This window comes from Rhodococcus sp. RDE2 (genome assembly GCF_020885655.1).
Taxonomy (GTDB): Bacteria; Actinomycetota; Actinomycetes; order Mycobacteriales; family Mycobacteriaceae; genus Rhodococcus; species Rhodococcus pyridinivorans.
Genome location: NZ_AP025186.1, coordinates 3,323,089 through 3,553,774, shown reverse-complemented (window position 1 = coordinate 3,553,774; position 230,686 = coordinate 3,323,089). Strand labels below are relative to the sequence as shown.

The 230,686-nt window shown below is 68.8% G+C and carries 206 protein-coding genes, 6 tRNA genes, 1 other RNA gene and 3 pseudogenes (2 of these 216 running past the window's edge); 138 read left to right on the top strand and 78 right to left on the bottom strand.

Annotation, left to right across the window (positions count from 1 at the left end; translation table 11 throughout):
• Window positions 1-622: the 3' portion of a DUF6297 family protein gene (locus LPH33_RS16565; RefSeq protein ID WP_229565173.1), read on the top strand. Its footprint begins 743 nt before the window's first position; only the last 622 of its 1,365 coding nucleotides appear in the window; its start codon lies beyond the left edge, outside the window; its stop codon occupies window positions 620-622.
• Here the strand turns inward: LPH33_RS16565 and LPH33_RS16560 are convergent.
• Window positions 581-922: an MGMT family protein gene (locus LPH33_RS16560; RefSeq protein ID WP_016693359.1), complete on the bottom strand. Its 342-nt coding sequence runs from the start codon at window positions 920-922 to the stop codon at window positions 581-583. The genes LPH33_RS16565 and LPH33_RS16560 overlap by 42 nt on opposite strands.
• A gap of 3 nt (window positions 923-925) precedes the next feature.
• Complete coding sequence (locus LPH33_RS16555; protein ID WP_229565171.1) at window positions 926-1,747, bottom strand: alpha/beta fold hydrolase; 822 nt, start codon at window positions 1,745-1,747, stop codon at window positions 926-928.
• A 122-nt stretch (window positions 1,748-1,869) separates the two neighbouring features.
• Here LPH33_RS16555 and LPH33_RS16550 point away from each other — a divergent pair, with 122 nt between their 5' ends.
• Window positions 1,870-5,196, top strand: coding sequence for an ATP-dependent helicase (locus tag LPH33_RS16550; protein ID WP_229568363.1), 3,327 nt, complete (start codon window positions 1,870-1,872; stop codon window positions 5,194-5,196).
• Window positions 5,193-8,549 (top strand): ATP-dependent helicase, encoded by a 3,357-nt coding sequence (locus LPH33_RS16545; RefSeq protein ID WP_160874233.1) that lies wholly within the window; start codon window positions 5,193-5,195, stop codon window positions 8,547-8,549. The genes LPH33_RS16550 and LPH33_RS16545 overlap by 4 nt, the downstream gene beginning before the upstream one ends.
• A 7-nt stretch (window positions 8,550-8,556) precedes the next feature.
• Here LPH33_RS16545 and LPH33_RS16540 read toward each other — a convergent pair whose 3' ends face one another.
• The gene (locus tag LPH33_RS16540) at window positions 8,557-9,621 is read right to left on the bottom strand and encodes an NAD-dependent epimerase/dehydratase family protein (RefSeq protein WP_016693355.1); all 1,065 of its coding nucleotides are present in this window, start codon (window positions 9,619-9,621) and stop codon (window positions 8,557-8,559) included.
• A 60-nt stretch (window positions 9,622-9,681) separates the two neighbouring features.
• Complete coding sequence (locus LPH33_RS16535; protein WP_160874229.1) at window positions 9,682-10,071, bottom strand: MauE/DoxX family redox-associated membrane protein; 390 nt, start codon at window positions 10,069-10,071, stop codon at window positions 9,682-9,684.
• A gap of 120 nt (window positions 10,072-10,191) precedes the next feature.
• Between LPH33_RS16535 and LPH33_RS16530 the strand changes: the two genes are divergently transcribed.
• Both LPH33_RS16530 and nudC read left to right on the top strand, forming a co-directional pair.
• Window positions 10,192-11,280: a potassium channel family protein gene (locus tag LPH33_RS16530; protein WP_026061388.1), complete on the top strand. Its 1,089-nt coding sequence runs from the start codon at window positions 10,192-10,194 to the stop codon at window positions 11,278-11,280.
• Window positions 11,281-11,289: 9 nt separating this feature from the next.
• Entirely contained in the window at window positions 11,290-12,189 is a 900-nt protein-coding gene (nudC, locus tag LPH33_RS16525) for an NAD(+) diphosphatase (protein WP_160874227.1), read from the top strand.
• 77 nt (window positions 12,190-12,266) lie between these two features.
• On the opposite strand, the gene LPH33_RS16520 is transcribed toward nudC, so the two are convergent.
• A complete protein-coding gene (locus LPH33_RS16520; RefSeq protein ID WP_016693351.1) occupies window positions 12,267-12,521 on the bottom strand; it encodes a mycoredoxin in 255 nt (84 codons plus the stop codon).
• Between the two features lie 110 nt (window positions 12,522-12,631).
• On the opposite strand from LPH33_RS16520, the gene LPH33_RS16515 reads away from it, so the two are divergent.
• A complete protein-coding gene (locus LPH33_RS16515; RefSeq protein WP_026061387.1) occupies window positions 12,632-14,776 on the top strand; it encodes an ATP-dependent DNA helicase UvrD2 in 2,145 nt (714 codons plus the stop codon).
• A gap of 17 nt (window positions 14,777-14,793) precedes the next feature.
• On the opposite strand, the gene LPH33_RS16510 is transcribed toward LPH33_RS16515, so the two are convergent.
• Window positions 14,794-15,153 (bottom strand): VOC family protein, encoded by a 360-nt coding sequence (locus tag LPH33_RS16510; protein WP_016693349.1) that lies wholly within the window; start codon window positions 15,151-15,153, stop codon window positions 14,794-14,796.
• A gap of 509 nt (window positions 15,154-15,662) precedes the next feature.
• Here LPH33_RS16510 and LPH33_RS16505 point away from each other — a divergent pair.
• Window positions 15,663-15,989 (top strand): WhiB family transcriptional regulator, encoded by a 327-nt coding sequence (locus tag LPH33_RS16505; RefSeq protein ID WP_051033099.1) that lies wholly within the window; start codon window positions 15,663-15,665, stop codon window positions 15,987-15,989.
• A 19-nt stretch (window positions 15,990-16,008) separates the two neighbouring features.
• On the opposite strand, the gene LPH33_RS16500 is transcribed toward LPH33_RS16505, so the two are convergent.
• From LPH33_RS16500 to LPH33_RS16490, 3 genes are all read right to left on the bottom strand, one after another.
• Window positions 16,009-17,334 (bottom strand): ABC1 kinase family protein, encoded by a 1,326-nt coding sequence (locus LPH33_RS16500; RefSeq protein WP_088899421.1) that lies wholly within the window; start codon window positions 17,332-17,334, stop codon window positions 16,009-16,011.
• A complete protein-coding gene (locus LPH33_RS16495) occupies window positions 17,331-18,224 on the bottom strand; it encodes a hypothetical protein (RefSeq protein WP_160874225.1) in 894 nt (297 codons plus the stop codon). The genes LPH33_RS16500 and LPH33_RS16495 overlap by 4 nt, the downstream gene beginning before the upstream one ends.
• Window positions 18,225-18,308: 84 nt before the next feature.
• The gene (locus LPH33_RS16490) at window positions 18,309-19,754 is read right to left on the bottom strand and encodes a zinc-dependent metalloprotease (RefSeq protein ID WP_160874223.1); all 1,446 of its coding nucleotides are present in this window, start codon (window positions 19,752-19,754) and stop codon (window positions 18,309-18,311) included.
• 115 nt (window positions 19,755-19,869) lie between these two features.
• On the opposite strand from LPH33_RS16490, the gene LPH33_RS16485 reads away from it, so the two are divergent.
• Window positions 19,870-20,895: a PDZ domain-containing protein gene (locus tag LPH33_RS16485; protein ID WP_088899411.1), complete on the top strand. Its 1,026-nt coding sequence runs from the start codon at window positions 19,870-19,872 to the stop codon at window positions 20,893-20,895.
• Between the two features lie 41 nt (window positions 20,896-20,936).
• Here LPH33_RS16485 and LPH33_RS16480 read toward each other — a convergent pair whose 3' ends face one another.
• On the bottom strand, window positions 20,937-21,542 hold the full coding sequence (locus tag LPH33_RS16480; RefSeq protein ID WP_088899412.1) for a PPA1309 family protein: 606 nt from the start codon (window positions 21,540-21,542) through the stop codon (window positions 20,937-20,939).
• A 192-nt stretch (window positions 21,543-21,734) separates the two neighbouring features.
• On the opposite strand from LPH33_RS16480, the gene LPH33_RS16475 reads away from it, so the two are divergent.
• Window positions 21,735-24,752, top strand: coding sequence for a UPF0182 family protein (locus tag LPH33_RS16475; RefSeq protein ID WP_229565169.1), 3,018 nt, complete (start codon window positions 21,735-21,737; stop codon window positions 24,750-24,752).
• Between the two features lie 94 nt (window positions 24,753-24,846).
• Here LPH33_RS16475 and LPH33_RS16470 read toward each other — a convergent pair whose 3' ends face one another.
• The gene (locus LPH33_RS16470; RefSeq protein ID WP_229565167.1) at window positions 24,847-25,371 is read right to left on the bottom strand and encodes a transglycosylase family protein; all 525 of its coding nucleotides are present in this window, start codon (window positions 25,369-25,371) and stop codon (window positions 24,847-24,849) included.
• Window positions 25,372-25,839: 468 nt separating this feature from the next.
• On the opposite strand from LPH33_RS16470, the gene LPH33_RS16465 reads away from it, so the two are divergent.
• Window positions 25,840-25,916: transfer RNA gene (locus LPH33_RS16465), tRNA-Met, on the top strand.
• A 48-nt stretch (window positions 25,917-25,964) separates the two neighbouring features.
• Here LPH33_RS16465 and LPH33_RS16460 read toward each other — a convergent pair.
• The 3 genes from LPH33_RS16460 to LPH33_RS16450 form a co-directional block, all read right to left on the bottom strand.
• Window positions 25,965-27,668: an acyl-CoA synthetase gene (locus LPH33_RS16460; protein ID WP_229565165.1), complete on the bottom strand. Its 1,704-nt coding sequence runs from the start codon at window positions 27,666-27,668 to the stop codon at window positions 25,965-25,967.
• Window positions 27,669-27,876: 208 nt separating this feature from the next.
• Window positions 27,877-29,091, bottom strand: coding sequence for an acyl-CoA dehydrogenase family protein (locus LPH33_RS16455; protein WP_016693126.1), 1,215 nt, complete (start codon window positions 29,089-29,091; stop codon window positions 27,877-27,879).
• 28 nt (window positions 29,092-29,119) lie between these two features.
• Entirely contained in the window at window positions 29,120-30,514 is a 1,395-nt protein-coding gene (locus LPH33_RS16450; protein ID WP_016693127.1) for an acyl-CoA dehydrogenase family protein, read from the bottom strand.
• A gap of 122 nt (window positions 30,515-30,636) precedes the next feature.
• Here LPH33_RS16450 and LPH33_RS16445 point away from each other — a divergent pair, with 122 nt between their 5' ends.
• Window positions 30,637-31,473: a MerR family transcriptional regulator gene (locus LPH33_RS16445; protein ID WP_160877608.1), complete on the top strand. Its 837-nt coding sequence runs from the start codon at window positions 30,637-30,639 to the stop codon at window positions 31,471-31,473.
• Between the two features lie 43 nt (window positions 31,474-31,516).
• On the opposite strand, the gene hisN is transcribed toward LPH33_RS16445, so the two are convergent.
• Window positions 31,517-32,302 carry a histidinol-phosphatase gene (hisN, locus tag LPH33_RS16440; RefSeq protein ID WP_016693129.1) on the bottom strand — a complete coding sequence of 262 codons (786 nt, stop codon included), beginning with the start codon at window positions 32,300-32,302 and terminating at the stop codon, window positions 31,517-31,519.
• 145 nt (window positions 32,303-32,447) lie between these two features.
• Between hisN and prfB the strand changes: the two genes are divergently transcribed.
• The 17 genes and pseudogenes from prfB to LPH33_RS16355 all read left to right on the top strand — a co-directional run bounded on the left by prfB (window position 32,448) and on the right by LPH33_RS16355 (window position 44,935).
• The gene (gene prfB / locus LPH33_RS16435; RefSeq protein WP_229565164.1) at window positions 32,448-33,566 is read left to right on the top strand and encodes a peptide chain release factor 2; all 1,119 of its coding nucleotides are present in this window, start codon (window positions 32,448-32,450) and stop codon (window positions 33,564-33,566) included.
• A gap of 21 nt (window positions 33,567-33,587) precedes the next feature.
• Window positions 33,588-34,475 (top strand): mechanosensitive ion channel family protein, encoded by an 888-nt coding sequence (locus tag LPH33_RS16430; protein WP_026061332.1) that lies wholly within the window; start codon window positions 33,588-33,590, stop codon window positions 34,473-34,475.
• A complete protein-coding gene (locus tag LPH33_RS16425; protein ID WP_229565162.1) occupies window positions 34,472-34,978 on the top strand; it encodes a hypothetical protein in 507 nt (168 codons plus the stop codon). The genes LPH33_RS16430 and LPH33_RS16425 overlap by 4 nt, the downstream gene beginning before the upstream one ends.
• A 55-nt stretch (window positions 34,979-35,033) precedes the next feature.
• Window positions 35,034-35,723 carry a cell division ATP-binding protein FtsE gene (gene ftsE, locus LPH33_RS16420; protein WP_006550350.1) on the top strand — a complete coding sequence of 230 codons (690 nt, stop codon included), beginning with the start codon at window positions 35,034-35,036 and terminating at the stop codon, window positions 35,721-35,723.
• A 49-nt stretch (window positions 35,724-35,772) separates the two neighbouring features.
• Window positions 35,773-36,678 (top strand): permease-like cell division protein FtsX, encoded by a 906-nt coding sequence (ftsX, locus tag LPH33_RS16415; protein ID WP_016693133.1) that lies wholly within the window; start codon window positions 35,773-35,775, stop codon window positions 36,676-36,678.
• 69 nt (window positions 36,679-36,747) lie between these two features.
• Window positions 36,748-37,224, top strand: coding sequence for an SsrA-binding protein SmpB (gene smpB, locus LPH33_RS16410; protein WP_024101458.1), 477 nt, complete (start codon window positions 36,748-36,750; stop codon window positions 37,222-37,224).
• On the top strand, window positions 37,221-38,078 hold the full coding sequence (locus LPH33_RS16405; protein WP_229568361.1) for a DMT family transporter: 858 nt from the start codon (window positions 37,221-37,223) through the stop codon (window positions 38,076-38,078). The genes smpB and LPH33_RS16405 overlap by 4 nt, the downstream gene beginning before the upstream one ends.
• Before the next feature lie 159 nt (window positions 38,079-38,237).
• Window positions 38,238-38,606, top strand: a transfer-messenger RNA (tmRNA) gene (gene ssrA / locus LPH33_RS16400).
• A gap of 461 nt (window positions 38,607-39,067) precedes the next feature.
• Window positions 39,068-40,696, top strand: a complete 1,629-nt coding sequence (gene pgm / locus LPH33_RS16395; RefSeq protein ID WP_229565160.1) for a phosphoglucomutase (alpha-D-glucose-1,6-bisphosphate-dependent) — start codon at window positions 39,068-39,070, stop codon at window positions 40,694-40,696.
• A 60-nt stretch (window positions 40,697-40,756) separates the two neighbouring features.
• Window positions 40,757-41,974 (top strand): MFS transporter, encoded by a 1,218-nt coding sequence (locus LPH33_RS16390; protein ID WP_033097228.1) that lies wholly within the window; start codon window positions 40,757-40,759, stop codon window positions 41,972-41,974.
• Window positions 41,975-42,000: 26 nt separating this feature from the next.
• The gene (locus LPH33_RS16385) at window positions 42,001-42,492 is read left to right on the top strand and encodes a MauE/DoxX family redox-associated membrane protein (RefSeq protein WP_160877600.1); all 492 of its coding nucleotides are present in this window, start codon (window positions 42,001-42,003) and stop codon (window positions 42,490-42,492) included.
• Between the two features lie 41 nt (window positions 42,493-42,533).
• Entirely contained in the window at window positions 42,534-43,283 is a 750-nt protein-coding gene (locus LPH33_RS16380) for a DsbA family protein (RefSeq protein WP_006550359.1), read from the top strand.
• A 146-nt stretch (window positions 43,284-43,429) separates the two neighbouring features.
• Window positions 43,430-43,502, top strand: a tRNA-Ala gene (locus tag LPH33_RS16375).
• 73 nt (window positions 43,503-43,575) lie between these two features.
• Window positions 43,576-43,648: transfer RNA gene (locus LPH33_RS16370), tRNA-Ala, on the top strand.
• Window positions 43,649-43,811: 163 nt separating this feature from the next.
• Window positions 43,812-43,952 (top strand): annotated as a pseudogene (locus tag LPH33_RS16365) (IS256 family transposase); the annotation flags it as partial.
• A 220-nt stretch (window positions 43,953-44,172) separates the two neighbouring features.
• A pseudogene (locus LPH33_RS26990) lies at window positions 44,173-44,376 on the top strand (IS1634 family transposase); the annotation flags it as partial.
• Window positions 44,377-44,533: 157 nt separating this feature from the next.
• Entirely contained in the window at window positions 44,534-44,935 is a 402-nt protein-coding gene (locus tag LPH33_RS16355) for a hypothetical protein (RefSeq protein WP_088899420.1), read from the top strand.
• Between the two features lie 228 nt (window positions 44,936-45,163).
• On the opposite strand, the gene LPH33_RS16350 is transcribed toward LPH33_RS16355, so the two are convergent.
• Entirely contained in the window at window positions 45,164-46,021 is an 858-nt protein-coding gene (locus tag LPH33_RS16350) for a 3-hydroxyacyl-CoA dehydrogenase (protein ID WP_024101447.1), read from the bottom strand.
• Window positions 46,022-46,034: 13 nt separating this feature from the next.
• On the bottom strand, window positions 46,035-46,721 hold the full coding sequence (locus LPH33_RS16345) for a TetR/AcrR family transcriptional regulator (protein ID WP_229565158.1): 687 nt from the start codon (window positions 46,719-46,721) through the stop codon (window positions 46,035-46,037).
• A gap of 373 nt (window positions 46,722-47,094) precedes the next feature.
• Between LPH33_RS16345 and LPH33_RS16340 the strand changes: the two genes are divergently transcribed.
• The 4 genes and pseudogenes from LPH33_RS16340 to LPH33_RS16325 all read left to right on the top strand — a co-directional run.
• Window positions 47,095-47,502, top strand: coding sequence for an IS110 family transposase (locus LPH33_RS16340; protein WP_229565157.1), 408 nt, complete (start codon window positions 47,095-47,097; stop codon window positions 47,500-47,502).
• 32 nt (window positions 47,503-47,534) lie between these two features.
• A protein-coding gene (locus tag LPH33_RS16335) for an IS3 family transposase (RefSeq protein WP_228287126.1) occupies window positions 47,535-48,790 on the top strand; the annotation gives its coding sequence in 2 pieces (ribosomal slippage) (window positions 47,535-47,808 and window positions 47,808-48,790; 1,257 coding nt in all).
• A 37-nt stretch (window positions 48,791-48,827) separates the two neighbouring features.
• Window positions 48,828-49,499 carry a transposase gene (locus tag LPH33_RS16330; protein ID WP_229565155.1) on the top strand — a complete coding sequence of 224 codons (672 nt, stop codon included), beginning with the start codon at window positions 48,828-48,830 and terminating at the stop codon, window positions 49,497-49,499.
• Window positions 49,500-49,624: 125 nt separating this feature from the next.
• Window positions 49,625-49,825, top strand: a pseudogene (locus LPH33_RS16325) (ISL3 family transposase); the annotation flags it as partial.
• 350 nt (window positions 49,826-50,175) lie between these two features.
• Here the strand turns inward: LPH33_RS16325 and LPH33_RS16320 are convergent.
• Both LPH33_RS16320 and LPH33_RS16315 read right to left on the bottom strand, forming a co-directional pair.
• The gene (locus LPH33_RS16320) at window positions 50,176-52,020 is read right to left on the bottom strand and encodes a siderophore-interacting protein (protein WP_229565153.1); all 1,845 of its coding nucleotides are present in this window, start codon (window positions 52,018-52,020) and stop codon (window positions 50,176-50,178) included.
• Window positions 52,021-52,108: 88 nt separating this feature from the next.
• On the bottom strand, window positions 52,109-53,686 hold the full coding sequence (locus LPH33_RS16315) for an AMP-dependent synthetase/ligase (RefSeq protein WP_229565152.1): 1,578 nt from the start codon (window positions 53,684-53,686) through the stop codon (window positions 52,109-52,111).
• 164 nt (window positions 53,687-53,850) lie between these two features.
• On the opposite strand from LPH33_RS16315, the gene LPH33_RS16310 reads away from it, so the two are divergent.
• Window positions 53,851-55,128 carry a LuxR C-terminal-related transcriptional regulator gene (locus tag LPH33_RS16310; protein WP_088897134.1) on the top strand — a complete coding sequence of 426 codons (1,278 nt, stop codon included), beginning with the start codon at window positions 53,851-53,853 and terminating at the stop codon, window positions 55,126-55,128.
• Window positions 55,129-55,167: 39 nt separating this feature from the next.
• On the opposite strand, the gene LPH33_RS16305 is transcribed toward LPH33_RS16310, so the two are convergent.
• Complete coding sequence (locus tag LPH33_RS16305; RefSeq protein ID WP_229565150.1) at window positions 55,168-56,949, bottom strand: cutinase family protein; 1,782 nt, start codon at window positions 56,947-56,949, stop codon at window positions 55,168-55,170.
• Between the two features lie 330 nt (window positions 56,950-57,279).
• Between LPH33_RS16305 and LPH33_RS16300 the strand changes: the two genes are divergently transcribed.
• The 3 genes from LPH33_RS16300 to LPH33_RS16290 all read left to right on the top strand — a co-directional run bounded on the left by LPH33_RS16300 (window position 57,280) and on the right by LPH33_RS16290 (window position 60,092).
• A complete protein-coding gene (locus tag LPH33_RS16300; RefSeq protein WP_016693146.1) occupies window positions 57,280-58,365 on the top strand; it encodes an S-(hydroxymethyl)mycothiol dehydrogenase in 1,086 nt (361 codons plus the stop codon).
• A complete protein-coding gene (locus LPH33_RS16295; protein WP_006550373.1) occupies window positions 58,362-58,997 on the top strand; it encodes an MBL fold metallo-hydrolase in 636 nt (211 codons plus the stop codon). The genes LPH33_RS16300 and LPH33_RS16295 overlap by 4 nt, the downstream gene beginning before the upstream one ends.
• A gap of 72 nt (window positions 58,998-59,069) precedes the next feature.
• On the top strand, window positions 59,070-60,092 hold the full coding sequence (locus LPH33_RS16290) for a CobW family GTP-binding protein (RefSeq protein ID WP_229565148.1): 1,023 nt from the start codon (window positions 59,070-59,072) through the stop codon (window positions 60,090-60,092).
• Window positions 60,093-60,107: 15 nt separating this feature from the next.
• Here LPH33_RS16290 and LPH33_RS16285 read toward each other — a convergent pair whose 3' ends face one another.
• The 4 genes from LPH33_RS16285 to glp all read right to left on the bottom strand — a co-directional run bounded on the left by LPH33_RS16285 (window position 60,108) and on the right by glp (window position 64,383).
• Window positions 60,108-61,553 carry a DEAD/DEAH box helicase gene (locus LPH33_RS16285; RefSeq protein ID WP_229565147.1) on the bottom strand — a complete coding sequence of 482 codons (1,446 nt, stop codon included), beginning with the start codon at window positions 61,551-61,553 and terminating at the stop codon, window positions 60,108-60,110.
• A gap of 223 nt (window positions 61,554-61,776) precedes the next feature.
• Entirely contained in the window at window positions 61,777-62,190 is a 414-nt protein-coding gene (locus LPH33_RS16280; protein WP_006550376.1) for a molybdenum cofactor biosynthesis protein MoaE, read from the bottom strand.
• Window positions 62,183-63,181, bottom strand: a complete 999-nt coding sequence (moaCB, locus tag LPH33_RS16275) for a bifunctional molybdenum cofactor biosynthesis protein MoaC/MoaB (RefSeq protein WP_160877632.1) — start codon at window positions 63,179-63,181, stop codon at window positions 62,183-62,185. Before moaCB ends, LPH33_RS16280 begins: the two co-directional genes overlap by 8 nt.
• Window positions 63,178-64,383, bottom strand: coding sequence for a gephyrin-like molybdotransferase Glp (glp, locus tag LPH33_RS16270; protein WP_160877630.1), 1,206 nt, complete (start codon window positions 64,381-64,383; stop codon window positions 63,178-63,180). Before glp ends, moaCB begins: the two co-directional genes overlap by 4 nt.
• A gap of 129 nt (window positions 64,384-64,512) precedes the next feature.
• On the opposite strand from glp, the gene moaA reads away from it, so the two are divergent.
• Window positions 64,513-65,571, top strand: a complete 1,059-nt coding sequence (gene moaA / locus LPH33_RS16265; RefSeq protein WP_229565145.1) for a GTP 3',8-cyclase MoaA — start codon at window positions 64,513-64,515, stop codon at window positions 65,569-65,571.
• On the top strand, window positions 65,564-65,842 hold the full coding sequence (locus LPH33_RS16260) for a MoaD/ThiS family protein (RefSeq protein ID WP_172414868.1): 279 nt from the start codon (window positions 65,564-65,566) through the stop codon (window positions 65,840-65,842). The genes moaA and LPH33_RS16260 overlap by 8 nt, the downstream gene beginning before the upstream one ends.
• Here LPH33_RS16260 and nadE read toward each other — a convergent pair.
• Window positions 65,839-66,675, bottom strand: coding sequence for an ammonia-dependent NAD(+) synthetase (nadE, locus tag LPH33_RS16255; RefSeq protein ID WP_088897286.1), 837 nt, complete (start codon window positions 66,673-66,675; stop codon window positions 65,839-65,841). The genes LPH33_RS16260 and nadE overlap by 4 nt on opposite strands.
• 86 nt (window positions 66,676-66,761) lie before the next feature.
• On the opposite strand from nadE, the gene LPH33_RS16250 reads away from it, so the two are divergent.
• Both LPH33_RS16250 and LPH33_RS16245 read left to right on the top strand, forming a co-directional pair.
• On the top strand, window positions 66,762-67,538 hold the full coding sequence (locus tag LPH33_RS16250) for a fructosamine kinase family protein (RefSeq protein WP_172414869.1): 777 nt from the start codon (window positions 66,762-66,764) through the stop codon (window positions 67,536-67,538).
• Window positions 67,535-68,083 (top strand): nucleosidase, encoded by a 549-nt coding sequence (locus LPH33_RS16245; protein ID WP_016693165.1) that lies wholly within the window; start codon window positions 67,535-67,537, stop codon window positions 68,081-68,083. Before LPH33_RS16250 ends, LPH33_RS16245 begins: the two co-directional genes overlap by 4 nt.
• A gap of 21 nt (window positions 68,084-68,104) precedes the next feature.
• On the opposite strand, the gene LPH33_RS16240 is transcribed toward LPH33_RS16245, so the two are convergent.
• Genes LPH33_RS16240 through LPH33_RS16230 form a run of 3 tightly spaced genes read right to left on the bottom strand, consistent with a single transcriptional unit; the run spans window position 68,105 to window position 70,028 of the window.
• Window positions 68,105-68,524 carry an META domain-containing protein gene (locus tag LPH33_RS16240; protein WP_026061342.1) on the bottom strand — a complete coding sequence of 140 codons (420 nt, stop codon included), beginning with the start codon at window positions 68,522-68,524 and terminating at the stop codon, window positions 68,105-68,107.
• Between the two features lie 24 nt (window positions 68,525-68,548).
• Window positions 68,549-69,340 carry an META domain-containing protein gene (locus LPH33_RS16235; protein WP_088897143.1) on the bottom strand — a complete coding sequence of 264 codons (792 nt, stop codon included), beginning with the start codon at window positions 69,338-69,340 and terminating at the stop codon, window positions 68,549-68,551.
• Between the two features lie 4 nt (window positions 69,341-69,344).
• Complete coding sequence (locus LPH33_RS16230; protein WP_088897144.1) at window positions 69,345-70,028, bottom strand: TetR/AcrR family transcriptional regulator; 684 nt, start codon at window positions 70,026-70,028, stop codon at window positions 69,345-69,347.
• Between the two features lie 89 nt (window positions 70,029-70,117).
• Between LPH33_RS16230 and LPH33_RS16225 the strand changes: the two genes are divergently transcribed.
• From LPH33_RS16225 to LPH33_RS16210, 4 genes are all read left to right on the top strand, one after another.
• The gene (locus tag LPH33_RS16225; RefSeq protein WP_016693161.1) at window positions 70,118-70,675 is read left to right on the top strand and encodes an NAD(P)H-dependent oxidoreductase; all 558 of its coding nucleotides are present in this window, start codon (window positions 70,118-70,120) and stop codon (window positions 70,673-70,675) included.
• A 215-nt stretch (window positions 70,676-70,890) separates the two neighbouring features.
• Complete coding sequence (locus LPH33_RS16220; protein WP_037190583.1) at window positions 70,891-71,484, top strand: 2Fe-2S iron-sulfur cluster-binding protein; 594 nt, start codon at window positions 70,891-70,893, stop codon at window positions 71,482-71,484.
• Window positions 71,481-72,482 carry an FAD binding domain-containing protein gene (locus LPH33_RS16215; RefSeq protein WP_160877622.1) on the top strand — a complete coding sequence of 334 codons (1,002 nt, stop codon included), beginning with the start codon at window positions 71,481-71,483 and terminating at the stop codon, window positions 72,480-72,482. Before LPH33_RS16220 ends, LPH33_RS16215 begins: the two co-directional genes overlap by 4 nt.
• A complete protein-coding gene (locus LPH33_RS16210) occupies window positions 72,479-74,602 on the top strand; it encodes a xanthine dehydrogenase family protein molybdopterin-binding subunit (protein ID WP_088897146.1) in 2,124 nt (707 codons plus the stop codon). The genes LPH33_RS16215 and LPH33_RS16210 overlap by 4 nt, the downstream gene beginning before the upstream one ends.
• On the opposite strand, the gene LPH33_RS16205 is transcribed toward LPH33_RS16210, so the two are convergent.
• From LPH33_RS16205 to LPH33_RS16185, 5 genes are read right to left on the bottom strand one after another with little or no spacing between them, the layout of a single operon-like run.
• The gene (locus LPH33_RS16205; protein ID WP_202400462.1) at window positions 74,582-75,049 is read right to left on the bottom strand and encodes an ATP-binding protein; all 468 of its coding nucleotides are present in this window, start codon (window positions 75,047-75,049) and stop codon (window positions 74,582-74,584) included. The two genes, LPH33_RS16210 and LPH33_RS16205, sit on opposite strands and share 21 nt — an antisense overlap.
• Entirely contained in the window at window positions 75,039-75,374 is a 336-nt protein-coding gene (locus tag LPH33_RS16200; protein ID WP_160877620.1) for an STAS domain-containing protein, read from the bottom strand. The genes LPH33_RS16205 and LPH33_RS16200 overlap by 11 nt, the downstream gene beginning before the upstream one ends.
• Window positions 75,371-77,326 carry a glycosyltransferase gene (locus tag LPH33_RS16195; RefSeq protein WP_160877618.1) on the bottom strand — a complete coding sequence of 652 codons (1,956 nt, stop codon included), beginning with the start codon at window positions 77,324-77,326 and terminating at the stop codon, window positions 75,371-75,373. Before LPH33_RS16195 ends, LPH33_RS16200 begins: the two co-directional genes overlap by 4 nt.
• Window positions 77,323-78,561 (bottom strand): PP2C family protein-serine/threonine phosphatase, encoded by a 1,239-nt coding sequence (locus LPH33_RS16190; RefSeq protein ID WP_229565143.1) that lies wholly within the window; start codon window positions 78,559-78,561, stop codon window positions 77,323-77,325. Before LPH33_RS16190 ends, LPH33_RS16195 begins: the two co-directional genes overlap by 4 nt.
• Window positions 78,558-79,517, bottom strand: coding sequence for a glycoside hydrolase family 26 protein (locus tag LPH33_RS16185; RefSeq protein ID WP_088897149.1), 960 nt, complete (start codon window positions 79,515-79,517; stop codon window positions 78,558-78,560). Before LPH33_RS16185 ends, LPH33_RS16190 begins: the two co-directional genes overlap by 4 nt.
• A gap of 394 nt (window positions 79,518-79,911) precedes the next feature.
• Here LPH33_RS16185 and LPH33_RS16180 point away from each other — a divergent pair, with 394 nt between their 5' ends.
• From LPH33_RS16180 to LPH33_RS16160, 5 genes are all read left to right on the top strand, one after another.
• Complete coding sequence (locus LPH33_RS16180; RefSeq protein ID WP_006550390.1) at window positions 79,912-80,142, top strand: redoxin NrdH; 231 nt, start codon at window positions 79,912-79,914, stop codon at window positions 80,140-80,142.
• 109 nt (window positions 80,143-80,251) lie between these two features.
• Window positions 80,252-80,704 carry a class Ib ribonucleoside-diphosphate reductase assembly flavoprotein NrdI gene (gene nrdI / locus LPH33_RS16175; RefSeq protein WP_016693152.1) on the top strand — a complete coding sequence of 151 codons (453 nt, stop codon included), beginning with the start codon at window positions 80,252-80,254 and terminating at the stop codon, window positions 80,702-80,704.
• 83 nt (window positions 80,705-80,787) lie between these two features.
• Window positions 80,788-82,953, top strand: coding sequence for a class 1b ribonucleoside-diphosphate reductase subunit alpha (gene nrdE / locus LPH33_RS16170; protein ID WP_160877616.1), 2,166 nt, complete (start codon window positions 80,788-80,790; stop codon window positions 82,951-82,953).
• A 51-nt stretch (window positions 82,954-83,004) separates the two neighbouring features.
• Entirely contained in the window at window positions 83,005-84,006 is a 1,002-nt protein-coding gene (gene nrdF, locus LPH33_RS16165; protein ID WP_026061338.1) for a class 1b ribonucleoside-diphosphate reductase subunit beta, read from the top strand.
• A gap of 158 nt (window positions 84,007-84,164) precedes the next feature.
• Window positions 84,165-87,401, top strand: a complete 3,237-nt coding sequence (locus LPH33_RS16160; RefSeq protein ID WP_229565141.1) for an arabinosyltransferase domain-containing protein — start codon at window positions 84,165-84,167, stop codon at window positions 87,399-87,401.
• Here the strand turns inward: LPH33_RS16160 and LPH33_RS16155 are convergent.
• Genes LPH33_RS16155 through LPH33_RS16145 form a run of 3 tightly spaced genes read right to left on the bottom strand, consistent with a single transcriptional unit; the run spans window position 87,395 to window position 90,030 of the window.
• Window positions 87,395-87,868: an NUDIX hydrolase gene (locus LPH33_RS16155; RefSeq protein WP_016693148.1), complete on the bottom strand. Its 474-nt coding sequence runs from the start codon at window positions 87,866-87,868 to the stop codon at window positions 87,395-87,397. The genes LPH33_RS16160 and LPH33_RS16155 overlap by 7 nt on opposite strands.
• Before the next feature lie 49 nt (window positions 87,869-87,917).
• A complete protein-coding gene (locus tag LPH33_RS16150) occupies window positions 87,918-88,976 on the bottom strand; it encodes an iron-siderophore ABC transporter substrate-binding protein (protein WP_419957110.1) in 1,059 nt (352 codons plus the stop codon).
• Between the two features lie 46 nt (window positions 88,977-89,022).
• Window positions 89,023-90,030 carry an ABC transporter substrate-binding protein gene (locus LPH33_RS16145; protein WP_016696256.1) on the bottom strand — a complete coding sequence of 336 codons (1,008 nt, stop codon included), beginning with the start codon at window positions 90,028-90,030 and terminating at the stop codon, window positions 89,023-89,025.
• 270 nt (window positions 90,031-90,300) lie between these two features.
• Here LPH33_RS16145 and ctaD point away from each other — a divergent pair, with 270 nt between their 5' ends.
• From ctaD to LPH33_RS16130, 3 genes are all read left to right on the top strand, one after another.
• On the top strand, window positions 90,301-92,061 hold the full coding sequence (gene ctaD, locus LPH33_RS16140; RefSeq protein ID WP_088897154.1) for a cytochrome c oxidase subunit I: 1,761 nt from the start codon (window positions 90,301-90,303) through the stop codon (window positions 92,059-92,061).
• 172 nt (window positions 92,062-92,233) lie between these two features.
• Window positions 92,234-93,463 (top strand): phosphoserine phosphatase SerB, encoded by a 1,230-nt coding sequence (gene serB / locus LPH33_RS16135; RefSeq protein ID WP_016696268.1) that lies wholly within the window; start codon window positions 92,234-92,236, stop codon window positions 93,461-93,463.
• Window positions 93,456-94,298 carry a peptidyl-tRNA hydrolase gene (locus LPH33_RS16130; protein WP_229565140.1) on the top strand — a complete coding sequence of 281 codons (843 nt, stop codon included), beginning with the start codon at window positions 93,456-93,458 and terminating at the stop codon, window positions 94,296-94,298. The genes serB and LPH33_RS16130 overlap by 8 nt, the downstream gene beginning before the upstream one ends.
• Here the strand turns inward: LPH33_RS16130 and LPH33_RS16125 are convergent.
• The gene (locus tag LPH33_RS16125; RefSeq protein WP_016696270.1) at window positions 94,282-94,782 is read right to left on the bottom strand and encodes a GNAT family N-acetyltransferase; all 501 of its coding nucleotides are present in this window, start codon (window positions 94,780-94,782) and stop codon (window positions 94,282-94,284) included. The genes LPH33_RS16130 and LPH33_RS16125 overlap by 17 nt on opposite strands.
• A complete protein-coding gene (gene glgX / locus LPH33_RS16120; protein WP_026061917.1) occupies window positions 94,779-96,938 on the bottom strand; it encodes a glycogen debranching protein GlgX in 2,160 nt (719 codons plus the stop codon). The genes LPH33_RS16125 and glgX overlap by 4 nt, the downstream gene beginning before the upstream one ends.
• 43 nt (window positions 96,939-96,981) lie before the next feature.
• Between glgX and LPH33_RS16115 the strand changes: the two genes are divergently transcribed.
• From LPH33_RS16115 to LPH33_RS16095, 5 genes are read left to right on the top strand one after another with little or no spacing between them, the layout of a single operon-like run.
• Entirely contained in the window at window positions 96,982-97,812 is an 831-nt protein-coding gene (locus LPH33_RS16115) for an ABC transporter ATP-binding protein (protein ID WP_016696274.1), read from the top strand.
• A 44-nt stretch (window positions 97,813-97,856) separates the two neighbouring features.
• Window positions 97,857-98,690, top strand: coding sequence for an NUDIX hydrolase (locus LPH33_RS16110; RefSeq protein ID WP_016696275.1), 834 nt, complete (start codon window positions 97,857-97,859; stop codon window positions 98,688-98,690).
• Between the two features lie 10 nt (window positions 98,691-98,700).
• Window positions 98,701-99,480 (top strand): enoyl-CoA hydratase-related protein, encoded by a 780-nt coding sequence (locus LPH33_RS16105; RefSeq protein WP_016696277.1) that lies wholly within the window; start codon window positions 98,701-98,703, stop codon window positions 99,478-99,480.
• 53 nt (window positions 99,481-99,533) lie between these two features.
• Window positions 99,534-100,511: a class I SAM-dependent methyltransferase gene (locus LPH33_RS16100; protein WP_016696278.1), complete on the top strand. Its 978-nt coding sequence runs from the start codon at window positions 99,534-99,536 to the stop codon at window positions 100,509-100,511.
• Window positions 100,512-101,669, top strand: a complete 1,158-nt coding sequence (locus LPH33_RS16095) for a THUMP-like domain-containing protein (RefSeq protein WP_016696279.1) — start codon at window positions 100,512-100,514, stop codon at window positions 101,667-101,669. It abuts the gene before it with no gap.
• Between the two features lie 25 nt (window positions 101,670-101,694).
• On the opposite strand, the gene LPH33_RS16090 is transcribed toward LPH33_RS16095, so the two are convergent.
• Window positions 101,695-103,011 (bottom strand): PQQ-binding-like beta-propeller repeat protein, encoded by a 1,317-nt coding sequence (locus LPH33_RS16090; RefSeq protein WP_229565138.1) that lies wholly within the window; start codon window positions 103,009-103,011, stop codon window positions 101,695-101,697.
• A 93-nt stretch (window positions 103,012-103,104) separates the two neighbouring features.
• Here LPH33_RS16090 and LPH33_RS16085 point away from each other — a divergent pair, with 93 nt between their 5' ends.
• Window positions 103,105-103,863, top strand: coding sequence for an acyltransferase (locus LPH33_RS16085; RefSeq protein WP_160875687.1), 759 nt, complete (start codon window positions 103,105-103,107; stop codon window positions 103,861-103,863).
• A 34-nt stretch (window positions 103,864-103,897) separates the two neighbouring features.
• A complete protein-coding gene (locus LPH33_RS16080) occupies window positions 103,898-105,400 on the top strand; it encodes an amidase (protein ID WP_229565136.1) in 1,503 nt (500 codons plus the stop codon).
• A 13-nt stretch (window positions 105,401-105,413) separates the two neighbouring features.
• Here the strand turns inward: LPH33_RS16080 and LPH33_RS16075 are convergent, their stop codons facing one another.
• The 4 genes from LPH33_RS16075 to LPH33_RS16060 are packed head-to-tail and all read right to left on the bottom strand — an operon-like array spanning window position 105,414 to window position 109,544.
• A complete protein-coding gene (locus LPH33_RS16075) occupies window positions 105,414-105,956 on the bottom strand; it encodes a GNAT family N-acetyltransferase (protein ID WP_229565135.1) in 543 nt (180 codons plus the stop codon).
• Window positions 105,953-107,200: a glycosyltransferase family 4 protein gene (locus tag LPH33_RS16070; RefSeq protein ID WP_229565133.1), complete on the bottom strand. Its 1,248-nt coding sequence runs from the start codon at window positions 107,198-107,200 to the stop codon at window positions 105,953-105,955. Before LPH33_RS16070 ends, LPH33_RS16075 begins: the two co-directional genes overlap by 4 nt.
• Entirely contained in the window at window positions 107,197-108,717 is a 1,521-nt protein-coding gene (locus tag LPH33_RS16065) for a glycoside hydrolase family 57 protein (protein ID WP_229568357.1), read from the bottom strand. Before LPH33_RS16065 ends, LPH33_RS16070 begins: the two co-directional genes overlap by 4 nt.
• A gap of 26 nt (window positions 108,718-108,743) precedes the next feature.
• The gene (locus LPH33_RS16060; RefSeq protein WP_229565131.1) at window positions 108,744-109,544 is read right to left on the bottom strand and encodes a class I SAM-dependent methyltransferase; all 801 of its coding nucleotides are present in this window, start codon (window positions 109,542-109,544) and stop codon (window positions 108,744-108,746) included.
• Between the two features lie 223 nt (window positions 109,545-109,767).
• Between LPH33_RS16060 and LPH33_RS16055 the strand changes: the two genes are divergently transcribed.
• The 6 genes from LPH33_RS16055 to ligA all read left to right on the top strand — a co-directional run bounded on the left by LPH33_RS16055 (window position 109,768) and on the right by ligA (window position 117,207).
• The gene (locus LPH33_RS16055) at window positions 109,768-110,553 is read left to right on the top strand and encodes an electron transfer flavoprotein subunit beta/FixA family protein (protein ID WP_016696287.1); all 786 of its coding nucleotides are present in this window, start codon (window positions 109,768-109,770) and stop codon (window positions 110,551-110,553) included.
• Between the two features lie 45 nt (window positions 110,554-110,598).
• A complete protein-coding gene (locus LPH33_RS16050; RefSeq protein WP_229565130.1) occupies window positions 110,599-111,555 on the top strand; it encodes an electron transfer flavoprotein subunit alpha/FixB family protein in 957 nt (318 codons plus the stop codon).
• A 172-nt stretch (window positions 111,556-111,727) separates the two neighbouring features.
• Window positions 111,728-112,963, top strand: coding sequence for a cysteine desulfurase family protein (locus LPH33_RS16045; RefSeq protein WP_088897166.1), 1,236 nt, complete (start codon window positions 111,728-111,730; stop codon window positions 112,961-112,963).
• On the top strand, window positions 112,960-114,039 hold the full coding sequence (gene mnmA, locus LPH33_RS16040; protein WP_229565128.1) for a tRNA 2-thiouridine(34) synthase MnmA: 1,080 nt from the start codon (window positions 112,960-112,962) through the stop codon (window positions 114,037-114,039). Before LPH33_RS16045 ends, mnmA begins: the two co-directional genes overlap by 4 nt.
• Window positions 114,036-115,061, top strand: a complete 1,026-nt coding sequence (locus LPH33_RS16035) for a methionine synthase (protein WP_016696291.1) — start codon at window positions 114,036-114,038, stop codon at window positions 115,059-115,061. Before mnmA ends, LPH33_RS16035 begins: the two co-directional genes overlap by 4 nt.
• Before the next feature lie 37 nt (window positions 115,062-115,098).
• Window positions 115,099-117,207 carry an NAD-dependent DNA ligase LigA gene (gene ligA / locus LPH33_RS16030; RefSeq protein ID WP_229565126.1) on the top strand — a complete coding sequence of 703 codons (2,109 nt, stop codon included), beginning with the start codon at window positions 115,099-115,101 and terminating at the stop codon, window positions 117,205-117,207.
• 37 nt (window positions 117,208-117,244) lie between these two features.
• Here ligA and LPH33_RS16025 read toward each other — a convergent pair whose 3' ends face one another.
• Entirely contained in the window at window positions 117,245-117,886 is a 642-nt protein-coding gene (locus LPH33_RS16025; protein WP_160875671.1) for a hypothetical protein, read from the bottom strand.
• Between the two features lie 174 nt (window positions 117,887-118,060).
• On the opposite strand from LPH33_RS16025, the gene LPH33_RS16020 reads away from it, so the two are divergent.
• The 5 genes from LPH33_RS16020 to LPH33_RS16000 all read left to right on the top strand — a co-directional run bounded on the left by LPH33_RS16020 (window position 118,061) and on the right by LPH33_RS16000 (window position 126,420).
• Window positions 118,061-119,341 (top strand): metal-dependent hydrolase family protein, encoded by a 1,281-nt coding sequence (locus LPH33_RS16020; protein WP_160875669.1) that lies wholly within the window; start codon window positions 118,061-118,063, stop codon window positions 119,339-119,341.
• 58 nt (window positions 119,342-119,399) lie between these two features.
• Window positions 119,400-120,275, top strand: a complete 876-nt coding sequence (locus tag LPH33_RS16015; protein WP_160875667.1) for a hypothetical protein — start codon at window positions 119,400-119,402, stop codon at window positions 120,273-120,275.
• Window positions 120,276-120,278: 3 nt separating this feature from the next.
• Window positions 120,279-122,264, top strand: coding sequence for a YhgE/Pip domain-containing protein (locus LPH33_RS16010; protein WP_088897171.1), 1,986 nt, complete (start codon window positions 120,279-120,281; stop codon window positions 122,262-122,264).
• A 54-nt stretch (window positions 122,265-122,318) separates the two neighbouring features.
• Window positions 122,319-123,710, top strand: a complete 1,392-nt coding sequence (locus LPH33_RS16005) for a glutamate decarboxylase (RefSeq protein WP_088897172.1) — start codon at window positions 122,319-122,321, stop codon at window positions 123,708-123,710.
• 226 nt (window positions 123,711-123,936) lie between these two features.
• The gene (locus LPH33_RS16000; RefSeq protein ID WP_229565122.1) at window positions 123,937-126,420 is read left to right on the top strand and encodes a helix-turn-helix domain-containing protein; all 2,484 of its coding nucleotides are present in this window, start codon (window positions 123,937-123,939) and stop codon (window positions 126,418-126,420) included.
• A gap of 23 nt (window positions 126,421-126,443) precedes the next feature.
• Here LPH33_RS16000 and LPH33_RS15995 read toward each other — a convergent pair whose 3' ends face one another.
• Window positions 126,444-127,094 carry an amino acid-binding protein gene (locus tag LPH33_RS15995; RefSeq protein ID WP_088897173.1) on the bottom strand — a complete coding sequence of 217 codons (651 nt, stop codon included), beginning with the start codon at window positions 127,092-127,094 and terminating at the stop codon, window positions 126,444-126,446.
• Window positions 127,095-127,460: 366 nt separating this feature from the next.
• On the opposite strand from LPH33_RS15995, the gene gatC reads away from it, so the two are divergent.
• Complete coding sequence (gene gatC / locus LPH33_RS15990; protein ID WP_006554549.1) at window positions 127,461-127,760, top strand: Asp-tRNA(Asn)/Glu-tRNA(Gln) amidotransferase subunit GatC; 300 nt, start codon at window positions 127,461-127,463, stop codon at window positions 127,758-127,760.
• A complete protein-coding gene (gene gatA, locus LPH33_RS15985) occupies window positions 127,757-129,232 on the top strand; it encodes an Asp-tRNA(Asn)/Glu-tRNA(Gln) amidotransferase subunit GatA (protein WP_088897174.1) in 1,476 nt (491 codons plus the stop codon). The genes gatC and gatA overlap by 4 nt, the downstream gene beginning before the upstream one ends.
• Before the next feature lie 84 nt (window positions 129,233-129,316).
• Here the strand turns inward: gatA and LPH33_RS15980 are convergent, their stop codons facing one another.
• Window positions 129,317-130,600: an alpha/beta-hydrolase family protein gene (locus LPH33_RS15980; RefSeq protein WP_016691184.1), complete on the bottom strand. Its 1,284-nt coding sequence runs from the start codon at window positions 130,598-130,600 to the stop codon at window positions 129,317-129,319.
• On the bottom strand, window positions 130,597-131,208 hold the full coding sequence (locus LPH33_RS15975; RefSeq protein WP_016691185.1) for a hypothetical protein: 612 nt from the start codon (window positions 131,206-131,208) through the stop codon (window positions 130,597-130,599). Before LPH33_RS15975 ends, LPH33_RS15980 begins: the two co-directional genes overlap by 4 nt.
• Window positions 131,209-131,312: 104 nt before the next feature.
• On the opposite strand from LPH33_RS15975, the gene LPH33_RS15970 reads away from it, so the two are divergent.
• The 9 genes from LPH33_RS15970 (at window position 131,313) to LPH33_RS15930 (ending at window position 140,610) form a co-directional block, all read left to right on the top strand.
• Window positions 131,313-132,542, top strand: a complete 1,230-nt coding sequence (locus tag LPH33_RS15970; protein ID WP_371053916.1) for a sensor histidine kinase — start codon at window positions 131,313-131,315, stop codon at window positions 132,540-132,542.
• An 11-nt stretch (window positions 132,543-132,553) separates the two neighbouring features.
• A complete protein-coding gene (locus LPH33_RS15965) occupies window positions 132,554-133,231 on the top strand; it encodes a response regulator (protein WP_088897177.1) in 678 nt (225 codons plus the stop codon).
• Window positions 133,232-133,444: 213 nt separating this feature from the next.
• Window positions 133,445-134,596 carry a hypothetical protein gene (locus tag LPH33_RS15960; protein WP_229565121.1) on the top strand — a complete coding sequence of 384 codons (1,152 nt, stop codon included), beginning with the start codon at window positions 133,445-133,447 and terminating at the stop codon, window positions 134,594-134,596.
• A complete protein-coding gene (locus LPH33_RS15955; RefSeq protein ID WP_229565119.1) occupies window positions 134,593-134,919 on the top strand; it encodes a hypothetical protein in 327 nt (108 codons plus the stop codon). Before LPH33_RS15960 ends, LPH33_RS15955 begins: the two co-directional genes overlap by 4 nt.
• A 45-nt stretch (window positions 134,920-134,964) precedes the next feature.
• Complete coding sequence (locus tag LPH33_RS15950) at window positions 134,965-135,768, top strand: IS5 family transposase (RefSeq protein WP_229565117.1); 804 nt, start codon at window positions 134,965-134,967, stop codon at window positions 135,766-135,768.
• A complete protein-coding gene (locus LPH33_RS15945) occupies window positions 135,713-136,747 on the top strand; it encodes a DUF4041 domain-containing protein (protein WP_229565116.1) in 1,035 nt (344 codons plus the stop codon). Before LPH33_RS15950 ends, LPH33_RS15945 begins: the two co-directional genes overlap by 56 nt.
• A gap of 53 nt (window positions 136,748-136,800) precedes the next feature.
• Window positions 136,801-137,829 (top strand): 6-phosphofructokinase, encoded by a 1,029-nt coding sequence (locus LPH33_RS15940; RefSeq protein WP_019288390.1) that lies wholly within the window; start codon window positions 136,801-136,803, stop codon window positions 137,827-137,829.
• 42 nt (window positions 137,830-137,871) lie between these two features.
• Window positions 137,872-139,380: an Asp-tRNA(Asn)/Glu-tRNA(Gln) amidotransferase subunit GatB gene (gene gatB / locus LPH33_RS15935; protein WP_088897180.1), complete on the top strand. Its 1,509-nt coding sequence runs from the start codon at window positions 137,872-137,874 to the stop codon at window positions 139,378-139,380.
• Window positions 139,381-139,404: 24 nt separating this feature from the next.
• Complete coding sequence (locus LPH33_RS15930; protein ID WP_016691192.1) at window positions 139,405-140,610, top strand: cation:proton antiporter; 1,206 nt, start codon at window positions 139,405-139,407, stop codon at window positions 140,608-140,610.
• On the opposite strand, the gene LPH33_RS15925 is transcribed toward LPH33_RS15930, so the two are convergent.
• Window positions 140,611-141,756, bottom strand: a complete 1,146-nt coding sequence (locus tag LPH33_RS15925) for a PQQ-dependent sugar dehydrogenase (RefSeq protein ID WP_088897181.1) — start codon at window positions 141,754-141,756, stop codon at window positions 140,611-140,613. It lies immediately after the preceding gene.
• A gap of 77 nt (window positions 141,757-141,833) precedes the next feature.
• On the opposite strand from LPH33_RS15925, the gene LPH33_RS15920 reads away from it, so the two are divergent.
• Entirely contained in the window at window positions 141,834-142,592 is a 759-nt protein-coding gene (locus LPH33_RS15920) for a DoxX family protein (protein WP_016691194.1), read from the top strand.
• 79 nt (window positions 142,593-142,671) lie between these two features.
• On the opposite strand, the gene ilvD is transcribed toward LPH33_RS15920, so the two are convergent.
• Window positions 142,672-144,513 (bottom strand): dihydroxy-acid dehydratase, encoded by a 1,842-nt coding sequence (gene ilvD / locus LPH33_RS15915; RefSeq protein WP_016691195.1) that lies wholly within the window; start codon window positions 144,511-144,513, stop codon window positions 142,672-142,674.
• A gap of 140 nt (window positions 144,514-144,653) precedes the next feature.
• Window positions 144,654-145,175 carry a PH domain-containing protein gene (locus LPH33_RS15910; RefSeq protein ID WP_088897182.1) on the bottom strand — a complete coding sequence of 174 codons (522 nt, stop codon included), beginning with the start codon at window positions 145,173-145,175 and terminating at the stop codon, window positions 144,654-144,656.
• Window positions 145,176-145,441: 266 nt separating this feature from the next.
• On the opposite strand from LPH33_RS15910, the gene LPH33_RS15905 reads away from it, so the two are divergent.
• The 6 genes from LPH33_RS15905 (at window position 145,442) to LPH33_RS15880 (ending at window position 153,638) form a co-directional block, all read left to right on the top strand.
• Window positions 145,442-147,382 (top strand): acetolactate synthase large subunit, encoded by a 1,941-nt coding sequence (locus tag LPH33_RS15905; protein ID WP_026060943.1) that lies wholly within the window; start codon window positions 145,442-145,444, stop codon window positions 147,380-147,382.
• Window positions 147,379-147,882, top strand: coding sequence for an acetolactate synthase small subunit (ilvN, locus tag LPH33_RS15900; protein WP_006554535.1), 504 nt, complete (start codon window positions 147,379-147,381; stop codon window positions 147,880-147,882). Before LPH33_RS15905 ends, ilvN begins: the two co-directional genes overlap by 4 nt.
• A 50-nt stretch (window positions 147,883-147,932) precedes the next feature.
• Entirely contained in the window at window positions 147,933-148,934 is a 1,002-nt protein-coding gene (gene ilvC, locus LPH33_RS15895) for a ketol-acid reductoisomerase (protein WP_016691198.1), read from the top strand.
• A 119-nt stretch (window positions 148,935-149,053) separates the two neighbouring features.
• Window positions 149,054-150,826: a SulP family inorganic anion transporter gene (locus tag LPH33_RS15890; RefSeq protein ID WP_088897184.1), complete on the top strand. Its 1,773-nt coding sequence runs from the start codon at window positions 149,054-149,056 to the stop codon at window positions 150,824-150,826.
• 128 nt (window positions 150,827-150,954) lie between these two features.
• Entirely contained in the window at window positions 150,955-152,547 is a 1,593-nt protein-coding gene (gene serA / locus LPH33_RS15885) for a phosphoglycerate dehydrogenase (protein WP_006554532.1), read from the top strand.
• Window positions 152,548-152,627: 80 nt separating this feature from the next.
• Window positions 152,628-153,638 carry a 3-isopropylmalate dehydrogenase gene (locus LPH33_RS15880; RefSeq protein ID WP_026061914.1) on the top strand — a complete coding sequence of 337 codons (1,011 nt, stop codon included), beginning with the start codon at window positions 152,628-152,630 and terminating at the stop codon, window positions 153,636-153,638.
• Between the two features lie 76 nt (window positions 153,639-153,714).
• On the opposite strand, the gene LPH33_RS15875 is transcribed toward LPH33_RS15880, so the two are convergent.
• On the bottom strand, window positions 153,715-154,911 hold the full coding sequence (locus tag LPH33_RS15875; RefSeq protein ID WP_016695692.1) for an MFS transporter: 1,197 nt from the start codon (window positions 154,909-154,911) through the stop codon (window positions 153,715-153,717).
• Between the two features lie 110 nt (window positions 154,912-155,021).
• On the opposite strand from LPH33_RS15875, the gene LPH33_RS15870 reads away from it, so the two are divergent.
• The 5 genes from LPH33_RS15870 (at window position 155,022) to LPH33_RS15850 (ending at window position 157,929) form a co-directional block, all read left to right on the top strand.
• Window positions 155,022-155,798 (top strand): fumarylacetoacetate hydrolase family protein, encoded by a 777-nt coding sequence (locus LPH33_RS15870; RefSeq protein ID WP_060651453.1) that lies wholly within the window; start codon window positions 155,022-155,024, stop codon window positions 155,796-155,798.
• 66 nt (window positions 155,799-155,864) lie between these two features.
• Window positions 155,865-157,337 carry a glutamate--tRNA ligase gene (gene gltX, locus LPH33_RS15865; protein ID WP_229565114.1) on the top strand — a complete coding sequence of 491 codons (1,473 nt, stop codon included), beginning with the start codon at window positions 155,865-155,867 and terminating at the stop codon, window positions 157,335-157,337.
• A gap of 205 nt (window positions 157,338-157,542) precedes the next feature.
• Window positions 157,543-157,614, top strand: a tRNA-Gln gene (locus LPH33_RS15860).
• 86 nt (window positions 157,615-157,700) lie between these two features.
• A tRNA-Glu gene (locus tag LPH33_RS15855) sits at window positions 157,701-157,773 on the top strand.
• An 83-nt stretch (window positions 157,774-157,856) separates the two neighbouring features.
• Window positions 157,857-157,929 (top strand) — tRNA-Glu (locus LPH33_RS15850).
• A 53-nt stretch (window positions 157,930-157,982) separates the two neighbouring features.
• Here the strand turns inward: LPH33_RS15850 and LPH33_RS15845 are convergent.
• Together LPH33_RS15845 and LPH33_RS15840 are read right to left on the bottom strand one after the other, a co-directional pair.
• Window positions 157,983-158,495, bottom strand: a complete 513-nt coding sequence (locus LPH33_RS15845) for a pyridoxamine 5'-phosphate oxidase family protein (protein ID WP_229565112.1) — start codon at window positions 158,493-158,495, stop codon at window positions 157,983-157,985.
• Between the two features lie 68 nt (window positions 158,496-158,563).
• On the bottom strand, window positions 158,564-159,265 hold the full coding sequence (locus tag LPH33_RS15840) for an IclR family transcriptional regulator (RefSeq protein WP_026061810.1): 702 nt from the start codon (window positions 159,263-159,265) through the stop codon (window positions 158,564-158,566).
• A gap of 115 nt (window positions 159,266-159,380) precedes the next feature.
• Between LPH33_RS15840 and leuC the strand changes: the two genes are divergently transcribed.
• The 3 genes from leuC to LPH33_RS15825 all read left to right on the top strand — a co-directional run bounded on the left by leuC (window position 159,381) and on the right by LPH33_RS15825 (window position 162,318).
• On the top strand, window positions 159,381-160,808 hold the full coding sequence (gene leuC / locus LPH33_RS15835) for a 3-isopropylmalate dehydratase large subunit (RefSeq protein ID WP_420714498.1): 1,428 nt from the start codon (window positions 159,381-159,383) through the stop codon (window positions 160,806-160,808).
• Between the two features lie 28 nt (window positions 160,809-160,836).
• Window positions 160,837-161,433 (top strand): 3-isopropylmalate dehydratase small subunit, encoded by a 597-nt coding sequence (leuD, locus tag LPH33_RS15830; RefSeq protein WP_016935315.1) that lies wholly within the window; start codon window positions 160,837-160,839, stop codon window positions 161,431-161,433.
• A gap of 171 nt (window positions 161,434-161,604) precedes the next feature.
• Entirely contained in the window at window positions 161,605-162,318 is a 714-nt protein-coding gene (locus LPH33_RS15825) for an HU family DNA-binding protein (RefSeq protein WP_088897189.1), read from the top strand.
• Window positions 162,319-162,413: 95 nt separating this feature from the next.
• Here LPH33_RS15825 and LPH33_RS15820 read toward each other — a convergent pair whose 3' ends face one another.
• The 4 genes from LPH33_RS15820 to LPH33_RS15805 are packed head-to-tail and all read right to left on the bottom strand — an operon-like array spanning window position 162,414 to window position 166,523.
• Entirely contained in the window at window positions 162,414-163,370 is a 957-nt protein-coding gene (locus tag LPH33_RS15820) for an NUDIX hydrolase (RefSeq protein WP_026061542.1), read from the bottom strand.
• 13 nt (window positions 163,371-163,383) lie between these two features.
• The gene (locus tag LPH33_RS15815; RefSeq protein WP_202399896.1) at window positions 163,384-165,552 is read right to left on the bottom strand and encodes an RNA degradosome polyphosphate kinase; all 2,169 of its coding nucleotides are present in this window, start codon (window positions 165,550-165,552) and stop codon (window positions 163,384-163,386) included.
• A 23-nt stretch (window positions 165,553-165,575) separates the two neighbouring features.
• Entirely contained in the window at window positions 165,576-166,277 is a 702-nt protein-coding gene (cofC, locus tag LPH33_RS15810; protein WP_088897191.1) for a 2-phospho-L-lactate guanylyltransferase, read from the bottom strand.
• A 15-nt stretch (window positions 166,278-166,292) separates the two neighbouring features.
• Entirely contained in the window at window positions 166,293-166,523 is a 231-nt protein-coding gene (locus LPH33_RS15805) for a hypothetical protein (RefSeq protein WP_229565109.1), read from the bottom strand.
• On the opposite strand from LPH33_RS15805, the gene LPH33_RS15800 reads away from it, so the two are divergent.
• The 14 genes from LPH33_RS15800 to holA all read left to right on the top strand — a co-directional run bounded on the left by LPH33_RS15800 (window position 166,516) and on the right by holA (window position 181,271).
• Complete coding sequence (locus tag LPH33_RS15800) at window positions 166,516-167,514, top strand: NAD(P)H-dependent glycerol-3-phosphate dehydrogenase (protein ID WP_229565107.1); 999 nt, start codon at window positions 166,516-166,518, stop codon at window positions 167,512-167,514. The two genes, LPH33_RS15805 and LPH33_RS15800, sit on opposite strands and share 8 nt — an antisense overlap.
• Before the next feature lie 5 nt (window positions 167,515-167,519).
• Window positions 167,520-168,734 carry a cystathionine gamma-lyase gene (locus LPH33_RS15795; protein WP_229565105.1) on the top strand — a complete coding sequence of 405 codons (1,215 nt, stop codon included), beginning with the start codon at window positions 167,520-167,522 and terminating at the stop codon, window positions 168,732-168,734.
• The gene (locus LPH33_RS15790) at window positions 168,731-169,837 is read left to right on the top strand and encodes a D-alanine--D-alanine ligase family protein (RefSeq protein WP_172414872.1); all 1,107 of its coding nucleotides are present in this window, start codon (window positions 168,731-168,733) and stop codon (window positions 169,835-169,837) included. Before LPH33_RS15795 ends, LPH33_RS15790 begins: the two co-directional genes overlap by 4 nt.
• Before the next feature lie 48 nt (window positions 169,838-169,885).
• A complete protein-coding gene (locus LPH33_RS15785) occupies window positions 169,886-171,169 on the top strand; it encodes a glutamate-5-semialdehyde dehydrogenase (RefSeq protein WP_229565103.1) in 1,284 nt (427 codons plus the stop codon).
• A gap of 29 nt (window positions 171,170-171,198) precedes the next feature.
• Complete coding sequence (locus LPH33_RS15780) at window positions 171,199-172,095, top strand: AAA family ATPase (protein ID WP_120279733.1); 897 nt, start codon at window positions 171,199-171,201, stop codon at window positions 172,093-172,095.
• Between the two features lies 1 nt (window position 172,096).
• Window positions 172,097-173,542, top strand: coding sequence for a vWA domain-containing protein (locus tag LPH33_RS15775; RefSeq protein ID WP_229565101.1), 1,446 nt, complete (start codon window positions 172,097-172,099; stop codon window positions 173,540-173,542).
• A gap of 70 nt (window positions 173,543-173,612) precedes the next feature.
• The gene (nadD, locus tag LPH33_RS15770) at window positions 173,613-174,275 is read left to right on the top strand and encodes a nicotinate-nucleotide adenylyltransferase (RefSeq protein WP_016694084.1); all 663 of its coding nucleotides are present in this window, start codon (window positions 173,613-173,615) and stop codon (window positions 174,273-174,275) included.
• Window positions 174,272-174,679 carry a ribosome silencing factor gene (gene rsfS / locus LPH33_RS15765; protein ID WP_016694085.1) on the top strand — a complete coding sequence of 136 codons (408 nt, stop codon included), beginning with the start codon at window positions 174,272-174,274 and terminating at the stop codon, window positions 174,677-174,679. Before nadD ends, rsfS begins: the two co-directional genes overlap by 4 nt.
• A complete protein-coding gene (locus LPH33_RS15760) occupies window positions 174,676-175,347 on the top strand; it encodes a histidine phosphatase family protein (RefSeq protein WP_267499167.1) in 672 nt (223 codons plus the stop codon). Before rsfS ends, LPH33_RS15760 begins: the two co-directional genes overlap by 4 nt.
• Window positions 175,334-176,116 carry a diglucosylglycerate octanoyltransferase gene (gene octT / locus LPH33_RS15755; RefSeq protein ID WP_159417970.1) on the top strand — a complete coding sequence of 261 codons (783 nt, stop codon included), beginning with the start codon at window positions 175,334-175,336 and terminating at the stop codon, window positions 176,114-176,116. The genes LPH33_RS15760 and octT overlap by 14 nt, the downstream gene beginning before the upstream one ends.
• Before the next feature lie 5 nt (window positions 176,117-176,121).
• Complete coding sequence (locus LPH33_RS15750; RefSeq protein WP_229565099.1) at window positions 176,122-176,961, top strand: DegV family protein; 840 nt, start codon at window positions 176,122-176,124, stop codon at window positions 176,959-176,961.
• Between the two features lie 145 nt (window positions 176,962-177,106).
• Complete coding sequence (locus LPH33_RS15745) at window positions 177,107-177,946, top strand: ComEA family DNA-binding protein (protein WP_229565097.1); 840 nt, start codon at window positions 177,107-177,109, stop codon at window positions 177,944-177,946.
• A complete protein-coding gene (locus LPH33_RS15740; RefSeq protein WP_229565096.1) occupies window positions 177,943-180,303 on the top strand; it encodes a DNA internalization-related competence protein ComEC/Rec2 in 2,361 nt (786 codons plus the stop codon). The genes LPH33_RS15745 and LPH33_RS15740 overlap by 4 nt, the downstream gene beginning before the upstream one ends.
• Window positions 180,300-181,271, top strand: a complete 972-nt coding sequence (holA, locus tag LPH33_RS15735; protein WP_229565095.1) for a DNA polymerase III subunit delta — start codon at window positions 180,300-180,302, stop codon at window positions 181,269-181,271. The genes LPH33_RS15740 and holA overlap by 4 nt, the downstream gene beginning before the upstream one ends.
• 126 nt (window positions 181,272-181,397) lie before the next feature.
• On the opposite strand, the gene rpsT is transcribed toward holA, so the two are convergent.
• Window positions 181,398-181,658, bottom strand: coding sequence for a 30S ribosomal protein S20 (gene rpsT, locus LPH33_RS15730; RefSeq protein WP_006554505.1), 261 nt, complete (start codon window positions 181,656-181,658; stop codon window positions 181,398-181,400).
• Between the two features lie 363 nt (window positions 181,659-182,021).
• Here rpsT and LPH33_RS15725 point away from each other — a divergent pair, with 363 nt between their 5' ends.
• Window positions 182,022-182,843: an aquaporin gene (locus tag LPH33_RS15725; protein ID WP_059380811.1), complete on the top strand. Its 822-nt coding sequence runs from the start codon at window positions 182,022-182,024 to the stop codon at window positions 182,841-182,843.
• A 27-nt stretch (window positions 182,844-182,870) separates the two neighbouring features.
• Here the strand turns inward: LPH33_RS15725 and LPH33_RS15720 are convergent, their stop codons facing one another.
• Window positions 182,871-183,539, bottom strand: a complete 669-nt coding sequence (locus LPH33_RS15720) for a type II toxin-antitoxin system PemK/MazF family toxin (RefSeq protein ID WP_160875643.1) — start codon at window positions 183,537-183,539, stop codon at window positions 182,871-182,873.
• Between the two features lie 63 nt (window positions 183,540-183,602).
• Here LPH33_RS15720 and lepA point away from each other — a divergent pair, with 63 nt between their 5' ends.
• From lepA to LPH33_RS15705, 3 genes are all read left to right on the top strand, one after another.
• Entirely contained in the window at window positions 183,603-185,498 is a 1,896-nt protein-coding gene (gene lepA, locus LPH33_RS15715; protein WP_237451241.1) for a translation elongation factor 4, read from the top strand.
• Window positions 185,499-185,533: 35 nt separating this feature from the next.
• Window positions 185,534-186,466: an NAD(P)H-dependent flavin oxidoreductase gene (locus tag LPH33_RS15710; protein ID WP_160875641.1), complete on the top strand. Its 933-nt coding sequence runs from the start codon at window positions 185,534-185,536 to the stop codon at window positions 186,464-186,466.
• Between the two features lie 68 nt (window positions 186,467-186,534).
• Entirely contained in the window at window positions 186,535-187,512 is a 978-nt protein-coding gene (locus LPH33_RS15705; protein ID WP_160875639.1) for an ABC transporter substrate-binding protein, read from the top strand.
• A 7-nt stretch (window positions 187,513-187,519) separates the two neighbouring features.
• On the opposite strand, the gene LPH33_RS15700 is transcribed toward LPH33_RS15705, so the two are convergent.
• A complete protein-coding gene (locus tag LPH33_RS15700) occupies window positions 187,520-189,466 on the bottom strand; it encodes a glycoside hydrolase family 15 protein (RefSeq protein WP_160875637.1) in 1,947 nt (648 codons plus the stop codon).
• 66 nt (window positions 189,467-189,532) lie between these two features.
• Between LPH33_RS15700 and LPH33_RS15695 the strand changes: the two genes are divergently transcribed.
• From LPH33_RS15695 to LPH33_RS15675, 6 genes are all read left to right on the top strand, one after another.
• A complete protein-coding gene (locus LPH33_RS15695; RefSeq protein WP_016694101.1) occupies window positions 189,533-189,739 on the top strand; it encodes a hypothetical protein in 207 nt (68 codons plus the stop codon).
• Window positions 189,740-189,910: 171 nt separating this feature from the next.
• A complete protein-coding gene (locus tag LPH33_RS26910; RefSeq protein ID WP_315899260.1) occupies window positions 189,911-190,003 on the top strand; it encodes an Ms4533A family Cys-rich leader peptide in 93 nt (30 codons plus the stop codon).
• 150 nt (window positions 190,004-190,153) lie between these two features.
• Window positions 190,154-191,179, top strand: coding sequence for a sulfate ABC transporter substrate-binding protein (locus LPH33_RS15690; RefSeq protein WP_145692438.1), 1,026 nt, complete (start codon window positions 190,154-190,156; stop codon window positions 191,177-191,179).
• 114 nt (window positions 191,180-191,293) lie between these two features.
• Window positions 191,294-192,091 carry a sulfate ABC transporter permease subunit CysT gene (gene cysT / locus LPH33_RS15685; RefSeq protein ID WP_016694104.1) on the top strand — a complete coding sequence of 266 codons (798 nt, stop codon included), beginning with the start codon at window positions 191,294-191,296 and terminating at the stop codon, window positions 192,089-192,091.
• Window positions 192,088-192,894 (top strand): sulfate ABC transporter permease subunit CysW, encoded by an 807-nt coding sequence (cysW, locus tag LPH33_RS15680; protein WP_145692437.1) that lies wholly within the window; start codon window positions 192,088-192,090, stop codon window positions 192,892-192,894. The genes cysT and cysW overlap by 4 nt, the downstream gene beginning before the upstream one ends.
• Entirely contained in the window at window positions 192,891-193,889 is a 999-nt protein-coding gene (locus LPH33_RS15675; RefSeq protein WP_088897206.1) for a sulfate/molybdate ABC transporter ATP-binding protein, read from the top strand. Before cysW ends, LPH33_RS15675 begins: the two co-directional genes overlap by 4 nt.
• A gap of 33 nt (window positions 193,890-193,922) precedes the next feature.
• On the opposite strand, the gene LPH33_RS15670 is transcribed toward LPH33_RS15675, so the two are convergent.
• From LPH33_RS15670 to LPH33_RS15640, 7 genes are all read right to left on the bottom strand, one after another.
• Window positions 193,923-194,795: a universal stress protein gene (locus LPH33_RS15670; RefSeq protein WP_229565094.1), complete on the bottom strand. Its 873-nt coding sequence runs from the start codon at window positions 194,793-194,795 to the stop codon at window positions 193,923-193,925.
• Window positions 194,796-194,891: 96 nt separating this feature from the next.
• Window positions 194,892-195,782 (bottom strand): polyphosphate kinase 2, encoded by an 891-nt coding sequence (ppk2, locus tag LPH33_RS15665; RefSeq protein ID WP_120279713.1) that lies wholly within the window; start codon window positions 195,780-195,782, stop codon window positions 194,892-194,894.
• Between the two features lie 105 nt (window positions 195,783-195,887).
• Entirely contained in the window at window positions 195,888-196,631 is a 744-nt protein-coding gene (locus LPH33_RS15660; protein ID WP_229565093.1) for a sirohydrochlorin chelatase, read from the bottom strand.
• Window positions 196,628-197,962, bottom strand: a complete 1,335-nt coding sequence (locus LPH33_RS15655; protein ID WP_229565092.1) for a sulfate adenylyltransferase subunit 1 — start codon at window positions 197,960-197,962, stop codon at window positions 196,628-196,630. The genes LPH33_RS15660 and LPH33_RS15655 overlap by 4 nt, the downstream gene beginning before the upstream one ends.
• A 2-nt stretch (window positions 197,963-197,964) precedes the next feature.
• Window positions 197,965-198,909: a sulfate adenylyltransferase subunit CysD gene (gene cysD, locus LPH33_RS15650; RefSeq protein ID WP_088897210.1), complete on the bottom strand. Its 945-nt coding sequence runs from the start codon at window positions 198,907-198,909 to the stop codon at window positions 197,965-197,967.
• Entirely contained in the window at window positions 198,906-199,634 is a 729-nt protein-coding gene (locus LPH33_RS15645) for a phosphoadenylyl-sulfate reductase (protein ID WP_016695466.1), read from the bottom strand. The genes cysD and LPH33_RS15645 overlap by 4 nt, the downstream gene beginning before the upstream one ends.
• Window positions 199,635-199,683: 49 nt before the next feature.
• Window positions 199,684-201,399 (bottom strand): nitrite/sulfite reductase, encoded by a 1,716-nt coding sequence (locus LPH33_RS15640; RefSeq protein ID WP_088897211.1) that lies wholly within the window; start codon window positions 201,397-201,399, stop codon window positions 199,684-199,686.
• 392 nt (window positions 201,400-201,791) lie between these two features.
• On the opposite strand from LPH33_RS15640, the gene hemW reads away from it, so the two are divergent.
• On the top strand, window positions 201,792-203,015 hold the full coding sequence (gene hemW / locus LPH33_RS15635) for a radical SAM family heme chaperone HemW (protein WP_229568353.1): 1,224 nt from the start codon (window positions 201,792-201,794) through the stop codon (window positions 203,013-203,015).
• Window positions 203,016-203,055: 40 nt separating this feature from the next.
• Here hemW and LPH33_RS15630 read toward each other — a convergent pair whose 3' ends face one another.
• Together LPH33_RS15630 and LPH33_RS15625 are read right to left on the bottom strand one after the other, a co-directional pair.
• Window positions 203,056-204,537, bottom strand: coding sequence for a serine/threonine-protein kinase (locus tag LPH33_RS15630; protein WP_229565091.1), 1,482 nt, complete (start codon window positions 204,535-204,537; stop codon window positions 203,056-203,058).
• Between the two features lie 84 nt (window positions 204,538-204,621).
• Window positions 204,622-204,975 carry a type II toxin-antitoxin system VapB family antitoxin gene (locus LPH33_RS15625; RefSeq protein ID WP_060651486.1) on the bottom strand — a complete coding sequence of 118 codons (354 nt, stop codon included), beginning with the start codon at window positions 204,973-204,975 and terminating at the stop codon, window positions 204,622-204,624.
• Window positions 204,976-205,132: 157 nt separating this feature from the next.
• Between LPH33_RS15625 and hrcA the strand changes: the two genes are divergently transcribed.
• The 4 genes from hrcA to LPH33_RS15605 all read left to right on the top strand — a co-directional run bounded on the left by hrcA (window position 205,133) and on the right by LPH33_RS15605 (window position 209,041).
• Window positions 205,133-206,176, top strand: coding sequence for a heat-inducible transcriptional repressor HrcA (gene hrcA, locus LPH33_RS15620; protein ID WP_016695462.1), 1,044 nt, complete (start codon window positions 205,133-205,135; stop codon window positions 206,174-206,176).
• A 49-nt stretch (window positions 206,177-206,225) separates the two neighbouring features.
• Complete coding sequence (gene dnaJ, locus LPH33_RS15615) at window positions 206,226-207,377, top strand: molecular chaperone DnaJ (RefSeq protein WP_059380830.1); 1,152 nt, start codon at window positions 206,226-206,228, stop codon at window positions 207,375-207,377.
• 10 nt (window positions 207,378-207,387) lie between these two features.
• Window positions 207,388-208,146, top strand: a complete 759-nt coding sequence (locus tag LPH33_RS15610) for a 16S rRNA (uracil(1498)-N(3))-methyltransferase (RefSeq protein ID WP_016691333.1) — start codon at window positions 207,388-207,390, stop codon at window positions 208,144-208,146.
• 82 nt (window positions 208,147-208,228) lie between these two features.
• On the top strand, window positions 208,229-209,041 hold the full coding sequence (locus LPH33_RS15605; protein ID WP_229565090.1) for an alpha/beta hydrolase family protein: 813 nt from the start codon (window positions 208,229-208,231) through the stop codon (window positions 209,039-209,041).
• Here the strand turns inward: LPH33_RS15605 and LPH33_RS15600 are convergent.
• Window positions 208,985-210,598, bottom strand: coding sequence for an MFS transporter (locus LPH33_RS15600; protein WP_229565089.1), 1,614 nt, complete (start codon window positions 210,596-210,598; stop codon window positions 208,985-208,987). The two genes, LPH33_RS15605 and LPH33_RS15600, sit on opposite strands and share 57 nt — an antisense overlap.
• 181 nt (window positions 210,599-210,779) lie before the next feature.
• On the opposite strand from LPH33_RS15600, the gene LPH33_RS15595 reads away from it, so the two are divergent.
• From LPH33_RS15595 to era, 5 genes are all read left to right on the top strand, one after another.
• On the top strand, window positions 210,780-211,382 hold the full coding sequence (locus tag LPH33_RS15595; RefSeq protein ID WP_229565088.1) for a TetR/AcrR family transcriptional regulator: 603 nt from the start codon (window positions 210,780-210,782) through the stop codon (window positions 211,380-211,382).
• Between the two features lie 102 nt (window positions 211,383-211,484).
• Window positions 211,485-212,546, top strand: coding sequence for a PhoH family protein (locus LPH33_RS15590; protein ID WP_016691337.1), 1,062 nt, complete (start codon window positions 211,485-211,487; stop codon window positions 212,544-212,546).
• Between the two features lie 49 nt (window positions 212,547-212,595).
• Window positions 212,596-213,138: an rRNA maturation RNase YbeY gene (gene ybeY, locus LPH33_RS15585; RefSeq protein WP_006554478.1), complete on the top strand. Its 543-nt coding sequence runs from the start codon at window positions 212,596-212,598 to the stop codon at window positions 213,136-213,138.
• A gap of 58 nt (window positions 213,139-213,196) precedes the next feature.
• Window positions 213,197-214,513 (top strand): hemolysin family protein, encoded by a 1,317-nt coding sequence (locus tag LPH33_RS15580; RefSeq protein ID WP_229565086.1) that lies wholly within the window; start codon window positions 213,197-213,199, stop codon window positions 214,511-214,513.
• On the top strand, window positions 214,510-215,427 hold the full coding sequence (era, locus tag LPH33_RS15575) for a GTPase Era (protein ID WP_229565084.1): 918 nt from the start codon (window positions 214,510-214,512) through the stop codon (window positions 215,425-215,427). The genes LPH33_RS15580 and era overlap by 4 nt, the downstream gene beginning before the upstream one ends.
• A gap of 10 nt (window positions 215,428-215,437) precedes the next feature.
• Here the strand turns inward: era and LPH33_RS15570 are convergent, their stop codons facing one another.
• From LPH33_RS15570 to LPH33_RS15555, 4 genes are all read right to left on the bottom strand, one after another.
• Window positions 215,438-216,085: a cysteine hydrolase family protein gene (locus LPH33_RS15570; RefSeq protein ID WP_419957091.1), complete on the bottom strand. Its 648-nt coding sequence runs from the start codon at window positions 216,083-216,085 to the stop codon at window positions 215,438-215,440.
• A gap of 41 nt (window positions 216,086-216,126) precedes the next feature.
• Window positions 216,127-217,638, bottom strand: coding sequence for a permease (locus LPH33_RS15565; protein ID WP_160875619.1), 1,512 nt, complete (start codon window positions 217,636-217,638; stop codon window positions 216,127-216,129).
• Window positions 217,639-217,897: 259 nt separating this feature from the next.
• A complete protein-coding gene (locus tag LPH33_RS15560; protein WP_160875705.1) occupies window positions 217,898-218,473 on the bottom strand; it encodes a TetR/AcrR family transcriptional regulator in 576 nt (191 codons plus the stop codon).
• Window positions 218,464-219,873 carry an amidase gene (locus LPH33_RS15555; protein WP_160875617.1) on the bottom strand — a complete coding sequence of 470 codons (1,410 nt, stop codon included), beginning with the start codon at window positions 219,871-219,873 and terminating at the stop codon, window positions 218,464-218,466. The genes LPH33_RS15560 and LPH33_RS15555 overlap by 10 nt, the downstream gene beginning before the upstream one ends.
• A 103-nt stretch (window positions 219,874-219,976) precedes the next feature.
• Between LPH33_RS15555 and recO the strand changes: the two genes are divergently transcribed.
• From recO to LPH33_RS15535, 4 genes are read left to right on the top strand one after another with little or no spacing between them, the layout of a single operon-like run.
• Window positions 219,977-220,807, top strand: coding sequence for a DNA repair protein RecO (recO, locus tag LPH33_RS15550; protein WP_229565083.1), 831 nt, complete (start codon window positions 219,977-219,979; stop codon window positions 220,805-220,807).
• Window positions 220,764-221,570 carry an isoprenyl transferase gene (locus tag LPH33_RS15545; protein WP_051032947.1) on the top strand — a complete coding sequence of 269 codons (807 nt, stop codon included), beginning with the start codon at window positions 220,764-220,766 and terminating at the stop codon, window positions 221,568-221,570. Before recO ends, LPH33_RS15545 begins: the two co-directional genes overlap by 44 nt.
• Entirely contained in the window at window positions 221,567-221,992 is a 426-nt protein-coding gene (locus tag LPH33_RS15540) for a hypothetical protein (RefSeq protein ID WP_016691345.1), read from the top strand. Before LPH33_RS15545 ends, LPH33_RS15540 begins: the two co-directional genes overlap by 4 nt.
• On the top strand, window positions 221,989-222,546 hold the full coding sequence (locus LPH33_RS15535; RefSeq protein ID WP_088897225.1) for a T3SS (YopN, CesT) and YbjN peptide-binding chaperone 1: 558 nt from the start codon (window positions 221,989-221,991) through the stop codon (window positions 222,544-222,546). The genes LPH33_RS15540 and LPH33_RS15535 overlap by 4 nt, the downstream gene beginning before the upstream one ends.
• Window positions 222,547-222,586: 40 nt before the next feature.
• Here LPH33_RS15535 and LPH33_RS15530 read toward each other — a convergent pair whose 3' ends face one another.
• The gene (locus tag LPH33_RS15530) at window positions 222,587-223,003 is read right to left on the bottom strand and encodes a Fur family transcriptional regulator (protein ID WP_088897226.1); all 417 of its coding nucleotides are present in this window, start codon (window positions 223,001-223,003) and stop codon (window positions 222,587-222,589) included.
• A complete protein-coding gene (locus LPH33_RS15525) occupies window positions 223,000-223,443 on the bottom strand; it encodes an ArsR/SmtB family transcription factor (protein ID WP_202399854.1) in 444 nt (147 codons plus the stop codon). The genes LPH33_RS15530 and LPH33_RS15525 overlap by 4 nt, the downstream gene beginning before the upstream one ends.
• Before the next feature lie 116 nt (window positions 223,444-223,559).
• Here LPH33_RS15525 and LPH33_RS15520 point away from each other — a divergent pair, with 116 nt between their 5' ends.
• A complete protein-coding gene (locus LPH33_RS15520; RefSeq protein ID WP_006554466.1) occupies window positions 223,560-224,951 on the top strand; it encodes a glycine--tRNA ligase in 1,392 nt (463 codons plus the stop codon).
• Window positions 224,952-225,033: 82 nt separating this feature from the next.
• Here LPH33_RS15520 and LPH33_RS15515 read toward each other — a convergent pair whose 3' ends face one another.
• Window positions 225,034-226,104 (bottom strand): DUF6670 family protein, encoded by a 1,071-nt coding sequence (locus LPH33_RS15515; RefSeq protein WP_145692475.1) that lies wholly within the window; start codon window positions 226,102-226,104, stop codon window positions 225,034-225,036.
• Window positions 226,105-226,107: 3 nt separating this feature from the next.
• Window positions 226,108-228,117 carry a TPM domain-containing protein gene (locus LPH33_RS15510; protein WP_059380848.1) on the bottom strand — a complete coding sequence of 670 codons (2,010 nt, stop codon included), beginning with the start codon at window positions 228,115-228,117 and terminating at the stop codon, window positions 226,108-226,110.
• A gap of 86 nt (window positions 228,118-228,203) precedes the next feature.
• Between LPH33_RS15510 and LPH33_RS15505 the strand changes: the two genes are divergently transcribed.
• The 3 genes from LPH33_RS15505 to dnaG form a co-directional block, all read left to right on the top strand.
• Complete coding sequence (locus tag LPH33_RS15505) at window positions 228,204-228,896, top strand: YdcF family protein (protein ID WP_059380849.1); 693 nt, start codon at window positions 228,204-228,206, stop codon at window positions 228,894-228,896.
• A gap of 38 nt (window positions 228,897-228,934) precedes the next feature.
• Complete coding sequence (locus tag LPH33_RS15500) at window positions 228,935-230,206, top strand: deoxyguanosinetriphosphate triphosphohydrolase (RefSeq protein ID WP_088897228.1); 1,272 nt, start codon at window positions 228,935-228,937, stop codon at window positions 230,204-230,206.
• 79 nt (window positions 230,207-230,285) lie between these two features.
• Window positions 230,286-230,686 carry the beginning of a DNA primase gene (gene dnaG / locus LPH33_RS15495; RefSeq protein ID WP_229565081.1) on the top strand. It continues 1,495 nt past the right edge of the window, so the window shows 401 of its 1,896 coding nt (coding positions 1-401); the start codon lies at window positions 230,286-230,288; its stop codon lies off the right edge, out of view.

Genomic DNA, 230,686 nt, shown 5'->3' with positions numbered 1-230,686 from the left:
TTCGGCCGCGCTCACGGCACTCGATCCGTCGCTCCTGACAGGCGTGGTCGAGCGGAAGGCGTGGCTGCGCATCGGATCCCGCCACTCGCGGCCCTTGCCGCGCCACCCGACCGCGGCACTGGTCCGTTCCGATCTGCTCCGCCATGTCCGTAGGCCCGCACCCGCGCTCGTCGCGTGCGTCGCGCTGCTCGGCGTCGCGGTGGCGGTGTCGGTCGCGTCGCCGCCCGCCGCGGCCGTGGTTCAGCTCGTCACCGTCTTCACGATGGCGACGATCCTCGCTACGGGTCTGCGCGACGTGAGCCGCGATCCCGATTTCGCCGTCCTGTTCGGTACGAGGGACACGCACCTGCGTCTCGCGCTCTCCGTCGTCCCGGGGTCGGCCGCGGTCGTTGCCGGTGCCGTGACAGGGTTCGTCGGGAGTGCGTCGGTGGCGAGCGTCGTGATCGGGCTCGCCGGTGGGTGCGCGGCCGCCTATCGGATGCGCACGCGACCGCCGATCGGGTACGACGGCCTGCTCCTCGAGACGGCCGTCGGACAGATTCCGGTCGATCTGCTCCGGCAGTGGGCGCGGGGACCGGACCTACTCGTCGTCTGCGCGTGGCTCGTCGCCGTGATCGCCTGAGTCCGGCGGGAACCGGTGCCGAGCACGGGCGAGATCGATCCGGTCGCCGGAGATCGGGACGTCCTCGAGTTCGAGGCGCGCGAGTTGCCGCCGTGCGAGGTGCGCGGCCGGTCGCCCGGACGCGGGGACCACGCGGTGCCACGGCAGGTCGCCGGAATCGGTCCGCATGATCCATCCGACGGTGCGCGCACTCGACAGGCCCGCGGCGCCGGCGATGTCACCGTAGGTCACGACCCGGCCCGCGGGCACGGAGGCGACGAGTTCGCGAACCCGCTCGATCTGCTCGTCCGTGGTGACCACCGGCTACACCATCCGGGCCACGAGTTCGGCGGTCTCGGCGGGACGCGCCTGGTCGATCATGTGGTTGCAGTCGAATTCGAGGAGGGTCAGGTCGTCGCCGAGCCGCTCCGCGAGGTCGCGACGGAAGTCCGCCGTGGTGTACGGGGGCCGGACCTTCCCGGCCTGCACGAGGATCGTCGGGATGCCGGACGGCGGCAGGACGGGTCCGCGGGCGAGCTCGCCCCACGAGGCGACCAGGGCCGGTACGCACACCCGCCAGCCGACGCGCCCCGAGTCCAGCTTCACGAGATGTTCGGCGATCTCCTCGTCGAGCAGCTCGGGTGCCACCTCACTCCAGTCGCCGTGGACCTTCTCCGCACGGGCTTCGGCCTCGTCCGTGTAGTCGGGATGACGGTGGGTGAGGTCGGCGATCTCGAGCATCCGGCCGGCCGGGAGACCGATCGCCGGGTCGAGGAGCACCAGCGCCCGCACCCGGTCGGGCACCGCGGCGGCCAGGTGCAGCGCGAGGGCGCCGCCGAAAGAATGCCCCACCACGGTGACGGGACCGGTGGTGTGCGCGTCCAGCACCGCCGTCAGGTCGGCGACGTGGGCTTCGAACGACCACGGGGGAGTCCACGGGGAGCGTCCGTGTCCGCGCAGGTCGGGGGCGACGAACCGCAGGTGGGGCAGGTGCCGCTCCGCGAGGTTCCGCCAGCGCCGGCCGTGACCGGTGAGGCCGTGCAGCGCGAGGACCTCCGGTCCGTCGTCGGGCCCGAACAGATGGGTGTGCAGAAGCTCGGTGGCACTCACGCCGACCACTATCGCAGTCGTCGTGGCGCCACGCATCGCGCACCGGACCTGTCGTACCGATCTGGTGGGATGGGGTCATGCTCGACGTCGACACCGGCATCCCCGACCTGCACCCTCCACGGCCGCAGGTCACCGACCTGCCCGCCACCGTCTCGCGCATGTCCGAACCGCAGATCCCCGATCGCGTCCGTCGCCCGGCCGCGCGCCTGGTGCGCAGGTCCGCCGAGGCGCCGGTGGCCCGCGAATGGCCCGACGACGTGCGCGCGCTGTTCGACGACGCCCCTCCCGCCCTCCGCTGGCGTCCGTGGCAGGTCCTCGGCGGTCCCGGCACGGGCAAGACGTCCCTGCTCGTCGATCTCGCGGTCCACCGCATCGCAAGCGGCGCCGATCCCGAGTCGGTGCTGATCCTCACGCATTCGCGGCGGGCCGCCACCGCCGTGCGCGAGGCGATCACGGCCGGTCTGATCGCCCTCGGCGACGGCGCTGTACCCCGCGCGACACGCGAGCCGCTCGTCCGTACCGTCCACTCCTACGCCTTCGCGGTGCTGCGGTTGCAGGCCTCGGCGCACGGCAATCCACCACCGCGCCTGATCACCGGCGCCGAACAGGACGCCGTGCTGCGCGAACTGCTACGCGGCGACATCGACGACGGCGCCGGAATGTGGCCCGAGCGGTTGCGTCCGGCACTGGGCATGACGGGCTTCGCCGTCGAACTGCGCGACCTGATGCTGCGCGCCAACGAGCGCGGTCTCGGCCCCGAGGATCTGGTCGCGCTCGGGGAGCGCCGCAATCGACCGGAGTGGGTCGCGGCCGGGCGTTTCGCGGAGCGCTACGAACAGGTGATGCTGCTGCGCGGCGCCGTCGGTCTCGAAGCTCCGGAGGCCACCGCTCCGGCACTCGACGCGGCCGAGCTGGTCGGTGCGGCGCTCGCGGCGTTCGCGACCGATCCCGATCTGCTGGCCGCCGAGCGCGGCCGGATCCGCCATCTGCTCGTCGACGACGCCCAGCACCTCGATCCGCAGGCCGCCGACCTGGTCCGCGTGATCGGTACCGGCACCCGCACGAGCACGATCGCCGGCGACCCCGATCAGGCCGTCTTCGGCTTCCGCGGCGCCGACACCTCCTTCCTCGAGAGCCTCGGCGAGGCCGACGGATCGCGCCGGATCGTGTTGGGGGTCAACCATCGTGCCGCTCCCGAGGTGGCGTCCCTCGCCGACGGGATCGCCCGCAGACTGCCGGGCCTGCCACCGCACCGGGGTACGGCCGGGCACCGCGTCGAGGAGAGCGATCCAGGGCAGGTCCGCGTGGCGGTGTGCTCGTCGCAGGCCAAGGAGGCGGCACTGGTCGCCGACACCCTGCGCCGGTCCCATCTCGTCGACGGTGTGCCGTGGTCGCGCATGGCGATCGTCGTGCGGTCCGTGCCGCGGGTACTCGCGCCGCTGCGTCGCGCGCTGCTCGCGGCGGGCGTCCCGATGACGACCGCCGCGTCCGAACTCCCGCTGGCCCGCCAACACAGCGTCGCAGGCCTGCTCCTCGTGCTGCGCGCGGTGTCCGACAGCGGCTTCGAAGGCGACGAAGCGCTCGCCCTGTTGTCCGGGCCCATCGGCGGTGCCGAACCCGTCGCGCTGCGGAGACTGCGGCGTGGCCTGCGACGGGTCGAGCTCGCGGCGGGCAACGACCGCGACTCCGCCGAACTGCTGCGCATCCTGCTCACCGAGAGCGACGACACCGCCGAGAACGCGCACCTGATCCGCGGGCTGACCGACGTCGAGGCGGCACCGCTGAAGAAGGTGCTCGGTGTGCTGCGCAAGGCCCGCTCGGCGGCGCTGCGCGGGGGCGGTCTCGAGGACGTGCTGTGGGAGGCGTGGCAGGCCACCGGACTCGAACGGCGATGGGCCGCCGCGTCGGCCTGGGGTGGGCCGATCGGGGCGCAGGCCGACCGCGATCTCGACGGAGTGGTGGCCCTGTTCGACGCTGCCGCCGACTACGTCGACCGTCTGCCCCGCGCACACATCGCCGGGTTCGTCGACTACCTCACCGAGCAGGAGATCCCCGCCACGTCCCGCACCCGCGTCGCCGCCGAATCCGAAGCGGTCACGGTCGTCAGCGCGCACTCCGCCGCAGGCCGCGAATGGGACGTCGTGGTGGTCGCCGGTGTCCAGGAGGGTCTGTGGCCGAGCCTGCGCGCCCGCGGCACCCTGCTCGGCATCGAAGCCCTGATCGACGCCGTCTCCGGCGCCGACGGCGGCGACGAGGCCGGTGCACGACTCTCGCGCACCGCACCGCTGCTCGCCGAGGAGCGACGCCTGTTCCTCGTGGCGTGCAGTCGCGCCCGCACCCACCTCCTGGTGACCGCCGTCGATTCGGTGAGCGGCGACAGCGAACTGGTCCGTTCCCGTTTCGTCGACGAACTGCGCGGTGTCGGTACCGACGACCTCGATGCGGCCGACGACCTTCTCGCCGAACCGGTGCCCGACGAGGTCCGCACCCGCGTGCTGGCCCTGCCCGCCCTCGTCGCCGAACTGCGCAGCGTGGTCTGCGATCCGGAGATCGCCGAGACCGAGCCCGAACGGCAGCAGCGCGCCGCCCAGCAACTCGCGCGGCTCGCGCGCGCCGGGGTCCGCGGCGCCCACCCCGACGACTGGTACGGCACGGCCGATCCCAGCACCGCCGACCCGCTGTGGGATCCCGACGACGACGCGGTGCGGTTGTCGCCGTCCACGGTCGAGCAGCTCACGACCTGCCCGCTGCGGTGGATGTTCGAGCGCCACGGCGGTTCCGACGGCGAGAACAGCCACGCCGTCACCGGCACCCTCGTGCACACCCTCGTCCAGGCGCTCGCCGGGCGGATCCCGCCCGACCGCATCGACCAGGCCCTCGAGAAGGCCTGGGACTCGGTCGATCTGGGCGCCGAATGGTATGCCCGCCGCGAGCTCGAACGCACCCGCCGCATGCTCGACACCTTCTCGACGTGGCTGCAGGGCACGCGTGGGGAGCTCACCGAGATCGGCGTCGAGATCAAGGTCGACGGCATCCTCGAACCCGATTCCGACGACAAGCCCCGCGTGCGGCTCCGCGGTCGTATCGACCGGCTCGAACGCGACGCCGAGGGCCGCCCGGTCGTCATCGACGTCAAGACCGCGAAGAACCCGGTGTCGAAGGACGCCGCGCGCGATCATGCCCAGCTCGCCGCCTACCAAGTGGCCGCGGCGGCCGGCGCGATCGAGGGTGAACCGGCATCGGAGCCCGGTGGCGCGCGCCTGGTCTTCGTGGCGAAGCCCCACAACAAGGAAGGTGCGACGCAGCGCGTGCAGCCGCCCCTCGACGAGGACGGTCTCGCGCAGTGGCGGGAGATCATCCACGACGCCGCGGCCGCAACCCGCGGCCCGCGCTTCGTCGCGAGGGTCAACGACGGGTGCCGGCACTGCCCGGTGCTGTCGAGCTGCCCGGCGCACGACGAAGGCAGGCAGGTGACAGGGGAATGAGTGCACCACGGGTGACCGCGAAGCGCCTGGCGGAGGCACTGGGACAGTTGCCGCCGACGGCCGAACAGGCCGCCGTCATCGAGGCCCCGCCCGGCCCGATGCTGGTCGTCGCCGGGGCCGGGGCCGGCAAGACCGAGACCATGGCCGCGCGGGTGGTGTGGCTCGTCGCCAACGGTCTCGTCGAACCCGAGCAGGTGCTGGGCCTGACCTTCACCCGCAAGGCCGCGCAGCAGCTCACGGCCCGCATCCGGGCGCGCCTGGCCAAGCTCGCCGGATCGGCGCTCCTGCGCGACCTCGACCCGAGCGGTGGGCTGCGCGCGCGGATCCTCGGCAGCGAACCCGAGGTGAGCACGTACCACGCGTACGCCGGCCGCCTGCTCACCGAGCACGGTCTGCTGCTGCCCATCGAACCGTCGGCGACCCTGCTGTCCGAGACCGAGCTGTGGCAGGTCGCGCACCGCGTGGTCAGCTCGTGGGACGGCGAACTCGACACCGACCGCAATCCCGCATCGGTGACCGAGGCCGTTCTCGCCCTGTCCGGCCAGCTCGCCGAGCACCTCGTCGAGCCGGATCTGCTGCGCGACGCCCACCTCGAACTCGAACAGCTCGTGCACACCCTCCCGCCCGGCCCGGGGCAGCGCGGAGCACCGTCGAAGACGCTGCTCGGCTACCTCGAGACCCAGCACGCGCGGTTGCAGTTGCTTCCGCTCGTCGAACGGCTGTCCGAGACGCTGCGCCGCGAAGGTGCCCTCGACTTCGGGAGCCAGATGTCGCTCGCCGCGCGGGTCGCCCGCGCTCACCGCGAGGTGGGAGCCGGTGAGCGGGAACGATTCCGGGCCGTGCTGCTCGACGAGTACCAGGACACCGGGCACGCCCAGCGCGTGTTGCTCGCCGCCCTGTTCGGCGGTGGTGCCGATCCCGGCCTCGCGGTCACCGCGGTCGGCGATCCCATGCAGTCCATCTACGGCTGGCGCGGCGCGTCGGCCGCCAACCTGCCGCGGTTCGCGACCGACTTCCCAGCGGCCGACGGCGAACCGGCACCCACCCGCGAACTGCTCACCAGCTGGCGCAATCCGCCGCAGGCCCTCGAACTGGCGAACGTCTCGTCCGAACCCCTGCGCGATCGCGGAGTGTCGGTCAGCCGGTTGCGTCCCCGCCCCGACGCGACCGCCGGCGACGTCCGCCTCGCGCTGCACTCCGACGTCGCGGTCGAACGCGACTGGGTCGCCGACCGGATCGCCGCCGAGTACGCCGCCGCCCGCGAGGCCGGACGCAAACCCCCGACCGCGGCGGTCCTCGTCCGCCGCAACGCCGACGCCGCGCCGATCGCCGAGGCGCTGCGCGCCCGCGACCTTCCGGTCGAGGTCGTCGGCATCGGCGGGCTGCTGCACACGCCGGAGGTCGCAGACGTGCTCGCGATGCTGCGTCTCGCGGCCGATCCGCTGGCCGGGAGCGCGGCCGTGCGGGTGCTCACCGGCGCCCGCTGGCAACTCGGTGCCGCCGACCTGAAGGCGCTGTGGGAGCGCGCCCAGGAACTGGCCATCGCGGGACGTTGGGGTGTCGCCGGTGCGGTGACCGATCCCGACGCGCTCGAGGACGCCCTCGATTCGGCGCTGCCCGGTGAGTACGCCGACCAGGCCGGTCTCGCCGACGCGATCTCCGATCCCGGCGACAGCAGCCGCTATTCGGAGTTCGGCTACGCGCGCATCGTCGCGCTGGGGCGCGAGCTGACCTCCCTGCGCGAGCGGCTCGGCCAGCCGCTCACCGAACTCGTCGCCGAGGTCGAGCGTGTGCTCGGGATCGGCATCGAGACCGAGGCCCGCGTGGGCAGCCGGCGTGGTGTCGCCGGCCGCGAGCATCTCGACGCCTTCGCCTCCGTCGTCGCGTCCTACGCAGGGCGGACCAACGCGACCCTGCCCGGTCTGCTGTCCTACCTTGCGGCTGCGGAGGAGATCGAACAGGGGCTCGCGCCCGGTGAGGTGGAGGTCGACCCCGACCGGGTGCAGGTCCTCACCGTCCACTCGGCGAAGGGTCTCGAATGGGAGGTCGTCGCCGTCCCGCACGTCGCCGCCGGAGTCTTCCCGTCGTCCACGGCCGCCGCGACCTGGCTCGGCTCGACGACCGAACTGCCCCCGCATCTGCGCGGCGACCGGGTGCTGCCCGACGACGATCCGGGCAGCACCGACGGTGTGCCCGTGCTCGACCTCGACGACGTCTCCGACCGCAAGATGCTCGAGCGGGCCATCGACGCCAACAAGGACGCGCTCAAACGCCGCAAGCTCGACGAGGACCGCCGGTTGTTCTACGTCGCTCTCACCCGCACCGAACGAGCACTGTTCGTCTCCGCCCACCACTGGGCCGATACCGGATCCGAACCGAAGGGGCCCTCGCCGTTCCTCGAGGAACTGCACGAGATCGTCACGGCCCGGCCCGAACTCGGTGTGGTCGACCACTGGGCTCCGGAACCCGAACCGGAGGAGGAGAACCCGCTCACGGCCTCACCCCGCAGCGCACTGTGGCCGCGCGACCCGCTCGGTGCGCGGCGCACCGAGGTCGAACGCGGCGCGGCACTGGTCCTCGCCGAGTTCGACCGGACCGACCTCCCGACCGAGTACGACGACGATCCCGACGAGTGGGCCACCGACGTCGATGCGCTTCTGGCCGAACGCGAACAGCGTGCCGAGCAGAGCGCCGAAGTGGTGCTGCCCGCACAGCTGTCCGTCAGTCAGCTCGTCGATCTCGCCACCGATCCCGACGCTCTCGCTGCTCGTCTGCGTCGTCCGTTGCCGTTCCGGCCCAATCCGCTCGCACGTCGCGGCACCGCCTTCCACGCGTGGCTCGAGCGCAGATTCGGCGCGACACGCCTGCTCGACCTCGACGAGCTTCCCGGCGCCGACGACGAGGACGGCGACGATTCGCACTTCGACCGGCTCCAGGAGGCGTTCCTGCGGTCGAAGTGGGCATCACGCAACCCCGTCGAGGTCGAGGTGCCGTTCGAAACGGCCCTGGGCGGCACCGTGATCCGCGGACGCATCGACGCCGTCTTCGAGGATCCGGACGGCGGTTGGACGGTCATCGACTGGAAGACCGGCGCCGAACCGGAAGGCGAGAAGCTCGCCGCGGTGGGTGTGCAGCTCGCCGCCTACCGGCTCGCCTGGGCCCAGTTGATGGCGGCGCGGACCGAGCGGTTCACCGGCCGGCCGGCCGAACTGCCGCTGCACAAGGTCCGAGCGGCCTTCCACTACGTCCGCACCGGACGCACCGTCGCACCCGAGGAACTGCCGAATGCGGCGATGCTCGAACGCCTCGTGCTCGAGGCGGGAAATCTGCGAGGGCGTGCCGACGGCGAGTGACGCGGACTCAGGGGCGCTGCCCCACACCGGTGGCCACCTCGTGTGCCCGGCGGCCGGCGGTGTCAGGTGCCAGGGGAGCGGTGGGCATCCCGGCTCCCTCGCGGAGGCCCGACAGGAATTCCTCGAGGATCTCCGGCGGCGAATACTGCGGTTCCCAGCCCAGTTCGGTGCGGGCGCGCGTGCTGTCGAGCAGCGGAAGTTGCAGCACGGTGTCGAGCAGGCCGGGCGAGGCCGGAACGAGATGCGCGTGCCACGCCGCCCGCACGGCCTCGCGGAGTGCCGCGCGCGGCACCGGAATCTTCCTGGCAGAGAACATCTCTGCCAGGAACGCGCCGTCCACGGGTGGTTCCGTGGCGAGGTTGAACGCGCCGCGGACGGGCCGGACGGTCGCACGGACGAAGGCGTCGGCCACGTCGCTCGTGTGCAGCACCTGGGCACGCAGATCCTCGACCAACGGCATCACGGGGAGCAGTCCGCTGCGCAGCAGGTTCCCCGGGAGCAGGGGGCCGACGAACAGGCGTCGCTGCGAGGTCGCCGATTCGCGCTTGAAGATGAAGTAGGGACGCATCCGCACGACGCGCGTCTCCGGTGCCCGCAGTTCGAGGGTGTCGAGAAAACGTTCCAGATAAGACTTCTCGCGGGGATAGGCGGCACCCGGCCACCCGTGTGTGGGCCAGTCCTCGGTGACGCGATCCGTCGAGCTTCCGGGCGAATAAGCCGCGACCGACGACGAGTAGATCAGCGCGGGAACCTTCTCCGCGGCCGCCGCCTCGAAGACCGAGATCGCGCCGAGCACATTGTTCTCCCAGGTCACCTCCGGACGGTGCGTGGGCTGGAACAGCCACGACAGGTGGATCACCGCGTCGGCACCCCGCACGATCGGGCGGAAGTCGTCGGTGGTGGTGTCGGCGACCGTGAACGTCGCCTTGGGGGACGTCCACTCCGTCGGTCGTCGCGCGACGCCGACGATCTCGGCGACGGCGGGTTCGCGCCCGAGCGCCTCGACGATCCCGGTTCCCAGATTGCCGGTCGCGCCGACGACGACCACCTTCAGACCACGTGCGGTGTCCATACCGACGCATACCCGCTCGCTGTGACCTCAATCACCGCGGGTGAACGGTAGGTGGATCGTTCAGCGAACCGCGGTGCGGCGGACCTTCAGTGCCTCGGTGACGAGCGGGATCTGCAGCGGGAGCCGGGCAAGCGACACCGCCTTGGCGGCGGGGGAGAGCTTCGGGCTGCGCAGCCACGTCACGGCCATCTGCACGTTGGCGGGGAAGACCGCCAGGAACAGCGCCGCGGCCAGGGAACCGCCGAGGCGTCGGGTGCGGGGCACGGCGAGCGCGCCGGCGACGGCGATCTCCGCGACCCCCGAGGCGTAGGTGTAGGTGCGGGCATCGCCCGGCAGGGCGCGGGGCACGATGCCGTCGAACGGTTCCGGTCGCACGAAGTGCAGGACCCCGACGCCGAGGAGGAGACCTGCCAGCCGGATCGCAGAGCGCTGCGACGCTTTCGTGGACATGCGTGCCAGACTAGCGCGCGGCGGTAGGCTGCGATCCGGTATCGAGGCGGTCCGCCCGGTGCCGCGACGGCGGAGGGCGGCCTCCGGCGCAGGTCGACAGCAGGAAGGTGGGACACCGCGATGCCCGGGAGGTTGCGTGCGCGGTTCAGCCGCTCCGATCAGCTCACCGAGCGCCCCGACTTCGCGCTCGTCGGTGTGCTGCGCGTACCGCAGGAGCAGACGAGTCCCGGCTTCGCGATCGCGCGTCGCATCGGCTACGCCTTCGCTGCGCTGATCCTCGCGGTTCTCGTGGTCTACCTCGACCGCGACGGCTACCGCGACTCGCAGGGCAGCGAACTGTCGCTGCTCGACTGCATCTACTACGCCACCGTGTCGCTCTCGACCACCGGTTACGGCGACATCACCCCCTTCACCCCCCAGGCGAGACTGATCAACATCCTGGTGATCACTCCACTGCGGGTGTTCTTCCTCATCGTGCTGGTCGGTACCACGCTGTCGGCACTGACCGAGAGTTCCCGGCAAGCATTCAAGATCCAGCGTTGGAGGCGCCGCGTGCGTAATCACACCGTCGTCATCGGCTTCGGTACCAAGGGCCGTACCGCGGTCGACGCGATGCTCGGCGACGGAGTCCCGCCGTCCGAGATCGTCGTCGTCGACACCGATCCGGTCGTTCTCGAGTCCGCCGCAGGGCAGGGACTCGTGACGGTCCAGGGTTCGGCGACGAAATCCGATGTGCTCCGCCTCGCCGGAGTGCAGCACGCAGCCGCCGTGATCGTCGCCGCGAACCGAGACGACACCGCGGTACTCGTGACCCTCAGCGCCCGCGAGATCGCTCCGCGCGCGAAGATCGTCGCCGCGATCCGCGAGTCGGAGAACACCCACCTGCTGCGTCAGTCGGGAGCCGACTCGGTGGTCATCTCGTCGGAGACGGCGGGTCGCCTGCTCGGTATCGCCACGACCACGCCGAACGTCGTCGAGATGATCGAGGACCTGCTCACCCCGGAAGCGGGATTCGCCATCGCCGAACGCGACGTCGACCCCAGCGAGGTCGGGGGATCCCCGCGGCATCTCAAGGACATCGTCCTCGCCGTCGTCCGCGACGGACGGATGTGGCGGATCGGTTCGCCCGAGGTCGACGCGCTCGAAGCGAACGACAAGCTGCTCTACATCCGCCTGGTGGGTTCGCCGCCGGGCGCCATGCGTGGCTAGGGTGCTGATGTGACCGGTTTCGCTCTGTCGGGTACCCCGCTGCTCTCACGTACCGTCGTCGACCGGGCGGAGGAACTGCGTAAGGACGAGGACGCCCTGCGCGCCGGCTGGGCCGACGCGAAACTTCTGCGGGTCGACCGGCGTAACCAGGTCCGTGTCTCCGACAGTGCGCTCGTGCTCGGTGAGGCGTCCGAACTCGGCCCCGAACCGGTCGAGGGCGCGATCTTCCTGGGTATCCGCGACGGACACCACGTCTGGGCGACCCGCGTCCTGGCGCAGACGGGCACGGTGGCCGATCTGCGGCGCGTCGGCGAGCGTCTCGACGATGCCGACGCCGACCTGATGGTCAGCGCGGTCGCGTTGCTGAACTGGCACGACAACGCCGGCTACAGCGCGGTCGACGGCTCACCCACGCGCCCGACGATGTCCGGCTGGTCGCGGATCAGCACCGAGACCGGGCACGAGGAGTTCCCTCGCACCGACCCCGCGATCATCTGCCTCGTGCACGACGGACACGATCGGGTGCTGCTCGCCCGCCAGCCGGTGTGGCCCGAGCGGCGCTTCTCCGTGCTCGCGGGCTTCGTCGAAGCCGGTGAGTCACTCGAATCGTGCGTGGTGCGGGAGATCCGCGAGGAAGTCGGTGTCGAGGTGCGCGACGTGCGGTATCTCGGCAGTCAGCCCTGGCCGTTCCCGCGGTCGCTCATGCTCGGATTCGCGGCGATCGCCGATCCCGAGCAGGCGCTGGACTTCCGCGACGGGGAGATCACCGAGGCACGGTGGTTCACCCGCGAGGAGGTCCGTGCCGCGCTGGCGACGGGTGACTGGGCCTCCGCCGAGGACGCCCCGCTGTTGCTGCCTGGCTCGATCTCCATCGCGCGCGGGATGCTCGAAGGCTGGGCCAAGGAGTAGAAGGCCTGGAGTAGAAGCCCGGGCACGAGAGAGGCCGGCCGCGGCGGACGCGACCGGCCTTTCCGAACGAGCAGGAACTACAGACCCAGAGCGCGCTGGACCTCGGCGAGCGACGGGTTGGTGGCGGTGCTGCCGTCGGCGAACTTGACGGTGGGCACCACGTGGTTGCCGTTGTTGACGCTGCCGACGAACTCCGCGGCGGCCGGATCCGACTCGATGTCGATCTCGGTGTACGCGATGCCGTTCTGGTCGAGCTGGGTCTTCAGCCGCCTGCAGTAACCGCACCAGGTGGTGGAGTAGACGGTCAGGGCGGGTGCGTCGGTGGTCGTCATGTCTTCGAGAACATCACAGCCGTCGAACATGTTCCGCGACCGGGGTGGGCTGTGGTCCTCACCACAGCGGGCGAGGTCACCGGTGGGCTGCGCTGTCGGCGGTCGCTGTCATGATGGAGGCCATGTGTGCGGATGTGGTGGACGGTCTCGACCCCGAGCAGGCAGCAGCGGTACTCGCCCCACGCGGGCCGGTCTGCGTGCTCGCCGGTGCCGGCACCGGCAAGACCCGCACCATCACGCGCCGCATCGCCCACCTCGTCTCCGCCGGTCACGTCTCCGCGAGTCAGGTCCTCGCCGTCACCTTCACCGCCCGCGCGGCAGGGGAGATGCGCTCACGCCTGCGCGCCCTGGGTATCGGCGGCGACGGCACGCAGGTGCAGGCCCGCACCTTCCACGCCGCGGCGCTGCGGCAGCTGCGGTACTTCTGGCCGCAGGTCGTCGGCGACACGCCGTGGCAACTGCTCGACCGCAAGTTCGCGGCCGTCTCGCAGGCGGCGCACCGGTGCGGCTTCCCGACCGACACCGACACCGTGCGCGACCTGCTGTCGGAGATCGAATGGTCCAAGGGCACGCTCGTCGCACCCGAGGACTATCCCGCCGCGGCCGCCCGCGCCCACCGCACCCCACCGGCCGACCCCGAGCGGGTCGCGCGTGTCTACGAGACGTACGAGCAGCTCAAGACCCGGTCGGGCGACGGGATGTATCTCGACTTCGACGACCTGCTGCTGCACACCGCGGCGGCCCTCGAGGACAACCTCGCGGTGGCCGAGGAGTTCCGCGACCGCTACCGCTGCTTCGTCGTCGACGAGTACCAGGACGTCACGCCGCTGCAGCAGCGCGTGCTCGACGCATGGCTCGGCGAGCGCGACGATCTCACGGTGGTCGGCGACGCCAACCAGACCATCTATTCGTTCACCGGCGCCACCCCGAAGCACCTGCTCGACTTCTCGCGCCGGTTCCCCGACGCCACGGTCGTGCGCCTCGAACGCGACTACCGCTCCACCCCGGAGGTGGTCGACCTCGCCAACCGCGTGATCGGTGCGGCGCGGGGCCGCATCGCCGGCACCCGGCTCAAGCTCGTCGGTCAGCGTCCGTCCGGGCCGGAGCCCACCTTCGCCGAGTTCGACGACGAACCCGCCGAAGCCCAGGCGGTTGCCAAGGCCGTCGCGAAGCTGATGGGCAAGGGGGTCCCGGCGGCCGAGATCGCGGTGCTCTACCGCATCAACGCCCAGTCCGAGGCCTACGAGCAGGCGTTCACGCAGGCAGGAATCCCGTACCAGGTGCGCGGCGGCGAAGGCTTCTTCAACCGCGCGGAGGTCCGGCAGGCGGTCAACGCGCTGCGCCAGGTGGGTACGCGTGACGACCTGCCGGAGGACGCCGGTCGCGGTGCCGGGCTGCTCAGCCTCGTCCGGGCCACCCTGGTGCCGCTCGGCCTGACCGACACCGAACCGGTGGGCGCGCAGGCACGCGAGCGCTGGGCGTCGCTCGTCGCGCTCGTGCAGCTCACCGAGGAACTGCTCGAGCACGAACCCGACCTCGATCTGCAGGGTCTGCTGCGCGATCTCGCGGCCCGTGCCGAAGCGCGCCAGCCACCGACCGTCCAGGGCGTCACGCTCGCGTCGCTGCACGCGGCGAAGGGCCTCGAATGGGACGCCGTCTTCCTCGTCGGACTCACCGACGGCACCCTGCCGATCACCCACGTCACCGGCGACAAGGACACCCCACCCGACGAGGCCGGCATCGAGGAGGAACGGCGGCTGCTCTACGTCGGCGTTACCCGTGCCCGCGTGCACCTGCAACTGTCGTGGGCGTTGTCCCGCACGGCGGGCGGTCGCCGGTCGCGGCGACGCTCCCGCTTCCTGCACGGGCTCATCCCCGACAGTTCACCCGCGTCGAAGATCGCCGAACCGGCCTCCCCGCGGAAGAAGCGCCCGCAGTGCCGTGTCTGCGGCAAGCCGCTCATGGGCACCACCTCGACCATGCTCGGCCGCTGCGAGGGCTGCCCGTCCGATCTCGACGAGAACCTGCTCGTCGCGCTCAAGGAATGGCGCCGGGAACGCTCGAAGGAGATGAAGGTTCCGGCCTACGTCGTCTTCAGCGACAACACCCTCGTCGCGATCGCCGAACAGCAGCCGCGCGACGATCGTGCGTTGGTTGCCATCCCGGGGATCGGAGCGAAGAAGCTCGAGCAGTACGGCGCCGACGTGCTCGCCCTCGTGCGAGGGGAGCGCGCCGTCGACACTCTCGACCTCTGAGGACTACCCGGCGGGGATCACTCGGCGCACAGGCAGAAGTAGTGCCCGGCCGGATCGCGGAACACCCGGAAGGTGGTCTTGTTCGAGCCGTCGTCGGCGCGCAGCGCGTCGAGCCCGAGGACGAGACGTTCGGCCTCGTCGAGGTCGGGTACGTGGAAGTCGAGATGGGCGTGCACACCGTCGGCGGGCCAGTGCCGCGGCGTGAAGTCGGGATCGCGCTGGAACGCGATGGCCGTCGAGTCGTCACGGGCGAGTTCGACCCAGTCCTCCCGCTCGTTGGTGATCGTCCATCCGAGCAACCGGCGGTAGAAGTCGGCGAGCGCGCGCGGATCCGGGCAGTCGAGGACGGGCAGGAATCTCGTGGTCGCGAGGGACATGCCCTCCGACTGTAGTGCCGGGACGAAGAACGCGGCACGAAACCGCAGGTAGAAAATAACTTGTGCCGATCGTGTCCACGAATCTAGGCTGGATGACGATGTCACGGGAGACGGCCCGTGCGCGACGAGAAAGTGAGGTGGCCCCGATGCTCGGCTTCGATGCTCTTGCAGCGACAGCGGCCCCTCGTGTCGCTGTGGCCGCCGCTACCACTCACATCGCCACACCTGTGGCTCGTATCGCCGCCACCCCTGTGGCTGCCGAAGTGGTAGCCGCGCCGCGTGCACGCCGACGTGTGTACGCCGCCGCCGTCTCGTCCGTGGTCGGAAGTCGATCGGGAAGTATCTCCCGGTAGACCTTCGTCTCCTCCAGGCCACGGACCCCGCCCAGCGGACCGTGGCCTTTCTCGTTCTCCGGCCGGGTTCGCATCGCATTCCACCGAACCAACGAAGGAGCTCACGTGCCGAGCGAATACCCGTCGAGCCTGTCGAACCGAACGGAAGGAGACGAGATGCGTCGTACCGACATCCTGTCGCGCAGCGACACTTTCGCGGTGTCACGCGACGACCGCGACCGCGACACCCTGCCGTGCCACGACAACGACCCCGACCTGTGGTTCGCCGAGACCCCGGCCGATCTCGAGTATGCCAAGACGCTGTGCGCGGGCTGCCCGGTGCGTGCCCGGTGCCTCGACGCCGCTCTCGAGCGGGAGGAACCCTGGGGCGTGTGGGGCGGGGAGATCATCGACCGTGGTGTCGTCGTGGCCCGCAAGCGGCCGCGGGGCCGGCCTCGGAAGAATCCGCTGCCCGAACCCCGCAAGGAACTGGTCTGTGCGTGAATACGGTTGCCCGGCTTCGTCACTCCTCGACGAAGCCGGGTAGCCATTCGCTGAGGATGCGCATGTACGGTGCCTCGGCGTCGAGCTGAGCGCAGATGCCGACCGAACCGAGCAGTACCCGGAACACACTCACGTACTCGGGCGGAAGGTTCAGCGTCCGGGCCGTCTTGAAGGTGGAACTCGAGAAGTCCGTGGCCGTGCCCGCCACCCGCTGCAGCCATGCGCGGGTGAAGTGGAACGACTCGGTGTGGATCGGATCGGTGAACGGCCGGAGGTAGTCGGCGATCTCCTCGTCGGTGACCGTGCGGCCGGGCAGCACGAACTTGTTGTCGTAGAGCAGCCGGGTGAGTTCGTCGAAACGCTCGTCGAGGGCGAGCCGGACCATCCGTCCGAGCACCGGCGGGAAGCCGTCGGGCATCGCTGCCGTGGCCCCGAAGTCGATGACCCCGAGACGGCCGTCGTCGAGCAGCATGAAGTTGCCCGGATGCGGGTCGCTGTGGAGCAGACCGGCCCGTGCGGGCGAGCAGAAGTGGAACTCCGCGAGCAGCGCACCGGCCCGGTTGCGCTGCTCCCGCGTACCACCGCTGATGATCGCCGACAGCGGAGTGGCCGAAAGCCATTCGGTCACGACGACCTTCGGTGCACTCGCGACGACACGCGGGATCAGGAACTTCTCGTCGCCGGCGAAGGCCTTGGCGAAGGCCCGCTGGTTGTCGGCCTCGATCCGGTAGTCGAGTTCTTCCTCGGTGCGTGCGGACAACTCGTCGAGCAGCGCACGCACATCGGCGCCCGGCATCATCGTGGCGAACAATCCGGCGAACCGGGACAGCGTGCGCATGTCGGCGCGCAGTGCCTCGTCGGCGCCCGGGTACTGGACCTTCACCGCGACCTCGCGTCCGTCCGACCACACGGCCCGATGCACCTGGCCGATACTGGCCGACGCGACGGGCACGTCGTCGAACGACTCGAAGCGCTCGCGCCACTTCGTGCCGAGTTGCTGGTCGAGCACGCGGTGCACGGCCCGGGCGGGCAGGGGAGGGGCCTCGGCCTGCAGTTTGGTGAGCGCCTCCCGATACGGCTCGGCGAACTCCTCCGGGACGGCGGCTTCCATCACGCTCAGGGCCTGGCCGAACTTCATGGCGCCGCCCTTGAGTTCGCCCAGCACGCTGAACAACTGTTCGGCGGCCTTCGCCGTCATCTCGGCGTCGATCTCCTCCCGATCTCCACCGGCGAGCCGACGACCGAAACCCACGGCAGCGCGCCCGGCGATTCCCAGAGGAATGCTCGCGAGCTTGGCAGTGCGGGACGAGCTTCTGCGAGGGATGTCTGGCACGCCCCCCATCATGCCTGACCGACCCGAGCGACGGCCGAGCAGTCGCACCGGGGATGACGGAACCACCGACGCGTGACGATGCGGTGGGATCGTAGGTCCAGTTCGAGCGTGCGATCGACCGCCGGAGTCACCGACGGATCGGCGGAGAGGAACGCCTCGATCTGGCCGACGGCCATCGCCGCGGTCGCCGACGTCACCGCCCGGCCGGCGTGGCCCTGCCGCCCGTACAGCTGACTCGCCAGCCGTGGCCAGGACGGATCGAGATCGGTCCGCACGAGATCGGCGCAGCGCAGGCAACTGCTCCGGCCGGGGAGTACGAACGGCCCGACGATGCCGCGTCCGTCCCTGATCCGCACCGCGAGATGAGGGATCCCGGCCCGTACGAGCATGCTCACGAGATGGGGGTCGGGCACCTGGCCGTCGGCAAGGACGACGCAGTCGGCCGGACCCTGCGGTTCGTCACCGGACGACGAGCGCACCCACCGCACGTCCCACACCGGGAGATCGTCGACGATCGCCGAGGCGAGCGGACCCGAGCCGTGGACCCGCACCCGCCGCGGTCGCGCCGGACCGACCGGCGACGAGGGGACCTGCCGGACCGCGCCCGTGGCGGTGAGCTCGTCGAGCACCTGGCGCACCCGTCCCGACGGAAGCCCACGCTCGGCCGCGGCGTCGAGCACCTCGTCGAGGGTGAGCCGGCCGTCGAGCAGCCGGACGAGAACGCCGAGGTCGAAGCTGTCCATGCCTTCGGGTGGCAGGACGACGGTCGCGGTGCCGGGACCCCAACCGAGCTGGATCGAGCCGTCGGACCGTTCGAGCACGGCCAGTTCGGGATCGACCCGGAGAACCGCCGCCTCGGGCGGCGCAGGATTCGTGGTCGTCTCGCGCGATGCGGTGATCATGGAGACAGACTGACAGCACCCGCGCCCGTGGACGGCTCACGAGGAGCAGTTGTCCACAGGCGCGGGTGCCTCTGTCGGGTCGTTCTAGGAGGTGCTGTCGTCCCCGGGACGATCCTCGTCGGATCCCTCCTCGGCGGCGCGATCGCGTTCGGCCTGCTCGCGTTCCATGGTCGCCTGCAACTGGGCGATCGGATCGTCGAAGGCTCCGGTGCCGCCGCCGATCACACGGTCGACGAAGGCTGCCGGGTTGTCGAGATCCGACGAGTCCGGCAGCAGGTCGGGGTGCGCCCACACGTGGTCGCGGGCCTCGGTGCCGGCATCGGTGGTGAGGCGTCGCCACAGCGCGGCGGCCTCGCGCACCTTCCGGGGCCGGAGTTCGAGGCCGACGAGCGTGGCGAAGGTCTGCTCCGCCGGTCCGCCCGTGGCGCGGCGACGGCGCAGGGTCTCGGTCAGGGCCGAGGCGCCCGGGAGCCGCTCGCCGAGGGCGTCGGCGACGACCGTCTCGACCCAGCCCTCGACGAGCGCGAGCATCGTCTCGAGCCGTTCGAGGGCGGCCTTCTGCTCCGGGGTGGTCTGGGGTTCGAACGCACCCTGCTTGAGGATCTCCTCGAGCTTGGACGGGTCGGTGAGAGCCGACGGGTCGAGTCCCTGCGCGAGATCCTCGATCGACGACATGTCCATGCGGATGCCGCGTGCGTATTCCTCGACGGTCGCCAGCATCCGCTGACGCAGCCACGGCACGTGGCTGTAGAGGCGCTGGTGGGCGGCCTCGCGTGCGGCGAGGAAGACGAGCACCTCCTGGGCGGGCTGTTCGAGTCCTTCACCGAAGCTCTCGACCGCGGCCGGCAGCAGGGCGGCGGTGCCCTCCGGGCCGAGCGGAAGACCGATGTCGGTGGAGGTGAGCACTTCCTTCGACAGCTGGCCGAGGGCCTGGCCGAGCTGGGAGCCGAAGGCGACCCCGCCCATCTGCGAGAACATGCCGAGCATGGGCCCGGCCATCGCGCGGGCCTCCTCGGGCAGGCCGTTCAGCATCATGCCGTTGACCTGCTCGGCGATCGGATCGCACAGGCGCTTCCACGTCTCGAGGGTGTTGTCGAGCCAGTCGACGGGCGTCCACGCCACGACCTTCGACGCACCCGCGGGCAGCGTGGTGGCCGCGTCGAGCCACAGTTCCGCGAGGCGCGCGGCGTCGGCCACGGCGTCGGTGGTGCGGGGCGGGACCGGGTCGACGGACCCGATCTGCTGGCGTGCGAGCTTCGTCGCGATGTCGTAGTTGACCGGGCCCGAGCCGCCGCCGGAACCCATGGCGCTGCCCATGCCGGCGAGCATCTGACCGAACTGGCTGAGCATCTGACCGAACTGCGCGGGATCGAAGCCCTGACCGCCGAACGGGTTGTCGCCCCCGCCGCTGCCGGGGAGTCCGAATCCGAACGGGATGCCGCCACCGGAGCCGCCGCTACCGGAACCCTCGTCCTTCCTGCGGTCGGGGTCGTCGTCGGGATTCGAGAATCCGAAGGGCGTGTCGCTCATGTATCCAACGGTACAAGGCGGCCGGGGCGGGGACCGGCATCGTGGTCACGCTCATGGCGAACACGACACGGTCGTGGTGTGAAGGGGGCGGTCGGGCGACCGTTACCCTGGCCGGGTGAATCGTCGCTACGTCCTGCCGCTCGCGCTCGTGCTCCCGATCCTCGTCATCGTGGTCGTGGCGTTCAACGTCCGGGCGCCGTACGTGGCGCTCGGTCCGGGCCCCGTCTTCGACACGCTCGGCGAGATCGAGGGCACCCCGGTCGTCGCGCTCGAGGGGATCGAGGCGGACGAGACCGAGGGCAGTCTGTTCATGACGACCGTCGGGGTCACCGACAATCTCACCCTCGCGCAGACCTTCACCGCCTGGATCAGCGGTCGCTACGGCGTCGCGCCGCGCGAACAGGTCTATCCGCCCGACCGCAGCAAGGACGAGGTGCAGGCCGTCGACCAGGCGCAGTTCGCCCAGTCGGAGCGCTCCGCCGAACTGGCCGCCCTGCACTATCTCGACCTGCCGGTGACCCTGCGGATCGCGGAGGTGGGTCAGGAGGCTCCCGCTTCCGGGTTGCTCGAGGCGGGCGACCGGATCGTCGCCGTCGGCGGCGAGGAGATGCGCACGGCCGGCCAGGTGCAGCGCGCGGTCGGCGACGTGCCGCCCGGTGAGTCGGTGGGCATCACCGTCCTGCGCGGCGATGCCGAGGAGTCGTTCGACGTTCCGGTCGGTCCCCGGCCCGGCGACCCGGACAAGGGCTTCCTGGGCATCGCCACCGAGGAGGTCCCCGAGGTGCCCTTCGAGGTCACCTTCAACCTGGCCGACATCGGTGGCCCGTCCGCCGGCCTGATGTTCAGCCTGGCCGTGGTGGACAAGCTCAGCCCGGGCCTGCTCAACGGTGGCCTGGACGTCGCCGGTACCGGCACGATCGACTCGGACGGGATGGTCGGGCCGATCGGCGGGATCACCCACAAGCTCACCGCGGCGTCGGAGGACGGCGCGACGGTCTTCCTGGTGCCCGCCGAGAACTGCGCGGAGGCGCAGAGCGGCGCCCCCGAGGGCGTGCAACTCGTGAAGGTCGAGACGCTCGAGGGCGCGATCGACGCGCTGGCCGCGATCGCGGACGGAAGCGACGCGCCGGCCTGCAGCTGATCACACTCGCCGCAGCACCGACAGCTCGGTGATCCGGCAGCTCAGTAGTCGTCGTCGCTCGCCTCGAGGGTCGCGTACAACGCCGCCACGACATGCGGGGCGAGGTTGTCGTAGGTCCGCAGCTCGGCGCCCGCGAACGGATCGTCGTCGTCGAGCGGACGCAACTGCAGGAGCGAGAGCGACGGCCCGTCGCGCAGCACGGCGGAGATGAGACGGGCGGCGCGCCGCTCCGGGTGACTGTGCGCTGCGAGTCGTGCCGCCTCGTCCGCCGCGTGGGCATCGGCGAGCAGCGGCGCGAAGGCGTCGTCGAGTTCGTTCTCGGCGCTCGGCGGCAACACGACCACCTCCTGCACGAGGGCGCACCCGGCGACCGAGCCGGGCCAGGTGGTCGTGGCGAGGAACTCCTCGAGTGCGGGACTGCCGCCCTCGATGTCGTCGGGGAAGTCCTCCTGCGCGATCGGCGTGTACTCGTGCCCCTCGTCGAGCTGGTCGGCGAGGGTGGGTTCGGCGGCTGCGAGAAGCACGGTCGGGACGAGCGCGAACATCACGGGAGGGCGGTCCCAACCCTCCGCATCCGCGAAATCGATGATCTCGTGGACGGCGCGCGCGAGTGCTTGTTCGGAAGGTACGGGAAGACGTTGGTTCACCGGCCTATCCTGGCACCCGTACGCGGGTGGGCGCTGCCGGACCTGCGTCGTACGACCCCCGGTAGGAGGATTCCGTAGAGTGGGGCGAAACGGTCACTCCGTGAGAACGAGGCGCGTTCGTACGCGTTCGTCGAGCGCGAGATGTACAGATGCGGTGCGATCGCGCCGCCGGACGAGTTGGGAGCGTGGCACGTGGGCATGAGGCCCCCGACCGGAGTACCTACATTGTCGAAGCGGAGCAGAGTTCTGCTGATCCTGGCAGTGGTGGCCGCAGTGCTGCTCCTGCTCGGACCGCGGTTGGTGGACACCTACACCAACTGGCTCTGGTTCGGCGAGGTCGACTTCCGGGACGTATACGTCAAGGTTCTCCTGACCCGGATCGCACTGTTCCTGGTGGTCGGGTTGTTCATCGGCGGTGTCGTCTGGCTGGCGATGCTGCTCGCCTACCGGTCGCGCCCGGTCTTCGTACCGACCACCGGACCCAACGATCCGGTGGCGCGCTACCGCACCACCGTGATGACGCGCATGCGCGCCTTCGGGATCGGTATCCCGGTCGTGCTCGGTGTGCTCTCCGGTCTGGTCGCCCAGGCCGGCTGGGTCACCGTGCAGATGTTCTTCAACGGCGGTGACTTCGGCACCACCGATCCGCAGTTCGGTCTCGACGTCGGCTTCTACGCCTTCGACCTGCCGTTCTACCGATTCCTGCTCAACTGGTTCTTCGTCGCGATCGTGCTCGGGTTCATCGCGAACCTCGTCACGCACTACATCTTCGGCGGCATCCGCCTCGCCGGTCGGGGTGGAAGCATGTCGACGGCCTCGCGTGTTCAGCTCGCCGTCTTCGCCGGACTGTTCGTCGCGTTCAAGGCGGTCGCCTACTGGCTCGACCGGTACGAACTGCTGTGGAGCAGCCGCAAGGAACCCACCTTCACCGGTGGTGGCTTCACCGACATCAACGCGGTGCTGCCGGCCAAGCTCATCCTGCTCGCGATCGCCGTCATCTGCGCGATCGCGTTCTTCGCCGCGATCTTCCTGCGCGACCTGCGGATCCCCGCGCTCGCGACGGCGCTGCTCGTGCTCTCGTCGATCCTCGTCGGCGCGGTGTACCCGCTCATGGTCGAGCAGTTCTCGGTGCGCCCGAACGCTGCCGACAAGGAGAGCGAGTACATCGAGCGCAACATCGCCGCGACCCGTGAGGCGTACGGCATCACCGACGACAAGGTGGCGTACGAGGACTACCCGGGTGTGGGCACCACCTCGCCCGAGAACATCCCGGCCGACATCACCACGATCGCGAACGCCCGCCTGCTCGACCCGAACGTGCTTCCCCGCACCTTCACGCAGCAGACGCAGCTGAAGAACTTCTACGGCTACCCCGAGTCGCTCGACATCGACCGGTACGAGCTCGACGGTCGTATGGAGGACTACATCGTCGCGGCGCGTGAGCTCTCGCCCACGAGCCTGACCGGCAACCAGACCGACTGGATCAACCGCCACACCGTGTACACGCACGGCAACGGTCTCGTCGCGGCGCCCGCCAACCGTGTGAACGCCGCCGCGAGTGCCTCGGCGGAGGAGGCCGCCAACAGCAACAGCGGCTACCCGGTCTACTTCGTCAGCGACCTGGCGTCGCTCGCCGCGGAGAACCAGGTCATCCCCGTCGAGCAGCCCCGCATCTACTACGGCGAGGTCATCGCCGAGGCCGATCCGGACTACGCGATCGTCGGCAACAGCGCCGACTCGTCCGGTCCGCGCGAGTACGACACCGACACCGAGAAGTACACCTACACCGGTACGGGCGGCGTCGACATCGGCAACTGGTTCAACCGGCTCGCCTTCGCCGCGAAGTACGGCGAACGCAACATCCTGTTCTCGAGCGCCATCGGCAGCGACTCGAAGATCCTGTTCAACCGCGACCCGCGTGAGCGCGTGACGAAGGTCGCGCCGTGGCTGACGGCCGACGGCGACGCCTACCCGGCGGCGATCGACGGCCGCATCAAGTGGGTCGTCGACGCGTACACCACACTCGACTACTACCCGTATGCGCAGCGCGCGTCGCTCGAGGGCCTCGTCGAGGACAGCATCGACCAGAACACCGGCCGGTTGCTGCCCCGCAAGGAGGTCTCGTACATCCGCAACTCGGTCAAGGCGACGGTCGACGCCTACGACGGCACCGTCACGCTCTACCAGGTCGACGATCAGGATCCGGTCCTGAAGGCGTGGATGGGTGTCTTCCCCGAGGCGGTGACCCCGCAGGACCAGATCTCCGACGAACTGCGGGCGCACTTCCGGTACCCGGAGGATCTGTTCAAGGTGCAGCGCGAGATGCTCGCCAAGTACCACGTCGACGACCCGCGCGAGTTCTTCACGAACAACGCGTTCTGGTCGGTGCCGGCCGATCCGACGGTCGACACGAGCGCGAACCAGCCGCCCTACTACCTGCTGATGGGCGATCGTGAGTCGGCGGATCCGCGGTTCCGTCTGACCTCGGCGATGGTGGGTTACAACCGGCAGTTCCTGTCGGCTTACATCTCGGTCGAGTCCGATCCGGAGAACTACGGGAAGTTCACGATCCTGCAGCTACCGACGGACACGCAGACCTTCGGTCCGGAGCAGACGCAGAACGCGATGATCTCCGACACCCGAGTGGCTTCGGAGCGGACCCTGCTCGAACGGTCCAACCGGATCCAGTACGGCAATCTGCTCACCCTGCCCATCGCGGACGGCGGCATCCTGTACGTCCAGCCGATGTACACCGAGCGCAATGCGACGGCGGGCAGTACGTCGACCTTCCCGCAGCTGTCGCGCGTGCTCGTCAGCTACCGGGAGCCCGGTGCCAGCGGTGGTGTCCGGATCGGTTACGCGCCCACCCTGGCCGGGGCGCTCGACCAGGTCTTCGGATCCGGTGTCGGCGACGCGGCCACCGCTCCCGGTGGTGAGGCGCTGCCCACCGCCGAGGTCGACGACGAGACCCGCGGTGAGGCGATCGGCGAGGGCGCGGAAGAGCAGAACCAGCCTTCCGATCAGCAGCAACAGCAGCCCGCCTCGCCGGCGCCGACCGCTCCCGCGAATCGCGATGCCGCGGTCGCGGAGCTCGATTCGGCACTCGCGGAGCTGGCCAACGCGCAGACCAGCGGCGACTTCGAAGCCTACGGTCGGGCGCTGCGGCGGGTGCAGCAGGCCGTCGACGCCTACGAATCCACCGGCGGCTGAATCCACCGGCGGCTGATCCGGTAACGGAAACCGACACGACGAAGGCCCGCGGTTCGAACCGCGGGCCTTCGTCGTGTTCGTCGAGGAGTCTGCGTCAGCGACCGGCCAGGGTGACGTCGACGATCTGAGCGAACTCGGCGCCGAAGCCGTACTGCTGGGCGAGCTGGTTCGCAGTGTCGACGGCCTGGGCGACCTCGGCCGGCAGCTCGGGGGCGGCCGGAGCGGCGGGTGCCGGAGCCTCCGGAGCAGGGGCGGGGGCCTCGGGCGTGGCGGGGGCCGGCGCGGATTCGGTGGTCAGGTACTGACCGCAGACGGGCCATGCACCGGGGCCCTGCGTCTGCAGGACGTTCTCGGCGACGCGGATCTGCTCCGCCTTCGAGGCCTGGTCTGCGCGACCGTTGCCGCCGTTGGCCTCCCAGGTGCTCTGCGAGAACTGCAGGCCGCCGTAGTAGCCGTTGCCGGTGTTGATGGCCCAGTTGCCACCGCTCTCGCACTGGGCGACGCCGTCCCAGTTGTGCTGGGCGGCGGACGCGGTGCCGGTGGCGAGCGCGAACGGAACCGCGGCGAGTGCACCGGTGACGACGGCAGTGCGGAATGCACGCGTGCTGAAGTTGGTCATGCTGTGGAGTCCTTCCCGCGCTCGCGGAGCGCGACGGCCCTCGTCGATCTCGGCCGACGGAGAATGTCTCCGTCCGGATCGGGGACCGTGTCGGTCGCGTCCCTGCCCCTCGGGTCTTCGTAGGCACCGGATCCCGCGGGGCAGACTGGCGGCGACGGGCCGGTGGTGGCTCGGCTGTTTCGAGCCGGGACCGACAGTACAAAGCGGGTCGCGGCCCGTCATCCCCGCGCCGAGAGGGGAGCCTGTCCACCTGATGGGATGACGGCGTCGGGTTTCCCCAGTTCAGGAAGGTGATAACGGGGGTCGATGCAAGATCGTTACACCTCCGTTATGTGGTGATAGTCATGGTGGAAATGTGAACCGGACCACCTGCGGGAAGGCGCGATTCCGGTTGTCGTCGAGGCGCATCCGCGTCCGACGAGGCGATTTGCATTCCGTTTCCGCGCTCGTGTAGGTTCGTTCATGCAACGCGGGGTGGAGCAGCTCGGTAGCTCGCTGGGCTCATAACCCAGAGGTCGCAGGTTCAAATCCTGTCCCCGCTACCACCACGAAGGCCGGTCGTCTCGGACGACCGGCCTTCGTTCGTTCGAGGGTCAGCCCCGGGCCGCGGTGTACCCCTTCTCGGGATCCTCGGGCACATCCATCTCCTCCAGCACCCGGCGCAGCAGCTTCCCGGTGGCATTGCGTGGCAGCTCGTCGAGGAAGACCACCTCGCGCGGGACCTTGTACCGGGCGAGATTCGCCTTCACGAACGCCTTGATGTCCTCGGCGTCGCGGGAGGAATCGGGGGAGGGGACCACGAAGGCCCGCAGCCGCTGCCCGAACTGCGAATCGGCGACACCGACCACGGCGGCGTCGAGCACGTCCTCCCGTTCGGCGAGCAGGTTCTCGACCTCGAGCGGATAGACGTTCTCGCCGCCGGAGACGATCATGTCGTCGTCGCGGCCGTCGACGAAGAGCAGGCCGTTCTCGTCCCAGTGCCCGATGTCGCCGATCGACAGCAGTCCGTCGATGCGTTCCTTGTCGCGACCGTCGGTGTAGCCGGCGAAGGACAGACCGCTCGAGACGAAGATGCGGCCGGAGACGTGCGGTTCGGTGATGCGCTTGCCGTCGTCGTCGAACAGCACCACCCGGCAGGTCACCGGAGGGCGACCGGCCGTGCCGGAGGCCTGCCGGATGTCGTCGGGGGTCGCGACCGTCGCGACGGCGCATTCGGTGGATCCGTACAGGTTGTACAGCACGTGCCCGAAGGCCTCCGTCGTCCGGCGGCACACGTCGGGCGAGAGCGACGAACCCGCGGAGAAGACGATCCTCAGGCTCGAGGTGTCGTACTCGGCGATCTTCTCCGGTCCGAGGTCGAGGATCCGCTGCAGCATGGTCGGGACCACGACCAGCACGTTCGCCCCGTGCTGCTCGACGAGACCCAGGGTGTCGACGGGGGAGAAGCGCCGCATCATCACCACGGTCTGACCGAGCGCGAGGGCGAGCGCGAACTGCGAGACGCCGGTGCCGTGGAAGGCGGGGGCGGCCATGAGCATCGTCTGTCCGGGACGCAGCGGAACCCGGTCGAGGAACTGGGCCGACGCGAACGGCGACGTGCGGCCGCGCGGCGCGCCCTTCGGGGTGCCGGTGGTGCCGCTGGTGAGCAATACGAATCCACCGAAGACGTCCGGGGCGGGCAGGGACGAGCCGTCCAGCCCTTCGATCGACTGCTCCAGCGTCGGGATGCCGGGGACCTCGTCGTCCACCCAGGAGACGTACCGGCGCACGTCGTCCGGGAGCGCGGCGGCGACCTCGGCGAACTCGCTGTCGAAGACGAACGTCGAGACCTGTTCGCGCGCGGCGACGTCGACGAGTTGCCGTGGGGCGAAGCCGGTGTTCATCATCACGAGCCGCACGCCGAGCTTGGCGGTGGCGAGCATCGTCAGCACGAGACCGCGGTGGTTGCGGGCCATGATGCCCATGACCGATCCCGGTTCGACCCCGGCGCGCTGCCACGCACGTACGAGGGCGTTGGAGCGGGCCTCGAGTTCCTTGTAGGTGACGTCGCCGGCCTCGTCGATCAGTGCGACGGCGTCCAGACCGCGTTCGGCCTGTGCGTGCACGGCACCGGCGAAGGGGCCGTACTTGTTGGCCGCCATGATCGTCCCGATGCTGTGGTCCACGCGTGGGAAGTGCAGCAGACCTGCGCGATGGAGTACCGCGAGTGATCCGACGGTGTCCTTGACCTGGCCGATCGTGTCGTCGAGCGTGATCCGCCCGCCCGTGATCCTGCCGAGAATGTCCTGACCGAGCATCCGTCCCCCTGGCTGTGTGTCGGTGTCAGGACACACAGTAGCCGTGACGTAGCTCACATTCCAGGCAAATGTCCTCGAACGGGTAGAGCCCTCGCCGCACCTGCGGCGAGGGCTCATCCCCCGATGGATCCTCCGAAACGCCCGGTACCGTCGCCGGCCCCTGGTCCCATCCCGCCGGGACCCGCGAACGGACCCCATGCCCCGGACGTTATTTCAGTTCGGAGGACGACTTTCCGAGCACTCGTCGAGCGACGATGAGCTGCTGGATCTGCTGGGTGCCCTCGAAGATGTCGAGGATCTTGGAATCACGTGCCCACTTCTCGAGCAGCGGCCGCTGCGAGTACCCGTAGGTGCCGGCGAGTTCGACGGCCTTGAGCGAGACCGCGGTGCCGGTACGGCCGGCCTTCGCCTTGGACACCGACGCCTCGAGGGAGTTGGGCTTCTTGTTGTCGGCCATCCACGTCGCGCGCAGCGCGAGCAGGTAGGCGGCCTCCCAGTCGGCCTCGAGCGCCAGGAACTCGGCGGCCGCGGCGTGCTGGTTGTTCGCGGGGATGTCGTAGGAGACCTCGACGCCCGCCTCCTTCAGGATCGTGCGCAGTTCCTCGAGCACCGCGCGACCGAGACCCACGGCCATGCCGGCCACGATCGGACGCGTGTTGTCGAAGGTCTGCATGACCCCGGCGAACCCCTTCTCGGTGTTCACCTCCGGGGAACCGAGGATGTTGTCCTTCGGGATGCGGCAGTTGTCGAGCACGAGCACGGCGGTGTCGGACGCCTTGATGCCGAGCTTCTTCTCGAGACGCGCGACCGAGAGTCCGGGAGCCTCGCGCGGCACGACGAACGACTTGATCGCGGCGCGGCCCTTCGATCTGTCGACGGACGCCCACACGACGATGTGCGTGGAACGCTCACCGGCGGTGACGAAGATCTTCTCGCCGTTGAGGACCCACTCGTCGCCGTCGAGCACGGCCGTGGTCGTCACGGCCGCCGAGTCGGACCCGAAACCGGGCTCGGTGATCGCCATCGAGGCCCACACCTTGCCGAAACGTTCGAGCTGCTCGTCGGTGGCCACCGCAGCGATCGCGGAGTTGCCGAGGCCCTGGTAGGGGATCGACAGGGTCAGGCCGACGTCGCCCCAGCACGTCTCGATGACATTGAGGAGGCCGGCCATGTTGCCGCCGTTGGCATTTCCGGCGGCACCGTCCTGCTTGGCCTTGCTGTCGCGGCCGAGCGTGGCGCCCGCCGCGCCCTGACCGGAGTCGTTGAGTCCCTCGACCATCGCGGCCATCGTGTCGAGTTCGACGGGGTACTCGTGCTCGGCGAGGTCGTACTTGCGGGAGATCGGCCGGAAGATCTGCGCGGCGACCTGATGGGCCTGGTTCGCGGAAGCCTTGAGCTTCCGGGGAAGTTCGAGATTGATCATCACAGGTTCCTTGTTCGGGTCGGGCCGATCAGACGAGGACGACGCCCTCGGCGACTCCGATTGCTCGCAGGTCGCGGTACCAACGTTCGACGGGGTGTTCCTTGGTGTAGCCGTGGCCGCCGAGCAGCTGGACGCCGTCGAGGCCGAACTGCATGCCCTTGTCGGTGGCGAGCTTGCGGGCCAGGGCCGCCTCGCGAGCGAACGACAGGCCCTGCTCGGCCCGCGACGCACCGCGCAGGGTGACCAGGCGCAGACCGTCGAGCTCGATCTTGATGTTGGCCACCATGAATGCCACCGCCTGCCGGTGGCTGATGGGCTCGCCGAACGCCTCGCGCTCGTTGACGTAGGGGACCACGTAGTCGAGCACGGCCTGACCGGTGCCCATCGCCAGAGCGGCCCAGCCCAGGCGGGACAGGCGCACGGCATCGGCGTACTGCTCGGCGCGGATGTCGGCGTCGTCGTCGCCGAGACGTGCCGATTCCGGCACCGCGACGTCCTCGAGCAGGAGGCGGCCCAGCCCGGCGGCGCGCAGGCCCATGCCCGGATCGGCCTCGATGACGACGCCCTTGCTCTTCGCCTCGACGAGGAAGAGGGACGGCTTGCCGTCGAGTTCGGCTGCCACGACGAACAGTTCGGCGCTGCCCGCGGCCGGGACGAACGACTTCACGCCGTTGAGCCGGTAGCCGCTGGGGGAGCGGACCGCCTTGGTCTGCAGCGCGAAGGGATCGAACAGGGCGCGCGGCTCGGCGATGACGACGGACGCCTGGGGGACGTCGTCGCCGGCGAAGGCCGGCAGGTAGGTCTTCTGCTGGTCCTCGGTGCCCCACTGCGTCAGCGCCACGGCCACACCGCTCGGTGCGAGGATCGGCAGGGCCAGGCCCATGTCGCCGTGCGCGAGGGCCTCGGCGACCAGCACGTTGGTGACCACGCCGCGCTCGTCGGCGGCGCCGTCGAACGCCTCGGGCACGTTGACCATGGTGATGCCGAGTTCGGCTGCGCGCGCGAGCAGGTCGGCCGGGGCCGCGGCGGCCTCGTCGGCGTCGTGCGCGGCGGGCCGCAGGATCTCGGCGGCGAACTCGCGCACCGTCTCCGTGATCATCTGCTGATCGTCGGTGGGGGTGAGATCGAAGAAGTCGGCGTTCTTCGCGGTGGCGAGACGCTGCGGGCCGCTCGCGCCGCCCGACATCTTCTTGAAGGTGCGCGTGGCGGCACCCAGGGTCTTGAAGCCCGTCTTCGTGGACTGGTACGTGATCCGGTCGATCGTCTCGCGGATCTTGTACCGGTCGGCCAGTTCGGAGCCCGTGATCCGGGTGAGCACGCGCATGGCAGCGCCCATGGCGTCGCGTTTGATCGGATTGAGGCCGACGGCGGACGTGTCGCGAGGCGTGTGGCGGGCCACGCTGTCTTGCTTGCTCATGATCACCAGAAGTCTCTCGATGCGGCAGCGGACGGCTCCGATCTTACTTCTGAGTAAGGTCGGTGTCTACTGCGCGGTAAGTTCCGCGGGTTGACCCTCACACCGTGTGAGGTCGCAGACTCGGCGCCATGACCGACACCACCAGGTTGATGTCCATCGGAGAGTTCTCGTCCCTGACCCGGATCAGCGTGCGGATGCTGCGGCACTACGACTCGCACGGAGTGCTGATCCCCGCCGTGGTCGACGAGGTCAGCGGTTACCGCCGATACCTCCCCGAGCAGACCGCCGATGCCGCGCGCATCCGGCGCCTGCGCGACGTCGGCTTCGGCGTGTCCGCCATCGGGGCGCTACTGGCGACGGCCGGAACTCCCGCCTACACGCAGGCCCTGCGACTGCAGCGCCGCGTGCTGGAGGAGGAGCTCGAACTCGGCCGCATGCGACTGAGAGCCCTGGACCGCATGCTCGACGAGATACCGGAGGACACGATCATGACCCGAATCGAACTGACCGAGATTCCGCAGGAGACCTACGTCTGCCTCCGCGGCACCGTCGCCGACTACTCGGCCGAAGGTGAACTGTGGCAACGCTTCATGCCCGCCCTGCAGAAGCAGGGCATCGTCCCGACCGGACCCGGCGGATGCATCGAACACGACGGCGAGTTCCGCGAGTCGGACGTCGACGAATCGGTGTTCCTGCCGGTGGCGCCGGGAACCACGGCCCGCGAACCGCTGACGGTTCACGAGTTCCCCGCACGCCGGGCCGTCGTCGCCACCGTGACCGGGCCGTACGCCGAATCGATCCCGCGGGCCCACGAGGCGATCGCCGAATTCCTCGCCGAACACGGCCTGTCCGCGGCCCGGGTCGACGACGACGTGGCCACCCACCACTTCAACGTCTATACGAACGACCCGAGCGTCACGAGCGAAGCCGACCTCGAGACCGCGGTGTACCTCCCGGTCCGCTGACGGACCCGGCCCCACGCGGCGCGCGGCGCGTGGGGCCGGCCTCTCACTTCAGCCGGCCGAGCACCTCGTCGTGCAGCGTGCCGTTGGTCGCGACCGCGCTGCCGCCGTGCGGGCCGTCCGCGCCCTCGAGGTTCGTGAACCGTCCACCGGCCTCGCGCACCAATACGTCGAGGGCGGCCAGATCCCACAGTGAGACCTCGGGTTCGAGCGCGATCTCGAGGGTGCCCTCGGCGAGCAGGCAGTAGGAGAAGAAGTCGCCGTAGGCGCGCACCCGCCACACGTCGTCGGTCAGGGCGACGAAACGATCACGGATGCCGCGCTCGTGCCAGCCGCTCAGGCTCGAGAAGCTCAGCGACGCCGATGCGAGATCGGTCACCTGCGACACCGAGATGCGTCGGGGCTCGGCGCCGTCGTGCGACACCCAGGCGCCGCCGCCCGCAGCCGCCCACCACCGACGGTTCAGTGCCGGGGCGCTGACCACGCCGACGACGGGCACACCGTCCTCGAGGAGCGAGATGAGGCTCGCCCAGACCGGCACACCGCGCACGAAGTTCTTCGTGCCGTCGATCGGATCGACGACCCACTGCCGTCCGCGGAAGACCGCGTCGCCACCGAACTCCTCGCCGAGCACCGCGTCGTCCGGTCGCTGCTCGCCGAGCGTCTCGCGGATGGTGCGCTCGACGGTGAGGTCGGCATCGGAGACCGGGCTCAGGTCCGGCTTGTCGTCCACCTTCAGGTCCAGCGCACCGAAACGGTCGCGGGTGATGGAGTCGGATGCGTCGGCGAGTCGGAGGGCGAGGTCCAGGTCGGCGGTGTAGTCGGTGGTCATGACGGAAACGCTAGCCGCCGTCGTTCCGGGCCGAGCAGCTTGCCGTCCACTCCGGGGTCGGCGATGCTCGACCCGGCTCGGGCCCTGCACGTGTCGATCGCCGCCCACGGCGGGCCGGTTCGTCGCTCCGGTAACCTGTTGAATCGTGCATCCCGATGTTTCCACAGCCCTGACCGAGCTCGACACAACCCTCCGCACCGTGGAGTCGGTCCTCGACGTCGAGGAGCTGCGACGGCGCATCGACGAACTCGAGCACCAGGCCGCCGATCCCGAGCTGTGGAACGACCAGGAGCACGCCCAGAAGGTCACCAGCGAGCTGTCGCACGCACAGGGTGAGCTGCGCCGGGTCGAGGGTCTGCGTCAGCGACTCGAGGATCTGCCGGTTCTGTACGAACTCGCCGAGGGCGAGGAGGGTGAGGCCCGCACCGCCGCCATGGCCGACGCCGATGCCGAACGCGAGAGCCTGCGCGCCGACATCGAGGCGATGGAGGTACGCACGCTGCTGTCCGGCGAGTACGACCAGCGCGACGCACTCGTCAACATCCGCGCGGGTGCCGGTGGCGTCGACGCCGCCGACTGGGCCGAGATGCTCATGCGCATGTACATCCGCTGGGCCGACAAGCACGGCTACGGCGTCGAGGTCTACGACACCTCCTACGCAGAAGAGGCCGGCATCAAGTCCGCCACCTTCGCGGTCAAGGCGCCCTACACCTACGGCACCCTGTCGGTCGAGATGGGCACGCACCGGCTCGTCCGCATCAGCCCCTTCGACAACCAGGGCCGCCGCCAGACCTCCTTCGCCGAGGTCGAGGTGCTGCCCGTCGTCGAGACCACCGACCACATCGATGTCGACGAGAACGACGTCCGCGTCGACGTCTACCGTTCGTCCGGCCCGGGTGGCCAGTCGGTCAACACCACCGACTCCGCCGTGCGTCTGACGCACATCCCGACCGGCATCGTCGTCACCTGTCAGAACGAGAAGTCGCAGCTGCAGAACAAGGTCGCGGCCATGCGCGTCCTGCAGGCCAAGCTCCTCGAGCGCAAGCGCCAGGAGGAGCGCGCCGAGATGGATGCGCTCAAGGGCGACGGCGGCAGCTCGTGGGGCAACCAGATGCGCTCGTACGTGCTGCACCCCTACCAGATGGTCAAGGACCTTCGCACCGAGTACGAGGTCAACAACCCCTCGGCGGTGCTCGACGGCGACATCGACGGATTCCTCGAATCGGGCATCCGCTGGCGTATGCGGGAAGAGCAGAAGTCGTGATCGGAAACAGGAGAGGGGCCTGTGCCGTTTCTTCCCGGAGCTAGACTGCTCGACTGGTTGTCGACGAGCGGGCTGCTGATCGCGCTCACGATCCTGGGCGCGGTTCTCATCGCCCGGTTCGTCTCCTGGCTCGGCAGCCGCATCACGCGGCGCATCGACGATCGCTACACCCAGTCCGACGACCTCGTGCGGTCCGAGGCGACGAAGCATCGCCACTCGGTCGCCCAGGTGGTCACGTGGATGGCCATCTCGTTCGTGTACATCGTCGCGACCCTGAAGGTGTTCGACTATCTCCAGCTGCCCATCGGCAGCCTGGTTGCGCCGGCGACCGTGCTCGGCGCGGCACTCGGCTTCGGTGCCCAGCGCATCGTGCAGGACATCCTCGCGGGGTTCTTCATCATCACCGAACGGCAGTACGGCTTCGGCGACACCGTGCAGATCTCCGTGACCGGTGCGTCCGAGGACGCGATCGGCACCGTCGAGGACGTCACATTGCGCGTCACCCGGGTTCGCAGCACGGCAGGTGAGGTCATCACCGTCCCCAACGGGCAGATCAACAAGGCCGTCAATCTGTCGAAGGACTGGGCGCGCGCCGTGGTGGACGTGCCGATCCCGGTGAGCGCCGACATCGCCGACGTCACCGAGATCCTGCGCGAACTGGGTGTCGCCGCATACAAGGAACCCCGCCTGCGGGAGCTGCTGCTCGACGAGCCGAGCGTGATGGGTGTCGAGAGCCTCGAGGTGGATCAGCTCAGCGTCCGCATGGTCGCGCGCACGCTGCCCGGCAAGCAGTTCCAGGTGGGCCGTCTGCTGCGTGCGCGGATCGCGCGAGCGCTGCGTGAACAGGGCATCACCGTCACGCCCCAGCTCGACACCGCCAGCGTGGTCGATCGAGTGGAGGCACAGTGACACCGGGTGGAGGGACGTCGGGTGGAGGCGCGGCCACCGAGCCGGAGGAGACGCACCGCAGGCGCATCCCGTCGCACCTGCTGGGCGGACGGATCAGGACCACGACCTTCGCGTTGTGCACCCTGTGGCTCGCGCTGTGGGTGACCTACCTGTTCCTCAACCAGCCCGAGGACACCCCCGAGGCACCGTCGACCGCCGTGCTCATCTCCGAGACCCCGTACGTGCCGTACGTGCCGCCGGCGACCACGGCCCCGCAGGAGGAGTACGTGCCGGAGACCACCGACACGCCCTATCCGCCGACGACCTCGTCGCTCTACCCGCCCACGACGGCGACCGACGGCCCGGGTTCGGAACAGGGGGTCGTGCCGCAGCAGGACGTGCCGACCACGGAGATTCCCACCACGACGAACAGGCAGTTCCCGTTCGATCTGCCGCGGATCCCCAGGTTGAACGACCAGCAGAATCCGACGGTCACCGAGGACACCGACGCCCCGCCGTCGTAGAGCGCCGACGAGCCGGTGCCGTAGGTCACCGTCCGGTAACGGTTAGCATGTCCACGTGATCCGGCTGGAGAATGTGTCCAAGTCCTACAAGACGTCCACGCGCCCCGCACTCGAAGGGGTCTCGGTGCACGTCGAGAAGGGCGAGTTCGTCTTTCTCATCGGTCCCTCCGGATCGGGGAAGTCGACCTTCCTCCGGTTGCTCCTGCGCGAGGAGAAGCCCACCACCGGCGACATCCATGTGGCGGATTTCCATGTCAACCGACTGCCGGCGCGTCGTGTGCCGAAGCTGCGCCAGAATCTCGGGTGCGTCTTCCAGGACTTCCGGTTGCTCCAGCGCAAGACCGTCGCCGAGAACATCTCGTTCGCTCTCGAGGTGATCGGCAAGCCGCGCGGGGTGATCGAACGGACGGTGCCGGAGGTGCTCGACCTGGTGGGACTGTCCGGCAAGGCCGACCGGCTGCCCGCCGAACTGTCCGGCGGCGAACAGCAGCGCGTCGCGATCGCGCGCGCGTTCGTCAACCGGCCGCTCGTGCTGATGGCCGACGAACCGACCGGCAACCTCGACCCCGAGACCAGCCAGGACATCATGCTGCTGCTCGAACGCATCAACCGCACGGGCACGACGGTGCTCATGGCGACCCACGACCACCACATCGTCGACTCGATGCGGCGGCGGGTCGTCGAACTCGATCTCGGACGCGTCGTGCGCGACGAGGCACGCGGCGTCTACGGCGTCGGCCGGTAGATCCCGTCACCCGAGCATCCCCACCAGGCAACCGAAGGATTCCCACCCGATGCGTGCCAGCTTCCTGTTCAGCGAGGTCACCACCGGCCTGCGCCGCAACCTCACCATGACCATCGCGATGATCCTCACCACGGCGATCTCCCTCGCGCTGTTCGGTGCGGGTCTGCTCGTGGTCCAGATGGCGGGCAAGACGGAACGGATCTTCCTCGACCGCGTCGAGGTGCAGGTGTTCCTGACCGAGGACATCTCCTCGCTCGATCCGGAGTGCGAGCAGGACCTCTGCTCCGCCCTGCGCAGCGACCTCGAGGGCACCGACGACGTGGTGTCGGTCCAGTACCTGAGCCGCGACGACGCCGTCGCCGACGCCACCGACCGCGTCTTCGCCGATCAGCCCGAACTCGCCGAACTCGTGAGCGCCGACAGCTTCCCGGCCTCCTTCAAGATCAAGATGTCCGATCCGGATCGCTTCGCGGCGATCCAGGACGACTTCGGCACCAGACCCGGCGTCGACAGCGTGCTCAACCAGCAGGATCTCGTCGAGCGCCTGTTCGGTGTGCTCGGCGGCATCCGCAACGGCGCGTTCGCCATCGCCACGATCCAGGCGATCGCGGCCGTGCTCCTGATCGCCAACATGGTGCAGATCGCCGCCTTCACCCGCCGCACCGAGGTCGGCATCATGCGGCTGGTCGGCGCGACCCGCTGGTACACGCAGCTGCCCTTCCTCCTCGAAGCGGTGATCGCCGCGATCGTGGGTGCCGCGCTCGCCATCGGTGGTCTGTTCGTCGCCAAGAGCATGTTCGTCGACGACATGCTCACCGAGGTCTACGACGCGAACATCGTCGCCCGCATCACCGACAGCGACATCCTTCTGGTCTCGCCGTTCCTGGTGCTCGTGGGTGTGGGAATGGCCGCTCTCACCTCGTATGTGACCTTGCGTCTGTACGTGCGTGAATAAGGTGTTGTGCGAGGTTCCTATGCTGGACGGTGTTCTGTTCGATCGATCGTGGACCGGAAAGGCCTGCACGTGAAGGAAAAGGGCCGGAAGGTCATCGCGACCAACCGGAAGGCGCGCCACAACTACACCATCCTCGACACCTACGAGGCGGGTATCGCCCTCGTCGGTACCGAGGTCAAGAGCCTGCGGGAGGGCAAGGCCTCCCTGGTCGACGCGTTCGCGACCGTCGACGACGGCGAGGTGTGGCTGCGGGGTCTGCACATTCCGGAATACGGGCACGGCACGTGGACCAACCACGCTCCGCGCCGCACCCGCAAGCTGCTGCTGCACCGTCGGGAGATCGACGCGCTCGTCGGCAAGACCCGTGAGGGCAACCAGACCCTCGTGCCGCTGTCGATGTACTTCTCCGACGGCAAGGTCAAGGTCGAACTCGCGCTCGCCAAGGGCAAGCAGGACTACGACAAGCGTCAGGATCTCGCACGCCGGACCGCCGAACGTGAGGTGACCCGCGAGCTCGGCCGGCGGGTGAAGGGCATGAGCCGCTGATCGCGGTCGCGCTCGCGCTGCTCGCGGCAGTCGGTTACGGCCTCAGCGATTTCGCCGGTGGCGCCGCATCGCGGCGCGCGAGCGCGTTGGGTGTCGTCGCCGTCACCTACCCGGTCTCGCTCGTCGTCTCCCTCGTCGCGGCGTCCGTCGTCGGTGGCCATATCACCGCCGCGTCGCTGGCGTGGGGTGCGGGGGCGGGCGTGGCCGGCGGGATCGCCGTCTGGTGGTTCTACCTCGCGCTGGCCGACGGGCCGATGTCGGTGGTCTCACCGGTCACCGCCGTCGTCGTGGCAGGTATCCCTGTGCTCGTCGGGATCGCGACGGGGGACCGGCCCGGTCTGCTCGCCTATCTCGGCATCGTCGTCGCGGTGATCGCGGTGGGGTTGGTCAGCCGCGAATCCGACGAGACCGTCACCGGTGTGGGACACCCGCGCTTCACCTCGAGGATCGCGTGGTGGACGGTCGGATCGGGCATCGCCTTCGCGTTGTCGTTCATCGGCCTCGGTCAGGTCGGGACCGGCACCGGACTGTGGCCGCTCGCCGCCTCCCGCGCGACCGCCACCCTCGTGGTCTGGCTCGTGATCGCCTTCTCGTGGCGCGCCGTGGTGTGGCCGGTCCGGTCGCTCCTGCCGATCCTTATCGGGATCGGCGCGATCGATGTGATCGCGAACGGTGCACTGCTGTTCGCCTACCAGCACGGACTGCTCTCCCTGGTGAGCGTGATCGCGGCGCTGTATCCGGCGGTGACGGTGCTGCTCGCCGTGATCGTGCTCGGTGAGCGCGTGAGCCGGGTGAAACTGCTCGGGCTGGTCGCGGCGGGCTTCGCCGTCGCGCTCGTCGGCCTGCCGGGTTGATCCGTCCCGGGACGGGCGAGGTCGAGCCGGTAACGCCGCTGGTGAGAGGTGATGTGAGCAGGCTCATGACCCGGCTGCGAACCGTTTCGAGAAATGGGAATGACATCGTGCCTCGAGGTCGTTACAGTAGGTAGTCCTGCGACAGTCGCAGGTGCGTACGGGGCTGAACGGTTTCGACTGCGTACGTTGAGCAAGGGGAAGCGTGTCGGTGCAGGCAAGAGACCACCGTAAGCGTCGCTGCAACCAATTAAGCGCCGAGTCCACTCAGCGCGAGTACGCCCTCGCTGCCTAAGCGAGCGCGTCTCTGTCAGCCCGGGTTTGCTCTCGACCCGGATCCTGGCATCGACTAGAGAGCTCTACCGTGCGGCTCGGTCGCGGAGACGTACGGGACAGCAAACAGCGACTGGGATCGTCATCTCGTCTTGTTCGCGAGAACGGGAGATCCGAGTAGAGACATAGCGAACTGCACACGGAGAAGCCCTCGCGAGGCGGCGGAGGACCCGGGTTCGATTCCCGGCAGCTCCACCAACGGCCCGGGTAGGAGATCGACCATCGATCACCTACCCGGGTTTCTTGTTGTCCGGGTGAGCCTGATCGGCAGTGTCGGGAAACGGCAGTGCCCTGGAAACAACAGTGCCCTGGAAACGGCAGTGCGCTGGAAACGGCAGTGCCCGCCGTCGAGACTCAGGGTGTGAGAGTTCTCGACGACGGGCACGGTCGCTGTCGGTCCCGGAGACGTCGGAGACGGCGCCGAAACAGCGAGAGCGAAACGAAGATATGTCCTCCCCGGCATCGTCTTCATTTCGTTCACTGAAGTTAGCCCACCTGATTGTGAGCGCCAATATTACTTTCGGGTCAGACACTTTGGTCCCACGGCCGTGATGACCTTTTCGTCCGTATCCGTACCGACGCGCGGATCGGGGTACTCATCCCGCGCGTGCCGCGGATCGGCGGCAAGATGAGAACACCACCATCGACGAGGAGAGCACATGGCGCACGAACGAGCGGGGCAGCCGGCCACCGCGGCGGATCTCGAAGATCTCGCACACCTTGTCACCGCCTACTACACCGTGCAACCGGATCCCGAGAACGCCTCGCAGCAGGTGGCTTTCGGCACATCCGGCCATCGCGGCTCGAGCCTCGACGGTGCGTTCAACGAAGCCCACATCCTCGCGACCACCCAGGCCATCGTCGAATACCGCGCCCAGCAGGGCACTTCGGGCCCACTGTTCCTCGGCCGCGACACGCACGCCCTGTCCGAACCGGCGTGGGCGAGCGCGCTCGAAGTGCTCGTCGCGAACGGCGTCGAGGTGGTCGTCGACTCCCGCGACCGCTACACCCCGACCCCTGCCGTCAGTCACGCGATCCTGCAGCACAATTCCGGCTCGGGTGCCCGTGCCGACGGCATCGTCGTCACCCCCTCGCACAATCCGCCGCGCGACGGCGGCTTCAAGTACAACCCGCCGTCCGGTGGACCGGCCGACAGCGATGCGACCTCGACCATCGCCGCCCGCGCCAACGAACTGCTCGCCGCCGGACTCGACGGGGTGAAGCGGGTGCCGCTCTCCTCCGCCCTCGCCTCCGCCGGACGGCACGACTTCCTCGCCGCCTACATCGACGACCTGCCGAACATCGTCGACCTCGACGTCGTCCGTGCCGCAGGGGTACGGATCGGTGCGGACCCGATGGGCGGTGCGAGCGTCGACTACTGGGGCGAGATCGCCGAACGGCACGCGCTCGACCTCACCGTCGTCAATCCGCTCGTCGACGCCACCTGGCGGTTCATGACACTCGACACCGACGGCAAGATCCGGATGGACTGCTCGTCCCCGAATGCGATGGCGTCGCTGATCGGCAACCGGGAGGCCTTCGACCTCGCGACCGGCAACGACGCCGACGCCGACCGGCACGGCATCGTGACCCCCGACGCCGGTCTGCTCAACCCGAACCACTATCTCGCCGTCGCGATCGACTACCTGTTCCGGAACCGCCCCGGATGGGCGGAGTCGAGCAAGGTGGGCAAGACACTCGTGAGTTCGTCGATGATCGACCGGGTCGCCGCCGGCCTCGGCCGCGACCTGCTCGAGGTGCCGGTGGGCTTCAAGTGGTTCGTCCCCGGCCTGAGCGACGGTTCGCTGGGCTTCGGCGGTGAGGAGAGCGCCGGTGCGTCCTTCCTGCGGCGCGACGGCTCGGTGTGGACCACCGACAAGGACGGCATCGTCCTCGCCCTGCTCGCAGCGGAGATCACCGCGGTGACGGAGAAGAGCCCGTCCCGCTACTACGCCGAACTCGTCGACCGGTACGGCGACCCCGCCTACGCGCGTGTGGACGCCCCGGCGACGCGCGAGCAGAAGGCGGTGCTGTCGAAGCTGTCGCCCGAGCAGGTCGGCGCCACCGAACTCGCCGGCGAACCGATCACCGCGACGCTCACCGCGGCACCCGGCAACGGCGCCGCGATCGGCGGCCTGAAGGTCACCACCGAGAACGCGTGGTTCGCCGCCCGCCCCTCCGGAACCGAGGACGTCTACAAGATCTACGCCGAATCGTTCCGCGGCCCCGACCATCTCGCCGAGGTCCAACAGGCGGCACGCGAACTCGTCTCGTCCGTCCTGTCCTGAGGCCGCTCGCCCACCGCGCGACCGGGCGAGGTCGTGCGCCTCGCTAACATCGTGGGCATCATGCGGACACGTGACGCGGCGTTGCCGCGGGAAATCTGGGTTCTGGTCGTCGCGAGTTTCGTGATCGCGCTCGGCTTCGGTCTCGTCGCTCCCGCGCTGCCCCAATTCGCGCGCAGCTTCGACGTCGGTGTGACGGCGGCGACGGTCGTCGTGTCGTCGTTCGCGGCGATGCGGCTGCTCTTCGCGCCGGCGAGCGGGTCGCTGGTGCAGAAGCTGGGGGAGCGGCCCGTCTACATCACGGGTCTGCTCATCGTCGCCCTGTCGACGGGCGCGTGCGCATTCGCGGCGAGCTACTGGCAGCTGCTCGTCTTCCGAGCGCTCGGCGGCATCGGGTCGACGATGTTCACGGTGTCGGCGCTCGGCCTGCTCGTGCGGATCGCGCCCCCGGACGCCCGCGGGCGTGTGTCCGGCCTGTACGCGACCAGCTTCCTCATGGGCAACATCCTCGGCCCGCTCTTCGGCGGTGCCCTTATCGGACTGGGGCTGCGCGCACCCTTTCTCATCTACGCCGTGGCGCTGCTCGTCGCGGCCTCGGTCGTGGGGATCAGCCTGCGCTCGTCGGAACTCGCCCGTCCCGACAGTGGGGACGGCGTTCCCGTCATGCGCCTGCGCGACGCGCTGCGCTCGCCGGTCTACCGCGCGGCGCTGGGATCGAACTTCGCCAACGGCTGGGTGGTGTTCGGGGTCCGCGTGGCGATGGTGCCTCTGTTCGTCGTCGAGGCGCTCGACGAGGGTGAGGCGTTCGCGGGTGTCGCGCTGACCGCCTTCGCGGTGGGCAACGCACTCGTCCTCATCAAGTCGGGCAAGCTGTCCGACCGGTTCGGGCGGCGCCCCTTCGTCCTGGCCGGTCTGGTGGTGTGCGGGGTCAGCACGATCGCCATGGGATTCACCGAGAGCGTCGTCTGGTTCCTCATCACCTCGTTCGTGGCGGGTATGGGGTCCGGGCTGTCGAATCCCTCGCAGCAGGCCGCCGTCGCCGACGTCGTGGGCAGCAAGGCCCGGGGCGGGCCGGTGCTCGCGACCTTCCAGATGGTCGCCGATGTCGGCGCGGTGATCGGTCCGGTCGCCGCAGGCTTCCTCGCGGACCGGTTGTCCTACTCGACGGCCTTCGCGGTCACGGGTGTGATCATGCTAGCGGCGACGCTGCCGTGGTTCGTCGTCGGACGCCCCCGGGTCGTCGAGCAGGCGACACAGGTGACCGACGACACGGCGCGGTGAGACGACCGCCCGGTATTGTCGCCGGCATGTGGGTCGGTCTCGTCTCCACGCTCGCCCGATACGGTCTGGCGGCGGTGTGGCTCGTCTCCGGTTGGGTGAAGTTCTCGGATCCGACGCAGACCGTCGTGGCGGTACGGGCGTACCAGATTTTGCCCACCGGCTGGGTGCGGCCGTTCGCCGCCGCCTTCCCCGTTCTCGAACTGGCCCTGGGCCTGGTCCTGCTCGTCGGTCTCGCGACGCGCTTCGCAGCGCTCGTCAGCGCCTTGGGGCTGGTCGCGCTCGTCGTCGCGATCGCCTCGGCGTGGGCGCGCGGCCTGTCGATCGATTGCGGCTGCTTCGGGGGAGGAGGTGTGGTCGAGGGCGTCGACGGCCGCGACTACGCGATCGAGATCGCCCGCGACGTCGGCTTCCTGGCGATGTCGATATGGCTGGTCGTCCGGCCGCGCACCTGGTTCGCGCTCGGTCCGGGTTCATGTGCTTCCCTCTCAGCGGCCCCTCAGCCGTCGATGGCAGAGTGAGATCGTCCTTCCCCACCGACGAGCAGTAGAGGGCAGCATCCGTGAGCGCGAAGAAGGTCTCATCCGGCAAGTACACACCGCAGCCGACGTCGAACAGGGTCACCTACATTCTCGGCGGCATCGCGATCCTGGTGATCGGTGCGCTCGTCATCGGTGGTGTCCTGTGGTCGTCGGGCAGCGGCGATCCCCGCAATGACGGTTACGGCTCCGTGCAGAACGGCGCGGTGGAAGTGTCGATCGAGGACGACGGCGCAATCCTGCTGGGCCGCCCCGACGCCCCACGGACCGTCGACCTGTTCGAGGACCCGCTGTGCCCCTACTGCGCCGAACTCGAACACAAGCACTCGCAGGAGCTCGCCCAGGCGATCGACGACGGCCAATTGGCGATCCGGTACCGGATGCTCGCTTTCCTCGACCGGGCGTCGAGCAGCGGCGACTACTCGACCCGCGCGGTGGCGGCGGCGCAGTGCGTCGCCGAGAGCGGCGATGCCCGCGCGTTCTCCGCATTCCACGACGCCCTGCTGTCGCCCGACAACCAACCGGCCGAGGGTGGCGACGGTGACATCGACAACGCGGGTCTCGCGCAGATGGCGCGCGACGCGGGTGCCTCCGAGGACGTCGCGCAGTGCATCACCGACGGCGCCCGGATCGATCAGGCCTCGGCCGACGCGGAGGCGGGACGCCGTCTGCTCGCGACGACCGGAGCGGCCGGCACGCCGGCTGTCGTGTACGAGGGGACCGTTATCGACGCCCTCGGCGACGAGAACTGGGTGACCGAACTCGTCGGATAGACGGAGCGGTGGCGGGAGCTGCGCACGGTGCGTGCTCCCGCCACAGTCACGCTGTCTACCAGCCGATTTGTTGGCGTCGAGCGCGATGGTGTAGTTTTCTTTCAGCGCGAAGGGGTCAACCGGAGCGCGACGGTACAACCGAATACGGGGCTATGGCGCAGCTGGTAGCGCACCACACTGGCAGTGTGGGGGTCAGGGGTTCGAGTCCCCTTAGCTCCACAAGATCGCTACAGGCGAGAGTTCACGCTCTCGCCTGTAGTCTTCGGTGGCGGTCCCCGTCAGGGCCGTGCAAGGGGCTATGGCGCAGCTGGTAGCGCACCACACTGGCAGTGTGGGGGTCAGGGGTTCGAGTCCCCTTAGCTCCACGTAAGTTGAGCAAATCGAAACCTGCCCCGCCTGAGTGCGGGGCAGGCTCGTTTCTGCGGTCACCGGCTCGGGGATGTCGGTGTTGACGTGATCCGGGTCGGCCTGACACGCCGAGCAGCGAGCTTGGCGGAAGGATCGACCATGACGGAAACACTGGAGCCCATGGCGGACGAGATGAACCAGCTGGAGTTGGCGCAGCAACTACTGGCCCAGGCCGAGGAACAAGGCGTCTAACTGATGGGCCCGAACGGACTGCTCGGGCAGTTGACGAAGACCGTGCTCGAAACCGCACTCGACGCTGAGGAACGAGCCGACGAGAGTGTCGACGCGGTCGAGGTTCAGCCCGGCGACGAATTCGTCAAACGGGTGCAGGGCATCAGCGAGGATCACCCCGTGTCAGACCTGAGTTCCACAAGTTGACGTCGTTTCTAGCCAATTCGTTAGGATCGCTGCAGGTCACGAGTTCGAGCATGTGGCGCGCGGGTCACTAATCGAGCGGAGTTTGGAGGAGGTGGATCTGTACGTGGTGCAGTCCAAGACCGCCTCCGGGGCCATCGGCGTGCAGATCTGGGAGAAGATCCGCGGTCGGCGCCAGATGATCGCGCACATCGGCTCGGCCCACACGCCCGGCGAGCTTGCGGCATTGATCGAGATTGCTAAGCAACGAATCAACGCTAACCAGCACGAACTCGATCTCGGGCTGGAGGATCGAGCCTCGGCGGTGGTCCGAGGTGAGATAGTTTTAAGCCACCCACCGGATGGCTCTCGGGCGTCAGAAGTTACCGTTGGATACAGTTCACTTGGCCTCCCCGAAACCATAACCGAGAGATTCAAAAACGAGGCAGGCCAGACGTTTAGCCGATCAAAGATAAAGTGATACAGCAATGCCAACCACATTGACAGTTGATAACGAAACAGTCGAAGCTCTTGTCGAGAAACTCGCCAACGACCGCTATTTTCTCGCCGAATATCCCGCAGACCACGCTGCCTTTATCCTCTTTTACGAGTCAAACACAATAAAACTCCTTGCCGCCGCTTATGGGCCTCAGCGTGAGGATAACGTCGGCGACATCCACCCCAAGACGTTTGGGATTCTAAAAGCGGTAGTCAACAACACTTGGCTCGACAACCGGGAAGACCAACCCGGCGAACCTGTCGCAGGGGTGATCCAGTGCGACCTCAAGGCGAAGTCCGCAACCGTGACCTACCACCTCGGCAACGAAGCCGAGGCCTGGCGCTTCAACGATGACAACTCCATGGAGCTTCGAGCCGCGCTGCCCCCCTGACCCGACCCCCACTGAGAGGACTTGGCATGCCCGCTCCCCAGACGACTGACCCGACAGCGCTGCTCGGCCGGTGGGAATTGACCGGCTTCTCCGGGCAGGACGCCGGACACCGCTCGGGCAGCTACGCGATCATCTTCCGCGACCGTTCGCTCTACACCCCTAGTTTCCACTGCTGTAGTACATCTGGCTTGCACGTCCTCTCGTGGACTGTTCTGCCGCGGTCGTGGGTCAGTTGTAGGTGTAGAAGCCCTCGCCGGTGGCGACGCCCAGCTTGCCGTGGTCGATGTACTCGCTCTTCAGCCAGGCCGCGAGCGCCTGGTCCTCCTCCCCGCCGTGGGCGAGGATGTTGTACGGGGTGGCCAGGCCGATGACATCGGTGATCTGGAAGGGGCCCATCGGCGCTCCCGTGCCGATCCGCCACACGTTGTCGATGTCCTTCGGCTCGGCGTATCCGCCGGCGGCGAGTGCGTACCCGGCGTTGAGGAACGGCACCAGTAGCGAGTTGAGGACGTAGCCGGACTTCTCCTTGTACACGGGGATCGGAACCATCCCGATGTTGCCGGCGAAGGCGACGACCTCGTCGAACACGGCCGGATCGGTGTCGGCGGTGCCCATCACCTCGGCGGTGTTGAACTTCCAGACCCGGTTCGCGAAGTGCAGCGCGAGGAACTTGGCGGGGCGTCCGGTGGAGTCCTTGAGGTCGCTGGGCAGAAGTGTCGACGAGTTCGTTGCGAAGATCGTCTTCTCCGGTGCGAGCTCGCCGAGCCTTCGGTAGGTGTCCTGCTTGATGGACAGTACCTCGGGGATCGCCTCGATGACCAGATCCGCGTCCGCGACCGCGTCGGCGAGGTCGGAGGAGAACCGGACGCGGGTGAGCGCCTCGTCCGCCTTCCCCTCGGCTGCCCCCGCGACTCCGTCGTCCTTGTAGGTGGTGACGAGAGCGTCGAACCGCTTCTTGGCTGCCTCGATGGCGTCGCTGCTGATGTCATATGCGGTGACCTGGAAGCCGCTGTAGGCGGTCTGGAAGGCGATCTGGGTGCCGAGGACTCCGGTTCCCAGGACGGTCACGTGTGTGATGTTGCTCATTGTTCTGTTTCCTTCATTCCTTCTCGGGCGGCGGATCCGGCCGCCGGGGTGTGTGCGGCACGCCGGTCACGATGAGCGTGACCTGACGTCTGAGGTCGTCGATCGCGTCAGCCTCGGGGATGTCCGAGGCCGTCATCCGAGCGATCGCGAGATGCGTGACGGCGAACAGCGAGGATCCTGCGACGCGTGCCTCCCCGTCGCTGAGGGTCGGAGCGGCGCGTCGTAGCGTGTCGGAGAGGGACGCCTCGAGCTCGAAGATCAACGCCATGCCCTCGGCCCGGAACTTCGCGTCGTGAGGGCCGAACAGCAGCTCCCGCTGGTACGCAGCACTGTTCTCCGGCTCACGTGCGGCAGCGACGACGAGCGGGTGCAGGCGGGCGAAGACCGCGGCGGCAGGATCCGGCGTCAACGCCGCACGCGCGGCGCCCTCATCTATCGATGCCCGGAGTGCCTCGTTGTAGACCATGAGCAGCAACTCGCTCTTGGTCGCTGCGTACCGGAACAAGGTCCCCGCTGCGACCCCGGCCGCGGCGGACACCTCCTGCGTCGTCACTGCGGAGAACCCGCGCGCACGCAACAGGTCGGACGCGGCGCGAAAGATTCGCTCCCGCTTGAGCCGCATGTTCTGCTCGCGGCGGGACTCTATCTCCCGAACGCCCGGGCGCCGTCCGCGCTCTGAAAGCTGCTGCACCTCGCTCACATTAATGAGCGTACTCATTTTTTTGCGGACCGCAAAGGGCGTACGCACGCGATCGGCGACAGGCGTGGCCGGTGTTGTGGCTCTTCACTATGGATCTCGTGGACCGGTTGGTCTGACTCCTTGATGGGCGTGACGGTCTCGGCTCGGTGGACGCAGGATGGGTCTGGTGGGCGGGTCTGGCTCACGGCTCTTCTGACGCCACTGCAGGTTGGTGGCTGTCCTGTCTGCGACGTGTCGACCGGCTCGGCTCACTCGTTTGAGTGCAGCCCGGCGGGCCGTCATGTCCTGATAGGAGTCTGGCGAGATCCCCGATAGTGAACTGACTGACGCCCGGCCGGACTGCGCACCCGACAAGATGGAAGGGCGCAGTCCCATGGTGAATCAGGATCACCTCGAGGTCTACGGCGGAATCGATACCCACGCCGACACCCACCACGTCGCAGCGATCGATGCCACCGGACGACGACTGGCAGATGTACAGGTCCCAGCGACCGCGGCCGGCTACCAGGCGGCGTTGCGGTTCCTGCGGTCCTGGCCTGGGCTGGTGAAGGTAGGCATCGAGTGCACCGGCTCGTACGGGGCTGGGGTCAGTCGTGCGATGCAGGTCGCGGGCATCGCGGTCAGTGAGGTCAACCGCCCCAACCGGTTCGATCGCCGGATTCGCGGCAAGAGCGATCCCTTCGACGCCTATTCGGCCGCTGAGGCGGTGCTGTCGGGTCGAGCCAGCGCCGCACCCAAGGGTGGCGATGGGTTGGTGGAGTCTGAACCGTCTCGGGTTTGATGCCGCCTCCTTTCTTGAGGAGGATGCACATCATGTCCAAGCGTTACCCCGCCGAGCAGCGTGAACGAGCGGTGAAGATGGTCCTCGACCACCTCGACGAATATTCTTCGCCGTTCGCGGCGTGCAAAGCCATCGCCCCGAAGCTCGGCGTCGGTGTCGAGTCGCTGCGCACCTGGACCCGCCAGGCTCTGATCGATGCCGACAAGACACCCGGCGTGACCACCGCTGAACAGCAACGAATCAAAGAGCTCGAACGCGAAGTCCGAGACCTCCGTGAGGCCAACGAGATCTTGAAATCGGCCTCGATTTTCTTCGCGAGGGAGCTCGACCCTCGCCGCCGCTGATCTGCCAGTTCATCGACCAGATGCGTGCACAAGGACACCGGGTCGAGTCGATCTGCGCCGTGCTCACCGAGCGTGGCGTCAAGGTCGCCCCACGCACGTATCGGAACTGGAAAACTGCTTCTCCATCCCGCCGGACCGTCGCCGATGCACATCTGACGAACGCTCTGCGTGAGACCGTCGGCACCGCCGAAGGTCTCTACGGTCGCCGAAAGATGACCGTGCACCTGCGCAGACACGGCCACGACGTCGCGGCATGCACCGTCGACCGGTTGATGCGCGACGAAGGGCTGTCCGGAGCGGTCCGGGGCCGTCGGCACCGCACCACCGTGCCCGGCGGCTCGGACAGCCGCCGCGCCCCTGACCTGGTCGATCGTGATTTCACCGCCGAGGTCCCGAATCGGAAGTGGGTCACCGACTTCACCTATTGCCGCACCTGGGCGGGGTTCGTCTATGTCGCGTTCGTGATCGACTGCTTCTCGCGGGCGATCGTCGGCTGGCATGCCGCCACCGTCAAGGACACCGCGATGGTCACCACCGCCTTGAAGATGGCACTGTGGCGACGTGACCACACGGGCCACCCGGTCGGCACGGGGTTGATCCACCATAGCGATGCCGGCAGTCAGTACACTTCCATTGCTTTCGCGGAAACCCTTGTGCTGGAGGGTATTGCCGCGTCGATCGGCAGCGTCGGAGACGCATACGACAACGCTCTGGCCGAGAGCACGATCGGGTTGTTCAAGACCGAAGTGATCGCCAAGGGAAACCCGTTCCATCCGGGTCCCTACAAGTCCGTCGAGGACGTCGAGTACGCCACGATGGAGTGGGTCGACTGGTTCAATCGCAGTCGCCTGCACAGCCGTCTCGGATACGTCCCGCCGGATGAATTCGAGGCGGCGTACTACGCTCACCTGTCGACTCCACAACCGGAGCCGTCACCGATATAGGAGCGGCAAGAAACCCGAGACGGTTCAGTCACTCCGGGTGCTGCGCACCTCGAGGTCGTCTGCACTGACCGCCAGGACAGCGACGATCAACCAGATCAAGGGCATGCTGATCACGGCGCCAGAGGAGCTGCGTTCGCGTTACCGGGGCCTGTCGAACACCAAGTTGATCGCTGCGCTGGCGGCGTCACGACCGACACCTGCGCCGGTCACCGCAGCCGAGGCCACGGCCTACAGCCTGCGGCTGCTGGCGCGGCGCTGGCAAGCACTGACCGAGCAGATCGAGGACTTGTCCGGGCACCTGCAACGGCTACTCGAAGACCATGCCCCGGACCTGATGAGCGTCTTCGGCTGCGGCCGAGACACCGTGGCGCAGCTGCTGATCACCGCCGGCGACAACCCTGACAGGCTACGCTCGGAAGCCGCGTTCGCGGCACTGGCCGGAGCCTGTCCGATACCGGCGTCGTCGGGCAAGACCAACCGTCACCGACTCAACCGCGCAGGCGACCGGCAGGCGAACTCAGCGCTCTACCACATCGTGCTCGTGCGGCTGCGCTACGACCAGCAGACCCGTAACTACGCGACACGACGGATCGCGGAAGGCAAGACGAAGATGGAAATCATCCGCTGCCTGAAACGGTATCTCGTTCGGCAGCTCTATCCACTCATCGTCCAGACGCTGCAGCCTCGACGCCAAACGACCGCCGCTTGACAGCAAGTCAATAGGAGTGTCGCAGTTGAGGGGGTGGGTGGCTGAGCGCGTCGGTCGCCGGATGAAAGTCGAGGCCTTCCGATGATGGAAGCTCTCACACTGACCATCCGCCGGAAGACCTCGACGTGCACCACGCTACCTTCGCGACCCCCGACCTGACCGTCTTCTTCCACCTCGACGAGCTCGGTCTTGTGGCCGTCGGTCAGCTGCTCGAGCCGGATCGCGCGGTGATCGAGTGCCGCGTCGCCGAGCCGGACCCGTGGTGCCGGGGATGCGGTAGCCGGGCGCTCTCGCGCGGGACGGACACGCGGCGTCTCGCCCACGAGACATCCTCGCGTTCTTCGACCGGACCGGCACGTGCAACGGCCCGACCGGGACCGTCAACGGGTGCCTGGAGCGCCTCCGCGGCTCGGCCCTGAACTTCCGGAACCTGACGAACCTCATCCGGTCGAGACAGCTGAGGAAGGCTCCGCCTCGGTGCGCCTGGTGGACACGCACGCTTCCGAATAGCCCTGTGGCTCGGGACCATCCGTCCAGCGCTGGGGCAAGTTTCGATAAGCCTCCCGCTAGGTCCACCGTTCGGAAGACATTCCTCGCGGGAGACTTCCTCGCAGCAGCTCTTCTTGTCGTTCTGCAGCGGCCCCGCGCGTCGCGAGGCCGCTGCATTCCCACGATCTCAGCCCGCCGAGCCGGTGGACGTGTACAGCGTCATGCCCCAACCCACCGTCGTGCGCTCGGGTTCCGCGAGGCCGGCCGCCTCGAACAGTGCCAGGTGGTCCTCGTGCGTACGACCCCCACCACCGCTGAGCGCGAAGTCGACGAGGTCGTCCTCGTAGTCGTGTTCACCGGCGTTCTCGTCGAGCACGTTGCCGAAGACGAGGATCCGGCCGCCCGGGTTCAGTCCGGCCGCCGCCTGCTGCAGCACGTGCCCGGCATCGGCGTCGGGCAGTTCGTTCAGCCGCCCGGTCAGCAGCACCGCGTCGACCGGTTCGGGTCGGGCCTCGAGCATGCTGCCCGGCGCGTACGCGACCCGCTCGTGCTCGCCGTGGACGCGGCGCAGCACCTCGATCTCCGACGGCGCGGCCACCACGGTCGCTCGTGCCGACGGGTTCGCCGTGACGAAGGCGTGGGCGTAGGAACCCGCCGCCTCACCGGCGACCACCATGGTCGAGACGTCGGCGGGCACCTTCGCGACGAGGGCGCCGGCGAAGTACGCCGCCATCTCCGCTTCCTGCTCGTACCGGTCCGCCGACAGAGCGATGTCGTCCGCGACGCGCTGCGCGAAGCTCTTCCCGAACCGCTCAGCGTCGTCCCCGTGGCCCGTACGGACGGCGGCGAGCAGCGCGAGCATGCCCGCCAGTTCCCGCTGCGCGTGCACGCCGTCGAGGCGGAGTTCCTCGATGTGGTGGTCGTCCTCGAGTTCGCGGCCGACGCCGGTGAGCCGGAACCGGCCCTCGCCGAGGTCTTCGGCCACCCCGAGGGCGACGAGATAGCGCAGCAGCCTGCCCAGGCCGGTGCGGTCCGCCCCCGTCTTGACGGCGAGTTCGTCGACGGTGCGCGGCGAGGCGTCGAAGGCTGCCGCCAGGCCGATGGTCGCCGCGACCCGCAGTGCGAAACCCGGTGCGATCTCGGCCAATTCGTCGAAGCGGTCGCGCTCGTCCTCGGTCGCCTCGAAATCGGGCAGGGAGGCGTCGGCCTCCGATACCGCGACCTCCTGGCGCCGCCAGTATCCGGTGACCTCCACCTGTTCCTTGGGAAGGCCCTTCTCGTTGCGCAGCCACCGCCGGATCGGGGTGAGCGTGAGAGCCTCACCGGCCACCCACGCGAAGACCTTCCCGTCCCACCACTCGGCGTTCGTGACGGCATCGAACAACAGCGTCGTCGTGCCCGGTTCGGCGCCGTCGCGGCCGAGCCAGGTCAGCTCCACCCCGTCGGGGACGGGCAGATCCTGACGGTGGGTGTCGTCGGCGATCTCGACGAAGACCTGACCACGTGCTCCGGCCGGCCAGTTCTCGAGCCAGCGCCCGATGGCCGGCAGCGCCGTCTCGTCGCCCGCCACGAGCGTCCAGTCCACGCCCTGCGGGTGTCCTGCCGACGACTTCGGTCCGGCGATCTGGATCGTCTCACCGGGCTCCGCGCGGTACGACCAGCTCGACGCGGGACCCACGCCGTGGCGCACGAAGTCCACGTCGATCTCGCCGGCGACCGGATCCCAGCGCCGGACGGTGTAGGTGCGCATGAGCAGCTTCGGATCGCGCGGCCAGTTCACCACGCCGTCGGCCTGGGTAGGGCCGAGGGCCTCGTCGAGGTCGGGATGCTTGAACATCAACTTGAACTCGTCGTCCACACCGTCCGACCGGAACGCGTCGACCGGATATCCGTTCGGTGCGACGTGGGCCTGCAACTGTTCGCCTCCGAGGGTCACCCGCCGCATCCCGGGGCTCACGTCCGTCACGCGGAGCACCGTCAGGTACCGCGTGGTGATCGGGAAGACCTCGATGGGGCGAAGGCTACGAGCCATGTGTGCGTTCTCCTGGACCGGGGATCGTGGACGGCGGGACGACCGGGCCTTCCGGCATGCGGCGACCAGCGCTTAGGCGAACCTTACTTCAGACGGCCTTCGGTTGCCTCGACCCGTCCTGACCCGCGCGGCGACCGTTCGCGTACAGCTCGTCGACGAGACGGGCGTACCGGGCGAGCACGCGATCGCGGATCGGGCGCCCGGCCGGGTCGAGATCGTCCGCGTCCGGAGGTGTGCTCACCGTAGTGAACCGGCGGATGCGTTCCCACGGGTCCGATCGGGCGTTGAGCTGCTCCAGCGCGGCCGCGACGACCGACTCCGGTGCCGTGGTGAACACGAGGCCGACACAGTAGGGGCGCAGCTCCCCGGCCACGACGAGTTCGCTGCCCGGGCACACCCTCCTCCAGCGGTCGGCGAGCGCGGTGGGGCCGACGTACTTTCCGGTGCTGGTCTTGAAGGTGTCCTTGCGGTGCCCTGTCACGACGACGAATCCGTCGGCGTCGATCTCGGCGAGATCGCCCGTGTGGAACCAGCCGTCGGCGTCGAGCGCGGCGGCACTCTCCGCGGGATCGTCGTGGTAACCGGTCATCACTCCGGGACTGCGGATGAGAAGTTCACCGGTATCGGCGATCCGGACCTCCGTGCCGCGCAGCGGCCGGCCGACCGTGCCGGGCCGGTGCGCGCCGAGCAGGTTCGCGCACGACGGTCCCGACGTCTCCGTGATCCCGTAACACTCGAGCACCGGCACACCGAGCTGCTCGAACCGCCGGGCGACGTCTTCGGACAATCGCGCCGATCCGGAGATGACGAAGCGGAGCCGGCCCCCGAGCTCGTCCCGTTCCAGCCGGGCGATCTTCTCGAGCACGTGCGGGACCGATCCCAGGAAGGTCGGCCGGACCGTCCGCAGATTCGCGGTGACGCGGTCGGCGCGACCGTCGACGGCGGTGCTCACACCCGTGTGCATGGCCATGATCAGCAACGACCGGCCGAAGACGTGCGCGAGCGGCAACCACAGCAACTGACGGTCGGACGACGAGATCATGCCGGTCTGCGCGACGGCCCGGGCACCGTAGGTCGTGCCCCGATGGGTCAGGCACGCGCCCTTGGTGCGGCCGTCCTCGCACGCCGTGTAGATCAGCGCGGCCTCGTCGTCCGGGGACAGCGCCGCGATCCGTCGCTCCACGACGCCGGGGTCGGTGCGCAGCAGACGACGACCCTCGGCGGCGAGCTCGTCGAGTCCGTCGGTGCCCAGGAGATCGGTGGCGGCGATCGGCCGGTCGGCGACGGTGAGGACGGCGTGCGCACGCCGGATCTGTGACCGCACCTCGTCGTCGCGGGTGGCCGGATAGATCGGGACGGTGGCGCCGCCCGCGCATGTGATCGCGAGGTCGGCGACGACGGTCCGGTAACAGGTCGTCGCGCAGATCGCGACCCGCGATCCGGCTTCCACACCCCGGCCGATCAATCCCGCTGCGAGGTCGAAGACCTCCCGTCGAACGTCCGCCCAGGTCGAGGGGCGCCACCGCTCGCCGTCGGGACGCAGGTAGGCGACGGAGTCGGGGGAGCGGGACACCCGGTCGAGCAGCAGACCGGGCACGGTCGCGGGGAACCCGTCGCGACCGTCGATCGCGGTCGCGGTGCCTGTCGTCGAGCGGGGGTCCGCCACGGTTCGCAGCACCTCCCACGGACGAGGAATCGAAGTCGCCCCAGTGGTCGGAATGTTACCGCCGGTCGGGGTGCGAGGGGCCGAAGTGCGCAGTACGCGATGCTCGCGTCGCCGAGGGATGGCTCGCCGGGAAGGGCGCCGGTGGACGCCGATATCGTGGGCACGTGAGTCCCGCTGCCCGTCGTCCCGAGGTCCTGATCGCCGAACTGCGCGACGTCCTGACCGGTCCGCTCGCGGAGATCGCGCAGCGCTTCTCCACCTATGTGGACGACCTCGCTCCGCACAGCGCCATGGTGATCTTCACGAGGGAATGCACCGGACGGCCGCGGAAGGTGGCCGGCGACCCGTCGATCGTCGACCGGGTGACCATCGCCGAGCTGGATCGGGTGCGGAACGAACTCGCCGCGGGGGAGATCCGGCGCGGCAGCTTCCGTCTCGCCGGTCGCGATCGTGAGGTGTGCGCGATCCTCGACAGCACCGACACGCTCCTGGTGCTCGTGCCGCGCGGGGCCCGGGCCACGTCCGCGGCCCTCGACCTCGTGCGAGCGGCGTTCGGCGTGGTCGCGACCGGCATCCGGTTGCAGGTGCACACCGCCAGCCCGGCCTACCTCGCGGAATCGCGGGCCGCCTCGGCGGAGCGGGCCCGCACCGTCGCCGAACTCACCGAATCCCATGCCGTGACCCTCGAGACCATCCTCGCGACCCTGCGGTCGAAGGATCTCGACGACACCCGTGCCCGGACCACGGCGCGGGAGACGGCGACCGAGGCCCTGATCGGCCTGCGATCGGCGGTGGACCTGCACCGCGAACTCGCGGAGGAGGCGCTGACCACCGCGTTCGCCCGACTCCACGGTGAACTGCGCGATCTGGTGCGGCACCGTCCGCTCGACCTGCAGATGGTCGCTCCGCCGGTGGGTGGGCGGGGACTGCCCGGCGAGGTCGCGCACGCGGCACGCGCGATTGCCCGGGGCGCGGTGCTGGCGATGTCCGGTCAGACCGACGTGACGCGGGTGCGCGTCGCGTGGACCTGCGACGACTCGACCCTGCTGGTGGACGTGCGCGACGACGGCAACGGCGAGATCGACGTCGTCGAACTCGGACGCCAGCTCCGCGACCGCGTCGAAACCCTCGGCGGTGGAATCGAATCCGAATCGACGCCCGGCTGGGGGACACGGGTCGCGGTGAGCTTCCCGCTCGACCTGCCGATCGCCGCGACGGACGGCCCCGCCCTCGATGCGCTCGCCGCCCTCGCGCCCCGGGAGATCGAGGTCCTCGAACATCTCGTGGCCGGACGGCGCAACCGCGTCATCGCCGAACGCCTCGGCGTGAGCGAGTCGACGGTGAAGTTCCACGTGGCCGGCGTACTACGAAAACTCGGCGTCAGCACTCGCGGTGAGGCCGCGGCTCTCGGTGCAGAGGCCGGGGTCCGCGCCGCGGGCTGACGCCGAGTTCTCGGTCGTCGGGTGGCCCGTCGAGGACGGTCAGGCAGCCGGTGCCGGCGACGTGGTCGTCGTCGGTGCGACGGTCGTCGTGGGCGTTCCGGAGGTGGTCGATCCGGCGTCGGTGGTGGTCTCGCCCGTGGCCGGAGTCGTGGTCTCCGACGGGGTGGGGACCGGGGCCGTGGTGGTCACCGGGGTGGACGTGGCCGCCGGCACGCCCGCCTCGGTCGCGAGCGGATCCACCGGTGCGGCGGGGTCGCCCGCGAGAGCCGGGGCGCCGTCGACGGCGGCGGGCACGCTGCTGTCGGCGACCGTCGCATCGTCGCTCACGGTCGAGGACGGCGAGGTCTCCGGCGTGGTGGACACCTCGGCGCTCTCGGCCTTCGCCGTCTCCTCGGCGATCATGAGCACCGCGGTCTGGTCGACCTTCTTCGGATCGACCTTCTTGCCCTCCCTGGCCTCGCGGGCCAGGTGCTCGAGCCAGGCGGCGGCGTACTCGACGGTGGACGTGCCCTTGCCGTCGATGTCGTCGTCCCAGTAGTCGAAGTGGTGACCGTAGTGGTCCCGAGTCTCCTCGTTGTAGCCGAAGGTCTGGTCGTACGGGTCGGCGAGCACCACCGCGAGGGTGTTCTGGTTGCTCCGGATGAACCCGACGACCTCCTTGACGATCTTCTCCGGCAGGTACGCGAGGTTGGACAGACGCTCCGCGGGGATGGGCGCCTCCGCGCCGTCCTCTCCGGTCGCGTCCTCGTCGGCGTCGGCGGCCACAGGCGTGGTGGGGCGTGCGGTGGCGGGGTCGTAGCTCGGGTCGGAGACCTTGATCAGCACCTCGAGGAAGGTCTCGTCCGACCGCATCCAGTCCGGGTTCGCCGAGATGTCGGCGAGAGCGAGCAGTGCGACCCGGCCGACGACCTGGGCGAGATCTGCGCCGGTCGCGGGGGTCAGGCCCTCGCGCTCGAGAGCGTCGCCGTTGACCTGACGGCCCACGTTCGCGAGCAGTTCGATCAGCGCGATGTTCTCGGGTGCCGAGCAGGTGAAGTCGCCCTCGGAGCAGAACGAGGCGACCTTGCCGGCGAGATGACCGAAGCCGCCGTTCGTGTCGGGGAGGACGCCGCGTCCGGGGACGGCGTCGCCGCCGGGCTGGTAGGGGCGATCGAAACCGTCGGGGTTCGTGCCGTTCTCCGCACCGGGGAAGAAGCCTTCGCCCGCCTGGCGGCCGGCGTCGGAGAGGATGACGACGCCGCTGACGGCGTCGGGATCGATGATGTCCCAGGAACCGTCCTCGCCCTTCTCCTGCGCACCGATCTGCATCGCGGCGCGGCGCGCGACGTCGGCGCCCTCACTGAAGCCGACGATGGCGAACTGGGTGTCGGGGCAGGACCGCCGGATGGCCTTCATGACCTCGATGGTGTTCTCGGCGCCCTTGTCCACCGCGTTCTCGTAGCTGGCGAGGTCGGCCGGGTACTCGATGTAGATGGCCGCGTAGCCCTCGCCGTTCGCGTGCTCTCCCATCGGGGCGTTGATCACCGGATCCACCCACATACTGTTGTAGGCGCCCTGCTGGCCGGCAGGAAGCCTTTTGCCGTTCTCGTCGACGAGCATCTTCGACTCGTCGCGAGGGATGTCGCCGCGACCGCCGATGCCCAGGCTGACCATGTCGTGACATTCGGTGGTCTTCGCGAGGCCGGCGAGATACGGGTCGGCCACGGTGGGGGTGTCCTGCTGGGGTAGCACGATCGCGGCCGCTGCCACGACTCCGAGTGCGGTGGGAGCGAAGACGCCGGCGAGAATTCTCCGACGCGACAGCGACTTTCGAAGTGCCATGGGCCTCTACCAATCCGTTTCTCACCGAGGAATTGCCGGTCCGCCGAAGTGCGACGGGTCGTAACGGATTTCGTGAAGGCCGGTCGGAGCGTTACATGGAGACGGCTTTTCCGAGGTGGCGGCGGTGAACACTTCTGCGAGCACCGGACGCGGAATCCGAGGGAAATACGCCAATCGGGCAATGGGGAAGTCGGATGGCCTCCTGGCCGTTCGGCGGGGTCGGACCCGTCGAACGATCAGGGGCAGAGCGTCGCGGGAGTGGCTAGGGTCGGAATCACCGGAAGTCGGAATCACCGGACACAGCCGGTCGCATCACGAAACGGAGACACCATGTCGCAAACAGTCCGCGGAGTCGTCGCTCGCTCGAAGGGAGCGCCTGTGGAGGTCGTGCCCATCGTGATCCCCGATCCCGGACCCGGTGAGGTCGTCGTCGCGATCGCCGCGTGCGGCGTGTGCCACACCGACCTGCACTACCGCGAGGGCGGCATCAACGACGAGTTCCCGTTCCTGCTCGGCCACGAGGCCGCCGGTGTCGTCGAGTCCGTCGGTGACGGCGTCGACTCGGTCGCCGTGGGCGACTTCGTCGTCCTGAACTGGCGCGCGGTGTGCGGCCAGTGTCGCGCCTGCAAGCGCGGCCAGCCGCAGTACTGCTTCGACACCTTCAACGCCACGCAGAAGATGACGCTCGAGGACGGCACCGAGCTCACCCCGGCGCTGGGCATCGGCGCGTTCGCCGACAAGACCCTCGTCCACGCGGGCCAGTGCACCAAGGTCGACCCGAGCGCCGATCCGGCCGTTGTCGGCCTGCTCGGCTGCGGTGTCATGGCCGGTCTCGGTGCCGCCGTGAACACCGGCGGGGTGACTCGCGGCCAGTCCGTCGCCGTCATCGGCTGCGGCGGAGTCGGCGACGCCGCGATCATGGGTGCGCGCCTGGCGGGCGCCGGCACGATCATCGCCGTCGACCGCGACGACAAGAAGCTCGAGTGGGCCACCGACCTCGGTGCCACCCATACCGTCAACTCCACCGGGGTCGACGCGGTCGAGGCCATCAAGGAGCTGACGGGCGGTTTCGGCGCCGACGTCGTCATCGAGGCCGTGGGCCGCCCGGAGACCTACAAGCAGGCCTTCTACGCCCGCGACCTCGCCGGCACCGTCGTCCTCGTCGGCGTGCCCACCCCGGACATGACCCTCGAGATGCCGCTCATCGACTTCTTCTCGCACGGCGGCTCGCTCAAGAGCTCGTGGTACGGCGACTGCCTGCCCGAGCGCGACTTCCCGACCTACGTCGACCTGTACCAGCAGGGACGCCTGCCGCTCGAGAAGTTCGTCACCGAGCGCATCGGCATCGACGACGTCGAGAAGGCGTTCGAGACGATGCACCGCGGTGAGGTCCTCCGTTCGGTGGTGGTCCTGTGAGCACCTCGCCGATCCGCGTCGACCGGGTCGTCACGTCGGGCACCTTCGCGCTCGACGGCGGCGAATGGGAGGTCGACAACAACATCTGGCTCGTCGGCGACGACTCCGAGGTGGTGGTGATCGACGCCGCGCACACCGCGCAGCCGATCATCGACGCCGTCGGTGGACGGAAGGTCGTGGCGATCGTGTGCACGCACGCGCACAACGACCACATCACCGTGGCGCCGGAACTGTCCGAGAAGCTCGACGCGCCGATCCTGCTCAACCCGGCCGACGACGTGCTGTGGGAGATGACCCACCCGGGTGTCGCGCACGGCACGCTCGAGGACGGCGAGCGGATCCGGGTGGCCGGCACCGACATCCAGGCGATCGCCACGCCGGGGCACTCGCCGGGCTCGACCTGCCTGTACCTGCCGGAAGCGGGTGAGCTGTTCACCGGCGACACCCTGTTCTCCGGCGGACCGGGCGCGACGGGCCGCTCGTTCTCGGACTTCCCGACCATCATCGGGTCGATCCGCGACAAGCTGTTCGTCCTGCCCGCGGAGACGAAGGTGCACACCGGTCACGGCGACGGCACCACGATCGGCACCGAATCGCCGCATCTCGAGGAATGGATCAAGCGCGGCAGCTGATGCCGCCGGTGCGCGGTTCCGGTGGCGGTCGCCGCCGGAACCGCGCACGAGCGCCCCGCTAGTCTCACCATCATGGCGAAGAAGCAGATCCCGGTGATCGTGGTGGCCGGATTTCTCGGCGCGGGGAAGACGACGCTGCTCAACCACCTGCTGCGCAACACCCGAGGTGCGCGGATCGGTGTGATCGTCAACGACTTCGGTTCCGTCAACATCGATTCGATGATGGTCGCGGGGCAGGTCGACTCGATGGTCTCACTGAGCAACGGATGTCTGTGCTGCGCAGTCGATGTCAGCGACATGGACGCGATGCTCGACAAGCTCGCCCACCGCTCGTCCGATCTCGACGTGATCGTCGTCGAGGCGAGCGGACTCGCAGAGCCCCGCAACATGATCCGGCTCGTCGCCGGCTCGGAGAACGAATACGTCTCCTACGGTGGGCTCGTGCTGGTCGTCGACGCGGTGGAGTTCGACGCGACCGCGGCGCAGCATCCCGAACTCGAACAGCACGTGGCCCTCGCCGATCTGGTGCTGATCAACAAGACCGACCGGATCGACGGCGACGCCCACGACGATCTGCTGACCCGCCTGTGCCGGCTCAACTCGCGTGCTGCGGTCGTCTCGACCGACCACGGTCGCATCGATCCGGCGTTGCTGTTCGACATCCCGGAGCGGCCGGATCCGCAACCGGGGGAGCAGCTCACCCTCGACCGGTTGCTCTACGAGCAGGACGACCACGAGCACACCCATCTGCACGAGGGCTACGACGCGATCACCTTCGAGTCCGCAGACGCACTACACCCCCGCGTGCTGGTCGATTTCCTCGAGAACCAGCCCGCAGGGGTGTTCCGTATCAAGGGATATGTGCGTGTCACCGCCGGATTGCACACCGCCGACTATCTGGTGCACACCGTGGGCGACCACATCCGGTTCGACACGGTGGGCCGACGGGACGATGTGCCCGACGGGACGCAACTCGTCGTCATCGGCGCCGATCTCGACGCCGACGACGTACGGGAGCGATTACGGCGCTGTGTGCCGACCGAACCGGTGTCCGCGGACGCGATGTACGCGATACACCGGTTCACACCCCGCTGACGCGGGCGGTCGGACTCAGCGTGCAGCGGAGGTGCGGCGCTGGGGGCGGCGGCGGCCACCGGTTGCGGCACCCTGACCGGCCGAACGCTGACCGCCGGCCGAACGCTGACCGCCGGTCGCACGCTGTCCTCCCGAGGAGCGCTGTCCATCCGCGGAACGCTGTCCGCTCGAGGAGGAGCGCTGCCCCGAACCGGAGCGCTGGGTGGAACCCTGACGGGGAGCCGACGTCCGCCGACCGCCGCCGTTGCGCTGCGGACGCGACGGCGCGGCAGCCTGCTTCGGAGCCGGCGGAACATGCGGCGCGATCTCGCCGACGAGCTCGAGCACGTGCTCGGAGTCCGCTGTCACCTTCACCGGGGTGACGTCGATCGCGGCCTTGCGCATGATGGCCGCGAGATCCTTGCGCTGGTCGGGCAGCACGACGGTCACGACGTCGCCCGTGCTGCCGGCGCGGGCGGTACGGCCCGAGCGGTGCAGGTATGCCTTGTGCTCGGCCGGAGGATCGACGTGCACGACGAGTTCGACGTCGTCGACGTGGACACCGCGCGCAGCGACATCCGTCGCGACGAGCACTCGGGCCTCACCCGACGAGAACGCGGCGAGATTGCGGTCGCGGGCGTTCTGCGAGAGGTTGCCGTGCAGGTCCACCGCCGGGATACCGGAGTCGGTGAGCTGCTTGGCGAGCTTGCGGGCCTGATGCTTGGTGCGCATGAACAGGATTCGGCGACCGGTACCCGACGCGAGGGTGCGGACGAGGTCCTTCTTCGCCTCCATGCCCGCGACATCGAAGACGTGGTGGGTCATCGCGGCGACGGGGGAGGTGGCCTCGTCGACCGAGTGCATGACCGGGTTCTTCAGGAACCGCTTGACGAGCTTGTCGACGCCGTTGTCCAGGGTGGCCGAGAACAGCAGCCGCTGACCGTCTTTCGGTGTCGCCGTCAGGATGCGGGTGACGCCCGGCAAGAATCCGAGGTCGGCCATGTGGTCGGCCTCGTCGAGCACCGTGACCTCGACGTCGTCGAGCGCGACGAACTTCTGGCGCATGAGATCTTCGAGGCGGCCCGGGCAGGCGATGACGATGTCGACACCGCGACGCAGGGCTTCGACCTGGCGCTTCTGCGACACGCCACCGAAGATCGTGGTGACCTTCAGTCCGGACGAATGCGCGAGCGGTTCGATCGCCGCGGCGATCTGGGTCGCCAATTCGCGGGTGGGTGCCAGGATCAGGCCGCGCGGCCGGCCGGCCGCCCGGGTGCTCCTGCCGGCGAGACGAGCGGCGAGCGGGATCGAGAAGGCCAGGGTCTTACCGCTGCCCGTGCGTCCGCGGCCGAGCACGTCGCGACCGGCGAGGGTGTCGGGGAGAGTGTCCACCTGGATGGGGAAGGGGCTGGTGATCCCGGCGTCGTTCAGCGTGGCGACGAGCGGGCGGGGCACCCCGAGATCGGAGAAGGATGTGGTCATGGAACAGCGCTGCCTTTCGATGCGGCGTGTGTGCACTCGACGGGCCGTGCCCGTGGTGCTGTGCGATCGCCGCAAGGAAAGCCGGTGCATCTGTGCGTACTGCATCTGTGCGTGCGGGCCGGGCACGATCCCGGGCCGCCGGTATCCCACGACGGTGGGCGTCGTCGTGACGCCCGAACCATGTCACCCTACCGCACGGGGTACGTCCGACCCGTCGTCCCGGCTACAGACCCACCCATTCGGAGGCGCCCTCGGTGAAGTGCTGACGCTTCCAGATCGGCACCTCGGCCTTGATGCGTTCCACCAGTTCGGCGCAGGTGGCGAAGGCTTCCGCGCGGTGCGGGGCGGCGACCGCCGCGACGAGTGCGAGATCGCCGATGGTGAGATCGCCCACTCGGTGCACCGCCGCGACCGGCAGCCCGGACTTCGCCGCGACGTCCTCACAGCACCGCCGCAGGAACGCTTCGGCATCCGGATGGGCCTGGTACTGCAGCGCGGTCACCGACTGCCCGCCGTCGTGATTACGGACGACACCGGTGAAGAGCACCACCGCACCGTGTTCGGCGCCCGCCACCGCGGCGTCCACCGCTGCGGGATCGAGCGGTTCCGAGGAGATCCGGGCCAGTAGTTCACTCATGAGCGCCGCCTCCTGCGACTTGTGCCAACAGATGGTCGAGGATCGGGTCGAGGGCGGCGAGACCGTCCTTCACCCCGCCGGGCGAGCCGGGCAGGTTCACGACGACCGTGCGGCCGACGAGACCGGCGACGCCGCGCGAGAGCACGGCGTGCGGGGTGACCTCGAGTCCACGCTGCCGGATCGACTCCGCGATACCGGGCAGTTCGCGATCGAGCAGGGCGAGAGTCGCTTCGGGGGTCGCGTCGGTCGGCGACGCCCCGGTTCCGCCGGTCGTCACGACCAGGGCAGGGCCGGGACGGACCGCGTCGGCGAGACCGGCGGCGATGTCGGCGTCCGCGTGCACGAGAGGGCCGCGGACCGTGAATCCCTTGTCCTCGAGCCACGACCGGATGAGCGGGCCGGTGCGGTCCTCACGGGTGCCCGCGGCGACACCGGTCGACGCGACGACCACGGCGGCGGAGCGTCCGGTCTCCCCCACGGGCTGTTCGTCGGCCCCGGCGGTCTCGTCCCGGCCCGGTGCGTCGTCGCGGGTCCAGTGGCCGCGCTTGCCGCCCTCCTTGGAGATCAGCCGCACGCCGTCGAGGACGGCGGCCGGATCCACGGCCTTGACCATGTCGTGCAGGGTCAGGCCGGCGACGGCGACCGCGGTGAGGGCCTCCATCTCGACACCGGTCGGGCCCTTGGTCTTCGCGGTGGCCTCGATCGTGATCGAGGTGTCGGTGAAGTCGAACATCACCTTCACCGACGACAGCGCCAGCTGGTGGCACAGGGGGATGAGCTCCCAGGTGCGTTTCGCCGCCGCGATGCCGGCGATGCGGGCCGTGGCCAGGACGTCGGCCTTGGGCATGTCGTCGGCGCGGACGAGCGCGACCACTTCGGGAGTGGTGACGAGTTCGCCTGCCGCCACGGCGATCCGTGTGGTGTCGGTCTTCGAGGAGACGTCCACCATGCGGGCGCGTCCCTGGTCGTCCAGGTGGCTGAGATCGGTCACAGGATCCGTACTTTCACGAGGTCTCCGGCTTCGAGGGAGGTGGTGTCGGCGGGGATGTCGAGGAGCACGTCGGCGGCGGCGAGTCCGGCGACGAGATGCGATCCGTGCCCGCGGAAGGGGGTCACCCCGTTCTCGTCGAGCCGTCCCCGCAGGAACTGCCGGCGTCCCGGGATCGACGTGAGATCCTCGGTGAGCGGCAGGTTCTCGCACACCACGGGCGGATAGCCGGCGGCGGCCCGCAGTGCGGGTCGCGCGAACACCTCGAACGAGACGAGCGCGCTGACGGGATTGCCCGGGAAGGTCAGGATCGGCACGTCGTCGACCACGGCGGTGCCCTGGGGGCCGCCCGGCTGCATCGCCACCGAGACGAACTGCCCGCCCCGCGGTGCGAGCGTGTCCTTCACGACCTCGAAGTCGCCCTTCGATACCCCGCCCGAGGTGAACACGACGTCGGCGACGCTCACGGCGTGTTCGAGCATCGTCACGAACTCCTCCGGATCGTCGTGACAGTGGTCGATGGTCACGACGTCGGCGCCGTTGGCGGATGCGCTCGCGGCCAGCGCCGGTCCGTTCGAGTTGAAGATCTGGCCGGGTCCGAGTTCGCTCCCGGCCGTGATGAGTTCGCTGCCGGTCGAGATGATCGCGACCCGCGGCCGTGCGCGGACGGGGATCGAGGTGAGGCCGACGGCGGCGAGCGCGGCGATGTGGCGGGCGGCGAGGACCGTGCCCGCGGGAAGCAACAGATCGCCCTTGCGGACGTCGGTTCCCGCCTCACGCACATAGGTGCCGGGCGTGACGCTGCGCTCGACCGTCACGGTGCCGGCGCCGTTCGAGTCCGCGGTGGTCGCACGGGTGTCCTCGACGGGGACGACGGCGTCGGCGCCGTCCGGGACAGGAGCGCCGGTCATGATCTTCAGAGCGTGCCCCGGTTCGAGTGCCGCGACGGTGTCGCCCGCGGCCAGCACGCCCTGGACGGGCAGGTCGGCGGGGGTCGATGCGAGATCGCCGGCGCGGACCGCGTAGCCGTCCATCTGGGAGTTGCGGAAGGGCGGCAGGTCCAGCGGGGACTCGATGTCCTCCGCGAGGGTGCGGTGCAGCGCGTGCGCGAGCGGCACACGCAACGGGCTCTTCTTCCGCAACGGGTCGAGCAACGCCGCCACGTGCTGTTCGTGTTCCTCCACGGACCGCTTGCCGCTCGTCATGCCGCCATCCTAGGCACACGAGGGCCGTGTCCCGCCGTCGACGACGCGCCGCGTGTGCCCCGTCTGTCCGGATGCGGTGTCACGATCTGCGGTTGTGGGCATACTGGGCTGTATGAAAGCGATGGTCGTATGACAGCGGTGGACATGGGCATCCCGGTCGTGCGCGATCGCGCAGACGACGTGTCCGATCGGCCCGACGTGCCCGAACTCCTCGATCGTTTCGGTCGCATCGCCCGGGACCTGCGTGTATCCCTCACCGAGAAGTGCTCGTTGCGCTGCACCTACTGCATGCCGGCCGAGGGTCTTCCCGAGATTCCGCGCGACCAGCTGCTCACGAGCGCCGAGATCGTACGGCTGGTGGGGATCGCGACCGGCCGGCTCGGTGTCCACGAGGTGCGCTTCACCGGTGGGGAACCGCTCATGCGCCGCGATCTCGAGGAGATCGTCGCCGGGTGCGCGCAGGAGACCCCGGGGCTGCCGATCGCGCTGACCACCAATGCGGTCGGTCTCCGGCACCGTGCGCAGGCGCTCGCGGACGCCGGACTGACCCGCGTGAACATCTCCCTCGACACCATCGACCGCGAGCACTTCGCGCGGCTCACGCGCCGCGACCGGCTCGATTCGGTGCTCGACGGCATCCGTGCCGCGGTGGCGGCCGGACTGGGTCGGGTCAAGGTCAACGCCGTCCTGATGCCGGAAACCCTCGAGGGCGCGGCCGACCTGCTCGCGTGGTGCCTGGACGAGGGCGTGGAACTGCGGTTCATCGAGCAGATGCCCCTCGACGCCGATCAGAACTGGGCGCGCTCGCAGATGGTGCCGGCCCAGCAGTTGCTCGACGTCCTCGGGCGGCGGTTCACGCTCACGGAGACCGAACGCGAGGATCCGTCCGCGCCGGCCGAACGCTGGCTCGTTGACCGCGGACCGGCGACCGTCGGGATCATCGCGTCGGTGACGCGGTCGTTCTGCAGCGACTGCGACCGCACGCGGCTGACGGCCGAGGGAACGGTCCGCTCCTGCCTGTTCAGCGACCGGGAGACCGACCTGCGCGCTGCCCTGCGGGGCGGCGCCACCGACGAGGAACTCGCCGCGCTGTGGCGCGGAGCGATGTGGAACAAGTGGGCCGGACACGGCATGGACGCGGCGGACTTCGCGCCGCCGCAGCGGAGCATGGGAGCTATCGGTGGCTGAGGTGACGACCGGGATCGAGGTGCGGTACTTCGCGGCCGCAGCAGACGCGGCCGGACGCGAGAAGGACACGATCGACCTGCCGGAGGGCGCCGATCTCGGCGCGCTGCGTGCCGTCCTCGTCGACCGTTACGGGACCGGCATGGAGCGGGTGCTGTCGGTGGCAGCCTTCCTGCTCGAACCCGGCGACGGCGGCACGGGCGAACTCACCCGGGACCTCGGCCGACCGGCCGGGTCCCGAGTGGACGTCCTGCCGCCCTTCGCGGGTGGTTAATCCTCGCGCCACCAGGTGTCGAAGGGCGCAACGGGCATCACGCGCTTGTGCCGCGTGTCGAGGAACTTGGTCTCGAGGCGCTTGGCGAGGTCGTCGGTGACGTCCTTTCCCTCGAGATAGTCGTCGATCTCGCTGTAGGTCATGCCGAGCGCTTCCTCGTCGGGCAGCGCCGGACGGTCGTCCTCGAGATCGGCGGTGGGGATCTTGATCCAGGTGCTCTCGGGTGCGTCGAGTTCGCGCAGCAGCGCCGCGCCCTGCCGCTTCGTGAGACCGGCCAGCGGAGTGATGTCGACGCCGCCGTCGCCGTACTTGGTGTAGAAACCGGTCACCGCTTCGGCGGCGTGGTCGGTGCCGACCACGAGGTAGCCGAGTTCTCCGGCGATCGCGTACTGGATCATCATGCGTTCGCGGGCCTTGATGTTGCCGCGCACGAAGTCGCGTAGACGCGTCTCGGCGCCGTACAGCGCGCGAGCCGCTTCCGACGCCGTCGCGTCGGCACCGGGCTTCACGTCCACACCGAGAGTGCGGTCCGCTCCGATGAACTCCAGTGCGACGAGGGCGTCGTGCTCGTCGGCCTGCTTGCCGTAGGGCAGGCGGACCGCGACGAACTCCGCCGTGTGGCCTTCGGCGCGGAGCTTCTCCGCGGCGAGCTGGGCGAGCTTGCCGGCGAGAGTGCTGTCCTGCCCGCCGCTGATGCCGAGCACGAATCCCTTCGCGGGAGTGCTGCGCAGGTAGTCGGCGAGAAACTGCACCCGCGCGTCGATCTCGGCGCGTGGGTCGATGGAGGGTTTCACCCCGAGTTCTTCGATGATCCGATCGCGAAGGTTCGTCATCTTCACGACCCTAGCGTTCCCGTGTTACTGCTGCGATACAACGGAGAAGAGGGCGGGGCGAAGAGTGCGCGGGCAGACTCTTCGGGGTGAGCACCGGAGACGTCTTCCGCAAACACGACCCGCACGCGCATCCGGATTTCTTCCGGGCCGAGGCGGCCGGTCTGGCCTGGCTCGCCGAGGCCGGTATGCCGGTCGCGGCGGTGCGGTCGGTGAGCGGGCACCACATCGAACTCGAGCGGATCGCCGAAAGTTCCCCGGCCGCCGAGGCCGCACGGGAGTTCGGTGCGGCACTCGCCCGGATGCACGACGCGGGCGCCGCCGGTTTCGGTGCGGCACCCGACGATTACGACGGGCAGCTGTTCATCGGCCGCCGTCCCATGAGCCGCACCGTGCACGACACCTGGGGATCGTTCTACATCGCAGAGCGGGTGCTGCCCTTCCTGCGCAGCGCCGTCGAGGCGGGCAGCGTCACCGACCGGCAGTGCCGCGACATCGAGGCCGCCTGCGATCTCGTCGCCGCGGGAGCCTTCGACGACGAGGATCCGCCTTCGCGTCTGCACGGAGACCTGTGGAACGGCAACGTGCTGTGGTCGCCGCGCGGCGTCGTCCTCATCGACCCGGCCGCGCACGGCGGCCACCGCGAGACCGATCTGGCGATGCTCGCGCTCTTCGGTTGCCCGCACCTGGGCCGGGTCGTCGACGGCTACGAGTCGGCGCATCCGCTGCGCGCCGGGTGGGAGCAGCGGGTGCCCGTGCACCAGCTGCATCCCCTGGCGGTGCATGCCGCGGGATACGGTGCCGGGTACGGGCGGGAGCTGCACCGGGCGGCACTCGCGACCCTCGAACTCGGAGGCAGTACGTGAACGGGATCCTCGTCGTATCCGCAACCCGCGCCGAGGCGGCGCACGTCCCGGAACGCTACGAGACGGTGATCACCGGGATCGGGAAGGTCGACGCAGCGGTGGCCGTCACCGCGGCGCTCGCGGCGTATCCGGCCGACGCGCGACCGCTCGTCGTGAACATCGGCACCGCCGGCGCGTTGCACACCCACCACTCGGGACTGTTCCTGCCGTCCGCCGCGATCAACCACGACATCAGCAGCGAGATCCTGAAGAGCCTCGGTCACCCCGTGCAGGACGTCGTGCAGATCGACGAGGGTGACGGCAGCGTGCTCGCCACCGGCGATTCGTTCGTCTCGGACGCCGAGATCCGCGACGCGCTGTCCGCCCGCGCCGATCTCGTCGACATGGAGGGTTTCGCGGTCGCCTACGCCGCCCGCCGCATGGGCGCGCGGTGCCGGCTCGTCAAGCACGTGAGCGACCGGGCCGACGATTCGGCGCTCGACTGGCCGAAGCAGGTCGACCGCAGCGCACGGGAACTCGCGCGGTGGCTCGTCGAGCGTTACTGAACGATTCGCTCTCGGCCGGCCTCAGCGCCCGTCCGTACGTTCGGTGAGGGTGACGGTCACCGCGCCGGTGGTCAGGGTGAGCACCTCTCCGTCGAGAGTCCACCGGGGGGTGGCCGCGAACAGCGTCCGCACCCAGTCGTCGGCGCCGTCGCGCGGGGGAGGGCACGCCATCCTCGTGGACGCGAGCGTCCCGGCACGGATCCTGCCCCCGGACAGGTCGGCGGTGCCGGTGAACCGGTTGCATCCGGCGGATGCCGCGACCCGCTCCCGGGCGGGGAACGACAACTGGAGCGGGCCGCCGCCGGGGATGGGCCGCCCCTCGACCTCGGTCGAGACGTAACGGCGGCCGATCGGGTCGGACGGCGACGACCCGAACATGCCGCACCCGGACAGCAGCGCACCCAGTGCGAGGACGACGACCACGCGGACTGCTCCCGGCATGGGTCTCACGGTACCGAGGAGGGGTCAGCGGGCCGTGAACTCCAGTCCGTCGGTGCCGTTCGCCGCGGTGAGGGTCATCGACGAGCCCTGGACGGCGTAGGTGGTCTCACCTGCGAGCACGTTCAGGATGTGCGTCTCGATGTCGGCGACCTCGGGATCGGCGCACGCCGCGCGGGTCATGGTGAGCGGTTCGAACAGGATGACATCGTCGCCGACCTCGGCGCTGCCGCCGAACTCGTTGCACCCCGTGTTCCCGGTGAGGGTGCCGTCGTCGGACAGTGTGAGTGTCGGCGCGGCGTTCTCCAGGGCGACCGACCTGACGACGGCGTCGGCGGTGCGCAGCGAGGTCACCACCCACTCGGTGCCGGCGATCGGCAGATCGGGGTCGACCACCTTCTCGTCCTCGAGCGAGACCGTGATGTCGTCGCCGGTGAGCGTGAAGGTGTTCCCGTCGAGCGACCAGCGCGGCTCGGCGCCGAACAGCGTGGTGAGCCAGGCGTCGGCTCCCTCGCGTTCCGGCAGGCAGGCCATCATCGTGCTCGCCAGGTTCGATGTCTTCACTCGGCCGTCGGCCAGGTCCACACCGCCGACGAAGCGGTTGCAGCCGGCAGTCGCGGAGATGCGTCCGTCGTCCGGGAACTCGACGACCATCGGTCCGTCGCCCGGGATCTGCGTGCCGGTCACGCTCGTCGAGACGAAGGTGCGGCCGGTGAGGTCCTCCGCGGAGTGGGTGTCGGCCGAATCCGAATCGGTGCTGCACGCGGCGGCCACCGCTGCCAGGGAGACGACCGCGAGCACCCGGAATGTGCGAATCATGCCGTTACGGTACGGCGCTCGACCCGGTTTCATGGGTACCTCGGCCGGTCACGACGCGGTGTGCCAGTTCGGCCCAGTTGTCGGCGAGTCGGCGGAGCGGATGCCCGAGCTCGCGCCACTGGTGGAGCACGAGGGTGGCCTCGAGCGACGCGACCAGCGAGGTCGCCAGCAATCGGGTGTCGCCGGTGACGCCGGCGGCACGCAGCAGCGCGTCGACGTGGGCGAGCGAGACCAGATGGGCGGGAGCGGTGTAGCGGGAGTCGGTGGCGGATTCGGCCGCGCGGAGCAGTTCGCCCTGCACCTCGACGAGTTCGATGCGCGCACGACCGAAGGCGATGAGCCTGGCCAGGGGTTCGGCGTCCGGGCCGAGCGGCGGCGGGCCGAACAGGAAACCCTGCTGGAACTCGCGCTCGCTGTGGTCGAGTAGCGCCCGGACGAGCCCGGCGCGGGAGCCGAACCTGCGGAAGACGGTGCCCTTGCCGACCCCGGCCCGCGCAGCGACGGCGTCCATCGTCACGGCGTCGACGCCGCGTTCGGCGACGAGCAGGGCGGCGGCGTCGAGCAGACGGGAACGATTGCGCGCTGCGTCGCCCCGTTCGGAGAGTCGCTCGTCCGCCAGAGGGAGGGCCCGACTGTTCGCCGCAGGCAGCGCCCGACCGTCCGCGTGCGGGAGGGGGCGAGTGTTCACAAGGTCACACTCTAGCGGGGCGGGGAATAAAGCGGACCGCGGTCCGTTTAACATTGCGTAGTCAACCACTTCGACCCGAGGATGTTCCCATGACCCGAGTTCTCGCCCTCGTCGGCAGCCTGCGCGACGGCTCCATCTCCCGCCAGATCGCCGAGACCGCCGCGGCGGTCGCTGCCGAGAACGTCGAAGTGACCCTCTACGAGGGCCTCGCCGACGTTCCGTTCTACAACGAGGACCTCGACGGCGAGGCTGCCCCCGCTGCTGCCGTGGCCCTGCGCGACGCCGCTGCCGATGTCGATGCCGTGCTGGTCGTCACCCCCGAGTACAACGGCACCGTCTCCGCGGTGCTCAAGAACGCCGTCGACTGGCTGTCGCGCCCCTACGGTGCCGGTGCACTGAGCGGCAAGCCCGTCGCCATCGTCAGCCAGTCGCCCAGCCAGAATGCCGCGAAGTGGGCGCTCGAGGACGCGGTCAAGGTCGTCGGAATCGCCGGCGGCAAGGTCGTCGACGGCGGCTCGCTGTCCGTCGGCGAGACCTTCGGCAAGTTCGGCGGCGAGCACGCCAAGGAGCACGCCGAGACCGCGCAGCAGGTCGCAACGGTCGTGGCCGCACTGGCCGACGCCACCAAGGTGCTCGCCAACGCCTGATCGAGACGTCCGCCTCCCTTGCCGGTACCGCCGGCACCGAGAGCGGCCGGCGGACCGACCGACACCCGGTGCCGGAGACCCCCGAGGTCTCCGGCACCGCGCGTATCCGCACGGTCCGGCCGAGCAGCGAACGCACCACTCGTCGCATCCCGACGGTTCGATGACGCCTGCAGCGGGAATGCCCCGAACACAGCCCACTGTTCGGAGGTTTGCCCATGACAAGCGGGGACACGAGGACCGATACCGGCCACCGACCCGATCTCGACATAGTTCTCCACGTCGACGGGGTGGAGCGCCGCGTCCCGATCGACGTCCGCACCACCGTGCTCGACGCGCTGCGCGACCGCCTCGGGATCACGTCCCCGAAGAAGGGATGCGATCTCGGTCAGTGCGGAGCATGCACCGTGCTGATCGACGGCCGGCGCTCCCTCTCGTGCCTGGCCCTCGCCGCCTCGCACGACGGCGCCGAGATCGTCACCGCCGCCGGACTCGGCGACGGGGAGATGCATCCGCTCCAGGCGCAGTTCATCGAGGACGACGCCTTCCAGTGCGGTTACTGCACCCCCGGCCAGATCTGTTCGGCCGTCGGCATGCTCGACGAGTTCGCCGACGGGTCACCGAGTCACGTCACGGCCGATCTCGACCAGGCACCCGAACTCGACGACGACGAGATCCGGGAACGCATGAGCGGCAATCTGTGCCGTTGCGCCGCCTATCCCAACATCGTCTCGGCGATCCGCACCGTCGCCGCCGGCGACAGCCGACTCGGTACCGGCGACAGTCGACTCGATACGGAGGCGTCGCGATGAGCTCCCTCCGCTACGAGCGACCGGCAGATCCCGCCGCGGCCGTCGCCGTCGTGCACGAGACACCGGGCGCGGTCTTCCTCGCGGGCGGCACGAATCTCGTCGACCACCTCAAACTCGGCGTCGCGACCCCCGACGTTCTCGTCGACGTCTCGCATCTACCGCTCGACACCGTCGAGGAGACGACCGACGGAGGAATCCGGGTGGGCGCCAACGTCCGCAACAGCGACCTCGCGGCACACCCCTTCGTGCGGCGCAACTACCCGGTGCTGTCGCGTGCACTGCTCGCCGGTGCCTCGCCTCAGCTCCGGAACACCGCGACCACCGGTGGCAACCTGCTCCAGCGCACGCGGTGCTCGTACTTCCGGGACGTGAGCACCCCCTGCAACAAACGCGAACCCGGCAGCGGCTGCTCCGCCATCGGCGGATACACCCGCTACCACGCGATCCTCGGCGCCTCGGAGCACTGCGTGGCCACCCATCCCTCCGACATGGCGGTCGCCCTGCTCGCGCTCGACGCCGAAGTCCTCGTCCTCGGCCCGGACGGTGAACGCGCGATCGCGGTGGAGGACTTCTACCGCCTTCCCGGCGACACCCCCGAGCGCGACACCGTGCTCGAACGTGACGACCTGATCGTCGGCGTGCAGATCCCCGCAGCGCAGAGTTCGCTGTCCACCTACCGCAAGGTGCGCGACCGGGCGTCCTACGCCTTCGCGCTGGTCTCCGTAGCGGCCGAGATGACCGTCGCGGACGGGACGATCACCGGGTGCCGCATCGCATTCGGCGGGGTCGCGCACCGGCCCTGGCGGGCACACCGCGCGGAGGAAGCGCTCCTCGGGCAGCAACCCTCCGACGAGGTCTTCGCCGCTGCGGCCGAGGCCGAACTCGCCGACGCGAGCCCCCTCGACGGCAACGCCTACAAGATCCCGCTGCTGCGGCGCACCGTGGTGGCGACCCTGCGCGAACTCGACGAACGACGGGAACGAGGTGGATCCGCATGAGCCCCGAGCCGATCCGAACAGGTGGGCGCTCCACCGCGCGAATCGACGGACCGGCGAAGGTCGCCGGGACGGCGCCGTACGCCTACGAGCATCCGGTCGACGATCCCGCCTACCTCGTGCCGCTCACCTCCACCATCGCCCGCGGGCGCGTCGACCGGATCGACACCGCCGCTGCCGAAGCGGTGCCCGGGGTGCTGAAGGTCCTCACTCCCTGGAACGCCCCGCGTCTCACCGAGGAGGCCGAAGGTGAGTACTCCGTCCTGCAGACACCCGAGGTGCTGTACCGGGGGCAGATCATCGGTGCGGTCGTCGCCGAGAGCTTCGAGATCGCCCGGGAGGCATGCTCGCTCCTGGAGGTCGAATACAGCGAGGAACCGCACGACGCGCTCTTCCGCGCCGACCATCCCGATGCGTACACCCCCGAGACCGTCAACGGTGGCTACGAACCCGACACCGAGCGAGGGGATGTCGACGCGGCGTTCACCCGCGCCGAGACGGTGATCGATCAGTGGTACTCCACCCCCGAGGAACACAACAACCCGCTCGAACCGCACACCGTCGTCGCGATCTGGCGGATCGACGTCGTGCCGTCGAACGGTGAGGTCGACGCACACACTTTGACGCTGTACACCTCGACGCAGCATCCGCACGGCGTCGTCGAGACCCTCGCACCGGTCTTCGGCCTCGACACGGCCCGGATGCGGGTGGTCTGCCCGTACATCGGTGGGGGATTCGGTTCCAAGGGCGGTCCTCACGCGCACGACGTCCTCGGCGGACTCGCGGCGCGGGCCCTGCCGGGCAAGGCGATCAAGTTCGCGGTCTCCCGTCCCGACATGTTCGGTTACGTCGGCTACCGGGCTCCGACCGCCTCGCACATCCGGCTTGCGGCCGACAGTGACGGCAGGCTCACCGGTCTCGTGCACGAGGCGTTCGCCCAGTCGTCCCGGGTCACCGAATTCGTCGAACAGGCGGGGGTACCGCTGCGCAATCTGTACGACGTCGCCAACGCCCGCACGTCGCATCGCGCGATCACCCTCGATGTCCCGGCGCCGTTCTGGATGCGCGCGCCCGGTGAAGCCCCGGGCATGTTCGCCGGTGAGGTGGCGATGGACGAGCTCGCCGCCGAACTCGGGATCGACCCGATCGAACTGCGCATCCGCAACGAACCCGAGTCCGATCCGGAGACGGGGAAGCCGTGGTCGTCGCGCCGGCTCGTCGAATGCCTCCGCGAAGGCGCACAGCGGTTCGGATGGGATCCGTCCGACCGCGAACCCGGAACCCGGCGGCAGGGCCACACCCTGATCGGTACCGGCATGGCGGTCGCGACCTATCCCCACATGGTCAATCCCGGCTCGGAAGCCCATATCCGGCATCTGGGGGAGGGGCGCTACTCCGTCCGCATCGGAGCCACCGACCTCGGTACGGGCGCGTGGACGACCCTGACCCTCATCGCCGCCGACGCACTCGGATGCCGACCGGAGGACGTGGACCTCGAGATCGGCGACAGCGCACTGCCCAACGGCACGGTGGCCGGCGGGTCGTCGGGCACCTCGTCCTGGGGCACCGCGATCGTCACGGCCGCAGAGCAATTCGGCAAACGCTTCGGCGACGATCCGCCGGTGGGCGCCGAACTGTCCGCGTCGGCAGCCGAGAACCGCGAACTCGAGCACTACACCGCACAGTCCTTCGGTGTGCACTTCGCCGAGGTGCACGTCGACGCCGACACCGGCGAGATCCGGGTGCCCCGGATGTTCGGGCTGTTCTCCGTGGGACGGGTGATCAACCCGCGGACGGCGCGGTCGCAGTTCATCGGCGGGATGTCGTTCGGGATCTCGATGGCGCTGTTCGAGGAGAGCATCCGCGACGCCCGTTTCGGGCACGTCGTCAACCACGACCTGTCGGAATATCACGTGCCGACGCACGCCGACATCCGTGGCATCGAAGCCGATTGGCTCGACGACGAGGACCTGCATGCGACACCCATGGGGTCGCGGGGGATCGGTGAGATCGGGATCGTCGGCAGCGCCGCGGCGGTCGTCAACGCCCTGTGGCACGCGACCGGCGTACGGGTTCGGAACCTGCCGGCCCGGCTCGACGACCTACTGCCCGGACTGCCCTGACGCATCGGACCGGTGACAGATCAGCAGCCAGCGATTGGTGCCGACCTGTCGCCGGTACCGCAGTTCGTCGAGCGCGGCGAGGGCGATGGCGAGTCCTCGACCGCGCTCGGCGAGGGCGTCCGGGAGTTCGACCGAACGCAGATCCACACGGGCCGGAGCGCCGTCGTCGACGAACACGGCCTCGAGACGATCCGGATGGAGTTCCAGGGTCAACGTCACCGAGACGGCTCGTCCCCGACCTGCGTGTTCGATGATGTTCGCGGCGATCTCGGCAACCGCGATCTCGAACTGCACGCGATCGGACTCGTCGAGTTCCTCGGCGGCGAACATCTCCGCGACCAGATCCATGATCCGGTCGAGGGTGCCCTCGCTCGTCGGCGCGGACAACTCCCACCGGCCGGACGCGCCGTCGGCAGAACGGATGTTGGGTGATCCGTCAGTCGCCATCGAAGGCCGCGTCCGCGGAATCGTGGGTCGCCAGGACCCGATCGAGCCGGGTCAGCGCGAGCACGCTCTGCACCTGCGCCGTGGGCGAGGCGATCCGCAGGTCGCCGCCGGCCTGCCGGGCGGCCTTCAATCCGGACACGAGTGCGCCGAGCCCGGAGGAGTCGATGAACTCCGTCGTGCTGAGGTCGACGACGAGCCGATGGGATCCGCTCTCGACGAGATCGCGCAACTGCTCGCGAAGACGTGGTGCCGCAACCATGTTCAGGCGACCGGTGGGCTGCACGACGGTACTCGTTCCGACCGTACGCGTTTCGTAGTGGCTCATCGAACTCCTTCGTTCTCGGGTCCACGGTAGCGAGCCGCGCCGATCACCACCGACAGAATCAACAGGTCGAACACGACCCAGACGAGGTTCGCGGTCACGCCGAGAACCGAGATGTCGCCGAGGAACAACCGCACCGCCCCGACGACCGCCGCCACGACCAGCAACAGCATGACGAGCAGTTGCTGACGGAACAGATACCAGGGGACACCCTCGCCTCCCTGACGCGTCTTCGGGGTGACCGCGAAATCCAGCGGCTTGTCGAAGTACACGTTGAGGAAGGCCGTCCAGCACGCCCTGATCCACACCGGGAACAGTGCGAGGCTGTACTGCTGGCCACGCCAGGTCGGTGTGCCGCGGCCGACGACGAAGAACAGCAACTGACTGAGGACCAGGAACGGGACGAGCCGCGCGAAGAAGTCGAGACTGTAGGCCTCCACCGGCAGGACCCCGAAGACGAGATAGATCACCGGCGCCGCGAAATAGGCGAGGGCCGCGAACCCCGAGAGATAGCTCCACATCGTCGCCCAGTACATGAGGCGCTGCGCGAGGGTCATGCCCTTCTGGACGAGTGGGTTCTCCCGCAGCATCACCTGAATCGTGCCCTGCGCCCACCGGAGCCGCTGCGTGACCATCGTCTTCGGATCCTCCGGCGCCAGTCCGTACGCGAGGATCTCGTGGTGGTAGACGGACTTCCAGCCCGCGCCGTGCAGACGCATCGAGGTGGCCATGTCCTCGGTCACGGAGATCGTGGCCAACGCGAGCATCGGCTCGGCCTCCTCGGCGCGGTCGACGTCGACGGCCCGGATCATCGCGCGGATCGATTCGAGTGCACCGAGCGGTGACCATTCGCGGTCGGCGAGGCGTTCGAGCACGGTCTCGTCGATGGTGAGCGCATCGGTTCCGTGTGCGTCGAGCGCGGCGATCTCCTCGAGATCGGCTCGGATACCACCGAAGTCGGCATCGACGATGCTGCGCGCAGCGGCGTCGACCGCCTGCTGGAAGCGGAAGGTGACGTCGGCGAGTGCTGTTCCCGCCCGCAGTTCGCCCCGTGCCGAGCGAACGGCCTGTCGCACCGACTCCAGTGCCGCGGCCACGTCGGGCTGATCGGCGGGCACCTTCCGGCGTGCGCGGTCGACCACCTTGCCGGCGGTGCGCAGGGTGCGTTCGACGCCGTCCTCGACGGCCCGGACATAGCCGGAGATGCCGAGTTGCATGAGCGCTTCGCGTCGGAGGATCGCGTTGGACCCGCAGAAGAACGCTGCGTTCCAGCCGTCCTTGCCCTGCTGGATCGGGCCGTAGAACAACGGGGCCTGGCTGCCGAGCGGGTCGGACTCGGGAACGTTGGTGAAGTACTGCGGTGTCTGCACCAGGGCGGTGCGGTCGTCGGTGAAGTATCCGAGTGTGCGGTCGAGGATCTCGGGTTCGGGCACCTGGTCGGCGTCGAGGATGAGGAGGAACTCGCCGTCCGAATGCAGCAGCGCGTTGATCAGGTTGCCGGCCTTGGCATGGCGCGGCTTGTTCGTCCAGCTCGCCGCCCGCGTCATGTAGTCGACGCCGAGTTCGGCGGCCGCTGCGGCGAGTTCGGGCCGGGCTCCGTCGTCGAGGATCCACGTCCGGTGCGGATAGCGGATCCGCTTCGCTGCCGCGGCGGTGTGCAGCACCAGGTCGACGGGTTCGTTGTAGGTGGTGATGAACACGTCGACCGTCAACCCCTCCGGCGCTGCGGGTGGTTCGGGCCGTCTCTTCAGCCGCCACATCGTCAACGCGAAGAGCAGCGAGTCGATCAGGCTGTACGTCTCCGCCAGCACCAGCGGTATCGCGATCCACCAGGCATCCCAGTTCACGGAGAACAGCCAGCGCCAGACGATGTAGTTCAGACCGACGACGACCGTGAGGACGATGAGGACGCGCAGGAAGGGGGACGGGTAGCCCTCTTTCGTGACAGCCTTCACGACACCTCGTTCCGTCGTATCGCGACGACCGTGACGTCGTCGAGCGGAGGTTCGTTCTCCGTCAGGGCACGTGCAGCGGCCACCAGCGCCTTCGGGGTCGGATGGTCGGCGACGAAACGGCACAGTGCCGCCGGATCGCTGTTCTCGTCGAGCAGGTCGAGCAGTCCGTCCGAGCAGACCACCAGCATGTCGCCCGGGGCGAGGTGCGCGGTCTGCGATGTCCATGTGGTGGCGGGGAACACCCCGAGCGGTGGGCCGTCGCCCTCGACGGGTTCGACCCTGCCGTCCGCGCGACGGATCGCCGCGAGTCCGTGCCCTGCATCGGCGTGGTCGACGTCTCCCGTGGAGAACTCGATCGCAGCGACGAAGGAGGTGGCGAACGTTCCCGTGTGCTCGAAGTCGTCGGCGAGATGCTCGGCGCCGAGGGTCAACGCCATCCCCGTGTCGAGCACGCCGACCGGACGGCGTCCGAAACGGTCGAGCACGCGGCCGGCACCGCGCAACGAGGAGCGCACGCCCGACGCCAGGATCGCCGCGCCGAGACCCTTTCCCATCACGTCGGCAACGGAGATCACGACGCCCTCGCGGAGCCGGTAGTGGTCGTAGAAGTCGCCACCCACCACGAAGGCGGGCAGGCAGACGGTGGCGATCTCGTAGCCCGGGAGGTCGGGTAGCGGCCGGGGGAGGAGTTGCTTCTGGATCTCGGCAGCGCGGTCGAGTTCGTCGGAACGGTCGAGTTCGCGTTGCGCCCATTCGGCCAGCTCCGCGAAGGTGTCGAGCTGATCCGGGTCGAGGTTCCTCTCCTCGGTGTCGTAGATGCAGAAGGTGCCCACGGGATGACCGGCCGGACCGAACAGTGGGTAACCCGCGTAGAACCGGATCCCACCGTCACCACCGATACCCGGGATGTCCATGAAGGCGGGATCGGTTGCGGCATCGGGGAGGACGAGTGCGAGGTCGTCCGGTCGCTCGTACGCGCGCGCGATGGTGGTGCGGCACACCGTCCTCTCGCGAGGAACCTCGGAGAGTTCCAATCCGAGGATCGACTTGAACCATTGCCGGTCGTGGTCCATCAGCGACAGCGACGCCATGGGGACGCCGAACACGCGGCACGCCATGCGGGTGATCTTGTCGAAGCGCTCCTCGCGAGGGGTGTCGAGCAGCTCGAGCCGCTCGACGTCGCGCATGCGCTCGTCCTCGAGATGGTCGGGGAGCAACGACGCCTCGGATGTCATCGTGCGGTGTGTCTCCTGTGCAGAGCGTCACCCAGGGCCGCCGCGCACTCGGCCGTGCTGGTCAGGCGCCAGTCGGTTTCCTTGTTGTGATGGAACCACACGAACGTCGTTGCCGCGGGGTGACTGTCCAAGTAACCCACCAGACCCCGGATCCAGTCCGGTTTCGATCCACCGGCCTCCGCGCTCGCGACCTCGGTGACCGCGACGGGACGACCCGGGGCGATCCGGCCGAGTTCGTCGAAGGTCGGTCCGAACAGCTCCTCGGGGGACTGCCAGCGACTCCACGGCCGCGTGGTGCCCCAGTTGTAACCGTCGACCCCGACGACGTCGACGTGGTCGTCACCGGGATACAGGGGTGCGATGGGACTGCTGCCCTCGTGCGGGACGTTGACCGTCCAGATCCAGCGCACGTTCTCGGCCCCCTTGGAAGCGAACAGTTCGTGCACGTGTCGCCACGCCGCGACGTAGGTCTCCGGTGGGGTACCGCCGGCGGGACCCCACGGGTACCAGTCCCCGTTCGGCTCGTGCGCGAAGCGCAGGTACACCGTCCCGCCCCACGCGGTGAGTTCGTCCGCCCACCGGTAGAGATGGTCGTCGTGGACCCCGGCGGCGATGTCGGCCATCGTGATCGACGTCCGGTCGTACGTCCCGTCGCCGCGCTGCAGCCACGGCTCCCACGTGACGATCGGGTCGGCTCCCGAGGCACGCACGATGTCGAGGGCCCCGACGGGTGGAGGGGAGAGGAAGTCGACGAACCACAGCACCGCACCCGGCGCGGCGCCGACCGCCTCGGTGACCGCGCGGTACTCGTCGACGGCCACCGGGCCGCCCGGGGTGCTGATGCCGAAGCGGGGACACGCGGTGCTCGTCTCGTCGAGCGGGGCGGAGATCGGCTCGCACTGACGGCGCGAGTCGCAGGCGGCACACAGGGACAGTGCCAGCAGTGCGGCGACCATCGCGCGAACCGGGTGCACGAGGAGTCATTCTTCCCGGGCGGAGCTCCCCGCGCAGGCCCTCCGGAGGGTGTTCTCGCAGTGACCTCGGGAAGTTGTCGGTGGCACCCGCCACACTGTGCTCGAGGTCTCTCTCGGACGCGCTGCGGCGACACGCCGAGACACGCCCGAAACGCCGTGGAGGGAGGGTCGCGACCTGGGAATATCACCTTTGTAAGTCACAACATCCTGGGTTCTGTGTATCCGACGGACACAAGGTGTAGTGTCTAGACCGCTGGAGGGCCACAAGTGCCGACGATCTCTCGGGGAAGCGGGATCGGACGGATAAGTGGGCTTCCGGGTAACGCACAGCAGTCAGTCGTCAGGCCGCCCACGGCCGTCGGAAAAAGGGGCATTCATGAACATCACCGTCTACACCAAGCCTGCCTGCGTCCAGTGCACCGCCACCTACCGCGCCCTCGACAAGGCCGGCATCGAGTACGACGTCGTCGACATCAGTGAGAACCCCGAGGCCCGCGACTACGTCATGGCGCTGGGATACCTCCAGGCGCCCGTCGTCGTCGCCGGCGACGACCACTGGTCGGGCTTCCGCCCCGATCGCATCAAGGCGCTCACCGTCGCGGCCTGAGCCCGGGCCGCGTTCGCGGCGGCCCGATCGTCGTCGTCTCCGGGCGGACGTGTTCTTCCGTGTCCGCCCGGGCCGGTCTTCGCAATCGAATGAAGAGTGGTGACTACCGATGGCTTCGCTGGGGTCGATCCCGGGAACATCGCTGGTGTACTTCTCGAGTACATCCGAGAACACCCACCGATTCGTGCAGAAACTCGGGATTCCGGCCAGCCGGATCCCGCTGCACGATCGTGAGGGAAATTTCGAGGTCCACGATCCGTACGTGTTGATCGTGCCGACCTACGGTGGCGGGACGACCGCCACGGGTCGCGACACCCGCTACGTTCCCAGACAGGTCATCCGATTCCTCAACAACGAGCACAATCGGAGTCTGATCCGCGGTGTCATCGCGGCGGGTAACACCAACTTCGGCGACTCGTACTGTTTCGCGGGAGACATCGTCTCGCGCAAGTGCAAGGTGCCGTATCTGTACCGGTTCGAGTTGATGGGCACGACGGACGACGTCGAGCGTGTCCGCGACGGTCTCGCCCGATTCTGGGAGTCCGTTCTCCAGAACGCCTGAGCCACATCCGTATCCGTATTCGACGCGCGTCGCGGACGTGACTGCGCGGCCGTTTCCTAACTCCGACAAGTGGGGACAGCACTGTGACCATTACCGATCCCGCTCCCGCCACGAGCGCACACCTCGACGATTCGATCAAGGATCTCGACTACCACGCGCTCAACGCGATGTTGAATCTGTACGGCCCCAACGGCGAGATCCAGTTCGACAAGGATGTGGCCGCCGCCCGTCAGTACTTCCTGCAGCACGTCAACCAGAACACGGTCTTCTTCCACAACCTCGACGAGAAGCTCGACTACCTCGTCGAGGAGAACTACTACGAGCCCGAGGTGCTCGAGAAGTATTCGCGTGCATTCGTCAAATCGCTGTTCGAGCACGCATATTCGAAGAAGTTCCGGTTCCCGACCTTCCTCGGTGCGTTCAAGTACTACACCTCGTACACGCTCAAGACGTTCGACGGCAAGCGTTACCTCGAGCGCTTCGAGGACCGCGTGTGCATGGTTGCGCTGACGCTCGCCGACGGCGACGAGATCCTCGCCCGGCACCTCGTCGACGAGATCATCTCCGGTCGTTTCCAGCCGGCCACCCCCACCTTCCTCAACTCGGGTAAGAAGCAGCGCGGCGAGCCCGTCTCGTGCTTCCTGCTCCGCATCGAGGACAACATGGAGTCGATCGGCCGCTCCATCAACTCCGCACTGCAGCTATCCAAGCGCGGTGGCGGTGTCGCCTTGCTGCTCAGCAACATTCGTGAGCACGGCGCTCCGATCAAGAAGATCGAGAACCAGTCCTCCGGCGTCATCCCGATCATGAAGCTGCTCGAGGACTCCTTCTCCTACGCCAACCAGCTCGGTGCCCGTCAGGGTGCCGGTGCGGTCTACCTGCACGCGCACCACCCCGACATCTACCGCTTCCTCGACACCAAGCGTGAGAACGCCGACGAGAAGATCCGCATCAAGACCCTCTCGCTGGGTGTCGTCATCCCCGACATCACGTTCGAGCTGGCGAAGAAGAACGAGGACATGTACCTGTTCTCGCCGTACGACGTCGAGCGCGTCTACGGCAAGCCCTTCGCCGACATCGACGTCACCGAGAAGTACTACGAGATGGTCGACGACAAGCGCATCCGCAAGTCGAAGATCAAGGCGCGCGAGTTCTTCCAGACCGTCGCCGAGCTGCAGTTCGAGTCGGGCTACCCGTATGTCATGTTCGAGGACACGGTGAACCGGGCCAACCCGATCGCCGGCAAGATCACGCACTCGAACCTGTGCTCGGAGATCCTGCAGGTCTCGACCCCCTCGGAGTTCAACGACGACCTGTCCTACAGCCATGTGGGCAAGGACATCTCGTGCAACCTCGGTTCACTGAACATCGCGAAGACGATGGATTCGCCCGACTTCGCGCAGACCATCGAGGTCGCCATCCGCGGCCTGACGGCCGTCTCCGACCAGACGACGATCTCGTCGGTGCCGTCGATCGAGCGGGGCAACAACGAATCCCACGCCATCGGCCTCGGCCAGATGAACCTGCACGGCTTCCTCGCCCGCGAGCACATCTTCTACGGGTCCGAAGAAGGCGTCGACTTCACGAACATCTACTTCTACACGGTGCTGTTCCACGCCCTCCGTGCGTCGAACAAGATCGCGATCGAGCGCGGCTCGTACTTCAAGGGCTTCCCGGAGTCGAAGTACGCCTCGGGTGAGTTCTTCGACAAGTACACCGATCAGGTGTGGGAGCCTGCCACCGAGCGGGTCCGTCAGCTGTTCGCCGAGTCGGACATCGCGATCCCCACGCAGCAGGACTGGCGCGAGCTGAAGGAGTCCGTGCAGAAGCACGGCATCTACAACCAGAACCTGCAGGCGGTTCCGCCCACCGGTTCGATCTCGTACATCAACCACTCGACGAGCTCGATCCACCCGGTCGCGTCGAAGATCGAGATCCGCAAGGAGGGCAAGATCGGGCGTGTCTACTACCCGGCGCCCTACATGACGAACGAGAATCTCGAGTACTTCCAGGATGCCTACGAGATCGGCTACGAGAAGATCATCGACACCTACGCTGCCGCGACGCAGCACGTCGACCAGGGGCTGTCGCTGACGCTGTTCTTCAAGGACACCGTCACCACCCGCGACGTGAACAAGGCCCAGATCTACGCGTGGCGCAAGGGAATCAAGACCCTGTACTACATCCGCCTGCGGCAGATGGCGCTCGAGGGCACCGAGGTGGAGGGTTGCGTCTCCTGCATGTTGTGACCCTGCTCCACGACAGTCCTTGCATCAGCACACAATTCAGGTAGGTAACCGATGACTGCAGCAGCACACTCGCCGGCCGACGGCGTGCGCGTCAAACTCATCGATCGCGTCTCCGCGATCAACTGGAACCGCGTCCCCGACGACAAGGACGCCGAGGTCTGGGATCGTCTCACCGGCAACTTCTGGCTCCCGGAGAAGGTGCCCGTCTCCAACGACATCCAGTCGTGGGGCACGCTCACCGAGTACGAGCAGGAACTGACGATGCGGGTCTTCACGGGCCTGACGCTGCTCGACACCATCCAGGGCACGGTCGGCGCGGTCTCGCTCATCCCGGATGCGGTCACCCCGCACGAGGAAGCGGTGCTGACGAACATCGCGTTCATGGAGTCGGTGCACGCGAAGAGCTACTCGCAGATCTTCTCGACGCTGTGCTCGAGCCGCCAGATCGACGACGCCTTCCGCTGGTCGGAGGAGAACGAGCACCTGCAGCGCAAGGCGCAGATCATCCTCGACTACTACAAGGGCGACGACCCGCTCAAGCGCAAGGCCGCCTCGACGCTGCTCGAGTCGTTCCTGTTCTACTCGGGCTTCTACCTGCCGATGTACTGGTCGTCGCGGGCCAAGCTCACCAACACCGCCGACATGATCCGCCTGATCATCCGCGACGAGGCCGTCCACGGCTACTACATCGGCTACAAGTACCAGCGCGGACTCGAGACGATCACGCAGGCCGAGCGCGACGAGCTCAAGGACTGGGTCTTCGAACTGCTCTTCGAGCTGTACGACAACGAGACCCACTACACGGCCGACCTCTACGACCAGGTCGGGCTCACCGAGGACGTCAAGAAGTTCCTGCGCTACAACGCGAACAAGGCGCTGATGAACCTCGGTTACGAGGCGCTGTTCCCGAAGGACGAGACGGACGTCAACCCGGCCATCCTGTCGGCGCTGTCGCCGAACGCCGACGAGAACCACGACTTCTTCTCGGGCTCCGGCAGCTCCTACGTGATCGGCAAGGCCGTCGTCACCGAAGACGAGGACTGGGACTTCTGACGTAGACGTTCTCCGTCACCGGCCCGAACGCATCGATCCCGCACACCGGCGCAGCAGCGCCCGTGTGCGGGATCGCGTGCTTTTCGCGGCCCGGCCCGTCACCGATAGCATCGCTCCTCGTGACCGAGACAAGAGAAGCGTCGGGCTCGCCTCGGCCGGTGACAACCGAACGCGCGCCGTCGGGCGGGCGAGCACTCGAGCAGCGGACCCGTCTGTGGGCGGTGCTCGCCGCCGTCGTGGGGATCGTCGCATCCATCGCGATGCCGTTCCTGCCCGTGACGCAGACCACTGCGACCATCGACTGGCCGCAGAACGAGAGCAACGCCGGCATCTCGGCGCCGCTGGTGTCCTACGCACCGGTCGACCTCGACGCCACGATCGAGTGCCGGTCCGTGCGCGACGCGCTGCCGGACGGCGGCACCGTCTTCTCCACACTTCCCGCAGGAGCCCCCGACCGCGAGCGCTACGGGCTGATCGCCCGTGTGCAGGCGGCCGGTGACGACGGGCCGGCGACGTTCGAGGTGATCTCCCGCAACACACTGCTCGCCTCCGCGCCGGTGGACGACCTGGCCGGGGACTGCTCGGTCACCCTGTCCTCGAATTCGGAACGTACCGTCGCCACGATCACCGGCTCGGCCGCGGTGTCGGGGGAGCGGACCTTCGACCGCGACCTGCGGCCCCAGCTCGTCGGCATCTTCACCGACCTGCCCGGTCCTGCACTCGACGGCGTCTCGGTCACCGCGACCGTCGACACCCGCTTCACGACGTCGCCGACGGTGCTGAAGATCGTCGCGATGATCGTCGCGGTGGTGGCCACGGCACTGGCGTTGTGGACACTGGCCCGGCTCGACCGCGCCGACGGTCGTCGCCACCGCCGCCTGTTGCCGACGTCGTGGTGGTCGTTCACCCGCATCGATGCGCTGGTCGTCGGAACGCTGCTCGTCTGGCACGTCATCGGGGCGAACACCGCCGACGACGGTTACCAGCTCGGAATGGCTCGCGCCGCGGGCGAGGCCGGGTACATGGCGAACTACTTCCGGTGGTTCGGTGTGCCCGAAGCACCCTTCGGCACGCCCTTCTACGACGTGCTCGCCCTGATGACCCAGGTCTCGACGGCGAGCATCTGGATGCGGCTACCGGCACTGACCGCCGGAATCCTGTGCTGGTGGGTGCTCAGCCGCGAGGTCGCTCCACGTCTCGGCGTCGCACTGCGTCGCAACCGGCTTCCGCTGTGGACCGGGGCGCTGGTGTTCCTGGCGTTCTGGCTGCCGCTCAACAACGGACTGCGCCCGGAACCGATCGTCGCGACGGGCGTCGTGCTCACCTGGTGCTCGGTCGAACGCGCGATCGCCACCCGGCGTCTGCTGCCCGCGGCGGCCGCGATCCTCGTCGCCGCGCTCACCGTCACCGCGGGACCGTCGGGCATCATCTGTTTCGCTGCGCTGATCGCCGGTGCCCGTCCGATCGCCCGCATCCTCCATCGACGGGCGCAGACCCTGGGATGGCTGCCGGTCCTCGCGCCGATGCTCGCGGCCGGGCTGGTGATCCTGGTGCCGGTCTTCGCCGACCAGACCCTCGCGGCGGTGCTGGAGATGCAGCACGTGCACGGCGTCGGTCCGAACGTGCCGTGGTTCCAGGAGTATCTGCGCTACCAGTACCTGCTGCAGATCACCGTGGACGGCTCGCTGGCCCGCAGGTTCGCGGTCTTCACCCTGGTGCTGTGCCTGGCGGTGGCGATCGTGGCGATGCTGCGCCGCGGTGGGCACATCCCCGGCACCGCACAGGGACCGTCCCGCCGCATCGTCGGCATCACCCTCGGCGCGCTGGTGCTGATGATGTTCGCGCCCACCAAGTGGACGCACCACTTCGGTATCTACGCCGGTCTGGCCGCCGCGGTGGCGATGCTCGCCGCCGTGGCCACCGGCCCCGCGGTGCTGCGGTCGCGACGCAACCGCGCCCTGTTCGCCGCGGCGGTGTCGTTCGTGGTGACCATGTCGTTCATCGGCCCCAACGGCTGGTGGTACGTCTCGAGCTACGGGGTCCCGTGGTGGGACAAGCCGCCGTCGGTCGCCGGATTCGGCTTCTCCACCGTCTTCTTCGCCGTGACGGTCGTCGCCTTGCTGCTCGCCGCGTGGTGGCACATCCACCCCGTCGCGTCCACCCGCACCGACACCCCGTCCCGGTTGTGGGCGGTGCCGCCGTTGACCCTCGCCGCCGCAGCGATGGTGCTGTTCGAGGTGCTGTCACTGGCCAAGGGCGCGATCTCGCAGTACCCGGGTTATTCGGTGGCACGGTCGAACGTGGACACGCTCACCGGCAACTCGTGTGCACTCGCGAACGACGTGCTGCTCGAAACGGACCCGAACGCCTCGGTGCTCACCCCCATCGGCGCCGACACGGCCACCGCTCTCGATGCCGGGGGAGGGGACGGGTTCACGCCGGGTGGTGTCGCGCTCGATCTGACCCCGGACGACGACTCGGCGTCGGCCGGCACCGCCAACACCGTCGACACGAACGACGACCAGACCTCGACCGGCGGTACCGGTGGCACTGGCGGCGGTACCGGCAGAGCCGGAATCAACGGCAGCACCGTCGCATTGCCGTTCGGGCTCGATCCGGCGACCACACCGGTGCTGGGCAGCCACGGATCGTCCCTCGGCGACGTCACGAGCGCCTGGTTCCGGCTGCCCGAGCCCGACGCGACCGGATCGCGTGGGGATCTCGTCACCATCGCCGCGGCCGGCCGGATCTTCTCCGTCGACGCCGACGGCACCGAAACCTACGGTCAGCGACTCGAACTCGAATACGGAACCACCGCGGCCGACGGCAGCGTCACCGCGCTGGGACGGGCGCTGCCGATCGACATCGGTCCGTCGCCCTCGTGGAGGAATCTGCGTGTCCCGATGGACACACTGCCGGGCGAGGTCGACGCGGTGCGGATCGTCGCCTCCGACAACGATCTCGCGCCCGAACAGTGGCTGGCGTTCACCCCGCCGCGCGTGCCGCAGACGCAGACCCTGCAGCAGGTCGTGGGGAGCGACACGCCGGTCCTGCTGGACTGGGCGGTCGGTCTCAACTTCCCGTGCCAGCGACAGATGCTGCACCGCAACGGGATTGCAGAGGTCCCCGAGTACCGGATCCTGCCGGACCGGATCGGTGCCATCTCCACGGATCTGTGGCAGGACCACAACGGTGGCGGTCCTCTCGGCTGGACCGACCAGTTGCTGCGGGCCCGCACGATCCCGTCGTATCTCGACCACGACTGGGACCGCGACTGGGGAGCGATCGAGCAGTACACACCGATCGATCCGTCGACGGGGACCGCGGAACTCGACACCGCCACGGTCACGCGCAGCGGTCTGTGGAGCCCGGCTCCGATCAACACCGCCTACTGACGGAACCAGGCCTCCGCACGACCGGCGAGGGCCTTCCCGAGCCGCAGACGCGACGTCTCGGTGAGCGGCTCGGGAAGGTCGTCCGGCGCGAACCACGCCACCTCGAGGTTCTCGTCGTCGGCGACGCGTGCGTCCCCGCCGGTCGCGCGGAGCAGGAAGCACACGTCGAGGTACTGCGCGACGTCGCCGTTGGGATAGGTGATAGGTGCGGTGACGTCGACGCTCGTGAGCCGCACGATCTCGGCGGTGACACCCGTCTCCTCGAGCACCTCCCGGACTGCGGCGACGGCCGGTTCCTCTCCGGGTTCGAGGATTCCGGACACCACGGCCCACATGCCGTTGTCGGCGCGGCGGGTGAGCAGGACTCGGTCGTCGTCGTCCGTGACGATCGCGCTCACCCCCGGCAGCCACAGGGGAGCGGTTCCTACGTGTGAGCGGAGCTGGACGACGAAATCGGGTATCGGCACGCCCTCGTTTCTATACCGGCAGGCGTGCTGCCGCCGGTCGAGCCGGCGATCAGTTCGAATATCCGTTGAGGGTGTACGTCAGGTCGGTGAGGATCGCCCGCGCGGCGACCGGTCCGGGGGTCGACCACACGTCGTCGGTCACGGAGAACAGACGGTTGTCGCGCACCGCCCCGAGGTCGAGCCACTCGTCGGTCTGCATGTAGTCCTTGCCGGCCTCGAGCCCGTCCTCACCGGCGAAACGGACGAAGATCACATCTCCGTCCGCCGGGGCCGGGTCCTCCGTGTCGACGGCCTGCCACGGCTGTCCGTCGACCACCGCGAACCGCTGGGCCGGAGGCCGGGCAGCGCCGACGTCGCCGAGCACCTGTCCCGCGAACGACGCGGTGCCCTCCACGGTCGGGCCGTCGGCCGTGAACCGGACGATCGACGCCTGCGTCTGGGACGACACGAGCTCGCGGCCCAGATCGCGCGCGGCCGTCGCGTAGTCGTCGAGCACGCGACGTGCGGCCTCCGTGCGCCCGAGCGCCTCACCGACCCGGACGAACTGTTCCCTCCAGAAGACCGGATCGGACCCGACCAGCACGGTGGGTGCGATGCCGCTGAGGGAGGCATAGACGTCCGGGGCGGTGGAGGAGCCGAGGATCACATCCGGCTGTGCGCGCTCGATTGCCGCGACGTCCGGGTTGCCCGCGGCGCCCACGGGCGGGAGTTCGCCGATCCCGTAGCCGAGATATTCCGGCCGGCCGGTGACCTCGGCGCTCGCTCCCACGACGCGCTCCCACAGCCCCAGGGCGCACACCGCGTCGAGCGCCGCGGGGTCGAGGACGACGATCCGCTGCGGGTCGGCGGGCACCTCCGACCGGCCTACGGTGTGCAGGACCGGTCGGGTGCCGGTGGTGGGCCGGCCCGGATCGAGCGGGGAGGGGAGTGCGCACGCGGTCGACGTGTCCCGGTCGATGCCCACGACCGACGCACCGGCGATGCGGGTCGTGGTGCGCACGATCTCCGATGCGTCGTCGTCGGGAGGTGTGGAGCATCCGGCCAGGGCTGTCGTCACCGCAGCGACGGCTGCGACGAGCACTGCTCGTGACCGGTGCACGGAAAACACGTCGGACCAACTCCTGTAGGACGCTGCTCGGATCGGACGGCTCAGGCTATCCGGTCGTGTGACGATCGACGCCGAAGGTGTCCGCGAGGTCGTCCAGGATGCGGTGCGCACCCTGGATGCTCACCGGCATCATCCACACGCTGTCGTCGACCTCGACCTTCCGTCCCTGCAGGTTCTCCCACAGCGGATTGGTGACGAAGGGTTCGGCCGCCGCCTGCGCCTTGCCGTCGCCGAGGTCGTAGGTGGTGACGAAGACGACGTCCGCCTCGGCCTCGGTGATCAGTTCGGGGCTGATGGCGTTCATGATGCTCGACGGATCCGACGGATCGGGACCCTGGCTCGCGGGGCGGGCGAGACCGGCGTCCTCGAGCACGATGCCGCTGAACGAGGTGGTGCGGTACAGCCGGGCCGTCGGTTCACCGGCGAAGCGGACGATCGAGATCGTCGGGTTGCCGGCCTTGGCGTTGATATCCGCACCGATGGCCGCGGCGCGCTCCTCGTACTCGGAGATCTTCTGCTCGGCGAGGTCCTCCTTACCGATGGCCTGCGCGACGAGCCGGATGTTGTCCTTCCACGTCGGTCCGGTCGACTGGGAGAAGACGGTCGGGGCGATAGCGGACAGTTCCTCGTAGTTCTCCCCGTCGCGCACCTCCGCCGAGAGGATGAGGTCGGGTTCGAGCGCGGCCACCTGTTCGAGGCTCACGTCCGCGGTCTTGCCGACGGACACGGCGTCGGTCGCGTACTGCCGCGAGTCGCCGAGATAGTCGGGGAACTCGTCGGTGCGGTAGTCGACGTATCCGACGAGAGGTGCCTCGAGGAGGAGCACGGCGTCGGAGTAGCTCGTGTCGAGCGCGACGATGCGGGTCGGCTCGTTCTCGATCGTGGTGGAACCGCGGAAGTGTTCGACGGTCCGGGGGAAGCCGGCGGCCGAGTCGGACGCGGTGTCGGTGGACGAGGCGTCGGAGGTGTCGGCCGAACTGCAGCCGGCGACGAGGAGTCCGGCGGTCAGCAGTGCTGCCGTGAACCGGGCGGGTCGGGAGGAGAGAACAGGCACGGGTCGTCCTTCTGTGATTGTGGGGGGAAGTGCACCCTAACCCGGGCTGTTCGCGCGTGGTGAGGTCACCTGGCCTCGCCCCTGCATGTGAGGTGCAGCACAGGCTCGGATTGGGGTTCTCGGCTCCGCTCCAGGTAGCCTCGCGAGTCGAGTACGACAGTGAGTAGGACCCGGAGGGCGACCGTTTCGGGGAGGGTCTACGATTCGATGAGCGCAAGCCAGAGACCGTTCGCCTCCAGCCCGAGGTCGAGCGCGCATTCAGGAGGATTAGTGACTGCCGTAGCGCCCCAGCCAGTCCCAGAGATAGCTGCAGCAAGGCCGTACCCGCCGCGGCAGGGACCCAAGGGTTCGTTCATCTACAAGATGATCACGACCACAGATCCCAAGATGTTGGGGATCATGTACATGGTCACCTCGTTCGCCTTCTTCCTCATCGGCGGCCTGATGGCCCTGCTGATGCGCACCGAGCTCGCGGTCCCCGGCCTGCAGTTCCTGTCGAACGAGCAGTTCAACCAGCTGTTCACCATGCACGGCACGATCATGCTGCTGATGTACGCGACGCCGGTCGTGTTCGCCTTCGCGAACTACATCCTGCCGCTGCAGATCGGCGCCCCCGACGTCGCCTTCCCGCGCCTGAACGCCTTCAGCTACTGGCTGTACCTGTTCGGCGCCACGATCGTCATGCTCGGCTTCGTCACCCCCGGCGGTGCAGCGGACTTCGGCTGGACGGCGTACACGCCGCTCACCAGTGAGATCCACTCCCCGGGTGTCGGTGCCGACTTCTGGATCCTCGGCCTCGGCGTGATGGGTCTGGGCACCATCCTCGGTGGCGTCAACTTCATCACCACCGTGGTGTGCATGCGTGCACCGGGCATGACCATGTTCCGGATGCCGATCTTCACCTGGAACATCCTGATCACCAGCCTGCTGATCCTGCTCGTGTTCCCGCTGCTGACCGCCGCCTTCATGGGCCTGTTCGTCGACCGTCACCTCGGTGGCCACATCTACGATCCCGCCACCGGCGGTGTGCTCCTGTGGCAGCACCTGTTCTGGTTCTTCGGTCACCCCGAGGTGTACGTCATCGCGCTGCCGTTCTTCGGCATCGTCTCGGAGATCTTCCCGGTCTTCTCGCGCAAGCCGATCTTCGGTTACACCGGTCTGGTCTACGCCACGATGGCCATCGCGGCGCTGTCCATCGCGGTGTGGGCGCACCACATGTACGCCACCGGCGCGGTGCTGCTGCCGTACTTCTCGTTCATGACCTTCCTGATCGCCGTCCCGACCGGTGTGAAGTTCTTCAACTGGATCGGCACGATGTGGAAGGGCCAGATCACCTTCGAATCGCCGATGTTGTTCTCGGTCGGCTTCATCGTGACCTTCCTCTTCGGTGGTCTGACCGGCGTCATCCTCGCGAGCCCGCCGCTGGACTTCCACCTGCACGACTCGTACTTCGTGGTGGCGCACTTCCACTACGTGCTCTTCGGCACCATCGTGTTCGCGACCTACGCCGGCATCTACTTCTGGTTCCCGAAGATGACCGGACGCATGCTCGACGAGCAGCTCGGCCGCTGGCACTTCTGGCTGACCTTCGTCGGCTTCCACACCACCTTCCTGGTGCAGCACTGGCTCGGTAACGAGGGCATGCCGCGTCGCTACGCCGACTACCTGCCCTCGGACGGGTTCACCACCCTGAACACGATCTCCACCATCGGTGCGTTCGTGCTCGGTGCCTCGACGCTGCCGTTCCTGTGGAACGTCTTCAAGAGCTACCGCTACGGCCAGGTCGTCACGGTCGACGACCCGTGGGGCTACGGCAACTCGCTCGAGTGGGCCACCAGCTGCCCGCCGCCGCGGCACAACTTCACCGAGCTGCCGCGGATCCGCTCGGAGCGTCCTGCCTTCGAGCTGCACTACCCGCACATGGTCGAGAAGATGCGCGCCGAAGCGCATGTCGGCCCGGGCAGCGACAAGCACAACGTCAACGTCCTCGAGGGTGCCGACCGTACCCCCGGCGACCATCCGCGCGCCTGAGCGCAGATCGACGATCGACCGAAGCCCCACCCGTGCACCGGGTGGGGCTTCGGCCTTTCCGTGGGTCCGGACCCGCGAACGGGAGCGACGGTTCGACCTGCAACAATGGACGAGCGAGCCGGTACGCGCGTGCGTCCGCGTGTACCTCGACAGACAAGCGATCGGAGACGTAGTGGCGTCTGACAGCACGGTGCTGGTGACCGTGACCGGACCTGACCATCCCGGCGTGACCTCGGTGCTGTTCGCAGCGCTGACGCGGCACGACGTCGACCTCCTCGATGTGGAACAGGTCGTGATCCGCGGCCGGCTCACCCTCGGTGTCCTCCTCGTCTGCCCGACCGACGTCGAAGCGTTGCAGGACGAGGTCGAGTCCGCGATGGCCACCATCGGCATGCACGCCGACGTCCAGCTCGGTGCCGAGCGCGGCGCCCGCACCGTCTCGACCCACGCCGTCGTCGTGCTGGGCAGCCCGGTCAGCGCCAAGGCGTTGCGGTCGGTGGGCCGCACCCTCGCGGCCCAAGGCGCGAACATCGATTCGATCCGCGGTATCGCCGACTACCCGCTCACCGGCCTCGAGCTGATGATCACCGCGCCCGACACCAGCGTCGAGGCCGACGCCGCCCTGCGGCACGCCCTCGTCGAACTCGCCGCGGGGCTCGACGTCGACATCGCGGTGGAGCGCGGCGGTCTCGCCCGTCGTTCCAAGCGCCTGATCGTCTTCGACGTCGACTCCACGCTCATCCAGGGCGAGGTCATCGAGATGCTCGCCGCGCACGCCGGCGTCGAGGACAAGGTCCGCGAGGTCACCGAGGCTGCGATGCGCGGTGAGATCGACTTCGCACAGTCCCTCGAACAGCGCGTCGCGACCCTCGCGGGTCTGCCGGCGACCGTCATCGACGAGGTCGCCGAGCGGCTCGAGCTCACCCCCGGTGCCCGCACCACGATCCGGACGCTGCGCCGGCTCGGCTTCCGCTGCGGCGTCGTCTCGGGTGGTTTCCGTCAGGTGATCGACCCGCTCGCACACGAACTCGAACTCGACTTCGTCCGCGCCAACACGCTCGAGATCGTCGACGGCAAACTCACCGGGCGAGTGGTCGGCGACATCGTCGACCGCGCCGCCAAGGCACGAGCCCTCCGCGAGTTCGCCGACGAGGCGGGCGTTCCGGTCGAGCAGACCGTCGCGGTGGGCGACGGCGCCAACGACATCGACATGCTGTCGGCCGCGGGACTGGGCGTGGCGTTCAACGCCAAGCCGGCCCTGCGCGAGGTCGCCGACACCGCCCTGTCGTATCCCTATCTCGATGCGGTGCTCTTCGTCCTCGGTGTCACCCGCGAGGAGATCGAGGCGGCCGACCGCGTCGACGGAACCCTGCGGCGCGTCCCGATCGACGGCAGTGTCTGAGCTGGACCCCGCCCTCGCGGACACAGCAGCCGAGCCGGTCTTCGAGGCCGCACCCGATCGGGTCTTCGACCCGGCATCGGATCCTGGTTTCGCCGAGCGCCACGGCGTACTCACGCGTGGTTACGGGCACCGGCCCGACCCGGAGGATCCGGCGAAGGTGCAGGCGATGCCGATCGTGCTGCACATCCCGAAGGTCGATCCGCCTGCCCGCAGCGCGGTGCTCGAGGCGGCCGCGACGGCCACGGTGGCACTGTGTTTCGACCCGCGGGTCGGTCCCGGCCCGGACGGTGAACCCGGCCCGTGGCAGGAACCTTTCCTCGCGTGGAACGACGCGCGGATCCGGAAGGTCGCGCGTCGCGCCCGCGGAGCGCACTGGCGTGCCGCGCAGGACGTCGACGGAGTCACCGTCGACCACGCCGGCGCCCAGGCCCGGGCGTTCGTGCCCGGTCCGGTCGGGGAGCTGGATCCGCGCATCTCCCGATTGCAGATCGGTGGCACCGACCTGCCCCACGACGATCCGCCCCTACCGGCGGACGGTGTTCCGATCCTCTGGGTGCAGAAGGACCTCGAGATGACCGTCGGCAAGGCGGCCGCGCAGGTCGGTCACGCCGCGATGCTGTTCGCCGGAGCGCTGGACGTCGACACCGCACGCGCCTGGGCGACCGACGGATTCCCGTGTGCCGTCCGCGACGCGGACGAGGACACCTGGCGCGAGCTGCTCGCCCGCGTGGAAGCGGGCACGGCCGTCGCGGTCCGCGATGCGGGCTTCACCGAGGTGGCCCCGGGTTCGATCACCGTGATCGCGGTGCCGGGCACGGTCAGCGGACGAGCCTGACCTCGACCAGAGTCGTGCCGGGAAGGACCATCTCGGCCCCGTCGGGCCGGAAGCCGTTGCGCCGGTAGAAGGTATGGGCGCGAGGGTTGTCCTCGGCCACCCACAGTTGCGCCGGTTCCGCGCCCACGACCGCATCGAACAGTGCCTGTCCCGCACCGCATCCGTGGTGCTCGGGCAGCACGTACAGGGTGTGGAGCTGGAGCGCGCGAACGGGAGCATCGTCACCGATGGGGTCGCCCGCCGACGCGAATCCGACGATCCCGCCTTCGGTTTCCGCGACGCGCACGCGCAGGGTCTGCGGAGGGCGTCGGAGGATCGACCGCCACAGCGCCGCGTTCTGCTCGAATGCGTGGTGGTCGTAGAACGCCGCGGGAAGCAGGTGGCCGTAGGTGGCGCGCCACGTGATGTTCCGGACGCGCGCGATCGCCTCGGCCTCGTCGGGAGCGGGAACACGCACGCGGAATCCACCGACGGCGTCGATCATTCGCGCTCGATGGGGTCGTCGTCCGCGATCCGGAAGATCAGCACCGTCGGACCGTCGACCGGGTACGAACTGCCCACCCGCATCGGGGAGGTGTCCGCGGGCCTGCCGTCGGGGGCACTCGAATCGAAGACGCACACGATGTCGCCGCGATACCACTCCGGTCCGGCGAGGGTCACCGTGGCGGCATCGCCCGAATGCAGAACGAACAGGCCGCTGCTGTCCTCGAGAGTGACGCCGGTGCGGGTCACGGTGCCGAGTTGCGAGCCGTCGACCCAGCCCTGCAGCGTGCGGCGACTGTCGTCGTGCCACGCATCCTCGTCGAGTTCGATCCCCTCGATGCCGAACCACACCAGATCGGGATAACCCACGGAGCGAGCACGCCCCTCGAAGAAGCGTCGCTGCCGCAGCACCGGGACGCGCTTGCGCAGGCGGAGCAGTTCGCGCACGTAATCCGTTCGCGCACGGTCGGAGTCCTCCCAGTCCAGGGGCCAGGCGTCGCGGACGGGGACGTCCTCGGGGACGCAGTAGGCGTTGTTGTTGCCGTTCTGGGTGTGCCCGAACTCGTCGCCGGCGAGCAGCATCGGTGTGCCCGTCGACAACAGCAGCGTCGCGAGCATCGCCCGGATGTGCCGGTCACGGGCGGCGAGGACCTCCGGATCGTCGGTCGGCCCTTCGACCCCGTGGTTCACCGACTCGTTGTTGTTCGACCCGTCCCGGCCCTCCTCACCGTTCTCGTCGTTGTGCTTGCGCTCGTACGAGACCGCGTCGGCGAGGGTGAAACCGTCATGGGCGGTGACGAAGTTGACCGACATCCACGGCTGCCGGATGTTCCTGTCGTAGAGGTCCTCCGAACCGGTGAGCCGCGACGCCATCTCGCGGATCCCGGAACGTCCCGCCCAGTAGCGGCGCACGGTGTCGCGGTAGCGGTCGTTCCATTCGGCCCACTGCGCCCCGAAGTTCCCGAGCTGGTAACCGTGCGCGGTCGCGTCCCATGGTTCGGCGACGAGCTTGACATCGCAGAGGACGGGATCGGTGACGATCGCGGTGAGCAGCGCCGCCCGCGGATCGAACGCCCCACCGCGCGGACGGGCCAGCGCACTGGCGAGATCGAAGCGGAAACCGTCCACCCCCATCACGTCCGCCCAGTACCGCAGGCTGTCGCACACCATCCGCACGACGATCGGTGAGGACGCGTCGAGGGTGTTGCCGCACCCGGTCAGGTCGACATCCCGTCCGTGCGTGTCGAGCAGGTAGTAACCGGGCGCGTCGAGACCGCGCCAGGACAGACTCGGGCCGTCGACCGATGCTTCGCACGTGTGGTTGTAGACGACGTCGAGCAGCACCTCGAGTCCGGCGCTGTGGAAGGCGTCGACCATCGTCCGGAACTCGGCGATCTCGTTGCCCGGCGTGACGGCGTAGGCGGGATGCGGCGCGAAGTACGAGGCGGTCGAATAGCCCCAGTGGTTGCGCATCCCCCGCGCACGCACCGACGGTTCGGTCACGAAGGCCTGCACGGGCAACAGCTCGACGGTTGTCACCCCCAGCCCCACCAGATGATCGATCACCGAGCGGTGGGCGAGTCCGAGATAGGTACCGCGCAGCTCCGGCGGCACGAGCGGGTGGCGGGCCGTGTACGAACCGACGTGCAGTTCGTAGACGACGGTGTTCTCCCACGGCACGCGGGGCTTGTCGTGCATGGGGGTCAGGACGGGCGTCACCACCGACAGGGGTGTGTGCCCGAGCGAGTCGACGGTCGACATCGCACCGAACGGATCGCCCTGGTGGGGGATCAGCCGGTCCGGATCACCGACGTCGCCGACGATCCGCCGGGCCCACGGGTCGAGCAGGATCTTGTGCGGGTTGGTACGCAAACCCCACTGCGGTTGCCACGGCCCGTACGCGCGATAGCCGTACCGTTGCCCGGCGCCGACGCCGGGGACCACCCCGTGCCAGACCCCGTAGGTGCGGTCGGGCAGGTCCACGCGGTGTTCGTTCCCGTCGTCGTCGACGAGGCAGACCTGGACGCGATCGCTGTGCGGGGCGTGGACGGCGAAGCGTGTCCCACCGTCGACCGGGGTGGGTCCGAGCGGGAAGGCGGCGCGGTCGGGGAGCGCGACCGAGCCGGACACGACAGATTCGGATGCGGAGGACGACACGGGAACCGATCCTGCCGCGTTTCCGGCTCGGGCGTAAGAGAAGATGGTCCGCGTGGCACAACCTGATCCCGATTTGCTCATCGAATTCGACGACGTAGTGGTCCGACGCGGCGGGAACGTCCTCGTCGGTCCCGTGACCTGGAAGGTGGAACTCGACGAACGTTGGGTGGTTCTCGGACCCAACGGGGCAGGAAAGACCTCGCTGCTGCGGGTCGCGGCGGCCGAGACGTTCCCCACCTCCGGCACCGCGCACGTCCTCGCGGAGACGTTCGGAAAGACGGATCTGTCCGAACTGCGACCCCGGATCGGATTGTCCTCCGCGGCCCTGGCCAACCGGGTGCCGAACGACGAGAAGGTCACCGATCTCGTGCTCTCCGCGGGCTACGGCGTGCTGGGCCGGTGGCGCGAGCAGTACGACGACGTCGACACGAGCCGCGCGGTAGAGATGCTCGAGAGTCTCGGCGCGGAACATCTCGCCGACCGTCTGTACGGGACGCTGTCGGAGGGCGAACGCAAGCGTGCGCTCATCGCCCGGGCGCTCATGACCGATCCCGAACTGCTGCTGCTCGACGAGCCCGCTGCCGGTCTGGACCTCGGCGGTCGCGAAGAGCTCGTGGCCCGGCTCGGCACGCTCGCGGCCGACCCGGATGCCCCCGCGATCGTGCTCGTCACCCATCACGTGGAGGAGATCCCGCCGGGCTTCACGCACGCTCTGCTCCTGAAGGAGGGCGGTGTGGTCGCCCAGGGCCTGCTCGACGACGTGATCACCGCCGAGAACCTCAGCACGGCGTTCAGCCAGTCCATCTCGCTCGACAAGGTCGACGACCGGTTCTTCGCCCGCCGCACCCGCCAGGCGGGACGGCACCGCAGGTAACTCCGGGTCGGGTGGTGCCGGGACCGATCGGCTAGGTTGAGGCCATGTCCAACGATCGCTCGGCATCCACCTTCGATCCCACCGCGGTGCCCATCCGCGACGCGTCCACCGTGATGCTCGTGCGGGACTCCGCGCGCGGCATCGAGGTGTTCCTGCAGCGTCGTGTCGTCGGCATGGACTTCGCCGGCGGCATGACCGTCTTCCCCGGCGGCGGTGTCGACCCCTCGGACACCGACGCCGAGGTGCGGTGGACCGGCCCGGAGGTGACCTGGTGGGCCGAGCGGTTCGGTATCGGCGAGGCTCAGGCCCGCGCGCTGGTGCTCGCGGCCGTGCGTGAGACCTTCGAGGAGTGCGGTGTGCTGCTCGCCGGCCCCACCGAGGATTCGGTGGTGGCCGACACGAGCGACTACGCCGAGGCGCGTCGTCTGCTCGAAGCGCGCGAGCTGTCCTTCGGGGACTTCCTGGAGAAGGAGCAGTTGGTGCTGCGCGCCGACCTGCTGCGTCCCCAGGCGAACTGGATCACCCCGCTGGGGGAACGGCGCCGCTACGACACGCGTTTCTTCGTCGCCGCGGTGCCGGAAGGGCAGCGGGCCGACGGCAACACCAGCGAGACCGATCTGGTGCAGTGGCAGACCGCGGAGGAGGCCCTCGCCGACTGGCGATCGGGCCGGTGCATCCTGCTCCCGCCCACGTGGAGTCAGCTGTCGATCCTGTCGGGCTTCGCCACGGTCGCCGACCTCATGGCGGCGGACCCGGTCATCGAGCCGATCCTGCCGATCATGAGCCGCCGCGACGGGGCGGTCCACATCGCGTTCGACGGGGACGAGGCCTACTACGAGGTCGGTACTCATCCGTGGGCCCAGCGCTCCGACATCTAGGCTGAGGACCATGGCTGAATTCGTGACCCTCGACGTCTCCGACGGGATCGGCACCATCCGTCTCGACCGCCCTCCGATGAACGCATTGAACCGGCAGCTCCAGGAGGAGATCCGGGCCGCTGCGCGCGAGGCGACCGTCCGGTCCGACGTGAAGTCGGTGATCGTCTACGGCGGCGAGAAGGTGTTCGCGGCCGGCGCCGACATCAAGGAGATGGCCGACCTGAGCTACGTGCAGATGAGCGAGATCGTCGGCGACCTGCAGTCGGCCCTCGGGTCGATCGCCGACATCCCCAAGCCCACCGTCGCCGCGATCACAGGTTACGCCCTCGGCGGTGGCCTCGAACTCGCCCTCGGCGCGGACCGGCGCATCGTCGGCGACAACGTCAAGCTCGGCACGCCCGAGATCCTGCTGGGCATCATCCCCGGTGGCGGCGGCACCCAGCGGCTGGCTCGGCTCATCGGCCCGGCGAAGGCGAAGGATCTCGTCTTCACCGGTCGTTTCGTCGGCGCCGACGAAGCCCTGTCGATCGGTCTGGTCGACGAGGTCGTCGCCCCCGACGACGTCTACGAGGCTGCCCGTCGCTGGGCCGGGCAGTTCACCGGCGCCGCCTCGCGTGCACTCGCCGCTGCGAAGGCCGCGATCGACCAGGGTCTCGACACCGATCTGGACACGGGGCTGAAGATCGAACAGCACGTCTTCGCTGCGCTGTTCGCCACGAAGGACCGCACCATCGGCCTCGAGTCGTTCATCGAGAACGGGCCGGGCAAGGCGAAGTTCGTCGGCGAGTGATGCCGACCGGCACCCGCACTTGTCCGCAGCTTACCGATGAGTAGGATCACCGCATGACTGCCAGCAGGACCGACGGGGTCGACCCCGCGCCGAATCCGCACGCCACTGCCGAAGAGGTCGCAGCGGCCCTCGAGGACACCAAGCTCGCCCAGGTGCTCTACCACGACTGGGAAGCCGAGACGTACGACGAGAAATGGTCCATCTCGTACGACGAGCGGTGCATCGACTACGCCAAGGGCCGGTTCGTCGCCGCTGCCGGCGACCAGCCGCTGCCCTACGAACGCGCACTCGAACTCGGCTGCGGCACGGGCTTCTTCCTCCTCAACCTCATGCAGGGCGGGGTCGCGAAGACCGGTTCGGTGACCGACCTGTCGCCCGGCATGGTGAAGGTCGCGCTCCGCAACGCCGAGAACCTCGGTCTCGACGTCGACGGCCGCGTCGCCGACGCCGAGACCATCCCGTACGACGACGACACCTTCGACCTCGTGGTCGGGCACGCCGTGCTGCACCACATCCCGGATGTCGAGCAGTCGCTGCGCGAGGTGCTGCGCGTGCTCAAGCCCGGCGGCCGTTTCGTCTTCGCCGGCGAGCCCAGCACGATCGGCAACTTCTACGCCCGCATGCTCGGCCGGGTCACGTGGGGGGCCACCACCAACATCACCAAGCTGCCCTTCCTGCGCGACTGGCGTCGTCCGCAGACCGAACTCGACGAGTCCTCTCGGGCGGCCGCCCTCGAGGCCGTCGTCGATCTGCACACCTTCGATCCGTCCGATCTCGAGAAGCTGGCCTCGTCGGCCGGAGCCGTCGAGGTCAAGGCGTCGAGCGAGGAGTTCGCCGCAGCACTGCTCGGCTGGCCGGTGCGCACCTTCGAGGCCGCCGTCCCGCAGGAGAAGCTGGGCTGGAACTGGGCGAAGTTCGCCTTCGGCGGCTGGAAGACGCTGAGCTGGGTCGACGAGAACGTCCTCAAGCACGTCGTGCCCCGCAGCTTCTTCTACAACGTCATGATCACCGGTGTGAAGCCCGGCAAGTAGTTGGGCTACGACTTCACCCTCGCCGACGTCGCGTACCTGACGTCGGACGACGGCCGCGACGCTCTCGCGAGCGTCGCCGACCGGGAACTGTCGACGCGTACGCGCCTTGCCGACATCGGCTGGGCGCGTACGCGTTTCGGTGATCGTGCCGGAATGCTCGTCGAAACCGTCATCCTGCGGCGCAAGGCGGAGGCGAAGATCGCCGGTGGCGCCGGGTGGGTGCTCACCGACGACGCCCTGCAGCAGTCCACGCCCACGCGCGTCGCGGCCCACCGCGCCGAGCGGTTGCGCGGGCGCACAGTGCACGACGTGACGTGTTCGATCGGCGCCGAACTCACCGAACTCGTCGGGGTCGCCGAGACCGTGATCGGCAGCGATCTCGACGACGTGCGTCTGGCGATGGCCGCGCACAACGTCCCCCGCGCGTACCTCCTGCGCGCCGACGCCTTGCGTCCGGTCACGCGGGGGACCACCGTCATCGCCGATCCCGCACGTCGTTCGGGCGGACGACGGACCCACGATCCGGCGGCGCTGCAACCACCGCTGCCCGATCTCCTCGACGCCTACGCGGGCCGGGATCTCGCCGTGAAGTGCGCACCGGGACTGGATTTCGACTCGCTCGAATGGTCCGGTGAGGTCGAGGTCGTCTCGCTCGACGGCGGGGTTCGCGAGGCGTGCCTGTACTCGCCGGGGCTGAGCACTCCCGGCGTACGCCGACGGGCCGCGGTACTGCGTTCGGACGGAACCGGTTTCGAGATCACCGATGCCGCGGACGACGACATCCCGGAGCGGGAGCCGGGGGAGTGGATCGTCGACCCCGACGGCGCGATCGTGCGCGCCGGTCTCGTCCGTCACTACGCCGCCGCGCACGGATTGTGGCAACTCGACCCGCGGATCGCCTATCTCACCGGCGACAGCCTGCCCGACGGAGTACGGGGTTTCCGGATCGTCGAGCGTCTCAAGTACAGCGAGAAGACGCTCCGTCAGGCGCTCGCCCGCCACGACTGCGGTGCGGTCGAGATCCTCGTACGAGGTGTCGACGTCGACCCAGCGGTGTTGCGTCCGCGCCTGAAGCTGCGCGGGTCGGCCTCGCTCAGCGTGGTGCTCACCCGCATCGGCCGGACGCCGGAAGCCTTCGTCTGCACGCCGTCACGCTGACCGCCCGCGCGCGAACTCGCTGTCCTCACACGGACTGCGGTTCGCGCAGCACCACCACGTCGCCGTCGACGGTCGTGATCACGAACTCCCCGCCCGGGCCGACACCGGTCCCGACCGGCAGTCCGGTGGAGGGATCGAGGGGTTCCTCCTCGAGCGTCGCTCCGTCCGCGAGATCGAGCACCGCTGCTGCGAGAGCCCGATCGCCGTCGACGACCACATAGGCCCGGCCGTCGGCGGTCACCGCCGGCGCACCGTACGGAACCACGTCCGTCCGCTCCCACTCGACCTCGACGCTGTCGCCGGCGTCGCGCAGCGCCGTCAGCGGGGCGCTGCCGTCGGCCGACGCGAGGAGCAGCAGTCCGTCCTCCGTGACGGCGGGACCGAGCGCCGTGGGACGGCCGGTCTCGTGGGTCCACCGCGCCTCGCCCGTCTCCGCATCGAGCGCCCACAGGGCACCCTCCCCGTCGTGGACGTAGACGGTCGAACCGTCCGCGGACAGAACCGGACTCGTCACCGCACCTCCGGGAAGGTCGGGTACCGACCACTCCTCGGACACCACGGCGTCGTCACCGGCCGTGTAGCGCAGCGCCACGAGCGCAGATCGGTCCGCACCCGGACGCCACACGGTGACGAACACGCGGTCGGTGGCGGTGTCGACGGCCGGCGTCGTGGCGACCGGGCAGTCCTCCGAACCACCGAAGCAGGCCGGCAGGCCGTGATCGCTCGCGAGTCGCGGCAGGTTCTGCCCGTCCTCGACGGTCGGCACCGGCACGAGATCGAACAGCGGTGCCTCGAGGTGCCCCGTCTGCGGGTCGACGACGTTGACCTGACCGAAATGCGTGACCACCAACAGGCTTCCGTCGGAGGTGAACTGTGCGCTGCGGGGACTGCCGCTCACGGGAATACGCCAGCGACGCTGGCCGTGCTCGTTGAACGACAGCAGTCCGCCGTCCTCACCGACGTAGATGTTCGCGACCCCGTCGGAGACGGGCGTGATCGTCGTGACGGCCGGGGCGAGACGCGTGCACCAGCGCTTGCGGCCCGTGTCCATCTGGAAGGAGAACAGATTGCATCCGGCCTCCGTCGAGGCCGTCACGGAGACCTGGCCGTTGGCCGCGATGCCGGCGGGGGAGCCGACCGGGCCGCCCAGCGGACGCGTCCAGCCGGGCGCGAGGTCCTCGACACTCTCGGCGGTCGCGGTGTTGCTGTTGCGGGCATCGGAGTGCCGTCCCGGCCAGCCACCACTCGACAACACGTCGTCGGTGCCGGCCCCACCGCCGCACGCGCTCAGCGCGAAGACCACCGTCAGCGCCGGGACCGCGGTCCGCAGGACACCCCGCATCACTCAACTCCTCCACAGGCGAAAGATTCGACGTGTCAGCGTATCGGGCCGGGGGTCGTGAGCCGCGAACGAGGCGGACCGTAGGCTGCCCCTATGACGAGCATGTGGGGTGCACCTCTGACGGCGAGGTGGCGCGGGTCCCGTCGAAGGGATCCCGAACAGGCACGATTCCTGACGCTGTCCTCTCTGAAGTGGGTGCTGGACAACAAGGCGTACACGCCGTGGTACCTGGTCCGGTACTACCGCCTGGCGAAGTTCCGGCTGGCCAATCCGCACGTGGTGCTGCGCGGCATGGTCTTCCTGGGCAAGAACGTCGAGATCCACGCGACGCCCGAACTGTCGCGCCTCGAGATCGGCCGCTGGGTCCACATCGGCGACGGCAACGCCATCCGCTGCCACGAGGGTTCGCTCCGGATCGGCGACAAGGTCGTCTTCGGCAAGGACAACGTCGTCAACACCTATCTCGACATCGAGATCGGCGCGTCGACGCTGGTCGCCGACTGGTGCTACATCTGCGACTTCGACCATCGCACCGAGGACGTCACCTACCCGATCAAGGACCAGGGCATCGTCAAGAGCCCCGTCCGGATCGGTCCGGACACCTGGATCGCTGCGAAGGTGACCGTGCTCCGCGGCACCCGGGTCGGCCGCGGTTCGGTGCTCGGAGCGCACGCGGTCGTCAAGGGTGACATCCCCGATTTCAGTATCGCGGTGGGTTCGCCCGCCAAGGTCGTCAAGAACCGTAAGGTGGCGTGGGAGAGCGCCGCTGCCGAGCGTGCCGCCCGGGAGGCGGCGCTCGCCGATATCGCACGGAAGAAGTCGGGAGACACGCCCGCGGACGTGCGTCAGTAGCGACGCGGGCCGGGACACTGTCGGGGGACAGCAGATGGACTACTCGGAGTATCGGAGTCACGACGCGACCGGTCTGGCCGAACTCGTCGCGACGGGGCAGGTGTCGGCGAGTGAGCTGCTCGAGACCGCGATCGCGCGGCTCGACACGGTCGAACCGACACTGAACACCGTCGTCCGCAGGCTCGACGACAAGGCCCGTGTCCGGGCACGCGAACCGCTCGACGGTCCGTTCGCCGGTGTGCCGTTCCTGCTCAAGGATCTGGGGCAGGATCTGGCCGGTGAGCCGACCTCGTGCGGGTCCCGTGTCCTCGCGGACCTGCCGATGGACGAGAACTCGGTGATCGTCGACCGGTGGCTCGAGGCCGGCCTGGTCCCGTTCGCCAAGACCAACACCCCCGAGTTCGGGGCGAAGGGCATCACCGAGCCCGAGGCGTTCGGGGCCACCCGCAACCCGTGGGACCCGTCGGTGACGCCGGGCGGGTCGTCGGGTGGTTCCGCCGCGGCGGTCGCGGCCGGCGTCGTTCCCGCTGCCGGAGCGAGCGACGGAGGCGGCTCCATCCGCATTCCCGCCGCCTGCTGCGGGCTCCTCGGGCTCAAGCCCGGACGCGGACTCGTGCCCACCGGTATACGCGGCGGCGAACCGCTGCACGGGGCGGCCACCAACGGGGTCATCTGCCGGACGGTGCGCGATGCCGCTGCCTTCCTCGACGTCATGGCCGGTCCGTACGCGGGCGGGCCGTATCTCGTCGAACGTGCCCAGTCGTACGCGGAGGCCGCGCGCTCGGCGCCGAAGCGGTTGCGGATCGGATACGAAACCGCCTCACCGATCGGGACGCCGGTCGATCCGGAGGCGGAGGCCGCGGTGGACGCTGCCGTCGCGGTGCTCGAGGAACTCGGCCATCACGTCGAGCCCGCCTCGACGGGTATCGACGAACGACGTCTCGCAGAGGACTTCCTCACGATGTGGTTCGCCACGGCCGCCGCGGAGGTCGCCGAGGCCTGCCGCCTCACCGGGGCTCGACCGGAGGACTTCGAGTTCGACACCCGCATCATCGCCGCCGTGGGCAAGTCGACCTCGGCATCGGATTACATTGCGGCACATGCCCGCTGGGCAGAGTACGCGAGCGGTCTCGCGCAGTTCCACGAACGCTACGATCTGTTGCTCACGCCGACACTCGCCTTCCCCCCGTCGCGCATCGGCGAACTCGACACACCCCGCTGGATGCGACGTGCCGGCGAGGCACTCCTGCGGACCCGCACCGCGTGGATCGCGACCCGGGCCGGTTTCATCGATCGGGTGGTGGACGACAATCTCGGCCGTACCCCCTACACGCAGCTCGCCAACATCACCGGACGACCGGCGATCTCGGTGCCGTTGCACTGGACGACGTCCGGTCTGCCGCTCGGGGTGCAGTTCGTCGGCCCGCTCGGTGGGGAGGGCGTGCTCCTCGCCCTCGCAGGCGAACTCGAACAGGCGCGGCCGTGGTTCGATCGGCAGCCGCCGCTCGCTCCGGCCGAGTTGTCCGCTGCTTCGTGAGCCGAAGTCCGGCTCAGGATCGAGCCAGAGGCTTCCGGTACACGACGGTCTCGCACGGGACCGCAAGAGCCGGAACAAGTTCCGGATGGCGCGTATCGAGCGGCGCGGGTTCCTCCGGCACGTAGCCGAGCCGGGTGTAGAGCCGGTCGAGGAACACCTTCGACCCGTGCGAGGTGTCGCGCGGACGGATCACCTCGAGCTGCATCGTCTCGAAACCGCGCTCGGCGAACTCCGTCTCGACCGTGTCGATCAGCAGGCGGCCGACGCCCGTGCCGCGGACCTTCGGGTCGGAGGCGAGCATCCCGAACTCGGCCGTCGTCGCGCCGACCGGGGCCACGCGGATGCAGCCGACCACCCGGCCGTGCGAGCGGGCGATGCGCATGCTGCCCTCCCGCGCGTACCGGGTGATCTCGTCCGTGTCGGTCCGTGTGGTGCCCGGCACCCACATGCCGTCCTCGGCCACCGCGTAGACCGCGTTGAGCAGTTCGGTGACGGCGGCGACGTCGGATTCGTGCGGGGCGAGGCGCTCGACCTCGACGGTGTGCTGCTCGTTCATCCGCGATCCGGGAGTGGTCGTTGCGGGATCGTCGGGCGGGCCAGCGGGTGCCGCACCCGCCGCTTCGCCGACGAATAGACCTGCGCGGTCTCCTCGGCGACGCGGCGCCAGTCGAAGTCGTCGGTCAGTCGTGCCCGAGCGGCCCGCGCGCGCACCTGTGCGGCCTCGGGATCGTCGAGGGTCTCCCGGACCGCCGAGACGAGTCCGGCCACGTCGCCGGGCCGGAACGACAGTCCGGTCACGCCGTCGACCACGGCTTCGCCCAGTCCACCTGCGGTGGACGTGATGAGCGGGGTACCCGCCGCTGCGGCCTCGAGGGCGATGATGCCGAACGGCTCGTAGCGGCTCGGCAGCACGATCGCGTCCGCGCCGTGCAGCCAGCCGAGAAGTTCGGTGTGGTCGAGGTTGCCGAGGAAGCTCACCGAGCGTGCGACGCGGTGCACGCGTGCCTGCTCGCGCAGCCACTCGAACTGGGTGCCCTCACCGGCGACCACGAGGGTCGTGCCGGGATGCGAGCGGCGGATGCGGGGGAGCGCGGCGATCGCGTCCTGCACACCCTTCTCGTATTCGAGGCGACCGACGTAGAGCAGTCGTGCCGGCCCGGGACGCGGCTCACGCTCGCGGTACGACCAGGTGGTGATGTCGATGCCGTTGCGGATCACCGAGATCTCCGGCAGGTCCGGGCCGTACAGCTCGGTGACCTCGTCGTGCATCGATGCCGAACACGTGATGAGACGGTCGGACTCGTTGGCGAGCCACCACTCGACGGAATGCACCTGCCGGTTGATCCGGCCCGACAACCAACCGCTGTGGCGACCGGCCTCGGTCGCGTGCAGGGTCGACACGAGCGGCACGTCGAAGTACTCGGCCAGCGCGACCGCGGGGTGGGCGACGAGCCAGTCGTGGGCGTGGACGACGTCGGGATACCAGCCCTCGCCGATACCGCCGCGGCTCAGTCCGATCCCGGCGCGGACCATCGCGTGGCCCATCGCCAGGGTCCAGGCGATCATGTCCTCGCCGAAGTCGAAGTGGGGTGCGTCCTCCGCGACTGCCACAACGAGCACGCCGTCGGCGATGTGGCTGATCGTGGGGTGGGTCGACGCATCGGTGCCGGTCGGACGACGTGACAGCACCACCACTTCGTTGCCCGCCGCGGCGAGTTCGGTGGCGAGATGGTGGACGTGTCTGCCCAGGCCGCCGACGACGACGGGTGGGTACTCCCATGAGACGAGCAGGATCTTCATCGCGGGCCTCCGTGGCGTCCGGGCAGTCGTCGGGCGTCGAGTCCTGGGAAGAGATTGTCGGCGCGGTTCCATCCGTCGGCCAGACGCTGTGCCGTCTCGGTGCGTCCGGAGTCGACCGCCTCGGCGATCTCACGCAGGGCGTGGGCGTGTTTGTGCGCGCGGTCGCGGGCGTAGGCGGCGGCGGTGTCCTTGCTGACCATGAACGCCCAGTCGCTGGAGACCGTCAGTAGTGCTTCGCGCAGCATCTGGTCGTGCACGCGGTTGCGGAGCGCGACCGACGACGTGCTCTGTTCGCGGGACTTGTCGATGCTGTCGAGGGTCGTGCGCACCACCTCGTCGTTGAGACGCACGAGATCGGCGACCTGGTCGCCGGCCCAGACCCGCCAGTCCTTGCCCGAACCCCACGACGAGTTCTCGAGATCGACGGAGGCGCCGACGTATCCGCGGTCGCGGGTATCGGCGAGGGTTCCCACCTCGATGCCGGCCTCGGGAAGAGCGCGGAGCAGTCGTTCGAGGAAGAGCGGGCCTTCGAACCACCAGTGGCCGAACAGTTCCGTGTCGAAGGCTGCGACGACGAGTGCGTCCCGGCCGATGCGGTCGGATTCGCTGCGCAGTCGCTGCCGGACGGTCTCGACGAAGTCGGCGACGTGCCGGTCGACGGCCTGCGACGCGAGTTCGGGATCGTAGGGGGCCTTCTCGTGGGAGGGCACCGTGCGGCCCGTGACGCGGGACGGCTTGAGTCCGGTGTCGTGGCAGTAGGTGTGGAAGTCGCGGTAGGCGGAGTGACCGGGGTAGCCGGACTTCGGCGACCACACCCGGTACGAGACCTGCAGGTCGCGGCCGAAGCACACGACGTCGGAGTCGCGGACCGTGCGGCCGAGCGAGGTGTCGCCGCGCAGTGCGGGACCGTCGACCATGAAGTGCTCGACTCCCGCTGCGGCGTAACCGTTCTCCATGCCCGGCGTGTAACCGCATTCCGGACCCCAGATGCCGCGCGGGCGATGGTTCCAGCGGGCGTGGGCGTCGGCGAGGCCCTCGGACAGCGAGAAGGCGCGCAGTCGCGGGTCGAGGAGGGGCTGGAACGGATGGGCGAGGGGCCCACCGAGCAGTTCGATCGCGTCGGCGTCGATGAGCTGCCGCACGACGGGGGATCCGCCGTGGCGCCAATGCGTTTCGAAGTCCTCCAGTGCCGCGGTGGCGGCGCGGTGCTCGCGGGCGCCGAGCGCGCGGTAGGACTCCTCCCGCATGCCGGCGGCCTCGTGCGCGCGCAGCTGCCAGTTGCCGAGCCAGTGGTGCATTCCGGCGAGGCAGTGCGGGTCGTCGAGTTGCGCGGCCAGTACCGGGGTGATGCCGAGTGTGAGCATCCGGGTCCGGCCTTCGGCGGCGAGTCGCCGCAACACGTCGGTGACGGGCAGATAGGTCGCTGCCCACGACTGGTAGAGCCATTCCTCGCCGACGGGCCACCGGCCGTGATGGGCGAGCCAGGGGAGATGGGAGTGGAGGACGAGCGCGAACATGCCGGGCTCGCGGGACGATGCGGCACTCACGGCGCGGTGTCCTTCGCTGCGGGGTCCTTCACGGCGATCGCGACGAGATCGAGGCTCGCATCGATGTTCTCGGGGACGATGGCGAAGTCGTCGGTGGAGACCATGGCGACGTCGGCGGTGAGGTCGTCCGGCCACGGCTGCCCGGCGAGGGCGCGCTCGATCTGGGCGTCGATGAACGATCCGCCGTGCTTGGCATCGAGTGCGCGCAACGCGGGGCCGTGGTGCACGCCGGTCATGAGTTCGACGCGGAAGCCGGCGTCCTCGAGAAGTTCGGTCAGTTCGGCGGCGTTCAGCTCGCGGGTGTGGAAGGGATTGAGCGGGGTGTCGCGGCCGGGGGAGAAGGTGATCCGGTTGGGAGTGCTGATGAGCAACTCGCCGCCGGGAGTGAGAACGCGGTGACATTCACGTAGGAACTGTGTCTGATCCCACAGATGCTCGATCACCTGGAAGTTCACGACCGTATCGACCGATTCGTCCTCGAGGGGAAGCTCGGCGAGATTTCCGTGCCGCATGTCGACGCGGGGGTAGCGCGCGCGGATGTGTGCGACGGCGCTCTCGTCGTAGTCGAGGCCGATCACACGCGTTGCCACGTCGGCGATCATGTCGGCTCCGTAGCCTTCGCCGGCACCGGCCTCGAGCACGGTCCGGTTCTCGCAACGGGGGAGAAAGTGCTGGTAGACGACCTCGTGACGTCGGAACCAATAGTTCTCCTCGGCGATGCCGGGGACCGTCCGTTCGCCGGTGAGGGGGAGGGTGTGCGCGTCGTCGGCGCGGGCGGGGGTGTCGCTCACCGCCACGACATTAGACCTCTCCCCGGAGGGGTGGTCTCCGGTGTTCCAGATCACAGGTTTCGTCGTCCTTCCGTACGGCTATGGTGAACCGGGAATCCCGTCAAGTTACTGACTGGTAACTTAGCGGCTGATAATCTATCGCACACGCCGTGCGAAAGACACGAGTGCTCGGTTCAGGCAGCGCCTTGCCGACCAAAGGCAGCTACACACAGGAGGTCGACGCAGACCCATGACGAACATCGTCGTTTTGATCAAGCAGGTCCCCGACACGTGGTCCGAGCGCAAGCTCAGCGACGGCGACTACACGCTCGACCGTGAGGCCGCCGACGCCGTGCTCGACGAGATCAACGAGCGCGCCGTCGAGGAAGCTCTGCTCATCAAGGAGCGCGACGGCGGCGAGGTCACCGTTCTGACCGCCGGTCCGGACCGCGCCACCGACGCCATCCGCAAGGCGCTGTCCATGGGCGCCGACAAGGCGATCCACCTCAACGATCCGGCCATGCACGGCTCGGACTCGATCCAGACCGCGTACGCGATCGCCGCTGCTCTCGGCCAGATCGAGGGTGTCGAGCTGGTCATCGCCGGTAACGAGGCCACCGATGGTCGCGTGGGCGCCGTGCCCGCGATCATCGCCGAGTACCTGGGCCTGCCCCACCTGACGCACCTGCGCAAGCTCACGATCGCGGACGGCAAGGCCACCGGCGAGCGCGAGACCGACGAGGGTGTCTTCGGCATCGAGGCTCCGCTCCCCGCCATCGTCTCGGTCACCGAGAAGATCAACGAGCCCCGCTTCCCCTCCTTCAAGGGCATCATGGCCGCCAAGAAGAAGGAAGTTCAGACCCTCACCCTCGCTGAGATCGGTCTCGATCCCGAGATCTTCGGTGTTGCCAACGCCGCGTCCACCGTCACCGGTGTGACCCCGAAGCCCCCGCGCACCGCGGGTGAGCGCGTCACCGACGAGGGCGACGGCGGCAGCAAGATCGCTCAGTACCTGGTCGGCCAGAAGATCATCTGATCGCGCCCCGCGACAACATCTGACATATCTAGGAGAGAAGTAGTAATGGCAGAAGTACTCGTGCTCGTCGAGCATGCCGAGGGCGCGCTCAAGAAGGTCAGCACCGAACTCATCACCGCCGCGCGTGTGCTCGGCGAGCCCTCCGCCGTCGTCGCGGGTGCCCCCGGCACCGCCGACGCGCTGCAGGACGCACTCGCCGCCGCCGGTGCGGTCAAGGTCTACGCCGCCGAGTCCGAAGACGTCGACAACTACCTGGTGACCCCGAAGGTCGACGTCCTCGCGTCGCTCGTCGAGTCCACCAGCCCCGCCGCCGTCATCACCGCCGCGTCCGTCGAGGGCAAGGAGGTGTCGGGCCGCCTCGCCGCCCGCATCGGCTCCGGTCTGCTCGTCGACGTCGTCGACGTCAAGGCCGACGGCTCCGCCGTGCACTCGATCTTCGGTGGCGCGTTCACCGTCGACGCCAAGGTCAACGGTGAGGTCCCCGTGATCTCCGTCCGCCCGGGCGCCATCGAGGCCAAGCCCGAGGCTGCGGCCGCCGAGCGCGTGGCCGTCGAGGTTCCGGCCCAGGAAGAGAACGCCGTGAAGATCGTCTCGCGCGATCCGATCGTCGGTGGCGACCGTCCGGAGCTCACCGAGGCGTCGATCGTCGTCTCCGGTGGCCGCGGTGTCGGTTCGGCCGACAAGTTCTCCGTCGTCGAGGAGCTCGCCGACTCGCTCGGTGCCGCCGTCGGTGCTTCCCGTGCCGCCGTCGACTCCGGCTACTACCCGGGCCAGTTCCAGGTCGGTCAGACCGGTAAGACGGTCTCCCCGCAGCTGTACGTCGCGCTCGGCATCTCCGGCGCCATCCAGCACCGCGCCGGCATGCAGACGTCGAAGACCATCGTCGCCGTCAACAAGGACGAAGAGGCCCCGATCTTCGAGATCGCGGACTACGGCGTCGTCGGCGACCTGTTCAACGTCGCTCCGCAGCTGACCGAAGAGGTCAAGAAGCACAAGGGCTGATCCGCTCCGGCAGATCGATCCCTGCGCGGCCCCGCTCCTTCGAAAGGAGCGGGGCCGCGTGCGTTCGGTGGGGGTGTCCACCCGCTCGACCTGGGGTGTGCCGGATCTCGCCCGTTCGCCGACCCCCTGAGCGCGACGGGCACCTGCGTCGACCCGCTATCCTGGATCGGTCATGACCTCGCCCGCCGCCGGTCCCTCCGGTACCTCCACGACCGTCTACCTCGATCACGCCGCGACGACGCCGATGCTTCCTGCGGCCGTCGAGGCGATGACGTCGGTCCTCACCACCGTCGGAAACGCGTCCTCCCTGCACGGATCGGGGCGCGCAGCGCGCCGGCGCATCGAGGAGTCGCGGGAGTCGATCGCGGCCGCCCTCGGCGCCCGACCTTCCGAGGTGATCTTCGTCTCCGGTGGTACCGAGGGCGACAACCTCGCCGTCAAGGGCATCTACTGGGGCCGCCGCGCCCAGGATCCCCGGCGCCGCCGGATCCTCGCGAGCGCGGTCGAACACCACGCCGTGCTCGACGCCGTCGAATGGCTCGTCGAGCACGAGGACGCCCAGGTGACGTGGCTGCCGGTCGACGGGTCCGGCCGCGTCGATCCCACCACGCTCCGTGAGGAACTCACGCGCCACGCCGACGAGGTCGCCCTCGTGTCCGTGATGTGGGCGAACAACGAGGTCGGCACCGTCATGCCGATCGCCGAACTCGCTGCGGTCGCCGCCGAGTTCGACGTCCCGATGCACAGCGACGCCGTGCAGGCGGTCGCGCATCTGCCGGTCGACTTCACCGCGAGCGGACTGTCGGCTCTGACCCTGGCCGCCCACAAGTTCGGTGGGCCGCAGGGAGTGGGAGCGCTGCTGCTCGGCAGGCAGGTGCCGTGCGTGCCGCTCGCCCACGGCGGAGGCCACGAACGCGACGTGCGGTCCGGGACGCAGGACACCGCGTCCATCGTGGCGATGGCCGCCGCGCTGCGCGAGGTCACCTCGGATCTGCCCGGCCGCACCGCCGAACTCGCGCGCCTGCGCGATCTTCTCGTCGAGGGTGTCGAGGCGGCGATCCCCGATGCGATCCTCAACGGTCCTCGCGAGGCGGGGCGACTGCCCAACAACGCGCACTTCACCTTCCCCGGATGCGAAGGGGATTCGCTGCTGATGTTGCTCGACGCGGCCGGTATCGAATGCTCGACCGGGTCGGCGTGCACCGCCGGGGTCGCGCGGGCGAGTCACGTGCTCGTCGCGATGGGGGCAGACCCGATCACGGCACGCGGTTCGCTCCGATTTTCATTGGGGCACACCACAACCCGTGATGACATCGAAAAACTGATCGAAACTCTCCCTTCCGTGGTGGACAGGGCTCGCGCCGCCGGACTGGCGAGCGCTGGTGGACGAGGAGGTGACCGGAGATGAGGATTCTTGCGGCAATGAGCGGCGGTGTGGACTCGGCGGTCGCCGCCGCCCGCATGGTCGAGGCCGGACACGACGTGGTGGGAGTGCATCTCGCGTTGTCGACCGCGCCGGGCACGCTGCGTACCGGTTCGCGCGGATGCTGCTCGAAGGAGGACGCCGGCGACGCCCGCCGCGCCGCCGACGTGCTCGGAATCCCGTTCTACGTCTGGGATTTCGCAGACCGCTTCAAGGAGGACGTGATCGACGACTTCGTCGCGTCCTACGCCGCGGGTGAGACCCCGAATCCGTGCCTGCGCTGCAACGAGAAGATCAAGTTCTCGGCGTTGGCCGACCGTGCCGTTGCGCTCGGCTTCGACGCCGTTGCCACCGGTCACTACGCGCAGTTGAACGACGGAGTGCTGCGCCGCGCCGTCGATGCCGACAAGGACCAGTCGTACGTGCTGGCCGTGCTCACCGCGCAACAGTTGTCGCGTGCGGTGTTCCCCGTCGGCGACACCCCCAAGAGCCGGATCCGCAAGGAGGCCGCCGAACGCGGACTCGCCGTGGCGAACAAGCCCGACAGTCACGACATCTGCTTCATCCCGTCGGGCGACACCCGCGCCTTCCTCGGCGCCCGCATCGGCGTGCGTCCCGGTGCTGTCGTGGACGACCGTTCGGGTGAGGTGCTCGCGCAGCACGAGGGCGTGCACGGTTTCACCATCGGTCAGCGCAAGGGACTCGGCATCGCCGGGCCCGGACCGGATGGCCGCCCCCGCTACGTCACAGCGATCGAACCCGAGAGCGGCACCGTGAGGGTCGGCAGCGCCGAACAACTGAAGGTCGAGTCGATCCGGGCCGAGCGCGCCGTGTGGACCTCCGGCACGGCCCCCATCGGACCGATCGAGTGCGTCGTCCAGGTCCGCGCCCACGGTGGCCTGGCTCCGGCCGTCGCCGAAGCGGTGGGTTCGGGCATCGAGATCTCGCTGCGCGAACCACTCACCGGTGTCGCCGCCGGTCAGGCCGCCGTGCTGTACCGGCCCGACGCTGCGGGCGACATCGTCCTCGGCAGCGGCACCATCACGGCAGGGGACCGGTGACGGCACCTGCCACCGGCCGCGAGGTGTGGTCCGGTCTCGCGACAGGCATCGGTTCGTGGCCCGGAACGGACCCGCGCGAGGCCGCGGCGGTCGTCCTCGGCGAACTCACCGACCTGCCCCACCTCGTCGAACTGCCGGCGCGCGGCCTCGGTGCCGACATGATCGGGCGGGTCAGCGCCCTGCTCGTCGACATGTACCTCGACACCTCCACCACCGGCTACCGCCTCGTGTCGCGACGCGGCGGCGTGGCCGCCCGGGCACGCGACCTGCTCGCCCAGGACCTCGATGCTCTCGAGGAGGCCTGGGAACGCGCCGGGCTGGACGCCGACCGTCCCGTGAAGGTGCAGGCCGCCGGACCGCTCACCCTCGCGGCCCACGTCGAACTCGCCACCGGACGACGGGTGCTCACCGACCGCGGCGCCGTCCGCGACCTGGCCGAATCGCTCGCGGAGGGCCTGGCACGACACGCCGCCGAGATCACCCGCCGGCTCGGGGTCCGGGTCGTCGCGCAACTCGACGAACCGTCGCTGCCGGACGTGCTCGCCGGAACGCTGAAGGGCCGGACCGTCCTCGAGACCGTCCCGGCCGTGCCGGACCCGGAAGCACTGGACGTGCTCGACACGACGATCCGTGGCACCGGGCTCTCCGTCGCCGTGCACTGCTGCGCGGGGACCTTCCCGGCCGACTTCCTGCGGCGCAGCGCTGCCGATGCGGTCGCCTTCGACGTCGGACGCGTACGACGCTCCGATCTGGACGGACTCGGCGAACTGTTCGACTCCGGCACGGTCCCGATCCTGGGACTCGTGCCCGCCACCGCGTCGGCCTCGACGGGCTGGCGCGAGTACGCGGCACCGGCCGTCGAGCTGATCGATCGGCTCGGGTTCCCTCGGAAGGTGCTGCAATCGGTGGCGGTGAGCCCGGTCTGCGGGCTGGCCTCGGCCTCCACGGAGAAAGCACGGGCCGCTCTGCGTTCGCTGCGCGACGTCGCGTCGGCCTTCGCCGAGGAAGCCGACACACTCTGAGCATTCCGGTCGGTCCCCTCGACTAGGCTTGCAGGCTGTGAGTGAACCGACGGACGCACCCATCACCGCTCCTCCGGAGGCGCGTGAGCGCTGGCAGGATCTCGCCGAACAGGTGCGCGAGCATCAGTTCCGCTACTACGTGCGCGACGCCCCCATCATCTCCGACGGTCAGTTCGATGCGCTTCTCGGCGAACTGCAGGCACTCGAGGAGCAGTACACCGAACTCCGCACGCCGGATTCGCCCACCCAGCTGGTCGGCGGCGGCTTCGCCACCGAGTTCGGTGCCGTCGCGCATCTCGAACGCATGCTCAGCCTCGACAACGTCTTCGACGAGGACGAACTGCGCGCGTGGCTCTCGCGCGCGGAGGTCGAGACCGGCACCCACCCAGATTATCTGTGCGAGGTGAAGATCGACGGTGTGGCACTGAGTCTCGTCTACGAGAACGGCAAACTCGTCCGCGCGGCCACCCGCGGCGACGGTCGCACGGGCGAGGACGTCACCCTCAACGCCCGCACGATCGACGACGTTCCCGAAAAGCTCACCAGCAGCGACGAATACCCGATTCCGACGTTGCTCGAAGTGCGCGGTGAGGTGTTCTTCCGGCTCGAGGACTTCCAGACCCTCAACGCCGGGCTGGTGGCCGAAGGCAAGCCGCCCTTCGCGAATCCCCGCAATTCCGCCGCGGGTTCCCTCCGGCAGAAGAACCCGGCCGTCACCGCGCGCCGGCGTCTGCGCATGTACTGCCACGGCTACGGTCGCATGGAGGGCTTCGAACCCCGCTCGCAGTCCGACGCCTACGCGGCCTTCGCGGCCTGGGGCCTGCCCGTCTCCCCGCACACCGTTCGCGTGCAGGGCGCCGAGGCGGTCGTCGAGCGGATGCGCTACTGGGGCGAACACCGCCACGACATCGAACACGAGATCGACGGCCTGGTGGTCAAGATCGACGACATGGGGCTGCACCGCCGCCTCGGTGCCACGTCCCGCGCCCCGCGGTGGGCGATCGCCTACAAGTATCCGCCGGAGGAGGTCACCACCAAGCTCCTCGACATCCGCGTCAGCGTCGGGCGCACGGGGCGCGTGACACCCTTCGCCTACATGGAACCGGTCACCGTCGCCGGGTCCACCGTCTCGCTGGCGACGCTCCACAATGCGTCCGAGGTCGAGCGCAAGGGCGTGCTCATCGGCGACACCGTGGTCATCCGCAAGGCCGGCGACGTGATCCCGGAAGTGCTCGGCCCGGTCGTCGACCTGCGCGACGGCTCCGAGTACGCCTTCGAGATGCCTTCGCAGTGCCCCGAATGCGGTACCACCCTCGCCCCGGCGAAGGAGGGCGACGTCGACCTGCGCTGCCCCAACTCGCAGTCGTGCCCGGCGCAATTGCGCGAACGGGTCTTCCACGTCGCGGGCCGGGGAGCGTTCGACATCGAAGCGCTCGGCTACGAGGCGGCCACGGCACTGCTCGAGGGGAAGATCATCGTCGACGAGGGCGACCTGTTCTCGCTCACGAAGGACGACCTCGAACGCATCCCGTTCTTCCGCACCACCAAGGGCGTGCTGTCGAAGAACGGCGAACGCCTGCTGCAGAACCTCGACAAGGCGAAGGAACAACCGCTCTGGCGCGTGCTCGTCGCCCTGTCCATCCGGCACGTCGGACCGACCGCTGCGCGTGCGCTGGCCACCGAGTTCGGCAGCCTCGACCGGATCCGGGCCGCGTCCGTCGACGAGCTCGCGGCCGTCGAGGGCGTCGGACCGACGATCGCCGCGGCGGTCACCGACTGGTTCACCGTCGATTGGCACGTCGCCATCGTCGACAAGTGGGCGACAGCGGGCGTGCGCATGGCCGACGAACGCGACGAATCCATTCCGCGGACCCTCGAAGGACTGTCGATCGTGGTCACGGGCACGCTCGCGGGATTCTCCCGCGATCAGGCCAAGGAGGCCGTCCTCGCGCGTGGAGGCAAGGCCGCCGGATCGGTGTCGAAGAAGACGGCTTTCGTCGTCATCGGCGACAATCCGGGTTCGAAGGCCGACAAGGCCGCCGATCTCGGAGTACCCGTGCTCGACGAGGACGGTTTCCGGATCCTGCTCGACGAGGGGCCCGACGCCGCTCGCGCCTATCTCGAAGGGCGCGAAGGGGAGAACTGAGACGCTCTCCGCCGGCAGGTGCCCTGCCGGCGGATTCTCAGGAGGCTGTTGCGGATTCGCGTTCCTCGGCGCTGCGCCTGCCGAGGAACACCGCCGCGGCGAGCAGGAAGCAGATCGCGCCGACGAACGTGCCGGTGTTGGCAAGGCTCGGATCGAGAGTGTTTCCGTCGTCGAGGACGAACGAACCGACGGCGGAGACCCCGAAAGCGATCGACCCGAGCATGTTCAGCCACCCGCTGATCCAGTCCTTCGAGCGCGGCGCCCAATGCGAGCCCGCTCGCCAGAGGACTGCACACGCGATCGCGCTCGACACCAGGAAGCACAGGGACCCTTCGAGATTGGGGTTCCACACCAGGTGCTTCTCACCCTTGACGGTGTGGGCGTGCAGTGCGGCTCCCGTGCTGACGTTGAACAGCAGCGTACCGATGAACTGGATCAGCGACGCGAGCCAGTCGGCGCGGATCGCCGGGCTGCCCTTGTCCGTGACGGTGGCCGGCCCACTGAGCATCAATTGGACGAATGCTGCACCCGTGAAGAACCAGGAACCCACGAAGAACGAAGTATTTGCACCGGCGGTGCCGAGAAGCGTCGCAATTCCGGGCGCCGAACCCAATGCGAACAGGACGGCCCCGATGACGAATCCCCAGGACTGCATGCGCAATGTCGGGTGAATCAGCATTGGCGCAGTATAAGTCCGAGATTGGAAATTTGTGCGTTTTCGGAAGAAACTGTCCGATCAGATAGGTGCAGGTCAGAGTATATTTCATAAAAAGGGTGAATGGCCGGGGTGAATTGGACCGGAAACTTGTCGGTTGGTAAGAAACCGTGTTCGATGCGCGTTAGCGTCCCAGCCATGACGGAGACCGGTAAGTCCACACATCGCCTCCTTTTTCGTAATGTGCGAGTTTTCGACGGAATTTCCGGAGAACTCGTCACCGGCGACGTACTGATCGACGGAGACCGCATCCTGGCCGTGTCCGCATCGCCGATCGGCGACGAACCCGGCCGCGAAACCGACGTGATCGACGGTGGCGGGCGGGTTCTCATGCCCGGCATGTCCGACGCGCACGTCCACCTCGTCGGCAACGCGAACTCCTATATCGACATGGTGATGGGCAGCGAAGCGCACATTGCGCTCAACGGCCTCGCGGAGGCCCGCAACATGCTGCTGCGCGGTTTCACCGCCGTCCGCGACATGGCCGGCGACACCGGCAGCATCAAGTCGGTGATCGACCGAGGACTGTTCGACGGACCCCGGATCTACCCGTCCCAGGCCGCGATCTCGCAGACGGCCGGGCACGGCGACTTCGGCTTCGTCTACGAATGCCCCACAGCCCTCGGTGGGGATCAGGCCCGCGCCGAACAGATCGGCTTCATGCGGGTCGCCGACGGTGAGGACCGGGTCCTCGCAGCCGTGCGCGAGCAGCTCAAGAAGGGCGCATCGCAGATCAAGCTGATGGTCGGCGGCGGAGCCGCGTCCATGTACGACCCGCTGTACACCGTCCAGTTCATCGACAAGGAACTGCGGGCCGCGGTCCAGGCGGCGTCCGACTACGGCACCTATGTGGCCACCCACGTCTACAACGTCACCGGGATCCGCCGCGCGGTCGCGGCCGGGGTGAAGTCGATCGAGCACGGCCACCTCGCCGACGAGGAGACCGTCGCGTTGCTCGCGGAGAAGGAGGTGTGGTTGTCGATGCAGCCCTTCGCGCTCGGCGATCACCACTATCCCGATCCGGACCGTGCGGAGAAGGACAAGCAGATCTGCACCGGCACCGACCACGTCTACGAGTGGGCACAGAAGCACGGCGTGAAGACGGCCTGGGGAACCGATCTGCTGCTCGAACCGCAGATCGCGCCACGGCAGAGCGAGATGGCCGCGCGGCTCGGCGACCACTACAGCAACCTCGACGCGCTGCGGATGCTCACCTCCGGCAACGCCGAACTGTTCCGGCTCGCCGGCGAACGCGATCCCTACCGGCAGGCCCGATGGGGTGTGATCGACGAGGGCGCCTGGGCGGACGTGCTCCTCGTCGATGGCAACCCGCTCGAGGACCTGAGCCTGATCGCCGATCCGGCAAAGAACCTGTCGGTCATCGTGAAGAACGGCCACGTCGTCAAAAACAGCCTGTGACCGTGGCGGCGCAGCGGACACGACACCACGCCCTACTCGTTCGGCGCAAGGACGGTCGGTGACTCACTACGGACAGCACAGCGACGCAGAAGCATGGGACGAGTTGTCGGACGAGCAACTCGAGGAGCCCTTCGTCGCGGACGGAAACTACGACGGAACACCGCTGGGCACAGTCGAACCGGACGATCTCGAAACTCCGCCGTACGGCACTCCGGTCGTGCAGCAGGCAGTTGCCCGGCAGACCCCGGGCTCGCTCGTGTCGGCACGCGGAATCGAACTCCACGGGCCCTGGGGGCATGTCTTCGGCCCACTCGACCTGGATCTCGACGCCGGGGGAGTGACGGTCCTGGCCGCGCAGGCCGGTGCCGCGCGGACCGCGTTGCTCATGGCTCTGTGCGGTCGGATGCGGCTGACCCGGGGGTCGCTGACGGTTCTCGGCGAGGACAGGCCGCAGAAGATCATCGCGCGGTCGGCGATCGCCTGCATGAACGAGCTCGACGAGGTACGCCCCTCGGTCACCGTGCGCGACCTCGTCACCGAGCAGAAGCGGTGGGATTCCCCGTGGTACAAGTTCGTTCCGCGGGTCCGTGAGGACGGTGTCGCCGAGATGTGCGAGGAGATCTTCGGCGACGTACCGCTGCCACCGCTCGAGGCGTTCGTCGACGACCTCCCCGAACTCCAACAACTGCTGCTGCGGATCTCGGTGGCGAACACCCGGCGTCCTCCATTGCTGGTGGTGGGCCGGATCGATCGGATCGCCGACGACGTCGAACGCGCCACGCTTCTCGACCGGCTCGTCGCGCTCGGTGAGAACCAGTCGGTGATCATCGGCGACGTGAACCCCGTCGACCCCGGCATCGGGGTACGGGCCGTGGTGGACATGCACGATCTGCTCGGACCCGGTGACATCGGCGTCCTGACGAAGAGGAAGTGACGAGTGCTCGCAGGCGTCTCTCTCGGTAGCGACTCGAAGCGATACTTCCGCGGCACGATGCCGCGCATCGCGATCGCAACGATCATCCTCATGCCGTTGCTGTACGGCGCCATGTACCTGTGGGCCTTCTGGAATCCGTTCGGGGCGGTGAACAAGATCCCCGCGGCGATCGTCAACAACGACACCGGACGTTCGTCGACGGGGGAACAGGTCGATGCCGGCGATCAGGTCGTGAAGTCTCTCATCGCATCCGGTCAGCTCGATCTGGCAGAGGTGTCGGAGGAGGATGCCGTCTCGGGTCTGGCCGACGGAAAGTACTACTACACCATCACGATTCCGGAGAATTTCACCGAAGCGGTCGAATCCCCCAACGGTGACAACCCGGAGAAGGCGAATCTGGTCTTCACCTTCAACGACGCGAACAACTATCTCGCGACGATCATCGGGCAGGATGCGTCCGAACAGGTGATCGGGCAGGTGAACTCCACGATCGGGGCCCAAGGTGTCGGGACCGTGCTCACGGGTCTCGAGAGTGCCGGCTCGGGTCTGAAGCAGGCCGCCGACGGTGCCGGGCAACTTGCCGACGGCATCGACACGGCCAAGAGCGGAGCGGACCAGCTCGCCTCGGGATCGCAGGAGCTCGCGACGAACATGGTCACGGCGCGGGACGGGTCGGCGCAGCTCGCCGCCGGCGCGAACGAACTCGCGACCGCGATCGACGGCGTGACCGGTCCGCTGCTCAGCGCGCTCGACAGTGGTGCCCTCTCGGGTGTCGCGGGGCAGGCGGCGGAGCTGCGGGCCTCGCTCGACGCTCTCGAATCCCGGGTCCCGCAGACCACGCAGTCGACGGTGAACCAGGCCGTGCAGCAGGTCGTCGACATCCTGAACCGGAGTTCCGATCCGGTCGTGCAGCAGGCGATCACCGCGTTGACACCGCTGACGGCGCAGCAGGCGGCCTCCGATGCCGACGCCCTGCGCGCAGAGATCGTGCGTCTGCAGGCCGACGCCGAACAACTCGAATATCAACTCGGTAATCCGAACAGTCCGCTGCAGGGCGCCCTGGCGACGTTGTCGAGCGGCGGTCTGGCGGCGGAGGTGAACCAACTCCGCAGCGGTGTCGACGAACTGAGCTCCGGTGCCGCCACGTTGAACTCCGGTCTCGTCCAACTCACCGACGGTAGTTTCCAGCTGGCCGACGGGGCGGGAGAACTGTCCTCGGGCATGGTCGAGTTGCAATCGGGTTCGCAGGAACTCGCGCAGGCCTTGAGCCAGGGCGCCACCCAGGTGCCGAGCTGGACGGACGAACAGCGCACCGCCACCGCCGAGACGTTGTCGACTCCGGTTGCACTGCAACAGAACTACACCAACGAGGCGCCCACCTTCGGTACCGGTTTCGCGCCGTTCTTCCTGTCGCTCGCCCTGTTCGTCGGCGGCATCATCACCTGGATGCTGCTCACCCCGCTGCAGTCGCGGCCCACCGTCGCGGGACTGGGCGCCTACCGTACGGTCCTCGCGTCGTACTGGCCGGCGCTGCTGGTGGGCATCCTGCAGGTGGTCGTGATGTACACGGTCGTCCATTTCGGTGTCGGACTGGACGTGAAGCATGTGGTAGGGACGATCCTGTTCCTGATGTTGATCTCCGCGACGTATCTGGCCATGATCCAGGCGTTCAACGCGATCTTCGGTGTCGCCGTCGGCCGTGTGGTGACCTTGGCCTTCCTGATGCTGCAACTGGTCTCGGCGGGCGGTATCTACCCCGTGCCGACCACCGCCAAGCCGTTCCAGTACATCCATCCGTTCGACCCGATGACCTACACCGTCAACGGTCTGCGGCAGCTCACCGTCGCCGGGCACATCGATTCGCGGTTGTGGATCGCAATCGCTGTCCTGGCCGGAATCCTGCTCGTATCGTTGACTCTGAGTGCCCTGTCGGTCCGGCGCAACCGCCGCTACACGATGGAGAGGCTGTACCCGCCGATCGAGGTGTGAGAACCGCCCCGTATGTCCCGATGTCACCGGATCGACGAGTGTTCGATGCGGGAAATGGAGGAAACCATGTCAGAGTCCGACGCTCCAGGCGAGACACTCGCACCTGCCTTCACCGGCAGGCTCGGTACCGAACCGATTCCTGCTCTGCGGCTTCCCAAGTCGGAGACCGATCCGGAAGCGACCTACCAGTTCATCCACGACGAGCTGATGCTCGACGGCAGCTCGCGGCTCAACCTGGCGACCTTCGTCACCACGTGGATGGATCCGCAGGCGGGCCGAATCATGGCCGAGACATTCGACAAGAACATGATCGACAAGGACGAGTACCCCGCCACGGCGGAGATCGAGACCCGCTGCGTCAACATGGTCGCCGACCTGTTCAACGCGGACGACCTCGATCCGGCCGATCCGTCCTCGGCCACCGGTGTCTCGACGATCGGTTCGTCCGAGGCCGTCATGCTCGGTGGGCTCGCGCTCAAGTGGCGCTGGCGTGAGGCCCGCAAGGCCGCCGGCAAGGACGCGTCGAAGCCGAACCTGGTGCTCGGCAGCAACGTGCAGGTGGTGTGGGAGAAGTTCTGCCGCTACTTCGACGTCGAGCCGAAGTACCTGCCGATGGAGCCCGGCCGTTACGTCATCACCCCCGAGCAGGTCCGTGACGCGGTCGACGAGAACACCATCGGCGTCGTCGCGATCCTCGGCACCACCTTCACCGGTGAACTCGAGCCCGTCGCGGAGATCGCCGCCGCGCTCGACGAGCTCGCGGCCTCCGGCGGTCCCGACGTCCCGTTGCACGTCGACGCCGCCTCCGGTGGCTTCGTGGTGCCCTTCCTCCATCCGGACCTCGAATGGGACTTCCGTGTGCCGCGGGTCGTGTCCATCAACGTCAGTGGTCACAAGTACGGCATGACCTATCCGGGCATCGGTTTCGTCGTCTGGCGTTCGAAGGAACATCTGCCCGAGGACCTGGTCTTCCGGGTCAACTACCTCGGTGGCGACATGCCGACGTTCACACTGAACTTCTCGCGTCCTGGTAACCAGGTCATCGGCCAGTACTACAACTTCATCCGGCTCGGTGTCGCCGGCTACACGCAGATCATGGAGACCCTGCGCGACACCGCACTCATGCTGTCGAAGCAGATCTCCGAGATCGAGAACATGGCGATCATCACGGACGGCTCCGCCATCCCGGTCATCTCCTTCGAGGTGACGGGCGACCCCGGCTTCACGGTGTTCGACATCTCCCACGAATTGCGGGCCCGCGGATTCCAGGTTCCGGCCTACACGATGCCGGCCGACGCGGAGGACGTCGCGGTCCTGCGAATCGTGCTTCGCGAGGGCTTCAGCCGGGACATCGCCCACAAGCTCGGTGAAGACATCGCCGATGTAGTCGGATATCTCCGCGAGGGTGTCGGTCGCGGCCACACCGACCAGGCATTCGCACACTGAACGAAGTCGCAGCGGGGGAGAAGCTCACGGAGTTTCTCCCCCGCCGGCGTGAGATCCGTTCGTGGACCGTGTGAATGGAGGTGCGGAATTACTCCGATGTGATTCTCGACGCGTAATCGGAATTCCGGTGAAATCCGTCATTTCCCCCGCAGGCTGCTAATATTTGCACATATTTGTGAGTCCGTTTCGGGGACGATGCTGCCCGGATGCGAAAGGGATAGTGGACGTGCCGAGAACGCTGCCTTTGTCTCGTCGCCGATTGTTCTCCGTTCTGTCTGCACATTCCGAACTCGCCGTGATCCTCGGCGGCCCCTTCTCCGGCAAGACGACCCTCGTCGACACGTGGCTGGCGACCGACCCGTGCCCCGAGATGGTGCCGGTCGTGGTTCCCGAACCCGCGCACGATGTCGCACCCGAGACGTACTGGGCGACGGTGGCGTCGTCGCTGTGCAACTCCCTCGGCCTCGACGAACCCGTTGCGACGGAAGGCTCCTTCGACGCGATGTGTTCGGTGCTGGTCCGGCACGCCCGACCGGTGATGTTCGTGCTCGACGGTGTCCGGTCGGTCGAGGCGATCGAGGACCGGGTCGGGCAGTTGCTGCAGATCGGGCAGCAGGTGCGGGTCGTGGTGACCAGCAGGGCTGCGGGGTCGTGGGCCGAACATGTCGACGGACACCCGCGCAGGACGATCGTGGGCGCCGACGACCTCGCGTTCAGCGTGGACGAGACCGCTGCACTGTGCCGCCTCTTCGGACTCGCACGGGACGAACGCACCATCGAGTGGATCACCCGCCGCACCGAAGGATTCGCCGCTTTCGTCGCGGCCGTGTGCGCGACGCTGCGCGCCGAGAAGCCGCACCGGGCCCACGGTGCCGACGCCCTCGACGTCCTCGTCGACTCGGCCGTCGATCTCGTCGTCATGCACGTCGTGGCTGCGGATCCCTCTCTGGCACTGTCCTCCCGTTCGGTCCTCGTCTCCGCCGCACCGAACATGGTGACGGAGTCGTCGATCTCGGCCCTGCCGCACATCGACGACGGCGAGGCCTTTCTCTCCGCGCTGGCCGAGTCGGGACTGATCGAGGCCTGTTCGACGGACGAGGACTCGGCGGACGGCGAGCCCGCCTGGTGCTATCCCGAAGTCGTCCGCAGATCACTCCTGCGGGTCGGTGGCGCGGAATACCCGGAGGAGTTGTGGGATGCGCGGTCGGCTCTCATCGACTACTGGTTGCAGCGCTCGCGTCCGGACATCGCCCTCGAACATGCCGTGGAGCGGCGCGACTGGCGATGCGCGATCGACATCGTCGAGAAGAACTGGGTGGCACTGTACGGGAGCGGATCGCTCCGCGCCCTGGGGATCGTGCTGCTCGAGTTGCTCCCCGACGACATGGCGACCGACGATCGCACCGTCGCGTCGCTGCGGACGATCACCCGGGCCCGGAACGAGTCGGAAGAGCCGGGGGAGTGGTCCTTCCCGCAATCCTTCGAGACGGTCCTCCGCCTCGGAAGTCTGCGGATGCAGGGTGCCTACGACGAGGCGATGGAGGTGTGCGACGGCCTCGCCACCGAACCCGTGCCGGATTTCGAGACGCTGGACAGCACGACCCGGCACGCCCACGGGCTGAAATACCTCAACTTCGGCACCGTCTACCTCCTCGGCGGACGCACCACCGACGCCGGAACGATGCTGCGCCATGCCCACACGGCGGGTCGCGGTGTGTTCGTCGAGCGGGAGGCCGCAGGCAAACTCGCGCTCCTCGAAGCGCTCCGGGGCCGGACCCACGAGGCGACCCGGTGGATCGAGGAGGAACGCCGGCATCCACCGATCCTGGGAGAGGCCGAGGCCCTCGTCCGTACGGCGGGTCTGGCGGCCACCGCGCTCGTGGCACTCGATCGGCTCGACACCGGCACGGCCTTCCGTGCGCTCTCCGAACTCGGCACGCCCCGCCACACGGAGGAGCTGTGGGCGGCCGTCATGTACGTGCGGGGACGACTGGCGCTGTTGAGCGGTGTGCCTGCCGACGGCCTCCTGTACATCGATTCGGAATTGCAGCACTTCTCCCATCGCCTCACCGGTATCTCCGCGGTGCTGGTCGATGCCGCGCGTGCCGATCTGCACCTCGCGCTCGGCGAGGCCCGCGCGGCGCGCGAGTTGCTCGACGGTTCGACGCACCCCCTCACGGCTCCGGCCCGTGCGCGATTGCGTCTGCTCGGCGGCGATCCCGGAGGTGCCGAGGTGATCGTGCACCGCGGGGACGCCGCCCGTGAGCACTGTCCGGCCGTCGGTGCGGAACTCGCCCTGATCGGATCGGTGGCGGCGCTGCGACTCGGTCGCCGCACCGACGCGCGACGGCATCTCCAGCGGGCCGTGGTGCTGGCGGAACATGCCGGAGTGACGCGGCCGTTCGTCGGTGTCCCCCCGTCGGCCGTGCGCGACATCCTGTCCCTGGGTGTCGAACTGCCGATCGATCTCGACTCGGCGATGGCCGAGTACGGCATCTTCCGCGAGATCCGTGTCGTCGTACGACTGACCCCGCGCGAGCGCGCGGTCCTCGACGCATTGCTCGCCGGTGGCACGGCGAGCACGATCGCCAAGGAACAGTTCGTCACCCTCAACACCGTCAAGACCCAGTTGCGTTCCCTCTACAGGAAACTGGGCGTGCATTCACGGGAGGAAGCGATCGCGCAGGCACAGAGGCTCGTCGTCGGCTGAGGCCTGCGTCCGAGCGTCGGGGACTACCGGAGGACGGTGCCGACGATGCCCGCGAAGTAACCGACGCGTGCGATCTCGGAGGGACGGAACTCCGGTCCGCCGGGACGGCCGAGGACGAGGACGCGTTCGGGCGAGCCGAGGGGTGCGGCCGCGAGCATCGTGTCCATGTCGCGCCAGAGTTGCGGCACCCACTCACCGTCGTGGTCGAGCAGGGTGGCCTCGGCGAGCGGCATCCAGGGCACGCCGTTGAGGTGGGTCTCCGGCGAACCGGGGCTCCCCGCGATGCGGAAGATGCCGTTCGGGCCGACCCCGAGCACGGTCGCCCAACCCACCCGGAGCACCCGGGGAGCGCCGTCGACGAGGATCTGGATGCGGTCGTCGCGGGCGGCGGCGACGTGATCGATCAGTTCGAGTTCGCGATGGGTGTCGAGGATTCCGGCGTAGGGCCGGATGGAGTCGACCGTCACACCGGGCAGTGCCTCGGCCGCGGTGAGGAGCGTGTCGGGGAGCTTGCCCGGTTCGACGTCGACGACGAGATCGTCGATCGCGAAGTCCGTGCCGCGTTCGACGACGTCGAGCGACAGGATGTCGGCGCCGACCGAACCGAGCGCCAGGGCGAGCGAGCCGAGGCTACCGGGACGATCGGGGAGCCTGACACGCAAGAGGTACGACACGTGAGTCCTTTCCCCAGTCGGTTTCGTGCCGTCGACGAACGCCGCGTCGACGGCACGTGGTGCGCCGGCATCCGCATGCCGGCCCAGGGGCCCGTGTCGACCTCTGGCAGACCACATCCTTGCACCTCGTCGACGGCGTCAGGGACGGTGCAGACCCGAAAATATGCCGACCCCACCGAAAATCCCCGGTCGCGACGGGGCATGTCACACGAACGCAACACAGCGTTGCGAAGCTCGCAACATCGGCGGGTGGACGCGACGCCGACCGGGCGACGAGTGATGTCACCGAACCGCGTGCGCCGTCGCTTCCAGGACGCATTACCCTGGACAGGACGTTCACTCACCATCGGAAAGGGGCCATTCACGGTGCCTGCCATCTCCCGTGACGAGGTCGCGCATCTCGCCCGGTTGTCCCGGCTTGCGCTGACCGATGCCGAACTCGACGAGTTCGCCGGTCAGTTGGATTCGATCCTCAACCACGTCAAGGCGGTGTCGGAGGTGGCCGCGGACGATGTGGCTCCCATGGCGAACCCGAACGCCGTCACCAACGTGACGCGACCCGACGTCGTCGTCCCCGGTCTCACGCCCGAGCAGGCGCTCTCCGGTGCGCCGGCCGTCGAGGAGGACCGCTTCTCGGTCCCGCAGATCCTGGGAGAGGGCGAATGAGCACGGATACGACACGCCTCGACGCCGCGACCCTGGCGTCGAAGATCCACGCCGGCGAGCTGTCCTCGGTGGAGGTCACCCAGGCCCACCTCGATCGCATCGCCGAGGTCGACGGCGAGTACAACGCCTTCCTGCACGTCGCATCCGAGCAGGCGCTCGCCGCCGCGGCCGAGGTCGACCGGGCCGTCGCCGCGGGCGAGAAGCCGGCTTCGGCGCTCGCCGGTGTGCCGCTCGCGCTCAAGGACGTGTTCACCACCACGGACATGCCCACCACGTGCGGTTCGAAGATCCTCGAGGGTTGGGTCTCGCCCTACGACGCGACGCTCACCACGAAGCTGCGCGAGGCCGGCATCCCCATCCTCGGCAAGACCAACATGGACGAGTTCGCGATGGGGTCGTCCACCGAGAACTCGGCATACGGCCCCACCCGCAACCCGTGGGACACCAGCCGCATCCCGGGTGGCTCCGGTGGCGGTTCCGCTGCGGCGCTCGCGTCGTACCAGGCACCGCTCGCGATCGGCACCGATACCGGTGGCTCGATCCGCCAGCCCGCCGCCGTCACCGCCACCGTCGGCACCAAGCCCACCTACGGCACGGTCTCGCGGTACGGCCTGGTCGCCTGCGCGTCGTCGCTCGACCAGGGTGGCCCCTGCGGCCGCACCGTCCTCGACACGGCACTGCTGCACGAGGTCATCGCCGGGCACGACCCGCGCGACTCGACGTCGGTGAACGCCGCCGTGCGTCCCGTCGTGGAGGCGGCGCGCCAGGGTGCGGCCGGCGACTTGAAGGGCCTGAAGGTCGGCGTCGTCAAGGAGCTGCACTCCGACAGCTACCAGCCCGGCGTGCTCTCGTCGTTCGATGCCGCCGTCGAGACGCTCACGAAGCTCGGCGCGGAGGTCGTCGAGGTCTCGTGCCCGCACTTCGAATACGCACTCGCCTCGTACTATCTGATCCTGCCGTCGGAGGTCTCCTCCAACCTGGCCCGCTTCGACGCGATGCGGTACGGCATGCGCGTCGACGACGGCACGATGAGCGCCGAGCAGGTCATGGCCGCGACCCGCGCCGCCGGTTTCGGCAAGGAGGTCAAGCGCCGCATCATGATCGGCACCTACGCGCTGTCCTCCGGCTACTACGAGGCCTACTACGGTCAGGCCCTCAAGGTCCGGACCCTCATCGCGCAGGACTTCGACAAGGCCTACGAGCAGGTCGACGTGCTCGTCTCGCCCACGAGCCCGTTCACGCCGTGGAAGCTCGGCGAGAAGGTCGACGATCCGCTCGCGATGTACCTGTCCGATCTGTGCACGCTCCCGACCAACCTCGCGGGGCACTGCGCGATGTCCGTGCCGTCCGGCCTCTCGGCGGACGACGGTCTCCCCGTCGGCCTGCAGATCATGGCCCCGGCTCTCGCCGACGAGCGTCTGTACCGGGTGGGTGCGGCCTTCGAGGCGGCACGAGGACCCATCGTCGCCTGATCCCTTCCCACACCGCGACCCGTCGTGCCGTTCGTCGGCCGGCGGGTCGCGGTGTATCCGGGCGCCGATCCGTGTGGGCGCGATCTACCCGTCGGCGGAGGTGCACCGCGCCTGGTCGTCGCCGTAGCGATGGCCGTGACCGGGTGCCGCCTCGAGCGAGGTGAGCAGGTCGACCGTCGTGTTCACGAACGACACCAGCGGCAGCCACGGTGGGGTGGGGGCATCGGCGCGCGCATGCGACAGATCCGGTGGCGACCACAGCAGCGACGGCTGCCACCACACGACAGGGTCGGAGGTGTTCGCCCGGACACTCGCACCGTCGGTGCGGACCCCCGCGGGTGGCCCCGCGAGGAACAGTGCACACGGCTCCGGTTCGTCGTCGAAGACGGCGCTCGCGCCGGTCGCGCCCAGGGACTGCCCGTAGACGTGCAGAGCGGGGCGTCGCTCGTCGGGCAGCGTGGACAGGTGCGCTCGCAGTGCGGTGACCAGGGCGCGGGCCTCCTCCTCCGCGGCACCGCGGTCGAGGACGAAGGTCGCCCAGCTCGGCATGTCCGAGTACTGCTGGGCGACGATGGCGACGTCGTCACCCCACCGGTTCTCGAAACCGCGGACCGCAGCGGCATCGACCCAGCCCGAACCGGTCGGCACGGCCACCACGAGATGCGGTCGATCGAAGGCTCTCGCCCGGCGGAGTTCGTCCACCGCGAACTCGGCGCGCGCAGACGGATCCGGTGCGGCCGACAACGGCACGTAGATCCGGATCGGTGACCCCTCGGCAGGCAGGGACACGAACTTCTGCCCCTCGCGGCCCAACCGGTTCCACGCCACCGCCGATCCCGCGCCCCCCGACAATCCCGCCGAGAGCGCGGTGGGGGAGGCGACCGTGTCGATCGTTCCTCCGGGTGAGGAGGCCACCGTGGCGGTGCCGATCCCGACCGTGACGCCGATCCCCAGCGTCGCGGCGACGGCCATTGCTACCCCGCGTCGCGACAGGAGATGCACGAGGCGCGGAACGGCGAGCAGCGCCGCGACCACCACGATCGCGACCGCCAGTGCCTCGAGCCACCAGCGCACATCCACAGCGGGGACCGACATCGCCTCCCGCAGACCGTTCTGCCACCGATGTGCACCGGCCGCCGCGATCAGCACGACGGACCCGCCGACGAGCGCGACCGGCACACGCAGTTCCGGCCTCGCGGGCCGTGGAGGTCGCCCGGTCCGCCGTCGCGCGACCACGACGAGACGGAGCACCGTCAGCGCGATCACGACGAACAAACCTGTGACGACACCCTGCACGACCGACTGCCGCGGCAGCAGGGGAGGGGCGAGGGAGATCACCGTCGCGAGAACCACCATGAGGACCGTCATCGCCGCACCTTTCGTGCCGTGAAACCCAGGGCTACCGACCCCGCAGCGACGGCCAAGGCCCACGGCGATTCCGCGACAGGCGTCCGGTGACCCTGTCGCCACGAGTTGAATTGCACTGCTGCAGAAGAGATCCCTGCGACCGGCGTGCACGACGTGATCTCGGGTTCGGAACGGCAGACGGTGTCGAGATGTCGCGCGAACAACCCGTCGAGGTCGCGCCGGGCATCGGTGCCCAGCTCGCCGCCGGTGGTGTGGGCGTACCGCAGGAGGTCGTACCCGAGATCGTGCACCCGGCATGCCGATTCGAACGCTGCCGGCAGCGGCACCGGGGTGGAGCAGTCGCCCTCCGGATCGGCGAGGACGGTCGTCCCGTCCGCCCACTGCTCGACGATCGGCGCGTACCCCATCACGGCGGCGAAATCGGCCGGCAGGGACGACAGCGCTCGCTCAGGGTCGTCGGCGACGAGCGCCGTCACCGTCGCCGCGGCCGCGGCGTCCTCCGTCGTGGTCGAGGCGGAACGGGCGAGCGCCCCCGGCACAGCGGCATATGCTGCGGTGGCGAGGAAGACGACCGACGCGACTCGGACCGCTGCGGATTTCACTGTCATGCCGGCGACGCTAGGAACGCACAGCCCTGCACCGGACCCCGCGACGGAGCGATCTCGCGGAGGCCGACACCACCTGCAGAGCCAGGCGGATCTCACCCTCAGGTATGAGGACAGTCGAGACCGGGGCTCCTAGCGTGGGTGAGGTGAAAGAGCTTGCGAAGTCCGGCGTGAGAACCGCGGGACGCCTGGGACGGGGACGGTGGAGCGTCGTCACCGTGGTCACCGTGACGTTGATCCTCTATGCGATCGCGTGGCCGACGCTGCCCCTGACCCACGACATCTCCCCGCCGCTGTTGCCGCTGATCTCGGGGATGGCGGTGTTCCCGTTCCTTTTCGTGCTCGTCCGGCCGGCTCTCGGGTGGGCGGTGGCCGCGGCGGCCGGACTCGTCATCCCGATAGCGTTCGACCTCGTTCCCGGCTACGACTATCCGTGGCAGGTCGTGCACATCCTGGTGATGCTCGCGCTGGTGTTCGCCGTTGCGATCCGCGAGGAGATCCGCCTCGTGCTGGTCGTGTGGATCGCGACCGTCCTGTTGTTCGCGGCATTCGTTCCCGGCCGCAACGGCTGGGGATGGGGCATCGGCATCACCGCCGTCGTCGTCTTCGGGTTGCTGGTGCGCTGGCTGCTGATCTCCCGACGGCAACTCGCCCAGGAGGAGGAGGTCAGCGAGCTCGAACGTGCGCGTCGCGCCATCCTCGAGGAGAAGGCGCACATCGCACGCGACCTGCACGACATCGTCGCCCACCACATGTCGATGATCGTCGTCCAGGCGCAGAGCGCTCCCTATCGGCTTCCGGACGTGAACGACGACGTGCGCGCCGAATTCGACGCCCTCGGTGCGACCGCACGGGAAGCGCTGAACGAGGTCCGCACCCTGCTCGGCGTGCTCCGCAGCGACGGGCAACTCCCCGAACACGAACCGCAGCCCGGCATCGACCGCATCGGCGAACTGTTCGAGTCGTCCCGCCGAGCCGGTATGACGCTCGAGACGGAGACGGTCGGCGTCCCCACACCTGTCTCCGACGGTGTCGGACTCACCGTCTACCGGATCCTGCAGGAGTCCCTGGCGAACGCGGCCCGGCACGCACCCGGTGCCCGCGTGTGCGCACGGCTGCAGTGGGAGCCGGCGAGCGTCACGGTGGAGGTGACCAACGGGCCGGCCTCGGCCGGTCAGGTCGACACCACCGTTCGGCCGTCGGACCGCAGCGGCGGCAACGGAATCCTCGGCATGGTCGAACGCGCGTCCGTCGTGGGCGGGCAGCTCGTCGCCCATCCCCGCCCCGGCGGCGGTTTCGAGGTCCGAGCGGTTCTCCCGGTGCTGACCGGGGCCTAAGGTGGGTGCCGATGACCGAACCGCACCCTCCCATCACCGTGTTCATCGCCGACGACCAGGCCATGGTCCGGCAAGGCTTCGGAGCGCTGCTCGGAGCCCAGCCCGACATCAGCGTCGTCGGCGATGCCCCCGACGGTCGAGCGGCCGTCTCGGAGGTCGCGCGACTGCGGCCCGACGTCGTCCTCATGGACGTGCGCATGCCCGAGATGAACGGCCTCGACGCGGCGCGGCACATCCTTGCCGACACCCGTGAGCCGCGGTCGAAGGTGCTCATGCTCACCACCTTCGACCTCGACGACTACGTCTACGAAGCGCTCGGGATGGGAGCGAGCGGGTTTCTGCTCAAGGACGCCCCCGCCGACGAACTCGTGCGAGCCGTGAGGGTGGTCGCCGATGGTCAGGCACTGCTCGCGCCGACCGTCACCCGCCGCCTGATCGCCGACGTCACCAGCCGACGCCGGCCGGCAAGAGGGCGCGACCGCGTCCTCGATCCGCTCACCCCACGCGAACGCGAGGTGCTCGAACTGATCGCGCACGGCCTGTCGAACACCGAGATCGCAGAACGATTGTTCGTCGCCGAGCAGACCGTGAAGACCCACGTCGGCAAGGTTCTCGCAAAACTGCACCTGCGCGACCGGGCACAGGCCGTGGTGCTCGCCTACGAGTCCGGTCTCGTCACACCCGGCTAGAGACATCGATACAGGTCGGTCGACATGGAGTGAAGACTCGATGATGTAGGTGTGCCTGTCAGGATTCGTCGTCGATCTTGTGGTGTATCAAGAGGTATGGCACGACGACGTGGGTTCTTCGCCGAACTCCAGCATCAACAGCGGCTGGCTGCGCAGCGACAAGCGCAACAGCAGAGGGCAGCAGTCCGGGAGCACAACCGGACCGTTGCTGCCATGCAACGAGCCGCACGTGAGCGAGAACGCGCCGAGGCAGCAGCACAGCGTGCGGCAGCTGCCGATCGTGCCAGGTTGGAGAAGGAAGCGAAGGCCGCATACGTAGCGCAGCGAGAGGCGGAGGCAGCCCAGGAGAACGCACTGATCGCCACGCAACTCCAGGACATCGAGGACTTGCTGGCAGCCACCCTCGACGTGGACGATTGGGTCGATCTCGAAGCGCTGAAACAGTCGGTCGAAAGGCGAAGCTTTCACCCTCCGGGCGAATTGCAGACGCCCACGCAGCAACCTCAGTACTTCGCACTACCCGATCAACCGCGCTTCGTGCCTCCGAGCAAGCCGTCGGGACTCGGCGCCGCGTTGGGAGGAAATCGCCGATACAACGCTGAACTCTCCGCGGCTGCAGAAGTCCACAGGGAGCACATGCGTGGCTGGTGGGATGCCTTCCAGGAGACATTCCGACAGAACGCAGTTCTACGTGACCGCTGGCGCACCTACGAACGCGAACGCTACCGGCGGCTCGAACAGTCGATGCGCGTGCACGAGGCCGCAGAAGAACGCCGTCTACGCGATGTGGAGGTTGCCAACGAGAAACTCGACAGATTGATCGCCGGGTTGCGCCGTCGCGAACCTGCCGCGCTGGAGGAGTACGTCGGTATCGTTCTGGCGAATTCGGCTTATCCCGAATGCTTCGACGTAGTGCACGAGTACAGCTACAACTCCGAGGATCGGGAACTGAAGGTTTCGGTTGCCGTTCCTGCACCTGAGGAGTTTCCGTCCACCAAATCGGTTCGATATGTGAAGGCGAGCGACGAGATCGTTCGGACTCCGCTCTCCGCGACCGACCTGAAGCGGCGGTACAACAACGCGGTGAATCAAGTGGCGCTGCGAACCGCACACGAAGTGTTCGAGGCAGACCGTGAAGCCGTGATCGACGCCGTGTCGCTCACCGTTGTGGCGGATGCCGTGGACCCCGCTACCGGGCGTGATGCCACAGTGGCACTCCTGCAATTGGCTGTGGACCGAGAAACGTTCATGGCTCTGGATCTGTCACGCGTGGAGCCCGCCCAGACGTTGAAGCATCTGTCTGCCGCAGTGTCGAAGAATCCGTACGGGCTGGTGCCCTTGGCCGGGACAGGAGTTCGAGGATGACCGACGCTCAGGAAACGATCACTGCTCTCCGTCGCACGTTGATCGCCAAGGAGCGGGAGGCGGCCGAACTCGTCGACCGGGTGGCGGAGTTGACCGCTCAATTGTCGGCGCGGCCCATTTCCCCACCACAAGGCGCACCGGTCGGAAGGGATCTTCCCTCGGACGATCGGTTGATCACCGTCGAAGACGCCCTCGTGCTTCAGGAGGTCGGTCTCTACGAATATCACCACCCATTGAGGTTTTCTCACCAGGAGAGCACTCATGAGAGCTGTGTCGAGTCGGGGGCCGGGGCGGTGCTGAGGACGTGGGGCCCGGACTGGTAGGGAATGGTTTCGACCAAGAAATTCATTCCCGAAGCAGGACCCCACGTGATCACCTATCGTGCCACGCTCGACGTGCCCGAGCACACCCTGACCTTCGTCACCCGTATCCTCGCTGCCCACCGCCGCAGGACCGATCGCCGACCGTGGCAGCGGGCCGCGACCGTCTACGTCCAGGCTCTGATGGTGCTGCGGTGGTTCCGCGACGGCACCGACGTCGCCACCCTGGCGCGCGATGCCCGCATCTCGCAGGCCACCGCCTACCGGTATCTCCACGAAGGTATCGACGTGATCGCCGCGCACGCCCCGAACCTGCACGACGTGCTCGAACGTGGGATCGAGTCCGGCTGGGAGCATGTCTGTCTCGACGGCACCCTCATCGCCTCGACTCGCTGCCGGGAGCGTTCCGAGTCCGGGCACGACGTGTGGTACTCGGGTAAACATCGCCGCCATGGCGGCAACGTCCAGGTCCTGACCGATCCGACCGGCTACCCGATCTGGGTGTCCGAGGTTGCCCCCGGTTCGGTGCACGACCTCACCGCTGCTCGTCGGGGCGGGATCCTCGGCGCCCTCTACCACGCTGCCGCCGGCGGGATGCCCACCCTCGCCGACAAGGGGTACACCGGTGCCGGGATCGGCGTCCACGTCCCGACGAAAGGCCATGGTCTCGATGCCGGCACCCGCTGCCGCAACACGCTGCTGTCTGCGATGCGCGCTCCGGCCGAACGCGCGAACGCGCTGCTGAAGACCCGGTGGAAGGCGCTGCAGCGAATCAGTCTATGTCCGTGGAGGATCGGTGCGATCGCTGCTGCAGCCCTCGTGCTTCTTCACCTACAAGCACCAGCCCGGTGAGAAAACCTCATTGGAGAACGCCGCTGCCTACCAGGAGCGATTGAAGGATCTGCGGGACGAGATCCGGTCGTCGATCACAGACGGTCGTGCCATCGAGGTGGGCAAACAGTTCAGCTTCAACAATTCCCTCGCAGAAGGCCGTCGCCTCACTCGTGATCTCGGCAAGTTGATGCTGCGCGCATACAACGCAGAGGCCGAGAACTGTGTCCGCGCGATCCGGGCGGGGAATCTGCAGACCGCGATCAAGCGCCTGGACAAGGCCGCTACCGATATCGAGAAGTTGGGCGCCTCGATGCAGATGCGGATCGACCCGGCATATCACCGTCTCCGCATCACCGAGATCGAACTGACGGCCGACCATCAGATGAGACTCAGCGAGGAACGCGAGGCCGCACGAGAAGAGCGCGAACGACTTCGCGAAGAACGCAAGGTCGAGCAGGAACTCGCTCGCAGGAGGCAGGAACTCGACAAGGAGCGGGAACACTATCGAAACGTGCTTGCTCGCATCCAGGATCCGGCCCAGCGTGCCGATGCCGAGCGAGAGATCGCCCGGCTGGACGCAGCGATAGCCGACAACGACTACCGCGCGGCGAATATCCGGGCCGGCTATGTGTACGTGATCTCGAACATCGGTGCTTTCGGACGAAACGTCGTCAAGATCGGACTCACGCGTCGGCTCGACCCCATCGACAGAATCCGAGAACTGAGCGGTGCCTCGGTACCGTTTCCGTTCGATGTACACGCTCTGTACTTCTCGGACGATGCCGTCGCGTTGGAGAACGAACTCCACAAGGAGTTCTCGAAGTACCGGGTCAACCATGCGAACGTGCGCCGCGAGTTCTTCTTCGCGAGCCCGGAACAAGTCCGCGATGTACTCGCGACCAAGGTCGGTAACCTGCTCGAGTACACCACCGAACCCGAAGCAACCCAGTACTTCCAATCCGTGCGATATTGGCCCGAGTCTCCACTGCGGTCCTAGCTCTCGAAAGGCAGGATTGGCACCGGCACGAAGTCGAGTCCATGGAGGTATGGATGACGAGGATCGGAATTCTCACCAGTGGCGGGGACTGCCCCGGTCTCAACGCGGTCATCCGCGGTGCGGTGCTCAAGGGGACCGAGGTCCACGGACAGGAGTTCGTCGGATTCCTCGACGGCTGGCGCGGTCTCGTCGAGGGCGATGTGATCCCGTTGGACCGCAGCCGTGTTCGCGGTCTCGCCCAACAGGGTGGCACGATCCTCGGTACGAGCCGGTTCGGTCCGTACCAGGGACCCGACGGTGGGGCGCAGAACATCCAGAAGACCCTCGACCGCCTCGGGATCGACGCCGTGATCGCCATCGGGGGCGAGGGCACCGCTGCCGCCTCGAAGCGACTGTTCGGTGAAGGGATCCGCATCGTCGGTGTGCCGAAGACGATCGACAACGACCTCAGCCACACCGACTACACCTTCGGTTTCGACACGGCCGTCGAGATCGCGACGGTGGCGATCGACCGCCTCCGGACCACCGGCAACTCCCACAAACGCTGCATGGTGCTCGAGGTCATGGGCCGGCACGCCGGATGGATCGCGCTGCACGCCGGTACCGCCGGCGGCGCACACGCCATCCTCATCCCCGAGCACCCCGAGAGCCTCGAACAGATCTGCGAGTGGGTGACGAGTGTCCGCAACCGCGGACGTTCGCCGATGGTCGTCGTCGCGGAGGGCTTCACGCTCCCCGAGATGGAGGAGGCGTACTCCACCAAGGGACTCGATGGATTCGACCGGCCGCGCCTCGGCGGGATCGCGGAGGTGCTCGCGCCGCTCATCGAGAAGCACACCGGTGTCGAGGCCCGCGCGACGGTGCTCGGCCACATCCAACGGGGCGGTGTCCCCACGGCATTCGACCGGGTACTCGCCACGCGACTGGGTATGGCGGTGACCGATCTCGTCGCCGAGGAGGACTGGGGGCACATGGTCGCGCTGCACGGTACCGACATCGCCCGGGTCGATTTCGACGAGCTCGCCGAACCGAAGTACGTGCCCGACGAGCGCTATCAGGAGATGCGGATCCTGTTCGGGTGAGGCCGCGCGGCGGCACTGTCGGCGCCGTCTAAAATCGACACCATGACTGCCTCCGTGTCCGCTGACCTGCTCGCCTACGACGACGTGCTCGCGAAGTTCGAGCCCGTGATGGGCATGGAGGTGCACGTCGAGCTGCACACCGCCACCAAGATGTTCTGCGGCTGCCCGACGGCTTTCGGCGCCGAGCCCAACACGCAGGTGTGCCCGGTCTGCCTCGGTCTGCCGGGGGCACTGCCCGTCGTCAACCAGGCCGCGGTCGAGTCCGCGATCCGCATCGGCCTCGCGCTGAACTGCTCGATCACCCCGTGGGGTCGCTTCGCGCGGAAGAACTACTTCTACCCCGATCAGCCGAAGAACTACCAGATCTCGCAGTACGACGAGCCGATCGCCACCGACGGATATCTCGACGTCGTGCTCGACGACGGCACCACCTGGCGGGTCGACATCGAGCGCGCGCACATGGAGGAGGACACCGGCAAGTCGCTGCACGTCGGTGGCGCCACCGGTCGCATCCACGGTGCGAGCCACTCGCTGCTCGACTACAACCGTGCCGGGGTTCCACTCGTCGAGATCGTCACCAAGCCGATCGTCGGTGCCGGCGAGCGTGCCCCCGAGGTCGCCCGCGCCTACGTCACCGCCCTGCGCGACCTGCTCAAGGCCCTCGACGTCTCCGACGTCCGCATGGACCAGGGCTCGATGCGGTGCGACGCGAACATCTCGCTGATGCCCATCGGCGCGAAGGAGTTCGGTACCCGCACCGAGACGAAGAACGTCAACTCCCTCAAGTCCGTCGAGGTCGCGGTCCGCTACGAGATGCGGCGCCAGGCTGCCGTGCTGGTCTCCGGTGGTGAGGTGATCCAGGAGACCCGGCACTTCCAGGAGGCCGACGGCACCACCTCGCCCGGTCGCCGCAAGGAAACCGCCGAGGACTACCGGTACTTCCCGGAGCCCGACCTCGAGCCGATCGCGCCCGACGCCGCCTGGGTCGAGGAGCTGCGCGCGACGCTGCCCGAGCTGCCGTGGCTGCGTCGCGCCCGCATCCAGGCCGACTGGGGTGTCTCCGACGAGGAGATGCGCGACCTCGTCAACGCCGGTGCGCTCGATCTCGTCATCGCGACCACCGAGGCCGGCGCTCCCGCCTCGGAGGCCCGCTCGTGGTGGGTCGCCTACCTGGCCCAGCAGGCCAACACCCGCGGTGTCGAACTCGTCGAACTGCCCATCACACCCGAGCAGGTCGCTCGCGTCATCGCGCTGGTGGCCGACGGCAAGCTGACGAACAAGCTGGCCCGTCAGGTCGTCGACGGTGTGCTCGCCGGTGAGGGCGAGCCCGACGAAGTGGTCGCCGCGCGTGGTCTCGAGGTCGTGCGCGACGATTCGGCGCTGCAGGCCGCGGTCGACGCCGCTCTGGCCGCCAACCCCGACATCGCCGACAAGATCCGCTCCGGCAAGGTCCAGGCGGCCGGCAAGATCGTCGGCGACGTCATGAAGGCCACTCGCGGACAGGCCGATCCGGCGCGCGTGAAGGAACTCGTCATCGCCGCGTGCAGTTGATCTTGCGCGGCTAGAGTAGCGGCGATGGACGCTGCTGTAGCCACCTCGCTGTTCTGGATCGCCGTCGCGGCGGTGCTGGCACCGCTGATCGCCGGCGCCGTTCCGCGACGGCTGGTCCCCGAGGTCGTGCTGCTGCTGGTGGCCGGTGTCCTCATCGGCCCCTACGCGCTCGACCTCGCGGAGACGGGCAGCGAGATCGGCATCCTGCGCGAACTCGGCCTGGGGATGCTCTTCCTGCTCGCCGGATACGAGATCGACCCGGCCGAGTTGCGCGGGCGGGGTGGGCGCCGCGCGATGCTCACCTGGTGCGTGTGCATGCTGCTGGCGCTCGGCACCGTCGCCGCGCTCGGAGCTGCAGGTCAGGTGCACGCCGAGATCGCCGTGGCGATCGCCCTGACGTCCACCGCGCTGGGGACGCTCCTGCCGATCCTTGCCGACCGCGGGCTCGTCGCGACCCCACTCGGACGCTCGGTGCTCAACCACGGTGCGTTCGGCGAGCTGTTGCCCGTCGTGGCCATGGCGACCCTGCTCGGTGCACGCGGCGCACTCGGCTCGCTGATCGTCCTGCTGGCGTTCGCGGTCGTGGCCGTCGTCGTCGCCGTGCTGCCGACCTGGATCCTGCGGGAAGGTTCACGGTTCACCCAGTTCGTCCGGCTCGGCTCCGACACCACCGCCCAGGTGCCGGTGCGACTGACGATGCTGTTGCTCGTCGGACTCATCGCCGTCGCCGCCGTCTTCGACCTCGACATCATCCTCGGTGCCTTCGCGGCCGGCTTCATCCTGCGTCGCACGATCCCGGCGGGCGACGAGCGGCTCGAGAAGAAGCTCGACGGTCTCGGATACGGCTTCCTCATCCCGATCTTCTTCGTCACCTCGGGCATGGCGATCGACGTCGGTGCCGTCGTGAGCGCACCGGGGATCCTGCTGGCATTCCTCGGACTGCTCGTCCTGGTACGGGGTGTGCCGGTGTTCGTCGCGTCGCGCCTCGAACGCGACGAGACAGGGAACCGGATGTTCGGAACCTCCGAACAGGTGCAGATCGCCCTGTACTCGACGACGGGTCTGCCCCTGATCGTCGCGGTCACGGGCGTCGCGGTGAGTGCCGATCAGATGACGAACGCGAGCGCGTCGATCCTCGTGGCGGCGGGTGCCGTCACCGTCCTCGTGCTCCCGATGCTCGCGGGACTGCTCCACCGCACCGAACCGGCGGAGACGCCGGAGCGGGCGTGATCAGTCGAATCCGCCGCCACCGGCCGGGAACTGGATGCGGACGACGCGGTCGTCGTTCGGTCCCGGTTCGGAACCGGACTTGTTGACCGTCGAGACCCACAGCAGTCCGTCGGGCGACGAAGCGGCGCCGCGCAGCATGCCGTAGCGGTCCTCCGCCGCGAGGACGGGCGACGCCGTGACCGCTCCGGTGCCCGGGTCGGTGGCGACGACCGCGACGGCCTTCGCGTCAGTGAGCGAGATCGCGATCCCGTCGGGAGCTGCTGCGCACCCGGCGACACCGGGCCGCTCGGGCCACGTCCAGGCCGGGCCGGTGCCGGTCGAGCCGTCGACCCCGACCCGCTGGAGCCGGTCCTCGAGGGGAGTGCGGTCGGTGACCCACAGATTGCCGTTCGGATCGCGGCACACATCGCCTGCGGTGCCGATGCCCGACAGCATCACCGAGGGAGCGGGTGCCGCGCCGGGTGCCGGGAGCGGCAGGTTCAGGAGCTTGCCGGACAGGGCGTTCGGATCGTTTGCGGCCGCTGCGTTTCCGGCGTCGCCGGTCAGGACGGCGAGTTCGGTGGGCGAAACGAACTCGATGGCGCCGGAATTGCCCGTCGCGCCGCGGGGGATCCCCGTCAGCACATCCTTGGGCGTGTCACCCGCGGCGATGCGGACGACGCGGTTGTCGGAAGCCGTGGTGATGTAGGCGTAGAGCAGCCGATCCTCGGCGAAGGTGGGGGAGAGCGCCACATCGAGCAGCCCACCGTCCCCGGAACCGTCGACGGGGATGGTCGCGATCTCCACCGGTTCGGTCTCCGGCGCGACCTGCAGTATCCGACCCGTCCGACGCTCGGTGACGAGCGCGGAGTTGCCGTCGGGCATCGTCACCAGGCCGCCGGTGACGTCGAGGCAGGTCGCGATCACGGACGGATCCGGATCGACACACGGCCCCGGTGGCTTGGGGGAGGCGCTCGGCGTCGTCGTCTCGGTGGGGTCCTGGGGGCCGACGCCCGGTCCCGGATCGAAGGTGGGTTCGGGGGTGAACGGGGTCGACGCGGAGTCGTCGAAGCGGGCGCAGGAGGGAACGGCGAGAACTCCGACGGCGAGCGCCGTCGCTGCCGCCCGTACGCCCCACGAACCGGTCCACCGCGCACCCCGTGTCATGCCGCAAACGTTACCGGCACGACGCGCGCACCCGCGGATGCCGGGTACGGGGGCGGTCCCGGGCCTAGGCTGGGGGCGTGGCCGACAACAAGAACGGTGGCATACCGGACGCGGGTTCGAATCCCTACGGCGACCAGCCCGACGAACGCACACTCGAGATGCGCCGACCACGTGAGTCGTATCTCGGATCCGACGACGACTTCAGCGCGAGCGGAACCCCCCTCGGCAGCGACGCCTACGCCGCTCCCACCGAGCAGATGTACCGGCCGGAACCGGTCTACGGTGCGGATGCGGGCGGCGCGGTGGCCGTCGGTGAGCAGACCCCGAAGGTGCGCCGCGGAACCCTCGACCTCGGTCTGTTCGTCCTGCGGGCGGCGGTCGGGGCGATCCTCGTCGCCCACGGACTGCAGAAACTGGTGGGCCTGTGGAACGGACCGGGTCTCGACGGTTTCGAGTCGTTGCTCCGCGATGCGGGATACCAGCAGCCCGCCGTGCTCGCGATCGTCGGCGCGGTCGGTGAGATCGCGGCCGGAGGACTGCTCGTCCTGGGTCTGCTCACCCCGTTCGCCGCTGCCGCGGTCGTCGCGATCATGGTCAACGCGGTGTTGTTCAAACACGAACTCGAACCGGGCGTCCAGTTCTTCGCAGCCGAATCGTCGGGCTTCGAGTTCGAGGCGCTCCTCGTCGCCTGCGCGGTGGCGATCACCCTCACCGGACCGGGACGCATCGCGATCGACGGGCGACGAGGCTGGGCGACACGTCCGTTCCTGGGCTCGTTCGTCGTGCTGCTGCTGGGTGTGGCGGCCGGCGTGTGCCTGTGGATCTTCGGACGCTGACATACGTAAGAACGGACAACGGGCGAGGGCCCCGCGATCGGGATGATCGCGGGGCCCTCGCTCTTGTTGTCGTGAGGTGTTACGGCAGGCGCCGCACGGCACCCTTGTCGGCGGAGGTCGCCAGAGCGGCGTAGGCGCGCAGTGCCTTCGAGACCGTGCGCTCACGGTCGACGGGCTGCCACGGACGCTCGGAGGCCTCCATCTTCGCGCGACGATCGGCGAGCACCTCGTCGTCGACGAGCACCTCGAGGGTGCGGGTCGCGACGTCGATGCGGATCCGGTCGCCCTGTTCGATCAGGCCGATCACACCACCGGACGCGGCCTCGGGGGAGACGTGCCCGATGGACAGACCGGACGTGCCGCCGGAGAAGCGGCCGTCGGTGATCAGGGCGCACACCTTGCCCAGGCCGATGCCCTTGAGGAAGGAGGTGGGGTGCAGCATCTCCTGCATGCCGGGGCCGCCGGCGGGGCCCTCGTAGCGGACGACGACGACGTCGCCGGCCTTGATCTTTTTGCCGAGGATGACCGAGACGGCCTCTTCCTGGGACTCGACGACATAGGCCGGGCCCTCGAAGTGGAACAGGTCCTCGTCGATACCGGCGGTCTTGAGGATCGCGCCGTCCGGTGCGAGATTGCCGCGCAGCACGCACAGGCCGCCCTCGACGGTGTAGGCGTGCTCGATGTCGCGGATGCAGCCGTTCGCGGCATCGGTGTCGAGCGACGACCAGCGGTTGTCGGTCGAGAACGGTTCGGTGGTGCGCACACCGCCCGGGGCGGCGTGGAACAGCTCGAGGGCCGTCTCGGACGCCTTGCCGGAACGGATGTCCCAGGTGTCGAGCCACTCGTCGAAGCTCTTCGTGTGGACCGTCGAGACGTCGGTCTCGAGCAGGCCACCGCGGCGCAGCTCGCCGAGGATCGCGGGGATGCCACCGGCGCGGTGCACGTCCTCCATGTGGTAGTCGGAGTTCGGGGAGACCTTCGCCAGGCAGGGCACCCGGCGGCTGATCTCGTCGATGGTGGTCAGGTCGAAGTCGACCTCACCCTCCTGTGCGGCCGCGAGGGTGTGCAGCACGGTGTTGGTGGAACCACCCATCGCGACGTCGAGCGCCATCGCGTTGCGGAAGGCGGCCGGGGTGGCGATGTTGCGCGGCAGCACCGACTCGTCGTCGTCGCGGTAGTAGCGCAGGGCCGCTTCGACGATGGTCGTGCCGGCGGTCTCGAACAGTGCGCGTCGCGCCTCGTGGGTGGCGAGGGTCGAACCGTTGCCGGGCAGCGCGAGACCGAGGGCCTCGGTGAGGCAGTTCATCGAGTTGGCGGTGAACATGCCCGAGCACGAACCGCAGGTCGGGCACGCGCTGCGCTCGACCTCGTCGAGACCCGCGTCGTCGACGGCCTCGCTGGCGGAGGCCGAGATGGCGGTGATGAGGTCGGTGGGCGCGTGGGCGACACCGTTGACGACGACGGCCTTGCCGGCCTCCATCGGACCGCCGGAGACGAAGATCGTCGGGATGTTCAGGCGCATCGCGGCATTGAGCATGCCGGGCGTGATCTTGTCGCAGTTCGAGATGCACACCAGCGCGTCGGCGGTGTGCGCGTTGACCATGTATTCGACGGAGTCGGCGATGATCTCGCGGCTCGGCAGCGAGTAGAGCATGCCGCCGTGGCCCATGGCGATGCCGTCGTCGACGGCGATGGTGTGGAACTCGCGCGCCACGCCGCCTGCTTCGCGCACGGCCTTCGCGACGATCTCACCGACGTCCTTGAGGTGGACGTGACCCGGTACGAACTGCGTGTAGGAGTTCGCGATCGCGACGATCGGCTTGCCGAAGTCGGAATCGGTCAGGCCGGTGGCGCGCCACAGGGAGCGCGCTCCCGCGGCGTTTCGTCCGACGGTGGTGGTGCGTGACCTCAACGGGGGCATGGGCTGACTTCCTTGACGGTGGCTGTGTGCGCAATCGGCCGGGCCGCGTCCGGTCGCCGGGCTGTGCGGATCCGGGCAACGGCACCGACGAATCTACTCGCGTGCTTCCGGATGCACCTATTCGCACCCGGTCGCGAGGATCAGGACGAGCGGTCGTCCTTCTTCTCGACGGTGATTGCGTCCTCGGTGGTTTCGGCGTCCGAACCGGCTTCGGCGGCCGCCTCCTCGCGGTGTGCCTTCTCCTCCGCGCGCTGTGCTGCCGCGTACGGATCGGGGATGCGGCCTCCGCTTGCTTCCGACAGTTGCGGCAGCCGGCCGAAGGTGACGACCGGCAGTGCGACCTCGCTGCCGTCGGTGAGCCGTGCGCGGGCCCAGCCCCGCTTCGGGAACCGGAGGCCGTCGAGCTGATCCCACTCGAGACTCGTGGTCTTGAAGGTCGCCCGCGCGACGATGCCCTCGGGGCCGACGACGGTGCGTACCCGCACGATCCAGGCGGCGACGAGGAACGGAATGATCAGCGTCCATGCGAAGGCCTCCGGCCACGCCAGCGCGGGGGAGGCGAGGGCGAGGAGGAGCAGAGCGCACGCGAGGAACGACAGTCGCGAGATCTGGATGACCTGCGTCGCCGAATCGGGCGTGTGGGATGATGGAATCGGTGGCACGGGCTGCTGGGAAGATGACACCTCTACATCTTCGCACTGCAGCCGCGGCATCTCACATTCTGGGACAGTGGACCGCACCAAGTTGACTGTCTGGACACCATGCGCCTACCGTCGAGCGCGTGAATCAGAATGGGTTGCTCGTAATCGGCCGGCGCGTCGTCGCCTGAGCCGCATTTCGCAACTCGCCCACGACGCGCCACCCTCGTACAGCAGACTTGCTGACGAGGGTTTTTTGTTGCCCGGAGCCAGAATCAGAGGAATTCGCAGTGAGCGCACCAACCGCACGGCCTCAACCCTCGCCGCGAAAGCCGGGGTCCGCCACCCCGACTCCCGCAGCTGCCGCAACGCAGCCCGCCAACCGACGCCAGGTCGCCCCCGAGCGGGTCACCGGCGCCCAGTCGGTGGTCCGCGCACTCGAGGAACTCGAGGTCGACACGGTATTCGGCATTCCAGGCGGCGCGATCCTGCCCGTCTACGACCCGCTCTTCGATTCGCGACGCGTGCGCCACGTGCTCGTCCGTCACGAGCAGGGCGCCGGGCACGCTGCCACCGGCTACGCCCAGGCCACCGGCAAGGTCGGCGTCTGCATGGCCACCTCGGGTCCGGGCGCGACGAACCTCGTCACCCCGCTCGCCGACGCGCAGATGGACTCCGTGCCCGTCGTCGCGATCACCGGCCAGGTCGGTCGCCCGCTCATCGGCACCGACGCCTTCCAGGAAGCCGACATCTCCGGCATCACGATGCCGATCACGAAGCACAACTTCCTGGTCACCGACGGCGCCGACATCCCGCGCATCCTGGCCGAGGCGTTCTACCTCGCCTCCTCGGGCCGCCCGGGCGCGGTCCTCGTCGACATCCCCAAGGACATCCTCCAGGCTCAGACCACCTTCAGCTGGCCGCCGGAGATGCACCTGCCCGGCTACCGCCCGGTGACGAAGCCGCACGGCAAGCAGGTCCGCGAGGCCGCGCGACTGATCGCCGACGCGAAGAACCCCGTCCTGTACGTCGGCGGCGGTGTCATCAAGGCCGAGGCGTCGGCCGAGCTGCTCGAGCTCGCCGAGCTGACCGGCATCCCGGTCGTCACGACGCTCATGGCCCGCGGCGCGTTCCCCGACAGCCACAACCTGCACTGCGGCATGCCCGGCATGCACGGCAACGTCGCCGCGGTGGCCGCCCTGCAGAAGAGCGACCTGCTCGTCACCCTCGGTGCCCGCTTCGACGACCGCGTCACCGGTCAGCTCGACTCCTTCGCGCCCGACGCCAAGGTCATCCACGCCGACATCGACCCGGCGGAGATCGGCAAGAACCGGCACGCCGACGTGCCGATCGTCGGTGACTGCAAAGAGGTCATCGTCGAGCTGCTCGAGGCCATCCGCGCCGACCTGGCGACCGGCACGAAGCTCGACTACTCGGCATGGTGGGCCTACCTCGACGACATCCGTCGCACCTACCCGCTGAGCTACGACCGTCCCACCGACGACACCCTGTCGCCGCAGTACGTCATCCAGGCCGTCGGCAAGCTCGCCGGTCCCGACGCGATCTACTGCGCGGGCGTCGGTCAGCACCAGATGTGGGCGGCGCAGTTCGTCGACTACGAGAAGCCCCGCACGTGGCTCAACTCGGGTGGTCTCGGCACCATGGGCTACGCGGTGCCCGCGGCTCTGGGCGCCAAGATGGGTTGCCCCGACACCGAGGTGTGGGCCATCGACGGCGACGGCTGCTTCCAGATGACCAACCAGGAACTCGCGACGTGTGCCGTCGAGGGTGTGCCGATCAAGGTCGCGCTCATCAACAACGGCAATCTCGGCATGGTCCGGCAGTGGCAGACCCTCTTCTACGAGGAGCGGTACTCGAACACCGACCTGGCGACGCACTCGCTGCGCATCCCCGACTTCGTCAAGCTCGCCGAGGCCCTCGGCTGCGTGGGCATCCGCGTCGAGCGCGAGGAGGACGTCGAGCCGGCGATCCGCCGGGCGCAGGAGATCAACGACCGTCCCGTGGTGATCGACTTCATCGTCGGCAAGGACGCGCAGGTATGGCCGATGGTCGCCGCCGGCACGAGCAACGACGAGATCATGGCGGCCCGCGACATCCGGCCGCTGTTCGACGACGACGCCGCTGCCGACGACCCCGCCGTCATCCACGAGACCATCGACGCGCTCGAAGCCCGCAGCGAGAACGCCGCGGCCGAGGAGGAGACCAAGTGAGCACGAGCCACACCCTCAGTGTTCTCGTCGAGGACAAGCCGGGCGTGCTCGCCCGGGTCGCATCGCTGTTCTCGCGACGCGGCTTCAACATCGAATCCCTTGCCGTCGGTGGCACCGAGGTGCCCGACATCTCGCGGATGACGATCGTGGTGACCGTCGACGAGTTCCCGCTCGAGCAGGTCACCAAGCAGCTCAACAAGCTCGTCAACGTCATCAAGATCGTCGAGCAGGAGGACGAGGCGTCCGTCGCCCGCGAACTCGTGCTCATCAAGGTGCGTGCCGACGCAAGCGTGCGCACCCAGGTCATCGAGACGGTGAATCTGTTCCGCGCCAAGGTGATCGACGTCTCGCCCGAGTCGCTGACCATCGAGGCGACCGGTACGCGGTCCAAGCTCGACGCGCTGCTGCGCATGCTCGAACCGTACGGAATCCGCGAGATCGTCCAGTCCGGTGTCGTCGCCGTCGGACGCGGTCCGAAGTCCATCACGGCTACCCGTTAGCCTTAACACACCCATACTTGCTGAAAGAGGTAATCACTGTGGCAGTCGAGATGTTCTACGACGACGATGCCGACCTGTCGATCATCCAGGGTCGTAAGGTCGCCGTCATCGGCTACGGCAGTCAGGGACACGCGCACTCGCTGAGCCTGCGCGACTCGGGCGTCGACGTTCGCATCGGTCTGAAGGAGGGCTCGAAGTCGCGGGCCAAGGCCGAGGAAGCCGGTCTCACCGTCGGCACCCCCGCCGAGGTCTCCGAGTGGGCCGACGTCATCATGGTCCTCGCTCCCGATACCGCCCAGGCGTCGATCTTCACCAACGACATCGAGCCCAACCTGAAGGACGGCGACGCGCTGTTCTTCGGCCACGGCCTCAACATCCACTTCGGTCTCATCACGGCTCCCGAGAACGTGACCGTCGCGATGGTCGCCCCCAAGGGCCCCGGCCACCTCGTGCGTCGTCAGTTCGTCGACGGCAAGGGCGTTCCCGCACTCATCGCCGTCCACCAGGATCCCAAGGGTGAGGGCCAGGCGCTCGCGCTGTCCTACGCCAAGGGCATCGGCGGCACCCGCGCCGGCGTCATCAAGACCACCTTCAAGGAAGAGACCGAGACCGACCTCTTCGGCGAGCAGGCCGTGCTCTGTGGTGGCACCGAGGAACTCGTCAAGACCGGCTTCGACGTCATGGTCGAGGCGGGCTACGCCCCCGAGATGGCCTACTTCGAGGTTCTCCACGAGCTCAAGCTCATCGTCGACCTCATGTACGAGGGTGGCATCGCCCGCATGAACTACTCGGTGTCCGACACCGCGGAGTTCGGCGGCTACCTCTCCGGCCCGCGCGTCATCGACGCCGGCACCAAGGAGCGCATGAAGGAGATCCTGAAGGACATCCAGGACGGCACCTTCGTCAAGCGTCTCGTCGCCAACGTCGAGGGCGGCAACAAGGAGCTCGAGGGTCTGCGCAAGCAGAACGCCGAGCACGGCATCGAGGTCGTCGGCAAGCAGCTGCGCGACCTGATGAGCTGGGTCGATCGCCCCATCACCGAGACGGCCTGATAATCACCTGATCCGGTCACGGCGGCCCGGTACCCCTACGGGGGTGCCGGGCCGCCGTCGTCGGTGCGGCGTGAGCGATGTCGCATCCACGAGCCGAGGCCGCGGAGGATACTTGGCTGATGTGGCCACTCGCCGCGTTCGGGCGGCTCCCGGGTGTCGCCACCGCCCGGTCCTACCGGCGGGGGTGGCTGCGGAGCGACGTCACGGCGGGCCTCGCGCTCAGTGCACTGCTCGTCCCCACCGGCATGGGATACGCCCAGGCCGCGGGACTGCCGCCCTACACCGGTCTCTACGCGACCGTCGTGCCGATGCTCGTGTACGCGGTGGTCGGTCCGTCCCGGATCCTCGTGCTCGGACCGGATTCCGCGCTCGCCCCGCTCATCGCGGCCGCGGTGATCCCGCTCGCCGCCGACGGTGATCCGCAGCGCGCGGTCGCCCTCGCCGGTGTGCTCGCGCTCCTCGTCGGAGCCATCCTTCTCGTCGGCGGAATACTCCGCCTCGGATTCCTGACCTATCTGCTCTCCACACCGATCCGGCTCGGTTTCCTCAACGCGATCGCGATCATCGTCATCGTCGGGCAGCTTCCGCTCCTGCTCGGCACGTCGGCCGACGAATCCGGTGTCGTCGCCGAGGTTCTCGACATCGTCGACGACGTCTTCGAGGACGGTGTCGAGCCGGCCGGATTCCTCGTCGGCGTCGGCACCCTCGCCCTCATCCTCGTGCTGCAGAAGGTCGTTCCCCGCATACCCGCGGTGCTCGTCGCGGTGATCGCCGCCTCCGCGGCGGTCGCGGTGTTCGGGCTCACCGAGCACGTGGAGATGGTGGGGGCGTTGCCCTCCGGGATCCCCGCACCCGTTCTCGGTGGGATCGAACGCGGAGACGTGATCGAACTGCTCGCACCCGCCGTCGCCGTCGCCGTCATCGCGTTCGCCGACACCGCGGTGCTGTCGCGCTCGTTCGCGCTGCGACGGGGCGAGGACGTGGACGGCAGCTCCGAGATGCGTGCCCTCGGTGTGGTGAACATCGCAGCCGGTGCCACGGGCGGATTCCCGATCTGCGGCAGCGGCAGTCGCACGCCCGTCCTCGAACAGGCCGGAGCGCGTACCCAGCTCGCGGGCGCCGTCGGAGCGGTGACGGTCGCGATCTTCCTGCTGGTGGCCCCGGGAGCGACGGCGTACCTGCCGCAGGCGGCGCTCGGTGCCGTCGTGATCGTCGCGGCGAGTGCCCTCGTCGACGTGAGGGCGCTCGGTCGCCTGTGGCGGGTCAACAAGATCGAATTCTGTTTGTCCTTCGCCGCATTCGTGGCGGTCGGCCTCGCGGGTGTGCTGAAGGGTGTGCTCGTCGCGATCGCGTTGTCGCTGGCCGCCGTCGTCGTACGCGCCTGGCAACCCCACCGGACCGAACTCGTCGAACTCGAGGACGTCGCCGGATATCACGACCGGGAACGGCATCCCGAGGGCCACCGGATCCCGGGTCTCGTGCTCGTGCGGTTCGACGCCCCGCTGTTCTTCGCGAACGGCGTGATCCTCACGAAGTTCGTCCGCGAACTCGTCCGCGAACGCGAGGACCGCATCGAGTGGGTGGTCCTCGCGGCCGAACCGATCACGGACCTCGACATCAGCGCCGTCGAGGAGATCGAACGTCTCGACGACTATCTCGCCCACCGGGGGATACGGCTCGCCTTCGCCGCGATGAAGGGTCCGGTCAAGGACAAGCTGCACCGGATGCAGACCGGGAATCGCTTCCGGGACGGTCGATTCCACCCGACCGTCCGCACCGCCGTGGTGGCCTTCCGGCACCGGAACCAGCCCGGCATCGAGCGCAGTGTGCTCGACGCACCCCCGCGGGACGTCGTCCCGCCCCCGCGGAAGGATGGGCCCGCACCACCGTGATCCCGATCCCGGTGGCCCCGCGGGAAGGGCTGGGGCACTAAACTGTGGGCGGTCGCGGGTGCCCACGCATGCTGTCGGGCGCGAGCGCCGTCGACCACTCACACATTCACGACACAGGGAGTCCGCACGTGAGCCAGAATGGCCGTCCAGTAGTCCTGATCGCCGACAAGCTTGCGCAGTCGACCGTCGACGCGCTCGGTGACGGTGTCGAGGTGCGCTGGGTGGACGGCCCCGACCGCCCCGCCCTGCTCGCGGCCGTGCCCGAGGCCCAGGCGCTGCTGGTCCGCTCCGCGACCACCGTCGACGCCGAGGTGCTCGCTGCGGCGCCCAACCTCAAGATCGTCGGTCGCGCCGGTGTCGGCCTCGACAACGTCGACATCGCCGCTGCCACCGAGCGCGGCGTGATGGTCGTCAACGCGCCCACCTCCAACATCCACTCCGCCGCCGAGCACGCGGTCGCGCTCCTCATGTCCGCGGCGCGTCAGGTCCCCGCCGCCGACCGCACCCTGCGTGAGCGCACCTGGAAGCGGTCGAGCTTCAACGGCACCGAGATCCTCGGCAAGACCGTCGGCGTCGTCGGCCTCGGCCGCATCGGCCAGCTGTTCGCCCAGCGTCTCGCGGCGTTCGAGACCCACGTCATCGCGTACGACCCCTACCTGCCGGCCGCCCGCGCCGCACAGCTCGGCATCGAGCTCGTCGACATCGACGAGCTGGTCGCCCGCGCCGACTTCATCTCGGTGCACCTGCCCAAGACCAAGGAGACCGCCGGCCTGATCAACGCCGAGCGTCTGTCCAAGGCCAAGGACGGCGTCATCATCGTCAACGCCGCCCGCGGTGGCCTGATCGACGAGGACGCGCTCTACGACGCACTCGTCGAGGGCAAGGTCCGCGCCGCCGGCCTCGACGTCTTCGAGACCGAGCCGTGCACCGATTCGAAGCTGTTCGACCTCGACAACGTCGTCGTCACCCCGCACCTCGGTGCATCCACCGCCGAGGCCCAGGACCGCGCCGGCACCGACGTCGCCAAGAGCGTGCTGCTCGCCCTCGCCGGTGAGTTCGTGCCCGACGCCGTCAACGTCTCCGGTGGCCCCGTCGGCGAGGAGGTCGCACCGTGGCTCGAGCTCGTCCGCAAGCTCGGTCTGCTCGCCGGCACCCTCTCGCCCGAGGCCGTGCAGAACGTGCAGGTCGTCGTCAGCGGTGAGCTCTCGGCTGAGAACACCGACATCCTCGGCCTGGCCGCCCTCCGCGGCCTGTTCTCGGCGAGCAGCGACGAGCCCGTCACCTTCGTCAACGCCCCGAAGCTCGCGGAGCAGCGCGGCGTGACCGTCGAGGTCGAGAAGGTCAGCGAGGCCACCACGCACCGCAGCGCCGTCGAGGTCCGCGCGGTGGCGCCGGACGGACACGTCACCTCCGTCGCAGGTGCGCTCACCGGCCTGCAGCAGGTCGAGAAGATCGTCAACATCAACAGCCGCAGCTTCGACCTCCGCGCCGAGGGCCACAACCTGATCGTCCACTACCAGGACCGTCCGGGTGTCCTCGGAACGCTCGGCACCGTGCTCGGCAACGCGAGCATCGACATCCAGGCCGCGGCGCTGAGCCAGGACGCGGAGGGCCCCGGCGCCACCGTGATCCTGCGTGTCGACCGCGTCGTCGGCGACGCCGAGGTCGGACAGATCACCGAGGCGCTCGACGCGCGCGTCGCCCAGGTCGACCTGTCCTGATCCTTCGGTTCTCCATCATCCGGTGGCCGCGACCGTCTGCACGGTCGCGGCCACCGTCGCACAGGAAGTGAGTAGTGCTCATGAAACTTGCGGTCATCCCCGGTGACGGCATCGGTGTCGAGGTCACGGCGGAAGCGCTCAAGGTGCTCCGTGCCCTCGTCCCGGATCTCGAGACGACCGAGTACGACCTCGGGGCCCGCCGGTACAACGCGACCGGCGAACTCCTGCCCGATGCCGATCTCGCCGCGATCCGCGAGCACGACGCGATCCTCCTCGGCGCCATCGGCGATCCGTCGGTCACGCCCGGCGTCCTCGAACGCGGTCTCCTCTTGAACATGCGGTTCGCGCTCGACCACCACGTCAACCTGCGTCCGTCGCGCCTGTACCCGGGCGCGAAGTCGCCGCTCGCCGCCGACCACGACATCGACTTCGTCGTCGTCCGCGAGGGCACCGAGGGCCCGTACACCGGCAACGGGGGAGCGATCCGCGTCGGCACCCCGCACGAGATCGCCACCGAGGTCTCGGTGAACACCTGGTTCGGCGCCGAGCGCGTGGTCCGCTACGCCTTCGAGCTCGCGCAGACCCGCCGCAAGCACGTCACGCTCATCCACAAGACGAACGTGCTGTCGAACGCCGGCGCCATCTGGACCCGCGCCGTCGAGACCGTGGGCAAGGAGTTCCCCGAGGTCACCACGGCCTACTGCCACATCGACGCCGCGACCATCTACATGGTCGACGACCCGTCGCGCTTCGACGTCATCGTCACCGACAACCTGTTCGGCGACATCATCACCGACCTCGCCGGCGCCGTGACCGGCGGTATCGGCCTGGCGGCGAGCGGCAACATCGACGCCTCGGGCACCAACCCGTCGATGTTCGAGCCCGTCCACGGCTCGGCGCCGGACATCGCCGGCAAGGGCATCGCCGACCCCACCGCGGCGATCCTGTCCACCGCCCTGTTGCTGCGCCATCTCGGGCGCGAGGAGGACGCTGCACGCGTCGAGCGGGCCGTCGAGGCCGACCTCGCCAATCGTGGCACCGGTCCGATCGTGACCACCGAGATCGGCGATCGGATCGCTGCTTCTCTCTGAGCACGGAGTTCTTCGGCACAGAACGCGCGTGGCGCCGGCGGGTACGTCCCGTCCGGCGCCACGCGCGTTTCGCGTATCAGTCCTTCGGCACCACCGGGACCGCCGCTGCGGGAGCGATCGCGGCCAGGGCGAAGGCCGCGGGGAACCCGACCGCGGCGATCAGCCCACCGAAGACAGGTCCGACGGCCGCGGCGAACACGAACTGCCCGGTGTTCTGGATCCCGAGTGCGCGACCACCCCAGAACGGGCCCGCGATCTCCGCGACGGCGGTGAACGCCAACCCGTTCGGCGCCGAGGTCAGGATCGACGCGACGAGCAGGACACCCACCGCGATCGCCGAATCGGTCCACGCGGTGACGGACAGCGCGACCATCGAGACGACGACCGATGCGGCGACGACGCGCATCGGTCCCAGCCGGCTGCCCACCCGATCGGACCAGGCCCCGGTGACGACACGTCCGAGGGCGCCGAGGATCTGGGCGGCGGTGATGACGAGACCGGCGCCGACCTCGTCCCAGCCGCGGTCGGCGATGAGCCACACCAGGGCGTAGGTCCACACGACGTACTGCGGCACCACGAGCAGGATCGACGCGAGATGGATCCGCGTGAGCGACATCGAACTCCGGTAGGGATTGCCGAGCACGCCTGCGCGCTCGGCCTCCGCCCGTCCGGGGCGCGGCGGATCCACCACCCCGACCGCGCAGGCGACCGCTGCCAGCCCGCACGCGAGCATGGGAAACGCGAGTGCCCAGGCGATCCCGTGGTCGCCCGCGAGCGTCGGGATGACGAGTGCGCCCGCGGCGACACCCAGCGGCACCGACATCTGCCGGATGCCCATCGCGAGGCCGCGCTGGTGCGGCGGGAACCATCCGACCACCACGCGTCCGCTCGCCGAGTTGGCGCTCACGGCGCCGGCTCCCGCACACATCAGCAACAGGCCGAGCAGTGCGGCGGAGGCGGTGGGGGACAGGTCCAGCGAGGTGGTCGCGCTCGCGAGCCCCATCGCGACGGCCGCGATTCCGAGGCCGGCAGCCAGCGCGAGACGTTCGCCGAACCGGTCGGCGATCGCGCCCCACACGACGAGCGTGAACACGCCGCCGAGGATCGGTGCGCCGGCGAGGGTTCCGGCCTGGGCGAGGGTGAAACCGCCCTCCTGGTTCAGCGTCGGGATGAGGAAGGCGATGCCGTTGATGACGGTGGCCTGGGAGGCCTGTGCGAAGACGCCGAGGGCCAGGATCAACCATCGACGCCGACCGATGTCCGGAGTGTCCATGAGTCCCACTATCTGAGAAAGTCGTACCGTTATGTGAAATCCCAGTCGGACTCTATACCCGCGGCACCCGGGCGTCGATCGCAGTGAGCGCGCACCGTTAGACTCCGGACATGCGCCTTGGTCGAATTGCCAGCCCGGATGGTGTCGCGTTCGTGAGCATCGAAGGGGAGGGGGAGTCCGCGACGGCGAAGGAGATCGCCGAGCATCCCTTCGGGAACCCCACCTTCACGGGCCGCAGCTGGCCCCTCGCCGACGTGCGGATTCTCGCTCCGATTCTCGCCACCAAGGTGATCGCGGTGGGCCGCAACTACGCCGCCCACGCCGCCGAGTCGGGCAACGAGGTCCCCGACGAGCCGATGATCTTCCTCAAGCCCAACACGTCGATCGTGGGCCCGGGCGCTCCCATCGTGATTCCGCCCACCACCTCGCTCGTCCACCACGAGGCCGAACTCGCCGTGGTCATCGGACGCCCCTGCAAGGACGTCCCCGCCGCGAAGGCCCGGGAGGCGATCCTCGGCTACACGATCGCCAACGACGTGTCCGCGCGCGACCACCAGCGCAAGGACGGTCAGTGGGGACGGGCCAAGGGCCATGACACCTTCTGCCCGCTCGGACCGTGGATCGAAACCGACATCGACGCTTCCGATCTCGAGATCTCCGCGGAGGTCGACGGACAGACCCGCCAGCGCAGCCGCACCTCGAAGATGGTGCACGACATCCCGAAGCTCGTCGAGTGGATCTCCGGTGTCATGACGCTGCTGCCGGGCGACATCATCCTCACCGGCACCCCCGAGGGTGTCGGGCCGATCGAGCCGGGCAACACCGTCTCGATCACCGTCGAGGGCATCGGAACGCTCACGAACCCCGTCGTCGCCAAGGGATCCTGACCGGAGCTCGCAGCGGGGCGGATAGCCTGGGATGGTCTCCCGTCGATCCTCAACCCTGAGCGAGTCATGACCACCAGCGAAGTACGCGTACGTTTCTGCCCGTCACCGACCGGAACCCCGCACGTGGGTCTGGTGCGCACCGCCCTGTTCAACTGGGCTTTCGCGCGTCATCACGGCGGCACCTTCGTGTTCCGCATCGAAGACACCGACGCCGCACGCGACACCGAGGAGTCGTACCAGGCGATCCTCGACGCCCTCCGGTGGCTGGGTCTCGAATGGGACGAGGGCCCGGAGGTCGGCGGACCGTACGAGCCGTACCGGCAGTCGCAGCGACGCGACCTGCACCTCGAGGTCGTGCAGAAGCTCGTCGACGCCGGTGAGGCCTACGAGTCGTTCTCGACGCCGGAGGAGGTCGAGGAGCGCCACAAGGCCGCCGGTCGCGACCCGAAGCTCGGCTACGACAACTTCGACCGCGACCTCACTCCGGAGCAGCGGCAGGCCTTCCTCGACGAGGGCCGCAAGCCGGTCGTGCGACTGCGCATGCCCGACGAGGACCTCACCTGGAACGACCTCGTCCGCGGCGAGACCACCTTCAAGGCGGGCTCGGTGCCCGACTTCGCGCTCACCCGCGGCAACGGCATCCCGCTCTACACGCTCGTCAATCCCGTCGACGACGCGTTGATGAAGATCACACACGTCCTGCGCGGTGAGGACCTGCTGTCGTCGACCCCGCGTCAGCTCGCGCTGTACGCGGCGCTGCAGCGCATCGGCGTCACCGATTTCACACCCGAGTTCGGCCACCTGCCGTTCGTGATGGGACAGGGCAACAAGAAGCTCTCCAAGCGCGACCCGGAGTCGAACCTCTTCCTGCACCGCGATCGCGGGTTCATCCCCGAGGGCCTGCTCAACTACCTCGCCCTGCTCGGCTGGGGTCTCGCCGACGACCGCGACGTGTTCTCCCTCGAGGAGATGGTCTCGGCCTTCGAGATCTCCAAGGTCAATTCGAACCCGGCCCGGTTCGACCAGAAGAAGGCCGACGCCATCAACGCCGAGCACATCCGCCTGCTCGAGCCGGCCGAGTTCGCGACCCGGCTGAAGGCGTACCTCGTCGAGCACGGCCGGATCGGGGCCGACGTCGACGAGGCGCTCTTCCGGACGGCCGCCGACCTCGTGCAGACCCGCATCGTCGTCCTCGGGGACGCGTGGGATCTGCTGAAGTTCCTGTTCGTCGACGATGCCGACTTCACGCTCGACGAGGCGTCCGCGGCGAAGAACCTCAAGGAGGATGCCGCGCCCGTGCTCGACGCGTCCGTCGCCGTCCTCGAGGGCCTGGACGAGTGGACCACGCCGGCGATCGAGGAGGCGCTCAAGAGCGCGCTGATCGAGGGGCTCGAACTCAAGCCGAGGAAGGCCTTCGCTCCCGTGCGGGTCGCGGTGACGGGCTCGCACATCAGCCCGCCGCTCTACGAGTCGATGGAACTGCTCGGCCGTGAGCGCACCCTCGCGCGACTGCGTGCCGGACGGGCGCGTATCGCCTGACCCCTCGCCGGTCGCTCTCGGCCCGTCGTCGGCATCCGCCGGTGACGGGCCGAGCTCGATTTCAGACCCGCCGAGCTCGTCCCGAGCTCGATTTCATGCTTCTGACCAGCCGATTTGTAGTTGGTGGCGGGGTTGGTGCTAATCTTCTTCTCGGTTCGGAACGGAGGCCACAACGCCCGCAGGGCAGGCCGAAGGAACAAACCATTGGGGTATGGTGTAATTGGCAACACAGCTGATTCTGGTTCAGCCATTCTAGGTTCGAGTCCTGGTACCCCAGCTGAGACGCGGCGGTTTGCCCGCAACGTCTCAGCCAGCTATGCTGGCTGAGCTTCCTTCGGGAAGCGAAGAGAAGAAGTTCCATAGGCCCCCGTCGTCTAGCGGCCTAGGACGCCGCCCTCTCACGGCGGTAGCGTGGGTTCGAATCCCATCGGGGGTACAACGGACTACCCATCGATCTCCGGGTCGGTGGGTGTTCTTCTCTCGGAGGCATCGACTCGTCGATTCCTCGGAAAGTTCCAGGCCCCCGTCGTCTAGCGGCCTAGGACGCCGCCCTCTCACGGCGGTAGCGTGGGTTCGAATCCCATCGGGGGTACAACAACGAAGGCGCTCCGATCATCGATCGGAGCGCCTTTCGCGTATGTGCGGTCAGTGCGCGGCGGACGGAAGGTAGGCGGCCGTCGTGCCGCCGATCTCCATGGCGGGCATCCCGAGCTTGCGGTGATCCCACGAACGCACCCGGACGGGCACCACGCGGACGGCCACCCGCTTGTGCATCATCTGCTCCACCGCAGGGAGCGCCTCGTCGGTGTACGGGGCGGTGTACCGCTCCCACACGTCTCGGCAGACCTCGAACAGGCGGTCGTGGTCGTCCACGATCTCCGCGCGCCCCTCGATCGAGACGCCCCGCAACTGGTCGTAGGTGTCGCCGGCCTCGACGAGGACGGTCACGCGATCGTCGCGCCGGAGGTTGACGACCTTCTGTGATTTCGCCTTCGTTTCGAACCAGATCTCCCCGTCGAGCACGGCGTACCACATGGCGACGAGATGCGGGGTGCCCGTCGGTCCGAGGGTCGCCAGGTTCGCGACCCGGCTGCGGCGGAGGAACTCGTCGATCTCCGAGTCCGTCATCGTGATGTCTGCGCGGCGGTTGGTTCCCATGCGAAGCACTCTGGCACAGCGTGGGACCGCGCCGCTGTGTTCCTCCCGCCGCCCTGCGTGCAGTCGGCTCAGAGACGCTTCTGGAGCGCTTCTGCGGCGGCGAGGAGGTCGGCGGCCCAGCGGGCGCCCGGTCGGCGGCCCATGCGGTCGATGGGGCCCGATACGGAGATGGCGGCGATCACGGCACCGGTGCTGTCGCGCACGGGTGCTGCGACCGACGCCACACCGGGTTCGCGTTCGGCGGCGCTCTGCGCCCAGCCGCGGCGGCGGACCTCGACGAGCACGCGTTCACCGAAGGCCGCGTCGGGGAGGATGGCGCGCTGGGTCGCCGTATCGGCCCACGCGAGCAGAACTTTCGCGCCGGAGCCGGCCGTCATCGGAAGGCGTGCGCCGACGAGGACCGTGTCGCGCAGACCGGTCGGCGGTTCGAGAGCCGCGACGCAGACCCGCTGGGTGCCCTCGCGGCGGTACAACTGCACGCTCTCGCCGGTGATCTCGCGCAGGCGGGGGAGGACGAGCGAGGCGGCCTCGACGAGGGTGTCGCCTGCGCCCGCGGACAATTCGGCCAATCCGGGGCCGGGGCGCCACTGTCCGTCGCTGTCGCGCATGAGGAGACGGTGGACCTCGAGGCCCACGGCGAGACGGTGCGCCGTGGCACGGGGCAGGCCGGTCCGCGCGCACAACTCGTTGAGGTTGCACGGCTGTTCGGCAACCGCATGGAGGACTGTCATCGCTTTGTCCAGCACTCCGATCCCGCTATGCTGTCTCATAGGTCGATACCTCCGTCTCGCATAATGGGAAGCATATCGCATACCGAGAACGGTGGGGACGACGCCATACGCGGCCGGACAGCCCCCGGGATCCGCGTTCGTCACGTACGACAAGGTGGAGAAGATGGCTGGAAAGACTCTGGCGGAAAAGGTGTGGGACCAGCACGTGGTCGTGCGCGGTGAAGGAGAGGGATCGGCGCGACAGCCGGACCTGATCTACATCGACCTGCATCTCGTACACGAGGTGACCAGCCCGCAGGCCTTCGACGGTCTGCGGCTGGCCGGACGTCGGCTGCGGCGTCCCGATCTCACGATCGCCACCGAGGACCACAACGTCCCCACGGTGGACATCGACAAGCCGATCGCCGACCCGGTCTCGCGCACGCAGGTCGAGACCCTGCGCCGCAACTGCGAGGAGTTCGGTGTCCGTCTGCACCCCATGGGCGATCTCGATCAGGGCATCGTCCACGTGGTCGGCCCGCAGCTCGGTCTCACGCAGCCCGGCATGACGGTGGTGTGCGGCGACAGCCACACCTCCACCCACGGCGCCTTCGGCGCGCTGGCGATGGGCATCGGCACCAGTGAGGTCGAACACGTCATGGCGACACAGACGTTGTCGCTGCGTCCGTTCAAGACGATGGCCATCAACGTCGACGGCACTCTCGCGCCGGGAGTGACGAGCAAGGACCTCATCCTCGCGATCATCGCGAAGATCGGCACCGGCGGCGGACAGGGCTACGTCCTCGAGTACCGCGGCGAGGCGATCCGCGCACTGTCGATGGAAGCGCGGATGACCATCTGCAACATGTCGATCGAGGCGGGCGCCCGCGCCGGCATGATCGCCCCCGACGAGACCACCTACGAGTTCATCAAGGGCCGCCCGCACGCCCCGAAGGGCGCCGACTGGGACGCCGCCGTGGAGGCCTGGGAGCAGCTGAAGACCGACGACGACGCGGTTTTCGACGCCGAGGTCCACATCGACGGCAGCGCTCTGACGCCCTTCGTCACGTGGGGCACCAACCCGGGCCAGGGCGCTCCGCTCGGGTCCAGCGTTCCGGTACCCGCGGAGATCGCCGACGAAACCGAGCGGTCTGCAGCGGAGAAGGCGTTGCGCTACATGGATCTCGAACCGGGCATGCCGCTGCGCGACGTGAAGATCGACACCGTCTTCGTCGGCTCGTGCACCAACGGCCGCATCGAGGATCTGCGCGCCGTGGCGGATGTCCTGCAGGGCCGCAAGGTCGCCGACGGCGTCCGGATGCTCGTCGTGCCGGGTTCGATGCGGGTGCGCGCGCAGGCGGAGGAGGAGGGTCTCGGCGAGATCTTCACCGCCGCAGGCGCCGAGTGGCGTCAGGCCGGGTGCTCGATGTGCCTGGGCATGAACCCCGACCAGTTGGCGCCGGGCGAGCGTTCCGCGTCGACCTCGAACCGGAATTTCGAAGGACGGCAGGGCAAGGGCGGACGGACGCATCTCGTCTCGCCGGCCGTGGCCGCCGCAACCGCGGTGCGGGGAACGCTTTCCGCACCGGCGGATCTGGACTAGACCACAGGACCGACGAGGAGAATTTTCGATGGAAGCCTTCACCACTCACAAGGGCATCGGCGTCCCGCTGCGCCGCTCCAATGTCGACACGGATCAGATCATCCCGGCCGTGTACCTGAAGCGCGTCACCCGTACGGGATTCGAGGACGGTCTGTTCGCCGCATGGCGCAACGACCCGTCCTTCGTCCTCAACACCCCGCCCTTCGACCGCGGCAGCGTTCTCGTCGCCGGACCGGATTTCGGCACCGGCTCCTCGCGTGAGCACGCCGTGTGGGCGTTGTCGGATTACGGATTCCGGGTCGTGATCTCGTCCCGCTTCGCCGACATCTTCCGCGGCAACGCCGGAAAGGCCGGCCTGCTCGCCGCTCAGGTCTCGCAGGACGACGTCGAACTGCTGTGGAAGCTCATCGAGCAGCAGCCCGGACTCGAACTGGAAGTGGATCTCGAGAACCGGACGGTGACCGCCGGAACCACCGTGGTGCCGTTCACCATTGACGACTACACGCGGTGGCGTCTGCTGGAGGGTCTCGACGACATCGGATTGACATTGCGCCAGGTAGACGCGATTTCCGAGTACGAAAAGTCAAGGCCGTCATGGAAACCGAGTACCCTTCCGGCGCCCTGAGAACACCCCCCGAACGCGCCTTCTCCGGGCCCGGTCCGACGCTCCCGTCGGGCCGGGCCCGGATGTTATTTGCATGAGAATCCGCGTGGCACATAGACTCTTGCCCGTTTGCGGGTCTACCGTGGACTGGAGTCGGTCTGACGGTGGACCGTGTATGTGCGGAGGAAATCAATGAACAAGGCAGAACTGATCGACGTTCTGACCGAGAAACTCGGTTCGGACAGGCGCACCGCCACCGCGGCCGTCGAGCACATCGTGGACGCGATCGTTCGCGCCGTGCACGACGGTAAGAGCGTCACCATCACCGGATTCGGTGTCTTCGAGAAGCGTCGCCGGGCCGCTCGTGTCGCGCGGAACCCGCGCACGGGTGAGACGGTCAAGGTCAAGCCGACCTCGGTGCCGGCCTTCCGTCCCGGCCAGTCCTTCAAGAACATCATCGCGGGCACCCAGAAGCTTCCGGCTTCGGGTCCGGCCGTGAAGCGCGGTGCAGCCGCAGCGGCCAAGAAGACCGCGGCAGCGAAGAAGGCGGCCAAGAAGACTGCGGCGAAGAAGACCACAGCGACCAAGTCGACCGCGGCGAAGAAGACCACCGCAGCGAAGAAGACCACGGCGGCGAAGAAGACCACGGCGACCAAGTCGACTCCGGCGAAGAAGACCACGGCAGCCAAGAAGACCACGGCGGCCAAGTCGACTCCGGCGAAGAAGACCACCGCCACCAAGTCGACCGCGGCGAAGAAGACCACCGCGGCCAAGAAGACCACGGCGGCCAAGTCGACTCCGGCGAAGAAGACCACCGCCACCAAGTCGACCGCGGCGAAGAAGACCACCGCGGCGAAGAAGAGCCCGGCCAAGAAGACCACGGCCCGCAAGAGCACCAAGAAGTAACACCCACCCGCGATGCGGCTCGCCACGTGCGAGCCGCACAGGTGAGACGACGGCGGCCACCGGACATCCGGTGGCCGCCGTCGTGCGTACTCGGGTCAGATGCTCTCGTCGTCCGCCGGCGGACGGCCCGTGGGAAGAGGGCTGTCGATGTGGTCGGCCGCGATGAGGCGATCGCCGCGCAGCGACAACACCCACATGCTCGCCTTCCGGTTCCGCGCCGGAGGCAGCACGAGACCGTCGCGCTCGGCCCACCATTCCAGCAGCGGCGGGATCACCTTGCCCTGACTGGAGATCACGGGAGTGCCGGGACCCGACGCGATCTCCAGCGCCCGCTTGCGGCCGCGGTCCGGATCGGCCCGGTACTCCTCCTCCGACAGCGACGGCTCGATCGCGATCTCGAGCCCGTGCCGGGAGGCGAAGGGCTCGACCGTCGCGATGCACCGCGTGCGGTCGGCGGACACCACACTGTCGCCGCCGAACGCCGTCAACTGCGGAACGAGAGCCTCCGCCTGCGCCCGTCCGGACGCATCGAGGGGCCGGTAACGGTCGTCGCCCTTGTACTTCTTCCGACTACCCGCCTTGGCGTGCCGCACGATCAGCGCCGTGGTCGTGTCCAGCGGCACCCGGCGGAAGCGGCGGAGGACACTGCGGTCCATCGGATAGGACAACAGGTCGAATGCCTCTTCGGGGGACACCCAACGCAATTCGTCCACTTCGTCGTTGGGCGCGAACTGCCCGTCGAGGCACCGCGCGGCCCAGTAGTCCACCCGCTTGAGTTTGCGGTGACCCGGAACGGGGTAGACGACCTTCCCGAGACTGCTGCCGAGCGCGGCGCGGAATCCGGTCTCCTCCTCGATCTCCCGCACCGCGGCGACCACCGCCGTCTCACCCGGGTCGAGTTTGCCCTTCGGAAAGGACCAGTCGTCGTAGCGCGGACGATGCACGAGCGCGACCTGCGCATCGTGCGGAGCGTCGTCGGCCGCAGGGCGCCACAGGACGGCGCCCGCCGCGAAGATGTTGGCCTTCACGGGCTTGTCGCGTGATTCGGTCAACGTTCCCTCCACCTCAGGACGCGCGGCTACGCATGAGTTCGACCTGGTGGTCGCGGGCAGCGGTTCCCGGCTCGGGGGACGCCGTCCACGTGCCGTCGCCCTCGAGCGTCCAGCAGCGGGTGACCGGGTCGAGCGCGGAATCGAAGATGCGGTCCAACTGCGCTGCGAGCCGGGTGTTCTTCACCTGCACCATCACCTCGACGCGACGGTCGAGGTTCCGGTGCATCATGTCGGCGCTGCCGATCCAGTACTCGTCGCTGCCCCGGAAATGGAACAGCCGCGAGTGTTCGAGGAACCGCCCCAGAATCGAGCGCACCGTGATGTTCTCGCTCAGCCCGGGCACGCCGGGTTTGAGGGCGCAGATCCCGCGCACGACCACCTCGGTGCGCACCCCCGCCCGCGACGCGCGGTAGAGCGCGTCGATCACCTGCTCGTCGACGAGGGCGTTGGCCTTGAGCCGGATCCCGCTGGGGCGACCGGCCTCGTGGTGCTCGATCTCACGCTCGACGCGTTCGATGATGCCCTTGCGGACTCCGTGCGGCGCGACGAGCAGATTGCGGTACTGCGCCTTCCGGGAGTACCCGGTGAGGGTGTTGAACAGGTCGGTGAGGTCGGCGCCGATCTCGGGCGACGACGTGAGCAGGCCGACGTCCTCGTAGAGACGAGCGGTCTTCGGGTTGTAGTTTCCGGTGCCGATGTGGCAGTAGCGCCGGATCGTCGAACCCTCGCGCCGCACGACCAGACAGGTCTTGCAGTGCGTCTTGAGACCCACGAGTCCGTATACGACGTGGACACCGGCCTGTTCGAGTTTGCGTGCCCACTTGATGTTGGCCTGCTCGTCGAAGCGCGCCTTGATCTCCACGAGCGCGACGACCTGCTTGCCCGCTTCGGCAGCAGCAATCAGAGCGTTGACGATGGGGGAGTCGCCCGACGTCCGGTACAGCGTCTGCTTGATGGCGAGGACCTGACTGTCGGCGGCGGCCTGCTCGATGAACCGTTGCACGCTCGTCGAGAACGAGTCGTACGGATGGTGGACGAGGATGTCGCCCTCGCGCAGAGTGGAGAACACGCTCTTGGGTGTCTCGCGCTCGCCGAAGGCGGGATGGGTCGCCGGCACGAACGGGGCGTCCTTCAGATCCGGACGGTCGACGGCGTGCACCTGCCACAGCGACGACAGATCGAGCAGGCCGGGCAACTGGACGACGTCGACCCGGTCGACGTCGAGTTCGCGCAACAGCAGGTCGAGCATGTGCTCGGTCATGTCGTCCGACACCTCGAGCCGCACGGGAGAACCGAAGCGCCGCCGGGCGAGTTCGCGTTCGAGGGCCTGGAGGAGATCCTCGTCGCGGTCCTCCTCGACCTCGAAGTCGGCGTTGCGGGTGACGCGGAAGGCGTGGTGCTCGACGATCTCCATGCCCGGGAACAACACGTCGAGGTGGGCGGCGATCAGTTCCTCGAGCGGGAGGAAGGCCGGCAGTCCGTGCGACGAACCCGCGCGATCGACCCGGACGAACCGTTCGACGTTGTCGGGCACCTTCACGCGCGCGAAGTGCTCACCGGACGACTGCGAATCCTTGACCGTGACAGCGAGGTTGAGGGACAGGCCGCTGATGTAGGGGAAGGGGTGTGCGGGATCGACCGCGAGCGGCGTCAGGACCGGGAAGACCTGGTCGGCGAAATACTGTGTCAGTCGTCGGCGTTCGTCCTCCGTCAGATCCGCCCATCGGATGATCGAGATGCCTTCGTCCGCCAGGGCCGGCATGACCGAGTCGAGGAAGACCTGCGCCTGGCGACCGGCGAGTTCGCGCGTGCTCGACGCGATGAGCGCGAGCTGGGCACGCGGGGTCAGTCCGTCCGCGGACCGGACCGACAATCCCGTCTCGGCGCGACGTTTCAGCCCGGCGACCCGCACCATGTAGAACTCGTCGAGATTCGACGCGAAGATCGCGAGGAACTTGGCGCGTTCGAGCAACGGCTGCGAGGTGTCCTCCGCGAGCGCGAGAACGCGGGCGTTGAAATCGAGCCAGCTCTGTTCGCGATTGAGGTAGCGGTCGACGGGAAGCGTGTTGTCGTGATCGGTCCTCGACTGCAGTCCCGTCGCGGCCGGAGGCGCGCTGGTGGCGGTCGCCACGCGACCGGCAGGTCGGGCGACGCCGGACGGTGCCGCGTGCTCGGAACTCATGGGATCGGGGGAATCGCCGTTGGTCACCAGTTCATTGTGGCAGAGCGACGGCTCCCTGCAGCGCTGTCGCACCGGTGGCGCAGCGGGAACTCGACCGTGTCGAGCACGGCCGCGGTGGCCGGTCCGACGCCGAGTCGCAGTGCGGCGGCGAGATCGTCCGGTGTGTCCACATCGAGTCGCAGTCCGGGGAGCGCGTCAGGTACCGGATACGCGCCGGCATCGATGTGGCGACCGGCCGATCCCGGTCCGAACGACAGGGGCGGCAGGGTGCCGCTCACGCAGTGCAGCAACGCCGTCGTACCGCTCGCCGTGTGGTCGACGACCACGGCCGTTCCCGTCCGCCGCGCAGTCTCGCGTGCGAGCGCGAATTCCTCGGGCCGCAGGGAGGGCAGGTCGGCCTGCAGTGCCACGAGTTCGGCGCCGGGTGCATGCTCCCGCGCCCGGCGGGCCGCTGCGAGCAGTGCGGAGTTCAATGGGTCGGGGGAGTCGGGACCGACCGGATCGGGGAGGACGTCCGCGCCGCAGTCCAGCGCCGCGGCCGCGACCCGCTCGTCGGCGGTGACGACGGTGACCGTCACGTCTCCGGCGGACAGCGCCGCCGTCGCGGTGTCCTGCAGCATCGCGAGCACCAGCGATTCCCGTGCCGCCGGGTCGAGGACGTGCGAGAGCCGCGACTTCGCCAGGCCGAGGGCCTTGACGGGAACGAGCACGTGCGTCGCGGGCATTGCCCGATTGTGCCATCAGTGATCGACGACACGATCGTGCGAGGTGACGAACCGCACGACCGCCGCTGCGACCGGCGTCGTGCGGTCCGTCCTCCGACCCGGCGCGGCGTCGGTGGCGCCTGCGCGATACTGGGTGCGACCGTGGGTGGTGACCGCCCGGACCGAACCGGTCGCGACCGCCCGCTCCGGGCCGATCGCGACCGGCGGGTGCCGGGCATCGGACGAGAGTGAGGATCGCGTGACCACAGCAGCAGTTCTGGGCGCGGGTTCGTGGGGGACGGCGTACGCCAAGGTGCTGGCCGACGCCGGAACGGACGTGACGATCTGGGCGCGGCGCGAAGAAGTGGCGCGCGGCATCGCGGAGCGACACGAGAACTCCGATTACCTGCCCGGTGTGGAACTGCCGCACTCGCTGAAGGCGACGGCCGATCACCGGGTGGCCGTCGAGGGCGCCGATTTCGTGGTCCTCGCCGTCCCGAGCCAGACCCTGCGCACCAATCTCGAGGCGTGGAAGGCGGATATCGGGCCGGAGGTCACACTTCTCAGTCTCGCCAAGGGAATCGAGAGCGGCACCCTGATGCGCATGAGTCAGGTGATCGGTCAGGTCACCGGCGCCGAGCAGAATCGCATCGCCGTGCTGTCCGGACCCAACCTCGCCCGCGAGATCGCCGAGGGGCAACCGGCCGCGACCGTCATCGCGTGCCCCGACTCCACCCGCGCCATGGAGATCCAGAAGTCCTGCGCCACAAAGTACTTCCGCCCGTACACCAATTCCGACGTGATCGGCTGCGAGATCGGTGGCGCCTGCAAGAACGTCATCGCCCTCGCGTGCGGCATGGCTGCCGGGGTCGGCCTCGGTGAGAACACCGTCGCGAGCATCATCACCCGCGGTCTCGCCGAGATCACCCGGCTCGGAACCGCCCTCGGTGCCAAGCCGGCCACGCTCGCCGGTCTCGCCGGTGTCGGCGATCTCGTCGCCACGTGCACGTCCCCGTTGTCCCGCAACCGTTCGTTCGGCGAACGCCTCGGTCGCGGCGAGTCGCTCGAGAGCGCGCAGGAGGCCACCCACGGTCAGGTGGCCGAAGGGGTCAAGTCGTGTACCTCGGTCCGCGCCCTCGCGGCGAGCTACGACGTCGAGATGCCGCTCACCGACGCCGTGCACCGCGTGTGCCACGAAGGCATGTCGGTGCCGGACGCGATCGGGCAGCTGCTCGGACGCCGGATCAAGCCGGAATGAGCGGCATGACGGGCGATTCGACACGCTGTGTGAAGGCGGTTGCACACGAGGGTGTTCCGGGCTCCCCGCTGCAGGCGGGACCGGTCTTCGCCGCGCCGTATCTGCTCGGGGAGGACGAACGCGACGATGTCGACACCTATGCACGGGCCTCGAATCCCGGCTGGCGCGCACTCGAATCGGCGCTCGCGGAACTCGAGCACGCCTCGGCAGCCCGCGTCGTCGGTTCTGGAATGTCGGCGATCACGGTCGCGCTGCGATCACTCGTGACCCCGGGCGGGACGGTCGTCGTCCCCTCCGACGGCTATTACCAGGTGCGCAAGTTCGCCACCGAATATCTCGCGCCGCACGGCATCGAGGTCCACGAACTCTCCGTCGCCGAATTCGGTGACGGCTCCCTGCAGCGGGTGCTCGACGGTGCGGGCCGGGGCGCGGTCGTTCTCGCCGAGACGCCGTCGAATCCCGGTCTCGACACGGTGGATCTGCGTGAGACCGCGCAATCGTGCCGTCGCACCGGAGCGTTGCTGCTCGTCGACAACACGACCGCCACCCCGCTCGGACAGCTTCCGCTCGACCTCGGCGCCGACGTCGTGGTGGCCAGCGGAACGAAGTCGCTCAGCGGACACAGCGATCTGTTGTTCGGATACATCGCCGTCGCCGATCCCGACCTGCTGCCCGCGATCGACCGGGAACGACTGCTGTCGGGAACCGTGCTGGGACCCTTCGAGACCTGGCTCGCGCACCGCAGCCTCGGCACCGCCGGACTGCGCTTCGAACGGCAGTGCGCCAATGCACTCGCCGTCGCCGGGATGTTGCTCGAGCACCCCGCCGTCACGGACGTCCGCTATCCCGGGCTCCCCGGCGACCCCGCTCACGCCGTGGCGGCCGGCCAGATGAGCCGCTTCGGCCCCCTGGTCACCTTCCGGCTGCCCGGCCGCGACGAAGTGCACCGCTTCGTCCGTGCGGCCGCGCTCGTCGCCCCCGCCACCAGTTTCGGCGGCATCCACACGACAGCGGATCGCCGCGCACGCTGGGGCGATGCGGTGCCGGAGGGATTCGTCCGGTTGTCGTGCGGAATCGAGGACACCGCGGATCTGCTCGCCGATCTCGACGCAGCGCTGAAGGAGACGGAGTCGGCGGGGACACAGCAGGGTGTCCGGTCCCACCCGTGTAGGACTCGCCCGTCACGCGGAGATCGCCACCCGGTACGGTTCGACACGTGAGTACGCCCCGAACCCGGGTGGCCGTCGTCTTCGGTGGTCGCAGCAACGAACATTCCGTCTCCTGCATCTCGGCGGGGAGCATCCTGCGCAACCTGGATCCGGAGAAGTACGAGGTCGTGCCCATCGGCATCACTCCCGAGGGCGCATGGGTCCTCGGCGACGCGGACCCCGCCGGCCTCGCCGCGGCCGGTCGCGAACTGCCCGTCGTCGCCGGTGACGGCTCCGATCTCGTGCTCACCGCGGATCCCACTCGTGGCGGCGACATCGTCGCCCTCGACGAGGCCTCCTACGGCCGGGTGCTCGCGTCGGTCGACGTGGTGTTCCCGGTCCTGCACGGCGCCTACGGCGAGGACGGCACCATCCAGGGTCTGCTCGAACTCGCGGACATCCCGTACGTCGGTCCCGGCGTCCTCGCCAGCGCCGCCGGTATGGACAAGGAGTTCACCAAGAAACTGCTCGCGGCCGAAGGCCTTCCCGTCGGCTTCCAGATCGTCCTGCGTCCCGGCACCGCGACCCTCACCGAGGAGCAGAAGAACCGCCTCGGCCTGCCCGTCTTCGTCAAGCCCGCCCGCGGCGGATCGTCGATCGGCATCAGCCGCGTGGCCGACTGGGCCGCCTTCGACGACGCCGTCGCGAAGGCCCGGCAGCACGATCCCAAGGTCATCGTCGAGTCCGCGATCCTCGGCCGCGAGGTGGAGTGCGGCGTGCTCGAGTTCCCGGACGGCGACGTCCGCGCGAGTGTCGTCGCCGAGATCCGCATGCCCGACACCTCCGGCGACCACGAGGCGTTCTACGACTTCGACACGAAGTACCTCGACGACGTCTGCGAGTTCGACGTCCCGGCCAAGCTCGACGAGGAGATCTCCGACCGGATCCGCGAGCTCGCGGTCCGGGCGTTCCGCGCCCTCGACTGCCACGGTCTGTCCCGCGTCGACTTCTTCGTCACCGAGGACGGACCGGTGATCAACGAGATCAACACGATGCCCGGTTTCACGTCGATCTCGATGTACCCGCGGATGTGGGAGGCCACCGGCGTGGAGTACGCCGAGCTGCTGTCGATCCTGGTGGAGACGGCGCTCGCACGGGGGACCGGCCTGCGCTGACGGCACACGGCCTGTCGGGTTCCGCGAGGACCCGACTAGGCTGGACACATGACTGCCGTGACCCCCGACTCAGCTGCGACCGACGCCGGCACGGACACCCGTGAGGCCGTCCACGAGGCCGCGCGTCGCGCCCGCGTGGCCTCGCGTCGTGTCGCGCTGCTCACCACCACCGAGAAGGACGCGGCTCTGCACGCCGCGGCCGACGCTCTGCTCGCCGCCGCCGACACCGTCCTCGCCGCGAACGCGGAGGACATCGAGGCCGCCCGCGCCGGTGGCACCGAGGAGGCCATCCTCGACCGGCTGCGCCTGACCTCCGCCCGGATCGACGGGATCGCCGCCGGCCTGCGCCAGGTGGCCGGCCTGCCCGACCCGATCGGCGGAGTGGTCCGCGGCTCGACGCTGCCGAACGGTCTCGAGCTGCGCCAGGTGCGCGTCCCGCTCGGCGTGGTCGGCATGGTCTACGAAGCGCGTCCCAACGTCACGGTCGACGCCTTCGGTCTCGCCCTGAAGTCCGGCAACGCCGCACTGCTGCGCGGCTCGTCGTCCGCGGCCCGGTCGAACGCCGCGCTCGTCGAGGTGCTGCGTGCCTCGCTCGAGAGCCGGGGCATCCCCGCCGACGCCGTGCAGCTGCTGCCGAGCGCCGACCGCTCGTCGGTGACACATCTGATCCAGGCTCGCGGCCTGGTCGACGTCGTGATCCCGCGCGGTGGCGCCGGTCTGATCGCCGCGGTGGTCCGCGACGCGACCGTCCCCACGATCGAGACGGGCACCGGCAACTGCCACGTCTACGTCCACTCCGCGGCCGATCTGGAGATGGCGGAGAAGATCGTGATCAACGCGAAGACCCGCCGGCCCAGCGTGTGCAACACCGCCGAGACGATCCTCGTCGACAAGGCGATCGCCGACACCGCCGTCCCGAAGCTCCTGCAGGCGTTCCAGCAACACAGCGTGACGGTCCACGGCGACCTGCCCGGCCTCGTGCCCGCGACCGACCAGGACTGGTCCGACGAGTACCTCTCGCTCGACGTCGCCCTCGCTGTGGTCGACGACCTCGACGCCGCCGTCGACCACATCGACCGTTACGGCACCGGCCACACCGAAGCGATCGTCACCTCGGACCTCGCCGCTGCGCGGGAGTTCACGACGCGCGTGGACGCCGCAGCCGTTATGGTCAACGCTTCGACGGCGTTCACGGACGGCGAGCAGTTCGGATTCGGCGCGGAGATCGGGATCTCCACCCAGAAGCTGCACGCCCGCGGTCCGATGGGTCTGCCCGAGCTGACGTCGACGAAGTGGGTGGTGTGGGGCGACGGCCACACCCGCCCCGCCTGATCGAGACCGGCCCGACGAAAGGAACCAGCGTGGATCGTGCGCTGCCCGCCACCCCGCCGATCTTCGCGGACGTCCAGGACGTCGTCGATCGTCTGGCCGGTACCGGATATCTCGCCGACAAGTCCACCGCGACCGCGGTGTTCCTCGCCGATCGCCTCGGCAAGCCGTTGCTGATCGAGGGACCCGCGGGCGTGGGCAAGACCGAACTCGCCCGCGCCGTCGCCGAGACCTCCGAGGCCGAACTCGTGCGCCTGCAGTGCTACGAGGGCGTCGACGAGTCCCGCGCGCTGTACGAGTGGAACCACGCCAAGCAGATCCTGCGCATCCAGTCGGCGGGGGCGACCGCCGCGGCGGGGGAGTCGTGGGACCGCACCAAGGAGGACGTCTTCTCCGAGGAGTTCCTGCTGTCGCGGCCGCTGCTCACCGCGATCCGCCGCGAGGATCCGACCGTGCTGCTCGTCGACGAGGTCGACAAGGCCGACGTCGAGATCGAAGGCCTGCTGCTCGAGGTGCTCAGCGACTTCGCGGTCACCGTGCCCGAGCTCGGCACCATCCGGGCCACCCGCAAGCCGTTCGCGGTGCTCACCTCGAACGCCACCCGCGAGTTGTCCGAAGCGCTCAAGCGCCGGTGCCTGTTCCTGCACCTGGACTTCCCCGATGCCGACCTCGAACGGCGCATCCTCGCCAGCCGGGTCCCCGATCTGCCCGACGCGCTCGCCGAACAGCTCGTGCGCACCGTCCGGGTACTGCGGGGCATGCAGCTCAAGAAGGTGCCCTCGGTGGCCGAGACGATCGACTGGGGCCGCACCCTGCTCGCGCTGGGTCTCGATACCCTCGACGACACCGCGCTGCGCAGCACGCTCGGCGTGATCCTCAAGCACCAGTCCGACCAGGTCCGCGCTGCCGCCGAGCTCCGGCTGAACTGACATGGCGGCCGCGCACCTTCCCGGATCCGGGGCGCCCCCGGCTCCCCACGGACTGCCCGGGCACCTGGTCGGATTCGTCGAGGCGCTGCGTCGCCGCGGCATCGCGGTCGGGCCGTCCGAGACGGTCGACGCCGGACGGGTCATGACGGTGCTCGATCTCCTCGACCGGGAGGCCCTCCGCGAAGGTCTCGCGTGTACCCTGCTCCGCCGGTCCACGCACCGCCCGACCTTCGACGCCCTGTTCGACCTGTGGTTCCCACCCGCGATCGGACGTCGCGAGGCCACCGGCCCGCAGGTGAGCATCCCGCGCACCCCCACGGGGGAGGTCGACTTCGAGGCCCTGCGCGACCTCATTGCCGAGTTGCTGTCCGACGAGTCGCCGGAGGCACTCGAGGCCTCCGAGATGCTCGTCTCCGCCATCGTCGAGGAACTCGGCCAGTACGCGTCGTCGAACGGCCCGTCCTTCTCGGCCTATCAGGCGCTGCGCGACGTCTCCCCGGAGACCTTGCTCACGAAGATCCTCGAGGGTCTGCTCGGCAACGGCACCCGTGAGGAACGCGACGACGCCGCCTACGAGAGCGAGGTCGCGCGGCGCACCGCCGCCCAGCGCATCGCCGATTTCCGGGCGATGGTCGAACGGGAGACCCGCCGGCGCACCGCCGAGCAGGTCGGCCGCGAACGAGTCGAGAAGTACGGGGTGCCCAAGCTCGCCGAGGAGGTCGACTTCCTGCGCGCGTCCGACGCGGAACTCGTCGCCCTGCGCCGCAGCGTCATGCCGCTCGCGCGTCTGCTCGCGAGCCGTCTCGCCGCGCGCCGCCGGCGCGCTCGTGCCGGCGCCATCGACCTGCGACGCACCCTGCGCAAGTCCATGTCCACCGGTGGCGTGCCCATCGATCTGGTCAACCGCAAGCCCCGTCCGGCGCGTCCCGAGCTCGTCGTGCTCTGCGACGTCTCCGGTTCCGTCGCCGGCTTCTCCCACTTCACGCTGCTGCTCGTGCACGCTCTGCGCGAGCAGTTCTCCCGCGTGCGCGTGTTCGCGTTCATCGACACCGCCGACGAGGTCACCCACTATTTCAGTGCGGGCTCCGATCTGGGCGAGTCCATGTCGCGGATGCTGAAGGAAGCGGAGCTGATCACCTACGACGGTCACTCCGACTACGGACACGCCCTCGGCAGCTTCGCGGAGAACCACGCACACGCCCTCACCAGCCGCAGCTCACTGCTGATCCTCGGCGACGGTCGCACGAACTACCGCAATCCGAACCTCGAAGTCCTCGAACATCTCCTGTCCGTCGCACGGCACGCGCACTGGCTCAATCCCGAGCCGAAGGGACAATGGGGTTCGGGGGATTCGGCCGCCAGGGTCTACAGCGAGGTCGTCACGATGCACGAGTGCCGGTCGGCGCAGCAGCTCGCAACGGTGGTGGCGAGTCTGCTCCCCGTGTGAACCCGTAAGCTGGACAACCGTGCATCAGCCAACGGATCGGCCCTCGGCCCCCAGGCGCCGCCTGGGCGTCATGGGTGGAACGTTCGACCCGATCCATCACGGACACCTCGTGGCGGCCAGTGAGGTCGCCGCGAGCTTCGACCTGGACGAAGTGATCTTCGTGCCCACAGGGCAACCCTGGCAGAAGACCGGACGCGACGTCAGTGCCGCCGAGGACCGTTACCTGATGACGGTGATCGCAACCGCATCCAACCCGCGGTTCTCCGTCAGCCGCGTCGACATCGATCGACGCAAACCCACCTACACCGTCGACACGCTGCGCGATCTCAGCGAGCAGTATCCCGACGCGGATCTGTACTTCATCACCGGCGCGGACGCCCTGGGATCGATCCTGTCCTGGCAGGACTGGCAGACCCTGTTCGACCTCGCCCGCTTCGTCGGGGTGTCCCGGCCCGGATACGACCTGCACGCCGAACATCTGGCACCGCATCTGGACGATCTTCCGCCGGAGGCGGTGAGCCTGGTGGAGATCCCGGCACTGGCGATCTCCTCCACGGACTGCCGCAGGAGGGCACGCGAGAACCGTCCCGTCTGGTATCTGGTGCCCGACGGAGTGGTGCAGTACATCAGCAAACGCCGGCTCTACCGCACGAATCCGCACCCCGACGGAGATCCCGTCCCGGTGTTCGACGGAAACACCCCCGGCACCATCGAGAGAAAGAGCACGCAGTGAGCGCAACGGCAGAAGCCACGGAGATGGCCCGAATCGCAGCCCTGGCCGCCGACGAGAAACTCGCCACCGACGTCGTGGTGCTCGACGTGTCCGAGCAGCTGGTGATCACCGACTGCTTCGTCATCGCGTCCGCACCCAACGAGCGTCAGGTCAACGCCATCGTCGACAACGTCGAGGAGAAGCTGCGCCTGGCCGGCCACAAGCCCGTCCGCCGCGAGGGCACCCGCGAAGGACGGTGGACCCTGCTCGACTACGTCGACGTCGTGGTGCACATCCAGCACGAGGACGAGCGCAACTTCTACGCCCTCGACCGCCTGTGGAAGGACTGCCCGACCATCGAGGTCGACGGTGTGGGTGGCCCCCGTTCGGCGATCGACGCGGCCGACTCGCCGGAGGACGTGTGAGTCGTCCGGAGGAGGGTGCGCAGAGCCCGAGGGTGCGGCAGCTGGTGCTGCTGCGCCACGGCCAGACCGAGTACAACGCCACGCGGCGGATGCAGGGGCAGCTCGACACCGATCTGTCCGAACTCGGCCGCCGGCAGGCTCTCGCCGTCGCCGACGTGATCGCCCGGTTCGATCCGCTCGCCGTCGTCTCGTCCGATCTGCGCCGCGCCTACGACACCGCGACCGCGCTCGGTGACCGCATCGGTCTGCCGGTCGCGATCGACACGCGGCTGCGCGAGACGCATCTCGGCGAATGGCAGGGCCTGACCCACACCGAGGTCGACGCCGTGGCCCCGGGCGCGCGCAGCGCGTGGCGCGCCGACGCGACCTGGACACCCCTGGGAGGTGAGAACCGCGTCGACGTGGCGCGGCGCAGCATCGCCGTCATCGGCGAACTGCTCGACAAGTACGAGGACTGGAACGATCGGCCCATCGTGCTGGTCGCGCACGGGGGCCTGATCGCCGCGCTCACCGCGGCCCTGCTCGACCTGCCGGTCGACCGGTGGTCCGTCCTCGGCGGTCTCGGGAACACCGGCTGGGTGCAGCTCAGCGGATACGGAGAGGTGCCGTCCTGGCGCCTGGACGTGTGGAACGCGTCGGCCATGGTGGCGCCCGATGACGTCCTCTGAACCGACGCCGATCGAGACCGACGCCGCCCCGCGGCGCCCGGTCCTGCTGGTGATCGGCGACTCGCTGAGCTACTACGGCCCGAAGGGCGGCCTGCCCGCCGACCATCCGCAGATCTGGCCCAATCTGGTCGCGGCCGAACTCGGCTGGGACGTCGAACTCGTCGCCCGGATCGGGTGGACCACACGCGACGCGTGGTGGGCCATGACCCAGGACCCGCGGGTGTGGGCCGCGATCCCGCACGCCGGAGCCGTCGTCCTGGCCGTGGGTGGGATGGACACCCTGCCGTCCCCGCTGCCCACCGCGCTGCGGGAAGGCCTGCGTTACATCCGCCCGCCGGCCCTGCGTCGCGCGGCGCGTACCGCCTACGGGTGGTTGCAGCCGCGACTGTCGCCGCTCGGTCGCCCGGTGGCGCTCCCGCCCCGGGTCAGTGTCGAGTACCTCGAAACGATCAGGGACGCACTGGCGTACATGCGACCCGACCTGCCCGTCATCGGCACCCTGCCGTCGGTGCACCGCAGCGAGCAGTACCGGTCGGTGCATGCCGGCCGGCTCCCCGCGGCACGCGCGATCACCCACTGGGCGGCCGAGAAGTCGGTTCCCCTCGTCGATCTCGCCGAAGCGGTGCGGGAGAACGTCTTCTCCGACGACGCCAACCCCGACGGGATCCACTGGGGTTGGGAAGGACACCGCCGCGTCGCCGCCGCTGTCGGTGACGCTGTCCGGATCGTGCATCGGGATGCGGAAGTCCCGGTGGAGGGCCTACGGTAGGCGTCGTGTCCGTCGTCGTCGTCACAGATTCGTCGAGTTGTATCGACCCCGAACTGGTCCGTCGGTACGACATCCGAGTGGTGCCACTGCACATCATCGTGGGCGGACGCGACCTCCGCGAGGGCGTCGACGAGTTGCCGGAGGACCTGTCGACCGTGACCACCTCCGGCCCCTCGCCCGCCGAACTGACCGACGCCTACACCGAGGCGCTCGAGGCCAGCGGGGGAGACGGCGTCGTCGCCGTGCACCTCTCGCGTGTGCTGTCCGGGACGTGGGACGCCGCCCGGCACGCCGCCGAATCGCTGGGCGACCGGATCCGGCTCGTCGATTCGCGGAACACCGCGATGGGTTCGGGTTTCGCCGTCCTCGAAGCGGTGCGCGCCGCCCGGGCCGGAGCCGATCTGGTGAGGGTGTACGAGCGGGCCGTGGAGGTCGCGGCGTCCGCCCGGACCCTACTCGTCGTCGACCGGCTCGACCACCTGCGTCGCGGTGGCCGGATCGGCACGGCCACCGCGCTGTTGGGTACCGCGCTCGCGATGAAACCCGTGCTGCACATCTCCGACGGCAAGCTCGTCCTGCGGGAGAAGACCCGCACGATGACCAAGGCGATGGCCAAACTCGTCGACGGAGCCGCAACCGATGTCGGCGACGAACCGCTCGTCGCGGTACACCACCGCGAGGCACCCGAGCGGGCCCGCAGCCTCGCCGATCAGCTCGCGCAGCGCCTTCCGGAGGGCACCGAGATCGTCGTGTCCGAACTCGACGCGGTTCTCGGCGCGCACGTCGGGCCGGGCGCGGTCGGTGTGGTCGTCGCCTCCGCGGCGACCGGTACCACCGAGGACTGACCACCTACACCACCTCCCGGCCCGGATCATGCCGGTGGAGGCCCGATCCGGGCATTCATCCACAGGGGTGCTGGTCATCCACAACCTGGGCCGGATCGGCGCCGACACCGAATCCGGCGTTCGCGGACGCGGTTAGCGTCGCGGCATGGCGAGCAGTGACCACCGTGATCTCGCGCGCACCCGCCTCGGCGCAATCACGCGTTCCTCGGCGATGCCCGCGGAACCGCCCTGGACCGAAGACACATCGACCGACGACCACCCCTGGGCGGATCACGACGACGGCGACGAACCCCTCCACAGCGGTCCCGGCCGGGAACGATTCGTCGATCGGCTGACCGCCGCGCGATGGGACACGGGACGACGGGGACCCGCAGCTCTCGCCGCGATCGGAGTGCTCGCCGCCGCAGTGGCTCTCGTCGTCGTGTGGCGCGACCGGCCGGTCCCCGAACCGGTACCGCCGCTGCCACGGGTCGAAGTCGTGGACACCGCAGAGTCGTCCGCCACGAAGGAGACGGACACGGCACAGCCGGATTCCGCTGAGTTCGTCGTCAGCGTCGTGGGTGCGGTGACACGGCCCGGACTCGTGCGGCTGCCGGCGGGATCCCGTGTGGCCGATGCGCTCGACGCTGCCGGCGGTGCCGTCGACGGCGCCGACCTCATCGGCCTGAATCTGGCCCGGCGGGTCGCCGACGGTGACCAGATCGTCGTGGGAATCGCCCCGTCCCAACCTGTTCCGCATGCCAGTGGAATCGTCGAAGCGCAGGTCCCCGGTGATGCTCCACCGGGGTCAGGCGGGTTGGTGGATCTCAACGCCGCCGACGAGACCGCGCTCGACGCGCTGCCGGGAGTCGGTCCCGTCACGGCCGCGGCGATCGTCTCGTGGCGTGACACCAACGGACCGTTCACGGACGTCGAACAACTCGGTGAGGTCGACGGGATCGGACCGGCGCGACTGGCCCGGCTGCGTGAACTGGTGACGGTGTGACCGTCCGGAACGACGGGTCCGACACCGCAACGGTTCTCGACGCCCGGTTGGTGCCGTGCGCGCTGGCCGCGTGGGCCGTGACGCTTCTCGGGTTGTACACGGGATGGCGGATCGTCACCGCCGTGGCGGTCGCGGCCGTCGTCGGATGCGCCGTGACGGTCCGTCTCGTCGCGGCCTGTCGCATCCCTCGCGGAGGTGCGCGGATCCTCCTCGCAGCACTGGCCGTCGTCGCGGGATTCGGGCCGGCTGCCGGTCTGCGGATGTGGGCCGCCGACCAGCACCCGATCGCCTCCGCAGCGGAAAGGGGAGCGTGGGCCGGCGTCGTTCTCGTCCCCACCGACGACCCGCGACGCATCCGGGCCGCGGCCTTCGACGACACACCCCGGGTACGCATTCCGGCACGGCTCGAGCACGTGACGGTCGGTGGACGATCCATGGACACCGGGGGATCGGTGGTGGTGTTCGCCCCGGCCGACTCGTGGGGAGATCTCCTGCCCGGGCAGTCGGTCACCGCACGCGTGCGGGTCGCGCCGTACACCGGACCGGGCACCACGGTGGCGGTGCTCCGCGCGGAGAACGCACCCACGGCCGTCGGCCCGCCCCCGGTGTGGCAGCGGTGGGCCGGCACGGCGCGCGACCGCCTCGCGCAGGTGAGTTCCGCGGTGCTTCCCGCCGACCGGGCCGGCTTGCTGCCCGGTCTCGTGGTGGGCGACACCACGGCGCTGACCGACGAGGTGCGCGAGGACTTCCGGGTTGCCGGACTGACGCACCTGACCGCCGTGTCCGGAGCCAACGTCAGCATCGTCCTCGGAGCGGTACTGCTCCTCGTACGCGCGGTAGGACTCGGCCCGCGTTCCGGCACCGTCCTCGCCGCAACGGCTCTCGTCGCCTTCGTCATCGTGGTCCGTCCGTCGGCGAGTGTGGTGCGCGCGGCGGCGATGGGATCGATCGGACTGCTGGCATTCGTGACCGGTCGTGAGCGACAGGCACTTCCCGCTCTGTGCACCGCGGTGGGCGTGCTGCTCGTGCTCATGCCCGACCTCGCCGTCGACGTCGGGTTCGCGCTGTCGGTGTCCGCGACAGCGGCGCTCATCGTCGCCGCGCCGCCCGTCGTGACCCGACTCGTGGACCGCGGGTGGCCGCGTTCCGTCGCGGAAGTCACGGCGATGTCGCTGGTCGCGTTCGCGGCGACCGCACCTCTCGTCGCGGCGGTGAGCGGGACGGTGAGCGTGGTATCGGTCGCGGCCAATGTCCTCGTGGCCCCGGTACTTGCGCCACTGACGGTCCTCGGCTCGCTCGTCGCGGTGGCCGCCTCCGTCGTCCCGTGGGCGGGGGAGGTGCTTGCGCGCGGTACCGGGCCTTTCCTGTGGTGGCTGATCACGGTGGCCGATCGGGCGGCGTCGTTGCCGTCGGCCGAGTTCGAAGTCCCGGACGGACCGGTGGGGGCTCTCGTCGCGGCCGTACTGGTCGTCGTGGTGTGGTCGGTGGCTCGTCACCGGCGGGTGCGGATCACGGCTCTCGTGATCGCGGTGGCCGTCGCGGCGGTGTGGCTTCCGGTGCGGATGCTGCGGCCGGGCTGGCCCGGAGCCGAATGGGTCCTCGTCGCATGCGATGTCGGCCAGGGCGATGCACTGGTATTGGCGACGGGGGACGGACGCGCGGTCGTCGTCGACACCGGGCCCGAGCCGGAACCCGTCGATCGGTGCTTGCGCCGGTTGCGGATCCGCGGTGTCGCGCTGCTCGTCGTGTCGCACCTGCACGCCGACCACGCGGGCGGAATCCGTGGTGTGCTCGGCGGGCGCTCGGTCGAGGCGGTCGTGGTCGGGCCGGGCGCTGCGAGTGACGACGCGGCGGACGTTCTCGACCCCGCGATCGAGAGCGGTGTCGTCGTGCGGGAAGTGGCCGCCGGTGCGGTCCTGCGCGCAGGCGATCTCGAGATCCGGGTGGTGGGACCGGCCGCACGCGGGACGGGCGGTTCCGAGAACGACGACTCCCTCGTCCTGGTGGTCGATACTGTCGTGGGGCGGATCCTGCTGCCGGGCGACGCGGAGGAGGCCGCGCTCGACGCACTCGTGCGGTCGGGCATCGACGTGCGTGCGGACGTGTTGAAGGTGCCGCACCACGGCTCGCGCACCACTCCTGCCCGGTTCCTCACCGCCGTGCGGCCGAGCGTCGCCCTCGTCAGCGCCGGACGCGACAACCTGTTCGGGCATCCGCATCCCGAGATCGTGTCCGCCCTGGCCGGAATGGGGGCGCGGGTGCTGCGCACCGACCTGCACGGCGACGTCGCAGTCGTCCGTGCCGGTTCCGGGGCGCTCGCGGTGGTGTCGGACGTGCGTGGCACGATCGAACCGTGAGCGACGCGTCCCTGCATCTGGTCCTCGGTGAGGAAGAACTGCTCGTCGACCGTGCCGTCGCGCAGATCGTGTCCGATGTCCGCACGCGCAGCGGAACTCCCGGCGACCTCCCCGTCTCCCGGCTCCGCGCCGGCGACGCGGGTGTGCCCGAACTTGCCGAGCTGCTCAGCCCGTCGCTGTTTGCAGAAGAACGCATCGTGATCCTCGAATCCACGGCCGACGCCGGGAAGGACGCCGCGGCGCTGATCCTCGACGTCGCAGCCGATCCGCCTCCGGGCGTGACACTCGTGATCCTCCACAGCGGCGGCGGTCGCACCAAGGCGATGGTGCCCGCGCTGCGCAAGTGTGGCGCCGAGGAACACATGTGCGCTGCTCCCGCGAAGGCGGGGGAGAAGGCCGCGTGGGTGCGCACGTTCGTCCACAAGGAGTTCCAGGCCGCGGACGTACGGGTCTCGGGCGACGTCGAACAGCTCGTCATCGAAGCGGTGGGATCCGACCTGCGCGAACTCGCCGCTGCGTGCAGCCAGCTCGTGGCCGACACCGGCGGCAAGATCAACGCTGCGGCCGTGCGGCGCTACTACTCGGGCAAGGCCGAGGTGTCGGGATTCGACGTGGCCGAGAAGGCCGTGGCCGGCGACACGGCCGGTGCGCTCGAAGCGCTGCGGTGGGCGATGCACCGCGGTGTCGCCCACGTGCTGCTCGCCGATGCCCTCGCCGACGCCGTGCACACCATCGCCCGAGTCGGCTCCGCCGGTCGCGGCGACCCGTTCTCCCTCGCGTCGTCGCTCGGTATGCCGCCGTGGAAGGTGAAGAAGGCCCAGGCACAGGCGCGCACATGGGCGCCGGCGTCGATCGGGACCGCACTCACGGTGGTCGCTGCGCTCAACGCCGACGTCAAGGGAGCGGCCGCCGATCCGGACTACGCTCTCGAGCACGCCGTGCGGGTCATCTCCGAACTGGCGGCCTGAGCCGTCCGCGCCGATCCCGCTTCAGGGGCGGCGTCATGTCTGCCGTTCAATGCCACGAAGGCCGTCCCCGGCGGGGGACGGCCTTCGTGAAGCAGAGCCTGCGTCTACTACCTCGGAGCGATGAACTCAGAGCTTGTTGGCAAGCTTCGCGAGAGCAGACTTCTTGTTGGCGGCCTGGTTGGGGTGGATGACACCCTTGCTGGCAGCCTTGTCGAGCTGACGGCTGGTGGCGACGAGGAGTTCGTTGACCTTGTCCTTGTCGCCGGCGGCCGCAGCCTCGCGGAACGAACGGATCGCCGTACGAAGCGACGACTTCACCGACTGATTCCGGAGTCGGTTGCGCTCGTTGGTGCGAATCCGCTTCACCTGGGACTTGATGTTGGCCACGCGTAAAATCCTGTCGTCTTGCTGGTAGCTGGTAGGAAAGCTCTGGGTGCATCTGAGCACCGATGGACAAGGTTACCAAGAACGGATCGCAAAGCCCAAACCGGCGGTCGAATCACCCTTCTCACCGGCCTGATCGTTTCGGCCAGGACGACGCGCACCTGACTGTTGTTGTTGCGTGCCGCCGCGGGAGGGCATCTACATGGGCGGACACGCCACGGCGCACGATGTCGTTGTCGAGGTCACGGCGCTTGCGTAATCTCCCTCACAGCGCGAACGGCGAGTTCGCGGCTGCGGTGCATCGACTCGAAGTGTTCTACCACCAGGTTCCGCCTGCGTGCGGGACCGCGAACATCGAGGTGACCCATGGAACCCCCACGCGATCCCGAGTCCCGAATCGACGAGGATCTCGCACGCCAGACATCCCTGGAAATCAGAGACCCCGGTGAGTTCTCCGATCTGCGGAAGTACGTGGCGGAGGCGATCGGAACCTTCCTCCTGGTGTTCTCCGCGGTGGGTACCGCGGTGTTCGCCGGAACCTATGTCGGCCAGCTCGGCGTCGCATTGGCGTTCGGCCTGACCCTGCTGTTCCTCGTGTACACCATCGGCCCGATCTCCGGGTGTCACGTGAACCCGGCGGTGACGCTCGGGCAGCTCATCGTCGGTCATGTGACCCCGGTGCGCGCCGTGGGTTACTGGATCGCGCAGGTCGTCGGCGGTCTGATCGCCGGTCTGACGCTCTACGCGGTGGCGTCGTCGCTTCCGAGCTACGACCGTGCCGCCGACGGGCTCGGGGCGAACGGCTGGGGCGCGCACAGCCCCTCGGCGGTGCACGGCCCGCTCGGCGGTGTGCTCGAGAACGGCTACGGTATCGGCGCGATGATCGTCGTCGAGGTCCTGCTCACGGCCGTGCTGGTGTTCGTGGTGCTGGGCGCGACCGATCAGGTCGCCGACGCACCGATCGCCGGCATCGCCATCGGCTTCACCCTCGCCGTGATCCACCTGATCTCGATCCCGATCGACAACACGTCGGTCAATCCCGCCCGCAGCCTCGCCGTCGCCTTCTACCAGGACGGTGCGCTCGGGCAGCTGTGGGCGTTCATCGTGTTCCCGCTCATCGGCGGCGCACTCGGAGCCCTCGTCTACACCTTCCTCTTCGGACGGCGGTACGGGCTCCGGGCCTCCTGAGGTCCCGCGGGCGGGACGCGGCCCGGTTCAGCTCCAGTTGAAATCGGTGCGGAGCCGGGCCGCGACCTGATCGAAGCGTGCGCGGGGAAGGATCGCGCCCTCGCGGCGGATGCCGTCCTCGGGGACGTCGAGCACGCGATCGAGGCGCACCCAGCTCGGGCGGTTCTCCGCGTCCCACCGTCCGGAGCCGATTCCGAGCCAGTCGCGGTGACCGTCGCGGTCGGCGTTCGACGACAGCATCAGTCCGAGCAGCGTCGAGTCGTCGCGGCCCACGATGAGCACCGGGCGGTCCTTGCCCTGCGTCGGATCTTCTTCGTACGCCACCCAGGTCCACACGATCTCGCCCGGATCGGCGCGACCGTCGAGATCGGGGGAGTACTCGAGGCGGCGGGCACGCTGCGCCGTCGGCGTGGTGCGCGACGCCACCGGGCGACCGGGGGCCGGGCGCTTCGTACCGGACTGGGTCTTCGCAGCACCGGGCTTCGGCGCCGCGGTCCGGTCCGCGCCGGGCTTCGGTGCCGCGGTGGTACCGCTCCCCGAAGTTCCGCTCGCTGCGCCGGCCTGGCCGGCCGCGTTCAGCGCGGCGCGCGCCTTGTCGAGCGCCCCGGACTGCTGCAACTGCTGGTAGATCTTCGGCCCCTGCTCGACGGCGAGACGCCCCAGCTGCCTGCCCAATTTCTTCCATGTACCGGCCACGGGAACCGAGCTTAACCGGACCTGACCCGGGCGAAGTCCCGGCCGCCGCCCGACTTGGATATTCTGCAGGGTGACCGCGGTCTGCAGGCCGCTGCCAGTCCGAGTCAGGAGCACGACATCAGCACCTTCGCCGACACCACGTTCACGGACCCCGCAAAGATCCGGAACTTCTGCATCATCGCGCACATCGACCACGGAAAGTCGACGCTCGCGGACCGGATGCTGCAGCTCACCGGGGTGGTCGAGGAGCGGCAGATGCGCGCCCAGTACCTCGACCGCATGGACATCGAGCGCGAGCGCGGCATCACGATCAAGGCGCAGAACGTACGTCTGCCGTGGAAGCTCGACGGCGAAGACTACGTGATGCACCTGATCGACACCCCGGGCCACGTCGACTTCACCTACGAGGTCTCCCGCGCGCTCGAGGCGTGCGAGGGCGCGGTCCTGCTCGTCGACGCCGCGCAGGGCATCGAGGCGCAGACCCTCGCCAATCTCTACCTCGCGCTCGACAAGGACCTGACGATCATCCCGGTCCTCAACAAGATCGACCTGCCCGCGGCCGACCCCGACCGCTATGCCGGTGAGATCGCGAACATCATCGGCTGCGAGCCGTCCGACGTGCTCCGGGTCTCCGGCAAGACCGGCGAGGGCGTCCCCGAACTCATCGACGCCGTGATCCGCCAGGTGCCGCCGCCGGTCGGTGACGCCGACGCGCCTGCCCGCGCCATGATCTTCGACTCCGTCTACGACACCTACCGCGGCGTCGTGACGTATGTGCGTGTGGTCGACGGCAAGATCGTGCCCCGCGAGAAGATCAAGATGATGTCGACGGGCACGACCCACGAACTGCTCGAGGTCGGCATCGTCTCGCCCGAACCCAAGGCCACCGCCGGTCTCGGCGTCGGCGAGGTGGGCTATCTCATCACCGGCGTGAAGGACGTGCGCCAGTCGAAGGTCGGCGACACCGTCACCACCGCCCGCAACGGTGCGGAGGAGCCGCTCACCGGCTACCGCGAACCGCGCCCGATGGTCTACTCCGGCCTGTATCCGGTCGACGGTTCCGACTACCCGGTGCTGCGCGACGCGCTCGACAAGCTCCAGCTCAACGACGCTGCGCTCACCTACGAGCCCGAGACGTCCGTCGCCCTCGGATTCGGCTTCCGTTGCGGCTTCCTCGGTCTGCTCCACATGGAGATCACCCGCGAGCGCCTCGAGCGCGAGTTCGGCCTCGACCTGATCTCCACCGCCCCCAACGTCGTCTACCGCGTCGTGCTCGAAGGTGGTCAGGAAGTCGTCGTGACGAACCCGTCCGACTGGCCCGAGGGCAAGGCCCGCGAGATCTACGAACCGATCGTCAAGTGCACCATCATCGCCCCGAGCGAGTTCATCGGCTCGATCATGGAGCTGTGCCAGTCGCGGCGCGGTGAGCTCGGCGGCATGGACTACCTGTCCGAGACCCGCGTCGAGCTGCGGTACACGCTGCCGATGGCCGAGATCATCTTCGACTTCTTCGACTCGCTGAAGTCGCGCACCCGCGGCTACGCCTCGATGGACTACGAGGAGGCCGGCGAGCAGGAGGCCGCGCTGGTCAAGGTCGACATCCTGTTGCAGGGCGAGGCCGTCGACGCGTTCAGCGCGATCGTCCACAAGGACGCCGCTGCCGCCTACGGCAACAAGATGACGACCAAGCTCAAGGAACTCATCCCGCGGCAGCAGTTCGAGGTGCCCGTCCAGGCTGCGATCGGCTCGAAGATCATCGCCCGTGAGAACATCCGGGCGATCCGCAAGGACGTTCTCGCCAAGTGCTACGGCGGCGACATCAGCCGTAAGCGCAAGCTGCTCGAGAAGCAGAAGGAAGGCAAGAAGCGGATGAAGACCATCGGCCGCGTCGACGTGCCGCAGGAAGCGTTCGTCGCCGCGCTGTCGTCCGAGGCCTCGTCCGACAAGCCGAAGAAGTAGTCGTCCCTGCTGCGACGCCCACCGGAAGGATTCGCGTGCTCGACACCTGGCTCACCCGTGAACTCGGAATCTCCGTTCCACTGCTGGGTGCGCCCATGGGCGGCCGGGCCGGGGGGCGGCTCGCGGGCGAGGTGACGCGGGCCGGCGGCCTCGGACTCATCGGCGCCGCCCGCTACAACACCGCCGAGTGGATCGAGGGCGAGGTGCGCACCGCCCGCGAGATCGGTGGTGGGCCTGTGGGATTCGGTCTGATGACCTGGGCGCTCGCCGACGACGACAGCCTCCTCACCGCAGTGCTCGAGCACCGCCCGCAACTGGTCACGCTCTCGTTCGGCGATCCCGCACCCTACGTCGAGCGCGTCCACGAGGCCGGAGCGATCGTCCTCTCGCAGATCAACACGATCGACGATCTGCGGGTGGTCGAGGCGGCGGGTGTCGATGCGGTGATCGCGCAGGGCCATGAGGCCGGTGGGCACACTGGCCGGATCGGCACCCTTCCGTTGCTGCAGGAGGTGCTCGAGTCGACGTCGCTGCCCGTGCTCGCCGCAGGTGGCATCGCCACGGGTCGCGGTCTGGCGGCGGTGCTCGCAGCCGGTGGGCAGGGCGCCCTGGTCGGGACGGCGTTGCTCGCCAGCCCGGAGACCGTCGGCCCCGACTACGCCCGCGGCCGGCTCGTGGAGGCCGGCAGCGCCGACACCGTCTACACCGACGTCTTCGACAAGGCCCGGCACCAGCCGTGGCCGGCGCGCTGGGGCGGACGTGCCCTGCGCAACGCCTTCACCGACGAGTGGCACGGTCGGGGCGCCGACGAGGACACCCTCGCCGCCGCGTACACGGGCGACGATCCCGACATCGGAGTGGTCTACGCGGGGGAGGCCGCCGGTCTGGTGCGGTCCGAGCGACCCGCGGGCGAGGTCATCCGGGGTATCGCCGAGCAGGCGGAGACCCTGCTGTCCCGCTTCCGCTGAGGACGGCATCGGCACACGGACGTCCCCACTCGAGTTAAGGTGAGCCTCACCTGAAATGGAGGTCGCCCATGCGTCGAGTCGTTCTCTCCGCGGTAGCGCTCGTACTGTTCGCCGTCCCGAGTCTCGTAGCATGCTCGACGGACACCGACGAACCCGCGACTGCCGGTGGCGAGACCGTCACCGTCGAGCACTCCTACGGCACGACGACGATCGAGGGCACACCCGAGCGGATCGTCGCGACCTCCAGCCAATGGCTCGACGCCCTCGTCGAACTCGGAGTGCAGCCGGTCGCGTACTACAGCGCAGGCTCGTACGGCGACGATCGCGGACTCTACCCCTGGCAGACCGGCGTCTCCCCGGATGCGGTGGCGCTGAGTCCGACGGCGGAGACGTCGGTGCCCGTCGAGGAGGTGGCCGCTCTCGAACCCGACCTGATCCTCGGCGCCTGGCAGATCGCCTCGCAGAACGACTACGACACGATCTCCGCGGTCGCGCCGACGATCGGGCCTCTCGGCGACACCGGCGTGGACCGCTGGGACGAACAGGTGCGTGTGCTCGGTGAGGTCCTCGGCCGCACCGACGACGCCGAGCGGATCATCGCCGACCGCAACGCCGAGATCGAGGAGGCCGCTCTGCCGGGACTCGAGGGCCGGACCGCCGCGCTGTCGCAGTACGTCACCAACGAGCAGCAGGTCGTCGTGGTTGCCGATCCGAATGACGGGGCGGCGGCGTTGTTCACGCAGCTGGGCATGACGCTGCCGCCCGCGCTGGTCGCGGAGGGCGGAGCCTCCCAGGGGCGGGTCGTGCTGGGTCCCGAACGCGTCGACGCCCTGGTCGCCGATCTACTGATCATCCTGCCGCGCGGCGGAACCGAGCAGGACCTGATGGCCCTGCCCGGATTCGACCGGTTGCCCGCCGTCACCGGAGGCGGTCTCGCCGTCGTCGACTTCCCGACGGTGGTCGCGTTCAACACGCCCTCGTCGCTGTCGATCGGCTATGCGCTCGACGTGATCCGGCCGCAGCTCGAGGCCGTCGCGAACGCCTGAGACCGGCTCACGGCCCGAGATGCGCGGGCCGGAAGTTGCCCGCTCCGATCTCCCGCTCGGCGCGGATGACGTGGACGACGGCGTTGATGAGCGCCAGGTGGGTGAACGCCTGCGGGAAGTTCCCCAGATGACGTCCGGTCTCGGTGTCGATCTCCTCGGCATAGAGCTTCAAGGGGCTCGCGTAGTCGAGCAGGCGCTGGCACAGTGCGGCGGCCCGCTCGACCTCACCGATCTCGACGAGCGCCGAGACCAGCCAGAACGAGCAGATGGTGAACGAACCCTCCTCACCCGCGAGTCCGTCGTCGGTGGTCTCCACGCGGTAGCGCAGCACCAGTCCGTCCTCGGTGAGTTCGTCGGCGATCGCCAGCACCGTGGCCCGCACGCGGGGATCGTCCGCGGGCAGGAAGCGCAGCAAGGGGATCAGCAGAGCCGAGGCGTCGAGCGACGGGTGACCGTACCGCTGGGTGAAGACACCGCGTTCGTCGACGCCGTGTTCGAGGACGTCGGCCTTGATCTCGTCGGCGACGGCCGTCCACTTGCGGGCGTAGTCGGGGCGGCCCTGCAGCTCGGCGAGTTTCGCGCCGCGATCGAGGGCAACCCAGCACATGACCTTCGACGACACGAAGTGCTGGGGTTCGCCGCGCACCTCCCAGATGCCGCGATCGGGCTTGCGCCAGTTGGCCGCCGCCTCCTCGACCTGCCGGCGCAGGGTGTGCAGCAACGTCTGGGGAAAGTGTCCGCGGGACTTGACGTGCAGGTACACCGAGTCGAGCAGCGTGCCCCAGATGTCGTGCTGCTGTTGGTGATAGGCGTCGTTGCCGATCCGGACCGGGGTCGCGCCGTCGTAGCCGCTCAGATGCGCGAGGGTGGACTCGGGCAATTCGCGCTCACCACCCACCCCGTACATGACCTGGAGCGGATATCTCATGCCGTCCGCGTCGCGCGAGACGTCGAGGATGAACGAGAAGAAATCGTCGGCCTCCCGGTCGAACCCGAGTGTGTACAGGCCCCACAATGCGAACGTCGAATCACGCACCCATGCGTAGCGGTAGTCCCAGTTGCGTCTTCCGCCAGGGGTTTCCGGCAGAGAGGTCGTCGACGCGGCGAGCAGCGCCCCGGTCGGGCTGTAGGTCAGTCCCTTGAGCGTCAGCGCGCTGCTCTGCAGGTAGGTGCGCCAGGGGTGATCCGGGAAGCGGCCCGTCGTGATCCACTCGCGCCAGTAGTCCTGGGTGGCGGCCATCTTCACGGCGGCCTCGTCGAAGGTGTGCGGCATCGGGCAGTCCGACCACGACAGGGCGACGAACGCCGTGTCGCCCTTGTGGAGTCGACGACGCGCGCGGACCTCGCGGTCCTCGATCCCGAGACGCAGATCCGTCGTCATGCGCAGCGTCGGATGTTCGTCCGGCGCATTCCGGCACACCGCGGTGGCCTCCTCGTAGACCTTGCCGGTGTAGCTCCATTCGGTGCGGCCGCGGTGGTAGTCGAAGGCGGGCTCGCAGCTGACGTACAGATCCACCGTCCCGTTCACACAGCGCACCGTGCGCAGCAGCATGTGCTCGGACTCCCAGTCGGACGGGGTCCGGCGGTGCGTGGTCGAGCGCTCCTCGACGTCGTACCAGGGCGCCATGACCAGCGCGTCCCGCACGATCATCCAACCCGTGTCGGTCTGCCAGGTCGTTTCGAGCACCAGACCGCCCGGCAGGTACCGGCGTGCCGCAGGAACGGTGCGGTCGTGCGGCGACAACCGGAAATGTCCCGCGCTGCGGTCCAGCAGCGACCCGAACACACTCGGGGAGTCAGGACGGGGCACACACATCCACTCCACGGTGCCGTCACGCGCGATCAGGCAGGTGCTCTCGCAATCCGAGAGGAATGCGTAGTCGTCGATCGGCGGGAACGGACTCCGTCGGAAGGGTGCCCCCGACAGCGGTGAGGAGGAGTGGTGGTGGTCCATCCCTCCATGATCACCGCGGGCCGGGCGGATCGCAGGACGGTTGCCGAACCTACTAGGGTGTAGGCAATGGATCGGGTGGCTTCGTGGTGGGACGGCTTCGAGCTGTGGCTCGCGGGCCTGTCCTTCGTCCCTCAGGTGGCCCTGGTGCTCGCAGTGCTGGTGCCGGCCTGCTTCGGGGTCGCATGGCTGCTCGATCGGGCGATGGCCGGTGTCTTCGGACTGCTCGGCCGTGGAGAGACGGACTCGCCCGCCACTACGACGGAGGATTGCTGACATGCCGCGTTCGCGCGTGACCCTGGCGCTGATCGCGCTGTTGATCATCGTCGTCGTCGCATGGCTCGTCTCCATGTGAGCACGCCGCTCGCGCATCCGGTCCGGTGCTCGACGCCCGGTGTCCGAATCGTCGATTTCGGTCGATCCTCGACCTCTGCTAATCTCTGCCGCGTGTCCGCGACCACGCTGCCCCGCATCCGCCATGAGTTGGCGTTGATCGCTGTGGGCATGCCTTCGGTCGCCGACATCGACTGTTGTCGCTGAACCCTTCTTCTCTGCGGTCCCCGTCTTCCGGATCCTCGCGTCCGTCGGTGCTGCATCCTCGCGAATCCCGGCCGGTCGGATCCCGGCAGCCCCTCGTCCGGTGGCCGGTCGCGTTCATCCCCCTCGAAACAGCCCCTCAGGAGGCTCGTCATGAAACGTTCCAGGTTCGTCGTCGCGGCGCTCGCCGCGGTCACCGCGTTCTCCCTCACCGCCTGCGCCGGCGGTTCGAGCGACACCGTCGGAGCCGAGAGCGGCGGCGACGGATCCGGTGGCACGATCAACCTCTACGCCTACGCCGTGCCCAAGGTCGGATTCGACTCGCTGATCCCCGCCTTCCAGGAGACCGAGGAGGGGGAAGGCGTCGTCTTCCAGCAGTCCTACGGCGCCTCCGGAGACCAGTCCCGCAAGGTGCGCGACGGCGCGGAGGCCAACTTCGTGAACTTCTCCGTCGAACCCGACATCACCCGTCTCGTCGACGCGGGCCTCGTCGACGAGAACTGGAACGACAACGCCTACAACGGGATCCCGTTCGGATCGGTCGTCACCATCGTCGTCCGTGAGGGCAACCCGAAGAACATCCAGGACTGGGACGACCTGCTCCGGCCGGACGTCGAGGTCGTCACCCCCAACCCGTTCAGCTCGGGTTCGGCGAAGTGGAACCTGCTCGCCCCCTACGCCGCGAAGAGCAACGGCGGCGCCGACCCGCAGGCCGGCATCGACTACGTCGACGCACTGGTCACCGACCACGTGAAGGTGCAGCCGAAGTCCGGTCGCGAGGCCACCGAGACCTTCCTGCAGGGCACCGGCGACGTGCTGCTGAGCTACGAGAACGAGGCGCTGTTCATCGAGCGCAACGGCGACCCCGTCGAGCACGTCACCCCGCCCGTCACGTTCAAGATCGAGAACCCCGCGGCGGTGCTGAAGAACGCGAAGGACGTCGAGGTCGCGCAGGCATTCAACGACTTCCTGTACACCCCCGACGCCCAGCGCCTGTGGGCCGAGACCGGGTTCCGGCCCGTCGACCCGACCGTCGCCGAGGAGTTCGCCGACGAGTTCCCGCAGCCGGAGAAGCTGTGGACCGTCGCCGATCTCGGCGGCTGGGAGACCGTGAACGAGGAGCTGTTCGCCGACAGCACCGGCACCATCGCGGTGATCTACGACAACGCCACGAAGTAGAGCACGCGCGTGACCGTCTCGGAACACACCGCCGGGTCGGGAGATTCGTCTCCCGCCCCGGCGGGTTCGCGTCGCGGGCCGTCCGCCACGGCCCCCGCCCGACCACGTCGCCGGATGTTCACCGGCGCCGTCGGGCCCCTCGGTATCGGCATCGCCACCCTGTGGTTGAGCCTGATCGTCCTGCTTCCCCTCGCGGCCCTGGCCTTCCACTCCGTCTCCGACGGTCTCGGGACCTTCGTCGATGCGATCACCGCGCCGGCCGCCCTGGCGACCCTGCGGATCACCGTCGTCGTCTCGCTGGTCGTCGCGGCGATCAACGCGGTGATGGGCACGGTGATCGCCTGGGTGCTCGTCCGCGACGAGTTCCCGGGGAAGAAGTTCGTCAACGCCCTCATCGACCTGCCCTTCGCCCTGCCGACGATCGTCGCGAGCATCGTGCTGCTCTCGCTGTACGGGCCGCAGAGCCCGATCGGTGTGCAGCTCAACGCGACCGAGCCGGGACTGGTGGTGGCGCTGGCATTCGTCACGCTGCCGTTCGTGGTGCGCTCGGTGCAGCCGGTGCTCATCGAGGCCGACCGTGAGGTCGAGGAGGCCGCCGCCTCGCTCGGAGCCGGCAACTTCACGATCTTCCGCACGGTCGTGTTGCCCGTGCTCGCACCGGCCGTCCTCGGCGGCACCGGCCTGGCATTCGCCCGCGCCATCGGTGAGTACGGCTCGATCGTGCTCATCGGCGGCAACATCCCGTACAAGACGCAGGTCGCGTCGCAGTACATTCAGCAGCAGATCGAGATCGACCGGCCGGTCAACGCCGCCGCGGTCTCCGTCGCGTTGCTGGTGATCGCCTTCGTCGTGCTGTTCGTCCTGCGCCTGGTCGCGAACCGGGGGCTGCGCCGAGAGGAGGACGACCGGTGAAACCGTCCCTCGCATCCCGATTGTCGCTGCGCTTCGTCGCGCTCGCCTACCTGTTCGTACTGTTGCTCGTCCCGATCGGGGTGATCCTCTACCGAACCTTCGAGAACGGCATCGTGGCGTTCGCCGAGTCGATCAGCACCCCCGCCGCGATCTCGGCGCTGAACCTGTCGCTGCTGATCGTCGCGATCGTCGTACCCGTGAACGTGATCTTCGGCATCGTCGTCGCGCTGGCCCTCGTCCGCGGCAGATTCCCGGGGAGGGGACTGCTGCAGGCCGTCGTCGACCTGCCCTTCGCGGTCTCGCCGATCGTCGTGGGTGTCGCCCTGATCATGCTCTGGGGCGCCAACGGATGGTTCGGTGCCGTCGAGGATCTCGGCTTCAAGGTGATCTTCGGCCTGCCGGGCATGGTGCTCGCGACGATCTTCGTGACGCTGCCGTTCGTCGTGCGCGAGGTCGAACCGGTGCTGCGCGAGATCGGGGAGGAGCAGGAACAGGCCGCCGCGACCCTCGGCGCGAACACCTGGCAGACCTTCTGGCGGATCACGTTGCCGGCGATCCGCTGGGGCCTGACCTACGGCATCGTCCTCACCGTCGCGCGAGCCCTCGGCGAGTTCGGTGCCGTCATCATGGTCTCGTCCGGCTTCCCCGGCGTCTCCCAGACGCTGACGCTGCTCGTGCACGCCCGGTACATCGACGACCACAACACCTTCGGCGCCTACAGCGCCGCGACCCTGCTCATGGCCATCGCGGTGATCGTCCTGCTGCTGATGACCCTGCTCGACCGGAAGAGGAGCACCGAATGATCACCGTCACCGGGGCGCGCAAGAACTACGGAGACTTCGCCGCACTCGACGACGTCGACATCGACATCCCGTCCGGCTCGCTCACCGCCCTGCTCGGCCCGTCGGGTTCGGGGAAGTCGACCCTGCTGCGCTCGATCGCGGGCCTCGAGACCCTCGACGCGGGCAGCGTCCACATCGCCGGCAAGGACGTCACCGGCGTCACCCCGCAGAAGCGCGACATCGGGTTCGTGTTCCAGCACTACGCCGCGTTCAAGCACATGACCGTGCGCGAGAACGTCGCCTTCGGACTCAAGATCCGCAAGCGCCCCAAGGCCGAGATCACGAAGCGGGTCGACGACCTGCTCGAGATCGTCGGGCTCGGCGGATTCCAGCGACGCTATCCGGCGCAGCTGTCCGGCGGCCAGCGTCAGCGCATGGCGCTCGCGCGTGCCCTCGCGGTGGACCCGCAGGTGCTGCTGCTCGACGAGCCGTTCGGTGCCCTGGACGCAAAGGTCCGCGCCGACCTGCGGACCTGGCTGCGCCGCCTGCACGACGAGGTGCACGTGACCACCGTGCTCGTCACGCACGACCAGGAGGAGGCGCTCGACGTCGCCGACCGCATCGCGGTGATGAACGCCGGACGCATCGAACAGGTCGGAACGCCCGAGGAACTCTACGATCGCCCGGCGAACAGCTTCGTGATGTCGTTCCTCGGCACGGTGTCCAAGCTCAACGGCGTGCTGGTGCGGCCGCACGACATCCGGCTCGCCCGGCAACCCGCGCTCTCCGACACGTCCGGCGGCTCGGTCGGTGTCACGCGGGCGACCGTCGAGCGTGTCGTCCGGCTGGGCTTCGAGGTACGTGTCGAACTGCGCAACGACGCGACCGGTGAGCAGTTCACGACGCAGATCACCCGCGGCGAAGCCCACGACCTGGGGCTCGTCGCGGGCGATACCGTCTACGCGCACGCTCCCGCCGCGTCCGAGGCCGCCCCGCTCGGTACCGCCGCGCAGTAACCGAACGCCGGCGTCGGGCTCATGCGCGCCGGGTCAGTGCGCTTCGGTCTCCGACCGGTGGTGGGCCCGGCAGATCATGACCGGACAGCAACTGTGGTGGATCAGTCCCTGGCTGCTCGAGCCGACCACCGCAGCGGCCAGCGGACTCCGCCCGTGGCTGCCCACCACCACGAGCTGGGCGCTCTTGGACTCCTCGAGCAGGACGATGTCGGGCTTGCCCCGCTCGACCCGGTAGGAGACCTCGACGTCGGGGAACCGCTCGGTGTGCCCGGAGGTGTTCGACCTCATCTCCTCCCTCCGGTACTCGACGTAGGCCGTCCAGTCCGTGAACCGTGACCCCTCGCCGTAGGTGAGCGTGGACTGCTCCGTCCACGTGTGGATCGCGACGAGCGGTGCCTCGAGCGCCGCCGCGGTCGCGAACGCGTGCTCGACGGCCCCCGCACTGACCTCGGTGCCGTCCACGCCGACGACGACCGGACGACCGTCGGGTGGCTGGAATCCCTCGCGGCTGCGCCACGTCACCACCGGGCATTCGGCGTGGTTGGCCACCGACACGACGTCGGAACGCCGCACCATCGACTGCCATTCGGTGGTGGTGGTGTGACCGAGAACGATCATCCGTGCCTCGCGCGACAGGTCGGTGAGCACACGATCCGGCTTGCCAGACGGGGTGGACCGCCGGACCTCCACCCGGTCGACTGCGCCACGAACGGCTGCTTCCGCGGCGGTGAGAACGGCCTCCGACGGGTCGGTCCCGTTGTCGGAGGTGGGGGGATGAACGTGCACCAGGTCGATCGGTTCGCCGAGACGTTGGGCGACGCACGCGGCCCACCGGGCCGCATCGAGTGCGCTGTCCGATCCGTCGATGCCGACGACGATTCCGTGACCGACATTGGCTGTGCCCATGCTACCTCCTCGCGTCACCGTCCAGTGTGGTACGGATCACAGGCTGCGCGCCAGCCCTGCGCGCCTCGGCACGCCCGGAGCACGACCTCCCGGCAGCTAGTCGCCGACGGCGTCCTTGCCGCGCTGGACGATCTTCGGGTCGGCCGGGAAGACGATCTGGCGGTCCTTGTCGTCGTACTCGAACTGGTTCAGGAAGAACCGCATCGCGTTGATCCGGGCCCGCTTCTTGTCGTTCGACTTGATCGTCGTCCACGGGGCGTGATCGGTGTCGGTGCGACGGAACATCTCTTCCTTCGCCTCGGTGTACTGGTCCCACTTGTCGAGCGATTCGAGGTCCATCTCCGACAGCTTCCAGCGGCGGACGGGGTCGAGCTGGCGAATCGCGAACCGCGTGCGCTGCTCGTTCTGCGTGACCGAGAACCAGAATTTGGTCAGCGAGATCCCGGCGTCGACGATGAGCTGCTCGAACATCGGGATTTGAGTGATGAAGCGTTCGTACTCGTCGTCGCTGCAGAACCCCATGACGCGTTCGACCCCGGCACGGTTGTACCAGGAGCGGTCGAACAGCACGAGCTCACCGGCGGTGGGGAAGTGCTGGATGTAGCGCTGCATGTACCACTGGCCCTGCTCGCGGTCGGACGGCTTGTTGAGCGCGACGGTCCGGGCGTGCCGGACGTTGATGTACTCCTGGAACCGCTTGATGGTGCCGCCCTTGCCGGCGGCGTCGCGACCTTCGAACACGATGATGTGCTTGGACCCGTTGTCCTTGGCCCACGACTGGAACTTCAGCAGTTCGATCTGCAGTAGGTACTTCTCGACCTCGTAGGTGGCGCGGTCCATCCGGGTGTCGTACGGATAGTTCTCCCGCCAGGTGTCGACGGCCCGGCCCTCGATGTCGATCAGATCGGGGTCCTCACCGTGGTCGTCGCGCACCGAATAGCCCTCCGTGCGGAGCCGGTCGATGTAGCGACGGAGTTCGTTCTGCACGCGAGGTCCTCCCGGATCACCGATGTCGTCGAACGACGACTGTGACTCCGTTGTAGCGGAGGAATGCGAATCGTGCGTGAACTCGGGCGGAGAGTCGGACGCGACTCAGGCCACGCGCAGTCCGCGCCGGCGGTGCACGGCCTCGGTGTAGCGCTGGGCGATCACCCGCGCGACGGCATCGTGCCGGGTGAGAGTTTCCGCGACCCGCACGTGCCCGAGACTCTCGGCCTCGGCGCAGGCGCGGTCCCACAGCAGTCCGGGGGCGAGGATCCACGGCGTCAGCACGACGGTGCGTGCGCCGCGGGAGGTGAGATCGGCGAGGGTCGTTCCGACCGACGGGCCGGTGGTGGCGAAGCACGCCGCGGCCTGCGTCCACGCCGTCCCGGCGAGGATGCGGGGCACGACGAGTTCTGTCGCCCGGTTCGCTTCGGGGCGCCGCGATCCCACCGCGCACACCGCGACACCGACGGACGGATCATCGACCGACACCCCCGTGGCCGTGATCAGGTCGCGAGCCGCGTCGACGAGGAGATCGTCGTCGCCGAGGATCGGCGAGCACAGCACCTCGAGCAACGGATGACGTTGCTGCGCCTCGTGCAACAGGGCCGGCAGATCGACCCGCGCGTGGAAGGCGCTGCCGAGCAGCAGTGGCACCACCGCGACCTGCCGATGCCCGTCCGCGGCGAGCGCGTCGAGGACCTGCCCGACCGAGGGGGTGTTCAGGTCCAGGAACGCGAGTCGCACGTCCAGACCGGGGTTCTCGGCCCGGACGGTGTCGAGCGCGGCAGCCACGGCCCGCGCCGAACGCGGGTCGCGGCTGCCGTGCGCGACGGCGACGAGCGGCATCATGCCGGGACGCGGTCCCCGAGCTCGATGTCGGCGAGTCCGTCGCCCACGAGACCCGCAGCCAGGGTGTTGCCCCCGGCCGGATCGATGAGCAGGAAGCTGCCGCTACGGGGGTTGACGCGGTAGTCGTCCGCGGCGATCGGCTCGGCCACACGCACCGTGATGCGCGCGATCTCGTTGAGCTCGATGCTGTCCGGGCTCGGGACGGAGGAGAGGTTCTGCTCGTCGAACCGCTCGTCGATCGTGCCGACGATGGCCTGCGTGGTGCGGGTGCCGTGCTTGAGCAGCAGCCGGGCGCCGGGACGCAGCGGCTTCTCGGCGAGCCAGCACACGGTGGCCTCGAACTCCGACAGCGGCTCGGGTGCCGCCTCCGGGGTGGCGATGATGTCGCCGCGGGAGACGTCGACGTCGTCGGCGAGCACCAGGGTCACCGACCGGCCGGCGTGCGCGACATCGAATGCGCCGTCGGCACTGTCGATGCGCTCGACGGTGGTGCGGACACCGGACGGCAGCACGACGACCTCGTCGCCGGGGCGCACGGAGCCTGCCGCGACCTGACCGGCGTAGCCGCGGTAGTCGGGGAACTCGGCGGTGCGGGGACGGATCACGTACTGCACCGGGAAGCGCAGACCGGTCTCGTGCCGGCCGTGCACGTCGGCGTCGACGGGGACCGACTCGAGGTACTCGATGAGGGTCGGGCCGTCGTAGTAGGGGGTGTTCTCGCTGCGCACCGCCACGTTGTCGCCGTGCAGCGCGGAGACAGGGATCTCCTGCACGTCCTCGGGGGCCCAGCCGAGCGAGCTCGTCAGTTCGCCGAACTCGGCGGAGATCTGCGCGAACACCGAGGCCGGATCCTCGACGAGGTCGATCTTGTTGACCGCGAGGACGAGCTTCGGCACACCGAGCAGGGCCAGCACGGCGGCGTGCTTACGGGTCTGCGAGACGACACCCTTGCGCGCGTCGACCAGCAGGACGACGAGCTGCGCTGTGGACGCACCCGACACCGTGTTGCGGGTGTACTGGACGTGACCCGGCGTGTCGGCCAGGACGAAGCTGCGCTTCGGCGTCGCGAAGTAGCGGTAGGCCACGTCGATGGTGATGCCCTGCTCACGCTCGGCGCGCAGGCCGTCGACGAGCAGCGACAGGTCGGGGGTGTCGAGGCCGCGGTCGACCGACGCGCGGGTGACGGCGTCGATCTGGTCGGCGAGTACGGACTTGGTGTCGTAGAGCAGCCGGCCCACCAGGGTGGACTTGCCGTCGTCGACCGAACCGGCGGTGGCGAGGCGCAGCAGCTGCGTGTCGCTCTGCACGCTCCGCTCGTGAAGGTCGCTCATGATCAGAAATAGCCCTCTCGCTTGCGGTCTTCCATCGCCGCTTCGGAAACCCGGTCGTCGCCGCGGGTGGCGCCGCGCTCGGTCAGTCGTGATGCCGCGACCTCGGCGAGGATCTCCTCGTTCGTGGAGGCCTCGGACAGGATCGCGCCGGTGGTCGATCCGTCGCCGACGGTGCGGTAGCGCACTGAACGCGTCTCGAGCTCTTCACCCTCGGCCGGACCACCCCAGACACCCGGGGTCATCCACATGCCGTCGCGGCGGTAGACGGGACGCTCGTGCGCGTAGTAGATGCTCGCCAGTTCGACGTTCTCGCGGGCGATGTAGCGCCAGATGTCGAGTTCGGTGAAGTTGCTCAGCGGGAAGACCCGCACGTGCTCACCGGGTGCATGCTTCCCGTTGTACAGATTCCACAGCTCCGGACGCTGACGCTTCGGATCCCACTGACCGAATGCGTTGCGCAGCGAGAAGATGCGCTCCTTGGCGCGCGAACGCTCCTCGTCGCGGCGACCGCCGCCGAAGACGGCGTCGAACCGGTTCTCCGAGATCGCGTCGAGCAGCGGCACGGTCTGCAGCGGGTTGCGGATGCCGTCGGGACGCTCGGTGAGCCGGCCGTCGGCGAGGTAGTCCTCGACGCTCGCGACGTGCAGTCGCAGGTTGTACTTCTCGACGACGTGGTCGCGGAACTCGAGGACCTCGGGGAGGTTGTGGCCGGTGTCGACGTGCAACAGCGCGAAGGGCAGCGGCGCGGGCCAGAACGCCTTGATCGCGAGGTGCAGCAGGACGGTGGAGTCCTTGCCTCCCGAGAACAGGATGACGGGGCGCTCGAACTCGCCCGCGACCTCGCGGAAGACGTGGATCGCCTCCGACTCGAGGGCGTCGAGGGTGTCGAAACGGTTGCCGTCCAGCAGCGTCCGGGTGTCGGTGGGATTCGTATCGGTGAGTGTCATGAGGCGTGCAACCCGCATTCGGTCTTGGCTCGGCCGGCCCAGCGCCCGCTGCGCGGATCGGCTCCGGGAAGTGGTTTGGTGGTGCACGGGGCGCACCCGATGGACGGGTAGCCCTCGTCGACGAGGGGATTGACGAGGATCCCGTGTTCGTCGATGTAGTTCTGCATGTCCTCGTCGGACCATGCCGCGATCGGATTGATCTTCACCAGTCCGAACGCGTCGTCGAACGAGATCAGCGGTGCGTTCGCGCGGGTGGGCGCCTCGACACGGCGGATGCCGGTCACCCAGGCGCGGTAGCCCTTCAGACTCTCCTTCAGCGGCACCACCTTGCGCAGGCGGCAGCACTCGTTCGGGTCGCGAGCGAACAGATCCTTGCCGAGCAGGGCGTCCTGCTCCGCGACGGACTGCTGCGCCCGGGCGTTGACGATGTTCACGCCGTACACCTGCTCCACCGCATCGCGCGTGCCGAGCGTCTCGGCGAAGTGGTAGCCGGTGTCGAGGAACAGCACGTCCACGCCGGGGCGCTGCTGCGCGGCCAGATGGACCAGGACACCGTCCTGCATGTTGGACGCGACGATGTACCCGCTACGTCCACCGTCGGTGGTGGGGGTACCGAAGGTCTCGTCCGTCCACCGCAGGAGTTCCTGCGCCGACGCACCTTCGAGTTCTGCCGCCCCCTGCGCGGCAATACTTCGGAGCTCGTCGATGTTCGTATCGATCGTCATCGCGTCCCTTCCCGATCCGTCTTCGTGTCGACCGCTGCAGCAGTGCCCGTCATCGCAGGTCTGCCTCCTCGGCGCGGACGACCCATTCGCCGAAGCGCTCGCCGGGCGCGCGCTCCTTGACGAAGGTGCGCACCACCCGCTCGATGTAGTCGCCGAGCTCGGCGCTGGTGACCTTGTGCTGGCGCAGCTTGCGTCCGAACTTCGCGTCGAAGCCCAGCGCACCGCCGAGGTGCACCTGGAAACCCTCGACCTGGTTGCCCTCACCGTCGTCGACGAGCTGACCCTTGAAGCCGATGTCGGCGATCTGGGAGCGCGCGCACGAGTTCGGGCAGCCGTTGATGTTGATCGTCACCGGGACGTCGAGCTGCGCGTTGATGTCGGCGAGACGCTCCTCGAGCTCGGGCACGAGAGCCTGCGAACGCTTGCGCGTCTCGACGAAGGACAGCTTGCAGAACTCGATTCCCGTGCACGCCATGAGGTTCTTGCGCCACGGCGACGGGGAAGCCGGCAGACCCAGCGCCTCGAGCTCGGTGACGAGCTGCTCGACCTTGTCGTCGGCCACGTCGAGCACGATCAGCTTCTGGTACGGGGTGAACCGGATCCGGTCCGAACCCGCACGCTCGGCGGCGTCGGCGACCTTCGACAGGATCGTGCCCGAGACACGACCGGCGATCGGCGCGACACCCACGGCGTTGAGGCCGTTGCGCAGCTTCTGGACTCCGACGTGATCGATCGGACGCTCCGGTGCAGCCGGGGCCGGGCCGTCGATCAGCGGACGCTTCAGGTATTCGGTCTCGAGCACCTCGCGGAACTTCTCGATGCCCCAGTCCTTGATGAGGAACTTCAGGCGTGCCTTGGACCGCAGCCGGCGGTAGCCGTAGTCGCGGAAGATCGCGACGACGCCTTCCCACACATCGGCGACCTCCTCGAGCGGCACCCACGCGCCGACCCGCTGCGCGAGCATCGGGTTGGTGGACAGACCGCCGCCGACCCACAGGTCGAAGCCGGGGCCGTGCTCGGGGTGCTCGACGCCGATGAAGGCGACGTCGTTGATCTCGTGCACGACGTCCTGCTGGCCGGAGATCGCGGTCTTGAACTTGCGCGGCAGATTCGAGTACTCGGGGTTGCCGATGTAGCGGCTCACGATCTCGTCGATCGCCGGAGTGCCGTCGATGATCTCGTCGAGGGACTCACCGGCGAGCGGCGAACCGAGCACGACGCGGGGGCAGTCGCCGCACGCCTCGGTGGTCTTCAGACCGACCGATTCGAGACGACGCCAGATCTCCGGGACGTTCTCGACCTCGATCCAGTGGTACTGGACGTTCTCGCGATCGGACAGGTCGGCGGTGTCGCGACCGAACTCGGTGGAGATACCGGCGATCGTGCGCAGCTGCGCGAGATTCAGGGCGCCGGCGTCGCAGCGCACCCGCATCATGAAGTACTTCGCCTCGAGCAGGTCGATGTTCTCGTCACCGGTGTAGGTGCCGTCGTAGCCCTGCTCGCGCTGGGTGTACAGACCCCACCAGCGGAAGCGGCCGCGCAGATCGCTCTTGTCGATTCCGTCGAAACCGGTTTGCGCGTAGATGTTCTCGATACGCTTGCGGACGTTGAGCGGGTTGTCGTCCTTCTTCGTCTGCTCGTTGGCGTTGAGCGGCTCGCGGTAACCGAGGGCCCACTGGCCCTCGGCGCGACGCTTGGCGGGACGCGCGCGGCGGGCGGGAGTGGCCGACTCGTCGGCGGGCGTGACGTCGGTGGTCGACGACATACAGGGTCTCCTGATATTCGCTGGAACCGGATCGACGAGCGCAGGAGGGGGCTGACCTCGTGCACGCATGCTTCGACCCGGCGGGATCTGGGATGTGCCGGGGAGTGCCGACTAGAGACAGTCGGCGCAGAGACAAGCGGCGCAAGGCAGACAACAGGATGCGCAGACGCGCTTGAAGTCGACGTGGCGTCGCGCCACGAGTCGCACTCCGTGTCCTGTCATGCGGACCATTGTGCCATGTCACCGGGGCGATTCCGAATTGCGGGCGGTATTTCCACCCAATTTTCGGGAAATGTCGAGGTAGGGGCGTCGCGCGCGGAACCGCCCTTCGGGTCTCTGGAACACTGGAGGGCGTGAACAGCACTGAGATCGGTCGACGCACCGGCACGGAAATCGGTATCGCGGGTCGTCCGGCCGGTCTCGAACTTCCCGCTTCGGCACTCGCCGGCGTGGGGACGCGACCGTTCGGCGTGTACGTGCACGTGCCCTTCTGCGCGACCCGCTGCGGCTACTGCGACTTCAACACCTACACGGCCGGGGAACTCGGCAGCGCGGCCTCGCCGCAGTCCTGGCTCGAGGGTCTGCGCCGCGAACTCGACGCCGGTGCCCGGCTGCTGTCCGAGGCCGGACGACCGGCCCCCGCCGCCGAGACGGTCTTCGTCGGCGGCGGAACGCCCTCGCTGCTCGGCGCGGACGGTCTCGCGCAGGTACTCGACGCGATCCGCGACTCGTTCGGGCTCGCCCCCGGCGCCGAGGTGACGACCGAATCGAACCCGGAGTCGACCTCCACGGAGTTCTTCTCGTCGATCCGCGAGGCCGGATACACCCGCGTGTCGCTCGGCATGCAGTCCGCGGCGCCGCACGTGCTGGCGGTCCTCGACCGCACCCACACACCCGGGCGTCCCGTCGCGGCGGCGAAGGAAGCGCGCGCGGCCGGTTTCGGCCACGTCAACCTCGATCTGATCTACGGCACTCCCGGCGAGCGCGATGCCGATCTCGACGCCTCCCTCGACGCCGTGCTCGAAGCGGGCGTCGACCACGTCTCGGCGTACGCGCTCATCGTCGAGGACGGCACCGCCCTCGCCCGCCGTGTCCGTCGCGGCGAGCTGCCGGCCCCGGACGACGACGTGCTCGCATCGCGGTACGAGCGGATCGACGTGCGACTCGCCGACGCCGGAATGACCTGGTACGAGGTGTCCAACTGGGCGAAGGCCGACGATCCGTCGGCGCGCTGCGCCCACAACCTCGGTTACTGGGACGGCGGCGACTGGTGGGGCGCCGGGCCGGGCGCGCACAGCCATGTCGGCGGCGTGCGCTGGTGGAACGTCAAGCATCCCGCCCGTTACGCGTCGACCCTCGCCGACGGAGTCCTGCCCGTCGGGGGCAGCGAACACCTCACGGCCGAGGACCGGCACACCGAACTCGTGATGCTCACCGTGCGGCTGCGCACGGGCCTGCCGTTGTCGGAACTCGACGACGGCGAGCGCGAGGCAGCGGAGACGGTGGTCGCCGACGGTCTCGCCGTGGAGCGCGATGACCATCTCGTGCTCACCGACCGGGGCCGGCTGCTCGCCGACGCGGTGGTCCGCACCATCCTGCTCGGCGCGGACGACTGACCGGTCGGTCGCGTCACGCCGCTCCGACCGACCGGTCGCGTCATGCTGCTCCGATGCGCTCCGAGTCGTAGACCGACAGCTGGCCACGGTTCTCGACCACCGACACCCAGCGCTTCTCGGACTCGGTCCGGCCGTCGACGGTGACGAACGTGAGGGTGACGATCACACTCGACGCATCGCGGGGCTCGACCGCGTCCACCGAGACGGAGCGGATCGTCGGCCAGAACTCGTCGAACCCGGCCCGGCCGACCTTCCCCGCGTAGTGGGGATCGAACAGCGCCCAGGCCTGTTCGGTGTCGTCCGGCAGCAACCCGTAGTAGTCCCGCACGAAGGTCGCCATGCGCTCGAAACTCGGCGGTGACTCCGACGAGGTCGATTCGGGTGAGGACGGCACGGTGGAGAGCGCGGAGGTCTCCGCCGGAAGCGGAGTCGTGGCAACGGCGGACGACGAGTCGCCGGTGTCCCGCCCGAGGACGAAGACGAGCGCGGCGCCCAGCGCGATCACAGTGGCGGCGACCGCGAGTGCCACGACCGCACCGCGGCGCGGCGCACGCGACGGTGGTGGGGGAGGAGACCCCATCGTGGGTCGGTTCGGGAAGGTAGGAGCGTTCGAGAAGGCCGGTGGATTCACCGCGGTCGGCGGGATCACCGCCGTGGGCGGCGGTCCGGGCTCGACCTTCCGGAGCGGGACCGGTGCCCCGCGCGGCGGCCGTCGGTCCATCGTGCTCCGGGCCAGATCCTCGGCGAGTTCACCGGCCCGGCGATACCGATCCTCGACCCGCTTGGCCATCCCACGCGCGACGACGCCGTCCAGCGCGGCAGGGAGGCCGGGCACGAGGTCGGTCGGACGCGGCGGCGGTTTCGTGAGATGGGAGGCGACGTGCTGAGCGGTGCTGTCGGTGGCGAACGGTGCTCGTCCGGTGAGGCACTGGAACAACACGCAGGTCAGCGCGTAGATGTCGGAACCCGGCCCGGATCGGCCGTCGAAGCGTTCCGGGGCCATGTACGCGAGAGTGCCGATCGCTCCGGCCTCGCGCGTGAGCGCGGTCTGACCGTCGGCATGTGCGATCCCGAAGTCGATCAGATAGGTATGGCCGCTGGGGTGCAGCACGATGTTGGCCGGTTTGACGTCCCGGTGCACCAGTCCCGCATCGTGTGCGGCGTCGAGAGCCGCAGCGACCTGGCCGATCACGCGCACGGTGCGGTCGAGCGGCAGGGAACCTTCACGTCGTAGGACGGTGCCGAGATCCTCGCCCTCGAGCAGGGCCATGTCGATGTACAGCCGTCCGTCGATCTCACCGAAATTGTGGATCGGGACGATGTTCGGATGGCGGAGCTTGGAGACGGCCCGGGCCTCACGATCGAAACGCGCGCGGTATCCGGCGTCGTCGGCGAGTTCCGGCGGCAGGACCTTGACCGCGACCTGACGATCGGTGACCGAGTCGAATGCGCACCACACCTGACCCATCCCGCCCTGGCCGAGCCGGGTCTGCAGTTCGTAGCGGCCGAACGTCTCGCCCATGCCATTCCTTCCCGGTCGGTGTCCGAGAGCTCGGGCGGTCCGTCGGACGTCGGTCGAAACGGGGCGAATCCACCCCTGATCGGGCTATGCGGGAGACGGGCCCCGAACCTCGGCGCCCGGGTCGGGCACGCCACCGGGAATCAGCACGTCGTACTCGAAGACACGCACGTGCAGCACCGGCCGGTTCCGCAGCGCGGACTGCACGGCACGGTGGAGTCCGTCCTCGAGATACAGCACGCCCTGCCACTGGACGGCGTGCGGGAACAGATCGCCGTAGAAGGTCGAATCCTCCGACAACAGCCGGTCGAGTTCGAGCACCTTCGTCGTCGTGACGATCTCGTCGAGGCGCACCTGACGGGGCGGAATCCTCGACCAGTCGCGCAGAGACAGTCCGTGATCGGGATACGGCTTGCCGTCCCGGACGCCCTTGAAGATCATGCGGACACATTACGGGGGACGCGCCGACGGCGTCGCTTCCGGTTCGGGGTGGTGTCGCACACGTGCCCGACACCTTCGAGGTCGTCGCGCGATTAGACTGGCAGGGTACGGCCCCGAGAGGTGCAGTCCTGCAGGCGGCGGAAACGGAGGTGGCGGGTTGTCGAGTACCGAGGAGCGGAGATTCAAGGTCTTGCGCGCCATCGTGGCGGATTACGTGTCCACCAAGGAGCCGATCGGCTCCAAGACTCTCGTCGACCGGCACAACCTCGGTGTGTCCAGCGCTACGGTCCGCAACGACATGGCTGTGCTCGAAGCAGAGGGATACATCACACAGACCCACACGAGCTCGGGACGCGTGCCCACCGACAAGGGCTACCGCCAGTTCGTCGACAGGATCGCGGAGGTCAAGCCGCTCTCGTCGGCCGAGCGGCGCGCGATCCTGCAGTTCCTCGAATCGGGCGTCGACCTCGACGACGTGCTGCGCCGCGCGGTGCGGTTGCTCGCGCAACTCACCCGCCAGGTGGCGATCGTGCAGTACCCGACGCTCTCGGCGTCGTCCGTGCGTCATCTCGAGGTGGTCGGGCTGACACCGGCACGGCTGCTGCTCGTGCTCATCACCGATTCGGGCCGTGTCGATCAGCGCATCGTCGAACTCGGCGACGTGATCGACGAGGACGGCCTGTCGCGGCTGCGTGAGCTGCTCGGCGGGGCATTGACCGGCAAGCGGCTCGCCGCGGCGTCCGTCGCGGTCACCGAGCTCGCCGACAACGCACCGGACGATCTGCGCGACGCGCTCATCCGGTGCACCACCGTGCTGGTGGAGACCCTCGTCGAGCATCCCGAGGAGCGTCTCGTGCTCGGCGGCACCGCCAATCTCACCCGCAACGCCGCCGACTTCGACGGCCACGGCATGGTGCCGGGCTCGTTGCGTACGGTCCTCGAAGCCCTCGAGGAGCAGGTCGTGGTGCTCAAACTGCTCGCGTCCAGCCAGGACGCCGGCCGGGTCACCGTCCGCATCGGTGAGGAGACCCAGTTCGAGGAGATGCGCACCACCTCGGTCGTGTCCACCGGTTACGGGGCCGCGGGTACGGTCTTCGGTGGTCTGGGAGTGCTCGGCCCCACCCGGATGGACTATCCGGGAACCATCGCATCGGTCGCCACCGTTGCGAGATATATCGGTGAGGTGCTCGGCGAACGCTGAGCACCGTCCATTTTTGCTCTGTAGAACGACGTAAGGACGAGAACCAAACGTGGCACGGGACTACTACGGGACGCTCGGCGTGTCCAAGAACGCGACCGACCAGGAGATCAAACGGGCGTACCGCAAGTTGGCGCGCGAGCACCACCCGGATGTGAACCCCGACGAGTCGGCGCAGAAGCGTTTCCAGGAGATCTCGGCCGCCTACGAGGTGCTGTCGGATCCGGAGAAGCGGCGCATCGTCGACCTCGGCGGCGACCCGCTCGAACCCGGTGGCGGCGGTGCGGGCGGCTTCGGCGGCGCCGGCTTCGGCGGTGGCCTCGGCGACGTCTTCGAGGCGTTCTTCGGTGGCGGGGCAGGCGGTTCCCGCGGTCCGCGCGGCCGCGTCCAGCCCGGCGCCGACTCGCTGCTCCGCACCCGCCTGACCCTCGAGGAATGCGCCCGGGGCGTCACCAAGACGGTCACGGTCGACACCGCGATCCTGTGCGACGCGTGCACCGGTTCCGGCACGCACGGCGACTCGAAGCCCGTGCGTTGCGAGACCTGCGGTGGTGCCGGTGAGGTCCAGTCCGTCCAGCGTTCCTTCCTCGGCCAGGTCATGACGTCCCGGCCGTGCCCCACCTGTCGTGGTGTCGGCGAGACGATCCCGGATCCCTGCCGCAAGTGCGGCGGCGACGGGCGCGTGCGCGCCCGCCGCGAGATCACCGTCAAGGTGCCCGCCGGTGTCGGCAACGGGATGCGCATCCGCCTCGCGGCCCAGGGCGAGGTCGGCCCCGGCGGCGGTCCTGCCGGCGATCTCTACGTCGAGGTGCTCGAACAGCAGCACGAGGTCTTCGTGCGCGACGGCGACGACCTGCACTGCACCATCCGCGTGCCGATGGTCGACGCTGCGCTCGGCACCAAGGTGACCGTCGAGACCATCCTCGACGGCCCCACCGAGATCACCATCGATCCCGGTACCCAGCCCGGTTCGGTGTCGGTGCTGCGCGGCCACGGCATGCCGAAGCTGCGCTCGGGTACGCGCGGCGACCTGCACGCCCATCTCGAGGTCGTGGTGCCGAGCAAGCTCGATCACAAGCAGACGAAGCTGCTCGAGGACCTGCGCCGGCACAGCGACCGGGAGCACGTCGAGGTCGTGACGACGGGTTCGCAGAACACCGGCGGCCTGTTCTCGCGCCTGCGCGACGCGTTCAGCGCCCGCTAGGTCGGCTCGGGTGGCTGCGACACTGTTCTACCTCGATCCGCTGCCCGACGAGGGGCGGACGGCCGTGCTCGACGGCAAGGAGGGCCGGCACGCCGCCACGGTGCGCCGCATCGCGGTCGGCGAGCGGCTCGTGTTGTCCGACGGTGCCGGTGAGGTCGCCGACGTCGAGGTCACGGCGGTGGCGAAGGACCGGCTCGAAGCGCTCGTGCTCGGTCGTCGCGTCGTCGACCCGCCCCGTCCGAGCGTGACCGTCGTGCAGGCGCTGCCGAAATCCGACCGGTCCGAACTCGCCGTCGAACTGGCCACCGAGGCCGGCGCCGACGAGTTCGTGCCGTGGCAGTCGGCGCGCTGCGTCGCGCGGTGGGACGCCAAGGCGGACAAGGGTGTTGCCAAGTGGCAGGCGGTCGCGACCGCCGCGGCGAAGCAGTCGCGGCGCGCGCACGTGCCGACGGTCGCCGGGTTGCACCGCACACCCGAGGTCGTCGCCCGGGTCCGGTCGGCCGTCGAGCGCGGCGACGTCGTCGCGGTGCTCCACGAATCCGCCACGATCCCCTTCGCCGATCTGCCGGTGCGCGATGCCGATTCGCTGACGCTGATCGTCGGTCCCGAAGGCGGACTCGACGACGCGGAGGTCGAGGCGCTCGTCGACGCGGGCGCGGTGGCGGTCGGTCTCGGTCCCACGGTGCTGCGCACCTCGACCGCGGCGGCCGTGGCACTCGGCGCGATCGGTGTGTTGACCGACCGGTGGCGGACCAGGCCGTTGCACTGAGGGACCGCTTGCGGGTCCTGATTCTCTGTACTGAGGGACCGCTTGCGGGTCCCGACCATCTGTACCGAAGGAATTTCCTCTCTTGGCTCGTACGAAGATCGCCTACGGCACCCACTCGCAGCAGTTCGGGCACGTCTTCCTGCCCGACCCCGAGACGGTGACGGGGCCCGTTCCCGTCGTCATGGTCGTCCACGGCGGTTCGTGGCACGGCCGCTACCAGCTCACCCTCGGCACGGCGCTGTCGGTGGAACTCGCGCGTCGCGGTGTGGTGTCGTGGAACGTCGAGTACCGACGCCTCGAGGCCGGTGGCGCGTGGGACGAGATGTCCGCCGATGTGGTCGCGGCGTACGAGACGATCTTCACCGAGGTCGTTCCGCACGCGCAGCGCGGCGGTGTCGAGGTCGATCCCGACCGTGTGCGCCTGGTCGGTCATTCGGCGGGAGGTCAGCTGGCGGTGTGGCTCGCGGGTGAGAGCACGTCGGTGCGACCGGAATTCGTGGTCTCGCAGGCGGGTGCGCTCGATCTCGTCACCGCCGGGGAACGTGGTCGTCGCGTGGAGGCGTTCGAGGCGCTCTTCGGTGCGTCCTACGCGGATGCACCCGAGCGTTACCGGTCGGCTTCGCCGACGCACCGGCCGCCGATCGGTGTGCCGGTCGCGGTGTTGCACGGCACCGCCGACGAGCAGGTGCCGGTGAGTGTCGCGCATCGTTACGTCGACGCGGCCGACGCGGCGGGGGATCCGGTGTCGCTGGAACTGTTCGACGGCGAGGACCACGTCGCCTTCCTGAACCGGACCACCCGTGCCTGGGAGCGGTCGCTCGACCTGCTCACCGCGCGGTCAGTGGCCGATCTCGGCCTCGCTGCGAGTGCGCGTGTGGAGTCCGCGGGGGAGTAACGCGGTCACGGCCGCGGCGCCGACGAGCAGGACGATGCCGGCGACGAGGCTCGCGGACGAGATCGCCTGGGCGAACGCTGCGGACGACGCGTCGAGCAGCGGTTGTGCGTACGACGCCGCGAAGGGGTTCGCCGCGAGTTCCTCCGCGACGATCGCCGCCCCGCCCACCGAATCGCCGGCCGCCTCGATCGCCATCGCGGCCTGATCGGCCATCGGGCCCGTCAGATCCGCGAGCGGCAATCCGTCGAGGAAGCCGGAGATCTCGCGGTGATAGGTGGTCGCGAGGATCGAACCGAGCACGGCGATGCCCAGCGAACCACCGAATTCCACTGCGGTGTCGTTCAATCCGCCCGCAGCTCCGAGATCCGAGTCGGGGAAACCGCCCATGATCAGGTCGGTGGACGGGGGCGTGGCCAGGCCGATGCCCAAGCCCAGCAGCAGCAACGAGATCAGGAACGGCGTGAAGTCGGAGGCGCCGTCCGTGACGGTCAGCGTGAGGATGCCCGCCGCGGCGGCGACCATGCCCGCGCCCACGAGGATCCGTGCACCGAGTCGGGGTGCGAGTCGGCCGCTCAGCGTCGCTCCGAGCGAGACCGTCACCGCGAGGGGAAGCAGGCGCAGTCCGGTCTCGAGTGGGCCGTAACCGAGCACGAACTGGAACTGCTGCGCGACGAAGTAGATGGCGCCGAAGGCGACGAGGAACAGCAGCAGCACCGACACGCAGGCGCCGCCGACGGTCCGGTCCGCGACCCGGCGCACGTCCAGCAGCGGCCGGGGGTGGCGAAGTTCCCACACCACGAAGAGAACCGCGGCGATCACCGAGCCGATCGAGGTAGCGATCACCCCGGTGCCCCAACCGAAGTGGAACCCCTCGATGATCGCGTAGACGATTCCGCCGAGAGCGGCGACGGACAGGGCGCCGCCGACCCAGTCGGTGCGGGTGAGATCGTCCGCCTTCGAGGCCGGCACGAGGATCAGGGCCGCGATCGCCGCGAACGCCGCGATCGGCACGTTGATCAGGAAGGTCGAACCCCACGAGTTCGATTCGAGGAGCCATCCGGCGAGCAGGGGACCGAGCGCGATCGCGAGTCCGGACGTGGCCGCCCAGGCCGCGATCGCACGGGCACGCTCGTGCACGGGGAACATCGCGACGAGCAGCGACAGCGTCGCGGGCATGATGACGGCGGCGCCCACACCCATGACGATGCGCGCGACGATCACGTCGCCGGCGCTGTCGGCGAACGATCCGTAGACCGCGCCGGCGGCGAAGGCGACCAGACCGGCCAGCAACGCGCGGCGTCGGCCGTACCGGTCGCCGAGCACGCCGAACAGCAGCATCAGCGCGGCGTAGGGGACGGTGTAGCCGTCGATGATCCACTGCATGTCGGCGCTGGTGAGCTGCAGGTCGCGCAGCATGCCGGGGGCGGCGACGATGAGCGAGGTGTTGGCCATCACGACGATGAGCAGACCCAGGCACAGCACCGTCAGTCCGGCCCAGCGCAGCCGGTAGGGTTCCTTCGCTGCAGTCCCTCCTGCGGGGGTGACGGCAGTGGTCATGGGCTCTCCTCGGGTGCGACACGGGCCGGGACCGGAGCCCCGATCTACACGGTGGTGTGCAAGTTACGCAGCTGCACATCCGTGTGCAACTAAAATGAAAGACAGATCACAGTCGGCGGAAGAGGGCGAGAACGTGGAGAACCCGGTCACACGACCGCGAACCCGATTCAATGCGAACCGCATGCGCATACTCGACGCTGCGGTGATGTGCTTTGCGGCCGACTCCGACGCGAGCATGGACGATGTCGCCAAGGCCGCGGGTGTCGTCCGGCGCACCGTCTACGCGCACTTCCCCAACCGGGAAGCCCTCGTCGAGGGGATCGTCGACGATGCCTCGACCGCGCTCGCCGAGGCTCTCGACCATCCCGAACCGGACGATCCCGCCGTCGCGCTCGCGGTCGTGGCGCTGCGGACCTGGCCCATCGGCGACCGCTACCGCGTGCTGCTCTCCTTCGCGCGCAAGGAGATGGGAGAGCAGCGCATCGCCGAACTGGTCTCCCCGGTGCGCTCGCGTGTCCTCGGGCACGTCGAACGCGGCCTCGCGCAGGGCCAGCTCTCCGACTACCTTCCGGCGCCCGTGCTCGTGGGGATGATGGAAGGCCTGACGATGGCCACCCTCGAGCAGGCCAATCTCGGGCTGGTCGACGATTCCGGCGACACCATCGTCCTGGGCAATCTCGTGCTCGGCGGGGTCTCACCCGACCGGGCGCCCGGGATCCTCGCCGAGGCACGACGGTGGCTCGCGGAGGCCGGCTCGGGCGACGGCGGAACCGAACCCCGCTGAAACTCGCTGTTGCGGGAGGGTACGCCCCGTCCGGCGCTAGACTGGCACGAACACGACGACCGTCGTGCAGGAGCCGAACCGAAAGCAGGACGTACCGTCCACGTGAGTGAACCAGACCGACCCCACGAGCCCGCCGAATTCGAACCGACCACGGTCAAATCGAGCCTCGACCTCCCCTCGGAGGCCGCAGCGCCCCTGCTCGGAGCCGCGGACGAGAATCTGATCGCCCTCGAAGCCCTCCTGGCGGCGGACATCCACGTGCGGGGCAACACCGTCACGCTGACCGGAGCGCCCGCCGACGTCGCCCTCGCCGAACGTGCGCTCGCCGAGCTCGTCACTATCGTCCGTCGCGGACAATCGCTCGCGCCCGACGCCGTGCGTCGCACCGTGGGCATGCTCACCCAGGGGCTCTCCGAGTCGCCGGCCGACGTCCTCAGCCTCGACATCCTGTCGCGGCGCGGGAAGACGATCCGGCCCAAGACCCTGAACCAGAAGCGGTACGTCGACGCCATCGACGCGCACACCATCGTCTTCGGTGTCGGACCGGCCGGTACGGGCAAGACCTATCTCGCCATGGCGAAGGCCGTGCAGGCGCTGCAGACCAAGCAGGTCAACCGCATCATCCTCACGCGTCCCGCCGTCGAGGCAGGGGAGCGGCTCGGCTTCCTGCCGGGCACCCTGCACGAGAAGATCGACCCGTATCTGCGTCCGCTGCACGACGCGCTGCACGACATGATGGATCCCGAGGCGATCCCGAAGCTCATGCAGGCCGGGGTCATCGAGGTCGCGCCCCTGGCGTACATGCGTGGCCGCACCCTGAACGATGCCTTCATCATCCTCGACGAGGCGCAGAACACCACCGCCGAGCAGATGAAGATGTTCCTCACGCGCCTGGGCTTCGGCTCCAAGATCGTCGTGACGGGCGACATCACGCAGATCGACCTGCCCGGCGGTGCCCGTTCGGGTCTCGCCGCCGCCACCGAGATCCTCGACGGCATCGACGACATCCACATCGCGCGACTCGACAGCAGCGACGTCGTGCGGCACCGGCTCGTCTCCGACATCGTCGACGCCTACAGCCGTTTCGAGGCCACCACCCGCGACGGCGACGGGATCCCCGGCAACCGCGCCCAGCGTCGCGCGCAGCGGGTGCAGCGTCGATGAACGCCCTTGTAGATCAACCGAATACCGTCGTGCAGAAGGAACTCCAGTCATGAGCATCGAGATCTCGAACGAATCGGGAATGGACGTCTCGGAGGAGGAACTCCTCGACGTCGCCCGCTTCGTGATCGCCCGGATGGATGTGCATCCGGCGGCGGAGTTGTCGATGGTGCTCGTGGATCTCGACACCATGGCCGATCTGCACGTTCGGTGGATGGACCTGCCCGGCCCCACCGACGTGATGTCGTTCCCCATGGACGAACTCGAACCCGGCGGGCGTCCCGACGCTCCCGAACCGGGACCGTCGATGCTCGGCGATATCGTGCTGTGTCCGCAGTTCGCCGCCGACCAGGCCGCGAAGGCCGGTCACCCGGTGGCCCACGAACTCGCCCTGCTCACCGTGCACGGCATGCTCCACCTCCTCGGCTACGACCACGCCGAACCGGAGGAGGAGAAGGAGATGTTCGGCCTGCAGAACCAGCTCCTCGCCGAGTGGTACGAGGAGATCCGCCGGGCCGAGCACGAGGCGCGGCTCGCCGCCCGCGACCGGAAGTTGCTGGGCAAGGCCGGTTTCGTCGACACCCCCGAATCATGAGCGGCGACAGTACGAGCCATCGTGATCGGACGACACCGATCGAGGGAGTGACGATCGCGTGAGTACCGTGCCCCTCGTCGTCCTGGCGGTCGTCCTGGTGGTGCTCGGAGGCCTGTTCGCCGCCGTCGATTCCGCGCTCAACACCGTATCCGCGGCGCGCGCCGAGGAACTCGCGAAAGAGGGCCGTCCCAGTGCTCGCCGCCTGCTCGGGCTGCTCGACGATCGGCCCCGCTACGTCAATCTGACGGTGCTGCTGCGCATCCTCTGCGAGATCACCGCCACCGTCGTGCTCGTCGGTGCGTTGCTCGCCGTGCTCGACCGCACGTGGGCGCTCGTCGTGGGCGCCGCGGTGATGGTCATCGTCGACTACGTCGTCATCGGTGTCGGTCCGCGCACGCTCGGACGCCAGCACGCGTACCCGATCGCGCTCGCCGCCACCGGACCGCTGCGGATACTCGGTGTCCTGCTCGGCCCGATCAGCCGGATCCTGATCAGCGTCGGCAATGCCGTCACCCCCGGGCGCGGTTTCCGGAACGGTCCGTTCTCCAACGAGATCGAGCTGCGCGAACTGGTCGACCTCGCTCAGGAAAGCGGAGTCGTGGCCGACGAGGAACGCCGGATGATCCAGTCGGTGTTCGACTTCGGCGACACCACGGCCCGCGAGATCATGGTCCCGCGCCCCGAGATGGTGTGGATCGAGGAGACCAAGACAGCCGGTCAGGCCACCTCGCTCGCCGTCCGCAGCGGGCACTCCCGGATCCCGGTGATCGGCGAGAACGTCGACGACATCCGCGGTGTCGTCTACCTCAAGGATCTCGTCCAGCAGACCTACTACCACCGCGACGGTGGGCGCAGCGTCTCCGTCGCCGACGTCATGCGACCGGCGGTCTTCGTGCCGGATTCGAAGCGCCTCGACGACCTGCTCGCCGACATGCAACGCGACCGCAACCACATGGCGGTCCTCGTCGACGAATACGGCGGCATCGCCGGCCTCGTGACGATCGAGGACGTCATCGAAGAGATCGTCGGTGAGATCGCCGACGAGTACGACACCGGGGAGATCCCCGACGTCGAGGAACTCGGCGACGACACCTACCGGGTCTCCGCGCGACTTCCCGTCGAGGACCTCGGCGAACTGTTCGACATCGACATCGAGGACGACGAGGTCGACACCGTCGGCGGACTCCTCGGTTACGAACTCGGCCGAGTTCCGCTGCCGGGTGCGGAGGTACGGACCCACGGCCTGCTGCTCCGCGGCGAGGGCGGACCGGACGTCCGCGGACGGGTGCGTGTGAGCACCGTCTTCGTGCAGCGCGCCACCCCCGAAGAAGAACCCACCGATACCGATACGGCCACCACCGAGGAGCATGCATGACCGACACCGACTTCCGTTCCGGCTTCATCTGTTTCGTCGGCCGGCCCAACACCGGGAAGTCGACGCTCACGAATGCGCTCGTCGGCAGCAAGATCGCGATCACCTCGTCGCGCCCGCAGACCACCCGCCACACCATCCGCGGCATCGTCCACCGCGACAACGCCCAGCTCATCCTCGTGGACACCCCGGGACTGCACCGCCCGCGCACCCTGCTCGGCCAGCGGCTGAACGATCTGGTGCAGGACATCTACTCCGAGGTCGATGCGATCGGCATGTGCTTCCCCGCCGACGAGAAGATCGGCCCCGGCGACCGCTGGATCCTCGAGCAGGTGCGCCACATGGCGCCGAAGACCCCGGTCATCGGCATCGTCACGAAGATCGACAAGGTGGGCAAGCAGCAGGTCGCCGCGCAGTTGCTCGCCGTGTCGAAGCTCCTCGGCGAGAACTGCGAGGTCGTGCCGGTCTCCGCGACCTCGGGTGAGCAGGTCGAGGTCCTCGTCGACGTCCTCGTCTCGCACATGGAACCCGGACCGGCCTTCTATCCCGACGGCGAGCTCACCGACGAGCCGGAGGAGACCCTGATGGCCGAGCTCATCCGTGAGGCCGCTCTCGAAGGTCTCGGCGACGAGCTGCCGCACTCTCTCGCCGTCGTGATCGAGGAGATCACCGAACGTGAGGGTCGCACCGAGAAGCAGGGCGAGATGCTCGACGTGCACGCCCTGCTCTACGTCGAGCGGCCGAGCCAGAAGGGCATCGTCATCGGCAAGGGTGGCGCGCGGCTGCGCGAGGTGGGCACCGCCGCGCGCACCCAGATCGAGAAGCTCCTCGGCGTGAAGATCTACCTCGACCTGCACGTGAAGGTCGCGAAGGACTGGCAGCGCGATCCCAAACAGCTGGGCCGTCTGGGATTCTGACGCCGGCTCCTTACGGGGTGGACGCGGTGATCGGCCGGGCGACCCACATCGACGCGAGGTCGTCCGCGGTCACCACGGTCCCGAAGTTCTGCGCGACCACCGCGACCGAGGCGGCGTGCGCCGCGGGACTGTAGGACGCGGTGCAGTCCTCGACGAGCGAGACCCAGTATTCGTGGAACAGCCCGCTGCGCAGGCTCGATTCGACGCAGATCTCGGTGGCGACACCGGTGAACAACAACGATTCGATACCCCGTGACCGCAGGACGCTGTCGAGGTCGGTGCCGACGAACGCGCTGAAGCGATGTTTGACGATCACCGGTTCTCCCGCCTCCGGACGAACCCCGTAGAAGTCCGCCCCGGGAGTACCGGGCCGGCAGGTCAGACCGGTCCGCGCGGTGCCGGGACCGGTGCCGACGCGGCCCAGCCACTGCGGCGTGTCCGTGGTCTCGTCGTGCTCCGTGCGAACCCACACGACGGGCACGTCCCTGCGGCGGGCGCGGTCGATCAGTTCCGCCAGCCGCGGTGTCATGGCGACGGCGGCGGAGACATCGAAGCCGCAGCCGGCGAGAGCGCCCTCGGGGGAACAGAAGTCGTTCTGCATGTCGACGACGACCAGGGCGCAGCGTCGCGGGTCGTAGCGGAAACCGGATTCGTCCACGGGGATCCTCTCCTCGAAGGTGTTCGGTACGGATGCGGTGGTCACCAGATCACCACCGCGGCGACGGCGGCGACGAGCAGTCCGCTCACCACCGGGATCGCGAGTCGTCGCACGAGATCTCCGACCGGGACACGGCAGAAGCCCGCGACCACGATCAGCGACGACCAGATGACGAGGGTGCCGCCGCCGGTCCAGGTCGCGGCGTTCTGCGCGAGGGCAGCGAGCGTCGCGGTGTCCATACCGGCCTGCGGGGCGAGCGCGGCGGCGATACCACCGGTGAGTGGCAGACCTGCCCAGCCGGAGCCGTCCAGGCCGATGAGCATGCCGATGAGGAGCATGCTGAACGCGGCGAAGAGGCCGTTGTCGGGGATGTAGGTCTGGATGCTCTCGACGGTGTCGAACAGGAAGGCCGGTCCGATGCCGTCCTCGAGTCCGAGGATCGAACCGGAGTAGTCGGGGATGCCGAGGTACACGAATCCGGCCACCGGCAGGATGATTCCCATGGCCTTGAACGCATACACCAGGCCGTCGACGAAATGGGTGGCGCAGTGTTCGAGGGCGTCGGCCGGGCGCGTCGTCAGGGTCACGGCGGCCATGAGGACCAGTGCGGTGCCGCCGACGAGCGAGGCGCCGGCGCCGTCCGACCACGGCACGAGATCGGTGAAGCGCCCCAGCATCATGTAGACGAGTACCAGACCGAAGGTCGCGGGAACCCCGATCGCCCAGGCGCGTGCCCGGGTGGGGCGCGTGAGGACCGGTGTGAGAGTTCCGGGCAGGTCGATGTCGGCCACGGTGCCCACCGGTGCGGTGTGATCGTTCTCGGGGGTCGGGAGGTCCCCGTTCGGGTGCAGTGCCGGACGTCCGGAGACGGAGCCACCCGTGCCCGGATCGTCCGTCGCAGACACGAGATCCGCGGAGTGGCGCACGATCTCCTTGCGGATGGTGAGGAACCACGCGAGCACGGCCGCGGTCAGACCCACGATGAGGGACAACACCAGTGCGCGGTCGGCGATGTCGTCGGCCGGCACACCTGCGCCGCTCGCCGAGATCGACGGTGCGAGACCGATGACGTAGTCGGAGGCGAGTGCCATGCCCTGCCCGGAGATCGCGAGGGCGAGCGCGGCGCCGAGCGGCGGCAGCCCGGCCTTGATCGCCGCCGGGAGCAGCACGGCACCGATGAGTGCGAGAGCGGGTGTGGGCCAGAAGAACAGCGACAACAGGTAGGTGACGACGAACAGCACGACATAGGCGACGCGGCCGTTGATCATCCAGCGGCCGAAGGGGCGCACCATGAGTTCGTCGGCGCCGATGGTGCGCATCGCCGCAAGCATCGATGTCACGGCGGCGATGACGACGAAGATCTCGAAGAGCGCTCCGCCGGCGGTGAGGGTGGCGCGGAAGACCGCCATGACGGCGGAGGCGACGTTGCCGTCGTAGGCGAGGGCGGTGGCGAAAGTGGCGACGACGGCCGGGATCAGGACGTTCTTGCGCAGGGCCATGGCGACGATCAGGCCGACCAGTCCGAGCAGGAAGACGATGTGCGCGACGGTCACGGGAGACTCCTCGACGTGTGAACATGCGGCGGGTGACGACCGTGGACGGATCGAAGGGCGCCGCGACATCGATGGGCGGCACCGCCGTCGGCGGCCGGAACATGTCGATCTTGAAGAGTCGGACGGGTCTCGGCAATCGGCCGACAGACCACTCGGGACAGGAAAGAACTGTGCACAGTGCACAATTCGTGACGGTGGTGTTTCGTCGGGGACGCGGATGTGAACGCATCGTCACGCCGGGCGGGCGACCGAGCGGAACTCAGTGACGCGTGGCCGCCGCGCCGTGCAGCAACAGCAGAACGGCCTCCGACAGATCCGGTTCCGTACCCGTCGACAGGCGGCGCAGTTGCAACCCGGTGATGGTCGCGACGACCGTCGGGGCGATCGTCTCCGGTTCCGGCACCCCCAGGGCGGAGAGGATCGAGACGGTCAACGCGTCGTAGGCACGCCAGCAGCGTTCGGCGACCCGCCGCAGTTCCTCGTCGCGCCCCGCCTGCACGTACAGCTCGAAGGGGGCGATGCGTTCGGCCGTGAAGGTCAGGTCGTGGGCGACGCGTTCGGTGAGCTCGGCGGCCTCGGTCAGCGACAGGGCGCGGGATCGATACTGCTCGGCGAGTTCTCGCAGCCGCTCGGTCTCCTCGTCGACGAAGAACTCGAGCGCGGCGCGCAGCAGGTCGGCCTGGGTGGGGAAGTGGTAGGTGATCGACCCGAGCGAGACCTCGGCGCGCGCTGCGATGCGCCGGTTGGTCACTCCGGCGACCCCGTCTGTGCCGACGAGATGCAGGGTGGCGTGGACGATCCGCGAGCGGGCGTCGTCGCGTGTGGTCACCACCAGTGCTCCGGGGTGTGTTCGTGCCAGCGCAGCACCGACTCGAGTTGGGAGGCGAGGGACACCAGCAGCGGTTCGGAGTTCTCCGGGCCGAGCAGCTGGGCTCCCACCGGAAGTCGCTCGTCGGTGAATCCCGCGGGGACGTTGATCGCGGGCCAGCCCAGCACGTTCCACGGCCACGCGTAGGGGCATGCACCGGTGATGACCTTGTCGGTCGCCCAGCCGCCGATGCCGTCGATCGCCGTCACCGGTAGCGGCGGGGTGGCGGTGGTGGGGGCGAGCACGACGTCGAACCGGTCGAAGATGCGGCCGACCCGACGGTGCAGGCGCGGTTCGATCGCGCGCGCCGCCCGCAACGGATAGCCGTGCAGGTACCGGCCGGTGCGGGCGTTGGCGCGGGTGCGGACGTCGGCGAGGGACGGGTCGGGCAGGCGGTACAGCCAGTCCTCGATACCGGCCATGGATCGCGGGAGGAAGGCGAGGCCGAACGTCGTTCCGTAGTCGGGGTCGGCGAGGGTCACCTCGTGGCCGAGATCGCGCAGCACGGCGGCGAGTGCGGCGATACGGGTGCGGACGCGGGCGTCGAGGCGGGTGGGTGTCGCGGTGAACGGAATCTTCAGCGACAGAGCGATGTTCAGCCTGCCGGGATCTCGTCCCACAGCGTCGGAGACGGTGAGCGGCGCGCACCTGTGCCGGTCGCCGGGGTGGTTTCCGGACACGACGTCGAGGAGCAGGGCCGCGTCGGCGACCGTGCGGGCGAGCGGGCCGTGTGTGGTGAGTCCGTTGAAGGATTCGGCGTCGGGCCACATGGAGATCCGGCCGCGTTGCGGCTTGATGCCGACGAGATTGGACCACGAGGCGGGGATGCGGACCGATCCGGCGCCGTCGGATCCCAGGGCGGCCGGCACGAGGCCCGCGGCGACCGCCGCGGCACTGCCACCCGACGAGCCGCCGGGGGTGTGGTCGCGCGACCACGCGCTGCGGGTGTGCCCGAAGGCGTCGCCGCCGGTGAGCGGCCACTGGCCGAGTTCGGGGGAGTGCGTCTTGCCGACGATCACCGCGCCGGCGGCTCGTAGACGGCGCACGACCTCGGCGTCGGTGTCCTTCGGGGTGAAGGTGCCGGCGCAGCCGAACATCGTCGTCTCGCCGACGATGTCGGTGTCGTCCTTGATCGCGATGGGGACGCCCAGCAGGGGGAGACGCTCGCCGTTCGCGCGGCGCCGGTCGGCCTCGCGGGCCTCGTCGAGTGCGGCCGTGCGGCGCACGACGCGGAAGGCGTTCAGGTGCGGTTGCGACTCGTCGATCCGGTCGAGGCTCGCACGGACGAGATCCGTGGAGGTGGTCTCGCCGCGGTCGAGCGCCTCGACGGTCGCCTTCAGGTCGCGCAGGTCGGTTCGAGCGTCCATTCGTTCCCCCGTTCGTTCGAACGAACAATAACGCGTTCCAGTTCTGGGTGTCGAGTCCCTTCGCGGGTCGTCCCGTGTCACCGCGACATGACAGACTCGGGGAGTGATGCTTTATCGGGACAACGCGGTGGTGCTGCGCCAGCACAAGCTGGGCGAGGCCGACCGCATCGTCACCCTGCTGACGCGCCGGCACGGACTCGTGCGGGCCGTCGCGAAGGGCGTGCGCCGGACGCGCTCGAAGTTCGGCGCACGGCTCGAACCGTTCGCCCACATCGACGTCCAGCTCCACCCGGGCCGCAGTCTCGACGTCATCACCCAGGTGCAGACCCTCGACGCCTTTGCGGTGGGCATCGTCGACGACTACCCCCGCTACACCACCGCGTGCGCGATCCTCGAGACCGCCGAACGCCTCGCCGGTGAGGAACGCGCGCCCGTGCCGCGCCTGCACGCGCTCACTGTCGGAGCCCTCCGCGCGGTGTGCGACCGCACCCGGCCGCCCGAACTCGTGCTCGACGCCTATCTGCTGCGGGCCATGGCCTACGCGGGATGGGCGCCGGCGATCACCCACTGCGCGCGCTGCGACCGTCCCGGCCCGCACACCGCCTTCCACGTCGCTGCCGGAGGTGCGGTGTGCGTGCACTGCCGCCCGCCGGGGGCGGCCACCCCCGCCCCGGGCGTGTTGGCGCTGCTCGACGCGCTCAACCACGGACGCTGGGCCGACACCGAGGCCGCCGACGCGGCGGTGCGCCGCCAGGCCAGCGGCCTCGTCGCCGCGCACCTGCAGTGGCATCTCGAACGGCAACTGCGCTCGCTGCCCCTCGTCGAGCGCGGTCGTACCGAACCTGCGACGGGGAACCGGGTTGATGACGTCGCCCGCGGTGTCCGGCAGGATGGGGACCGTGATTCGACGACGTACCACGCCCCCATCGCCTGAGCGGGTGATCCGGCCGCCCGACCCGCATCCGTCGGGCGCGCGACCTCCCGTACTGCAACCCGAGCTGATTCCCCAGCACGTGGCGCTCGTGATGGACGGCAACGGTCGCTGGGCGCAGGAGCGCGGTCTGCCGCGCACCGCCGGCCACGAACGCGGCGAGGCCGTGCTGATGGACACGGTGTGCGGATGCATCGAGATGGGCGTCAAGTGGCTCTCGGCCTACGCCTTCTCCACCGAGAACTGGAAGCGCAGCCCCGACGAGGTCCGCTTCCTCATGGGCTTCAACCGCGACGTGATCCGCCGCCGCCGCGACGAGATGCACGAGATGGGTGTGCGCGTCCGGTGGGCCGGTCGCCGTCCCCGCCTGTGGCGCAGCGTGATCAAGGAACTCGAGATCGCCGAGGAACTGACGAAGGACAACGACGTCATGACCCTCACGATGTGCGTCAACTACGGCGGTCGCGCCGAGATCGCCGACGCCGCACGGGAGATCGCCCGCCGGGTCGCGGCAGGAGAACTCGATCCCGAACGCATCACCGAGTCGACGATCGCGCGGTATCTCGACGAGCCCGACATGCCCGACGTCGACCTGTTCCTGCGGCCCTCGGGCGAGCAGCGCACCTCGAACTTCCTGCTGTGGCAGTCGGCCTACGCCGAACTCGTCTTCCAGGACACGATGTTCCCCGATTTCGACCGGCGCGATCTGTGGGCGGCGTGCGTCGAATACGCCTCGCGCGACCGGCGGTTCGGTGGTGTGAAGTGACGTCGCTGCGTGAGCGGATCGCAGGTGCGCTGACGCCCTTCGTCGACGTCCGCACCCCGTCGTCCGCCGCGAACGGCGACGGCTCGTTCGGATTCGACTACGGCGCCGTGCCGTTCGCCCTGCAGGTCGTCACGCTCACCGAAGGACTCGACGTGGTCTCCGTCACCGGAGTGCTCGCGTGGGATCTTCCGCTCGACGACGCCGTGCGCGGTCGGGTCGCGGCCGCCGCCGACGCCCTGCAGTTCGGCTCGGTCCACCTCATCGAACGCGAGACCGACGCCGATGTCGTGCTGCGGTACTCGTTCCCCGCGACCGGTCTCGACGACACGGCGCTGACCACCATGCTGTTGCTCGTGCTCGACGGTGCCGCCGACGCGCGCGGTGCCGTCGCCGGCACCCCCGACCCCAAGGAGAATTCGTGACCACCACCGACGCCGACGTCGAGACCACCACCGAGGAGGTCGTCGCCGCCGACGGGGCGCACGCCGTCGCGATCCCCACCGAGGACGACGACGCACTGACCGCTGCCGTGGTCGAGACGCTGTCCGAGATCCTCGAGGAAGCGCCCGAGCCCGACGAGGACGGCGAGATCCCGATCTGGATCGACGACGTGCTCACCTACGCGACCGTCGACGCCGAGGGCGGCTTCGTGCTGCTCACCACCTACCTGGTCGAGGGCATCACGGGCCGCACCCGGGCCGCCGAGGTCCTCGGCGACCTGCAGGTCGAGTTCCCCGAGGTCAAGTTCGTCCTCGACAAGGACCGGGTCACCGTCGAGCTGCGGGTCGCAGCGTCGCCGCTGGTCCCGATCCATCTCGTGCGGGCCGTCGCATCGCTCGTGCCGGTCGTCGAGCAGGCACGCGCGCTGGCGCAGCGTCTCGGCGGCGAAGCGTCGGTCTTCGACGGTGAGGCCGAGGACGACGACGAGAACCTGCTCGTCGACGGTTGCGGCTGTGGTGACTGCGATTGCGGCTGATCGCCGCGGTGATTGCGACTGACGGCCGACGGCCCTCGCTTCAGGCCTGAGCGAGGGCGCAGTCGCGGCAGTTGCCGAAGATCTCGACGGTGTGGCTGACGTCGACGAAGCCGTTCGACTCGGCCACCTCGTGCGACCAGCGTTCGACCTCCGGGCCGTCCACCTCGACCGTGAAGCCGCAGTGGCGGCACACGAGATGGTGGTGGTGCCCGGAGGAGCACCGCCGGAACAGCGATTCGCCGCTGTCGGTGCGCAGCACGTCGACGCTGCCGACCTCGGCGAGCGACTGCAGGGTGCGGTAGACGGTGGTCAGGCCGATGCCCTCGCCGCGCTTGCGCAGCTCGTCGTGCAGGTCCTGGGCGGACCGGAACTCCTCGGTGTTGTCGAGCAGGTCGACGATGGCGCTGCGTTGACGGGTCGAGCGGACCCCCACGAGAGGTTTGCGGGCGGAGGTCACTGCGATCGTCCTTCCTGGGCGTGAGCGACGGCGTCGACGACGATGCGGGCGAGGTGGTCGTCGGCCAGGTGGTAGAGCACTTCGCGCCCCGAGCGTTCGCCGCGCACCACGCCGGCGGTCTTGAGCACGCGGAGATGCTGGCTGATGAGCGGCTGGGTGACGCCGAGGGCGCCGACGAGTTCGTGCACGCAGCGGGCCGACTCGCGCAGTTCGAGCACGATCGAGATGCGGACGGGCGCCGACAGCGCGCGCAGCAGCTCACCGGCCGCGATGAGGGTGGCGGGGGAGACGTCGACCGGGGACGGCAGGGCGTCGCTTCCGATCGGTCCGCGGGCGCGCTCGCCCGTGCTGCACTCACGTGGATCGGCGTCGATGCTCACGGGGCTCCTCGGGGCGGGGACGGCCGCCGGTCGGCGGGCCTTATTGCAAATCGATTCCATTTTGATATGCACGGTTGTGCATGTCAACCGGCGCGAATTCGAGCTGCGAACGAGGAGCGATAGGCTTACAGATCGACGCATGCTGCGAAAACCCGCATCGAAGATGGAGAAACCGAGTGGCACCCAAATCCAAGATCGATACCGTCGCCAACCTCGCCAAGCGCCGGGGCCTGGTCTATCCCTGCGGTGAGATCTACGGCGGCACCAGGTCCGCCTGGGATTACGGGCCGCTCGGCGTGGAGCTCAAGGACAACATCAAGAAGCAGTGGTGGCGCAACATGGTCACCAGCCGCGAGGACGTCGTCGGCCTCGACTCGTCGGTGATCCTGCCGCGTCAGGTCTGGGTCGCCTCCGGCCACGTCGGTGTCTTCAACGACCCGCTCGTCGAGTGCCTGAGCTGTCACAAGCGCCACCGGCAGGACCACCTGCAGGAGGCCTACGCCGAGAAGAACAAGCTCGACGACCCCGATGCCGTGCCGATGACCGAGATCGTCTGCCCGGACTGCGGCACCAAGGGCCAGTGGACCGAACCCCGCGACTTCAACATGATGCTCAAGACCTTCCTCGGCCCGATCGAGAGCGAGGAAGGCCTGCACTACCTGCGCCCCGAGACGGCGCAGGGCATCTTCGTGAACTTCGCGAACGTGCTCACCACCTCGCGCAAGAAGCCCCCCTTCGGCATCGGCCAGATCGGCAAGAGCTTCCGCAACGAGATCACCCCTGGCAACTTCATCTTCCGCACCCGCGAGTTCGAGCAGATGGAGATGGAGTTCTTCGTCAAGCCCGGCGAGGACGAGCAGTGGCACCAGTACTGGATCGACTACCGGATGAACTGGTACACCGATCTGGGCATCAACAAGGACAACCTGCGCCTGTACGAGCACCCGCTCGAGAAGCTGTCGCACTACTCGAAGCGCACCGTCGACATCGAGTACCGCTTCCACTTCCAGGGCAGCGAGTGGGGTGAGCTCGAGGGCGTCGCGAACCGCACCGACTTCGACCTGTCGACGCACTCGAAGCACTCCGGCACCGACCTGAGCTTCTTCGATCAGGCCACCAACGAGCGCTACACGCCGTACGTCATCGAGCCGGCGGCCGGCCTGACCCGTTCGCTCATGGCCTTCCTCGTCGACGCCTACACCGAGGACGAGGCGCCCAACGCCAAGGGCGGTGTCGACAAGCGCACCGTGCTGCGCCTCGACCGTCGCCTCGCGCCGGTCAAGGCCGCCGTGCTGCCGCTCAGCCGCAACGCCGACCTGAGCCCGAAGGCCAAGGACCTCGCTGCGAAGCTGCGCCAGAACTGGAACATCGAGTTCGACGACGCCGGCGCCATCGGCCGCCGCTACCGTCGCCAGGACGAGATCGGCACCCCGTTCTGCATCACGGTCGACTTCGACACCCTCGAGGACCAGGCCGTCACGATCCGTGAGCGCGACACCATGGCGCAGGAGCGCGTGAGCCTCGACCAGGTCGAGGGTTACCTCGCGCAGCGCCTGATCGGCTGCTGACCGACCCGAGAGACGCAGATGCCCTCCGGTCCCGACGGACCGGAGGGCATCTGTCACTTCGTAGGCGGGTGTTTCGTAGCGGTCAGGTCGTCGAGCGCCGATCGATGTACTCGAAATATCCGCGACCGGAGATCTCCTCGCCCCGCCAGGTCGCCGACCACGCGAAACCGGTGACGAATCCGGTGCCCAGACCGTAGGTGAACGGAGTGTCCATGATCCCTTCGAGATCCAGCCAGGGACGACCGCGGGTGTCCTTCACCAGGAACCGGGTCCGGCGCGGCACCGGCATCGGGATGCCGTAGGGAGTCGGCTCGGGCTCGTCGTGCAGTTCGAGTATCTCGAAGTCCACGTCCCGGAAACGGGTTCCGTAGCCGCCGCGGGTGCGCAGGATCGCCGTCGTCATGAAGGGCCGGCCACCGATCGCGTAGCGGCTCAACAGGATCTGCGTGTCGGCGTCGAGATCGACGATCTGGTAGACGAAATGGTCGAGCGGAGCCTTCGCCGCGGGTGGCAGGGGAGTGGACCGCATCAGATACGGGCTCGGCATCGCCCCGTACTCGAACGAGCACAGACCTTCGGCCGTGACGCTGTGGCCCTCGTGGGTGAAGGTGCCCTCGTATTCGGTGAGCAACCCGAAGTGCTTGTAGAGCGGGCTGCGGAAGAACCACGAGACCGTGTCCGTGTTGGTCAGTGTCAGCGCGACGTCGACCGTTCCGAGCCGTCCCACGAGTTCGTAGTGGGGGTAGCGGCCGGTCAGGCTCAGATCGTCCCCGAACTTCACCAGTGATCCGTCCGGGGAGGACACGAAATCGTCGCCCACGGCGTAGTTCCCGAAGTGCGCGGGATGCGATGCCGCCGTGCCGGCGACCACGGTGGCGTTGCGGCGCGGCGGCGCCACGAGCGCGTGGTCGTTGTCGAAGGCGAGCGACCCGGTGGCGCCGATCAGCGACATCATCGAGAAGAACCGGTGCGGCTCCGGCAGATCCGGGATCATGACGCCGTAGTGCACCCACCCCAACCGACGCGTGTCGACGTGCGGGCGCAGGATGTCGGGTTCGGAGAACGGTTTTCCGTCGGACGACGCGGCGGAATCGAACAGGCGGACGGCCGATCCGAGACCGGCACCCAGTGCGCGTGCTGCGATCGGGCGCATGGTCTAGAAGCGTCCTCCGCTCGATCCGCCGAAGCCGCCGCCCCCGAAACCACCGCCGCCGAAGCCGCCCCCACCGAAACCGCCGCCGAAACCACCACCGCGGCCGCTGTTGAGCACGCTGTTGATGAGGATGCCACCGAGCACGGCGCCGGCGACGTTGCCGCCCGACGAACCACCGCGGGGCGGACGGTGCTGGTTGTTCCAGCGCTGCACGTCGTTCTGGGCGCTGCGCAGTGCCTGCGCGGCCAGCGACGCGGCGGACCGCGCGTACTGGATGGCCGCCGCCGGATCGGACTCGGCTGCCTGCTGCGCGGCCTGCAGGTGCCGCTGGGCCTCCGACAGGCGGGTGCGTGCCTGGGCACCCACGACGCCGCGGCGCGTCCCGATGAAGTCGGCCGCGGCGGTGACCTGCGCCTGCGCCGCGCTCAGATCCTGCTCGAGGCGGCGACGCATCTCCTCGGCCTGCTGCTTGGCCTGCCGCGTCCGGGCACGCAACTCGTCGAGCCGCGCATCGGCCTCGACGACCCGCGTGAAACTGCCCAGCGGGTCGGTGTGCTGCTCGGCCCGAGCGTGTTCGAGGGCTTCCTGCACGGCCTTCAGGGCGTCGACGAGTTCGGGGCCGCCCGCGTCGAGGAGCTGCTTCGCGTCGGCGACACCCTGTTCGGCGTCCTCCACCGCGGCGGGAAGCGTCGCGATCGCGCGCCGGATGTCCTCCGCCGCATGGTCGAGCGCGTCGAGCAGCGTCGCGGCATGCCCCAGTGCGCGTTCGGCCTCGCGGATCGCGCGCACGGCGTCGCCCTGCTCACCGACCGGTCGCGCCACCGCGGTGCGGCCCTGGTCGATCGCGTTCTCCGCGAAGGAGATCTCCTCCCGGGCCAGCGAGACGTTGTCCACCACCGGGGTCAGGGCGCCGGTGGGGAACTCCGAGTGCAGCTGCCCGAGGATCCGCTCGGCCTCCGGGATGCGGGCCGTCAGCGCGATCGCGCGCTGCGTGAGCCCGTCCAGACGGGCCGGAGCGTCGAGCAGCAGATTCCGCATCTTGTCGAACGCCTCGACCTGCGCGTCGAGTTCGCGGTTCGCCTGCCCACACGAGGAGACGAGCTGCACGAGCATGTCGCGCTGCTGTTCGGGCGTCTCGGGGATGTCGTCGTCGAGACGCTGACGGATCTCGAAGGCGTTCGCCAACGCGACCTGCGCCTGCCGGTGCGCGCGGTCGAAGGGAGCCACCGCCGAGTCCCCGAACTCGCCCCGGGCGAGCTCGAGCGCTTCGGCACTGGACCGCACCGCGTTGTCGGTGTCCACCAGGAGGGTCTGCGCGTACTGGTCGAGACCCTCGATCGGCAGACCGCGCAGGGCGGTGGTGTCGGCCGGATCGATCTGCGCGGCCTGCGCTGCACCGGCCTCGGCGCGCTTCTTCTTCGACCGCCGGTTGTAGGCGTAGACACCGGCACCGCCGGCTGCGATGACACCGCCGCCGACGAGCAACGTCGTCACCGGAGCGGCCGACGGCGTAAGGGCGTTGCTCAACCCGTCGGCCGCACCCACGGCGGCACCTGCCCAATCACTGTTGCGTAGCGCCGGCACGACGTCGGACGAGCTGATCCGGTCGCGTTCGCTCTCGGAGATCTCCGAACCCGTCGGTGTCCACAGCGCGAACTCGCGGTCGTCGGTCGCGACCGCCAGCAGGGCGGTGTCGGGACCGAAGTTGCTCGCCTGCGCGGTGGCCTGCGCCCAACTGTCGTAGTCGCGTCCGTCGAAGCTCGACACGTAGGTCACCCACAACTGCAGGCCGTGCTCGTCGTACAGGGTGTTCGTCGCTTCCTGGATCCGTGCGACGTCGGCGTCGTCGAGCACGCCCGCCGTGTCGGTGATCGGCTGGGGGAGCCGCGAGGGTGGCTCCGCGGACGCCGACGCGGGAAGGAGCAGCCACGCGGCCACTGCCAGCAGGGCGGGGACGAATGCGAGCGCGGACCGTGCAGGTCGCCGGGGCGGTGCGGCCGATACGTGTGCCATGGAATCGAATCTAGTGGCTGCGAGGTGAGGACGGGGTCGGCGCGTCGTCCGGTCGACGCGTTCTCGTTCGCTGGCAGAATCAGGGGGTGAGCACCGCATCCCGCCGCACCGGCACCACCGCGACGTACACCGGGGACGACCTCGGGGTCGGCGCGCGCATCGCGCGCTGGCTCCGGCGACTGATCGTCGGGGTGCTGCTCGCCGCCGTCCTCGTCGTCGGCGGCACGGCGTTGCGGGTGTGGCAGGTCGCGCGGATCGACGACCGCACCCCAGCCGACGCCATCGTCGTGCTCGGGGCCGCCCAGTATTCGGGCACACCGTCGTCGGTCTTCGAGGCCCGCCTCGAGCAGGCCCTCAAGCTCTACGAAGCGGGAGTGTCGCCGCGGATCGTCACCGTCGGCGGCAAGCAGGAGGGCGACCTGTTCACCGAGGCCGCGGCGGGCAAGAACTATCTCGTCTCGCGCGGGGTGCCCGCCGAGGCGATCGTCGCCGTCGAGGAAGGCTCGGACACACTGCTCAGCGTCGAGGCCGTCAGCCGCGAGATGTCGGATCTGGGCCTGTCGTCGGTCGTGCTCGTCAGCGACCCGTGGCATTCGCTGCGCACCCGGACCATGGCGCGCGACGCCGGTCTCGACGCCTGGACAGCTCCCACCCGCCAGGGTCCGGCAGTGTTCACCCGCGAGTCGCAACTGCACGGCATCGCCCGCGAGACCGGCGCGTTGATCTGGTACCAGATCACCCACTTCTCCGCCGATTTCCCGTACACGGCGCAGCAGTGAGGCGGAACGTAGGGTCTTCGGTGACGGAAGGCAGTGTGATGCAGGGCTACAGCGAACACGATCTCGAACGGCGCGTTGCCGAGCCGCGCAAGACCTCGGCGCTCGCCGGGTCCGAGGGAGCGGCGTCCGAGCGGACCGCCTTCGCACGCGACCGTGCGCGCGTGCAGCACTGCGCGGCCCTGCGCCGCCTGGCCGACAAGACACAGGTCGTCGGCCCCCGCGACGGCGACACCCCGCGCACCCGTCTGACGCACTCGATGGAGGTCGCGCAGATCGGCCGCAGCATCGCCGAAGGACTCGGCGCCGACCCCGATCTCGTCGACCTCGCCGGCCTCGCCCACGACATCGGGCACCCGCCCTACGGGCACAACGGTGAGCGGGCACTCGACGCGGTCGCGGAGTCCTGCGGCGGATTCGAGGGCAACGCGCAGAACCTGCGCATCCTCACCTGCCTCGAACCGAAGATCCTCTATCCGGACGGCTCGAGCGCCGGTCTCAACCTCACCCGGGCCTCGCTCGACGCGACGCTCAAGTACCCGTGGACGCGTCCGCGCCCGGGCGCGAAGTTCGGCTCGTACGACGACGACGCCGAGGTCCTCCACTGGATCCGCGAAGACGCACCCGAGCGCCGCAAGTGCCTCGAGGCGCAGATCATGGACTGGTCCGACGACGTCGCGTACTCGGTGCACGACCTCGAGGACGGTGTGATCGACGGTCGCATCGACCTGCGGATGCTCGACGATCCCGACGATGTCGCCGGACTCATCGAGGTGGGCATGCGCGAATTCTCGGGTCTCGACCCGGCCGAGTTGACCGAGGCGGCCAAGCGGTTGTCCTCCATGCCGGTGGTCCGCGCCGTCGGCACCTTCGACGGTACCCTCGCCTGCTCGGTCGCGCTCAAGAAGCTGACCAGCGAGCTGGTGGGCCGCTTCGCCAACGCAGCGATCCTCGGGACCCGGGAGGCGACGGAAGGCCGACGCGTCACCCGGTACGACGCCGACCTCGTGGTCCCGCCGATCGTGGTCTCGGAGGTCGCGTTGCTCAAGACGATGGCGCTGCAGTTCGTCATGTCCGACCGCGCCCACCGCACCCGCCAGGAATCACAACGCGAGCGCATCCACCGCGTCGCCGAGTGGCTGCTGCGCACCGCGCCGGTCGGTCTCGACCCGTTCTTCGTCGCCGCCTGGAAGTCCGCGCCCGACGATGCTGCGAAGGTGCGGGTCGTGGTCGATCAGATCGCCTCGTGCACCGAATCACGCCTCGAACGGATCGACCGCGACAGCCTCGCCGCGCAGGCGAGCTGGGGCTGACGAGGCTCGAGCGATCGCGACGGCAGGTCGCGGCCGACCGTCCTGCCGAGCAGTCTGCGGGGCGGCTTAGACTCGTCTCGTGGCCGGCCGTATTTCAGACAGAGACATCGCGGCCATTCGCGACCGCGTGCGCATCGAGGACATCGTCGGCGAGTACGTCGCACTCAAGCGCGGGGGCGCCGACTCGCTCAAGGGCCTGTGTCCCTTCCACGACGAGAAGTCCCCGTCCTTCCACGTGCGGCCCAATCACGGGCACTACCACTGCTTCGGCTGCGGTGAGGGCGGCGACGTCTACTCGTTCCTGCAGAAGATCGAACACGTCAGCTTCGTCGAAGCCGTCGAGCAGCTCGCCGAGCGTGTCGGCTACACGCTGAACTACGAGGGCGGCGGTCCGTCCGTCCAGCGCGACCGGGGCACCCGTGCCCGGCTGGTCGCGGCGAACGCGGCCGCCCAGCAGTTCTATGCCGAGCAACTGCGCAC

What these genes read in the sequence shown, in the direction of transcription:
- LPH33_RS16555 (WP_229565171.1), bottom strand. Translation starts at nt 1,747, where the DNA reads ATGCGTGGCGCCACGACGACTGCGATAGTGGTCGGCGTGAGTGCCACC.
- LPH33_RS16550 (WP_229568363.1), top strand. Translation starts at nt 1,870, where the DNA reads ATGTCCGAACCGCAGATCCCCGATCGCGTCCGTCGCCCGGCCGCGCGC.
- LPH33_RS16545 (WP_160874233.1), top strand. Translation starts at nt 5,193, where the DNA reads ATGAGTGCACCACGGGTGACCGCGAAGCGCCTGGCGGAGGCACTGGGA.
- LPH33_RS16540 (WP_016693355.1), bottom strand. Translation starts at nt 9,621, where the DNA reads ATGGACACCGCACGTGGTCTGAAGGTGGTCGTCGTCGGCGCGACCGGC.
- LPH33_RS16535 (WP_160874229.1), bottom strand. Translation starts at nt 10,071, where the DNA reads ATGTCCACGAAAGCGTCGCAGCGCTCTGCGATCCGGCTGGCAGGTCTC.
- LPH33_RS16530 (WP_026061388.1), top strand. Translation starts at nt 10,192, where the DNA reads ATGCCCGGGAGGTTGCGTGCGCGGTTCAGCCGCTCCGATCAGCTCACC.
- LPH33_RS16520 (WP_016693351.1), bottom strand. Translation starts at nt 12,521, where the DNA reads ATGACGACCACCGACGCACCCGCCCTGACCGTCTACTCCACCACCTGG.
- LPH33_RS16515 (WP_026061387.1), top strand. Translation starts at nt 12,632, where the DNA reads ATGATGGAGGCCATGTGTGCGGATGTGGTGGACGGTCTCGACCCCGAG.
- LPH33_RS16510 (WP_016693349.1), bottom strand. Translation starts at nt 15,153, where the DNA reads ATGTCCCTCGCGACCACGAGATTCCTGCCCGTCCTCGACTGCCCGGAT.
- LPH33_RS16505 (WP_051033099.1), top strand. Translation starts at nt 15,663, where the DNA reads ATGCGTCGTACCGACATCCTGTCGCGCAGCGACACTTTCGCGGTGTCA.
- LPH33_RS16500 (WP_088899421.1), bottom strand. Translation starts at nt 17,334, where the DNA reads ATGATGGGGGGCGTGCCAGACATCCCTCGCAGAAGCTCGTCCCGCACT.
- LPH33_RS16495 (WP_160874225.1), bottom strand. Translation starts at nt 18,224, where the DNA reads ATGATCACCGCATCGCGCGAGACGACCACGAATCCTGCGCCGCCCGAG.
- LPH33_RS16490 (WP_160874223.1), bottom strand. Translation starts at nt 19,754, where the DNA reads ATGAGCGACACGCCCTTCGGATTCTCGAATCCCGACGACGACCCCGAC.
- LPH33_RS16470 (WP_229565167.1), bottom strand. Translation starts at nt 25,371, where the DNA reads ATGACCAACTTCAGCACGCGTGCATTCCGCACTGCCGTCGTCACCGGT.
- LPH33_RS16460 (WP_229565165.1), bottom strand. Translation starts at nt 27,668, where the DNA reads ATGCTCGGTCAGGACATTCTCGGCAGGATCACGGGCGGGCGGATCACG.
- LPH33_RS16455 (WP_016693126.1), bottom strand. Translation starts at nt 29,091, where the DNA reads ATGATCAATCTCGAACTTCCCCGGAAGCTCAAGGCTTCCGCGAACCAG.
- LPH33_RS16445 (WP_160877608.1), top strand. Translation starts at nt 30,637, where the DNA reads ATGACCGACACCACCAGGTTGATGTCCATCGGAGAGTTCTCGTCCCTG.
- hisN (WP_016693129.1), bottom strand. Translation starts at nt 32,302, where the DNA reads ATGACCACCGACTACACCGCCGACCTGGACCTCGCCCTCCGACTCGCC.
- ftsX (WP_016693133.1), top strand. Translation starts at nt 35,773, where the DNA reads ATGCGTGCCAGCTTCCTGTTCAGCGAGGTCACCACCGGCCTGCGCCGC.
- pgm (WP_229565160.1), top strand. Translation starts at nt 39,068, where the DNA reads ATGGCGCACGAACGAGCGGGGCAGCCGGCCACCGCGGCGGATCTCGAA.
- LPH33_RS16390 (WP_033097228.1), top strand. Translation starts at nt 40,757, where the DNA reads ATGCGGACACGTGACGCGGCGTTGCCGCGGGAAATCTGGGTTCTGGTC.
- LPH33_RS16385 (WP_160877600.1), top strand. Translation starts at nt 42,001, where the DNA reads ATGTGGGTCGGTCTCGTCTCCACGCTCGCCCGATACGGTCTGGCGGCG.
- LPH33_RS16355 (WP_088899420.1), top strand. Translation starts at nt 44,534, where the DNA reads ATGCCAACCACATTGACAGTTGATAACGAAACAGTCGAAGCTCTTGTC.
- LPH33_RS16350 (WP_024101447.1), bottom strand. Translation starts at nt 46,021, where the DNA reads ATGAGCAACATCACACACGTGACCGTCCTGGGAACCGGAGTCCTCGGC.
- LPH33_RS16340 (WP_229565157.1), top strand. Translation starts at nt 47,095, where the DNA reads ATGGTGAATCAGGATCACCTCGAGGTCTACGGCGGAATCGATACCCAC.
- LPH33_RS16320 (WP_229565153.1), bottom strand. Translation starts at nt 52,020, where the DNA reads ATGGCTCGTAGCCTTCGCCCCATCGAGGTCTTCCCGATCACCACGCGG.
- LPH33_RS16305 (WP_229565150.1), bottom strand. Translation starts at nt 56,949, where the DNA reads ATGGCACTTCGAAAGTCGCTGTCGCGTCGGAGAATTCTCGCCGGCGTC.
- LPH33_RS16300 (WP_016693146.1), top strand. Translation starts at nt 57,280, where the DNA reads ATGTCGCAAACAGTCCGCGGAGTCGTCGCTCGCTCGAAGGGAGCGCCT.
- LPH33_RS16290 (WP_229565148.1), top strand. Translation starts at nt 59,070, where the DNA reads ATGGCGAAGAAGCAGATCCCGGTGATCGTGGTGGCCGGATTTCTCGGC.
- LPH33_RS16285 (WP_229565147.1), bottom strand. Translation starts at nt 61,553, where the DNA reads ATGACCACATCCTTCTCCGATCTCGGGGTGCCCCGCCCGCTCGTCGCC.
- LPH33_RS16280 (WP_006550376.1), bottom strand. Translation starts at nt 62,190, where the DNA reads ATGAGTGAACTACTGGCCCGGATCTCCTCGGAACCGCTCGATCCCGCA.
- glp (WP_160877630.1), bottom strand. Translation starts at nt 64,383, where the DNA reads ATGACGAGCGGCAAGCGGTCCGTGGAGGAACACGAACAGCACGTGGCG.
- moaA (WP_229565145.1), top strand. Translation starts at nt 64,513, where the DNA reads ATGACAGCGGTGGACATGGGCATCCCGGTCGTGCGCGATCGCGCAGAC.
- nadE (WP_088897286.1), bottom strand. Translation starts at nt 66,675, where the DNA reads ATGACGAACCTTCGCGATCGGATCATCGAAGAACTCGGGGTGAAACCC.
- LPH33_RS16240 (WP_026061342.1), bottom strand. Translation starts at nt 68,524, where the DNA reads ATGCCGGGAGCAGTCCGCGTGGTCGTCGTCCTCGCACTGGGTGCGCTG.
- LPH33_RS16235 (WP_088897143.1), bottom strand. Translation starts at nt 69,340, where the DNA reads ATGATTCGCACATTCCGGGTGCTCGCGGTCGTCTCCCTGGCAGCGGTG.
- LPH33_RS16225 (WP_016693161.1), top strand. Translation starts at nt 70,118, where the DNA reads ATGACCCGAGTTCTCGCCCTCGTCGGCAGCCTGCGCGACGGCTCCATC.
- LPH33_RS16220 (WP_037190583.1), top strand. Translation starts at nt 70,891, where the DNA reads ATGACAAGCGGGGACACGAGGACCGATACCGGCCACCGACCCGATCTC.
- LPH33_RS16215 (WP_160877622.1), top strand. Translation starts at nt 71,481, where the DNA reads ATGAGCTCCCTCCGCTACGAGCGACCGGCAGATCCCGCCGCGGCCGTC.
- LPH33_RS16210 (WP_088897146.1), top strand. Translation starts at nt 72,479, where the DNA reads ATGAGCCCCGAGCCGATCCGAACAGGTGGGCGCTCCACCGCGCGAATC.
- LPH33_RS16205 (WP_202400462.1), bottom strand. Translation starts at nt 75,049, where the DNA reads ATGGCGACTGACGGATCACCCAACATCCGTTCTGCCGACGGCGCGTCC.
- LPH33_RS16200 (WP_160877620.1), bottom strand. Translation starts at nt 75,374, where the DNA reads ATGAGCCACTACGAAACGCGTACGGTCGGAACGAGTACCGTCGTGCAG.
- LPH33_RS16190 (WP_229565143.1), bottom strand. Translation starts at nt 78,561, where the DNA reads ATGACATCCGAGGCGTCGTTGCTCCCCGACCATCTCGAGGACGAGCGC.
- LPH33_RS16185 (WP_088897149.1), bottom strand. Translation starts at nt 79,517, where the DNA reads ATGGTCGCCGCACTGCTGGCACTGTCCCTGTGTGCCGCCTGCGACTCG.
- LPH33_RS16180 (WP_006550390.1), top strand. Translation starts at nt 79,912, where the DNA reads ATGAACATCACCGTCTACACCAAGCCTGCCTGCGTCCAGTGCACCGCC.
- nrdI (WP_016693152.1), top strand. Translation starts at nt 80,252, where the DNA reads ATGGCTTCGCTGGGGTCGATCCCGGGAACATCGCTGGTGTACTTCTCG.
- nrdF (WP_026061338.1), top strand. Translation starts at nt 83,005, where the DNA reads ATGACTGCAGCAGCACACTCGCCGGCCGACGGCGTGCGCGTCAAACTC.
- LPH33_RS16125 (WP_016696270.1), bottom strand. Translation starts at nt 94,782, where the DNA reads ATGATCGACGCCGTCGGTGGATTCCGCGTGCGTGTTCCCGCTCCCGAC.
- LPH33_RS16115 (WP_016696274.1), top strand. Translation starts at nt 96,982, where the DNA reads ATGGTCCGCGTGGCACAACCTGATCCCGATTTGCTCATCGAATTCGAC.
- LPH33_RS16110 (WP_016696275.1), top strand. Translation starts at nt 97,857, where the DNA reads ATGTCCAACGATCGCTCGGCATCCACCTTCGATCCCACCGCGGTGCCC.
- LPH33_RS16105 (WP_016696277.1), top strand. Translation starts at nt 98,701, where the DNA reads ATGGCTGAATTCGTGACCCTCGACGTCTCCGACGGGATCGGCACCATC.
- LPH33_RS16100 (WP_016696278.1), top strand. Translation starts at nt 99,534, where the DNA reads ATGACTGCCAGCAGGACCGACGGGGTCGACCCCGCGCCGAATCCGCAC.
- LPH33_RS16090 (WP_229565138.1), bottom strand. Translation starts at nt 103,011, where the DNA reads ATGCGGGGTGTCCTGCGGACCGCGGTCCCGGCGCTGACGGTGGTCTTC.
- LPH33_RS16085 (WP_160875687.1), top strand. Translation starts at nt 103,105, where the DNA reads ATGACGAGCATGTGGGGTGCACCTCTGACGGCGAGGTGGCGCGGGTCC.
- LPH33_RS16080 (WP_229565136.1), top strand. Translation starts at nt 103,898, where the DNA reads ATGGACTACTCGGAGTATCGGAGTCACGACGCGACCGGTCTGGCCGAA.
- LPH33_RS16075 (WP_229565135.1), bottom strand. Translation starts at nt 105,956, where the DNA reads ATGAACGAGCAGCACACCGTCGAGGTCGAGCGCCTCGCCCCGCACGAA.
- LPH33_RS16070 (WP_229565133.1), bottom strand. Translation starts at nt 107,200, where the DNA reads ATGAAGATCCTGCTCGTCTCATGGGAGTACCCACCCGTCGTCGTCGGC.
- LPH33_RS16065 (WP_229568357.1), bottom strand. Translation starts at nt 108,717, where the DNA reads ATGTTCGCGCTCGTCCTCCACTCCCATCTCCCCTGGCTCGCCCATCAC.
- LPH33_RS16055 (WP_016696287.1), top strand. Translation starts at nt 109,768, where the DNA reads ATGACGAACATCGTCGTTTTGATCAAGCAGGTCCCCGACACGTGGTCC.
- LPH33_RS16050 (WP_229565130.1), top strand. Translation starts at nt 110,599, where the DNA reads ATGGCAGAAGTACTCGTGCTCGTCGAGCATGCCGAGGGCGCGCTCAAG.
- LPH33_RS16045 (WP_088897166.1), top strand. Translation starts at nt 111,728, where the DNA reads ATGACCTCGCCCGCCGCCGGTCCCTCCGGTACCTCCACGACCGTCTAC.
- mnmA (WP_229565128.1), top strand. Translation starts at nt 112,960, where the DNA reads ATGAGGATTCTTGCGGCAATGAGCGGCGGTGTGGACTCGGCGGTCGCC.
- LPH33_RS16025 (WP_160875671.1), bottom strand. Translation starts at nt 117,886, where the DNA reads ATGCTGATTCACCCGACATTGCGCATGCAGTCCTGGGGATTCGTCATC.
- LPH33_RS16020 (WP_160875669.1), top strand. Translation starts at nt 118,061, where the DNA reads ATGACGGAGACCGGTAAGTCCACACATCGCCTCCTTTTTCGTAATGTG.
- LPH33_RS16005 (WP_088897172.1), top strand. Translation starts at nt 122,319, where the DNA reads ATGGAGGAAACCATGTCAGAGTCCGACGCTCCAGGCGAGACACTCGCA.
- gatA (WP_088897174.1), top strand. Translation starts at nt 127,757, where the DNA reads ATGAGCACGGATACGACACGCCTCGACGCCGCGACCCTGGCGTCGAAG.
- LPH33_RS15980 (WP_016691184.1), bottom strand. Translation starts at nt 130,600, where the DNA reads ATGACGGTCCTCATGGTGGTTCTCGCGACGGTGATCTCCCTCGCCCCT.
- LPH33_RS15975 (WP_016691185.1), bottom strand. Translation starts at nt 131,208, where the DNA reads ATGACAGTGAAATCCGCAGCGGTCCGAGTCGCGTCGGTCGTCTTCCTC.
- LPH33_RS15970 (WP_371053916.1), top strand. Translation starts at nt 131,313, where the DNA reads ATGAGGACAGTCGAGACCGGGGCTCCTAGCGTGGGTGAGGTGAAAGAG.
- LPH33_RS15965 (WP_088897177.1), top strand. Translation starts at nt 132,554, where the DNA reads ATGACCGAACCGCACCCTCCCATCACCGTGTTCATCGCCGACGACCAG.
- LPH33_RS15960 (WP_229565121.1), top strand. Translation starts at nt 133,445, where the DNA reads ATGCAACGAGCCGCACGTGAGCGAGAACGCGCCGAGGCAGCAGCACAG.
- LPH33_RS15955 (WP_229565119.1), top strand. Translation starts at nt 134,593, where the DNA reads ATGACCGACGCTCAGGAAACGATCACTGCTCTCCGTCGCACGTTGATC.
- LPH33_RS15940 (WP_019288390.1), top strand. Translation starts at nt 136,801, where the DNA reads ATGACGAGGATCGGAATTCTCACCAGTGGCGGGGACTGCCCCGGTCTC.
- gatB (WP_088897180.1), top strand. Translation starts at nt 137,872, where the DNA reads ATGACTGCCTCCGTGTCCGCTGACCTGCTCGCCTACGACGACGTGCTC.
- LPH33_RS15930 (WP_016691192.1), top strand. Translation starts at nt 139,405, where the DNA reads ATGGACGCTGCTGTAGCCACCTCGCTGTTCTGGATCGCCGTCGCGGCG.
- LPH33_RS15925 (WP_088897181.1), bottom strand. Translation starts at nt 141,756, where the DNA reads ATGACACGGGGTGCGCGGTGGACCGGTTCGTGGGGCGTACGGGCGGCA.
- ilvD (WP_016691195.1), bottom strand. Translation starts at nt 144,513, where the DNA reads ATGCCCCCGTTGAGGTCACGCACCACCACCGTCGGACGAAACGCCGCG.
- ilvC (WP_016691198.1), top strand. Translation starts at nt 147,933, where the DNA reads ATGTTCTACGACGACGATGCCGACCTGTCGATCATCCAGGGTCGTAAG.
- LPH33_RS15890 (WP_088897184.1), top strand. Translation starts at nt 149,054, where the DNA reads ATGTGGCCACTCGCCGCGTTCGGGCGGCTCCCGGGTGTCGCCACCGCC.
- LPH33_RS15880 (WP_026061914.1), top strand. Translation starts at nt 152,628, where the DNA reads ATGAAACTTGCGGTCATCCCCGGTGACGGCATCGGTGTCGAGGTCACG.
- LPH33_RS15875 (WP_016695692.1), bottom strand. Translation starts at nt 154,911, where the DNA reads ATGGACACTCCGGACATCGGTCGGCGTCGATGGTTGATCCTGGCCCTC.
- LPH33_RS15870 (WP_060651453.1), top strand. Translation starts at nt 155,022, where the DNA reads ATGCGCCTTGGTCGAATTGCCAGCCCGGATGGTGTCGCGTTCGTGAGC.
- gltX (WP_229565114.1), top strand. Translation starts at nt 155,865, where the DNA reads ATGACCACCAGCGAAGTACGCGTACGTTTCTGCCCGTCACCGACCGGA.
- LPH33_RS15845 (WP_229565112.1), bottom strand. Translation starts at nt 158,495, where the DNA reads ATGGGAACCAACCGCCGCGCAGACATCACGATGACGGACTCGGAGATC.
- LPH33_RS15840 (WP_026061810.1), bottom strand. Translation starts at nt 159,265, where the DNA reads ATGAGACAGCATAGCGGGATCGGAGTGCTGGACAAAGCGATGACAGTC.
- leuD (WP_016935315.1), top strand. Translation starts at nt 160,837, where the DNA reads ATGGAAGCCTTCACCACTCACAAGGGCATCGGCGTCCCGCTGCGCCGC.
- LPH33_RS15825 (WP_088897189.1), top strand. Translation starts at nt 161,605, where the DNA reads ATGAACAAGGCAGAACTGATCGACGTTCTGACCGAGAAACTCGGTTCG.
- LPH33_RS15815 (WP_202399896.1), bottom strand. Translation starts at nt 165,552, where the DNA reads ATGAGTTCCGAGCACGCGGCACCGTCCGGCGTCGCCCGACCTGCCGGT.
- cofC (WP_088897191.1), bottom strand. Translation starts at nt 166,277, where the DNA reads ATGCCCGCGACGCACGTGCTCGTTCCCGTCAAGGCCCTCGGCCTGGCG.
- LPH33_RS15795 (WP_229565105.1), top strand. Translation starts at nt 167,520, where the DNA reads ATGACGGGCGATTCGACACGCTGTGTGAAGGCGGTTGCACACGAGGGT.
- LPH33_RS15785 (WP_229565103.1), top strand. Translation starts at nt 169,886, where the DNA reads ATGACTGCCGTGACCCCCGACTCAGCTGCGACCGACGCCGGCACGGAC.
- LPH33_RS15775 (WP_229565101.1), top strand. Translation starts at nt 172,097, where the DNA reads ATGGCGGCCGCGCACCTTCCCGGATCCGGGGCGCCCCCGGCTCCCCAC.
- nadD (WP_016694084.1), top strand. Translation starts at nt 173,613, where the DNA reads ATGGGTGGAACGTTCGACCCGATCCATCACGGACACCTCGTGGCGGCC.
- octT (WP_159417970.1), top strand. Translation starts at nt 175,334, where the DNA reads ATGACGTCCTCTGAACCGACGCCGATCGAGACCGACGCCGCCCCGCGG.
- LPH33_RS15745 (WP_229565097.1), top strand. Translation starts at nt 177,107, where the DNA reads ATGGCGAGCAGTGACCACCGTGATCTCGCGCGCACCCGCCTCGGCGCA.
- LPH33_RS15725 (WP_059380811.1), top strand. Translation starts at nt 182,022, where the DNA reads ATGGAACCCCCACGCGATCCCGAGTCCCGAATCGACGAGGATCTCGCA.
- LPH33_RS15705 (WP_160875639.1), top strand. Translation starts at nt 186,535, where the DNA reads ATGCGTCGAGTCGTTCTCTCCGCGGTAGCGCTCGTACTGTTCGCCGTC.
- LPH33_RS15700 (WP_160875637.1), bottom strand. Translation starts at nt 189,466, where the DNA reads ATGGACCACCACCACTCCTCCTCACCGCTGTCGGGGGCACCCTTCCGA.
- LPH33_RS15695 (WP_016694101.1), top strand. Translation starts at nt 189,533, where the DNA reads ATGGATCGGGTGGCTTCGTGGTGGGACGGCTTCGAGCTGTGGCTCGCG.
- LPH33_RS15690 (WP_145692438.1), top strand. Translation starts at nt 190,154, where the DNA reads ATGAAACGTTCCAGGTTCGTCGTCGCGGCGCTCGCCGCGGTCACCGCG.
- cysT (WP_016694104.1), top strand. Translation starts at nt 191,294, where the DNA reads ATGTTCACCGGCGCCGTCGGGCCCCTCGGTATCGGCATCGCCACCCTG.
- LPH33_RS15675 (WP_088897206.1), top strand. Translation starts at nt 192,891, where the DNA reads ATGATCACCGTCACCGGGGCGCGCAAGAACTACGGAGACTTCGCCGCA.
- LPH33_RS15670 (WP_229565094.1), bottom strand. Translation starts at nt 194,795, where the DNA reads ATGGGCACAGCCAATGTCGGTCACGGAATCGTCGTCGGCATCGACGGA.
- LPH33_RS15660 (WP_229565093.1), bottom strand. Translation starts at nt 196,631, where the DNA reads ATGATGCCGCTCGTCGCCGTCGCGCACGGCAGCCGCGACCCGCGTTCG.
- LPH33_RS15655 (WP_229565092.1), bottom strand. Translation starts at nt 197,962, where the DNA reads ATGAGCGACCTTCACGAGCGGAGCGTGCAGAGCGACACGCAGCTGCTG.
- cysD (WP_088897210.1), bottom strand. Translation starts at nt 198,909, where the DNA reads ATGACACTCACCGATACGAATCCCACCGACACCCGGACGCTGCTGGAC.
- LPH33_RS15645 (WP_016695466.1), bottom strand. Translation starts at nt 199,634, where the DNA reads ATGACGATCGATACGAACATCGACGAGCTCCGAAGTATTGCCGCGCAG.
- LPH33_RS15640 (WP_088897211.1), bottom strand. Translation starts at nt 201,399, where the DNA reads ATGTCGTCGACCACCGACGTCACGCCCGCCGACGAGTCGGCCACTCCC.
- LPH33_RS15630 (WP_229565091.1), bottom strand. Translation starts at nt 204,537, where the DNA reads ATGGGCGAGACGTTCGGCCGCTACGAACTGCAGACCCGGCTCGGCCAG.
- LPH33_RS15625 (WP_060651486.1), bottom strand. Translation starts at nt 204,975, where the DNA reads ATGATCTTCAAGGGCGTCCGGGACGGCAAGCCGTATCCCGATCACGGA.
- LPH33_RS15600 (WP_229565089.1), bottom strand. Translation starts at nt 210,598, where the DNA reads ATGACCACTGCCGTCACCCCCGCAGGAGGGACTGCAGCGAAGGAACCC.
- LPH33_RS15595 (WP_229565088.1), top strand. Translation starts at nt 210,780, where the DNA reads ATGCGCATACTCGACGCTGCGGTGATGTGCTTTGCGGCCGACTCCGAC.
- ybeY (WP_006554478.1), top strand. Translation starts at nt 212,596, where the DNA reads ATGAGCATCGAGATCTCGAACGAATCGGGAATGGACGTCTCGGAGGAG.
- era (WP_229565084.1), top strand. Translation starts at nt 214,510, where the DNA reads ATGACCGACACCGACTTCCGTTCCGGCTTCATCTGTTTCGTCGGCCGG.
- LPH33_RS15555 (WP_160875617.1), bottom strand. Translation starts at nt 219,873, where the DNA reads ATGGACGCTCGAACCGACCTGCGCGACCTGAAGGCGACCGTCGAGGCG.
- LPH33_RS15545 (WP_051032947.1), top strand. Translation starts at nt 220,764, where the DNA reads ATGGGGACCGTGATTCGACGACGTACCACGCCCCCATCGCCTGAGCGG.
- LPH33_RS15525 (WP_202399854.1), bottom strand. Translation starts at nt 223,443, where the DNA reads ATGGAATCGATTTGCAATAAGGCCCGCCGACCGGCGGCCGTCCCCGCC.
- LPH33_RS15515 (WP_145692475.1), bottom strand. Translation starts at nt 226,104, where the DNA reads ATGCGCCCGATCGCAGCACGCGCACTGGGTGCCGGTCTCGGATCGGCC.
- LPH33_RS15510 (WP_059380848.1), bottom strand. Translation starts at nt 228,117, where the DNA reads ATGGCACACGTATCGGCCGCACCGCCCCGGCGACCTGCACGGTCCGCG.
- LPH33_RS15500 (WP_088897228.1), top strand. Translation starts at nt 228,935, where the DNA reads ATGCAGGGCTACAGCGAACACGATCTCGAACGGCGCGTTGCCGAGCCG.